The sequence below is a fragment of the Allobosea sp. FW305-C-101 genome (assembly GCF_058783685.1).
The window spans coordinates 115,344-334,978 of the sequence record NZ_JBYSYT010000003.1 but is presented as its reverse complement, the minus strand read 5'-3'; the positions used below and the strand labels follow the sequence as shown (position 1 = coordinate 334,978).

At 66.1% G+C, this 219,635-nt stretch carries 231 protein-coding genes and 4 tRNA genes (1 of these 235 only partly in view); 91 read left to right on the top strand and 144 right to left on the bottom strand.

The window, feature by feature from the left end; translation table 11 throughout:
- Positions 1-192 precede the first annotated feature (192 nt).
- The 4 genes from AC3WMA_RS16310 (at position 193) to ssb (ending at position 4,152) form a co-directional block, all read left to right on the top strand.
- On the top strand, positions 193-1,188 hold the full coding sequence (locus tag AC3WMA_RS16310; protein WP_492286419.1) for an ABC transporter substrate-binding protein: 996 nt from the start codon (positions 193-195) through the stop codon (positions 1,186-1,188).
- Complete coding sequence (locus AC3WMA_RS16305; RefSeq protein WP_492286418.1) at positions 1,185-2,042, top strand: ABC transporter permease; 858 nt, start codon at positions 1,185-1,187, stop codon at positions 2,040-2,042. Before AC3WMA_RS16310 ends, AC3WMA_RS16305 begins: the two co-directional genes overlap by 4 nt.
- Before the next feature lie 110 nt (positions 2,043-2,152).
- Positions 2,153-3,418: a 3-phosphoshikimate 1-carboxyvinyltransferase gene (locus AC3WMA_RS16300; protein WP_492286417.1), complete on the top strand. Its 1,266-nt coding sequence runs from the start codon at positions 2,153-2,155 to the stop codon at positions 3,416-3,418.
- A gap of 164 nt (positions 3,419-3,582) precedes the next feature.
- Entirely contained in the window at positions 3,583-4,152 is a 570-nt protein-coding gene (gene ssb, locus AC3WMA_RS16295; RefSeq protein ID WP_492286416.1) for a single-stranded DNA-binding protein, read from the top strand.
- A gap of 341 nt (positions 4,153-4,493) precedes the next feature.
- Here the strand turns inward: ssb and AC3WMA_RS16290 are convergent, their stop codons facing one another.
- Together AC3WMA_RS16290 and AC3WMA_RS16285 are read right to left on the bottom strand one after the other, a co-directional pair.
- Positions 4,494-5,285: a class I SAM-dependent methyltransferase gene (locus AC3WMA_RS16290; protein ID WP_492286415.1), complete on the bottom strand. Its 792-nt coding sequence runs from the start codon at positions 5,283-5,285 to the stop codon at positions 4,494-4,496.
- Entirely contained in the window at positions 5,282-5,707 is a 426-nt protein-coding gene (locus tag AC3WMA_RS16285; protein ID WP_492286414.1) for an NUDIX hydrolase, read from the bottom strand. The genes AC3WMA_RS16290 and AC3WMA_RS16285 overlap by 4 nt, the downstream gene beginning before the upstream one ends.
- 361 nt (positions 5,708-6,068) lie before the next feature.
- Between AC3WMA_RS16285 and AC3WMA_RS16280 the strand changes: the two genes are divergently transcribed.
- The 10 genes from AC3WMA_RS16280 to AC3WMA_RS16235 all read left to right on the top strand — a co-directional run bounded on the left by AC3WMA_RS16280 (position 6,069) and on the right by AC3WMA_RS16235 (position 15,115).
- Positions 6,069-6,587: a GAF domain-containing protein gene (locus tag AC3WMA_RS16280; RefSeq protein WP_492286413.1), complete on the top strand. Its 519-nt coding sequence runs from the start codon at positions 6,069-6,071 to the stop codon at positions 6,585-6,587.
- 7 nt (positions 6,588-6,594) lie between these two features.
- Entirely contained in the window at positions 6,595-6,945 is a 351-nt protein-coding gene (locus tag AC3WMA_RS16275) for a winged helix-turn-helix domain-containing protein (RefSeq protein ID WP_492286412.1), read from the top strand.
- 309 nt (positions 6,946-7,254) lie between these two features.
- Positions 7,255-8,334 carry a tonB-system energizer ExbB gene (gene exbB / locus AC3WMA_RS16270; protein ID WP_492286411.1) on the top strand — a complete coding sequence of 360 codons (1,080 nt, stop codon included), beginning with the start codon at positions 7,255-7,257 and terminating at the stop codon, positions 8,332-8,334.
- A 3-nt stretch (positions 8,335-8,337) separates the two neighbouring features.
- A complete protein-coding gene (exbD, locus tag AC3WMA_RS16265; RefSeq protein WP_492286410.1) occupies positions 8,338-8,787 on the top strand; it encodes a TonB system transport protein ExbD in 450 nt (149 codons plus the stop codon).
- Positions 8,784-9,647, top strand: coding sequence for an energy transducer TonB family protein (locus tag AC3WMA_RS16260; protein WP_492286409.1), 864 nt, complete (start codon positions 8,784-8,786; stop codon positions 9,645-9,647). The genes exbD and AC3WMA_RS16260 overlap by 4 nt, the downstream gene beginning before the upstream one ends.
- 67 nt (positions 9,648-9,714) lie before the next feature.
- Positions 9,715-9,966, top strand: coding sequence for a hypothetical protein (locus AC3WMA_RS16255; protein WP_492286408.1), 252 nt, complete (start codon positions 9,715-9,717; stop codon positions 9,964-9,966).
- A gap of 392 nt (positions 9,967-10,358) precedes the next feature.
- The gene (locus AC3WMA_RS16250) at positions 10,359-11,567 is read left to right on the top strand and encodes an ABC transporter substrate-binding protein (RefSeq protein ID WP_492286407.1); all 1,209 of its coding nucleotides are present in this window, start codon (positions 10,359-10,361) and stop codon (positions 11,565-11,567) included.
- A gap of 199 nt (positions 11,568-11,766) precedes the next feature.
- Entirely contained in the window at positions 11,767-13,635 is a 1,869-nt protein-coding gene (locus AC3WMA_RS16245) for an ABC transporter permease (RefSeq protein ID WP_492286406.1), read from the top strand.
- Positions 13,632-14,405, top strand: coding sequence for an ABC transporter ATP-binding protein (locus AC3WMA_RS16240; protein WP_492286405.1), 774 nt, complete (start codon positions 13,632-13,634; stop codon positions 14,403-14,405). Before AC3WMA_RS16245 ends, AC3WMA_RS16240 begins: the two co-directional genes overlap by 4 nt.
- A complete protein-coding gene (locus AC3WMA_RS16235; RefSeq protein WP_492286404.1) occupies positions 14,405-15,115 on the top strand; it encodes an ABC transporter ATP-binding protein in 711 nt (236 codons plus the stop codon). The genes AC3WMA_RS16240 and AC3WMA_RS16235 overlap by 1 nt, the downstream gene beginning before the upstream one ends.
- Here AC3WMA_RS16235 and AC3WMA_RS16230 read toward each other — a convergent pair.
- The 11 genes from AC3WMA_RS16230 to AC3WMA_RS16180 all read right to left on the bottom strand — a co-directional run bounded on the left by AC3WMA_RS16230 (position 15,072) and on the right by AC3WMA_RS16180 (position 25,844).
- The gene (locus tag AC3WMA_RS16230; RefSeq protein WP_492286403.1) at positions 15,072-15,629 is read right to left on the bottom strand and encodes a MarR family winged helix-turn-helix transcriptional regulator; all 558 of its coding nucleotides are present in this window, start codon (positions 15,627-15,629) and stop codon (positions 15,072-15,074) included. The genes AC3WMA_RS16235 and AC3WMA_RS16230 overlap by 44 nt on opposite strands.
- 209 nt (positions 15,630-15,838) lie before the next feature.
- Complete coding sequence (locus AC3WMA_RS16225; RefSeq protein ID WP_492286402.1) at positions 15,839-17,257, bottom strand: M20 family metallopeptidase; 1,419 nt, start codon at positions 17,255-17,257, stop codon at positions 15,839-15,841.
- 166 nt (positions 17,258-17,423) lie between these two features.
- Complete coding sequence (cueR, locus tag AC3WMA_RS16220) at positions 17,424-17,834, bottom strand: Cu(I)-responsive transcriptional regulator (RefSeq protein WP_265059373.1); 411 nt, start codon at positions 17,832-17,834, stop codon at positions 17,424-17,426.
- Position 17,835: 1 nt separating this feature from the next.
- Positions 17,836-20,322, bottom strand: a complete 2,487-nt coding sequence (locus tag AC3WMA_RS16215) for a heavy metal translocating P-type ATPase (protein ID WP_492286401.1) — start codon at positions 20,320-20,322, stop codon at positions 17,836-17,838.
- A 185-nt stretch (positions 20,323-20,507) separates the two neighbouring features.
- On the bottom strand, positions 20,508-21,602 hold the full coding sequence (gene modC / locus AC3WMA_RS16210) for a molybdenum ABC transporter ATP-binding protein (protein WP_492286400.1): 1,095 nt from the start codon (positions 21,600-21,602) through the stop codon (positions 20,508-20,510).
- Positions 21,599-22,297 (bottom strand): molybdate ABC transporter permease subunit, encoded by a 699-nt coding sequence (modB, locus tag AC3WMA_RS16205; protein ID WP_492286399.1) that lies wholly within the window; start codon positions 22,295-22,297, stop codon positions 21,599-21,601. The genes modC and modB overlap by 4 nt, the downstream gene beginning before the upstream one ends.
- Positions 22,294-23,097 carry a molybdate ABC transporter substrate-binding protein gene (gene modA, locus AC3WMA_RS16200; RefSeq protein ID WP_492286398.1) on the bottom strand — a complete coding sequence of 268 codons (804 nt, stop codon included), beginning with the start codon at positions 23,095-23,097 and terminating at the stop codon, positions 22,294-22,296. The genes modB and modA overlap by 4 nt, the downstream gene beginning before the upstream one ends.
- Positions 23,098-23,228: 131 nt before the next feature.
- Positions 23,229-23,684 carry a GNAT family N-acetyltransferase gene (locus tag AC3WMA_RS16195; protein WP_492286397.1) on the bottom strand — a complete coding sequence of 152 codons (456 nt, stop codon included), beginning with the start codon at positions 23,682-23,684 and terminating at the stop codon, positions 23,229-23,231.
- Complete coding sequence (locus AC3WMA_RS16190) at positions 23,681-24,202, bottom strand: cupin domain-containing protein (RefSeq protein ID WP_492286396.1); 522 nt, start codon at positions 24,200-24,202, stop codon at positions 23,681-23,683. The genes AC3WMA_RS16195 and AC3WMA_RS16190 overlap by 4 nt, the downstream gene beginning before the upstream one ends.
- Before the next feature lie 34 nt (positions 24,203-24,236).
- On the bottom strand, positions 24,237-25,094 hold the full coding sequence (gene sseA / locus AC3WMA_RS16185) for a 3-mercaptopyruvate sulfurtransferase (protein ID WP_492286395.1): 858 nt from the start codon (positions 25,092-25,094) through the stop codon (positions 24,237-24,239).
- A 33-nt stretch (positions 25,095-25,127) separates the two neighbouring features.
- A complete protein-coding gene (locus AC3WMA_RS16180) occupies positions 25,128-25,844 on the bottom strand; it encodes an alanyl-tRNA editing protein (protein WP_492286394.1) in 717 nt (238 codons plus the stop codon).
- A gap of 165 nt (positions 25,845-26,009) precedes the next feature.
- Here AC3WMA_RS16180 and AC3WMA_RS16175 point away from each other — a divergent pair, with 165 nt between their 5' ends.
- Complete coding sequence (locus AC3WMA_RS16175) at positions 26,010-26,792, top strand: SDR family NAD(P)-dependent oxidoreductase (RefSeq protein ID WP_492286393.1); 783 nt, start codon at positions 26,010-26,012, stop codon at positions 26,790-26,792.
- Between the two features lie 193 nt (positions 26,793-26,985).
- On the opposite strand, the gene AC3WMA_RS16170 is transcribed toward AC3WMA_RS16175, so the two are convergent.
- Positions 26,986-28,440, bottom strand: coding sequence for a cryptochrome/photolyase family protein (locus AC3WMA_RS16170; protein WP_492286392.1), 1,455 nt, complete (start codon positions 28,438-28,440; stop codon positions 26,986-26,988).
- Between the two features lie 355 nt (positions 28,441-28,795).
- Here AC3WMA_RS16170 and AC3WMA_RS16165 point away from each other — a divergent pair, with 355 nt between their 5' ends.
- The 4 genes from AC3WMA_RS16165 to AC3WMA_RS16150 all read left to right on the top strand — a co-directional run bounded on the left by AC3WMA_RS16165 (position 28,796) and on the right by AC3WMA_RS16150 (position 31,240).
- Entirely contained in the window at positions 28,796-29,080 is a 285-nt protein-coding gene (locus AC3WMA_RS16165; protein ID WP_492286391.1) for a hypothetical protein, read from the top strand.
- Positions 29,081-29,159: 79 nt separating this feature from the next.
- A complete protein-coding gene (locus tag AC3WMA_RS16160; RefSeq protein WP_336814580.1) occupies positions 29,160-29,303 on the top strand; it encodes a hypothetical protein in 144 nt (47 codons plus the stop codon).
- 480 nt (positions 29,304-29,783) lie between these two features.
- Positions 29,784-29,990, top strand: a complete 207-nt coding sequence (locus tag AC3WMA_RS16155; RefSeq protein ID WP_492286390.1) for a hypothetical protein — start codon at positions 29,784-29,786, stop codon at positions 29,988-29,990.
- A gap of 233 nt (positions 29,991-30,223) precedes the next feature.
- Positions 30,224-31,240, top strand: coding sequence for a hypothetical protein (locus AC3WMA_RS16150; protein ID WP_492286389.1), 1,017 nt, complete (start codon positions 30,224-30,226; stop codon positions 31,238-31,240).
- A 231-nt stretch (positions 31,241-31,471) separates the two neighbouring features.
- Here AC3WMA_RS16150 and AC3WMA_RS16145 read toward each other — a convergent pair whose 3' ends face one another.
- The 4 genes from AC3WMA_RS16145 to AC3WMA_RS16130 are packed head-to-tail and all read right to left on the bottom strand — an operon-like array spanning position 31,472 to position 33,321.
- Entirely contained in the window at positions 31,472-32,227 is a 756-nt protein-coding gene (locus AC3WMA_RS16145) for an SOS response-associated peptidase (RefSeq protein ID WP_492286388.1), read from the bottom strand.
- Positions 32,194-32,775, bottom strand: a complete 582-nt coding sequence (locus AC3WMA_RS16140; protein ID WP_492286387.1) for a hypothetical protein — start codon at positions 32,773-32,775, stop codon at positions 32,194-32,196. Before AC3WMA_RS16140 ends, AC3WMA_RS16145 begins: the two co-directional genes overlap by 34 nt.
- Positions 32,711-33,094 (bottom strand): hypothetical protein, encoded by a 384-nt coding sequence (locus AC3WMA_RS16135; RefSeq protein ID WP_492286386.1) that lies wholly within the window; start codon positions 33,092-33,094, stop codon positions 32,711-32,713. Before AC3WMA_RS16135 ends, AC3WMA_RS16140 begins: the two co-directional genes overlap by 65 nt.
- Positions 33,091-33,321 (bottom strand): hypothetical protein, encoded by a 231-nt coding sequence (locus AC3WMA_RS16130; RefSeq protein WP_492286385.1) that lies wholly within the window; start codon positions 33,319-33,321, stop codon positions 33,091-33,093. Before AC3WMA_RS16130 ends, AC3WMA_RS16135 begins: the two co-directional genes overlap by 4 nt.
- Positions 33,322-33,381: 60 nt before the next feature.
- Between AC3WMA_RS16130 and AC3WMA_RS16125 the strand changes: the two genes are divergently transcribed.
- From AC3WMA_RS16125 to AC3WMA_RS16115, 3 genes are read left to right on the top strand one after another with little or no spacing between them, the layout of a single operon-like run.
- Positions 33,382-33,636: a hypothetical protein gene (locus AC3WMA_RS16125; RefSeq protein WP_492286384.1), complete on the top strand. Its 255-nt coding sequence runs from the start codon at positions 33,382-33,384 to the stop codon at positions 33,634-33,636.
- Positions 33,633-34,007: a hypothetical protein gene (locus tag AC3WMA_RS16120; protein ID WP_492286383.1), complete on the top strand. Its 375-nt coding sequence runs from the start codon at positions 33,633-33,635 to the stop codon at positions 34,005-34,007. Before AC3WMA_RS16125 ends, AC3WMA_RS16120 begins: the two co-directional genes overlap by 4 nt.
- Positions 34,008-34,014: 7 nt before the next feature.
- Entirely contained in the window at positions 34,015-34,284 is a 270-nt protein-coding gene (locus AC3WMA_RS16115; RefSeq protein WP_492286382.1) for a DUF7696 family protein, read from the top strand.
- Positions 34,285-34,421: 137 nt separating this feature from the next.
- Here the strand turns inward: AC3WMA_RS16115 and AC3WMA_RS16110 are convergent, their stop codons facing one another.
- Positions 34,422-35,351: a hypothetical protein gene (locus tag AC3WMA_RS16110; protein ID WP_492286381.1), complete on the bottom strand. Its 930-nt coding sequence runs from the start codon at positions 35,349-35,351 to the stop codon at positions 34,422-34,424.
- 195 nt (positions 35,352-35,546) lie between these two features.
- On the opposite strand from AC3WMA_RS16110, the gene AC3WMA_RS16105 reads away from it, so the two are divergent.
- Complete coding sequence (locus AC3WMA_RS16105) at positions 35,547-36,923, top strand: hypothetical protein (RefSeq protein ID WP_492286380.1); 1,377 nt, start codon at positions 35,547-35,549, stop codon at positions 36,921-36,923.
- Positions 36,923-37,933 carry an acyltransferase family protein gene (locus AC3WMA_RS16100; protein WP_492286379.1) on the top strand — a complete coding sequence of 337 codons (1,011 nt, stop codon included), beginning with the start codon at positions 36,923-36,925 and terminating at the stop codon, positions 37,931-37,933. The genes AC3WMA_RS16105 and AC3WMA_RS16100 overlap by 1 nt, the downstream gene beginning before the upstream one ends.
- Before the next feature lie 39 nt (positions 37,934-37,972).
- On the opposite strand, the gene ligD is transcribed toward AC3WMA_RS16100, so the two are convergent.
- Positions 37,973-39,010, bottom strand: a complete 1,038-nt coding sequence (ligD, locus tag AC3WMA_RS16095; protein WP_492286378.1) for a non-homologous end-joining DNA ligase — start codon at positions 39,008-39,010, stop codon at positions 37,973-37,975.
- Between the two features lie 373 nt (positions 39,011-39,383).
- On the opposite strand from ligD, the gene AC3WMA_RS16090 reads away from it, so the two are divergent.
- Complete coding sequence (locus tag AC3WMA_RS16090; RefSeq protein WP_492286377.1) at positions 39,384-39,593, top strand: hypothetical protein; 210 nt, start codon at positions 39,384-39,386, stop codon at positions 39,591-39,593.
- 13 nt (positions 39,594-39,606) lie between these two features.
- Here the strand turns inward: AC3WMA_RS16090 and AC3WMA_RS16085 are convergent, their stop codons facing one another.
- The 41 genes from AC3WMA_RS16085 to AC3WMA_RS15885 form a co-directional block, all read right to left on the bottom strand.
- On the bottom strand, positions 39,607-39,819 hold the full coding sequence (locus tag AC3WMA_RS16085; protein WP_492286376.1) for a hypothetical protein: 213 nt from the start codon (positions 39,817-39,819) through the stop codon (positions 39,607-39,609).
- 124 nt (positions 39,820-39,943) lie between these two features.
- Positions 39,944-40,147 (bottom strand): CsbD family protein, encoded by a 204-nt coding sequence (locus tag AC3WMA_RS16080; protein WP_492286375.1) that lies wholly within the window; start codon positions 40,145-40,147, stop codon positions 39,944-39,946.
- A 143-nt stretch (positions 40,148-40,290) separates the two neighbouring features.
- Positions 40,291-40,851, bottom strand: coding sequence for a hypothetical protein (locus AC3WMA_RS16075; RefSeq protein WP_492286374.1), 561 nt, complete (start codon positions 40,849-40,851; stop codon positions 40,291-40,293).
- Positions 40,852-40,879: 28 nt separating this feature from the next.
- On the bottom strand, positions 40,880-41,152 hold the full coding sequence (locus AC3WMA_RS16070) for a Pam3-gp28 family putative phage holin (RefSeq protein ID WP_492286373.1): 273 nt from the start codon (positions 41,150-41,152) through the stop codon (positions 40,880-40,882).
- Between the two features lie 3 nt (positions 41,153-41,155).
- Complete coding sequence (locus tag AC3WMA_RS16065) at positions 41,156-41,572, bottom strand: hypothetical protein (RefSeq protein WP_492286372.1); 417 nt, start codon at positions 41,570-41,572, stop codon at positions 41,156-41,158.
- 232 nt (positions 41,573-41,804) lie between these two features.
- Positions 41,805-42,548, bottom strand: coding sequence for a peptidoglycan recognition protein family protein (locus tag AC3WMA_RS16060; protein ID WP_492286371.1), 744 nt, complete (start codon positions 42,546-42,548; stop codon positions 41,805-41,807).
- Between the two features lie 1,161 nt (positions 42,549-43,709).
- Positions 43,710-46,133 (bottom strand): Ig-like domain-containing protein, encoded by a 2,424-nt coding sequence (locus AC3WMA_RS16055; RefSeq protein WP_492286370.1) that lies wholly within the window; start codon positions 46,131-46,133, stop codon positions 43,710-43,712.
- 12 nt (positions 46,134-46,145) lie between these two features.
- On the bottom strand, positions 46,146-46,502 hold the full coding sequence (locus AC3WMA_RS16050) for a hypothetical protein (RefSeq protein WP_492286369.1): 357 nt from the start codon (positions 46,500-46,502) through the stop codon (positions 46,146-46,148).
- Positions 46,503-46,560: 58 nt separating this feature from the next.
- On the bottom strand, positions 46,561-47,028 hold the full coding sequence (locus AC3WMA_RS16045; protein WP_492286368.1) for a hypothetical protein: 468 nt from the start codon (positions 47,026-47,028) through the stop codon (positions 46,561-46,563).
- A 10-nt stretch (positions 47,029-47,038) separates the two neighbouring features.
- Positions 47,039-47,698 carry a hypothetical protein gene (locus AC3WMA_RS16040; protein ID WP_492286367.1) on the bottom strand — a complete coding sequence of 220 codons (660 nt, stop codon included), beginning with the start codon at positions 47,696-47,698 and terminating at the stop codon, positions 47,039-47,041.
- Positions 47,698-48,603, bottom strand: coding sequence for a hypothetical protein (locus tag AC3WMA_RS16035; RefSeq protein WP_492286366.1), 906 nt, complete (start codon positions 48,601-48,603; stop codon positions 47,698-47,700). The genes AC3WMA_RS16040 and AC3WMA_RS16035 overlap by 1 nt, the downstream gene beginning before the upstream one ends.
- Positions 48,600-52,241 (bottom strand): TipJ family phage tail tip protein, encoded by a 3,642-nt coding sequence (locus tag AC3WMA_RS16030; RefSeq protein ID WP_492286365.1) that lies wholly within the window; start codon positions 52,239-52,241, stop codon positions 48,600-48,602. The genes AC3WMA_RS16035 and AC3WMA_RS16030 overlap by 4 nt, the downstream gene beginning before the upstream one ends.
- Entirely contained in the window at positions 52,238-52,639 is a 402-nt protein-coding gene (locus tag AC3WMA_RS16025) for an NlpC/P60 family protein (RefSeq protein ID WP_492286364.1), read from the bottom strand. Before AC3WMA_RS16025 ends, AC3WMA_RS16030 begins: the two co-directional genes overlap by 4 nt.
- A complete protein-coding gene (locus tag AC3WMA_RS16020) occupies positions 52,639-53,142 on the bottom strand; it encodes a DUF1833 family protein (protein ID WP_492286363.1) in 504 nt (167 codons plus the stop codon). Before AC3WMA_RS16020 ends, AC3WMA_RS16025 begins: the two co-directional genes overlap by 1 nt.
- The gene (locus AC3WMA_RS16015) at positions 53,142-53,498 is read right to left on the bottom strand and encodes a hypothetical protein (protein WP_492286362.1); all 357 of its coding nucleotides are present in this window, start codon (positions 53,496-53,498) and stop codon (positions 53,142-53,144) included. The genes AC3WMA_RS16020 and AC3WMA_RS16015 overlap by 1 nt, the downstream gene beginning before the upstream one ends.
- Complete coding sequence (locus AC3WMA_RS16010) at positions 53,498-56,779, bottom strand: phage tail length tape measure family protein (RefSeq protein WP_492286618.1); 3,282 nt, start codon at positions 56,777-56,779, stop codon at positions 53,498-53,500. Before AC3WMA_RS16010 ends, AC3WMA_RS16015 begins: the two co-directional genes overlap by 1 nt.
- A 12-nt stretch (positions 56,780-56,791) precedes the next feature.
- Entirely contained in the window at positions 56,792-57,196 is a 405-nt protein-coding gene (locus tag AC3WMA_RS16005; protein WP_492286361.1) for a phage tail assembly chaperone, read from the bottom strand.
- On the bottom strand, positions 57,082-57,546 hold the full coding sequence (locus AC3WMA_RS16000) for a phage-derived protein YdaY family protein (protein ID WP_492286360.1): 465 nt from the start codon (positions 57,544-57,546) through the stop codon (positions 57,082-57,084). The genes AC3WMA_RS16005 and AC3WMA_RS16000 overlap by 115 nt, the downstream gene beginning before the upstream one ends.
- On the bottom strand, positions 57,543-57,731 hold the full coding sequence (locus AC3WMA_RS15995) for a hypothetical protein (RefSeq protein WP_492286359.1): 189 nt from the start codon (positions 57,729-57,731) through the stop codon (positions 57,543-57,545). The genes AC3WMA_RS16000 and AC3WMA_RS15995 overlap by 4 nt, the downstream gene beginning before the upstream one ends.
- Before the next feature lie 3 nt (positions 57,732-57,734).
- Positions 57,735-58,658 carry a phage tail tube protein gene (locus tag AC3WMA_RS15990; RefSeq protein ID WP_492286358.1) on the bottom strand — a complete coding sequence of 308 codons (924 nt, stop codon included), beginning with the start codon at positions 58,656-58,658 and terminating at the stop codon, positions 57,735-57,737.
- Between the two features lie 27 nt (positions 58,659-58,685).
- Positions 58,686-59,087 carry a hypothetical protein gene (locus tag AC3WMA_RS15985; RefSeq protein ID WP_492286357.1) on the bottom strand — a complete coding sequence of 134 codons (402 nt, stop codon included), beginning with the start codon at positions 59,085-59,087 and terminating at the stop codon, positions 58,686-58,688.
- Positions 59,087-59,686 carry a hypothetical protein gene (locus AC3WMA_RS15980; RefSeq protein ID WP_492286356.1) on the bottom strand — a complete coding sequence of 200 codons (600 nt, stop codon included), beginning with the start codon at positions 59,684-59,686 and terminating at the stop codon, positions 59,087-59,089. The genes AC3WMA_RS15985 and AC3WMA_RS15980 overlap by 1 nt, the downstream gene beginning before the upstream one ends.
- Positions 59,686-60,051, bottom strand: a complete 366-nt coding sequence (locus AC3WMA_RS15975; protein ID WP_492286355.1) for a hypothetical protein — start codon at positions 60,049-60,051, stop codon at positions 59,686-59,688. The genes AC3WMA_RS15980 and AC3WMA_RS15975 overlap by 1 nt, the downstream gene beginning before the upstream one ends.
- On the bottom strand, positions 60,051-60,650 hold the full coding sequence (locus tag AC3WMA_RS15970) for a hypothetical protein (protein WP_492286354.1): 600 nt from the start codon (positions 60,648-60,650) through the stop codon (positions 60,051-60,053). The genes AC3WMA_RS15975 and AC3WMA_RS15970 overlap by 1 nt, the downstream gene beginning before the upstream one ends.
- A gap of 1 nt (position 60,651) precedes the next feature.
- Positions 60,652-61,041: a hypothetical protein gene (locus tag AC3WMA_RS15965; RefSeq protein WP_492286353.1), complete on the bottom strand. Its 390-nt coding sequence runs from the start codon at positions 61,039-61,041 to the stop codon at positions 60,652-60,654.
- Positions 61,042-61,105: 64 nt separating this feature from the next.
- On the bottom strand, positions 61,106-61,597 hold the full coding sequence (locus AC3WMA_RS15960; protein ID WP_492286352.1) for a hypothetical protein: 492 nt from the start codon (positions 61,595-61,597) through the stop codon (positions 61,106-61,108).
- Between the two features lie 91 nt (positions 61,598-61,688).
- The gene (locus AC3WMA_RS15955; RefSeq protein ID WP_492286351.1) at positions 61,689-63,161 is read right to left on the bottom strand and encodes a phage major capsid protein; all 1,473 of its coding nucleotides are present in this window, start codon (positions 63,159-63,161) and stop codon (positions 61,689-61,691) included.
- A 94-nt stretch (positions 63,162-63,255) separates the two neighbouring features.
- On the bottom strand, positions 63,256-63,933 hold the full coding sequence (locus AC3WMA_RS15950) for a head maturation protease, ClpP-related (protein WP_492286350.1): 678 nt from the start codon (positions 63,931-63,933) through the stop codon (positions 63,256-63,258).
- 12 nt (positions 63,934-63,945) lie between these two features.
- Positions 63,946-65,244, bottom strand: a complete 1,299-nt coding sequence (locus tag AC3WMA_RS15945) for a phage portal protein (protein WP_492286349.1) — start codon at positions 65,242-65,244, stop codon at positions 63,946-63,948.
- On the bottom strand, positions 65,241-66,965 hold the full coding sequence (locus tag AC3WMA_RS15940; protein WP_492286348.1) for a terminase large subunit: 1,725 nt from the start codon (positions 66,963-66,965) through the stop codon (positions 65,241-65,243). Before AC3WMA_RS15940 ends, AC3WMA_RS15945 begins: the two co-directional genes overlap by 4 nt.
- Positions 66,965-67,663: a helix-turn-helix domain-containing protein gene (locus AC3WMA_RS15935; protein WP_492286347.1), complete on the bottom strand. Its 699-nt coding sequence runs from the start codon at positions 67,661-67,663 to the stop codon at positions 66,965-66,967. The genes AC3WMA_RS15940 and AC3WMA_RS15935 overlap by 1 nt, the downstream gene beginning before the upstream one ends.
- An 83-nt stretch (positions 67,664-67,746) precedes the next feature.
- On the bottom strand, positions 67,747-68,076 hold the full coding sequence (locus AC3WMA_RS15930; RefSeq protein WP_492286346.1) for an HNH endonuclease signature motif containing protein: 330 nt from the start codon (positions 68,074-68,076) through the stop codon (positions 67,747-67,749).
- 126 nt (positions 68,077-68,202) lie between these two features.
- Complete coding sequence (locus tag AC3WMA_RS15925; RefSeq protein WP_492286345.1) at positions 68,203-69,036, bottom strand: hypothetical protein; 834 nt, start codon at positions 69,034-69,036, stop codon at positions 68,203-68,205.
- Positions 69,005-70,177 (bottom strand): helix-turn-helix domain-containing protein, encoded by a 1,173-nt coding sequence (locus tag AC3WMA_RS15920; protein WP_492286344.1) that lies wholly within the window; start codon positions 70,175-70,177, stop codon positions 69,005-69,007. Before AC3WMA_RS15920 ends, AC3WMA_RS15925 begins: the two co-directional genes overlap by 32 nt.
- Complete coding sequence (locus AC3WMA_RS15915) at positions 70,174-70,491, bottom strand: hypothetical protein (RefSeq protein WP_492286343.1); 318 nt, start codon at positions 70,489-70,491, stop codon at positions 70,174-70,176. The genes AC3WMA_RS15920 and AC3WMA_RS15915 overlap by 4 nt, the downstream gene beginning before the upstream one ends.
- Complete coding sequence (locus tag AC3WMA_RS15910) at positions 70,491-72,788, bottom strand: DNA cytosine methyltransferase (RefSeq protein ID WP_492286342.1); 2,298 nt, start codon at positions 72,786-72,788, stop codon at positions 70,491-70,493. The genes AC3WMA_RS15915 and AC3WMA_RS15910 overlap by 1 nt, the downstream gene beginning before the upstream one ends.
- A gap of 1 nt (position 72,789) precedes the next feature.
- The gene (locus AC3WMA_RS15905; RefSeq protein ID WP_492286341.1) at positions 72,790-73,923 is read right to left on the bottom strand and encodes a DNA polymerase III subunit beta; all 1,134 of its coding nucleotides are present in this window, start codon (positions 73,921-73,923) and stop codon (positions 72,790-72,792) included.
- On the bottom strand, positions 73,911-75,266 hold the full coding sequence (locus AC3WMA_RS15900) for an MT-A70 family methyltransferase (RefSeq protein ID WP_492286340.1): 1,356 nt from the start codon (positions 75,264-75,266) through the stop codon (positions 73,911-73,913). The genes AC3WMA_RS15905 and AC3WMA_RS15900 overlap by 13 nt, the downstream gene beginning before the upstream one ends.
- Positions 75,259-75,570, bottom strand: coding sequence for a hypothetical protein (locus AC3WMA_RS15895; RefSeq protein WP_492286339.1), 312 nt, complete (start codon positions 75,568-75,570; stop codon positions 75,259-75,261). The genes AC3WMA_RS15900 and AC3WMA_RS15895 overlap by 8 nt, the downstream gene beginning before the upstream one ends.
- Positions 75,567-76,037, bottom strand: coding sequence for a hypothetical protein (locus AC3WMA_RS15890; RefSeq protein WP_492286338.1), 471 nt, complete (start codon positions 76,035-76,037; stop codon positions 75,567-75,569). Before AC3WMA_RS15890 ends, AC3WMA_RS15895 begins: the two co-directional genes overlap by 4 nt.
- Before the next feature lie 55 nt (positions 76,038-76,092).
- Positions 76,093-76,305, bottom strand: coding sequence for a helix-turn-helix transcriptional regulator (locus AC3WMA_RS15885; RefSeq protein ID WP_492286337.1), 213 nt, complete (start codon positions 76,303-76,305; stop codon positions 76,093-76,095).
- Between AC3WMA_RS15885 and AC3WMA_RS15880 the strand changes: the two genes are divergently transcribed.
- The 14 genes from AC3WMA_RS15880 to AC3WMA_RS15815 all read left to right on the top strand — a co-directional run bounded on the left by AC3WMA_RS15880 (position 76,304) and on the right by AC3WMA_RS15815 (position 82,262).
- A complete protein-coding gene (locus AC3WMA_RS15880) occupies positions 76,304-77,050 on the top strand; it encodes an XRE family transcriptional regulator (protein ID WP_492286336.1) in 747 nt (248 codons plus the stop codon). The genes AC3WMA_RS15885 and AC3WMA_RS15880 overlap by 2 nt on opposite strands.
- Before the next feature lie 118 nt (positions 77,051-77,168).
- Positions 77,169-77,336 (top strand): hypothetical protein, encoded by a 168-nt coding sequence (locus tag AC3WMA_RS15875; RefSeq protein ID WP_492286335.1) that lies wholly within the window; start codon positions 77,169-77,171, stop codon positions 77,334-77,336.
- Between the two features lie 11 nt (positions 77,337-77,347).
- The gene (locus AC3WMA_RS15870) at positions 77,348-77,557 is read left to right on the top strand and encodes a hypothetical protein (RefSeq protein ID WP_492286334.1); all 210 of its coding nucleotides are present in this window, start codon (positions 77,348-77,350) and stop codon (positions 77,555-77,557) included.
- A complete protein-coding gene (locus AC3WMA_RS15865) occupies positions 77,554-78,171 on the top strand; it encodes a hypothetical protein (RefSeq protein ID WP_492286333.1) in 618 nt (205 codons plus the stop codon). Before AC3WMA_RS15870 ends, AC3WMA_RS15865 begins: the two co-directional genes overlap by 4 nt.
- Entirely contained in the window at positions 78,168-78,506 is a 339-nt protein-coding gene (locus AC3WMA_RS15860; protein WP_492286332.1) for a hypothetical protein, read from the top strand. The genes AC3WMA_RS15865 and AC3WMA_RS15860 overlap by 4 nt, the downstream gene beginning before the upstream one ends.
- Before the next feature lie 29 nt (positions 78,507-78,535).
- Positions 78,536-78,778: a DUF2312 domain-containing protein gene (locus AC3WMA_RS15855; RefSeq protein WP_492286331.1), complete on the top strand. Its 243-nt coding sequence runs from the start codon at positions 78,536-78,538 to the stop codon at positions 78,776-78,778.
- A complete protein-coding gene (locus tag AC3WMA_RS15850; RefSeq protein WP_492286330.1) occupies positions 78,775-79,071 on the top strand; it encodes a hypothetical protein in 297 nt (98 codons plus the stop codon). The genes AC3WMA_RS15855 and AC3WMA_RS15850 overlap by 4 nt, the downstream gene beginning before the upstream one ends.
- Positions 79,068-79,328, top strand: coding sequence for a hypothetical protein (locus AC3WMA_RS15845; protein ID WP_492286329.1), 261 nt, complete (start codon positions 79,068-79,070; stop codon positions 79,326-79,328). The genes AC3WMA_RS15850 and AC3WMA_RS15845 overlap by 4 nt, the downstream gene beginning before the upstream one ends.
- On the top strand, positions 79,321-79,563 hold the full coding sequence (locus AC3WMA_RS15840) for a hypothetical protein (RefSeq protein WP_492286328.1): 243 nt from the start codon (positions 79,321-79,323) through the stop codon (positions 79,561-79,563). The genes AC3WMA_RS15845 and AC3WMA_RS15840 overlap by 8 nt, the downstream gene beginning before the upstream one ends.
- 1 nt (position 79,564) lies before the next feature.
- The gene (locus tag AC3WMA_RS15835) at positions 79,565-79,828 is read left to right on the top strand and encodes a hypothetical protein (RefSeq protein ID WP_492286327.1); all 264 of its coding nucleotides are present in this window, start codon (positions 79,565-79,567) and stop codon (positions 79,826-79,828) included.
- Positions 79,828-80,082 carry a hypothetical protein gene (locus AC3WMA_RS15830; RefSeq protein ID WP_492286326.1) on the top strand — a complete coding sequence of 85 codons (255 nt, stop codon included), beginning with the start codon at positions 79,828-79,830 and terminating at the stop codon, positions 80,080-80,082. Before AC3WMA_RS15835 ends, AC3WMA_RS15830 begins: the two co-directional genes overlap by 1 nt.
- Complete coding sequence (locus AC3WMA_RS15825; RefSeq protein WP_492286325.1) at positions 80,075-80,836, top strand: hypothetical protein; 762 nt, start codon at positions 80,075-80,077, stop codon at positions 80,834-80,836. The genes AC3WMA_RS15830 and AC3WMA_RS15825 overlap by 8 nt, the downstream gene beginning before the upstream one ends.
- Complete coding sequence (locus tag AC3WMA_RS15820; protein WP_492286324.1) at positions 80,833-81,120, top strand: hypothetical protein; 288 nt, start codon at positions 80,833-80,835, stop codon at positions 81,118-81,120. Before AC3WMA_RS15825 ends, AC3WMA_RS15820 begins: the two co-directional genes overlap by 4 nt.
- A gap of 8 nt (positions 81,121-81,128) precedes the next feature.
- Complete coding sequence (locus AC3WMA_RS15815; RefSeq protein WP_492286323.1) at positions 81,129-82,262, top strand: tyrosine-type recombinase/integrase; 1,134 nt, start codon at positions 81,129-81,131, stop codon at positions 82,260-82,262.
- A 9-nt stretch (positions 82,263-82,271) separates the two neighbouring features.
- Here AC3WMA_RS15815 and AC3WMA_RS15810 read toward each other — a convergent pair.
- Positions 82,272-82,345 (bottom strand) — tRNA-Cys (locus AC3WMA_RS15810).
- A 169-nt stretch (positions 82,346-82,514) separates the two neighbouring features.
- On the opposite strand from AC3WMA_RS15810, the gene AC3WMA_RS15805 reads away from it, so the two are divergent.
- The 4 genes from AC3WMA_RS15805 to AC3WMA_RS15790 all read left to right on the top strand — a co-directional run bounded on the left by AC3WMA_RS15805 (position 82,515) and on the right by AC3WMA_RS15790 (position 85,858).
- Positions 82,515-82,589: transfer RNA gene (locus tag AC3WMA_RS15805), tRNA-Asn, on the top strand.
- Positions 82,590-82,782: 193 nt separating this feature from the next.
- Positions 82,783-83,424 carry a protein-L-isoaspartate O-methyltransferase family protein gene (locus AC3WMA_RS15800; protein ID WP_492286322.1) on the top strand — a complete coding sequence of 214 codons (642 nt, stop codon included), beginning with the start codon at positions 82,783-82,785 and terminating at the stop codon, positions 83,422-83,424.
- Between the two features lie 159 nt (positions 83,425-83,583).
- Positions 83,584-84,999 (top strand): TolC family outer membrane protein, encoded by a 1,416-nt coding sequence (locus tag AC3WMA_RS15795; RefSeq protein WP_492286321.1) that lies wholly within the window; start codon positions 83,584-83,586, stop codon positions 84,997-84,999.
- Between the two features lie 259 nt (positions 85,000-85,258).
- Positions 85,259-85,858 carry a PopZ family protein gene (locus AC3WMA_RS15790; protein WP_492286320.1) on the top strand — a complete coding sequence of 200 codons (600 nt, stop codon included), beginning with the start codon at positions 85,259-85,261 and terminating at the stop codon, positions 85,856-85,858.
- A 38-nt stretch (positions 85,859-85,896) separates the two neighbouring features.
- On the opposite strand, the gene AC3WMA_RS15785 is transcribed toward AC3WMA_RS15790, so the two are convergent.
- Positions 85,897-86,127, bottom strand: a complete 231-nt coding sequence (locus tag AC3WMA_RS15785) for a hypothetical protein (protein WP_492286319.1) — start codon at positions 86,125-86,127, stop codon at positions 85,897-85,899.
- Positions 86,128-86,151: 24 nt separating this feature from the next.
- Positions 86,152-86,637 carry a pyridoxamine 5'-phosphate oxidase family protein gene (locus tag AC3WMA_RS15780; RefSeq protein ID WP_492286318.1) on the bottom strand — a complete coding sequence of 162 codons (486 nt, stop codon included), beginning with the start codon at positions 86,635-86,637 and terminating at the stop codon, positions 86,152-86,154.
- A gap of 189 nt (positions 86,638-86,826) precedes the next feature.
- On the opposite strand from AC3WMA_RS15780, the gene dps reads away from it, so the two are divergent.
- The 7 genes from dps to AC3WMA_RS15745 all read left to right on the top strand — a co-directional run bounded on the left by dps (position 86,827) and on the right by AC3WMA_RS15745 (position 96,263).
- The gene (gene dps / locus AC3WMA_RS15775) at positions 86,827-87,378 is read left to right on the top strand and encodes a DNA starvation/stationary phase protection protein Dps (RefSeq protein WP_492286317.1); all 552 of its coding nucleotides are present in this window, start codon (positions 86,827-86,829) and stop codon (positions 87,376-87,378) included.
- Between the two features lie 148 nt (positions 87,379-87,526).
- Positions 87,527-90,346: a valine--tRNA ligase gene (locus AC3WMA_RS15770; RefSeq protein ID WP_492286316.1), complete on the top strand. Its 2,820-nt coding sequence runs from the start codon at positions 87,527-87,529 to the stop codon at positions 90,344-90,346.
- A 46-nt stretch (positions 90,347-90,392) separates the two neighbouring features.
- Positions 90,393-92,024, top strand: a complete 1,632-nt coding sequence (locus AC3WMA_RS15765; RefSeq protein ID WP_492286315.1) for an alkaline phosphatase D family protein — start codon at positions 90,393-90,395, stop codon at positions 92,022-92,024.
- Positions 92,025-92,185: 161 nt separating this feature from the next.
- Positions 92,186-92,767 carry a YqaA family protein gene (locus AC3WMA_RS15760; RefSeq protein WP_492286314.1) on the top strand — a complete coding sequence of 194 codons (582 nt, stop codon included), beginning with the start codon at positions 92,186-92,188 and terminating at the stop codon, positions 92,765-92,767.
- Positions 92,768-93,158: 391 nt separating this feature from the next.
- A complete protein-coding gene (gene ilvD, locus AC3WMA_RS15755; RefSeq protein WP_492286313.1) occupies positions 93,159-94,889 on the top strand; it encodes a dihydroxy-acid dehydratase in 1,731 nt (576 codons plus the stop codon).
- Between the two features lie 25 nt (positions 94,890-94,914).
- Entirely contained in the window at positions 94,915-95,832 is a 918-nt protein-coding gene (locus AC3WMA_RS15750) for a tetratricopeptide repeat protein (RefSeq protein WP_492286312.1), read from the top strand.
- A 197-nt stretch (positions 95,833-96,029) separates the two neighbouring features.
- A complete protein-coding gene (locus AC3WMA_RS15745; RefSeq protein ID WP_492286311.1) occupies positions 96,030-96,263 on the top strand; it encodes a hypothetical protein in 234 nt (77 codons plus the stop codon).
- Positions 96,264-96,332: 69 nt separating this feature from the next.
- Here AC3WMA_RS15745 and xth read toward each other — a convergent pair whose 3' ends face one another.
- A complete protein-coding gene (gene xth / locus AC3WMA_RS15740) occupies positions 96,333-97,112 on the bottom strand; it encodes an exodeoxyribonuclease III (RefSeq protein WP_492286310.1) in 780 nt (259 codons plus the stop codon).
- A gap of 135 nt (positions 97,113-97,247) precedes the next feature.
- Positions 97,248-97,718, bottom strand: coding sequence for a BA14K family protein (locus tag AC3WMA_RS15735; protein WP_492286309.1), 471 nt, complete (start codon positions 97,716-97,718; stop codon positions 97,248-97,250).
- Between the two features lie 243 nt (positions 97,719-97,961).
- Between AC3WMA_RS15735 and AC3WMA_RS15730 the strand changes: the two genes are divergently transcribed.
- The gene (locus tag AC3WMA_RS15730; protein ID WP_492286308.1) at positions 97,962-98,537 is read left to right on the top strand and encodes a TIGR00645 family protein; all 576 of its coding nucleotides are present in this window, start codon (positions 97,962-97,964) and stop codon (positions 98,535-98,537) included.
- Between the two features lie 243 nt (positions 98,538-98,780).
- Here the strand turns inward: AC3WMA_RS15730 and trpE are convergent, their stop codons facing one another.
- Positions 98,781-100,295, bottom strand: coding sequence for an anthranilate synthase component I (trpE, locus tag AC3WMA_RS15725; protein ID WP_492286307.1), 1,515 nt, complete (start codon positions 100,293-100,295; stop codon positions 98,781-98,783).
- A 2-nt stretch (positions 100,296-100,297) separates the two neighbouring features.
- The gene (locus AC3WMA_RS15720; protein ID WP_492286306.1) at positions 100,298-102,211 is read right to left on the bottom strand and encodes a SurA N-terminal domain-containing protein; all 1,914 of its coding nucleotides are present in this window, start codon (positions 102,209-102,211) and stop codon (positions 100,298-100,300) included.
- Positions 102,212-102,399: 188 nt separating this feature from the next.
- Here AC3WMA_RS15720 and tpiA point away from each other — a divergent pair, with 188 nt between their 5' ends.
- The 7 genes from tpiA (at position 102,400) to AC3WMA_RS15685 (ending at position 108,792) form a co-directional block, all read left to right on the top strand.
- Complete coding sequence (gene tpiA / locus AC3WMA_RS15715) at positions 102,400-103,164, top strand: triose-phosphate isomerase (RefSeq protein WP_492286305.1); 765 nt, start codon at positions 102,400-102,402, stop codon at positions 103,162-103,164.
- 144 nt (positions 103,165-103,308) lie between these two features.
- Positions 103,309-103,722, top strand: coding sequence for a preprotein translocase subunit SecG (secG, locus tag AC3WMA_RS15710; RefSeq protein WP_257733041.1), 414 nt, complete (start codon positions 103,309-103,311; stop codon positions 103,720-103,722).
- A gap of 152 nt (positions 103,723-103,874) precedes the next feature.
- Entirely contained in the window at positions 103,875-105,503 is a 1,629-nt protein-coding gene (pyrG, locus tag AC3WMA_RS15705; RefSeq protein ID WP_492286304.1) for a CTP synthase, read from the top strand.
- Positions 105,504-105,633: 130 nt separating this feature from the next.
- The gene (locus AC3WMA_RS15700) at positions 105,634-106,035 is read left to right on the top strand and encodes a DUF350 domain-containing protein (RefSeq protein ID WP_492286303.1); all 402 of its coding nucleotides are present in this window, start codon (positions 105,634-105,636) and stop codon (positions 106,033-106,035) included.
- A gap of 7 nt (positions 106,036-106,042) precedes the next feature.
- Positions 106,043-106,666 carry a DUF1190 domain-containing protein gene (locus tag AC3WMA_RS15695; protein ID WP_492286302.1) on the top strand — a complete coding sequence of 208 codons (624 nt, stop codon included), beginning with the start codon at positions 106,043-106,045 and terminating at the stop codon, positions 106,664-106,666.
- Position 106,667: 1 nt separating this feature from the next.
- Complete coding sequence (locus AC3WMA_RS15690; RefSeq protein ID WP_492286301.1) at positions 106,668-107,837, top strand: glutathionylspermidine synthase family protein; 1,170 nt, start codon at positions 106,668-106,670, stop codon at positions 107,835-107,837.
- Positions 107,838-107,910: 73 nt separating this feature from the next.
- Positions 107,911-108,792: a VOC family protein gene (locus AC3WMA_RS15685; RefSeq protein WP_492286300.1), complete on the top strand. Its 882-nt coding sequence runs from the start codon at positions 107,911-107,913 to the stop codon at positions 108,790-108,792.
- 190 nt (positions 108,793-108,982) lie between these two features.
- Here the strand turns inward: AC3WMA_RS15685 and mdoH are convergent, their stop codons facing one another.
- Together mdoH and AC3WMA_RS15675 are read right to left on the bottom strand one after the other, a co-directional pair.
- On the bottom strand, positions 108,983-111,166 hold the full coding sequence (gene mdoH, locus AC3WMA_RS15680) for a glucans biosynthesis glucosyltransferase MdoH (protein WP_492286299.1): 2,184 nt from the start codon (positions 111,164-111,166) through the stop codon (positions 108,983-108,985).
- Positions 111,154-112,713, bottom strand: coding sequence for an OpgD/OpgG family glucan biosynthesis protein (locus AC3WMA_RS15675; RefSeq protein WP_492286298.1), 1,560 nt, complete (start codon positions 112,711-112,713; stop codon positions 111,154-111,156). Before AC3WMA_RS15675 ends, mdoH begins: the two co-directional genes overlap by 13 nt.
- 308 nt (positions 112,714-113,021) lie before the next feature.
- Here AC3WMA_RS15675 and glmU point away from each other — a divergent pair, with 308 nt between their 5' ends.
- Both glmU and glmS read left to right on the top strand, forming a co-directional pair.
- A complete protein-coding gene (glmU, locus tag AC3WMA_RS15670; protein ID WP_492286617.1) occupies positions 113,022-114,389 on the top strand; it encodes a bifunctional UDP-N-acetylglucosamine diphosphorylase/glucosamine-1-phosphate N-acetyltransferase GlmU in 1,368 nt (455 codons plus the stop codon).
- A gap of 120 nt (positions 114,390-114,509) precedes the next feature.
- Positions 114,510-116,336: a glutamine--fructose-6-phosphate transaminase (isomerizing) gene (gene glmS, locus AC3WMA_RS15665; protein WP_492286297.1), complete on the top strand. Its 1,827-nt coding sequence runs from the start codon at positions 114,510-114,512 to the stop codon at positions 116,334-116,336.
- Between the two features lie 7 nt (positions 116,337-116,343).
- On the opposite strand, the gene AC3WMA_RS15660 is transcribed toward glmS, so the two are convergent.
- A complete protein-coding gene (locus tag AC3WMA_RS15660) occupies positions 116,344-116,730 on the bottom strand; it encodes a YbaN family protein (protein WP_492286296.1) in 387 nt (128 codons plus the stop codon).
- Positions 116,731-116,860: 130 nt separating this feature from the next.
- Between AC3WMA_RS15660 and AC3WMA_RS15655 the strand changes: the two genes are divergently transcribed.
- Positions 116,861-117,577, top strand: a complete 717-nt coding sequence (locus AC3WMA_RS15655) for a DUF502 domain-containing protein (RefSeq protein WP_492286295.1) — start codon at positions 116,861-116,863, stop codon at positions 117,575-117,577.
- On the opposite strand, the gene AC3WMA_RS15650 is transcribed toward AC3WMA_RS15655, so the two are convergent.
- Positions 117,567-118,400 carry an AraC family transcriptional regulator gene (locus AC3WMA_RS15650; RefSeq protein WP_492286294.1) on the bottom strand — a complete coding sequence of 278 codons (834 nt, stop codon included), beginning with the start codon at positions 118,398-118,400 and terminating at the stop codon, positions 117,567-117,569. The two genes, AC3WMA_RS15655 and AC3WMA_RS15650, sit on opposite strands and share 11 nt — an antisense overlap.
- Positions 118,401-118,525: 125 nt before the next feature.
- Positions 118,526-120,694, bottom strand: a complete 2,169-nt coding sequence (gene recG, locus AC3WMA_RS15645; RefSeq protein WP_492286293.1) for an ATP-dependent DNA helicase RecG — start codon at positions 120,692-120,694, stop codon at positions 118,526-118,528.
- Positions 120,695-120,768: 74 nt separating this feature from the next.
- Here recG and AC3WMA_RS15640 point away from each other — a divergent pair, with 74 nt between their 5' ends.
- Positions 120,769-121,065: an FAD assembly factor SdhE gene (locus AC3WMA_RS15640; RefSeq protein ID WP_492286292.1), complete on the top strand. Its 297-nt coding sequence runs from the start codon at positions 120,769-120,771 to the stop codon at positions 121,063-121,065.
- Positions 121,066-121,186: 121 nt separating this feature from the next.
- Positions 121,187-124,735, top strand: a complete 3,549-nt coding sequence (mfd, locus tag AC3WMA_RS15635; RefSeq protein WP_492286291.1) for a transcription-repair coupling factor — start codon at positions 121,187-121,189, stop codon at positions 124,733-124,735.
- Between the two features lie 15 nt (positions 124,736-124,750).
- Here the strand turns inward: mfd and pcaG are convergent, their stop codons facing one another.
- From pcaG to AC3WMA_RS15585, 10 genes are all read right to left on the bottom strand, one after another.
- Complete coding sequence (gene pcaG / locus AC3WMA_RS15630; protein ID WP_492286290.1) at positions 124,751-125,467, bottom strand: protocatechuate 3,4-dioxygenase subunit alpha; 717 nt, start codon at positions 125,465-125,467, stop codon at positions 124,751-124,753.
- On the bottom strand, positions 125,451-126,170 hold the full coding sequence (gene pcaH / locus AC3WMA_RS15625) for a protocatechuate 3,4-dioxygenase subunit beta (RefSeq protein WP_492286289.1): 720 nt from the start codon (positions 126,168-126,170) through the stop codon (positions 125,451-125,453). The genes pcaG and pcaH overlap by 17 nt, the downstream gene beginning before the upstream one ends.
- Positions 126,171-126,185: 15 nt before the next feature.
- Positions 126,186-128,093 (bottom strand): bifunctional sugar phosphate isomerase/epimerase/4-hydroxyphenylpyruvate dioxygenase family protein, encoded by a 1,908-nt coding sequence (locus AC3WMA_RS15620; RefSeq protein WP_492286288.1) that lies wholly within the window; start codon positions 128,091-128,093, stop codon positions 126,186-126,188.
- Positions 128,094-128,107: 14 nt separating this feature from the next.
- The gene (locus AC3WMA_RS15615) at positions 128,108-128,938 is read right to left on the bottom strand and encodes a shikimate dehydrogenase family protein (RefSeq protein ID WP_492286287.1); all 831 of its coding nucleotides are present in this window, start codon (positions 128,936-128,938) and stop codon (positions 128,108-128,110) included.
- A complete protein-coding gene (locus tag AC3WMA_RS15610) occupies positions 128,935-129,993 on the bottom strand; it encodes a Gfo/Idh/MocA family protein (protein ID WP_492286286.1) in 1,059 nt (352 codons plus the stop codon). The genes AC3WMA_RS15615 and AC3WMA_RS15610 overlap by 4 nt, the downstream gene beginning before the upstream one ends.
- An 11-nt stretch (positions 129,994-130,004) precedes the next feature.
- On the bottom strand, positions 130,005-130,454 hold the full coding sequence (gene aroQ, locus AC3WMA_RS15605) for a type II 3-dehydroquinate dehydratase (protein WP_492286285.1): 450 nt from the start codon (positions 130,452-130,454) through the stop codon (positions 130,005-130,007).
- 45 nt (positions 130,455-130,499) lie between these two features.
- The gene (locus AC3WMA_RS15600; RefSeq protein WP_492286616.1) at positions 130,500-131,231 is read right to left on the bottom strand and encodes an amino acid ABC transporter ATP-binding protein; all 732 of its coding nucleotides are present in this window, start codon (positions 131,229-131,231) and stop codon (positions 130,500-130,502) included.
- A gap of 68 nt (positions 131,232-131,299) precedes the next feature.
- Positions 131,300-132,133, bottom strand: a complete 834-nt coding sequence (locus AC3WMA_RS15595; RefSeq protein ID WP_492286284.1) for a transporter substrate-binding domain-containing protein — start codon at positions 132,131-132,133, stop codon at positions 131,300-131,302.
- Positions 132,134-132,182: 49 nt separating this feature from the next.
- On the bottom strand, positions 132,183-132,824 hold the full coding sequence (locus AC3WMA_RS15590) for an amino acid ABC transporter permease (protein WP_257732858.1): 642 nt from the start codon (positions 132,822-132,824) through the stop codon (positions 132,183-132,185).
- A gap of 7 nt (positions 132,825-132,831) precedes the next feature.
- Positions 132,832-133,500: an amino acid ABC transporter permease gene (locus AC3WMA_RS15585; RefSeq protein ID WP_492286283.1), complete on the bottom strand. Its 669-nt coding sequence runs from the start codon at positions 133,498-133,500 to the stop codon at positions 132,832-132,834.
- 241 nt (positions 133,501-133,741) lie between these two features.
- Here AC3WMA_RS15585 and AC3WMA_RS15580 point away from each other — a divergent pair, with 241 nt between their 5' ends.
- Entirely contained in the window at positions 133,742-134,389 is a 648-nt protein-coding gene (locus tag AC3WMA_RS15580; protein ID WP_492286282.1) for a TetR/AcrR family transcriptional regulator, read from the top strand.
- A gap of 35 nt (positions 134,390-134,424) precedes the next feature.
- On the opposite strand, the gene aroQ (AC3WMA_RS15575) is transcribed toward AC3WMA_RS15580, so the two are convergent.
- Positions 134,425-134,892: a type II 3-dehydroquinate dehydratase gene (aroQ, locus tag AC3WMA_RS15575; protein ID WP_492286281.1), complete on the bottom strand. Its 468-nt coding sequence runs from the start codon at positions 134,890-134,892 to the stop codon at positions 134,425-134,427.
- A gap of 178 nt (positions 134,893-135,070) precedes the next feature.
- Here aroQ (AC3WMA_RS15575) and AC3WMA_RS15570 point away from each other — a divergent pair, with 178 nt between their 5' ends.
- Positions 135,071-135,763 (top strand): GntR family transcriptional regulator, encoded by a 693-nt coding sequence (locus AC3WMA_RS15570; RefSeq protein ID WP_492286280.1) that lies wholly within the window; start codon positions 135,071-135,073, stop codon positions 135,761-135,763.
- A 136-nt stretch (positions 135,764-135,899) separates the two neighbouring features.
- Positions 135,900-136,682 (top strand): helix-turn-helix transcriptional regulator, encoded by a 783-nt coding sequence (locus tag AC3WMA_RS15565; RefSeq protein ID WP_492286279.1) that lies wholly within the window; start codon positions 135,900-135,902, stop codon positions 136,680-136,682.
- Between the two features lie 6 nt (positions 136,683-136,688).
- On the opposite strand, the gene maiA is transcribed toward AC3WMA_RS15565, so the two are convergent.
- The 14 genes from maiA to AC3WMA_RS15495 form a co-directional block, all read right to left on the bottom strand.
- Positions 136,689-137,321, bottom strand: a complete 633-nt coding sequence (gene maiA / locus AC3WMA_RS15560; RefSeq protein ID WP_492286278.1) for a maleylacetoacetate isomerase — start codon at positions 137,319-137,321, stop codon at positions 136,689-136,691.
- A gap of 13 nt (positions 137,322-137,334) precedes the next feature.
- Entirely contained in the window at positions 137,335-138,105 is a 771-nt protein-coding gene (locus AC3WMA_RS15555; protein WP_492286277.1) for an SDR family NAD(P)-dependent oxidoreductase, read from the bottom strand.
- A gap of 13 nt (positions 138,106-138,118) precedes the next feature.
- Positions 138,119-138,949: an SDR family NAD(P)-dependent oxidoreductase gene (locus AC3WMA_RS15550; RefSeq protein WP_492286276.1), complete on the bottom strand. Its 831-nt coding sequence runs from the start codon at positions 138,947-138,949 to the stop codon at positions 138,119-138,121.
- Positions 138,950-138,973: 24 nt separating this feature from the next.
- Positions 138,974-139,594, bottom strand: a complete 621-nt coding sequence (locus AC3WMA_RS15545; RefSeq protein WP_492286275.1) for a glutathione S-transferase family protein — start codon at positions 139,592-139,594, stop codon at positions 138,974-138,976.
- Between the two features lie 13 nt (positions 139,595-139,607).
- On the bottom strand, positions 139,608-141,305 hold the full coding sequence (locus tag AC3WMA_RS15540) for an FAD-dependent oxidoreductase (RefSeq protein ID WP_492286274.1): 1,698 nt from the start codon (positions 141,303-141,305) through the stop codon (positions 139,608-139,610).
- Positions 141,306-141,315: 10 nt separating this feature from the next.
- Entirely contained in the window at positions 141,316-142,059 is a 744-nt protein-coding gene (locus AC3WMA_RS15535) for an SDR family NAD(P)-dependent oxidoreductase (RefSeq protein WP_492286273.1), read from the bottom strand.
- 27 nt (positions 142,060-142,086) lie between these two features.
- Complete coding sequence (locus AC3WMA_RS15530) at positions 142,087-142,800, bottom strand: ABC transporter ATP-binding protein (RefSeq protein ID WP_492286272.1); 714 nt, start codon at positions 142,798-142,800, stop codon at positions 142,087-142,089.
- A complete protein-coding gene (locus AC3WMA_RS15525; protein ID WP_492286271.1) occupies positions 142,793-143,584 on the bottom strand; it encodes an ABC transporter ATP-binding protein in 792 nt (263 codons plus the stop codon). The genes AC3WMA_RS15530 and AC3WMA_RS15525 overlap by 8 nt, the downstream gene beginning before the upstream one ends.
- On the bottom strand, positions 143,574-144,557 hold the full coding sequence (locus tag AC3WMA_RS15520) for a branched-chain amino acid ABC transporter permease (RefSeq protein WP_492286270.1): 984 nt from the start codon (positions 144,555-144,557) through the stop codon (positions 143,574-143,576). Before AC3WMA_RS15520 ends, AC3WMA_RS15525 begins: the two co-directional genes overlap by 11 nt.
- Positions 144,558-144,563: 6 nt before the next feature.
- Positions 144,564-145,463, bottom strand: coding sequence for a branched-chain amino acid ABC transporter permease (locus AC3WMA_RS15515; RefSeq protein WP_492286269.1), 900 nt, complete (start codon positions 145,461-145,463; stop codon positions 144,564-144,566).
- A 69-nt stretch (positions 145,464-145,532) separates the two neighbouring features.
- Positions 145,533-146,741 carry an ABC transporter substrate-binding protein gene (locus AC3WMA_RS15510; protein WP_454656955.1) on the bottom strand — a complete coding sequence of 403 codons (1,209 nt, stop codon included), beginning with the start codon at positions 146,739-146,741 and terminating at the stop codon, positions 145,533-145,535.
- 127 nt (positions 146,742-146,868) lie between these two features.
- Complete coding sequence (locus tag AC3WMA_RS15505; protein WP_492286268.1) at positions 146,869-147,609, bottom strand: GntR family transcriptional regulator; 741 nt, start codon at positions 147,607-147,609, stop codon at positions 146,869-146,871.
- Between the two features lie 86 nt (positions 147,610-147,695).
- Positions 147,696-149,060 (bottom strand): fumarylacetoacetase, encoded by a 1,365-nt coding sequence (gene fahA, locus AC3WMA_RS15500; protein ID WP_492286267.1) that lies wholly within the window; start codon positions 149,058-149,060, stop codon positions 147,696-147,698.
- 95 nt (positions 149,061-149,155) lie between these two features.
- Positions 149,156-149,590, bottom strand: a complete 435-nt coding sequence (locus AC3WMA_RS15495; protein WP_492286266.1) for a MarR family winged helix-turn-helix transcriptional regulator — start codon at positions 149,588-149,590, stop codon at positions 149,156-149,158.
- Between the two features lie 105 nt (positions 149,591-149,695).
- On the opposite strand from AC3WMA_RS15495, the gene hmgA reads away from it, so the two are divergent.
- Entirely contained in the window at positions 149,696-151,048 is a 1,353-nt protein-coding gene (hmgA, locus tag AC3WMA_RS15490; RefSeq protein ID WP_492286265.1) for a homogentisate 1,2-dioxygenase, read from the top strand.
- 261 nt (positions 151,049-151,309) lie between these two features.
- Here hmgA and AC3WMA_RS15485 read toward each other — a convergent pair whose 3' ends face one another.
- From AC3WMA_RS15485 to AC3WMA_RS15455, 7 genes are read right to left on the bottom strand one after another with little or no spacing between them, the layout of a single operon-like run.
- Complete coding sequence (locus AC3WMA_RS15485) at positions 151,310-152,113, bottom strand: MBL fold metallo-hydrolase (protein ID WP_492286264.1); 804 nt, start codon at positions 152,111-152,113, stop codon at positions 151,310-151,312.
- A 9-nt stretch (positions 152,114-152,122) separates the two neighbouring features.
- Complete coding sequence (locus tag AC3WMA_RS15480; protein WP_492286263.1) at positions 152,123-152,923, bottom strand: TatD family hydrolase; 801 nt, start codon at positions 152,921-152,923, stop codon at positions 152,123-152,125.
- On the bottom strand, positions 152,923-154,482 hold the full coding sequence (gene metG, locus AC3WMA_RS15475) for a methionine--tRNA ligase (protein ID WP_492286262.1): 1,560 nt from the start codon (positions 154,480-154,482) through the stop codon (positions 152,923-152,925). The genes AC3WMA_RS15480 and metG overlap by 1 nt, the downstream gene beginning before the upstream one ends.
- Positions 154,483-154,503: 21 nt before the next feature.
- Positions 154,504-155,574, bottom strand: a complete 1,071-nt coding sequence (locus tag AC3WMA_RS15470) for a DNA polymerase III subunit delta' (protein ID WP_492286261.1) — start codon at positions 155,572-155,574, stop codon at positions 154,504-154,506.
- Positions 155,574-156,224 carry a dTMP kinase gene (tmk, locus tag AC3WMA_RS15465; RefSeq protein WP_492286260.1) on the bottom strand — a complete coding sequence of 217 codons (651 nt, stop codon included), beginning with the start codon at positions 156,222-156,224 and terminating at the stop codon, positions 155,574-155,576. Before tmk ends, AC3WMA_RS15470 begins: the two co-directional genes overlap by 1 nt.
- 9 nt (positions 156,225-156,233) lie before the next feature.
- Positions 156,234-157,469: a D-alanyl-D-alanine carboxypeptidase family protein gene (locus tag AC3WMA_RS15460; protein ID WP_492286259.1), complete on the bottom strand. Its 1,236-nt coding sequence runs from the start codon at positions 157,467-157,469 to the stop codon at positions 156,234-156,236.
- 45 nt (positions 157,470-157,514) lie between these two features.
- Positions 157,515-158,573: a septal ring lytic transglycosylase RlpA family protein gene (locus AC3WMA_RS15455; protein WP_492286258.1), complete on the bottom strand. Its 1,059-nt coding sequence runs from the start codon at positions 158,571-158,573 to the stop codon at positions 157,515-157,517.
- A gap of 471 nt (positions 158,574-159,044) precedes the next feature.
- Here AC3WMA_RS15455 and AC3WMA_RS15450 point away from each other — a divergent pair.
- A tRNA-Ser gene (locus AC3WMA_RS15450) sits at positions 159,045-159,134 on the top strand.
- A 167-nt stretch (positions 159,135-159,301) separates the two neighbouring features.
- Here AC3WMA_RS15450 and AC3WMA_RS15445 read toward each other — a convergent pair.
- Positions 159,302-159,514, bottom strand: a complete 213-nt coding sequence (locus AC3WMA_RS15445; protein WP_492286257.1) for a DUF4287 domain-containing protein — start codon at positions 159,512-159,514, stop codon at positions 159,302-159,304.
- Positions 159,507-159,944: a DoxX family protein gene (locus AC3WMA_RS15440; RefSeq protein WP_492286256.1), complete on the bottom strand. Its 438-nt coding sequence runs from the start codon at positions 159,942-159,944 to the stop codon at positions 159,507-159,509. Before AC3WMA_RS15440 ends, AC3WMA_RS15445 begins: the two co-directional genes overlap by 8 nt.
- 108 nt (positions 159,945-160,052) lie before the next feature.
- Between AC3WMA_RS15440 and AC3WMA_RS15435 the strand changes: the two genes are divergently transcribed.
- The gene (locus tag AC3WMA_RS15435; RefSeq protein ID WP_492286615.1) at positions 160,053-160,613 is read left to right on the top strand and encodes a MarR family winged helix-turn-helix transcriptional regulator; all 561 of its coding nucleotides are present in this window, start codon (positions 160,053-160,055) and stop codon (positions 160,611-160,613) included.
- Between the two features lie 210 nt (positions 160,614-160,823).
- Positions 160,824-161,030 carry a hypothetical protein gene (locus AC3WMA_RS15430; protein ID WP_492286255.1) on the top strand — a complete coding sequence of 69 codons (207 nt, stop codon included), beginning with the start codon at positions 160,824-160,826 and terminating at the stop codon, positions 161,028-161,030.
- A 42-nt stretch (positions 161,031-161,072) separates the two neighbouring features.
- Here the strand turns inward: AC3WMA_RS15430 and AC3WMA_RS15425 are convergent, their stop codons facing one another.
- Entirely contained in the window at positions 161,073-161,993 is a 921-nt protein-coding gene (locus AC3WMA_RS15425) for a CobW family GTP-binding protein (protein WP_492286254.1), read from the bottom strand.
- A 4-nt stretch (positions 161,994-161,997) separates the two neighbouring features.
- The gene (locus tag AC3WMA_RS15420; protein WP_492286253.1) at positions 161,998-163,491 is read right to left on the bottom strand and encodes an amidohydrolase family protein; all 1,494 of its coding nucleotides are present in this window, start codon (positions 163,489-163,491) and stop codon (positions 161,998-162,000) included.
- A gap of 569 nt (positions 163,492-164,060) precedes the next feature.
- On the opposite strand from AC3WMA_RS15420, the gene AC3WMA_RS15415 reads away from it, so the two are divergent.
- Entirely contained in the window at positions 164,061-166,361 is a 2,301-nt protein-coding gene (locus AC3WMA_RS15415; RefSeq protein WP_492286252.1) for a bifunctional acetate--CoA ligase family protein/GNAT family N-acetyltransferase, read from the top strand.
- Positions 166,362-166,415: 54 nt separating this feature from the next.
- On the opposite strand, the gene AC3WMA_RS15410 is transcribed toward AC3WMA_RS15415, so the two are convergent.
- Positions 166,416-168,065 carry an MFS transporter gene (locus AC3WMA_RS15410; RefSeq protein WP_492286251.1) on the bottom strand — a complete coding sequence of 550 codons (1,650 nt, stop codon included), beginning with the start codon at positions 168,063-168,065 and terminating at the stop codon, positions 166,416-166,418.
- Positions 168,066-168,262: 197 nt separating this feature from the next.
- Positions 168,263-168,889, bottom strand: coding sequence for a LysE/ArgO family amino acid transporter (locus AC3WMA_RS15405; RefSeq protein ID WP_492286250.1), 627 nt, complete (start codon positions 168,887-168,889; stop codon positions 168,263-168,265).
- A gap of 68 nt (positions 168,890-168,957) precedes the next feature.
- Here AC3WMA_RS15405 and AC3WMA_RS15400 point away from each other — a divergent pair, with 68 nt between their 5' ends.
- The 5 genes from AC3WMA_RS15400 (at position 168,958) to AC3WMA_RS15380 (ending at position 173,581) form a co-directional block, all read left to right on the top strand.
- Positions 168,958-169,866 (top strand): LysR family transcriptional regulator ArgP, encoded by a 909-nt coding sequence (locus AC3WMA_RS15400; protein WP_492286249.1) that lies wholly within the window; start codon positions 168,958-168,960, stop codon positions 169,864-169,866.
- Between the two features lie 190 nt (positions 169,867-170,056).
- Complete coding sequence (locus AC3WMA_RS15395; protein WP_492286248.1) at positions 170,057-170,383, top strand: hypothetical protein; 327 nt, start codon at positions 170,057-170,059, stop codon at positions 170,381-170,383.
- Positions 170,380-172,167: a peptide ABC transporter substrate-binding protein gene (locus AC3WMA_RS15390; protein ID WP_492286247.1), complete on the top strand. Its 1,788-nt coding sequence runs from the start codon at positions 170,380-170,382 to the stop codon at positions 172,165-172,167. The genes AC3WMA_RS15395 and AC3WMA_RS15390 overlap by 4 nt, the downstream gene beginning before the upstream one ends.
- Before the next feature lie 217 nt (positions 172,168-172,384).
- Positions 172,385-173,359 carry a Bug family tripartite tricarboxylate transporter substrate binding protein gene (locus tag AC3WMA_RS15385; protein WP_492286246.1) on the top strand — a complete coding sequence of 325 codons (975 nt, stop codon included), beginning with the start codon at positions 172,385-172,387 and terminating at the stop codon, positions 173,357-173,359.
- A gap of 75 nt (positions 173,360-173,434) precedes the next feature.
- The gene (locus AC3WMA_RS15380; RefSeq protein ID WP_492286245.1) at positions 173,435-173,581 is read left to right on the top strand and encodes a hypothetical protein; all 147 of its coding nucleotides are present in this window, start codon (positions 173,435-173,437) and stop codon (positions 173,579-173,581) included.
- A gap of 16 nt (positions 173,582-173,597) precedes the next feature.
- Here AC3WMA_RS15380 and AC3WMA_RS15375 read toward each other — a convergent pair whose 3' ends face one another.
- Together AC3WMA_RS15375 and arfB are read right to left on the bottom strand one after the other, a co-directional pair.
- Entirely contained in the window at positions 173,598-174,173 is a 576-nt protein-coding gene (locus tag AC3WMA_RS15375) for a regulatory protein RecX (protein WP_492286244.1), read from the bottom strand.
- Position 174,174: 1 nt separating this feature from the next.
- Positions 174,175-174,594 (bottom strand): alternative ribosome rescue aminoacyl-tRNA hydrolase ArfB, encoded by a 420-nt coding sequence (gene arfB / locus AC3WMA_RS15370; protein ID WP_492286243.1) that lies wholly within the window; start codon positions 174,592-174,594, stop codon positions 174,175-174,177.
- A gap of 96 nt (positions 174,595-174,690) precedes the next feature.
- On the opposite strand from arfB, the gene mazG reads away from it, so the two are divergent.
- Entirely contained in the window at positions 174,691-175,530 is an 840-nt protein-coding gene (gene mazG, locus AC3WMA_RS15365; protein ID WP_492286242.1) for a nucleoside triphosphate pyrophosphohydrolase, read from the top strand.
- Between the two features lie 122 nt (positions 175,531-175,652).
- Here the strand turns inward: mazG and hflX are convergent, their stop codons facing one another.
- The 7 genes from hflX to dusB all read right to left on the bottom strand — a co-directional run bounded on the left by hflX (position 175,653) and on the right by dusB (position 184,971).
- Positions 175,653-177,053 (bottom strand): GTPase HflX, encoded by a 1,401-nt coding sequence (gene hflX / locus AC3WMA_RS15360; protein ID WP_492286241.1) that lies wholly within the window; start codon positions 177,051-177,053, stop codon positions 175,653-175,655.
- 1 nt (position 177,054) lies between these two features.
- A complete protein-coding gene (hfq, locus tag AC3WMA_RS15355; RefSeq protein ID WP_038365847.1) occupies positions 177,055-177,303 on the bottom strand; it encodes an RNA chaperone Hfq in 249 nt (82 codons plus the stop codon).
- A 271-nt stretch (positions 177,304-177,574) separates the two neighbouring features.
- Positions 177,575-178,942, bottom strand: coding sequence for a nitrogen assimilation response regulator NtrX (gene ntrX, locus AC3WMA_RS15350; protein WP_492286240.1), 1,368 nt, complete (start codon positions 178,940-178,942; stop codon positions 177,575-177,577).
- The gene (locus AC3WMA_RS15345) at positions 178,939-181,230 is read right to left on the bottom strand and encodes a sensor histidine kinase NtrY-like (RefSeq protein ID WP_492286239.1); all 2,292 of its coding nucleotides are present in this window, start codon (positions 181,228-181,230) and stop codon (positions 178,939-178,941) included. The genes ntrX and AC3WMA_RS15345 overlap by 4 nt, the downstream gene beginning before the upstream one ends.
- 122 nt (positions 181,231-181,352) lie before the next feature.
- Positions 181,353-182,804 carry a nitrogen regulation protein NR(I) gene (gene ntrC / locus AC3WMA_RS15340; protein ID WP_492286238.1) on the bottom strand — a complete coding sequence of 484 codons (1,452 nt, stop codon included), beginning with the start codon at positions 182,802-182,804 and terminating at the stop codon, positions 181,353-181,355.
- A 16-nt stretch (positions 182,805-182,820) separates the two neighbouring features.
- A complete protein-coding gene (locus tag AC3WMA_RS15335; protein WP_492286614.1) occupies positions 182,821-183,954 on the bottom strand; it encodes a two-component system sensor histidine kinase NtrB in 1,134 nt (377 codons plus the stop codon).
- A 27-nt stretch (positions 183,955-183,981) separates the two neighbouring features.
- Positions 183,982-184,971: a tRNA dihydrouridine synthase DusB gene (gene dusB / locus AC3WMA_RS15330; RefSeq protein WP_492286237.1), complete on the bottom strand. Its 990-nt coding sequence runs from the start codon at positions 184,969-184,971 to the stop codon at positions 183,982-183,984.
- A 177-nt stretch (positions 184,972-185,148) separates the two neighbouring features.
- On the opposite strand from dusB, the gene AC3WMA_RS15325 reads away from it, so the two are divergent.
- Together AC3WMA_RS15325 and AC3WMA_RS15320 are read left to right on the top strand one after the other, a co-directional pair.
- On the top strand, positions 185,149-186,354 hold the full coding sequence (locus tag AC3WMA_RS15325; protein WP_492286236.1) for a bifunctional 2-C-methyl-D-erythritol 4-phosphate cytidylyltransferase/2-C-methyl-D-erythritol 2,4-cyclodiphosphate synthase: 1,206 nt from the start codon (positions 185,149-185,151) through the stop codon (positions 186,352-186,354).
- Between the two features lie 2 nt (positions 186,355-186,356).
- Positions 186,357-186,854, top strand: a complete 498-nt coding sequence (locus AC3WMA_RS15320; protein ID WP_492286235.1) for a CinA family protein — start codon at positions 186,357-186,359, stop codon at positions 186,852-186,854.
- 9 nt (positions 186,855-186,863) lie between these two features.
- On the opposite strand, the gene AC3WMA_RS15315 is transcribed toward AC3WMA_RS15320, so the two are convergent.
- From AC3WMA_RS15315 to AC3WMA_RS15255, 13 genes are all read right to left on the bottom strand, one after another.
- Positions 186,864-188,972, bottom strand: a complete 2,109-nt coding sequence (locus AC3WMA_RS15315; RefSeq protein ID WP_492286234.1) for a fused MFS/spermidine synthase — start codon at positions 188,970-188,972, stop codon at positions 186,864-186,866.
- A gap of 41 nt (positions 188,973-189,013) precedes the next feature.
- A complete protein-coding gene (locus tag AC3WMA_RS15310) occupies positions 189,014-189,490 on the bottom strand; it encodes a type II toxin-antitoxin system RatA family toxin (protein WP_492286233.1) in 477 nt (158 codons plus the stop codon).
- Between the two features lie 15 nt (positions 189,491-189,505).
- Entirely contained in the window at positions 189,506-190,519 is a 1,014-nt protein-coding gene (gene lipA, locus AC3WMA_RS15305; RefSeq protein WP_492286232.1) for a lipoyl synthase, read from the bottom strand.
- 111 nt (positions 190,520-190,630) lie between these two features.
- Positions 190,631-190,909: a GlsB/YeaQ/YmgE family stress response membrane protein gene (locus AC3WMA_RS15300; protein WP_492286231.1), complete on the bottom strand. Its 279-nt coding sequence runs from the start codon at positions 190,907-190,909 to the stop codon at positions 190,631-190,633.
- 81 nt (positions 190,910-190,990) lie between these two features.
- Positions 190,991-191,329 (bottom strand): GlsB/YeaQ/YmgE family stress response membrane protein, encoded by a 339-nt coding sequence (locus tag AC3WMA_RS15295; RefSeq protein WP_492286230.1) that lies wholly within the window; start codon positions 191,327-191,329, stop codon positions 190,991-190,993.
- 64 nt (positions 191,330-191,393) lie between these two features.
- A complete protein-coding gene (locus AC3WMA_RS15290) occupies positions 191,394-192,152 on the bottom strand; it encodes an alpha/beta hydrolase family protein (RefSeq protein WP_492286229.1) in 759 nt (252 codons plus the stop codon).
- Positions 192,153-192,237: 85 nt separating this feature from the next.
- Positions 192,238-193,677 carry a dihydrolipoyl dehydrogenase gene (lpdA, locus tag AC3WMA_RS15285; protein WP_492286228.1) on the bottom strand — a complete coding sequence of 480 codons (1,440 nt, stop codon included), beginning with the start codon at positions 193,675-193,677 and terminating at the stop codon, positions 192,238-192,240.
- A gap of 17 nt (positions 193,678-193,694) precedes the next feature.
- Entirely contained in the window at positions 193,695-195,032 is a 1,338-nt protein-coding gene (locus tag AC3WMA_RS15280; protein WP_492286227.1) for a pyruvate dehydrogenase complex dihydrolipoamide acetyltransferase, read from the bottom strand.
- 14 nt (positions 195,033-195,046) lie between these two features.
- A complete protein-coding gene (locus AC3WMA_RS15275) occupies positions 195,047-196,447 on the bottom strand; it encodes a pyruvate dehydrogenase complex E1 component subunit beta (protein WP_492286226.1) in 1,401 nt (466 codons plus the stop codon).
- Between the two features lie 59 nt (positions 196,448-196,506).
- Positions 196,507-197,604, bottom strand: coding sequence for a pyruvate dehydrogenase (acetyl-transferring) E1 component subunit alpha (gene pdhA, locus AC3WMA_RS15270; RefSeq protein ID WP_492286225.1), 1,098 nt, complete (start codon positions 197,602-197,604; stop codon positions 196,507-196,509).
- 274 nt (positions 197,605-197,878) lie between these two features.
- Positions 197,879-198,121, bottom strand: coding sequence for an FtsB family cell division protein (locus AC3WMA_RS15265; protein WP_492286224.1), 243 nt, complete (start codon positions 198,119-198,121; stop codon positions 197,879-197,881).
- 157 nt (positions 198,122-198,278) lie between these two features.
- Positions 198,279-198,353 (bottom strand) — tRNA-Lys (locus AC3WMA_RS15260).
- 89 nt (positions 198,354-198,442) lie between these two features.
- Positions 198,443-198,721, bottom strand: a complete 279-nt coding sequence (locus AC3WMA_RS15255) for a hypothetical protein (RefSeq protein WP_492286223.1) — start codon at positions 198,719-198,721, stop codon at positions 198,443-198,445.
- A 279-nt stretch (positions 198,722-199,000) separates the two neighbouring features.
- Here AC3WMA_RS15255 and AC3WMA_RS15250 point away from each other — a divergent pair, with 279 nt between their 5' ends.
- On the top strand, positions 199,001-199,168 hold the full coding sequence (locus tag AC3WMA_RS15250; RefSeq protein ID WP_156407096.1) for a hypothetical protein: 168 nt from the start codon (positions 199,001-199,003) through the stop codon (positions 199,166-199,168).
- 20 nt (positions 199,169-199,188) lie between these two features.
- Here the strand turns inward: AC3WMA_RS15250 and AC3WMA_RS15245 are convergent, their stop codons facing one another.
- The gene (locus AC3WMA_RS15245) at positions 199,189-199,392 is read right to left on the bottom strand and encodes a hypothetical protein (RefSeq protein WP_492286222.1); all 204 of its coding nucleotides are present in this window, start codon (positions 199,390-199,392) and stop codon (positions 199,189-199,191) included.
- Between the two features lie 269 nt (positions 199,393-199,661).
- On the opposite strand from AC3WMA_RS15245, the gene AC3WMA_RS15240 reads away from it, so the two are divergent.
- Positions 199,662-200,225, top strand: coding sequence for a PRC-barrel domain-containing protein (locus tag AC3WMA_RS15240; RefSeq protein WP_492286221.1), 564 nt, complete (start codon positions 199,662-199,664; stop codon positions 200,223-200,225).
- 80 nt (positions 200,226-200,305) lie between these two features.
- On the opposite strand, the gene AC3WMA_RS15235 is transcribed toward AC3WMA_RS15240, so the two are convergent.
- Positions 200,306-201,841: an NAD(P)H-hydrate dehydratase gene (locus AC3WMA_RS15235; protein WP_492286220.1), complete on the bottom strand. Its 1,536-nt coding sequence runs from the start codon at positions 201,839-201,841 to the stop codon at positions 200,306-200,308.
- A gap of 279 nt (positions 201,842-202,120) precedes the next feature.
- Here AC3WMA_RS15235 and AC3WMA_RS15230 point away from each other — a divergent pair, with 279 nt between their 5' ends.
- From AC3WMA_RS15230 to AC3WMA_RS15220, 3 genes are all read left to right on the top strand, one after another.
- Positions 202,121-202,459 (top strand): P-II family nitrogen regulator, encoded by a 339-nt coding sequence (locus tag AC3WMA_RS15230; protein WP_257734831.1) that lies wholly within the window; start codon positions 202,121-202,123, stop codon positions 202,457-202,459.
- A gap of 98 nt (positions 202,460-202,557) precedes the next feature.
- Positions 202,558-203,967 (top strand): type I glutamate--ammonia ligase, encoded by a 1,410-nt coding sequence (glnA, locus tag AC3WMA_RS15225; RefSeq protein ID WP_492286219.1) that lies wholly within the window; start codon positions 202,558-202,560, stop codon positions 203,965-203,967.
- A 209-nt stretch (positions 203,968-204,176) separates the two neighbouring features.
- On the top strand, positions 204,177-205,280 hold the full coding sequence (locus AC3WMA_RS15220; protein WP_492286218.1) for a glycosyltransferase family 4 protein: 1,104 nt from the start codon (positions 204,177-204,179) through the stop codon (positions 205,278-205,280).
- A 6-nt stretch (positions 205,281-205,286) separates the two neighbouring features.
- Here the strand turns inward: AC3WMA_RS15220 and AC3WMA_RS15215 are convergent, their stop codons facing one another.
- From AC3WMA_RS15215 to AC3WMA_RS15205, 3 genes are all read right to left on the bottom strand, one after another.
- Positions 205,287-206,162: a glycosyltransferase family 2 protein gene (locus AC3WMA_RS15215; protein WP_492286217.1), complete on the bottom strand. Its 876-nt coding sequence runs from the start codon at positions 206,160-206,162 to the stop codon at positions 205,287-205,289.
- Positions 206,159-207,550, bottom strand: coding sequence for a hypothetical protein (locus AC3WMA_RS15210; protein ID WP_492286216.1), 1,392 nt, complete (start codon positions 207,548-207,550; stop codon positions 206,159-206,161). The genes AC3WMA_RS15215 and AC3WMA_RS15210 overlap by 4 nt, the downstream gene beginning before the upstream one ends.
- 162 nt (positions 207,551-207,712) lie before the next feature.
- Positions 207,713-207,979, bottom strand: coding sequence for a hypothetical protein (locus tag AC3WMA_RS15205; RefSeq protein WP_492286215.1), 267 nt, complete (start codon positions 207,977-207,979; stop codon positions 207,713-207,715).
- A 210-nt stretch (positions 207,980-208,189) separates the two neighbouring features.
- Here AC3WMA_RS15205 and parE point away from each other — a divergent pair, with 210 nt between their 5' ends.
- The 3 genes from parE to AC3WMA_RS15190 all read left to right on the top strand — a co-directional run bounded on the left by parE (position 208,190) and on the right by AC3WMA_RS15190 (position 211,732).
- On the top strand, positions 208,190-210,271 hold the full coding sequence (gene parE / locus AC3WMA_RS15200) for a DNA topoisomerase IV subunit B (RefSeq protein WP_492286613.1): 2,082 nt from the start codon (positions 208,190-208,192) through the stop codon (positions 210,269-210,271).
- Positions 210,272-210,427: 156 nt separating this feature from the next.
- Positions 210,428-211,369: a LysR family transcriptional regulator gene (locus AC3WMA_RS15195; protein ID WP_492286214.1), complete on the top strand. Its 942-nt coding sequence runs from the start codon at positions 210,428-210,430 to the stop codon at positions 211,367-211,369.
- 102 nt (positions 211,370-211,471) lie between these two features.
- Positions 211,472-211,732 carry a hypothetical protein gene (locus AC3WMA_RS15190; RefSeq protein ID WP_492286213.1) on the top strand — a complete coding sequence of 87 codons (261 nt, stop codon included), beginning with the start codon at positions 211,472-211,474 and terminating at the stop codon, positions 211,730-211,732.
- A gap of 6 nt (positions 211,733-211,738) precedes the next feature.
- Here the strand turns inward: AC3WMA_RS15190 and AC3WMA_RS15185 are convergent, their stop codons facing one another.
- A complete protein-coding gene (locus tag AC3WMA_RS15185; protein WP_492286212.1) occupies positions 211,739-212,434 on the bottom strand; it encodes an alpha/beta fold hydrolase in 696 nt (231 codons plus the stop codon).
- 162 nt (positions 212,435-212,596) lie between these two features.
- Between AC3WMA_RS15185 and AC3WMA_RS15180 the strand changes: the two genes are divergently transcribed.
- Positions 212,597-214,072 carry a DEAD/DEAH box helicase gene (locus tag AC3WMA_RS15180; protein ID WP_492286211.1) on the top strand — a complete coding sequence of 492 codons (1,476 nt, stop codon included), beginning with the start codon at positions 212,597-212,599 and terminating at the stop codon, positions 214,070-214,072.
- A gap of 184 nt (positions 214,073-214,256) precedes the next feature.
- Positions 214,257-215,315, top strand: coding sequence for a GGDEF domain-containing protein (locus AC3WMA_RS15175; RefSeq protein ID WP_492286210.1), 1,059 nt, complete (start codon positions 214,257-214,259; stop codon positions 215,313-215,315).
- Between the two features lie 6 nt (positions 215,316-215,321).
- Here the strand turns inward: AC3WMA_RS15175 and AC3WMA_RS15170 are convergent, their stop codons facing one another.
- On the bottom strand, positions 215,322-215,711 hold the full coding sequence (locus AC3WMA_RS15170) for a HesB/IscA family protein (RefSeq protein WP_492286209.1): 390 nt from the start codon (positions 215,709-215,711) through the stop codon (positions 215,322-215,324).
- A 232-nt stretch (positions 215,712-215,943) separates the two neighbouring features.
- Between AC3WMA_RS15170 and AC3WMA_RS15165 the strand changes: the two genes are divergently transcribed.
- Positions 215,944-217,011, top strand: coding sequence for a malate/lactate/ureidoglycolate dehydrogenase (locus AC3WMA_RS15165; RefSeq protein WP_492286208.1), 1,068 nt, complete (start codon positions 215,944-215,946; stop codon positions 217,009-217,011).
- A 3-nt stretch (positions 217,012-217,014) separates the two neighbouring features.
- Complete coding sequence (locus AC3WMA_RS15160; RefSeq protein WP_492286207.1) at positions 217,015-217,371, top strand: MmcQ/YjbR family DNA-binding protein; 357 nt, start codon at positions 217,015-217,017, stop codon at positions 217,369-217,371.
- Here the strand turns inward: AC3WMA_RS15160 and AC3WMA_RS15155 are convergent.
- From AC3WMA_RS15155 to AC3WMA_RS15140, 4 genes are all read right to left on the bottom strand, one after another.
- Positions 217,366-218,253, bottom strand: coding sequence for a PhzF family phenazine biosynthesis protein (locus AC3WMA_RS15155; protein WP_492286206.1), 888 nt, complete (start codon positions 218,251-218,253; stop codon positions 217,366-217,368). The two genes, AC3WMA_RS15160 and AC3WMA_RS15155, sit on opposite strands and share 6 nt — an antisense overlap.
- Positions 218,254-218,369: 116 nt before the next feature.
- Positions 218,370-218,708, bottom strand: coding sequence for a hypothetical protein (locus tag AC3WMA_RS15150; protein ID WP_492286205.1), 339 nt, complete (start codon positions 218,706-218,708; stop codon positions 218,370-218,372).
- Between the two features lie 38 nt (positions 218,709-218,746).
- Positions 218,747-219,130, bottom strand: coding sequence for an SUF system Fe-S cluster assembly protein (locus AC3WMA_RS15145; protein ID WP_492286204.1), 384 nt, complete (start codon positions 219,128-219,130; stop codon positions 218,747-218,749).
- A gap of 15 nt (positions 219,131-219,145) precedes the next feature.
- A protein-coding gene (locus tag AC3WMA_RS15140; protein WP_492286203.1) for a cysteine desulfurase crosses the window boundary here: on the bottom strand, positions 219,146-219,635 show its final stretch. It continues 749 nt past the right edge of the window; only the last 490 of its 1,239 coding nucleotides appear in the window; the start codon falls outside the window, past its right edge — the gene reads right to left on this strand; it ends in the stop codon at positions 219,146-219,148.

Below are 219,635 nucleotides of genomic sequence, written 5' to 3'. Positions count from 1 at the left end.
CGCTCGTCGGGGGCCGCTTGGTCCTGACGGGCGCTGACAGGGGCGGGGGTCGCCTCGCTTGTTCGTTTGCGCGATGTTTGCTCACGAGAGGCTGTGCCGGTGTGGATCAATTCGCCCGGTCCTGCGTTTCAGCGCGAGCCGCGCATGCGACGAGCCTGGCGGCGCCAGCCATGAGCGATCGGGGGAGCAACGATGATGAAGGCCCTTCTTGGAGCAGCGACGCTTGCGCTCGGCCTCGGCCTCGGCGCGCCGGCCATGGCCTGCGAACTCGACCGGCCGCTGAAGATGGCCGGGCTGGACTATGATTCCGCCGCCTTCCACACCGCCGTCGCCAGCGCGATCGCCGAGCGCGGTTTCGGCTGCAAGGTCGAGCGCGTTCCCGGCGTGATCGCGCCGCTGGTCAATGGCGTGGCGCGCGGCGATGTCGATATCGTCATGGAGATCTGGATGGCCAACCCGGTCGATGCCTGGGTGAAGGCAGCCGAGGCCGGCAAGGTCGAGCCGCTCGGCACCACCTTTCCCGACGCGAGCGAGGGCTGGTTCGTGCCGCGCTATCTGGTCTCCGGCCCGGATGCTAAGGCGCCGGACCTCAAGACCGCGCAGGATCTCAAGCGCTACAAGGCCTTGTTCGCCGATCCAGAGGAGCCGGGGAAGGGGCGTTTCTATAATTGCGTCGCCGGCTGGGTCTGCGAGGGCATCAACAGCAAGAAGCTCGCGGTCTACGGGCTCGCCGAGGACTTCACCAATACGCGCGGCGGCTCGGGCGAGGCGCTGGTCGCCGCCATCGAGGCCGCGCTCAAGCGCAAGCGCCCGGTCGTGTTCTATTATTGGGGGCCGAGCTGGCTGCTTGGCGCCTATGACCTCGTCAAGCTGGAGGAGGCGCCCTTTGATCCCGCGATCTGGGCCGAGCTCAAGGTCAGCGACACTCCCAAGCGCGCCACCGCCTATCCGACCAGCAAGGTCGTGATCGGCGCCAATGTCGACCTCGCCAAGAAGGCGCCGCAGCTTGCGAGTTTCTTCAAGAGTTACGGCACGACCAGCGACGTGACCTCCAAGATGCTGGCCGAGGCGCGCGAGAAGGGCGTCACGCCCGAGCAGCAGGCGCTCGTCTTCCTGAAGACGCAGGGCGATATCTGGAAGAAATGGCTGCCGGCCGACGTTGCCGGCAAGGTCGCTGCCAGCCTGTGACGGCCACATTGGTGCCGGATCTCGGCAAGGCGTTGCAGGGCGCGGTCAATCGCGCGGTCGATGCGCTCGTCACCGGCTACGGCGACAGGCTCGACGGTTTCGGTGCGGTGCTGACCGCGCCGGTGCGGCTGGTCGAGACGCTGCTCCAGCAGGTTCCGGTCCCGGCCTTCGTGCTGGCGGTTGCGGCCGGCGCCTGGCTCGCGACGCGGCGGATCGGCTTCGCGCTGGCGATGGCCGCCTTGCCGCTGGCGCTCGCGGGGCTGGGTGTCTGGAGTGAGGCGATGCAATCGCTCGCACTGGTCGCCGTCTCCGTGGTGCTCGTCGTGCTGATGGGCCTGCCGCTCGGTGTCGCGGCGGCGCGGCTGCCACGGCTGGGGAGGGCGCTCGCACCGCTCTATGACCTGATGCAGACCATCCCGAGCTTCGTCTACCTGATCCCGGTCGCGATGCTGCTCGGACTCGGGCGTGCGCCGGCGCTGGTCGCGACGCTGGTCTATGCGCTGCCGCCCTTCGCACGTCTGACCGAGCTCGGCCTGCGCGGCGTCGATGCCGGGCTGGTCGAGGCTTCGCGGGCGCTGGGTTTGCAGCCCCGGCAGGCCTTCTGGCTGATCGAATTGCCGCTTGCCCGGCCGACTATCCTGCAGGGACTGAACCAGGCGATCATGATGGCGCTGGCCATGGTCGTGGTCGCCTCGATGATCGGCGCCAAGGGGCTGGGCGAGGTCGTGCTGCTCGGCCTGCAACGGGCCGATCCCGGCCTCGGCTTCGTCAGCGGGCTCGGCATCGTCCTGCTCGCCGTGCTGCTCGACCGGATGGCGCAAGCTGTTCTCGGAGCGCGCCGGACGGATGGCTGAGTCCTTCGAGCGGGCTCACGCGGCTTCGACCGCGACAAGCGGGACGTGCCACGCTATGAGCGTGCTCGGCCGTTCGGGCACGGATTTGAGATAAGCGAAAGCTGCTGACGATGAATGCGACGGGGGCACTGACGATCGTTCCGCCGGGGGCGCCGTTGCGGGGCCGGGTGGTTCCGCCCGGCTCGAAATCGATCACGAACCGCGCGCTGCTCGTGGCGGCGCTGGCGGGGGGCACCAGCCGGTTGACCGGAGCCCTGAAAAGCGACGACACCCGCTACATGGCGCAGGCGGTTCGCGCGATGGGCGTCACCGTCGACGAGCCCGATGCCACCACCTTCGTCGTCTCCGGCACCGGCCAGCTGCAGCCGCCCGCCGCGCCGCTCTTTCTCGGCAATGCCGGCACCGCGACGCGCTTCCTGACCGCCGCCGCGGCGCTGGTCGAGGGCACCGTTATCGTCGATGGCGACGAGCATATGCGCAAGCGCCCGATCGCGCCGCTGGTCGAGGCGCTCCGCAGACTGGACGTCGCCGTGACCGCGCCGAGCGGCTGCCCGCCGGTCACGGTCATGGGGCAGGGCAGCTTCCCCGCCGGGCGTGTGGAGATCGATGGCGGCCTGTCCAGCCAATACGTGTCCGCTTTGCTGATGGCGGCCGCCTGCGGACGCGGCCCGGTCGAGATCGCCCTGACCGGCCAGGATATCGGCGCGCGCGGCTATATCGATCTGACGCTGGCGGTGATGAGGGCCTTCGGCGCCACGGTTTCGCAGCCAGATCCGGCGACATGGCGGGTGGAGCCGACCGGCTACAAGGCAGCCGATTTCCTGATCGAGCCCGATGCATCGGCCGCCACCTATCTCTGGGCGGCGGAAGTCCTGACCGGCGGCGCGATCGATCTCGGCGTCGCCGCCTCGGCCTTCACCCAACCCGACGCCGCCGCATACAAGATCATCGCCAGCTTCCCGAATCTCCCGGCCGTCATCGACGGCTCGCAGATGCAGGACGCGATTCCCACCCTCGCCGTGCTCGCCGCCTTCAACCGGACACCGGTCCGCTTCGTCGGGATCGCCAATCTGCGCGTCAAGGAGTGCGACCGCGTCGCGGCCCTGGCGCAGGGCCTTTCACGCATCCGGCCGGGCCTTGGCCTGGAAGAGGGGGATGACCTTCTGGTCGCGTCCGATCCGGCTCTCACGGGGCAGACCGTGGCGGCGGAGATCGACAGCCATGCCGATCATCGCATCGCCATGAGCTTCGCGCTGGCGGGCCTCAAGTTGAACGGCGTCACGATCCTCGACCCCGCCTGCGTCGGCAAGACCTACCCCGGCTACTGGCGCGCACTCGCTTCGCTCGGCGTCGTGCTGGAAGGCGATTTGCCGTAACCTCCCGGCCGATCGTCTCCCGCGACGGCCGGCTCCCCGATTCGTCAGGGGAAAACCTATTGAACAAAACGAGAACATAATTGATAATGCCTCAATCGGCCGATAGGGTTCGGCTCCGGTCGATCGGCCGGTTTGTGTGAAGTGCGCAGGAAATGGAGCCTGTCATGGCTGGTAGCGTCAACAAGGTCATTCTGGTCGGCAATCTCGGGCGTGATCCCGAAGTGCGCCGCCTCGGCAGCGGCGAGCCTGTCGTCAATCTGCGTATCGCCACCTCCGAGACCTGGCGCGACAAGCAGAGCGGCGAGCGCAAGGAACGCACCGAGTGGCACTCGGTCGTGATCTTCAACGAGAACCTGGCGAAGGTCGCCGAGCAGTATCTGAAGAAGGGCTCGAAGATCTATATCGAGGGCCAGCTCCAGACCCGGAAATGGCAGGACCAGTCCGGCGTCGAGAAATACACCACCGAGATCGTGCTGCAGCGTTTCCGCGGCGAGCTCACCATCCTCGACAGCCGCCAGGGCGGCAGTGACGAGTATGGCGGCGAGGGTGGCGGCAGCAGCGGCGGCTACATGGACGACCGCTCGGGCGGCGGTGGCGGCGGCTCCTTCGGCCGGTCCAGCGCGATGGGCGGTGGCGGTGGCGGCGGTTCGCGCCAGCCGGCGATGTCGGGCGGCGGCGGTGGTGGCGGTGGGCGCTCGTCCTCCAGCCATCTCGACGACGACATCCCGTTCTAGGGCTTGGGAATTTTTCTCGGAAATGCACCGTCATCCCGGGCTTGACCCGGGATCCATTCCGGAGCGCTGCCGATCGAGGTTCAGGCATGGATCCCGGATCTCCGCTTCGCTGCGTCCGGGATGGCGAGTTCAGCCTGTGATTTGAAGGGCCGGTTCTCGTTGGAGAGCCGGCCCTTCTGCTATTGGCTCGGAGTACGGTCGTTCGCACGAAAACACGCCGTCATCCCGGGCAAGCTGCACAGCAGCGCCGATCCGGGTTCCATCGTAAAGCTCCGGAGCCCTCCGATGGATCTCGGGTCAAGCCCGGGATGACGATGTGGTTCCACGGAAAATCAGCAAGCTCAGGGCCGCGCGATGACGAGGCGCAGCGAGCCGTCGAAGCTCGGCTGATTGCGCAGGAAGCCGTAGCAGGAATCCCAGGCGCCGCATTCCAGGTCCTGGCGCAGCTTCTCGATCGAGGCGGCGTTCTCGGCCTCGCCGACGAAGCTCCAGGCCGAGCAGGCCGAGCGCGCACCCGGATCGAGGAAAAGCTCCGGCCGGCCGTAATAGGCCTCGTTGAAGCCGTCGCGGCAGGCGAGCGGGATCGGCACCGCGACGATCTCGACATCGCCGCCCAGAACCGTGCCGATATGGCCGAGCGAGGGATAGCGCCGCGCCTCGGTCGCCAGCACCTCCGGCGCGTAATGATTGAGCCAGAAGGCCTGCACCAGCTCGGGATCGCAGGACAGGATCGCGACCGGCCCGCGCGTCACCCGGCGCATCTCGCGCAGCCCCGCATCGAGATCCCCCCATTGATGCACGGTGAAGGTCGCCATGCTCGCGTCGAAATGCCCGTCGGGAAAGGGCAGGGCCTCTGCGGTTGCGTCGATCGCCGCGACGATATCGGCCGGGCGCTGCGTCCGCATCGAGGCGGAAGGCTCGACCGCCGTCATGTCGCGGCTGCGCGGCTCGTAGGAGCCGGCGCCGGCGCCGACATTGAGGATGCGCCGGGCCGGGCCGAGCGCGGCCTCGATCAGGGCGGCGATGGCGGGCTCTGGCTGGCGATAGGAGGCGTAGCCCTGGCCGATGCGGCCGTAATCGGCGTCACCGGCGCTGCCATCCGCCCGGCGCGGGCTCGAAGTGAGGTCGTTCATCGTGTCGTCTCCGTCAGCAGGGAGCGCCAGAGTGGCAGGGCGTGATCGCGCGTCAGCGGGGCGAGGGGAAGCGCGGAGGCCGTGCCGGGTTCGAGCCAGGCGATCTCGGCGATTTCCGCCGCCGGCTGTGGCTCGCCGTCGAGAGGCAGGGTGAAAAGCTCGGCCTCGACGATGAAGCCGGGTTCATTGGCGGCCGGGGCCACGAAGCGCCCGCAATGGCGCGCGGCTTCGGGCAAGGCGACAAGTCCCAGCTCTTCCCGGAGTTCACGGGCAAGCGCATCGAGGGGCTGTTCGGCGGGCTCGATCTTGCCGCCCGGCTGCATGAACCAGGCGGCGCCGCGCTTGCGGACGAGCAGCAGGCGCCCGCGCGCGTCGATCAGCAGGGCGGCTGCGATGCGGATTCGCCGGAGACCCTCGCTCAAGACCGATTCCCTCCAAGCTGGCGCGGGGGAGGATTGGCACGATCCGAGGTGGGCGGGGAAGGGGCCTGGGCTCGGTTGATCGCAAGGGGGCGAACCAAGCCTTTGTCATTCCGGGGCGCGCCACAGGCGCGAACCCGGAACCCACGACTGGGCGAGGCCTCTTACACCTGATGACAAGGGCGCACCCGGTCGTGGGTTCCGGGTTCTTCGCGATGCGAAGCCCCGGAATGACAAGAGTGAGGCCATTCGAGATCGTTCCGGCAACTGCCCGCATAGGGCCTCTTCGATGGCGTGGCCGGGAGGATGGTGGTAGGAACCGGCGCTCGATTTCGAGAGCGAACGCAAGCGAGGCGTCAGGATCATGTTCGAGGCACGCAGCATCGCCGCCGGCAGCAAGCCGGACTTCTATCGCGAGCTGGCCGGGCAGCTCGAAGCCCTGCTCACCGGCGAAAGCGACCCGATCGCCAACGCCGCCAACACTTCGGCCCTGCTGTTCCAGATGATGCCGGACCTGAACTGGGCCGGCTTCTACATCATGCGATCGGGCGAGCTGGTCCTCGGTCCGTTCCAGGGCAAGCCGGCCTGCGTCCGCATTCCCGTCGGCAAGGGCGTCTGCGGCGCGGCCGTGGCGCAGGGAAAATCGATGCTGGTCGAGGACGTCCATGCCTTCCCCGGCCATATCGCCTGCGATGCGGCCTCGCGCTCGGAACTCGTGGTGCCGCTGCATGGCCGCGACGGCGTCATCGGCGTGATCGATCTCGACAGCCCGTCGCCGGCGCGATTCGACGCCGACGACCGGGTGGGCATCGAGCGCATCGCGGCGATCTGGCTCGCGGCCTGCGGCGAAGGCGCGCAGGCGAACCTCGCCAAAGCCTCCTGAGGCCGCGGTGCCCTCGCTGAGCCTGCGCATCCAGCTCGATCCTGAGGGCCGGATCGGCCCCGGCAAGATCGCGCTGTTGGAGAACATCGCGACACATGGCTCGATCTCGGCTGCCGGCCGGGCGATGGAGATGTCCTACCGGCGCGCCTGGGAGCTGGTCGAGGAACTGAACGCGCTCTTCGGCAAGCCGGTGGTCGAGCGCCAGGTCGGCGGGCGCAATGGCGGCGGGGCGCAACTGACCCCGCTCGGCGAAGCGCTCATCCTGCGCTTCCGCGCGGTCGAGCAGGCTGCGACTGAGGCTGCCGCTGCTCACCTCGCGGCATTGCAGGCCGAGATCGACCGGCCCGAGCGCGGCTGACAGGCCAATACGCGCCGCGTCGGCGCCGCCTTGCATTCATCGAATAGCGGATATGTGAGGGCCGTCCGGGAGCGCGGGGAGGCCTGATTTCGCGTGGCCGGGACCCTTTCGGGCCAAGGCCGGCGAGCCGCTTTTTCTTGACATGCCCGCCCGATTCGAACAGGCGTATCGCATATGCAGCATCGGTGCTGCAAGTCTTTTTTTGTAATGATTCCAATGAGGAAGCTGCCGACCTTCAGGGAACCGGCGGCAAGGCTGCAGAGCCGGCGAAGGCCAGCACGGCGCTCCTCCAGAGAAGGCTGATTTGTGATGATGCGTGCGTTCCGTCTGGCTCTCGTTGCGGTGAGCCTGTCCGTGGTGGTGGCCCAGGCCCAGGCGCCGGGGCAGCCCGCTCCCCAAGCACCGGCCGATACGGCTCCGCCGGCAGTGCAGACCCAGCCAGCGGCCCCGAGCCAGCCCGCCGCGCCGACACCGCAATCTGCCCCGGCTCAGCCGGGGGCGCCGACCAACCCGTTGCCGCCGGCTCTGCCTCAGCTCGGCATCAACCCGCCAAGCACCGCCCATCCGCCATTGACGCCCGGCAACCCGGCCACGCCCGTGGTCGCTCCTCCGGCTGTGGCGGCGACCCTGCCGCATGACCTGTCGCCCTGGGGCATGTTCATGGCGGCCGACATCGTCGTGAAGGGCGTGATGCTCGGGCTCGCCTTTGCCTCGCTGGTGACCTGGACGATCTGGCTCGCCAAGGCGATGGAACTCGCCGCCGCCAAGCGTTCGGCCGGCCGGGCGCTTCGTCGCATCGAGGCCGCCGACAACCTGAGTGCTGCGGCTAGTGCTACCGCCGGCAAGAACGGCAAGCTGCGCGGCGCCGTCGGCCAGTTGCTCTCGGCGGCCCTTGCCGAGACGCGCCGCTCGGCCGATCTTGGCGAGGACGGCATCAAGGAGCGCGTCGCCATCGCGCTGTCGCGGATCGAGGCGCGCGCCGGCCGCTCCATGGCGCGCGGCACCGGCCTGCTGGCCACGATCGGCTCGACTGCGCCCTTCGTCGGCCTGTTCGGCACGGTCTGGGGCATCATGAATTCCTTCATCGGCATCAGCCAGGCCAAGACGACCAATCTCGCGGTCGTCGCACCGGGCATCGCCGAGGCGCTGCTGGCGACCGCGATCGGCCTCGTCGCCGCCATTCCCGCCGTCATCATCTATAACGTCTTCGCCCGCGCGATCACCGGCTACCGCGCCACGCTCTCCGATGCCTCGGGCGAGATCCTGCGCCATCTCTCGCGCGACCTGGAGCGCCGCCAGCGCGCCATCGCGCCGGCTCCGCGTGCGGCCTCGGCTTCCTCGGCTTCGGCCGCGAGCGTGGCATCCGCGCCGCTCGTTCCGGCGGAGTGAGCCATGGGCGTTTCCCTCAAGGAGCCGCAAGACGGCGACCTCGGCGAGGTCAGCGACATCAACGTGACGCCGTTCATCGACGTCATCCTCGTCCTGCTGATCATCTTCATGGTTGCGGCGCCGCTCTCGACCGTGGATGTCGCCGTCGACCTGCCGGTCTCGAACGCCCAGCCGCAGCCGCGGCCGGACACGCCGATGTTCCTGACGGTGAAGGGCGACCTTTCGCTGGCGCTCGGCAATGACGCCGTGCCGCGGGAGGCTTTGCAGGCGGCGCTCGACCAGAAGACGAACCGCGATCGCGAGCAGCGGGTCTTCCTGCGCGCCGATGGCAGCGTCTCCTATAGCGAACTGATGAACGTGATGAACCTGCTGCGCAATGCCGGCTATCTCAAGATCGCGCTGGTCGGGCTCGAGGACACCGGGCAGGGGGCTGCTGCGGGGCCTAAGCCATGAGCGTGGAACGCCCGTCGATCTCCCGCTACGCGCCGGCCGCTCTCCGCTGGAGCCTGGCCGCCTTCGTGGTCGCGAGCGCCCATGGCACGGCCGGCTGGGTCATCGCCAACTGGCAGCGCGCCGAAGCCGCGATGGGGGCGCCGCCGGCTGCCGTCATGATCGAGCTCGCGCCGCTGGCCGTCGCGCCCGAGGCGCCGCCGCAGGATGTCGCGCCTGGCCCCGAGATGGCCGAGGCGCAGCCGGAGCCCGAACCGCCGCCGCCGGAGCCGGTCGAGCAGCCCAAGGAGATCGAGCCGCCGCCGCCGGAACCGGAGCCCGTCGCGATTCCGGAGCCGGAGATCAAGATCCCCGAATTGCCACCGCTGCCGGACGCCGCGGCTATCCTGACGCCGCCGCCGAAGGAGGAGCCGAAGCCGCCTCCGCCGGAGAAGCCCAAGCCGAAGCCGAAACCGAAGATCGTCGAGAAGAAGAAGCCGATCCGGCCGGACAAGCCGAAGGCCGAGCAGACCACCGCGCCGGTGGCGCAGGAACAGGCGGCGCCGCGCGCGGCTGCCCCCAATTCCGGGGCGTCCTCGGCGTCGCCGGCCGCAACCGCGAGCTGGCGCGGCACGCTGATGGCGCATCTCAACCGCTACAAGCGCTTCCCCGGGGGCGCCAGCCCCGGCACGGTGCAGGTCGCGTTCAGCATCGATCGCGGCGGCCGCGTGCTCTCCGCCCGGCTCGTCCGCGGCTCGGGCGATGCGGCGCTGGACGAGGAGGCGGTCTCGATGATCCGCCGCGCCAGCCCCGTGCCGGCACCGCCGGACGGGCTCGGCGGCGGCGCGATCGCGCTGGCTGTGCCGATCCGGTTCTCGCGCTAGACTGGCTTGCGGGAACTGGAAGGCCGTCCATGCGTAGGACGGACAGGTTTGCGAGAGGAGAAGCGCGATGACGATCGTCAAGCTTGCAGCCGGCGCGATGCTGGCCCTCGCTTTGGGCGGCTGCGTCACCACCGAAGCCGAATACCGTGCCATGGACGAGCAGCGCTGCCGCTCCTTCGGCTTCCGCGCGCCGAGCGAAGGATTCTCGAACTGCCTGCTGCAGCTTGATCTCGATCGCGCGGCCGAGCGGCGCTATCGCTTCGACCGGTTCGATGCCTCCTTCGGCGGGCCGCCCTGGGCCTATGGCCGGCGCTGGTAAGAGGCGAACTCCCGACAAGAAAAAAGGGCCGCGCGGGAAGCGCAGCCCAAGTCTAGGGAGGAAACGCCCAAGGAGGGCGACGCAACATCTCTGCTGCGCTGCATCCTAGATAGGAAGCTCGAAGCGCGCCTGCAAGACCAAAAGGGCAGCATCGCTGACTTATTTTTGGGCGGCAGATTTTCCTATTGAAATCAATGGATTATCTGATTTCCCTTGGCGCTGGCGCGAGCCGCTGCCCATCGATTGCCGATGCGCTGCATTGCAAGAAAGGCAGATTGACAAGCGTCGGGATCTATCCATTCATATGTATGCATATGAAAACCGCTCTCCCAAGCCCGGTGCGAGCGGTATCGCTGCGGATTGCAGCCGCAGCGAGGCGAAGGACCCATCCGATGAAGATCGATCGTCGCAGTTTCGTCGCGGGCTCGCTCGCCCTCGGCGTTCCCCAGCTGGTGCGCGCCCAGGGCGCGGGGCCGATCCGTATCGGCGAGGTCAATTCCTATACCGCGCAGCCGGCCTTCCTGAAACCCTATCGGCAGGCCTGGGAGCTGGCGCAGGAGCAGATCAACGCGGCCGGCGGCGTGCTCGGCCGCAAGCTCGAGACCGTGTTCCGCGATGATGCCGGCAAGCCCGAGGACGCGGTGCGCCACGCCGCCGATCTCGCGACGGCCGAGAAGGTCGACATCATCGCCGGCGGCTTCCTCTCCAATGTCGGGCTCGCGCTCGCCGATTACGCCAACCAGAACAAGCGGCTCTATGTCGCCTCCGAGCCGCTCGCCGATGCGCTCGTCTGGTCGAAGGGCAACCGCTACACCTTCCGCCTGCGGCCCTCGACCTACATGCAGGCCGCGATGCTGGTCGAGGAAGCGGCGAAGCTCCCGGCCAAGAAATGGGCGATCGTCGCGCCGAACTACGAATACGGCCAGTCGGCGGTGAAGTGGTTCAAGGAACTGCTGGTGAAGGCGCGCCCCGACGTGACTTTCGTCGCCGAGCAGTTCCCGGCGCTCGGCCGCATCGATGCCGGCGCGACCGTCCAGGCGCTGGAGGCGGCCAAGCCCGATGCGATCTTCAACGTCACCTTCGCGGTCGACCTCGCCAATTTCGTCCGCGCCGGCAACACGCGCGGCCTGTTCGAAGGGCGCCAGGTCGTCTCGATGCTGACCGGCGAGCCGGAATATCTCGACACGCTCGGCGCCGAGACGCCGGAGGGCTGGATCATCACCGGTTATCCGCATGCCGAGCTTCAAACCCCGGAGCACGTCAAGTTCCGCGATGCCTACAAGGCGAAGTACAACGACTATCCGCGGCTGGGCTCGGTCGTTGGCTACGAGACGGTGCAGGCCATCGCCGCCGCGCTGGCGAAGGCGGGCTCCACCGACAACGAGAAGCTGGTCGATGCCTTCGAAGGGCTGAAATTCGGCTCGGCCTTCGGCCCGATCGAATTCCGCAAGATCGACCACCAGTCGACGCTTGGTGCTTATGTCGGCAAGAGCGCGCTGAAGAACGGCAAGGGCGTGATGGTCGACTGGAGCTACCGCGACGGCGCCAAGTACCTGCCCAGCGACGACGAGGTCCGCAAGCTGCGCCCGGTTGTGGGCTGAGCTTGATGCTCTCCGCGTCATGCTCGGGCTTGACCCGAGCATCTCCTGCCGCGTGAGGCTCCTGAGCCTCTTTCGGCCTGAGATTCTCGGGTCTACGCTTCGCTTCGCCCGAGAATGACGGAGCGAGGAGCCGACATGATGCGGATAACCCGCCGGCCGGCCCCTACCGTCCGAGACATACGCCTTCCTCCGAGACGACATGCTTGATCTCGTCCTCACCCAGACCCTGAACGGCCTGGCCTCGGCGTCGTCGCTGTTCCTGGTGGCGTGCGGGCTGTCGATCATCTTCGGCGTCACGCGCATCGTGAACTTCGCCCATGGCTCGCTCTACATGCTGGGCGGCTATCTGGCCTTCACGCTGGTGACCTGGCTCGGCCCGGCCGACCCGCTCGGATTCTGGGGCGGCGTCATCCTCGCCCTGCTGCTGACGGGCCTTGCTGGCGTGCTGATCGAGGTCCTGATCCTCCGGCGGATCTATCAGGCGCCGGAGCTGTTCCAGTTGCTCGCGACCTTCGGCGTCGTGCTGATGCTGCAGGACATCGCGCTCGCGACCTGGGGGCCGGAGGACAAGCTCGGCCCGCGTGCGCCCGGCTTCCGCAGCTTCGTCATCCTGTTCGACAATCGCTTCCCGAGCTATGATCTCTTCCTGATCGCGGTCGGCCCGGTCGTGCTCGGCCTGATCTGGCTGCTGTTCCACCGGACGCGCTGGGGCGTATTGATCCGGGCGGCGACGCAGGACCGCGAGATGGTGAGCGCGCTCGGCGTCAACCAGCGCCTGCTCTTTACCTCGGTCTTCGCCTTCGGCGCGGCGCTGGCGGGGCTCGGCGGCGCGCTCCAGCTCCCGCGCGAGGCGATCAACCTCCACATGGACCTCTCGATGATCGCCGAGGCCTTCGTGGTCGTGGTGGTCGGCGGACTGGGAAGCGTGACGGGCGCCTATCTCGCGGCCGTGCTGATCGGCGTGCTCCATGCCTTCGGCATCCTGATCCTGCCCAAGATCACGCTGGTGCTGGTCTTCCTGGTGATGGCGGCGGTGCTGATCGCCCGGCCGCATGGCCTGCTCGGCAAGGCGGCGAGCGAGCCGCGCGGCCATGCCGGCCAGCTCTTCCTGCTGCGCCCGGCTGACGGCGCGGCCAAGCTGTTCGGAGCCGTGGCGCTCGCCTTGCTGGTGCTGGCGCCGCTCGTCGTGCCGGATCACATCGTCCTGACGCTGACCGATCTCGTGATCTTCGCGGTCTTCGCCGCCTCGCTGCATCTGCTGATGGGGCCGGGCGGCATCACCTCCTTCGGCCACGCCGCCTACTTCGGCCTCGGCGCCTATGGCGCGGCGCTGGCGGTGAAATGGCTGGGCAGCCCGATGGAGGAGGCGCTGATGCTGGCGCCGTTGATGGCCGGCATCGCGGGCGCGATCTTCGGCTGGTTCTGCGTGCGGCTCTCGGGGGTCTATCTCGCCATGCTGACGCTGGCCTTCGCCCAGATCGCATGGGCCACGGCCTTCCAGTGGGTCGATCTCACCGGCGGCGACAATGGCATCCTCGGCGTCTGGCCCTCGGCCTGGGCGGTGCCCAAGGCGGTGTTCTACTACCTCGCGCTCACGATCGCCGTACTCGTGATCGTTGCCCTGCGCGTTATCATCTTCGCGCCCTTCGGCTATGCCCTGCGCGCCGGCCGCGACAGCCCCTTGCGGGCCGAGGCGGTCGGGCTCGATGTCGGGCGCCTGCAATGGGCCGCTTTCGTCATCGCGGCGATTGCTGCCGGCATTGCCGGCGGGCTCTTCGCCTTCTCGAAGGGCTCGGTCTTCCCGACCTATATGGCGATCCCGCGCTCGGTCGATGCCTTGCTGATGGTGCTACTCGGCGGCGTGCAGACGGTGGCCGGGCCGGTCGTCGGTGCCTTCGCCTATATGGGCCTGAACGAGCAGCTCGCGAAGATGACGGCCTATTGGCGCTTCGCGCTGGGTCTCTCGATCGTACTGCTGGTCGTGCTGTTCCCGCGCGGCCTCGTCGGTACCTGGCTGTTCTGGCGCGCCCGGCGCGAGAGCGCCGCGCAATCGACGGCAACCGCATGAACGCGCCCGTGCACCCTGTTCTGGAAGCCCGCGACCTCGCAAAATCCTTCGGCGGCGTGAAGGCGGTCGACGGCGTCTCCTTCGCTGTCGAGGCCGGCCGGCTTGTCGCCCTGATCGGCCCGAACGGCGCCGGCAAGACGACCTGCTTCAACATGCTGAACGGGCAGCTCAGGCCCGATCGCGGCGAAGTCCTGCTGGCGGGCAAGCCGATCACCGGGCTCGAACCGCGCAAAATCTGGCGCCTCGGCGTCGGCCGCACCTTCCAGATCACCGCGACCTTCGCCTCGATGACCGTGCGCGAGAATGTCCAGATGGCGCTGATTTCGCATGCCGGGAAAACCTGGCGCCTGTTCGGTCGCGCCGACGAGCGCCGCCTCGAACCCGCAAATGCGCTGCTCGATCAGGTTGGCATGACCGGGCAAGCCGAGCGCGCCTGTGGCGTGCTCGCCTATGGCGATCTGAAGCGCGTCGAGCTTGCGGTGGCGCTCGCCAACGAGCCGCAGCTGCTGCTGATGGACGAGCCTACCGCCGGCATGGCGCCGCAGGAGCGCATCGCCCTGATGGCGCTGACCGCCCGCATCGCGCGGGAGCGCGGCATTGCCGTGCTCTTCACCGAGCACGACATGGATGTCGTCTTCGCCCATGCCGACCGCGTGCTAGTGCTGGATCGCGGCCGCCTGATCGCCTCCGGAACGAGCGCCGAGGTGCGCAACGACCCGCAGGTGCGCGCGGTCTATCTCGGCTCAGGCGCAACCTCGGGAGGGCATTGATGACGACGCTCCTCGAACTCGCGGGCGTCGAGGCCTGGTATGGCCGCGCCAAGATCCTGCATGGCGTCGGCTTTTCGGTCGGGTCAGGCGAGGTCGTCGCGCTGATGGGCCGCAACGGCGCCGGCAAGTCGACGACGATGAAGACGGTGATGGGACTGGTGCCTGAGCCGCAAGGCTCGATCCGCTTCGAGGGCAAGGAGATCGCCGGCCGCGAGCCTTTCCAGATCGCCCGGATCGGCATCGGCTATGTCCCGGAGGACCGGCGCGTCTTCTCTGACCTGACCGTGATGGAGAACCTCGAAGTCGGCCGCCAGCCGCCGCGGACCGGCGCGCCGCACTGGACGCCGGAGCGCCTGTTCGACCTCTTCCCCAATCTTGGCCGCATGCGCGACCGGCCGGGCGGCGCCATGTCCGGCGGCGAGCAGCAGATGCTGACCATCGCCCGCACGCTGATGGGCAATCCGCGCTTGTTGCTGCTCGACGAGCCTTCGGAAGGGCTCGCGCCGGTCATCGTCGAGGCGATGGCGGAGACCATCCGCGTGCTGAAGGGCGAGGGGCTGTCCGTGCTGCTCTCTGAGCAGAACCTGCATTTCGCCGGCAGCATCGCCGACCGCGCCGTGATCATCGAGAAGGGCTTGATCCGCTTCGACGATACGATGGCGGCGCTCAAAGCTGACGAGGCGGCGCGGGGCCAGTATCTGGCGGTTTGAAGCCTGAGAGCAGGCGACGCATCACATCGAGAAGGGGCTCGACCTCCCCATCCGCCATCGGGTCCAGCGCGGCGACGGTGATCGCCTTGGCACGCTCGACATAAACCGGCAGCAGCTCGCGGCCGCGCGCGCCGAGCTGCACCAGCACGCGGCGCTTGTCATCGGGATCGTGCAGGCGCTCGACCAGCCCGCGTTCGGCAAGGCGCGTCACCACGCCCCGGATGGTCGCCGGGTCCATCGCCGTCATGCGGCCGAGCTGGTTCTGGGAAATCCGGCCGTCGACGGCGAGCCGGCACAGCACCGCGAATTGCGGCGGCGTCGGCCCGTCCGCACCCATCATCTCCAGGAACATCGCGACATAGCGCTGCTGCATCTGCCGCAGCAGGAAGCCGAACTGCTCGTCCAGCACATAGCCGGCGAGGTCGACGGGGGCGGGAATCGCGGAATCGGCCTGGCCGCTGGCCGTGCGGTGATGCCGGCCGAGCCCGTCTTCCGATTCCTCTGCGCGATCCATGCTGGCTCCGGGTGGCGATTCTGCCGGCGGGCGGCAGCGGCGCATTCTCCCGGATCATATGTGTTCGTTCAATCGGCAAGGCAACGCAGTCGCCGCCGTCATGCTCGGGCTTGACCCGAGCATCTCCGGAAGGAAAGGCGCCCTTCTCGGCACGAGATTCTCGGGTCACCGCTGCGCGGCGCCCGAGAATGACGGCAAGAGAAGCGTTATCAGCCCAGCGACATCGTCAGCGGCGGCTTCACTTCGGGCGGCAGCGGCGAGGTGTAGCCTTCCTTGCCGAGGCGGGCCTTGTGGTCGGCCTTGGCGGCTTCCATCAGGGCGGGATCGGTCAGCACGGCGGCGCCGGTCGCGGCCATCGCCTTGGCGACATGGACCATCGCCTTGTGCGCGGCGGGGGACTTGCCCTGCGCCACGACCTGCCAGGTGTGGAACGGCGTGCCCATCGCGACCGTCGGCGCATGGGCCTGCACGGTCGGCACCGCCCAGCTCACGTCGCCGATATCGGTCGAGCCGATCGCCGGGTTGCGCTTGGCGTCGCGCGGCACCAGGAAGTCGGCGAGCGGGACGCCGGTATCGGGCATGCCGATGGTGCGCCAGATCGAGGCGATCTCCTGCGGAGAGAGCGTCGCGCGGATCTTCTCGGCATAGGCCTTGTCGGCATCATCGAAATGCGGCGCGCCGAGCTCGCCCATCACCTTGTGCATGGCTTCTTCCAGCGGGGTGTTGGCGACGAGATCGGAAACGGCACTGACGATGCGCATCTCCATCTTGGTTTCCGTCATCAGCGCGGCGCCTTCGGCGATCTTCTTCACGCGCTGGACGAGCTCCAGCATGCCGCGCAGATCACGGGCGCGGATAGAGTAACGGACGCGGGCATGGGCCTGGACGACGTTCGGCGCGATGCCGCCGGTGTCGAGCAGGGCGTAATGCACGCGCGCATCGGACGGCATATGCTCGCGCATGTAGTTCACGCCGACATTCATCAGCTCGACGGCATCGAGCGCCGAACGGCCGAGATGGGGCGCGGCAGCGGCATGCGAGGCGCGGCCGGTGAAGACGAAATCGGCGCGGGTATTGGCGAGCGCCAGGGCAGGCGCAACCTCCCAGAAGCTCGACGGGTGCCACGAGATCGCGACATCGGCGTCGTCGAAGGCTCCGGCGCGGACCATGAAGGCCTTCGCGGCGCCGCCTTCCTCGGCCGGGCAGCCGTAGTAACGGACACGGCCGGGAATCTTGTTCTCGGCTAGCCATTCCTTCATCGCGACGGCGGCGAGCATCGCGGCGGAGCCGAGCAGATTATGGCCGCAGCCATGGCCATGGCCGTTGGCCTCGATCTCCTTGTGCTCGGAAGCGCCGGCTTCCTGCGAGAGGCCGGGCAGGGCATCGTATTCGCCGAGGAAGGCGATGACCGGACCGCCTTCGCCGGCCTCGCCGATCACGGCGGTCGGGATGTCGGCGACGTTTTCGGTGATCTTGAAGCCCTGGTGCTTCAATTCGGCGATATGCTCGGCGACGGAGCGCTTCTCGGTGTAGCACACCTCCGGCATGCCCCAGACCCGGTCGGAGAGCGCGATCAGGCGCTCCTTGTTCGCATCGACATGCCGCCAGAGATCGTTTCGATTGTCCATTGTCGTTCCGCCTGGGGACCGCGCGGGCGTTCCCCGTCTTTTGTTGAGAGGCGGATTCCCCGACGGGGCCGATACGACCGGGCCGGACCCGCCTCTGGTGGGCGGTGGCATATGAGCAATCCCGCACCGCCCCGTCCAGACATTCAGCGCATGGCGGAGCAGCGTCTCAGGCTTTGCCTTGCGTCGGCGTGGTGGCGGCGAAGTCCGCCAGGATCGGGCAATCCGGCCGGTGGTCGCCGTGGCAATGCGTCGCCAGATGCCGCAGCGTGTCGGCCATCGCCTTGAGCTCGGCCGCCTTTTCCTCGAGCTCGCGCACATGCGCCATGGCGAGGTTCTTCACATCAGCGCTGGCCCGGCTCTTGTCGCGCCAGAGCGCGAGCAATTCGCGCGTCTCCTCCAACGAGAAGCCGAGATCGCGCGAGCGGCGCACGAAGCGCAGCGTATGCACGTCGTCAGCGGCATAGACCCGGTATTGCGCGGCGGTGCGGGCCGGCGCGGTGATCAGGCCGATGCTCTCGTAGTAGCGGATCATCTTGGCACTGACGCCGGAGCGGGTTGCGGCTTCGCCGATATTCATCTCAGGCCTCCACCTTAAAGCGCTTCAACCGCAGTGCATTGCTGACCACGCTGACGCTCGACAGCGCCATGGCGAGCCCGGCGAAGACCGGCGAGAGCAGGATGCCGAAGGCCGGATAGAGCACGCCCGCCGCGACCGGGATCAGCAGGGCGTTGTAGCCGAAGGCCCAGGCAAGATTCTGGCGGATATTGGCGATCACCGCCTGCGACAGGGCAATGGCGCGCGGCACGCCCATGACGTCGCCGGACATCAGCACGACATCGGCGCTCTCGATCGCGATATCCGTGCCGGTGCCGATGGCGATGCCGACATCGGCCTGGGCGAGGGCCGGCGCGTCGTTGATGCCGTCGCCGACGAAGGCGACCTTGGCGCCGCGGCCCTGCAGGCGCTTCACCACCTCGGCCTTGTCGGTCGGCAGCACCTCGGCCCAGACCTCGTCGATGCCGAGGCCGCGCGCGACGGCTTCCGCCGTGCGCCGGTCGTCGCCGGTCACCATCGCGACCTTGAGGCCGAGCTTGTGCAGGGCGGCGATGGCGGCGGGCGTGGTCTCCTTCACCGCGTCGGCGACAGCGATGATCGCAGCGATCCTGCCGTCGATCGCGGCATAGAGCGGGGTCTTGCCGGCTTCGGCCAGCGCCTTGGCGCGGGCGGCGAAGGGCGCGATGTCGAGCTTGGCGTCTTCCATCAACCGGTGTCCGCCGATCGCGACCTTGCGGCCCTCGACCGTCGCGGTGACGCCGCGGCCGGGATCGCTGGTGAAATCGGCCGGCTCGGCGAGGGCGAGATTACGAGCCTTGGCGGCCGCGACCAGCGCCAGTGCCAGCGGGTGCTCGGAGCGGTTCTCGGCCGAGCCGACAAGGCGCAGAACGTCGTCGGCGGTGAAGCCATTCGCCGGCTCGATATCGGTGAGCTCCGGCTTGCCCTTGGTCAGCGTGCCCGTCTTGTCGAGCGCGACGATCTGGACGTCCTTCAGGGCCTGCAAGGCGTCGCCCTGCCGGAACAGGATGCCGAGCTCGGCGCCACGGCCGGTGCCGACCATGATCGAGGTCGGGGTCGCCAGACCCATCGCGCAGGGGCAGGCGATGATCAGTAGCGCGACGGCATTGACCAGTGCGTGCGACAAGGCCGGGCTCGGACCGAAGGCCAGCCAGACCGCGAAGGTCAGCAGCGCCAGCACGATCACGACCGGTACGAACCAGAGCGTGACGCGGTCGACCAGTGCCTGGATCGGCAGCTTGGCACCCTGCGCGGCCTGCACGGTGCGCACGATCTGGGCGAGCAGCGTGTCGGCGCCGACCTTCCGGGCGGTGAAGCGCAGCGCGCCCGAGCCGTTGACGGTGCCGCCGGTGACGGTGCTGCCGGCCTCCTTGCGCACGGGCGCGGGCTCGCCGGTGATCATCGATTCATCGACGAAGGAGGTGCCGTCCGTGACCTCGCCATCGACCGGGACGCGCTCGCCCGGCCTGAGGATGACGATGTCGCCGGGGCGGACGCTGTCGACCGCAACGTCGCTCTCAGTGCCGTCGCGCAGCACGCGGGCAGTCTTGGGCTGGAGCGCGATCAGGCTGCGGATGGCGGCGCCGGTGCGGCCCTTAGCGCGGGTCTCGAACCAGCGGCCGAGCAGGATCAGCGTCACGATCACCGCGCCGGATTCGAAATAGGTGCCGTCAGTCCCGGCCGGCATCAGGTCCGGCAGGAAGGTCGCGACGCTCGAATAGAGATAGGCCGCGCCGGTGCCGAGCATGACCAGCGAGTTCATATCGGGCGCCAGCCGCAACAGCGCCGGGAAACCCTTGCGCAGGAAGACGAGGCCGGGCCCGAACTGGACGATGGTCGCCAGCACGAAGGAGAACACGCGGACGTTCCACTCGCCGAAGGTGCCGGCGAGCCAATGATGCAGGGCAGGGACCATGTGGCTGCCCATCTCGACGACGAGCAGCGGCAGCGTCAGCAGGCCGGCGATGATGACCGAGCGCAGCAGGTTGCCCTGTTCCTCGTCCTTGGCAGCTTGCCGGCGGGCGCTGGCATCGCCATCGGCCGCGACGATCGGGCTCGCCTCATAGCCGGCGCCGGCCACGGCCTTCGTCAGGGCAGGAATGATGTCGTTGCCGGCGAGCGTCTTCACGCTGGCACGCTCGGTCGCGAGGTTGACGGTGGCCTCGACCACGCCCGGCACGGCGCGCAGCGCCTTTTCGACATGGCCGACGCAGGACGCGCAGGTCATGCCCGAGACCGACAATTCAATCGTGGTCTCGACCGGGGTGTAGCCGCTCTGGCGGACCGCCGCCTCGATCTGCTTCAGGTCGGTGCCGCCCCTGGCGAAGCTGACATGTGCCCGCTCGGTCGCGAGATTGACCGAGACCGCATCGACGCCCGGCACCGCCGCGATAGCGCGCTCGACATGGGCGACGCAGCTCGCGCAGGTCATGCCCTCGACACCCAGATCGAGGGTTTCGAGGTCGTTCCTGCTCCTGTCGATGACCGTCATCGCCGTCTCCTTCATGGTGATGACAGGCGATATAGGGCTTCCCATGATGGGAAGGTCAAGGGGTGGTTTAACCGTCATGCTCGGGCTTGACCCGAGCATCTCGGAAACCAGTGTCCTCTCGTCCTGAGATTCTCGGGTCTGCGCTTCGCTCCGCCCGAGAATGACGCCCTGTCAGGTCGCCCGCTTCAAGGCATCTCGACCGAGACGCTCTTGATCACCGCATGCACCGGCTTGCCGGGCGCCAAACCGAGCAGGGCGACCGATTTCGCGGTCAGGCGCGCCGCCAGCTTCGCCTCGCCGCAAGCGATCAGCAGATGCATAGTGCTGCCACCCGCACCGCTGCGTTCGCCAATCTCGGCGATGGTCCCCGGCAGCACGTTGAGCGCGCTGATCTCGGCCGGCTGGCCGAGGCTGAGCATGACGTCGCTGGCGAGGATGCGGATCTTGATGTGCTGGCCTTGCCGCAGCGCGCTGCGTGCGATCGTCAGTGGCCCTGCCGGTGTCGTGAGCCGCGCGAGACCGAAGGCTTCCTCGAAACCCACGACCTCGGCGGATAGAAGCGTGCTCGCCTCCGGTGCGCCCGGCCGTGCCGCCAGATCAGTCCGTGAGAGGATGTCGGCCGTGGGCCCGCAGGCGGCGACACGTCCGTTCTCGATCATGGCGACGGTCGTGGCGAGACGCGCGACCTCCGCCAGCGCATGCGAGACATAGACGATGGGGATGCCGGCCTCGTCGCGCAGGCGCTCGATATGCGGCAGGATCTCGGCCTTGCGGGCCTCGTCGAGCGCCGCCAAGGGCTCGTCCATCAGCAGCAGGCGCGGCTGCGCCAGCAGGGCGCGGCCGATGGCGACGCGCTGCTTCTCGCCGCCGGAAAGGCCGCCCGGTCTCCGGTGCAGCAGATGGCCGATGCCGAGCAATTCCAGCACCTTGTCGAGCTCGGCCGGCCTGCGCTGCGCGCGCGGCACGAACCAGTGCCCGAACAGCAGGTTCTGTCGCACGGTGAGGTGCGGGAAGAGCCGCGCCTCCTGGAAGACATAGCCGATCCGCCGGCGATGCTTCGGCAGGAAGATGCCGCGCCCGGTATCGACGAGCGTCTCGCCATCGACGCGGACATGGCCGGAATCGGGGCGGATCAAACCGCCGATGACATTGACCAGCGAGGTCTTGCCCGAGCCCGAGCTGCCGAACAGGGCGGTCAGGCGCCCATCGGAGGTGAAGCTCGAATCGAGGGTGAAGTCGCCGAGCCTGTGGCGGACGGCAATGTCGAGGACATCAGTCATTCGACGTTGATCCGGCGGCCGACGATGCGGGCCATCAGTTCGGACAGGATGAGCGCCGCGACCGAGATCGCGATCGAGATCAGTGTCAGGCGCATCGCGCCGGCATCCCCGCCGGGCACCTGCGTGAAAGTGTAGATCGCGGTCGGCAGGGTCTGTGTCTCGCCGGGGATATTGGAGACGAAGGTGATGGTCGCGCCGAACTCGCCCATCGCCTTGGCGAAGCACAGGATCATGCCGGCGATAATGCCGGGCAGGCAGAGCGGCAAGGTGACGGTGAGGAAGACCCAGATCGGGCTCGCGCCCAGCGTGCCGGCGGCAGATTCGAGCTTGCGGTCGACCGCCTCGATCGAGAGCCGGATGGCGCGCACCATCAGCGGAAAGCCCATCACCGCGCAGGCGAGCGCCGCGCCGGTCCAGCGGAACGAGAGCACGATCCCGAACCAGTCATAGAGGAACTGCCCGATCGGCCCGCGCCGGCCGAAGCCGACGAGCAGCAGATAGCCCGTCACCACGGGCGGCAGGATCAGCGGCATATGGACGATGGCGTCGAGCAGGGACTTGCCCCAGAAGCGCCCACGCGCCAGCAACAATCCGACGCTAAGCCCCAGCGGGAGGCTCGCGATCATGGCCGTCGTCGCGACGATGAGGCTGAGCCTCACCGCCGTCCATTCTTCAGGCGAGAGCCAGTCGGTCACGAAGAGCTGGCGGCCTTGTTGAGGACCGTGAAGCCCTGCTTCTCGAAGACGGGCTTGGCGGCGGGGCTACGCAGATAGGTCAGGAAGGCCTGCGCGTCGGGATTGGCCGAATCCTTGGTGACGGCGACGGGGTAGACGATCGGCGGGTGCGAATCCTCGGGGAAGGTCGCGACGACCTTGACCTGCGGGTCGGCCGCGGCGTCGGTCGCGTAGACGATGCCGAGCGGGGCCTCGCCGCGAGAGACCAGGAGCAGCGCGGCGCGGACATTGTCGGCCTGCGCGATCTTATCCTTCACCTTGTCCCAGGCGCCCAGCTTCTCCAGCGCCGCCTTGCCGTATTTGCCGGCCGGGACGGAATCGACATTGCCCATGGCGAGGCGGCCGGCACCGACCGCGCCCGCGACATCGGCGCCGGGCTTGAGGTCGAGCGTGGCGGTCGAATCCTTGCCGGCGACCAGCACGATCCGGTTGGAAAGCAGGCTGACGCGGGTATCCGGCTTGATCAGGTTCTTGCCCGCCGCATAATCCATCCAGTCGAGATCGGCCGAGACGAAGAGATCGGCCGGGGCGCCGTTCTCAAGCTGCTTCGCCAGCGTGTTGCTGGCGGCATAGGAAATCTTGGGCGCCGGCTTGCCGCTTTCCTTGACCCAGTTGGCGGCGGCCTCGTCCAGCGCGTTCTTCATGCTGGCGGCGGCGAAGATGACGAGGTCCTTGGTCTGCGCCTGCGCAGCGTCGAAGGCGGGTGCGAAACTCACGGCAAGGGCCAGGCCCATGCCCAGCAGGGTGCGGCGCTTCAACATGTTGTTCCTCGCTCGAATTTCTCGTTGTATATCGTCGGGTATAACGATGGTTGCCGCGCGCCCCGACCCAAGTCAAGGCGGAGCCACAGCGTGGCGACTTCAACCCGAGTGGAGGCGACAGTTGGGCCTGCCTAAAGGCTCTTCAGGATCAGCCACTCGCCGGTGCTCGTGACTTCGTTCGCCTCGATGAAGCCGATCGACAGATAGAAGCCCAGCGGGCTGTGCTCCCCGCGAACGACGCTGGCGCTGAGCGTGGTGACGCCTTGCGCCTTCAGCAGCGCGAAGGCCTGCTCCAGCGCGTCGCGGCCATAGCCTTTGCCCTGATGCCGGCGATCGATCATGAAGCGCCAGAGATAGGCGGAGCTGGGCTTGTCGTCGTCGCGCCAGAGCATGAAACCCACGGGCTCGTCCCCGGCATAGATCGCCCGGAAGGTCGCGCGCGGCTCGAAATGCGCCTGCGCAATCGAGACCGCGACCGGCGCGACATTCTCGCGCTGTTCCTCCGCGACCTCCAGTCCGCAGATGGTGCGGACCGTCGCCGCGGTGATCTCACGCAGTTCGACAGGCAAGGCAGCGTCCCTGTTCATGCGTGCGGGTGCTTGTGGATCGGGTCGACCCAATAGACCTCCTCCGGTTTCTCGACCGGGTCGACATCGGTGATGTTGACCACCACCGCCTCGTTGTCAGAGCGAACCAGCACGCATTGCAGCGGGTTGTCGGGATCGGCGTTGATCTCCTGGTGCGGCACGAAGGGCGGCACATAGATGAAATCGCCAGGCCCCGCCTCGGCGACGAATTCCAACCGCTCGCCCCAGCGCATCCGTGCCTTGCCGCTCACCACATAGATCACGCTTTCGAGCTCGCCATGGTGGTGCACGCCGGTCTTGGCGTTGGGCTCGATCGCGACCGTGCCGGCCCAGATCTTCTGGGCGCCGACGCGGGCATGGTTGATCGCCGCCTGCCGGAACATGCCGGGCGTCTGCGCCGTGTTGGGATCGAGCTTGTCGCCGGAGATGACGCGCACGCCATCATGCTTCCAGCGCGGCTCGCCGTCATGGCTGTGGTCGTGCGGATGGTCGTGGTCGTGGGAATGATCGTGGCTCATGATCGTCTCCTTGGCTGGCGAGCCCGCGCCGGGCTCAGCCTTTCTTCGCCGGCCCGGTCGCGATCGGCCGGTCGCTCGAGCCCCATTCGGCCCAGGAGCCGTCATAGAGCGCGCGCGCCGGCTTGCCGATCGTCTCCAGCGCGGTCGCGAGGATCGCCGCAGTGACGCCGGAGCCGCAGCTCGTGATCAGGGGCCGGTCGAGATCGGCGCCGGCCTCGGCGAAGGCGGCGGCGATCGCGGCCGGGTCCTTCAGGCTGCCATCGGCGACGAGCGCGGTGGCCGGCACGTTGAAGGCGCCCGGCATATGGCCGGAGCGCACGCCGGGGCGCGGCTCGGCGGCCTCGCCGCGGAAGCGGTCGGCCGGGCGGGCATCGACCACCTGGGCATTGCCGGCGGAAAGGGCTTTTGCGACATCGTCGGCGCTGGCGACGGCGGAATGGTCGAGCCGGGCGGTGAAGCTGCGGTTGGCGCGGGCGCGCGGCGGGCCATGCTCGATCGGCCGGCCCTCGCGCTCCCATTTCGGGAAGCCGCCTTCGAGAATGACGACGTCCTTGGCGCCGAAGGTGCGGAAGGTCCAGCGCACGCGCGGCGCAGAGAACAGGCCGAGGCCGTCATAGACGACGATGCGCATGCCGTCGCCGATGCCCATGGCGCCGACAGCTGCCGCGAAGACCTCCGGGCGCGGCAGCATATGCGGCAGGTCGGAGCTCGTGTCCTTCACCGCGTCGATGTCGAAATGCACCGCGCCGGGAATGCGCTGCTCGGCGAATTCGGCGTGGGGATTGCGGCCATGGGCCGGCAGGTACCAGGAGGCATCGACGACGATGACATCCGGCGCGTTCAGGCGCTCGGCCAGCCACTCGGTGGAAACGAAGACATCTTCACGGGCCATAGGCGTATCCTCTGGGCATAAGCTTGAGCGTTCTCAGGCGAGCGCGATCCGGACGCGCCGGTTCTGCTTGCCCTTCTTCTCGATATCGGTGACGGCGACCGCGCCGATCTCGGCGGTGTTGCGGACATGGGTGCCGCCGCAGGGCTGGAGGTCGATATCACCGATGGCGACGAGCCGGACGCGGCCGGAGCCGCGCGGCGGCTTCACCGACATCGTCTTGACCAGACCCGGATTGGAATCGAGCTCCTCGTCGGTGATCCAGCGCTCGGTCACATCGGCGTTGCGGGAGACCAGGGCATTGAGCTTCTCCGAGACCTCGGCCTTGTCGAGCCCGCCTTCGGGGATATCGAAATCGAGCCTTCCATCGCCATCGCCGATCGAGCCGCCGGTGACCGGGAAGGCGAGCACGACGCTGAGCAGATGCAAAGCGGTGTGGATGCGCATGCGCCTGAAGCGGCGCTCCCAGTCGAGCACGGCCGTGACCGCCTCGCCCGGTGCGGGCAGGGCCTGCCCCTCGGCCGGGACATGGATGACCCGGCTCTTGTCCTCGGGATCGTAGATCGTCGTGGCGATCGCGATCAGGCTGCCATCGGCGCGGCGCAGATGCCCGGCATCGCCGGGCTGGCCGCCGCCCGTCGCATAGAAATTGGTGCGATCGAGGATGATGCCGCCGCGCTCGTTCACGGCTTCGACCGTCGCGGGTGTTTCCTGGAGATAGGCATCCTGGCGGAAGAGCAGTTCGGTCGGCATGGTCTCGTGTCTCATGGTGGCGCGAGCGCGCCTTCGCGGCGCAGACTGCACCGATTGCCGCCGGGGTGCCACCTCATTGGCGGGATAGCGGGGATGATTTGGGACGCATGGCTTTCGGCCTGGTGATTCCGTGCCTAGATGACTATCCGCCAACCCGGAGCCAGCATGGCCTCAGCCCGAATGAAGCCGCAGGACGGCGTCGCCTGGATCACCGGCGCAAGCTCCGGCATCGGCGCCGCGGTCGCGCTCGAACTGGCGCGGCGGGGCTGGACGGTCGCGGTCACGGCCCGGCGGCTGGAGGCGCTGGAGCGTCTTGCCCGCAGCGCCGAGAACCTGCCCGGCCGCATCGTCGCCCATGCCGGCGACGTCACCGATGCGCAGGGGATGCGGGACGTCACCGATACGATCGAGAGCATCCATGGGCCGATCGCCTTGGCCTTCCTGAATGCCGGCATCGCCTCGGGGCAGGGCAAGGCCGTCGATGTCGAGACCGTCGAGGCGGTGGTCGGCGTCAATCTGCTGGGCGTCGCCAAGAGCTTCTTCGCGATCCAGCCGCGCATGGTCGCGCGTGGAGCGGGCCAGATCGCGGTCAACGCCTCGCTCGTGGGCTATCGCGGCTTGCCAGGTGCGGCCGCCTATGGCGCGGCGAAGGCGGGCGCGATCCATTTCTGCGAATCGATGCGCTTCGATTGCGAGGCCGCAGGCATTCGCCTGCAACTGGTCAATCCCGGCTTCATCGAGACGCCGATGACGGAGGGCCGTCGCTTCCCGATGCCGTTCCTGATGATGGTGGAGGAGGGCGCGAAGCGAATCGCCGATGGATTCGAGCGCGGTGGCTTCGAGATCACCGTGCCGCGCCGCCTCGCCTTCATCCTGAAGCTGGCGCGCCTCCTGCCTTACCCGGTCTATTTCGCGCTGATGCGCCGTTTCGCCGAGCGGAGCAGCTGAACGCGTCAGCGTTCTGCTGTTTTGCCGAACCACGCAGGCATCTCGCTCTCCTCGAAACCGCGCCGTCATCCCGGGCTTGCCCCGGGATCCATCAAAGGGCTCGGGAGCTCTATGATGGATCCCGGATCGGCGCTGCTGTGCAGCTTGTCCGGGATGACGATGTGTTTCCGAGGAAAGGCGCTGCAGTCCCGCCTCAGCTACTGCGAATCGTGGCGAAGGCATCGAGCGCCCGCTGGCGCCCGAAGGCGAGATCGACGAGCGGGGCAGGGTAGGTCTCGCCGATTCGAATATCGGCCTCGCGCAGGGCCTTCTCCGATGCTTTCCAGGGCTGGTGGATGTCCTTGTCCGACAGCCCCGCCAGCTCCGGCACCCATTGGCGGACATAAGCGCCCTTTGGATCGTGGGTTTCGCCCTGCGTCACGGGGTTGAAGATGCGGAAATAGGGCGAGGCATCGGCGCCCGAGCCCGCGACCCATTGCCAGCTCGCGGCGTTGTTGGCGGCGTCGGCATCGACCAGCGTGTCCCAGAACCAGGCTTCGCCGGCCCGCCAGTCCTGCAGCAGGTGCTTGATCAGGAAGGAGGCGACGACCATCCGCACGCGGTTATGCATCCAGCCGGTGGTCCAGAGCTCGCGCATGCCGGCATCGACGAGCGGGATGCCGGTCTGGCCGCGTTGCCAGCGGCGGAGCGCGTTGTCGTCTGGCCGCCAGGGAAAGGCGTCGAAGCGCGAATCGTAGTTGCGGGTCGCAAGCTCCGGATTGTGGAAGAGCAGGTGGTGCGAGAACTCGCGCCAGCCGATCTCGGAGAGGAATTTCTCGGCGTCGCGCTCCGATCCAGCCGCTTCGCCGGCGGCACGGGCATGCTGAAGTGCGTGCCAGACCTGCCGCGGCCCGATCTCGCCGAAATGCAGATGCGGCGAGAGCCGCGATGTCGCGGCCCGGTCCGGCCGGTCGCGGTCCTCGGCGTAACCGGCAAGGCCGCCGCCGATGAAATCATCGAGCCGCTCGGCGGCGCCGGCTTCTCCCGGCGTCCACTCGGCCCGCAAGCCGCCGGCCCAGTCCGGCTTCGTCGGCTCCAGCCCGAGTTCACCCAGCGACACCGTCAGGGCCTCGATCGAAGCGGGCAGGGGCGCCGCCGGGATTCGCGCGGGAGCGGGAACCGGAGCATCGGGCTCTCCCTTCTGACGGGCCGCGCGCCAGTAAGGCGTGAAAACCTTCATCGGCTGCCCGGTCGTGGTCGTCACTTGCCACGGCTCGTTCAGGAGATGGCTGTTGAAACTGCGGACGGTGATTCCGCGCCCGGAAAGGTCTTCCTTGAGCGTGCGGTCGAGTGCGATCTCCGCCGCCTCGTAGCGACGATTCCAGGTGACCTGCTTGATATCGGCTTCGGCCGCGATACGCGGCAGCAATTCCGCCGGATCGCCTTGCATCAGCAGAAGTCGCCCGCCCTTCGCCGTTAGCGCCTCGTCGAGTGCAGCGAGCGAGCGCGACAGCCACCAACGGGAAGCGCCTCCGAATGGGCGGCGGTCTTTTCCGGTGTCGAGAATGTAGAGACACAGAACCGGGCCGGTCTCGACAGCCGCAGCCAATGCCGGATTGTCGGCCAGCCGCAGGTCGTTCCGGAACCAATGGAGCGCGCGTTCAGTCATCTTCCCTCGTCCGGCTGGCGGTATCGCATCGGTTGCGATCCGACATCAACGCGGCTCGTGCCGGTTCGGAAGCTGCCGAGAGAAAGATTCTTTGACGATGCAGGCCCGGGCGGCGCATCGACGTTCAGAGCGGTATGCCGGGGCGATGATGTCGCCGGCTCAGATTTCCAGTGGCAAGTGCAGGAAGTCGGCGATCACCCAGGACAGGCCTGCGGTGCCGGCCATGAGGACCGCTACCAGGATTGCTTCGACCATGACGCTACTCCGCCTCAACAGGCAGGTTCCACTAACTAAAATTTTAACGATTTGTAAACGAAATCCTTAAGGCGAATCACAGCCTGAACGATGGCTTCGGATGGACGGCTGTTGGACGATGGACGCATTGCAGGAAGCCGGTCTCGATCTCGAGCTCGGAGAGATGGGCCGGCGGCTGGACCGGTTGTTCACGGCCCGCCAGCCCCGCGCGGGAGGGCGCTCCAAGCCCGGCGCTTTCGAGGTTTCAGCGACGGAGGCCGGCACCGGCCGGCTGCGCGTGGTGCTGGACGCCGATCTGCCGGAGGCTGTCGGCCGGACGATTCTGAGCCTCGCGATCAAGCACGGCGCGCGGCAGGGCCGGGGCGACAGCCAGCAGAAGGGCTGAAGGCGCGGGATCGGGTGCCGCAAGGCAAGCTTCCCGTGCGTAGACGGGAACCGGGAGGCGGCTCGGGCGTCCCTCCTTCATGGGCAATCCGAAAAAACCGCCACTGGATTTCTGGCTCTGGCTGGCCGTCATCGGCCTCACCGTGATCGTCGCGGTGTCGTCGATGACGTTTCCCGAACGGGTTGCGCCGGATTCGTTTCAATCCCGCTCGGAGACGCGCTGATACGCAGCCAAAAGAGAGAGCCCCACCGGCCGTGCCGATGGGGCTCATCTGGGCCTCCAGCCCCCGCCCGGCCGGCCGTCGCCACCGGGCACCACTCGAAAATTCGCAAGGGTAATGTCGGGCGGGTGAATTGGTTCCCGAACCAAACGGTTATCCGCATCCAGCGCGAGCGGGATGTGATGCGGGGCTGGTCAAATCGGGGAAAAGCGCGAGGAGATCAGCGCTGGAATTCTGTTGGAGGCCTCGCCCGAAAGACTGTCATCAGCACATGTCAATGGGTTAGCGCAGCTTCCAGTCCCGCTATCGATCGCGGGAAACAAGGGCCTTTCGCCTAGAATGTCCCGCCCTGAAGGCGATTCTCGGCAGCCCGTAACGGTGCTTGGGTACAGGCGACGCAGATCCGCCAACTGCACCGGGAAGCGTTTGGCTCCCTTACGTCAATCGGCTAATGACCGTTGCGTAGAGACGCTGAGATTGGCCGTGAACATTGATCCACAAGCCGAGCTACCTCCCGCATTCGACAGTTTGGACACGCTGCTGATTGCTGTGCGGAGGGAACATCCAGAGGCGACCAAGAAGGATGTGGTTTTCGCAATGCTTGACATGATGACTGCCCCTTTTGAAGCCTCCGGTCTCGCTCAAACGCTCCGCAGTATTGCAGAAGACAATCGTGGCAGCACGCGATGAACGTCAGCAGGGGTGTGGTAGCGGGAGAGGGACTCATATCCACCCCCCATGCAGAACAAATCGGGTTCAGTTATCGCGCGGTCGCATCTAGGCCCGCGCTCCAAGTTTAGGAACCGTGATAATGCCGGGCGTCAGACAGGTCGTCGTCCTCGTGCTCAACTAATGCGGCTGTTGACGCCAAGGCAATTGTTTCCGTGAATGGACACTAGCGACGCGGTGTGAGGTTCAACGGGATGGCGAAGAAACAGCGCCGAGCGGTCAATGATCATGAAGAAATTCTAGCCGCGTATGCAAAGCATTCGATTTCAAATTTTTCGACGTTTCACCCTAACCAGTGGGGGAATGGCCGCGAACCGGCGGACATCGTGATACTTATCGGCAAGGCAGTATTTTTGATAAATGCGACTCGCGGCAAATCCTATTTCGAGAATTTATGTCAGCACAATATCAAACAAGCTATCGATAGGATTGCAGAATGGAAAGCTGGCCGTCCGATTTCCGGCGCTAATCTCAAGCGTAGTTTCCACATTCCTTGGAGTGATGTGAACGTTATTGCCATCATTAGCGTCGTCGATGGCCCTCATGCCCGCTGCCTAAATCATGGAGTCCCAGAGGGCGATTTTGATGGAAAAGTAAAGCTATGTTGCACGCTTACATCAAATATAATGCTGGAAATCGCTAGAAATGGCGGCGGTGGAAGAGATTTAATAACGATATGCAACTCAATAAAAAACCTCGGAGTACTGCGCGAGCGTGACGTTCTAGATCGCATTAATACGTGGGTTTCTCATCTGAGTTTCGGTCCTATGAGTTTGCCGCAACCTAATCGCCTCGGAAGAGCTATCATTAACGGAGTAGAAGTCTCTGCATTTCATGAATATCGCCATTCGTTCGAGTCCGCGAGGCGACAAGAAATCGATGGAATCGAGGTCTTTTCAGATTTATCTTGGCGAGAAATTTATCCTACGATTGGATTTATCATCCAAATTATAGCTCAGTGCGAATGGAAGAGCGAGGGTGTCCTAGCTGTTTCGATATTCGGTGAATCCGTAAAATTTTGCGTAATAGTAAGCAGCAATCAAGCTGGCTTGATATCAAAGCTCGGCGATATTAAGAAAATTACGGACAGTAACGATTGTGTATTCATGTATACGGTATCTCTAACCGGTATTGGACCGTCGACTGTGATCGGGGTATTGAAGTCGCCCGAGGTTACCGCCACCGAACAAGATCTCCTAAATCTGCAATAGCTGCATATATCGTCAGCTTGGGAAGCGGTAGCAGGCCGTTGCCGCACAGGCGCCGCGTTCCCCACTAGCGACTGAGCGGCAGCATCCACACGATAGCGCCGAAGGCGATCCATGCCGCCGCGACCAGTGCTACCTCGGCATGACGCAGCATCGCCCGGCGCCACCAGGGCCACGCCGCCCGCCGCGCCCGCAGCTCCGCATTGTCGCGGCCGATCTGCTGCCAATGGCCCATCAGAGCAGCGAGCCCTGCGCCGGCCGATCATCTTCGCCGCTGTCGCCGTCTTTCTTCCCGCCGCGTGCCACGATGTCGAGCGACCCACCGGGGAGGGGGCGTTGAAGTGCTTTCGCTTCCTCCCATGGGGCCGTCATCCAGGCCTCGCATTCCTCCGGCGTCGTCAAGATGACCGGCATGGCCTTGGGGTGGATTGCTCCAACCTCGGCATTCGGATCGGTGGTCAGGAAGGCGTAGACGTCAATCGTCTCCTCGCCGGTCTTGATCTTGCGCACGCTGGTCCATTGCCGCGCCCAGATTCCGGCGAAGAACGCAGTAGGCCGCTCCTCACCGAAAGCGAACCAGATATCCTGCTTCGTGCCCCAGTCAAATTCGCTGAAGCTGTTGAACGGGACAAGGCACCTGCTCTCGACACCGAGCCACCGCTTCCAGTGCGAGCTCGAGGTGTTGCGGACGTTCGTCGTCCCGCCGTCCGGCTCCATGCGGAGCATCTGGTCGAAGTCGACCTCTTTGCCCTTGGCGCGGAGCTTGTCCGCCCGCTTGGTCGCAGCGTCGAGCAGCGCCTTCTTCGACGACGGCATGCCCCATCGGGTCATGGCCAGCCGCGGGCCGCCCTCGTCATTGCGGACGATCGGCGCGGCATAGTCGGGGAAGATGCCCGGCAGCGGCGGAACGTTCACGCCCGCATCGTTGAAATTGGCGAAGAGCTTTCGGATCGCTTCTACGTTGCGGGTGTGGCTGTAGAGGTTGCACATGCGCTTCGCCTTTGGCTGCGGGCCGCGAGTTCGGGGCTCACCGTATCAGAGTAGCCAGAGAAAACGTGCGTGGCTTCCTCTTGTGTCAGGAGCGATCCGCCGTGCGTTTCATGAAACGCTTGCGCGAAGGCCTCGCTTTCGAAGCGAGCACGGACAAGCCCGAGGTGATCGTCATAGTCCACGCGGAAGCCGGTGCCCCTGCAGTCCAGCCATTCCGCGAACTCGCGTTCGAATGCCGGCCCCTGTTGACGGGTGGCCATGCTGATCACGCTGTAGAAGACAGGCGGCGGCTTGTCCTCGTGGATGAGGTAGTAGTCGCCCCACTCTTCGTGATCTCCCAAATACGGGCCGCTGATCAGGCAGCGGTTTGTGGCCGCGAGATCCCTTGCCCATTCGACGCCGCAGTCCTCGATGTCGTTGGCTGTCGCCGCGCCGGTTTCGCCGGGGTGGCTGGCGGTATACGCGATTGCGTATCGAACGCGCTCAATCACCTCCGACCCGACGCCGGCGTTCGGCTGGTGCATCAGGATTATCTGGGCGCTGCTCATCCTTGCCTCCTTCGATGACCTTCCAGGGCCGCATAGACGGTGGCAGATCGGGTGGTGGGTTCGCTCTCAAATCCGGGCAATACCCGCCACATGCGAAGTCTCGATCCGCGACCAGCCGGCCGCTTTTGGATTTCGGCCGGCCGGGACAGGTCGCATGGAAGCGAACGATCAGTTCCTCGATCGTCTCGGCCGCTCCGAACTTCTCGGCCAGCTTCGCCAGACGCGCGTCGCCATACCGTCGGCATTTCGTGCAGCGGAAGCGCACGATGATCCATGGGTAGAACTCCAACGACGTGTGCGGGCCGGGCGGCTCGCTCACGGCTCCTGATCGCGGATGGGCCGCGCACCTTGCGAGAACAGGCCGCGTAGATAGCCGCGCGAAACGGATCGATCAGCGTCGGCCAGGAGCACGATGAAGTCGTGCGCGAGCGCGCGCAGTGCGCCGCTCTCAGAGCCGTGCTCTTCCAACAGCATGGACACGATACCGGTGATCTCGGCGTCCAGCGTGGTGTCTTCGACCTGCTGATCGACTGGTTGCGCTGACATGCCTTGCGTCCTCGAAAATGAGAACGTAATGAGAACAAACCGATCCCGAGGAGTCAAGCCATGGCCAGCGTCGACACGTTCTTCCTTCAGCCGTTCAAGACTCATCGGAAGCGTCTAGTGCCAGGCCAACGCGTGCTGGCGAAGACCAAACATCACGCCCTGAACGAGGGCGAACGCCTGGGGAAAACAGCCGAGGGAGTGGCTGTCATCCACGTCACAGCGGATGACGAAACAGGCGAAGTCAGCGCGCTCGATGTCCTGGCACGCCATGGGGCGATCCCTGAGGAATTCGAGGAGCAGATCAGGGCGCTATGACGATCAACCTCACGCTCCGGCGCACCTACAACGACCATCCGCGCCCTGAGGACAACGATAAGTTTTGGTCGGTCGATTGCGACGGCTATTACGTCGCGTCGTTGGTTCTGGTCCACGGCCCGTCGGATCAACCGCCGGATTGGCAGTGGAATTTCCACCTTCACGCCGGCCGGCATGGGAACGGCGCGTTGCAGGCGACGCCGCTCAGCGGTCGCGCCCAAAGCCGTGATGCTGCGCTCCCCGATATACGTAAGGCGATGGGACGCTATCTCGAATTCATCGGCCCGGAGGGCTGGGCTGCGCACGTCAACCACATGAAATGGTTGAAGGAGCGCAAGGAAGCTACGCGACGTCGGGAGAATCGGGCATAGCGACGTCATGCCGTTCCCGCCCGACAATCCGCCGCACGTTTTCTCCGTCCTGGCGGGCCGCGAGGTCTCGACCTGGTCGGAGGAGTGGAAACACGAGTGCGAGGTGCGCTTTCTGGCCGGACTGCCCCTGCGGGAGCGAAACGACGCACTGGACGGCGTAAAGGACGGGCTTCGCGGCATGAAGAGCATAAGAGGCGACGCGGCTGTTGCCCACCTGCGCTCTGAGGTCGATCGCTATGGGAAGTTGAGGGACACGCGGCAAGCCTCCGGCTACTAGGCAAGCCGAAAAGCCTTCTCACCTGTTCAGCAAGGTTTCCAAGAGTCTCCAAATATCGATGACGCCGCTTTCACCCTTGCGGGGCGTAAAGATTCGTTCCAGCAAAATCCCAAAGGGCACGCACGAATGGCGGTCAATCAAGCAGCGCATTTCGGTAATCGGGCAGCAATGAAACTGGACATGGCCCTGATGCCCAACTCTTTGGGATGGATCGCGTCTCGGTAAAACGACCCATTCCACTCGATATTGTCGCCGAAATAGATGATATCCGCACGGCCCTTAATTTTATCTCTCAGAGCCGCAAAATCAGGAGACATATTGGGCAACTCCGCGCGCCTCGGGTACAAAACCCATATGAGCTTCCCTGTGAAGTTGGCTAGTAACTTCTCAACACCGCGGCGCCATTGCCTTTCCGCGGCGGGCGTGGATTTGGACGACGTGCGCTCCTGGTATAGCCCCAAGACCCGCGTCGCAGCATAAACCACCACGGAAAATGGCCGGCTTCTAGGTTGAGTATAGTCGCTCTGCCAAGTCGAAAGCTCACCAAAATCACCGCTATTACTTACTATAACGATAGTCTTGAGACGCATGTAATCGCTGCTAGAAAATATCGCTGAGAGCTGATTATTTAAAGACCAGCCTCCTGCAGATAGTGGCCAAACCGGGCATCCGGTTTGGCGTTGTAGCATAGGACCCAATTTGCTTTTCTGATCGACGGAATTGCCACCAAATACAACACTGTCGCCTACAAGAAGAATCCCGTCATCCGAAATTCTGAAGTCTTGGCTCGTACCCATTCCGCGATCGTTGAACGCCCAAGAGTGCATATTGAGAAATTTTCCACTCTGCGATGCAGCCGGCATATAACCGAGCACGTCGCTTTCTACGTAGAGAGGAATGTTTCCTACACCCAAAGCTCTGCCAACGATCTCAATAATACCAAACGAGACCGCTATTATAAAACAGCAAAATAGAACTCTTGCTCTGACGGAAAACCCGATTTTCCGGCGACCAGGATCGACGCGACCTACTTCGCCAGCCGATATTTCTCTGCCACGATCAGTCATAGCACGCCGTCCAAGAGCCGCCCGATTCTGTTGGGTGTCTATATTTGTTGAGAGGGCGCAGGTCCATAACCAGCCGGACGGCAGCTGGGTCATACAAAATGAATGGTGTCAGCCGGTATGCTTATCTGATCCAGCTAGTTATGATGAGGAGATTCCCCGACGCGCACACACGTTGCGCCAAAGAGAGCGTAGAGAATGGCGGCTGAAGCGAGGCAGGGAGAATATCGAAACTCGCTGCCGCCCTTGCGCCCGCGGCGCAGTAGAGGGGTTATCGCGATCCCCGTCGTCCCGCTCTTCGAGCGCATTCTATATTACATGCTCGCGCCAGATTTTGTGGCTCGCGTTTTTTTTGAGCTCGGACTGGGGATGAATTACTATTTTCTGAACCAACAGAAACAATGGTGTATATATCTATTATTCTTGATTGAGTACGCTCATCAAATTCGCACCATGCGACGCGCCAAGTTCAAAATTACTTTTGGAATTACGGCAGCATTTCTGTTGTTTATAATGCTCATTCATGGAGTTGTTGTCGGCGTTACTTGGGGCAATAATCCAGCAAAAATATTTACGGACAGCGTCCCTGTATTAATTATGGTTTGCAATATAATATTCTTATCTAAGATTCCGATCATGGAAGGAGTTAATTTTTGGAGACTTAAGAAAATCGTTTATATATATGGCATTTCTATGCTTTTTTGCGGAATTATCGCAGTCAACCTTGGGAAGCCATCTATTATCTCGCTCGGCGGCTCAATGGGCAATACGATCAGCCTATCGGTCATCATGGTAGTGATTGCTTTCTCGAAGCGCCTAACATGGGTCGATATTTCCGTTTCGGTGTTCCTCGTTCTCGGTTCTTTGCCAACGTTCAATAGAACATCGATCTTGGTACTTGGCGTATCGTTTTGCTTCCTAATACTGCCTAGGCTGATCAGGTCTCCTTTAGCGATGTATTTGGCCGCTGTGTTCGTAATTGTCGGGGCGGCGTCCGCGTCAATCCTTATCCCCGATGACAGCCCGTTAATGAGGAGGATCGACGGCACAATTAATTATGATCCGAATGCCACCACCGGTGCGATTGGCGAGCGACAAGCCGAAGTGGAGGCGATCCACGATCATCTCAACCAACTTGGGCCGTTCGCCCACGCCTTCGGGGCTGGCGCTGGCGGGACGTACACTGTGGTGTTTAGTCTAGGTCAAATCCCAGAAAATTATAGCCACGCCCATTACGGTTGGGCGCTCTTCAAATTGCGATACGGCTATGTAGGATACTTTTATCTGACTATGTTCGTTATGTTTTTGCTCTATAGCATGGCTAGGAATTTTCAAAAGCGCTCGATAGAGGGGGTATTTGTCGGCCTTCTCGCTCTATGGGGTTTCGTATTTGTCTTTACCTACATGTTTCAAAACCAGCTCACCGCTGGCTTGCAATTCACTGACCCGCCGGCACGACGTAGGCGCAATCGCCCCTCTGAGGCGCCTGAACCGTCTCTAAGCGATAGTTCAGCGGGGCCTCTCAAGAGGCCCTACCGCGCTTCTTTGCAGCAGCATCGGCAGTTGGACGTCTGATGATAAGAGCGGATTGGGTTGATCGCGCTCGAGGCCTTGGCATCGTGCTGGTGGTCTTTGGGCACGTCGTGCGCGGCCTGGCCAACGCAGGCATGTTTCCGAGCGATTCGCCGATCTGGTTGTTCGACTATGCGGTCTACACCTTCCATATGCCGCTGTTCTTCCTTCTGTCGGGCTTGTTCGTCGAGCGAAGCCTGAGAAAAGGCGTCCGACCGTTCTGGCGATCGAAGCTGCTAACGGTCGTCTATCCCTATTTCCTGTGGTCTCTCGCGCAAGGTCTGCTGCTCGTCGCCTTTGCCGGAATGACCAACAATGCGTCCTCGCCTTGGCTGCGGCTTGGCTCGATCCTGTGGCTGCCGCTCGCACCTTTCTGGTTTTTGTACTCGCTGTTCTTCTGTCATTTGCTCTTCGTGCTTCTCCGAAAGCTAGATCGGCGCGTACTCGTCGCCTTGGCTGTGCTTGCCTATGTCGCGGGAGAGTTCTATCGTGGCGGTTCGCACGACATTTCGCCTGTTCCAGATACGACCAGGGGCTTTCTGTTCTACGTGCTCGGCATCATTGCTGCCGAGCGCAGTTGGCCGCTCATGGCCCTCAATCCCAGGATCTGGGTTAGCTCAGCGATTGTGATGATCGCCAGCGTCGTACTGGGATTGGCCTGGAGCATCCCTTACGAGGCGTTGTGGCTTGCCGCGCTCGCAGGCATCGTTCTCGTGGTCGCGCTAGCGCAGCTGGATTTTTCAGCCGACCGCTTCGTCCAGATGCTCGGTCGCTACTCGATGGTGATCTTCGTGACCCATATCATCATCGCGTCGGGTCTGCGGATCATCCTGCTGCGCTTCACGCCGGTTCAGGATCCGGCGTTGCACCTGCTGATCGGCGTATGCGCGGGGCTGTTGCTCCCCATCGTCGCCTACCGCGTAGCGGCGCGGCTCAAGATCGAACTGTGGTTAGGGTGGCCGGTGCTACGCATTGTTCAGCCCAATGAAAAAAACTCCGCCAGCCATAGCTGACGGGGCGAATGGATGCCCGCCCCTTCGCAGACGTCAGCCTCAGTCTAGGCTGTAGACCGAGGCCTCGTCGGCATCCTCGCGCAGCCCCTTATAGGAGGCATGCCGGAGCTTGCCGTCGTCGGTCCAGGCGCGAAATGCTACCTCGGCCACGAGCTGCGGCTTTATCCAGCGGTTGGCCTGACGGGAGCCGGCGACCCTCACCCCCGATTTCGGAATGATGAGCGCGTCCATCTGCTTTCGGAGTTGAGCGCCACTTGCTTCGGTGAAGCCCGTGCCTACGCCGCCGACATAGACGAGCTCGTTCCCCTTGCGTGCGGCGAGCAACAGCCTTGCGATCCCACCTAGAGCGATCGCGGAGGGTTCGTAGCCGATGATCGCAAAGCTCTCCGATTGGACGCATTTGATCTTGAGCCAGTCGCCGTTCCTCCCAGAACGATAAGGAGCATCGCGCCGCTTGGCGATGACGCCCTCGAGGCCGAGCTCACAGGCCTTGCGTAGGAAACGCTCTCCCTCGGCGTCAATCTCTTCGCTGAAGCGAATGGAGCCGTGAGGCGTTCGGCCGATCAGTTGCTCGAGCATCTGACGGCGCTCTTCCAGTTCCAGAATGCGTAAATCCTGGCCATCGAGGTAGAGAAGATCGAAGGCATAGAGCGATGCCTCGGATGCAAATCGCTTCCCGCCGCGCCCGCCCAGCGCCTTTTGCAACGCCCCAAAGTCGGAGGCGCCCCGCTCATCGAGCACGACCGCTTCGCCGTCGAGAATGGCGCTATCTAGCCTAAGCTCGCGGGCATCATGGGCAATGGTCGGGAAGCGCGCGGTCCAGTCGTGCCCACCTCGTGTGAGGATACGAACCCGGCTCCGCTCGATATGGACAGCCAGCCGGTAGCCATCCCACTTCACCTCGAAGGCCCAATCATCGCCTGCAGGGGCCTTCTTCGCCAAAAGAGCCAAGCAGGGCTCAACTCGATCAGGCATCGGATCAGCGAACAGATCGCGGCCGAGCTTCCGTCGCCGCGCCACCGGGCTCTTGACCAGATCAGGCGTAGGCCCGGCTCTGAGAACCCGACGCGCACACATTGAACGCAACTCCGTAACGTAACGAGTCGCGAACTAGCGGCGCGTCGAATGGTTCCGCGGTCGGAACTGACAGCACGCGGTGCGGTTGAAAGTCAGGCAGAGTGTTGCGTGAGGTGCCGAGATGGTCGCGATCTGGAGAGGGGCCGAAGTTCCTCGGAAGCCCAGCCCGGTGAAACGGGTGCTCCGTACCGAAAATTGCCAGGACGAAGACGGCAATCGCTATACCGTCATCGTTTGGAGGGACTGGCCAGGCCTCTCGACTGTCTCGTACTCGCTCGAAGACGGTACGCCGGTCCACTACGAGGATGAGTGCTATTTCACCACGCCAGATGGTAGGATGATTACTCGCTGCGAAGATTGATGCGGTGAAGCCATGTCTGAGAAGCCGACAATTGCCATTCCCGTTATAAAGCCTACGACGATCATTTTGAGCTCTGATCCTCGCGGCGATGCGACGATCAAATTCGCGACGGGCGGAGATTCCGACGTCCTTATGATCCTGCCAATGGCCGCTCTGTTTGAGCTGGAAGCCCTACTCGCGAGAGCCAGCCAGGAGCAGGCTAAGTCTCAGCCCGTGCAGTGACGGCCGGCCGAGCTCAACGCTGCCAGAAGCGATCCCATGCCCGCTGAGCCAGATCGTCTTCGTCCAGTGCAACGAGGGCATAGGACGCTACGATGTAGGCGAGACGGGTGCGCTCGCGCTCCTGATCCGCCTCCGCGATGAGCGGCTTGATCCGCCCCCACACCAGCTCAAGCGCGCCCTGAGCGCGGGCTATGTCGGCCGGGTCGTGCAGAGATGAGAACGGCATGGTGACGGAAGCTAACCGCGCTTCCGAGATGGAGGCAAACGAAAAGCCCGACCCCACTGGCGAGGGTCGGGCTCTATCACGCGGCGAGCACACGCTGGGCAGCGACGGGCTCAGCCGTCGGTGATTACCAGGTCTGTCGATCGTACCAGGTGTCGACGTCCGTCTTCACCTTGTCCTTCTCAATCCCGTAGCGCTCCTGGATCTTGCCTTCGAGCTGGTCGCGCTTTCCGGCAATGACATCGAGATCGTCATCGGTCAGCTTGCCCCACTGCTCCTTGACCTTGCCCTTGAGCTGCTTCCAGTTTCCTTCGACGCGGTTCCAGTCCATCGGGACCTCCTGTTGTTGGGATATGAAAAGAACGCCTTACCGGGCGTTCGGTTCGGACAAAAAAGAAAAGACCCCGTCAGCCGGAGCTGACGGGGTCAGTCGAGATTGATGCAGCACGGGAGGTAAAACGGCCGATCGGCCGCTCAGGTTCCTCGCTTTCGAAGCTCATCGAGTTCGCGGCGAAACTGCTGCATAGCATCTCTGAGGCTGTAAGTGTCGCCGAATGCCTTCTTTTGGTCGTCAATCTGGCGCTGAAGGTTGGAATCCGACTGCTCGATTGAACGACGCAGGTTCGTTTCCAATGCCGTGACATCGGTGTTCAAGCGATCCATCTCCTGTCGAGTCCGTCCGGATCGTTGGTCAAGTTCGCGAACAGAGACGTATTTCTCCCCCATCGCGATCAGCGCATCACCTTGCTTGTTGAGCAGGGATTTCATGTCGCCTTGAGCCTCGCGGATCGGCCAATACGCCATGCCGCCGATGGCGATCATGAACGACAGTGCGATGCCACCGAAGCCGATGATGACGGACCAGTTCGTCTTGCCGCTAGCCGAAATTTGTTGCGACAAGCCGGAGATCTGGCTTGATAGCCCCGCTACGCCCTGCTCCAGCCCATAGACGCGCTGTTCCAGCGCCCCGATGTTGTAGCGGGCCTGATGATCGGGAGAGCCACTTCCGCCGCCGCGTCTGCTCATATCGGTCACCCCAATCTCCTCTCTGTAGCCTAGGCTGTCAGAAGCGCGTCGTTACAGAGGGGTCGGGGATCTTCGCCTTGATCTCCGGCGTCGTGACGATCTGCGCCACCTCGGGCAGCGCCGCAGCCGACGCCACCAAGCCGGCCTTGCGGCGGATGTAGAGGCTGTACCCCGTCGTGATCAGGGTCATGAGCGCGCCGACAACGATCTGCATCGAGCCATCGTCAAGATAGCCGCGAGTGACCAGAGCGGCGCCGGCCGTCTGCAGGAGAGTACGAACAAGGCTCCAGAATTGCTCGATCGTGAACATCGCTCAGGCTCCTGCGGCTGCGGTCTGGAGGGTGACGCCGGTCGCTTCGCCGGCGGCGAGGACGGCCTCATAGGCCTTGGCGGCGGCAGAGAGCGCGGAGGCGACGTCGCTCGGCGGGTTGTCGCAGACCGAGCTGACGGCCGCGGCTGCTTGCTTGGCGAGAGCCTTATGTTTCTCGGGCGCGAAGATGCTGGCGCCCATGGCGACCGCTCGAAGCGCGCCGCAGTACCGCGAGAGCTGCTCAGAGACCTGCGCGACCTTGGTGTCGTACTTGGTCTGGCCGATGACCTGGCCGGCGCCGGCGGCGATCTGTTGCCAGCCCGAGCTCGAGGTCTGCGAAAGCTGATAGCCGGTGACGTTCTGGCAACCGGCGAGCGCCAGCGCTCCCAGGGCGACAAGCGCCAGGATGATGCGGTTCATGGATGTGCTCCCAAGGGATGAGACGCGGCAGGCCCGGCCGCAGCGGGTAGACCCCCAAATGGGAGGTGTCGCTAGGTCACCTTTCCGGTTGCATGACGCGTGGGCGACGAGGACGGGTCATGAAAACCGGCAGGAAGCTGGCGCTCGCCAACAAGCGGGCTAAGGCGAAGCGCGAGCAAAAAGAACGGAAGAGCGAAGAAGCGGACAGGTCGAAACCGAGGCTCGTCGCGGATCAGGGGGTGAGCAAAGAAGACGTCGACAAGCGGAATTGATCGCCGCAGGCTTTCGCTCCGACCACGTTGGGATCAAACGCTAGCCGGGAGATGTCCCACTTGCCGCGCTGCTGGACGCCGAGCGTGCCTTGGACCTCGGCATGCGACAAAACCGTGCGCGGCTTCACCGGGATGGAATAGCGGCGGCAGAGGTCAGCAAGCACGGCCGGCAGCGTGTCCCACTGCTTCCGCGTCATCGGAGCCAATCCGGCCTTGAAGGGACTTTGGACTGCCCCGGCCATGCAGCATAGCGATACCCCGATCGAGCCGGTGTTGCAGCCCAACGTGTGCGCAGCGTAGCCAGGTTTCACCCCGCGCGCATCGTTGCGATCGATCGAAGGGATACCTCGGACGAGCTTGCCGTCACCCTCGATCAGGATATGGTAATGACTGCGGTCGAGCCCTGACGCTCGATGGGTTCCAGCGGTCCAGTGGACTATCACCCGGTCCAATTGCGCGGCGGGCATCCAGTCGGCCGGTACGTGCCCCCCAGCCCCCGGCTGACCCGCCGCTTTCTTAGCGATTACAGCTTGCAGCGCCTCAATCGTCCTTTGGTCAGGGGACTCGGTCACCGGCAGGTCATTGTCGCGCTGGAAATCGTTCATTGCATCGCGCGTTTCGCCGCCGAATGAGCCGTCCGCCCCGAACTTGGGCATTGGATAGCCGAGCGCGACCAGCGCCCGCTGAATTGCGGTCGTGTCCATAGAGGCTCCGGATGTGAAAAAGCCCGCACAAGGCGGGCGGAGCGGGCTTAGCTGCCCTGTAGATGGGTGATGGGTTCAGATTTTTACCAATTATTCACCTTGTCGTTTCCGTAACGCCGCCGTCACGATAGAACTCGCGGGAAGAAGCAAATGAGCCATGCCAATGACCGACGACGCTATCGGCTACGACGACACACAATCCGCCTGGAGCAAGATTATCTGGCGTGCGGCAGGATTATTGCTATTCTTGTCTCCCGCTGCGATTGCGGGATGCGCGCTCTTGGTTTCACTCGAATAGTGACCGGCAACATGCGGCGAGGATTATCTCGGTTCACTTGAGGTAATGACGCAACGTTAGCTGATTTGGCGCGTTTCTATGTCGAGGTCTGGCCCCGCCTCATTGCATCGGCCGGGGGCCGGCTCGGCTCGCTTCTAAGGAGGCGAGCCGGGTCTTCCGCTATGGAGCGTGCCGTGAAGGGTCGATTAATAGTGCCGGTCTACTTGGCTGCGACGGCCTTCGCCATGGTCGCGTGGGTTGCCGGCATCGCTTATAGCGTTTGGATTTTGCTATTCGGCTAGTTCGGAAGCGCGGTCGGCCAGCTCGAGGAATATCGCCGTACAAACCAAGTAGACGGTGCAGACCGCGAGCATGGGTGGATCCTCGTACTGATTCGTCCCCCGACTAACGGGAACCTGACATCAAGAGTTCGTATGCGTCCGCAACATTCGTTGCTGCGCCGCAAAAGTTGGCGGGAACGTTGTCGACCTCAGCACGTATATTGCATCGGCAGTCGCCAGCTTGAGGCACTGAGGGGCCACATGGACAGATACTTGGACGCTGCCGGCCTTACCTTCCGCGACATCGCAATTGCGCTGGCAGCATTTCTCGTAGGTTACGCCGCTCGGGCACTCATTTCCTGGCGCCGTCGGCGAGTGGCCCCACGTAGGTGGGGCAGTTTCTAACTGTAATCGCCATGCACGGGCGTCCGTCGCGCGGCGCCGGGTGGTGAGTTCAAGCCCCTAGATGGGGCTAGCCTGGCGGATCATCAGCATGGTCCCCTGCCCAGCGAGGCCTGGCCCTACCTCGAAGCCGCATCAGCCTGGGCTGACCCGGCCGCTAGATTGGCGGTCGGGTCCCGCTGGCTTCAACCAGTTAGGGGATCAGGCGGCGATGCCGTATTTCGCCATGAGCCAGTTGTGAACCGGCTGCAGGTCGCTCGCTGAGATCTCGCTGTCGGAGGCGGCAAGCGTCAGATCGTAGAGAAGCCCTTCGAAGGACACATGCCTCTGCGGGCTGTTCATCAAGGTCATGCCGGTGTCGGCGCCGCTGGTGCCGCTGCCCGTCACGCCCTTGGCGCCGTTGCTGCTTTGGTAGTCCGCTACAAGCGACCCGTTCCAATAATAGCGATAGCGGATGAAACTCGACGACGGATCATCATAGTCGACCAGCGCCGTCAGCAGGCCCTTCTGTCCGATCGGAGGGCCCCAGCGGTTCGCGGGCAAGGTCTCGGCACCCCGCTCGCTGCTGGCATTGAACGGCCTCGATCCGACCTGTTCCAGTCGGAAGAAGCCGGCCCCTGCCGCCGAGAACTTGATGCACGACGAAGCAGCCGGGGCCAGACCAAGATCAGCCAGGCACGCCGCCTGCGTATCGTAGAGAACGACGGCCACGCTGGAGGCATGCCGCCTGATCCAATACTCTCCGCTCGCCAACGGCTGACCGGTATCGCTTCGGGTCGGCGCAACCGATTCGGCAGGAAACCGGATGCGAACCTTCGCGACGTCGCTCGTCGTCGGCACAAGTCCCGTCGACGTGCGGCCGGCGGCGCCGACATTGCCATTGCTCGAGCCCGAGACCGTCACGTCGGAAGCCAGATACGTCTGGTCGCCATAGTTGATTGCGTTGGTGCGCACGGTGCAGCTGTTGCCGCCGTTGGCGGGGTTTCTCCATTCGCCAAGGAAGCGCATGCGCTCGACATCGCCGGGTCGCTCCGGCGCATAAACGAGAAAGCCGACCGACCCTTGCGCCGTTGGGATCACCGGACTCGTGCCGGCCGTGGCATCGGCCGAGGACGTATGAAGGGTCATCGTGTTCGCAGTGACAGACCGAACCCAGTAATCCTGCGTTCCGCCAGCAAAACCGGTCGGAAGGACGCCGCCATTCACATGGGCCAACAGCCGAACACGCCAACCCGTCGTCATGCCATGGGCAGTGAAGGTCAGCACACCCGTCGACGTGTTCACCGCGCTCGGCGCAAGCGGGACCTTCGCCAAGCCGTAGGTATCTGACTCGTCCCATCGGAGAACCGCAATGGCAACGAGCGTGCGCTTGCTCCGGGACTCCGTTTGGAAGGCGATGCGCTGATCGCCGGCCGATTGGTCGATACCGAAGCCATAAAGGTTGTAGGCGCCGTTGCTCGACGGGTCGCGCGCAAGTATCCGGCCGAGCAAAGCCTTATCGCCTCTGCCATCGGTCACGATCTCGAAGCGGTTATGCCTATCCGTCGAGGCCGATCCGATCTTGTAGGCAGGCTTGCCTGCGATCAGGTTCGGCATTTCCTTCATGAGCGGCAGCGACTTGACGCGATGCGTGCCGCTTCCCTGCGACGTCAAGACGACCTTGTTGACGCGCTGAAAATAGTTCTGGGCCGGCATCGGAGCATCGTCCGCCAGCATCGTAGGCGTCGTTGACCAATCCGATTGCTTGGCCTCGGGGTAGAGCTCGAAGTCGTTCCCGGAGACGAGCGAAAGCAGGTAAGGCGTATCGGCGACGAGCGGCGCAGGGAGCGCGCCGGTCGAACTGAAAGTGACGCGTGTCGCCGCAATCGATGCGATCGCCCCGGCAGCGGCATAGGTCAGACCAGGCAGAGCGATCTTGCTGTTGGCGGTATCGACAGCCGAGGGCGCGAAGGTCTGATCCGTGGTCTCGACGGTGTTGCCGCCATCATCCGCAGCGACGCGAAGAAATGCCGGCGCAAAGGTCGGGAAGGGGCCGGCATCGGCCGCGTTGACCGTCAAGGAGATCGTCGTCGAGCGCGGCGTGTTGGTGGCGCCGGCGAGCGTCTCGACCAGCGTGAAGGAGAATGTTCCGATGCTGGCCGGCGTCAAGCCCACCACGACGTTGCTGCCGGACACCGCCACACGACCATCCGCCGGGCTGATATCGACCGTCGAGCCCGACGTCTTGTTCTGGATTGCTCCGATGACGGTCCCGGCCGTCGCACCTTCAGTAAAGGACAGGGCAGACAGATTGAGCGGGCCGAGCGAGACCGACGCGGGCGGCACGATCACCAGGTTGCTCGATCCGGATGTGAAGGCCTTGGTCTGCGTCGTGCTGAGCGTCACGCCCGTCGCCGGCCCGGTGCCAAAGACATAGGACCATACGCCCGCACCGTCGGCAGTCGCCGTGCCTGCCACGACGCCATCGGCCAGGATGTTGACCGTTGCGCCCGGCTCGGCCGTGCCGGCGAGCGTCTTGCTGGGGCGATCATAAGAGGTGATCGCTGGCGATGGGACCGCACCGCCACCCGCAGCACTGCCACAGCGACCGGAGAACGCACCGCCGCGACCTGAAAAGCTGGCCATAGTCAGAAAACCTCACTCGTAGAATTCGATGGAGCCTTTGCAGGCGGCAGGCGCCCGCAACACGAGATGCGTAGGGACGGTCGCGCTGTCAGCGAGACGGGGGGGAATGCGACGCGCCTGCGGGTTCAGGATCGAGCCGGCGCCGCTGGTCGTGCTCGCTGTGGGCAGAGCGAAGGTCGTCGTATTGACGCCGAGCTTCATCCGGACATCTCCGTCAAAACTCATGACGAAGAACCGCCTTCCCTGCGGGATCTGGACGCGGACGATGGTGTCTGCGGCCAGCACGACGTCCTCGACATAGTCGGACACCGGAGGCGCCAGCGCGGCCCGGTTCGATCCGTCAGGCCAGTTCTCGATCAGCATCGTCATGGGCGCGCTCCTGCCGGCCGGCGCGCGGCCAGCCGTCCGTCATGGCGGGGTTGAGGGTTCAGAGGGTTTTCGCGAAGGCGAAGAATTCGGAGAGAGCGTCGGCGCTCATGAGCCCGGCGCCGAGGCGCAGCGTCAAAGGGTGTCGGCTGTCGAACTCGGCCGCGCCGGCAACATCCATCTGCGCACCGAAGCGCTCAGCCTCCGGAAGCTTGTCGATCTCGGTCTGCAGCGCCGCCGGAATGGCGTTGACCGTCACGGCCGCAAGGGCCTCGGCCTGCGAGATATGTCCGCGCAACGCCAAGGCTTTGAAAAACTGCCGGCGCGACGCGATGACGGGCCGCTCCGGTTCGGGCGGCGCCTCGATCGCGACATGCTCGACCTCGAAACCAAGCTCGGCAAGCTCCTCGTCGCTATGCCGGCTGATCCAGTCCTGCGCATGGATGACATCGGCCCATTCGAATTGCTGCCCCTCACGGACGCGCAGCACTTCGCCTCCGCCGACCCTGCGGATAATCCAGCGTTCCATGATCTCTCTCTTAGGAAATGGTGATTGTGGCGTAGCCGTTGCCGCCGGCGCCGCCGTAGCCGAAGAACCCGGAGGCGCCGTTCGGGCCGCCCGCGCCGCCTGTTCCCACCACGAGGGTCGAGGTCTGGCCGAACAGCTTGGCAGCCGAAGCCCCGTCCGTGACGGTGCGGATCACGCGTCCGCCATAGCCGCCATAGCCGCCCTGGAAGAACTGCGGATAGCCGCCGACCCCGCCGGCGGCGCCGCCAGCAGAGATGTTGCTGTCGCCGTTATCGGCCGAGCCGTGATAGCCCTGCGTCCCTCCGCCGCCGTTGTTGGCGCCGCCACCGCCACCGCCATAGGCGTAAATGCCGAACCCGTTCAGGTCGATGTAGCTCCACCCTCCAGCATTGCCGTCGCCGCCGGTGAAGAAGTGCCCTTGATTGTCGGACGTGACAGCACCACCGCCGCCGCCGCCAGCCGCCGAGAGGTCGAAGACGATCCGGTTGAATTCCGGCCAGGTGAACGTGTAGGTGCCCGGCCCATAGACCAGCGTCTGGGCAATGACGTTCTTCGTCGAGCGCACCCCAGCCGTGCCCGGCAAGGTCGCGCGCACGGGCAGGATCAGCCTGCGCGTCGGCGGCAGCACGAGCCGCCGCTCGCGCCGCAGGATCGCGGGCTTCGCAAGCATTACGAAAGCCGCGAACCCATGAGGTGAACGGCATCCTCGTCGACGAAATAGTCGAGATAGGCCTTCGCCCCCAAGGCCGGCGCGATGCCGTTCGTGAACACGTAGCCGGCCGCATAGCTCAGGCCGTAGCCGTTCGTGACCACCTTGATCCGCCCGGTCTGGCCGGGGATGCGGTTGCTGGGATAGCCCAGCGTTCGACTGGCCGACAGCGTCACCTTGAAGTTGAAGCCGAGCGACAGGTCGACCGCGATCGTCGCGGCATCGGTGAGGGAAACGGGGGCAGCAGCGGCGAAGGCCGTCTCCGCCGTCACCAGCTTCGCGGCCTTGGCCCGGTATTGCGCCACGCTCGCATCGCGGTTCGCGGGCGTCGAGCCGTTGGCGCGGGTATAGGAGACGCAGCGCCAGGCGTTGGCGCCGACCGAGAGCATGATCGCTCGATCGCCGGCCCCGCTCGCGATGTTGGCGCCTCCGGGCAGGTCCAGATTGGCACCGTGCGTCAATGTCAGCGCCTCGGTGAACTGGACGAAGCGCAGGATGCCCGCCCCGGCATTGCCAAAGCTCTCGATCGCCGTGGTACCGGTAATCCGCACCAGGTTGGATTTCTGCTGAGCAAGGTTGACAGTTGCGGCCGATTCCACCTCGACCTCGGCGCCAAGCCCGATGATCGGCGTGTTGCCGACCGGATCGAACTGCATGACGACGATATCGTCGGCACCGTCATACAGCATTAGCTTCCATGGCTCAGACGAAGTGTCGAACCACATCATCCGAGCGACGGCATAATCTGGCCTATTCGAGCCGGAATGGTTCGAGTTCGCTGCAGCCTTATATTGGTTGAGCTTGTCGGCAAGCTGCGTGCCGGACGTGCTGACCGGAAGCATCGTGCCCCAATCGAATTGGCTCATGCGTCGACCCTTCCATAGCCTTTCGCGACGAAATCGGCCGTGCGCGCAACCGGCGAGCCGGCGGCGTTGTAGAAGCGCAGCATGAAGCCGGTTTCGTCTTTCTCGGTGATCTCTTCGCGGTCGCCAGACGCCCGATCCTGAATCGCGAGCGCGACGCCGCGCAGCCGCTTGAAGGGCGGGGTGAAGTCGATGCGCAGCCCAGAGGTGCCGACGAGCAGGTCGTCGCCAGCCTCGACGCGATCGGGCATGTCGACCTGTACGGAGAGCGCCCGCACGACTGGCGTCACGTTGTAGGTCAGCGTGCCTGTGAGGATCGCGCGGAACTCGAAAGCACGAGCCGTCAGGTCGGTGATGACGAGGGTCGCCCAATCCGACCAGTCGTCATCGGCCGGATCGACGGACGTCATCCTGTACTCGACGCGCACGCCCCATTGCGATGGCTCGGCGTTCGCCAGCCGCTCTACCTCGGCGAGCGTCCGCCAGGATGCCATGACGTCGTTCAGCGACGCGCCGAACGCGTCGACGGTCGGCGTCAGGCGCGAGGTGTAAACGGCGCCGAGATCGACGCTGCCAGCGAAATAGTAGGTGCCGGTCGCAGGCATGACGCCGCCCGGCGCTGCCAGCTGCAGGAAGCTTCCCGATTTCTCGACGCCGCTCATCGTGCCAGCGAAGGCCGGCGCCTCGTCGATGATCTCGACCTCGTTCACCGTGGCGAGCTGCGCGATGGTTGAGGTCAGCACCGCCGCGTTCGTCGAGGCCTGATCTTGCTGCGTCACGGCCTTGATCAGATAGGTGCCAACCCGGTTCGGAATCTGCACCTGCGCACCGGACGCACGCGGCACGATCACGCCGGCCGAGCCCCAGGTGACGCCAACGGTGAGCGGCGAATAGCGGATCTCGAAATGGCTCAGGTTGAGCTGCGAGATCGCGTTCCAGGTCAGCGTGGCGATATCGGCCAGCGACGCGATCCGGAATCCCGTCACGTCCGGCGGCGGGGCATTAAGGCCTTGGAACACCTCGAAGAGCCGCTCCTGCCAGCCGGACGGCTGCAGAGTCGAGAAGAGGGAACGCACGCGGAAGGAGTACGTGCCCGGCGCAAGCTCTCCGGTCGAGGTCGTCGTCTGCGGAACCGGCACCGTAGCCAGCGGGCGCCAGTCCGAATTGGCGATGCTGTCGTCGCGGATCTGCACTTCATAGCTTGTCGCAAAGCCGGTGCGCTGAACGCGCCAACTGATGCGCGCAGCGGCCCGGATATCGCCGCCGAGGGTGAACAGCTCTTCCGAAACGACGAGATCGGAGGGTGCCAGCGCCAGCGGGTTGACTGGCGCGGAGATCTTGCTGTCGAAGATCGGGATCGTGCCGGTATCGGCCTGGCTGATCTCCGGGGCGTCGTCGACCAGGGTGAGCGTCGCAGACATGTCGGCGCCCGGCTCGATCCGCAGGACGCGCAGCACCACGCTTTCGCGGCCGAGTTCGCCGAAGCCGAGCATCAGGTCGCCGACCTTGGGCAAGGCCGCGTCGGCGGAGAGCAAGATCGTTTGGTGCTCGCCGACGATCCGCGTGACGTTGTGCAGGACGCTCGTCCCATCCTCGAGGCGGAAGCGCGCGACATAGTTCTTGCCGGCTTCCATCACGACCCACTCGTCGAGGGTGATCTCGAAGCCGCTGACGGCGGTGACGCGGGCGCTGATCTGACCCCAGAGCGGCACGTCGTGGCTGACGCGGACACGGTCGCCGCGCGTGCAGACCAGGTTCTCGAAATCGACGGTGAGGCTGTAGGTTTCCGGCCGCAGCCGGACCTGCGCAATGTGGAATCGGCCGTGCTTCCAGATCAGATCGGGATTGGTGACGCCCGGAAACTCGATCGCTTCGAACAGGGTCGCATTGGCCTTGGTATAGCCGTCGTCATAGACGACCCGCTCATCCTGCTCATAGTTCTTCGTCTCGTTCAGGAACTTGACGCGGAAGCCGTGCGGCATGCGCAGATAGCGCCGGCTGCCACTGAAATCGCGCGAGTTGCGCGGTGAGAAATGCTGGACGATCGGCAAGTCGGGCCGATCCCAAATCACGGACCACTTGCCATCGACGAAGACCCGAACGGCGCGGCCCGCTGCGCAGATCTCGTCGAGCACCGAGACCACCGACGCCGCCTGCTCCAGAACCTTGTTGAAGGTGAACCCGTGCAGCTTGCAAAAGGCCCACCATCCCTGCAGCGCGACCAGGTCAATGCGATCGTCTGAAACCGGGCGGGCGTTCGGCGCGCTTTGCAGGACGTGACGGAAGAGATCGGGTGGCCAGTTCGACAGCGTGTTTTCAACCCAAGCCGAGCCGTTCCACCCCTTCACGTAGCTGCGAACCAGGCCGTTCAGCGTGTCGACGACGCCATTGAGCTGTGACGACGCCAGGATGCGGATCGCGGTGACCGCCAGAGGTTTCGGGAAGTTCAGCGGATAGGCGTTCCGGCTTGACCGCATAGCCGTGAGCATCAACGTCTCGACCGCGCTGGAATTGATGTTCAGGCCTTTCGCCGAGGTCCGCTCGGCCCGCATCTCGTATTGGCCGCGCGATACCGGGAGGCGGAAGCCGCGGCGGAACGCGTCCTTGCGGCTCTCATAGGCCTGCGTTTCGAACACGGTGATCCAACTACCGGAGCCGACCGGCCTATAGGAAAAGCGGTAGCTCACCGCCATCGGCAGCTGCGCGCCAGTCTTCGACCAAGTGGCATAGAGGCCGCCGGGAAAGGTCACGTCCCAGCTGAGCTCGTCGACATCGGCAGCGCTCGTCCGCGAGATCGGCTCGCCGTATTCCATCTCGACGTTGATCGCCTCCTCGAAAGTCTCCTGCGGCATCAGCGTCACCGCCGCATCGCCGGGGTATCCGAGGCGCGTCTCGATCTCGACGCCATTGTATTGACCGATCGGCGTCGTCCCGATCTTCAGATCGGAAATGTCGACCGGGCCATAACCCCAGACGAAGAGCATGCGCAGATACTGATCGTCGCCGATGATCTCGGTATAGGGCTTCGCCGCATAGAGCGGCTGCATCCGGTGGAAGCCGAGAGTCGCCGGCACAGTGCCATAGGGGCTCGCTCCATTGCGCCCGCCGCCGATCGAGTATCGCTGTTCCGGCTCGACCTCTCTCTTCGGCTTCGATGGCGGAAAGAGCGCCTGCACGAGAAGCGCTCCGCCGATCGAGATGGCGGCGCCCAACAGCGAAGCACCCAGCGTGCCCGCGGCGAACGCCGCGCCTACGCCAGCTCCGAAAATTCCGCCGATGACCGGAGCGGCCCAGCCCGCCGTCACAACGAGCGCCAGAACCGCGACGGCGATCATCAGGATTTGACCGACGCCCCCCTTGCCGCCCTGCGGCACTGCGACGAGCGTGACGGTGTGGCCGACCTTCGGCCGCACACGCGCATGCAATGCAGCCGGGATCGGGTCGCCGTCGATCGAGGCCAGCAGGCGGTGAGGCAGCCGGTGAACCGGAAGCGTCGCGATCATCTCGGCGATCGAGAGACCGGCCGGCATCATCACCTCGACGCGGGTCGAGCGGAACGGGTGTAGCGACGCAACCACGCGAACGCTGTCGGCGGCACCAAGCAGCTCGCCATGCAGCGGAGCCTGAACGATTTGATTCACGCGCTGGCCTCGTGTCGGAAGAAGCCGTCGATCCGCCGCCGCAGCTTGCCGGTGGTGTAAGGCTCGATCACCGAATCTCCCTCGGGAACCATGTGCAGGACGAAGCCGGGCGAGGCGACGATGCCGACATGGCATGCGGCGCCGCCCTCCAGCATGACCACGCCGTCGAGCGGGCAGACGGCGTCGGGAGCGATCTCGCGCCACGGCGAGCGGTGGCCGGCGATCACCGCGGCGACGGCGTTGCGATCGGTCGCCGTCACATAGAATTCGCTGAAATCCGGCAGCTCGATCGCGAGGCGCCGGCGATAGACCAGCTGCAGCAGGCCCCAGCAGTCATAGCCCTGCGGCCCGCGGCCCTTGTCAGCCCACGGCAACCCGACGAATTCGGAAAGATCCATCAGAACAGGCCTGGGAAGCTCGCAGGATCAAAGGTGCCGGACGGGTACGGCTCGGTCGCGAGCGCATCGATCGCCAGCGTGATCGTGATCGCCACGTCGTCATATTCCGCATTGACGAGGTCGAAGGGCGGGAACTCGATTTCGACATCGTCGGGCGACAACGCGAGAACGATCTCCATGCCCACTTCCGCCGGCGTCGTCGTCGACCGCAGCAGGGCGACGAGTTCCCGGTCGACATTGTCGATCGAGAGCTTGGCGACCGGTGCGGCATCTTCCTTGTCATCGGGCAGAACCGTCGTGAACGGAAGCGCCACGTAGCGCAGGCCGCGGCTATACATTCCGTAGAGCAGGGGCTCCTGCTGAATGCGATAGCCGCTGCTGCAGAGGCGGGCAGGACCATCCTCCAGTTTCGGATGCGTGATCGTCAGCAGCACGACCGGAAGCTCGTCGGTCTCCTGCGCATTCAGGGCGCGCAGGAACTTCAGCGAGACGGCGCGGGCCATTACGGCATGACCTCAAGATCGAGCGCCAGATTCCACCGGTCAAAGCCCGCATCGTTCTCCTTCGGAAGCTTGTCACCAAGCCGCACGAGGATGGGCGTTTCCGTTTGTGGATCGGGGAAGAGGAACGGGAGAGACCCGTTCATCAGGGTCAACTCGACGAAGTCGCGGAACACTAGCACTTGTCCGGTGCTCATCGAGATGACGCCAGAGAGGTTGGTAGGCACCGCTGCAGAGCGACGGCGAACTTTGGCCGGGCCGGCATCGGTTCGGGAGCGCAGTCGCCCGTCTCCGGGCGCTCGATCATAAGTCCCGGCAATGAAGCGGAAGGGCAGGGAGGTTGGCCAAATTGCAGGCATCAGCGTCTCGTCAAGCCGGTTTGGATGCCGTAACCGGTGCGAAGTGCGCGATTCGAGTTGCTGCCCGGCGTCGAGATCCGGTCAGCCACGGCCTCGTCGATGAAGACGAGGAGATCCTTGCCGCCGGATTCGTTGCGTCGCTCCTCTTGCCGCACCTTGGAGCCCTCCGGGGCCACGACCTGGACGTTGTTTACGATCGGCGACGCGGACTGCGCGGGCGCTGCCGCCGCGACTGCAGCCGAGACGCCGAGGCGACCATCGCGCCCGCGCCGCAGCGGCATGATAGCTTCGGGTCCAGCTTCGCCCATGAGCCCAGTTCCGTTCGCGAACGGGAAGAGGGTCGGCCGGCTGACGATGCTATTTGTAAAAGCACCGCCAAGGGCAAAGGCATGCAAACCGGACGGGCCGAAGGCGTTGCCCAACGCATTCGGAAGGAACGGTCCCATCCCGGTATAGCCCCCAGCGCCGAAGCTGAACGAGCCCGAGCCGTTGAAATTATAGCCTCCACCACCGATCCCGAGTGCCTTTCCGAGCAGTCCGAAAATGCCGCTCCCGGTGCTGCCGCCGGTGCCGCCGAACGCCTTCCCGAACAGATCGTTGATCGCCATGTCGATCAGCTTGTCGGCGATGCGGCTTAGAGTGTTCTGGAACGCCTCGGCCGCAGACTTGCCCGAGCGAAGATCGGAGATGAAGCCCTTGAGCGCATCTCGACCGATATCGCCGAAGTCACGCGCCGCTTTCTGCACATTGGCAAACGATTCCGAGGCAGCTGCCGCCGCACCCGCCCGCTGCGCATAGTCCTCGATCTTGCCAGCCAGCCCTTCCGTGATCGGAATGCCCTGGGCCATGTACTCATTAAGCAGCCGCTGCTTTTCCTGAGCCGCAGTGATCTCAGCCGTGGATTTCATGAAGCTGTCGGCTGCACGATCCTGCAGCGCGATCTGGGTGTCGAGGGCGCGATTGGCGGTAGCAAGAGGCGTGTTCCAGCCCTCGTAAGCCTCCTTCAGGACATTGGCCTCGCGAGCCGCGGCATTGAGCCCGGCGCTACTATTGTCATTCGCCGCACCGAGGGCATTGCGCAGAGCAGGGTTGTGCGGCGCCCAGGGCTGCACGCCTCTCGTATCGAGGAGAGCATTCGCGGCCGAGCGCTGCACGGCATAAGGCGCCGACATCGCATTCGGGTATTGGCCGAGATTGATCCCGGCCGCCCTCGCGATATCCCTCCAGGTCGAGTCCGTAATCTGGAAATAGCCTTGCGCGGTGTGGGTCGCGTCGTACCGATAATTCTGCACGTTGCGGCCGCCGCTCTCCTTCTGCTCGATCAGATCGAGCAACTGGTCGCGCGTCAGGTTTCCAGGAAAGGAGCCCGTCGAAGAGGCGCCGCTCAACGTCTCACCTTCCCGGCGGCTTTGGTTGCGGGCCTCCTGCAAGCTCCGCGCGAAAGGCGAGAGGCCGATCAGGCCGCCGGCCTCCTTTAGGTCGCGCGCCGTATCACGAAGCTGGCGATTGGCCTCCGCAATGACGCGCGACCGTGCTTGCTCAGCCTCGACCCCGGCCTGCAGCTCGCCGCGCCCGGCCCGGATCGCCTCCATCCGGGCACGTTCCATCTCGACAGCGACCTTTTGCGAAAGCGAGTAGGCATTGATCGACTGAATCTGCAAAGCGTTGTCGTTCACAGCCCGCTGGGCCGCCGTCTCGAAATTCTCGATGCTAGAATTCAGCCGCTCGATGCCTTCCGACACCTTCGGCGCCAGCGACCCGAGCTTTGCCATCGCCGAGCTGTCGCCGAAGATCTTTTCGAGCAATTCCTTCTGATTGCGCAGGTTCTGCAGTCCCGACTCGTCGCTGAAGATCGAGCGGAGAACATCACCAGCCTGACCAGAAAGCTCCCGCGCGCGGGCATCGGCTGTGCGCGTGTCTAGCGCCTCGCGGTTCGACCGGCGCTCGCGCAGGAGGGGATTGAGCTCAGCCTGCAAAGTGTCCGTGCCGAAGCCCCAGCTTTGCCGGTTGGCGATCTGCTCCTGCAGCTTCGCGATGCGATCGTCGAGCGTCGTGTTACCGGCGACGGCCTTGCCGATGCTATCAGCAGCATTGCCAGCCCAACGGGTGACATTCTCCCAGGCCTTAGCGAGCCAATTCGTCTTGGTCGCAGCCTCTTGCAGGGTCGGGTTGAAGGCATCGAACAGAGCCTTCTGCGCAGCCGTGCGATTGCCTGCCGCTTCCGCATTCCGGATGAACTGCCGCTGCGCGTCATCGAGCGAGCCCAGACGCTTTTCAAGTTCATCGGCGCCTCGGGTCGGGCTTGCCAGAGCCTGCGCCAACGCCTCGGCCGCGTCACGCTGGCTTTGGCCGGTCAGGACGCTGAAGCCCTTCGTCGCGCCATCGAGAAGGCCGGGCGTGATGAGGCTGGCATCAATCTTTCCGGTCCCGGCGAAGATCGACGCGAAATCACGCGCAGTCGAGCGGCTGATATTGCCGCTGCGGGCCGCAGCTTCCGCGACACGGTTGATGCCATCGACGGTCAGGCCGGAAGCCTTGCCGACGCCCATCAGCGCAATTTCAACGGCGCGCTGCCCCTCGGCATACTGGTGCGACGCATAGGCGCCCGCGGCGCCGATCGCGAGCAGCCCCGCTGCCATGCCGGCGGCCGAGGTCGCGAACCGGGCTGCACCGCTCAGCACCTGGCTGAAGAAGCCCCGCAGTGTGCCCTGCGAACTCGCGAAGATATCCGCAACCTGCGTGCCCTGCTGGATCAGCACCGTCATCGGAGATTGGCCCGACGCCAGCGAAACACCGATGTCCTGCACCTGGCGGCTGAGATTGACGAGTTCATGCCGGGCCAAGCCGGTGGCCTTCGCCGACCCATCCGCCGAGCGCTTGAAATTGTCGTTCGCGCGCGCCGCCATCTCCATGCCGCGAGCCGAATCCTCTGCCGCCTTCGCGACGCCATCCGTGGCGCCTGCCGCAACGCCGAAGCGGGCATTCAGCAAGGCGAGGTCCCGCTCGTATTCCGACGTCGTGATGCGGCTCGCCTCCAAGGCGCGATCAAGCGCACGCTGACCAGCCTCGAATTGCTTCGACTGCCGATAGCTCTCGTCGATCTGGCGCCGCACTCGATCGAGGGCGCGATCGACCGAAAGCGTCGACTTCGAGAAGGTATCATTGGCTGCCGCAGCGCCATCGACGGCAGCGCCGAGCTTATCGGCAGCAGCAGCCGCCTCCGTCACGCCCACGGACTCAGCCCTGATCGTGACGTCGCGAATGAGAGACGATGCGCGCATGGTCAATCCGGATTAGCGGGAAGGCGGCGGCTGCTTGGCCACAAAGTCGATGAACTCGGCATCGAGAGCCTCGACGATCGCCTGCAGCCTCTCAAAGGCGTCGATATCTTCGACGCCGTAGCGTTGAGCCCAACGATCGACGGCCGAGAACGGGATGCGCCCGACGCCGCCGAAGACACCGACCGGCCGCTCGCCGGTCAGCATCCAAAAAGCGTCGAGATACCAGTCGAGGCCATCGTCGAGATCCGGCTTCTTTACTAGCGAGGGCGGAACGAAGCCGGTCTCATCATCGATCTGGTCGACTAGGAAGCTTTCCTTGTCGCCCCACTGGAGCTGCCAGCGGAGGACTTCGACGAGTTTCCCAGATCGGATTCCGTCGCGGTTTCCTTGTCCTCGGCCACGACGTTGGCGGCCCACAGAGCACCGCTGCGGAACACGGTGAACCGCGGATCGGTGATGTATTCCAAGGCCTGCTCCTTGGAATAGGGGATCGGCTGATCCTGCTCGTCCTCGATGCCGTCCCAATCCAGCAAGAGCACACGATGCAGGACCGCGTCGGTGATCCGATCCTGATCCTCCGGATCGATACGGCCACGAATGCGCTTCTGCCGCGGGACCTGCTCGATCAGCGACGAACGGAGCTTGCGGGCGTCGGCGCAGTCGGAGCCGCGCACCTTCAGCCGCACGCCCGGCAGCTCCGGAATATCGGACACCCACGCGCCGATCTCGCGCTTGGTCGGGTCGATCGCGATCGACGACATCTTCATGACTGCTTCTCCTGGCCGGAACGGGCCGGCGGTTTGAGCTTGTTGAGGGGTTCTTCGGCCAGGCACTTGGCGATCAGCAGATCGGCATAGGCCTCGTCGAGCGACGGCGTCTCGCCGATGACGAAGCTGCGCTTCACGCCATCGGGATAGCCGTCGAAATTGGCGATGATGACGACCGTCTTCATCGATCAGGCCACGTTTCGCGTGATCTTGATCGAGCAAGCCTCGGTGGTGTCGTAGAGCGCTCGATACGGGATCGAGACCATGACGTCGTCGTTATTGCCGCCGACGCGACGCTCGCCATCGCCGAAGCGGATCTTCGGCAGGAGGATGGTGTACTTCTGATTGGCGGTATTGCCGATCGCGAAGCTCAGAGCGCCGGACCCGTGATCGAGCACCGACTGGTAGAGCGCGTTCGACTCGAAATAGGCCTCGATCGTCCCGGTAAGATCGAAGCGGCCGATGCCGAACTCGTTGCTGTACAGGGTGCCAACCTCGGGACGCTCCCGCAGGTTGTTGGCGACGGCCAGGGTCAGCGAGCGAACCTTCGCAGAGCTGCCGGCGACAGTGAGCGCCGCCACCGATTTCGATGCCGTCAGGATCTCGTTGGTGTTCGGCGCCGTATAGGTGGCACCGGCGATGATGGCGGTCGCCAGCGTTTCCTTGCGCGCCAGCCAATCGAAGCTGAGAGCGGCTTTCTCCCGCGCCGTGAGCGAGAGACTGCCTCCGCCCAGGACCGCACCGGTGAAGCGCGAAAAGCTATCCGTGGCGCCGAGCTCGAGCGTCTCCTCGATCGTGAAGCTACGGCGAACGCCGCCGTTCTTCAGCACGTCGCTCGCCCAGGTTCCGCAGAGCAGGGCTTCGAGCCAATCGTCGAACGTGCCGTAGCTGAGTTCCGCGGCATAGTTCCCGCCGGCACCGAGGCCCAGCAGGAACTCGTCGCGGACGTTGCGATCGGCCTGCCGCTCATCGGACGTGCCGGTCTGCTTGTTGGTCCGCAGCCCGCCCGTCGTCACGCGCGCGGTCTTGAAGCTGGGCGTCGCGGGTGTGGTGTCGAACGCGGTTTCGGCGACATAGGCAACGCGAACCTCGCTGCCGGATGCGAAGGGCATGGTCGATCTCCTGCGATGTAGGGAGGGTCAGGCGAAGGTGTCGAAGTCGTAGGGGACGGCGAACGCCGCCTTGAAGTTGCCCGCGTCATCGTTCCGGTCGTCATAGACAGGCGACGAGGGCGCGTAGCAGCGGACACCCTCAAAGCGGGCGTTTCGCATGAGGATGCGCAGGGACAGTGCGATGCTTCCTAGTTTCTCAGTCCCGGAACCAGCCCGCACCACGATGACGAAGCGGATGGCGCCTTCCTCGCGAAAGACATTTCCACCTGGCGCGCCAAAGGAGGCTTGTTCCTCCGTCGCAACCGGAAACTGGACCGCCACAAACGGCGCCGCCTTGGGTACGGGCTCATTCGGGAAGTAGACTGCCGCATCATCGAACTCGGCGGCGAGGAATGCCTTCACGGCTGCCAGAACCTGCGGACTGGCCATCAGAGCAACCTCACCACGATGGCCGGCTGACGATCGCCTTGCCCTTCCTTGCCGCGCCCGTTCAACAGGCTGCGATAGGTGAATTTGACCAAAGCGATATTGCCGAAGCGGCGCGATGCCATGACCGCGACTGCCTGATAGACCCCGTCCGGGGCCTGGTCTGACTGGCCGCGCTCGATCTTGCGGGCGTAGGGCACCGTCGAGAGGAAAACCCACTCGTCAGCCTGTACAGACGGGTCGAATTTGCTGACGGGCGCGCCGTCGGCGTAGAGCTGATGGGAATCCTGATATCTGCCGGTCAGGACAGGCGAATGCTCCACGAGCAGGCGACCGATGTAATCGAAGACGTCGAGCCTGATATCGAACTCGATGACGATCACGCCGCGATCAGGGTTCACTGCTGAAAACGGAGCGCCGCGGACGCGGTCGACGATCTGCTCGTAGCCCGGCACAACACCGAGGATTTCGCGGTTCTGCGCCTGCGCTTCGGCGAGAGCCTGCGCAGCCGCGTCCGCGATCAGGCCCTTGCGCGCCTCCGGCGACAGCGCGCCATCGACATGCAGCTTCAGTTCGCGGGAAAACGTGTTGAGCCGAGCCATCAGGCGAGCCCCAGAATAATGCCGTCGAAGCGGACAGCCTCGCCGCCCATGAGCACCGGCTGCACAATCTCGATCTTCCGCTCGGCACCACCAACGATCAGAAAGTCTCCCGCAGTCGGGACCCGCTCGCCGCCGGCCGCTCCGGGCCAAGCCGGTGAGGTCAAAGCGGTGGGCGAGAGGATGAACTTGCTATCGGTCGCCTTGACGCCGCCGACGATCTGATCGGGCGAAAGCCCCCGCACGAATGCGCGAAGAGGCAAGTCTATCGCCGTGTCCGACGCTGGCACGTATCGGCGCAGCAGCGCCGGCGTTCCATGCGCGGCGATCTGCCGGTCGAGCGCGGCAACGGCTTGAGCCGGGGTCATCAGATGGTCATCACGCGGAGGCCGCCGAGCAGGGTCTCGACGGCGCGGCTCGTCGCGGACGGCTTGTCGTTACCACCGACGTCGAATTCGAAGGAGCCGACACCCTCGACGACTTCCTTTTTCAAGGCTGCGTCGCGGCCAAGTTGCGTGGCCATCTCGCCAACGCGGAGCTGAACGGCAACCTTGATCCGGCTCGGTATGTCTTCGTACCCGGCCCGATATCTCACACGGACGTCTCCCCCCGAAGGCCAGTGCGCCGCGGGGCATACGCGACTTGCAGAAACCCAATAATCGGAGTGTTGGAGCTCGACGGCTGCGCCAGTGGAATCGCGGTAGCCGATCGACTCGACTTCAACGATGGGCGGAAGAGGAAGACTGATGGCGCCGCATGCCGGGAACGCTGGCATTTGGAGCTCGATCAACTGCATCCCGATGGCTCGGCCGAGCCAACCTGTCGGGCCATCGAGTTCTTCGGTCGCCGCGGCGACCAGAACGTTGATTACCTCATCAGATAGCTCACCGAGCGCGGGCAAGCCCGCCCGCGCTTCGGCTGCAGTCATGATGGGCTGAGGCGCGTCTATGACGACGATGCGAGGCATATCAGGCCTGCGGCGCCTCGATACCGGCTTCCTTGAGCGCAGTGAGGATCTGATCCTCGGTCGCGCCGTCCGCGATCTGCACGCCTTTCTCGCTGGCGAGCGCGAGCAAATCCTCGACACGCTGCTGGGCGTCCAGGGCATCCTGACGCCCCGTATCGAAGGCAGCTTCGGCCGCCTTACGCTCGGCAGGCGTCTCATTGGTGATATCGACAGCCACGCTGCGCTTCACCCAACGATGCAGGAAGCCCTCGGCCCAGTCCTTGCTGACACCATGTCCAAGCGCTTTCGAAACGCCGGAGAGGGTCAGGCTCGAGCCGGCCTCGAAGCGTGGACCCTTGCCGCGCCCGCCGGTGTCATAGACCTGATCGCTCAGGAAACGGATCTTGTTCACGAGGATGTACTCCTGATTGCTGGAGCAGCAGCCGCCAGCCCATCAGGCTGGCGGCGCGCAGTGCTCAGTTGACGATGGCGGGCAGGGCGGCGAGGGCGCCTTTCGTCTTCGCGCCGAAAAGCAGGTAGGTGACCGTCACGGTCGCCGCGGTCGCGTCGCCGGTACCGGCGCGGATGCAATCAAAGCCGCCGTTGACGTCGAGATCCTCGGCCTTGACCTCGATCGCGTACATCAGGTTCTTGGAGTTGGTGTTGTCGGTGGTGAAGGTGTTGCTCGCCACCGCGAACTCGGCCAGCGCGTCGGCGGCGGCCGTGTCGAGATTCCGGAGTGCCTTCGAGAATCCCAGCGGCTTCTCGCCACTGCCACCGACGGAGGTCGCCTGCTTCAGCGTGATCGCCGAGCCGGTGACGGTCGTGGCGTTCTTCACGGAAACCAGCACGAGCACCCGCTCGAAGTTCTTGAGCGAAATATAGCGGGGGACCGAGGTCGAGGGCACGACGCCGAGCAGGCCCTCCACGATCTTCACCTGCTCGGTGAGATTGGCATTCAGGTTCATGACGAAGCTCCTTCAGAGCGATGAATCGGGGCAGGAGTTGGCGGCTCAAGTCGCGGCAGACCACCGGCGCGGGAAGCGCCGGCGGTCGTGATCAGCGCGCCTCGAGGACGACGAAGGGCGACTTCGTGCTGGCACCGTCGCGCGGGGAGATCGGTGCCGCCCACCAGGGCTGGCCTGCGATCCGCATGGTGAACCGGTAGGCAACCATGTCCTGATCGAACCAGAGATGGATCGATACATCGGAGCGGATGCCGTTGGCGTCGCGCCCGTTGCCGGTCTTCGTCGCGGTGAGGTACTGACTGAGATCGACCAGCATGACATCGCCGACGTCGCCGATCTGCGCGGCGACCTCGTGCGGAATGACCGGCCGACCCCAGAGGGTGCCGTACATCGCGCCCGACACACCGCCTGGCGGGAGATAGACCGGCTGATTGGCGAGCGTCATCAGCGGCAGCTTGGATTCGACATCCGAGTGCATGAGCCAGGCGGCATTGCGGCGGGAGTTCGCGGGCAGCCGACCCCACATATTGGCGAGGTTCTGGACGTTGACCGTATCCGCCGACTGGCCCGATTCCTTCGAGACGGTGACCAGCGAAGGAGCATTGAGGAAGCCGAGCGGCATCCCGACGCCGGTTCCGCGCACGATGGCATCGGACACCTTGAAGTCCATCTTCTCCGGCACTTTCCGGCTCAGATAGGCCCCCATGGCCGGGGCGTCCTCGAGCAGCTCCTCCGTGACCGGGACGAGCGTGGCGAGCGTGTGCAGCTTCAGGGTCGTCTCCCCGAGCGCCGGCTTGGACTGACCCTTCACACCCGCTTCCGCCGTCCAGTAAGACTGGATGCCGCCCGAAGTCTGCCAGGGCGTGGTCTCGTCCGTGGGCAGCGTCAATGTGTTGCTCGACGACTGCATGCGATCGGTGCGCGCAAGCAGGCTATCCTCGCCGAAAACCTTCGACAGAATCTCGTTGCGGAAATCCGGCGGCACGAGAAATCCGCCGTCAGCACCGGCGCCTTCGTTGCCGTAGGTGGTCGGAGCGGCATTGCGCAGGCGGGCGTCGAGATCTCCGCCAGCGCGCATCGAGGCCAGGCGAACCGAGTTGGCGAAATCGCCGAGATGGCGGAAGCCACCATTGCCGCCAGCGGTGGCGCGGGGCTGCGCGGGAGCCCTGGGTGCGACCTGGCGCTGCTGGTTCGGCTGCGGCGCGGCATTGCGCAGGGCCTGCGGATCGTCACCCTCGATCGGATCGGGCTCGGTGGCCCGTCCGCGCGGTGAGGTGAGTAGAGCGTTCTGGGCCGCCACCCGCTCCCTCAAGCCGATATCGCGCTCCAGCCCATCGAATTCGGCTGCAAGGCCGTCGACCTCGGTGCGCTCGGCGTCCGTCAGGTCGCGGCTTTCCGACTCGGCGCGAGCAAGGATCGCCGTCGAGGACTCCATCAGCGCCTGCTGGCGCTCCCGGGCCGCAGTGATGGTGGCATCGTCGCGCGCGGCGATGTGGCCATAGACCGGAGCGCCGGAGGCCAGCACGGCCAGGACGCTTGCCGGCACAAACAGGTGCTTCAGCATGCTCTTCATTTCCTCATGAAAAAGCCCGCCGGAGGCGGGCAGGTGGGCCGTGCCGGATGGCACTGTCTTCGGGGCGGGATGCCCCTCGGAGGGGTCAGACGCGCGAGCGCGTCAGGGTCGCCTGCATTTGAGCCAGACGCTGCCGGAACGCAGAGGAGTTTGGACGCTCGCCAAGCGTTGCCGGCGCATTGCGGAAGACATGCCGAGACGGATCGTATCGAGCCGCAACCTTCAAGTTCGCGACGACGGTTTCCGCAAAGCCGGCATCAACAGCTTCCTGCCCGTAGAACCAAGTCTCGGAGCGCATCCAGTCACGAACCTTTTCGATGCCGTTGGGCGTCCTGGACACATAGACATCGGCGATAGCTGCCGTATTCGCGTCGAGCCGATCCGCCATCGATCGGAAGGCCTCGGCATCACCCGCCGCCGCCCCCCAGGCGTTATGGATCATCACTGCCCCGGCTTCGGCGATGCGGATCTCGTTGCCAGCCATTGCGATGACGGAGGCGATCGAGGCGGCCCAGCCGTCGATATGGGTGATGACCCTAGCCGGGTGATCGACAAGGCGGCGATAGATCGCAAGGCCGGTGTTGACGTCGCCGCCCAGCGACGAGATGCGCAGATTGAGCACATCGACACTGCCGACCGCTGCAAGGTCTTCGGAGAATTGCTTCGCCGTTACGCCGCCGAACCACCCTTCGCCGACATCCTCATAGATTAGGATGTCGGCCTCGCGCTTGCCGCGGGCCTTGATGGAGAAACCGGAGCCCATGCGAGCTATCCTTCAGTCGGGCCGGCGCGTGGCCGAGTTGGCGGGGTCGGTTGGATCGACAGGCGCCTCGCCGCCGTCCGGATTGGCTCCGGCTGAGGCAGTCGTCGGCAACGGGGAGGGCACACCCTCGATCGCGCGGCGGAGCGTCTGCACGTTTTGCGAGACGAAGGAGACTTCGCCGTCCGGACCGATGCCGTTCATGTCCTCAAGCGCGAGGATCCGGTTCAGCGGAACGCCAAGTTCCATCAGCCCCTTGTAGAAGGCGATGCGGCTGACATTGTCGCCGCGCATCAGCGCCTGCAGGCTCATTTTCGTATAGAACCCTTGCCGGTTCCGGTCGCCGAAAAGCTTGTAGTCAGCCTCCTCTTCAAACACGCGGACCCAAGGCGTGACGGAATCCACCACGACTTCGATCGACTGATGCTCGATGTTGGAGAAGGTCGCGCGCAGGAGATGCATGACCTTGTGAGGCGGCGTGCCGAACCAGCGACAGATTTCCTCGACCTGGTGCTGGCGCGTCTCGATGAACTGCCCGTCGTCGGGATCAGAGCCGAGTTTCTTCAGCGTCATCCCGCCGTCGGCGATGAAGGTGCGTTTGCCTCGGGGGCCTTTGTAGAGGGCCTCCAGGTCCCTCTGCATGATTGCCTTCGCCTCCGGCGAAAGCTTGATGCTTGGCGGGACTTCGATCACCGAGGAAACGTTCATTCCCTCTCCGAAATAGGTCGATCCGAAGAGTTCTGTCGCCTGCGCCCATCCGATCGACTGCGCGGCATATTCGACTACGCCGTAGCCGACTGGTCCGTCGCCGAAACCCCGGATATGGAACATGTCGCGCGCAGGCAGCACAACGTTGCCCCCGCTGTTCCAGACCTCGTATTCGAGTTCGCCGCTCACAGCCCGGCGCACAGCAACTCGCTCTGGGTGGATCGGCCAAATGGCATAGGGCATACCGCGCGCGTCGCGCTCGATCTCGGCATAGGCATTGCCCCGCAGAAGGGCCATGCCCAGCATGGACTGGCGCCAGGCGAATGAGCCGTAATCGGCGCATGGCCGCTTGCTCAGGAGCCAATCGACCGGGTGCGTGCTCCCGACCTCGGCATTGCCCGCCGTCTTCACCATCACGTGCCAGGGCAGCTGCGCTACCGCCCGGGTGAGGTACTGGACGCAGGCCCAGACGGTTGCGTTCTTCAGGGCCGTATCGGCATCGACATACACGCCGGCAGAGGTGCGGCCGGTCGAGATTATGCGCGAAGTGGTCGGCTGATTGCCGAACCCGGAGAACCGCGCCAAAAGGCGGCCGAACCAAGTCATGCTGCAGCCCCAGCCGCACGGCGTGCTATGATTTCGTAGACCGACATATTGACCCCGCTTGCTTGCGGATTGCGGCTCATCAGGTCGAATGCGTTGTAGAGCCCGATGACCGGGTCGATCTTCGCCGTGCCGGAGGCTTGCTTCGTGACCAGCACGGCGGAGCCCTTCAATTCAGAACGGCAGTTGCTGACGCACCAAGCCATCATGGGGCGGGCTCCGTGCTTCAATGTTCCATCCTTCAGCTTGCGAGCAGCGCCTTTGATGACGCCGGAGAGGCGATAGCCCTGCGGAACTGCCGCGATGCAGTCGTCGGGGATCTCCCGGAGCGTCAGTTCGTCGACAATCGCGGCGATCCCGACCGCATCAACGCCAATACCGGCCTTCTCCGGCAGAAGGCCGGCCTTGTGGATGCGCTCGACGACCTCGGCGACGCCCGCAACGTCCGCATTGGCGCCGTCCGCCGTTTCGCGGATATCGACGAGCGTGAGATCGCCCTGCTGCTCGAAATCGAGGAGCCGCGGCGCGATTTCCTTGCGCAGAAGGAGCACGCCACGATCTGCCCAGGCATGACCCCAGTGATACCAGCGCTTCGTCTTCCGGTGTCGGCCGAGCACGGCGAGACCGAGAAGATCGTCGAGCCCGCCGCCGTCGATCCCAACCGTGCAGACCTCGCACTCGGCCAGGATGAATTCGAGGGTCGCAGCCGCCCTGCCGGCGCCTTCCCAATGGTCGGCGCCTTCCCAGCGGTTGCTGTGTAAGGCAAGGCCGATCTGAATATTCAGATGCTGCGATGCCCAGCGCCGCTCTTCCTCGTCGCCCATCTCGCGGGCGGTCGCGTAATCTTGCACCAGTACCGGAAGCGAGATGCTTCGGCCGAGATTAGGCAGCACCCGCGCCCAGTTCTCGACCTCGCGCCACGGCTTGGCGCCATCGGTCTGCATCGCCTCGGGGAACTCGTAGAGAACCGGGAGGACCGTGGTGTTCTGAATGCGACCATCACGAACACCGCGGGCATATTCGAGCTCGGCCTTAAAGGCGCCTGCGGGCGGCTCGTCCGACTGCGTCGTGATGATGATTCCGAAGGCTTCCTTGATCGCCGCTCGGGCTCCGCGCAACTGCCCGATGACGCGCGAGGTGTAGGCGACCTTGCCGAGCAGATGCAGCTCATCGAGCAGCCAACCCGCGAACTTACCTCCTGTGGCGACCTTCATATCGAAGGTCATCACCTTGAGCGTGGCGCCGGTGACGCGGTTGACCACCATCTTGAGGTGGTCCCGGACGTGCAGCAGGGTATCGAGATCCTTGTCGGCCGCGACCATGCCGGATACCGCGGCAAAGGCGAGCTCCGCGATCTCCTGCGTCGGCCCGAAGAGCGCGAATGCCGCGTTCGGGCGCTCGTTCATGAGCAACGCCGTTAACATGAGGCCGGCGCCGTTCGTCGTCTTCGAATTTTTCTTCGGCACCAGTAGGAAGACGCCTGGCACCTGGCGGATACCGGTGTCCGCGTCGATCGAGCCGAACACCGCGCGCACGACGTCGCGGAACCAATCCCCGACAGCCTCGCCAAGCGTGGGCTGCCCCGGAACATCGGGAAGGTGCAGCCGATCAAAGATGGCAGCAGCGCGGTCCGCTTCCATCTCATCGAGCGGGAGATGCGGGACGAGCGAGTGACCGGCGAGGAGAGTGCTCTCCCAGCCCGGTTGTGCGAAGTGATACGACATCAGGCGCGCTTAGGACGAACCAGCTCAGACCAGGGGCCGCGTGTCACGACGCCATGGGCATCGAGCTGCGCCTGCTCTTTCTTCCCGACCGGGTCGGTCGAGGGCGTTTCGGGCTTGCCCGCCGACTTGCCGCGAACCTCGTCCTGCAGTTTCTCCAAGCGGGCGCGGTCCATGATCGCTAGAGCTTCCCTTTGCGCAGCGACGTTGCCCTTCAGTGCCGTCCGATGCAGCGCGACCAGCATGTCGGCCCGCCTTCGAATGGCGCCGGTTTCAAGCTCATCCTTGAACGCGCGTCGCAATGTCGGCTCCGATAGGCCTATAGCGCGAGCAATCTGATCGATGGTCAGGCCGGAAGAGACGAGTACCGCGACTTTCTCGCGGTCGGCCCGCTCCGGATGGTAGACCTTGCGCCCCCCGCTTCCGGCGCGCTTCGGTTTGGCAGGCACCGGCTGCGGTTTAGGCATCTCCTCTGCCGCTGCTGCGAAGAGATTGCCGCCGGAGAGACGGTCCTTCAACTCCTCGACGAAGACCTTTCGCAGGGTCGGCACGCTGATGCCGATCGCCTCGGCGATGACGGGATGGCCGAGGCGCTCCGATGCCATTCGCCGCACGATCGCGCGCTGCTCGTCATCCGGCACGAAGGCCTTTCGGCCCGCCTTCGATTCTTTCTTTCCGCCGTTGGAAATTCCGTCGACCAAGAAAAAAAACTCCGAATGACACCACAGCCGGTGCGGGGCTCCTATCGGCCCCAGACTTTCGACCACCCCCCCCTGGTCGCGGGTCAGACGGCCCGCTGCCCGCGTCGACCGCGCTCGCGCGCCGTCTTCCGGTTGTGGCAGGCCGTGCACATCAACATGATGTTGGACGGGTCGAGGTCGGCGCCGCCGTCGCTGCGCTCGACGATGTGGTCACCGATCAGGCCGCGATGGTTGCCGCTGCAGTCCTTCCTGCAGGTAGGCACTTCGCAGACGTAACCACGCTGAATCTTGATCGCATGGACCAGGGCACGCCACGCCGTCGACTCGTAGAATGGATCAGCGATCTTGACGGGCACAGAGATACGGGGAGGGAGGCTGGACACCCTCGACGGCAGCGCCTTGAGACGTCCCACGTACACCCCTCAACGACAACGCCCGGAGGCCGTGTGGCGGCTCCGGGCGCGATTCGTGCTGATATCTATTTGAGGCCACGCAACTGCGCAGTAGTCAACGGTCAACTGATATCGGATCGGTGGATATCAGAGCGCAATTCCACGCTTCCTCAGATAGGTTTGGTTCGCGACCTCGACCGCCTGCGCATCCACGATGCCGCTGCCTATGTCATGCGATCCGACGATACGGCCCCGATCAGGGCCTTTCGCGCCCCAGACTTCCTCGGCCAACAGATCGAGCGCCTCCTTCAGGCGCATGCCGAGATAGTCGAGCTTCTGCCTGCTGGCCTCCGGTCCCGGCCAGCGCTCGGCCAATTCGGAGATCGTGACGCCCTGACCCGCAACAGCAGAGACGATGCGCTCGGCGATGGGACCGAGATGCTGCGCCAGCCGCTTCAGCTCGAACTGCGCATGCACAACGGAATCGGAAAGCGGATCACCCATCTTGCCGCCATCCACCTTGATATGACGCGGATCGATGCCGCGACCCGGCCCAATCACAGCTGCCTCATAGATGCGACGAAAGCGGACACCGGCCTCGTACAGCGGACGATCGAGACGTCGTCGAGCGAGCATCATCTCAAGCGGATGCTCGGCAAGGTTCGTAACCGCCACCATCTTCTGCCCAGGCGCATAGGGATCGTCGACCACGCGCTCGCCGAGCACAGGCGCCTTGCCGGCCTTGCCCTTCGGCCTCCATTTCCGCTCAGGCGGATCGTTGGGGATCGCACCAGCCTCGCGCGCGGCTTTGGCCTCGGCCACGAGTTGCTGCTGCTTGGCCTCGATCGCGGCCCGCTCTTCAGCCTCGCGCGCCTCCTGCCGTTCCTGCTTCGCCTTGCGGGCAGCGGCACGCGCAGCCTTGTCCTGACGAGCAAGGATCTTCGCCGCCTCAGAACCGGACATCAACATCTCCATGACCATCAGAGGGCGGCGTCTCACTCGGCAGGAACACGCGGAAGCTGCTGTTCTCGGCGAAGACCGGGATGCGGGCGCCGCGCTCGGCCAGCCAGGGGCGCCACGCGTCGATTTCCCGCCCATGGCAGAGGAAGGGCTTAAGCTCGCCGATTCGGGCCGCAGCCGCGGCGAGGTCGCCGGCCGAGACCGATATCGATTTCCCGCCATCTGCCATCTGCAGCATGAACCCGATGCGCTGCCTGGCACCCTCGGCGATGCGGTGATGCAGCATCAGCCACCATTCCCGCGACCAGCCCTTGACCTCGGAGAATGCGCCTGCCGCCTGCTTCGCAGCCCGCTCGGCAGCCTGCTTCGGCACATGGCGCCAGTTGAATCCGGAGAGGTATTTCGGGCCGGAGAGCCGGCTCGTGAAGCCTGCCGCCTTCCGCTCGGCGACGAAGCCGGGAATGCCCTCGATCGCCGCCCATCGCTCAGTGAAGGGCACGCCCTCCCAGGCCGAGGCAAGCGCCGCTTGGTCGTCAGCGCCGGCATGGGGATAGGCTTTGCGGAAATCGTCGAGGCTGGCTGTGGGCCTGCGCTCAGGCTCGCCCTTGCTCGCTGGCGTGCTCTCGCGCTCTCGCGCACCCTCTCTCTCAGAGTAAGGGGTTTTACTAAGGGGTTGGGTATCACCCTGATGATACCCTTCCCCCTGATTTGGAAGGCTATCACTGTGATACCCTTCCACCGTGATACCCTTATTTACGGGCTCGGCAGGCCGCTCGCGCCCTGCGTCTGACGCATGGTTAGCGTCGTCGTCTTCGTCGGAATCGGGCAGGGGCTGATGCACCGATGCAGCCTCCAGAGCGGGCCAGTATTCCGGCCGCCGCAGCCGCGCCAACAGGTCGATATCCATCTCGTAATGGTTGGTGGATTTGGCGCCGGAGCCGCCTTCCTTGACCAGGCGCAGCAGGCCGACGCGCACGAAGCTCTGCATCACGCGGCGCGCGGTCGGCACCGAGCATTCGGCATCCTCCGCGATCGTCGCGAGCGACGGATAGATCCGCGTGCCGTCTTCATGGCAGCAGTCGACGAGCTTGATCAGCACCATCTTCCGCGTCTGGGAATGCAGCTTGGCCTTGAGCGCCAAGCCGAGCAGGGCCGCGCTCATTCATCACCTCGGCCGGGAAATAGTTCGTCCTCGACCCATTGCGCATTGCGCACGACGCCGTGATAGCCGCACTCCTGGCAGCCGCCGCCTTTCTGAGATCCGTAATCGGTGTCGTAGCTGCAGCCGCTGCAAATCCCCGACCACTGAACGAGACGGCACAGCTGGCCGTCGACGAACGCCCAAAGACGGCGGCGGTCCAGCTTGCGTCCGGCCTTCGCGTCAGCCTCGGCCCAACTGAGGACGCGAGCGTCATGATGGATTACGCCATCCTCGCGAACCGTCGTCGATAGGCGTTCAATGGGAAGCGCGGCCATCACTCCGCCGCCTCCAGAAAGAACGGCAGGGCTTCGCCGGGCTTGCCGGGCCGCTGGCGCTCGCGCGGGCGATAATTCGCCGCGACGAGCTCGCGCGCCTCGGAAGGACATACGGCGTTGCCGCACATGTGCCCCTGCTGCTCCAGCGTGAAGCGGATGGTCGAACCGTCCGCGTCGATGCCGTGGTCGATGATGTAGGTGAGGGGGAAGCCGTTGGCGTTGTAGCGCTCGCGCGGCGTCAGCATGCGCAGACACAGGTCCGCCAGGACGATCGGCACGCCGTCGATCTCCTTCGTGATGAACTCGCCACCATCCCAGCAGCCATGCCGGCGCAGCAGCTCCGCCACCTTGCGGGCCTTGGCCTCATGCTCGACCGAGAAGGGCGGGATGCCCGCAAGCGCCTCGACGAGGCCGAATCGCGCCTTGGCCGTGTCCGTCCGGCCGGGCGCATCGACCGAGGCGCCGACCTCGTCGGAACCGTAATAGGCCGTCATCAGCGGCATGCCGACGAGGGCATGATGCTGGCCGGAGGCGGAATCCGTCCGCATCGGGTCGTCGGCCGCCGCCGTGCGCCGCTCGCTGCCGCGCATCGTCAGCATCGAAACGGAGACGACGTTCTGTTGCGTCCCGCGCACGGTCAGCGTCGAGAGCGGCTCCTCGATCGATTTCGAGGGCTGGCCCGGGTGCGTGCCGGCCGAGTGCTGCGCCATGAACGACGCCGCGACCATGGTTTCCGCAGCCCCATCGGCCACGAAGGTCCGCGCAGGACGATCCAGCGGGGAATCCGGCGCGTCGGAATTGCGCATCGTCATCATGTGGACGCCGACGAGCGAAGCCTTGCCGCCGCCGCCCGCTGTGATGGCGCCGACAGGCTCATCGGCGCCGGAACCGACCGAGCACCCGAAGTCGCGGCAGATCGAGACGGCGACGAGCGAGCCCTCATTTCCGGTCGGGACCGGCGTCGGCCCAGGCTGGTCTACGGCGAGGTTGCGCGGCTCTTGGCCGGGCCGCTCGCCATACCGTGGCACGAGATAGGGCGCGACCAGGTGGCCGGGCAGCGCATCCCTGACGGTGACGGTCGCCGCCGGCGCATCCGCGCTGCGCGAGCGCGGCTCGTCGCCGGGCTTGGCCTGCAGGCGCGGCACCATCAGCGGCGCGACGATGCAGAGATCCGCCTTGGCCGTCTGCGTCAGGGCGGGCTCGTCGCCGGCGCGCGGTTCCGATTGCCCGGCACGCCCGCCACATCCGACGAAGACCGGCGCGACGATCGCATTCTGATCCTTCGCCGAGGCCGTGAAGGTATGGGCCGGCGCGTCCGCGTCGCGGTTGCCGCCGCCCTGCTGCGCATAGGTGACGAAGGGCATCACGATCGCATCGTCGCGCTTGGCCGTCATCGCCGAGAGCGGCTCGTCGATCGCGCGGTCGCGCGCCTCATCGCGGCCGGTATGGTTGACCTTGACGATGAAGGGCCGGCGATCGAGCACGCGCTTTTTCACGCCCTTGGCGATCCGCGCCTCGGTATTGTCGGCGAGGGGCCGCTTGGCGACGAGGCCGAGCTTCGCCTTGATCTCGGCCGACGTGTCGAAGATCGAGGGGATCGGCAGCGAGAAGTCGATGCAGTCGGCGACGACCGGCCAGCGCTGCAGCGCGCCCGACGCGATCAGGGGAGCATCGGCCTTGTCGTTCGGGTCGCCATAGCGCCGCTTCGGCCAGACGATCGGCTCGTTGTCGCGGCGCATGATCATGAACAGGCGCTTGCGGATCGTGGCCGAGCCTGACCACCAGGCGCGCCGCTCCTGCCATTCGATCTTTCTGTAACCGAGCGCGCGCCAAGCCTCGACGAAGGCCTTGAAGGTCTCGCCCTTGCGGTCGGGGCAGCGCTTCCCGTTCGGCAGCAGCGGCCCCCAGTGAACATATTCCTCGACGTTTTCGAGGAAGATCACGCGCGGCATCTGCCATTTCGGCAAGGCCTTGACCCATCCGAAGATGGCCCAGCCGATCCCGCGCGTGGTCCGGTCGCCGTCGCGCCGCGGCGCCGCGCCCTTGGCCTTGGAATGGTCGGTGCAGTCCGGTGACATCCACAGCATGCCGATCGGCTGCCCGGCGCACATGCCGACAGCGTCGACCGTGGCGACGTCCTGCAGCATGTGCTTGGTCTGCGGATGGTTCGCCCGGTGCATGGCCAGCGCCAGCCGGTCGTGGTTCACCGCGATATCGGGCGAGCGGCCGAGCGCCATCTCGATACCCGTCGAAGCGCCGCCGCCGCCGGCGAAGGAGTCGATGATCAGCTCGCGCACATCACACCCGCATCGGCATGAGAATGCGGGTCATCTCCGGATCGGAATCCTTGATCAGGAGCGGATCGCCGGGCGCCGAGAGGCCGAGCGTGACGTCGCCCATGCAGCCGGAGACCATGTCGCCGAAATAGACCGCATTGAGCCCGAAGGGCGTCAGTCCCGCGGGCCACGCGGAGGCCGTCTTCGCCCGCGCCCGGTCCCCGTCGCCGCTGCGCACCAGGACGAGCCGCCCGTCCTGCTCGTCGAAGCGGATGGCCCGGCCGATATCGCGGCCGAACACGCCCAGGCGCGCCAGTGCCGCCGAGACGTCCGGCCGCTTCAGGGCGATGGCAAAGGCGCCGGCCTTTTCGACGCAGGGCGCGACGATCTTGTCGAATTCGGGATAGGTTCCGTCGATCAGCTTGGTGCGGATCGAGAGGCCGTCGGCCACGAACGCGAGGCCGCTCAGCGGGCCGCCGCCCTCGCGGTCATAGACGCGCACATCCAGCCCGGCCATGTGCTTGCTGATCAGGTTGATCGCCTTGCGCGGGATGATCCGCGCGACCTCGTCGACCGGGTCGGAGCTGACGCGGCAGCAGGCGAGGCGATGTCCGTCCGTCGCGACGAAGCGGGAGCCGAGCGGCCCGCGATGCCAGCACACGCCATTCAGGTAGTAGCGCGTCTCTTCCGTCGAGATAAACGCACGCACCTTGTCGAGCTGCACCGCCAGCTGGCCGTTGCTGAAGGTTTCCAGCAGCGCGCCGCGCACGATTATGTCGCTCGGGAAATCCGCCGCGGGCAGCGCGTCGAGCGTATAGACGGCATCGTCATCGCCGAGGCTGATCGTCGTCTTCGCCTCCTCCTCGCCGCTGCCTCGCACGATGCGAACCGGCATGGCGCCGGCGACATGAGCGATGCTGGCCAAGGCCTGCGCCGGCAGGCACAGGCTCCAGCCGCCAGCCCGGTCGCCGTCGATCACGTCGATCTGGGTCTCGACCTCGATATCGAGATCGGTCGCGGAAAGACGCAGGCCATGGCTCTCCAGCGTCAGGCGGACATAGGAGAGGATCGGGATCGTCGATCGCCGTTCAACGACGTCGATCAGAGGGCGCAAGGCAGCCTTGAGGGATCGGCCCTCGACCGTCACGAATTGCATGTCGGCTCTCCAGGGGATGAAGCGGAAAAAGGGAGCGGTTGCTCTGCCCTCCCGCGCAGGGGCAGGGCGGGCAGTTCGGCGAACTCGTCGACGATGACGATCGACGGCGAGGAGCCGCGGACCATTTCGGTGGCGTCAACAAAATGGTCGGGCGCCTCGGCGCCCCAGACGTCCCAGCCGGGCCGGGCCTCGCGGGCGTTGAGCTCGATCTTCGGCAGGCTCGGCCAGTAGCGCTCGGCGATCTCGTGCGCGAAGTCGGGCTTGCGGCTGTGCTCGCGCACCGGGAAGGGCAGCACGCTTTCGAACTGCGTCCCCATGGCTGGCGCCGGCACGTCGCCGCGAATGCCGAGCAGCAGGATCTCGTGCTTGTTGCGGTTCCAATAACCGGTGCCGAGCCGGTCCTTGTGGCCGATCCAATGCGTCCGGTAGCGGAAGCCCCAGCGGTTCAGCACCAGCAGCCCGCTTTCGAGATGCGGCGCCGTGGTCCAGAGCAGCAGCGCGCAATCCTCCGCCGTGATCTCCTGCACCGGTCGGGCGGCGATGACCTCGATCGGCGACGTCGGATAGTGATTGTCCGGCGAGCGATCCATGCCGGTCAGCGGCGACCAGACCTCGAAAGGCCATTCGGGATCGCCGAGGATCACGCCGTAGCGTTTTCCGGCGGCGCCGGCCGCGACCAAGGCGGAATTGCCGCTTGCGATGCGCTCGCCGAGCCGCTGCTCGCGCGCCTCGCGCCGCGCCTTTTTGGTCTCCTGCCGCGCCCGGTGCTGCTCGCTGACGAGCTGATGCAAGGCCTCGACCGGAACCGAGCGCAGCGTCGCCATATCGGCCGCGCGCTTGCCGATCGCCGCCGTGTCCATGGTGGCCACGGTGCCGTGCTTCGTCGTGAAGCTGCGCTCACTGTAAACGTTGACAGTGACGTCGCGCAGATTGCCAACGAAAGTGTTGGACACGCGGGCATGGCGGGCGATCTCGCGGTCGCTCCACTTGCACCATTCCGCGTCGCGCAGCAGCAGGATGACAGCCCGGCGCTTATCCGCAGTCGTCCGGCGCAGGCCGTGAGTGGCATTGGCGCCGCAAGCGCGCAGCACGGCGTCGCGCCGCGTTCCCGGCTCGATCTCGGCTTCGATCTCGGTATCGCCGGCGCCTTCACAGCCGGCGATGCGATGGAAGCCGTCCCAAGGCCAATAGTCGGTGCCGTCATAGATGACGCCGATCGGCGGGAATTTGGCACCGCCCCGCCGCGCTTCCGTGTAGTCCTCGACAGTCGAGGGATCGAGCATGGCGCGGGCCTGCGTACCGCCGTCACGCCGCAGCTTCGCGATGGCGATCCGCTCAACCATGGGCGCGCCGTCCGACCAGGTCGCCAAGACCTTCACAGGTGATGCACTTCGGGCGCGTGCCGTCATCGGTCACGATCCGGAAGCCGCGCCCGCGGCAATCGGGGCACGGCGGCGGCGGGCAGTCGGAGCAGCGACGCTTGCGCCCGAAGCGATCCGACATGTGGAAGGCGGCGTTCACGCAATGCGGCGACGCCGGAAAAGAAAGAGCCGCCGGCGCTGGCTGGGGGATATGCGCCGGCGGCAAGTGACCGGCCGTGGTCTCGGAAACGGCCGGCTGGGGAAGGTGAAGGAAGCGCCCGGTCATGGCGCGCGCCCGGCCATCTGCTTGGCGATCAGCAGGCGGAAGGCCTCGACCTTTTCGACGATATCGGCGAGGCGGCGATCGAGCGCGGCGCCGTCCGAGTTGCTGAAATCGCCATCTGCGGTGCGCAGCGCGAACTCCTGCACGACCTCGGAATATTCGGTGCTGAGATCGGCAATCGCGGCGTAGGGGTTCGGGGGCAGCCGCGAGGTCGACGCGCCTTCGCCGACGAGATCGAAGCCCTGCAGTTCGGCGGCGGCGCGCGTCACGACCGGATCGCCGCATTCCCGCTCCAGCAGCAGGATGGCAGCCGGCGAGAACATCGCCCGTTTCTCGCGGGTGCAGATGTAGGACACCATGGACTGCGCCAGGCCGACGAGGTCGGCAGCACGCTTCTGCCCGCCGCAGCGCTGGACCAGGTCCGTCATCGCGGCCTTGAGCCGAAAGAAATCCGCATCTGATGTGCGCATCGGGGCCTCTGATAATGGGCCGGGCGATATCGCTCGCCCGCCGGGAATGCGGGCGTTAGGAACAGAGCGCGGCGGGTTCCGCCGGGCGCAGAAAGTCGGAGATCGAGACCTGACCATCGGTGGCGGCAGCCAATTTTGCCGCCGTATCGAGGCGAGGGCGCCGGGCACCGCTCAGGATGCGCGTCACAGTCGAAGCCGGCACACCGGCCCGCTCAGCAAACTGCGCGGGCTTGAGCTCATGCTTTGCGAGATAGGATGCGAGGTCCATGTTTGCGGACTTGCCATATGGCAAATCTCAGGTCAAGCAGATTTGCCAATTGGCTCTGGATAGCCGCCGGATGGGCGCCGATCCTTGCCAAATGGCTACGACCCGTATCAGAGAATATCGTGAAGCTGCCCAGGTGAGTCAGGAGCAGCTTGCCGACGCCGTCGGGATCTCCGTCTCGCAGATTTCGCGCATCGAGCGCGGCGAGCGAGAGCCTCGCCTGGACGAGATCATTCGCGTCAGCGTGCGCTTAGGCGTTCCCGTGGCCATCCTTATAGGAGAGGAAGAGGAGGCGCCGCCGATCGATGTGGTTGGCCGCATTGGCGCTGGCGGATCGATCGATACCTCATCGGAGCAGCTCGATGGCATTCAGCCGCTTTATCGGATCGAAGCGCCGCTGGGTCTCCCCGAAGATGCCATTGCATTCGAAATCTACGGCGAAAGCATGTGGCCGCGTTACGATCATGGCGATGTGATCATCTGCTCGCGCCACGGCAACGATATCAAGGGCGTCATCGGCTTTGAGGTCGCTGTCGCCACTGACAAGGGCGAACGCTATCTGAAGAGGGTTATCGAAGGTTCGCGGCGTGGCCTTTACAACCTTGAAAGCCACAATGCCCCGGTGATGCGCGATCAGCGCGTGGTATGGGTGAGCGATGTTCTTTCTGTAGTTCGCGCCAGTCAGGTGCGTCGCCTGACGGATCATGCGCGCAGAAAAATCCGGCAGCAGGTCAAGGCGGCGCTCTAATCGTCGCCCGTTTCATTTGCCTGACAGGGACAGGAATTTGCCAAACGGCAAATTATCGTTGACCTGAGATTTGCCATATGGCAAGTGTGACGCCCATCGAAACCCGATGAGGCGTGCCATGTGCGTTCGTCCTGCCTGCTACCTCCCCAGCCGTGAAGCCACCGCAAACGATCACGCCGCAAGGCTGATCGTTCGGCGAAACATTGCGTCGCTGGCGGAGATCGGCGCGCTCGCGATCTTCCTGTACGCGCTCCTCATCTGGTCCTCGGTGCTCTCCCCAGCCTGAAAGGATCGGACATGATCTCGCAGACCGTTGCCGCCCGCCGTCCCGCCCCCGCGCTCCGCTCGGTGCCGGCCCGCATGGCGGATTTCCTCTCCAGCCATGCCGCCTCGGCCGGCGGCGTGACCGAGGAAGACCTCCTCCTCGACTTCACGAAGGAGGAGATCGCCGAGCATTTCGAGACGGCGAAGCGCATCGCCCGCAACGCCGGCAAGGTGCGCCAGTGACCGGCGCCGCGCCGGCTCTCTCTGCGGCGCGTCCGGCGCGGATTTCTCCGCCCGAGCGCCGCATCACCCTGCCGATGCGCATCGCGCTCGGCTTCCTTCACACAGGCGCGCTCTATCGCGAGCCCGGCGGGCTCTGGCGCTGCCGTGCCTTCCCGCAGGAGCGCGTGCTCGACAAAACGGTGCGCGCCCTTGAGGCGATGGGCCTCGCCATCTTGCGCGAATACGAGGGCCATCACGGCATCCGCCGCGCCTGCATGTCGCTGACCGAGGCCGGAATCGCGCTCTATGCCCGCATCGGCGGCAAGCTCGCCGATCGGCGCCCGCCGCCGGTTCAGGCGGAGGGCATCATCCGCGAGACGGAGGTCGCGATCGACGAGATCGCCGAGCAGGAAGCCCGGCTGAAGAAGCAACTGGCCATGATCGACGAGGAGGCTCGTGAGACGAAGGCCGCCGCCATCCGCCTTGCAGCCCGCGTCGCGGCGATCGAGGCCAAAGCCCATCGCATCGAGAACGAGCGCGCGACGCTGGCGAGCTGCCGGCAGGATCTGCGCGCCTTCACCACCCAGGCCGCCGAGCGCATCGGCGCAGCGATTTCGGAAGGTGATCGCACATGAGCGACGCCGTCCTCCTCGACAAAGACGTCGTTGCTCGCAAAGAGCACCGCTGCGCTCATTGCCGCGCGAGCATCAACATTGGAACGCGTCACCGATCGGTGGTGCAGATCTTCGATGGCCAGTTCGATGCCTCGCGAACGCACCACGAGTGCGAGAGGGCATTCCAAGATCTGAACTTTCGCCTGCGCGGTCTTCGCAGCGACGACGAGACGCACTTCCTCGCCGACGACGACATCGAGCCGGGCGAACGGGATTGGTTGCGCGAGACGCATCCGATCGTGGCCGCGCGGATCTGGCCCGGCCGGTCCGAGGCTGCACAAGGCGAGGACGCCTGATGTCCTACCCCAGCAATCCCGGAGGCGACATGGACGATCCGGTCCAGGGCGATCAGCTGAAATCCATCGTCGAGCGCATCGAGCGCTTGGAGGAGGAAAAGAAGACGATCGCGGACGATATCAAAGAGGTCTACGCCGAGGCCCAGGGCAACGGCTACAACACCAAGATCCTTCGCCAGGTCGTTCGCCTGCGGAAGATCGACCTCGACGAGCGCCGCGAGAACGACGCGATCCTCGACCTCTATATGCAGGCCGTGGGTGAAACCCCATGAGCGACGCATGGAAGGCCGAAGAGCGGCGGCAGGCCCAGCTATTCGCCGAGGCAATCCAGGCGACGATTGATCGCACGGGCGCGGAGCTTCGCGCCGCTGGCAATCCGCCCATCCTCAACGCTCTCGCCGGCGGACTGGCAGGCGTCGTCGGCAGCATGCTCGCCAGCGTGGCCGAGCCGCGCCACCGCAAGGCGATGCGCCGTGAGTTCGACGCTGCGCTCCCGCAGGCCATCGCACAGGCTCGTATCGGCGGCTTTGCCCAGACCGTCGTCGTGGGAGGTCGCAAGCAATGAGCTCGCCGATCCGCATCGAGATGACGCCCGGCTTGCCGGAGGCGAAGAGCCCCGGCCAGTTCCTTGGCTATGACGCGACCGGCGCAATGTGGCTGCTGCGCTGGAGCACGAAGGAAGGCGTCTGGCACGGCCTTGGCTTCGAACGCGATCAGGGGCCGAACTGGCCCGCGCTGCGCCGCGGCGCCGAGCTGCCGCCCATCATCATCGGCCACGTCAAAGGGCCGGATTTCCATGTGGAGGCGAAGGCCGATGGCTAACCGCTTCAGCTTCGATTCCGACATCGATGCGCACGACATCATCGGCGCGCTCGCCGGGAACGGCGAGGCGGGCCAGCGCTTCGACGGCGCCCGCCAGCATCCCACGCTGCACGACGAGCACATGACCGCGCGCTTCGCCCTGCGCTTCCTCGAAAACTGCCCGGATGATGCGTCCGTGATCGACCTCCGCGAGGCGATCCAGTCGGCCTATCCCGGCGTCCTGTCCGGAGGCTGACATGACCGATCGCCCCAAGCTGCTGGAGAAGGAGTTTCAGCAGCTCCTGGCATACTGCTTCGAACCGCGAGCCATCGCCGGGCACCCGCAGCAGCTCAAGGATCTGCGCCGCTTCTTCATGGCCGGCGCCAAGGCGTTCGCCGAGACACTGCTGCGCAATGTCGAGGGCGGCAACGACGTCACCGATCAAGACATGGCGCTGATGGATGCGCTGCAGGAGGAGCTGAAGAACTTCGGCGAAGACGTCGCCGCGGGGAGGGCCTGATGCAGATCGGTATGATCGAAGGCCACACCCGCATCCTCGGCAAGAGCCAGGGCTATCTGGGGCTGCCGCTGCGCGATGTCGTGATCAACTGCACTGTGGGCGGGCCGGATACGCCGACGATGGAAACCGCATGGCTTCCGAGCCCGGCCGAGATCGCCGCCATCGTCCAGGGCGCGCCGATCATCCTGCGCGTGCTAGGTACGCAGCATCCGCCTGTGATGATCGAGACCGGGAAGGTGCCCGGCCATGGCTGACCGCCCGATCCTGTTCAGCGCGCCGATGGTCCGCGCCTTGCTCGACGGCCGGAAGACTCAGACGCGGCGGATAGTGAAGGACGTCCCGCCGCAGCCGGCGGCGAATTGCCATCCGAACAACACGCCGCGACACCCCGCGCCGTATCTCGATTCCTATTGCGCTCAGCCGAAGACGGCGGCCAATCCGCGCGGCATGTCGACGGAGTGGATGTGGTGGCAAGTCGACGACCGCTGCGGCTATCCGTCGTTCAAGGTCAAGTTCGCGCCAGGCGACCGGTTGTGGGTTCGCGAGGCGTGGGCGCGTTCCGACCAGCACGAATGGCTAGTGGCCTACCGCGCGGACGGTGAGTGCGGCGCATGGCAATGGGATGGTGACGGCAAACCGCTCTTCAACCGCCACGGCAAAGTGCTCGACTGCTCGCGCCGTGACGGTCTAGGAGAATGGGGCCTCGGCAAGTTCGGCAATCGATGGCGCTCGTCGATCCACCTGCCCCGCAAATTCTCCCGCCTGACGCTGACCGTCAGCGATGTCCGCGTGCAGCGGCTTCAGGAGATCACGCTGGGAGACATCTGCGCCGAAGGGCTGGCGCGCTCGATTTACGACTTCAAGCCGGTGCAGAGAGGCTTCGATGCGTGGGCCGAACTCTGGGAGCAGATCAACGGCGCTGGATCTTGGGAGGCCAACCCCTGGGTCGCGGCCTACACCTTCACTGTCGAGCGCCGGAACATCGACGAGAAGGGCAGGGCGCCATGACCCGCGCAGCAACCGCCCTTGTCCTCGATGATGCAGCGCGCCGGCCGGCGCCGCGGCGGGGGCTCTCCTGCGCCGAATCGGCCGACTATATCGGCGTCTCGATCACCAAGTTTCTGGAGATGGTCGCGGATGGCCGCATGCCGCAGCCGAAGCAGATTGATCGCCGCCGGGTCTGGGATATCCGCCGGCTCGATTCGGCATTCGACGCGCTCGACGGCGGTGATATCGACGACGGATTTATCGAATCGACACCCCTGCCAGGTCGCAAGCAGATCGTGCTCTAATGGAGGGCATGACCACCGTCCGGCTGAAATACGTCACGACTGACATTTCCGAGGGCGTGACGCGCTATTACCTGCGCCTGCCGGGCGAGAAGAAGGTCCGGCTTCCGGGCCGCCCCGGCGACGACATTTTCATGGAAGCGTATCAGGCCGGCCGGAAGCGCCAGCCGATTCCCCGCAGGCCGGACGGCACGCTGCCGAAATCGGAGGAGGGCGGCACGCTGCGTTGGCTCGTAGACGAGTACGAGCGCAGCGCCGCCTTCAAAGGGCTTGCCCAGGCCACGCAGGGCGCCCGCCGCAACATCCTCAAGAATGTCGTGGCTAGCGCCGGCGACGAGCGAATCGCTGATATCACCGAGGACGTCATTCGAGCGGGCAGGGACCGCCGCGCCGCGACGCCGGCCGCCGCCAACACCTTCCTGAAGGCGATGAGCCACCTCTTCGCCTTCGCGGTGGAATACAAGCACGCGCGCAAGAACCCGGTGACGGGAATCATTCGCGTCAAGCACAAGTCCGAAGGCCATCACACATGGACGGAAGCGGAGATCGCCCGATTCCTTGAGGCCTATCCGCTTGGCACGATGGCGCATCTCTGCATGAGCATCATGCTCTACACCGGCGTGCGCGTGTCCGACGCCGCCGTGATGGGGCGCCAGCACATCCACAAGGGCTGGCTGAGCTTTCGCGCGGCGAAGAACAAGGTCGAGGTCGACATGCCCGTCGCGGCCGAGCTGCAGGCGGCGATCGACGCCGTGCGAATCTCCCGCAAGGGGCACATGCACTTCCTGATCAACGAGTGGGACAAGCCGTTCACGGTGAAGGGCCTCGGCCAGCGTATGCGCAAATGGTGCGACGCGATCGGCCTGAATCACTGCTCCAGCCATGGCCTGCGCAAGGCCGGCGCGACGATCGCGGCTGACAACGGCGCCTCCGAGCACGAGCTGATGGCGACCTTCGGATGGGAGTCGCCGAAGCAGGCGGCGATCTACACGAAGAAGGCGAACCGCCGCCGCCTGGCGGGCTCAGGCGCCGCGAAAATCACGCTCGGCAAGGGCGAAATCGCGAACGAAATTGTCCCGCCGGAAAAGGCGGTGGCAGAAAGTCGGGACAAATCGGGGAAAAAGCGCAAGGAAATCAGCGCTTAAAAATTCTGTTGGAGGCCTCGCCCGGAATCGAACCGGGGTGCAAGGATTTGCAGTCCTCTGCGTAACCACTCCGCCACGAGGCCTTCCTGCGGAAACAGCCGCAGCCGCTTCAGCGAGAGCGCACTAACCACAAGCCGCGCCGCGCCGCAACCCGGCATCGCAACTTCCACAGGCCAGACGACAAATCTGCTTGGTCGGCTCGCAAGGGGCTTGCACTATCCGGATCGCACGGCTAAGACGCCGCCACGTTGTTCCCGGATAGCTCAGCGGTAGAGCAATCGACTGTTAATCGATTGGTCGCAGGTTCGAATCCTGCTCCGGGAGCCAGCTTTTCCCTCACATCGACAGATCGTCTTAACCGTCGCTGGTTTATGCCTGCGGTCAGGCGGCGCTTGCCTTTTGCGCGAGCGTCGAACAGAAAGCTGCCGAAGAACGGCGCGATCGCTGCACCGGTTCGTGGCGGCTTCCAGAGCGTCGGCCGCCCCTTGCAGCACCGGCGTCGTGGACGGAGAGTTCGGGCATGGACGATTTTACCTCGCTGCGCCGCAATATGGTCGATTGCCAGCTGCGCACCTATGACATCACCGGCCGGGCCGCCCTGGCCGCGGCCGATTCCGTGCCGCGCGAGGCCTTCGTCCCCGAAAATCTCTCGCATCTTGCCTATCTCGATCAGTCGATCCCGCTGCCGGGCACCGGCCGGGCGCTGATGACCCCGATGGTCGCCGTGCGGATGATCCAGCTTTTGGACCCGCAGCCGGGCGAGGCCGTGCTCGAATATGCCGGCGGTTCCGGCTATGGCGCCGCGCTGATGGCGGATATGGGAGCGAAGGCCACGCTCTGGGAGCCTGATGATGCAGCGCGTGCGCTGGCCGAATCGGCTCTTGGTCGCGCCGGTGCCAGCAGCGTGACGATCACGGCCGCGCAGCCGGGGGCTGCCAGCTTCGATGCCATCCTCGTCAGCGGCGCCTGCGAGATCGCGCCCGAATCGCTTTTCCCGCTGCTGCGGCCGGAAGGCCGGCTCATCGCGGTCGAGGGCCTGGGTCGGGCGGCGCGGGTGATGCTCTATATGAAGTCCAGCGACGTCGTCTCCGGCCGGCCGGTCTTCGATGCGGCAGCGCCGGTGCTTTCGGAGTTCCGCCGTCCTGCGGCCTTCGTTTTCTGATGACCGCAGGTGTCGCATTTTTGCGGCACTGCACGAACGAAACCATTCCGGCACCGCGCCATGCGTTGGCGAGAGGTGCCGGAGCGGGTATGAAATGTAACTCTGCCGAGGCTGGGGCGATGCCTGGGCGCGACTTTCAGTGCGCACATGAGGCGTCCAGTGCATAAACGCTACGACAAGATTTCCGGACTTGCTCTCTCTGCTGCCTTCGCTTTGGCGCTGGCCGGGGGCTGGGCGGGGCCGGTTTCGGCACAAACCATGGATGCCGCGCTCGCGCGGGCCTATTCTGCGAACCCGACCCTCAATGCGCAGCGCGCCTCGGTCCGCGCGACCGACGAGAACGTGCCGCAGGCAAAAGCAGGCTACCGGCCGCGAATCACGGCTTCGGCCGATATCGGCGCCAGCATCACCCAGTCAGGCATTCCGGCCTTCGCCAGCAGCTCGCCGGTTCACACCACCAACGTGTCCCGCCTCGGGCCGCGCGGCGCTGGCGTGCAGGTCGACCAGAACATCTTCGATTCCGGGAAGACCCGCAGCGCCGTCAGCCAGTCCGAATCGCAGGTGCTCGGCGCCCGCGCCACGCTGCGCAATACCGAGCAGAACGTGCTGCTCGACGCCGCGACCTCCTATATGAACGTGCTGCGCGACACGGCGATCCTCAACCTCAACCGCAACAACGTCGAGGTGCTCGAGGAGCAACTGCGCCAGACGCGTGACCGGTTCCAGGTCGGCGAAGTGACGCGTACCGACGTCGCCCAGGCGGAAGCCCGCCTGTCATCGGCCCGCTCGCAGGCGATTCTCGCCGAATCGAACCTCAAGACCTCGGTCGCCCGCTTCCGGCAGAATGTCGGCACCGAGCCGCGCTCGCTCGCGCCGGGGCGTCCTGTCGAAGGGCTCCTGCCGAAGTCGCTGCCGGCCGCGCTGACCCAGGCCCTGTCGAACCACCCGGCCATCATCGCCTCGCTTCACGGCGTCGATGCGGCCGAGCTTCAGGTCAAGGTCACCGAGGCCGATCTCTATCCCGTCGTCGGCGTGCGTGGCGTCGTCCAGCAGCGCTACGACACCCAGTTCTCCGGCGACAACCGCTTCTCGGCCAGCATCGTCGGCACGCTGACCATTCCGATCTACGAGGGTGGCCAGATCTACGCCCGCACGCGCCAGGCCAAGGAAACCGCCGGCCAGCGTCGTATCGAGGTCGATACCCAGCGCGACACCGTGCGCGCCGCCGTCGTGTCCGCCTGGGGCGGTCACGAAGCGGCCAAGGCACAGATCATCGCCGCCCAGGCGCAGGTCGAGGCTGCGTCCACCGCGCTTTCCGGCGTGCGTGAGGAGGCCAAGGTCGGCCAGCGCACCACGCTCGACGTGCTGAACGCCCAGCAGGAACTGGTGAGCGCCCGTTCGAGCCTCGTGGTGGCCCAGCGCGACCGCGTCGTCGCGTCCTATGCGGTCCTGTCCGCCGTCGGCAAGCTTTCCGCCCAGTCCCTCAAGCTCAAGGCCGAGATCTACGACGCCCGCGAGCATTACGAGCAGGTCCAGGGCAAGCTCTGGGGCACGCAGACGCCCGACGGTCGCTGATCGCGCTCGCGCAGCAAGCGCCGCATCAGGTCTTCGCGCCCGGATAGGGCGCGACTGCGGCACTGGCTAGCTGCCGCCGATCGAAGCCTCCCAGAGTGCCGACGCCGCTTTTCCGCCCGATGCCATCGGGCAACAGGGCGGATTTCTCCTGTGGGAGAACGGGTTGGCGCCTTGTCTGACATCGGCGCCGTGGAATACTGCGCTCTTGGAGCGGCGTTGATTCCATCGGCGCGCCCGTTGTCCAACGGTTAGACTCATCATGAGCGCGCAAGCCAAGCCCAACGAACCGTCGATGGAGGAGATCCTCGCCTCCATCCGCCGGATCATTTCGGACGATGAGAAGCCGGCCGAGGAGGCCGCGGCGCCGGCTCCCGAGCCCGAGCCCGCGCCAGTTGCGGCCATCGACGACGACGTGCTCGACCTCGGGGCCGAGGCGGCGCTGGTCGCGGCGCCTGCGCCCGCACCGGCCGCATTCCCAGATGATTCCGACATCGCCTTCGTCGACGAGGAGCCTGTCGCGGCTCTGCCGCCGGAGCCGCTCGTTGCTCCCGTCGAGCCGCCGCCTGTGTCGATCCAGCCTGCGCCGCAGCCGCAGTTTCAACCCGAGCCTCAGGCCGCGTTCGCGCCGATGCCGGACATGGCGAGCCTGCTGTCGGATCAGGCAAGCTCCGTCGTCACCAATGCCTTCGGTCAGCTGGCCTCCACCGTGCTGAGCAACAACGCGCGGACGCTGGAGGACCTGGTCAAGGACATGCTGAAGCCGATGCTCAAGACCTGGCTCGACGACAACCTGCCGACCATGGTCGAGCGGTTGGTCCGCACCGAGATCGAGCGCGTCGCACGCGGCGGCCGCAGCTGAGGCGGCCGCCCGGCCGCCTCAGTCTTGCATTCACCGTGTCAGGCCGCGCGGCCGGTTCGGCGACGCCGCGGGCGTGACTGCGCCTGCTCGAAGGCACCGGCCTCCTTGAGACGCATCAGGCCATAGCCCACCATGGCGAAAGCCGTCGCTGGCGCGCCGAGCCGCGAGACCAGCATGGTCAGGCCCACGGCGACCGGGCGGGGGTAGCGGCCAGACGCCGCCTCGACTGCGAACCAGGCCCCGAGGGCATGGACCAAGAGCTTCATCATCACATCCTGCTCGTTTCTGCGGGTTTAGAGGCGAACCTTGCGGTTCTCGCCGAGATCGGGCTTGGCGCCGGTGAGCGCCGCTGCCGCCATCTTGACGGTCGTGACGATCTTGCCGGGGCTGTCCCAGAATTCCGCCACGCTCGGCCGGACACGCAGCACGCGGATGTTCGGATCGTTCTCATCGTCCCAGAAGGCGCGGTTGCTGGCATCCCAGAGATCATGCACGCGCTCGCGATCGTCGAGGACGGTCGCCGTGCCCGTCACCGAAACGTAGCGCTGGCCGCCGGTATCGGCGAAGGCGAGGCAGACATTGTCGTTGACCTGAATCTCGTCGTCCTTGTGGTGGCGGCGGTCGGTCAGGAAATAGATCGCGTCATCCGCGCGCTCGCCATGGGCATGCATCGGCCGGGCGCGCAATTCGTCGCCCTGGCCGTCATGGGTCACGAGCATCGCGAACTTGATGGAATCGATGAGGTCCCAGACGCGGGTCTGGTCGCTATGGTGAGGCATGTCGCTCTCCCTGCTGCTGTCGTGGGCTGATGTTGGTCCAACGGGGCGGGACGCGGCTGGTTCCGTGCCGGAAGCAGGCCATCCAACCGGAACCGTGCAGCGGCTCGCGCGTATCAGGAGAGATGCGCCGGGTTCGTCCGGCGCCGGCAGCGACGCTGCTCCCAATCCTTCCCGACCCGAGGATTTGCCATGGCCAAGACCGCAGCCAAGACCGCAACGAAGGCCGCGCCACGCAGTGCACCGAAAAGCTCGACCACGGCCAAGGTGGTCAAATCCAGCCGGGTCGACCTGGCTTCGAACACCAAGACCAAGGTCATCGGTTTGCTGAACGAGCGCCTCGCCGATGGCATCGACCTCTCGCTCGTCACCAAGCAGGCGCATTGGAACCTGAAGGGGCCGGGATTCATCGGCATTCATCTGATGCTCGACGGCTTCCGCGACGAGCTCGACACCCATGTCGACACGGTCGCCGAGCGCATCGCGCAGCTCGGCGGCATCGCCTTCGGCACGACGCAGACCACGGCCCAGGCGACCTCGCTCAAGCCCTATCCGACCGAGATCGTCGCCGTTCAGGATCATCTCGCCGCGTTGATCGAGCGCTATGCCGATACCGCCAACAAGGTGCGAGAGGCGATCGACGCCTGCGACGAGGCCGGCGATGCCGACACCGCCGATATCCTGACCGATTATTCGCGCATGCTCGACAAGTCGCTCTGGTTCCTGCAGTCGAACCTGGCCTGAGGCCTGCGCAGGCCATGTAGAACGCCGCGTATCATCGAAAACGTTGACGCGCGGCCCGTGCATGGGCTCTTAAGGGCCGAGACCTATTTGGCCCGTGATTTTTCCGGCCGGGGCAGGTTCCCCGGCCTTTCTGCGTTCGAGCGATGCGATGATGGACAAGACTTTCGAACCGGCCGCCGTCGAGGCCCGGATCAGCAAGGCCTGGGACGAGGCCAACGCCTTCAAGGCGGGCAGGGGCGCTGCGCCCGGCGCCGAGCCCTATTGCATCGTGATCCCGCCGCCGAACGTCACCGGCTCGCTGCATATGGGCCACGCGCTCAACAACACGCTGCAGGACGTGCTCTGCCGCTTCGAGCGCCTGCGCGGCAAGGACGTGCTCTGGCAGCCCGGCACCGACCATGCCGGCATCGCGACGCAAATGGTCGTCGAGCGCAAGCTCGCCGCCGAGAACCGTACCGACCGCCGCACCATGGGCCGCGAGGCTTTTTTGGCCGAGGTCTGGAAGTGGAAGGAGGAGTCGGGCGGCACGATCGTCAACCAGCTCCGCCGCCTCGGCGCTTCCTGCGACTGGTCGCGCGAGCGCTTCACCATGGACGAAGGGCTCTCTGCCGCGGTCCTCAAGGTCTTCGTCGGCCTGCACAAGCAGGGACTGGTCTACCGCGCCAAGCGGCTGGTGAACTGGGATCCCAAGTTCCAGACCGCGATCTCGGATCTCGAGGTCCTGCAGGTCGAGAAGACCGGCACGTTCAAATGGCAGCGCGGTGGTGAGGACGAATTCGACGCAGCCAAGCTCGACAAGGCGCTGAGCCGCGACCCGAACGGCCATCTCTACTATTTCAACTACCCGCTCGAAGGCGCGACCTACGATGCGGATGACACCTCGACCTTCATCACGGTCGCGACGACACGTCCCGAGACGATGCTGGGCGATACCGGCGTCGCGGTGCATCCCGAGAACGAGAAGATCGGCCATCTGATCGGCCGCAACGCGGTGCTGCCGCTGGTCGGCCGCGTCATCCCGATCTTCGGAGACGACTATGCCGATCCCGAGAAGGGCACCGGCGCGGTCAAGATCACGCCGGCGCATGATTTCAACGATTTCGAGGTCGGCAAGCGCCACCAGCTCGACGTCGTCAACATCCTCGACGGCGAGGCGCGCATCCTGCTGGCCGGCAACGAGGATTTCCTGGCCGGCGCCAAGCCGGAGGCCGAGACGCTGGCGCTCGACGGCGTCGACCGCTTCGCGGCGCGCCGCCGCGTCGTCGAGATGATGGCCGCGCGCGGCCTGCTGGTAAAGGTCGAGCCGAACACCCATACCGTCCCGCATGGCGACCGCTCGGATGTCGTGATCGAGCCCTGGCTCACCGACCAGTGGTATGTCGACGTCAAGCCGCTGGCGCAGCGCTCGATCAAGGCGGTGCAGGACGGCCGGACGAAGTTCACGCCCGAGAACTGGACCAAGGTCTATTACGACTGGCTGGAGAATATCGAGCCCTGGTGCGTCTCGCGCCAGCTCTGGTGGGGCCACCAGATTCCGGCCTGGTACGGGCCGGACGGCGAGGTCTTCGTCGCCGAGTCGGAAGCCGAGGCGCAGACGCTGGCGATGGCGCATTACGGCGACACCGTCGCGCTGACGCGCGACGAGGACGTGCTCGACACCTGGTTCTCTTCGGCGCTCTGGCCGTTCTCGACGCTGGGCTGGCCCGAACAGACGGCCGAGCTGAAGCATTATTACCCGACGGCGACGCTGGTCACCGCCTTCGACATCATCTTCTTCTGGGTCGCCCGGATGATGATGATGGGCCTCAACTTCATGGACGAGGTGCCGTTCAAGGACGTCTATATCCATGCCATCGTTCGCGACGAGAAGGGCGCGAAGATGTCGAAGTCGAAAGGCAACGTCATCGATCCGCTGACGCTCGTCGACAAATACGGCGCCGATGCTCTGCGCTTCACGCTGAGCGCCATGGCGGCGCAGGGGCGCGACATCAAGCTCAGCACGCAGCGCGTCGAGGGCTATCGCAACTTCGCGACCAAGATCTGGAACGCCGCGCGCTTCGCCGAGCTGAACGGCTGCGCCCGCGCCGAGGGCTTCGATCCGGCCAGCGTCAAGCAGCCGCTTAACCGCTGGATTCTCAGCGAGGCGGCGCAGGCGGCCGAGGAGATCGCGGCCGGCATCCCGAGCTTCAAGTTCAACGAGGCGGCGGGCGCGGCCTATCGCTTCGTCTGGAACCAGTTCTGCGACTGGTATCTGGAGCTTGCCAAGCCCGTGCTGCAGGGCGAAGGCGTCGATGCTGCCGCCCGCGCCGAGACGCAGGCGACGGTCGCCTATGTCATCGACCTGATCTGCCAGCTGCTGCACCCGTTCATGCCGTTCCTCACCGAGGAGCTCTGGGCGCAGAAGGCCGAGGCCGGCGCGCCGCGCAAGCTCGTGGAGGGCGATGCCTCGCTGGTCTGCCTGACCCGCTGGCCGGACCTGTCGGCGCTCAAGGACGCGGCCGCGGAGGCCGAGATCGGCTTCGTCGTCGACCTGATCTCGGACATCCGTTCGGTGCGCTCGGAGGTCAACGTCCCCGCCGGGACGCAGGCGCCGCTCGTCCTCGTCAACGCCTCGGCGGCGACGCGGGCGACGATCGAGAGCTGGCGGCCGATGATCGAACGTCTGGCGCGCGTCTCCGATATCGGTTTCGAGACGGCGGCGCCGGCGCAATCGGCCCAGATCATCGTGCGTGGCGAGGTCGCGGCGCTGCCGCTCGCCGGGCTGATCGATCTCGACGCCGAGCGCTCGCGCCTGACCAAGGAGCTGGCCAAGCTCGACCAGGACATCGCGGTCGTCGAGAAGAAGCTCGGCAATCCCGATTTCATGGCGCGCGCGCCGGAGGAGATCGTCGAGGAGAATCGCGATCGCAAGGCTGCGGCCGAGGCCCGTAAGCTCAAGGTCGCGGAGGCTCTGACGCGGCTGGCATAGGATCGCCGCGCCGCGGTCGTGTTCGAGGGTATTGGGGGAAGCCAGCATGTTTCGCCGCGACGCCTTCGGACGTTTCGATCCCGACGATTTCGTCACCGCGATCGGCACACCCACCCGCCGATCGCTGCTGCAGGGGCTGGCGGCTTCGGGCCTGCTGCTCATGGGCGGGCAGGCCCAGGCGCAGCGGCTCTGGGCAAACCCGGTCTTCGCGGCCGATCCGTTCTCGCTCGGCGTCGCCTCGGGGGATCCCGCGGCGGACGGCTTCGTGATCTGGACGAAGCTCGCTCCGGTCCCTCTGGCGGAGCATGGCGGCATGCCGATGCGGGCCGTCGAGGTCGCGTGGGAGGTCGCCGAGGACGAGGCTTTCGCGCGCGTCGTGCAGCGCGGCGCCGGGTTGGCACGGCCTGAACTCGGCCACGCCGTCCATGTCGAGCTAGGTGGCCTTCAGCCGGATCGCTTCTATTTCTACCGGTTCACCTGCGGTGGCGTGCGCAGCCAGGCGGGGCGCGGCCGGACCTTTCCGGCGGCCGGGGCTGCCGTCGAGCGGATGCGTTTCGGCGTGGTCGGCTGCCAGCGCTACGAGGACGGTTTTTTCACCGCTTTCCGCCATGTCTCGGAGGAGCGCTTCGACTTCGTTTATCACTATGGCGACTACATCTACGAATATCGCACGATCCGGCCGGGCGACCGCCCGTTGCCCGTCGCGCGGGTGATGCCGGGCGATCCCGACGAAATCTATGCGCTGTCCGACTATCGCCGCCGCTACGCGCTCTACAAGCTCGATCCCGACCTCCAGGCGGCCCATGCCTCGGCGCCGTGGCTGGTTTCGTTCGACGACCACGAGATCGACAACGACTGGGCCGGCTTCGTCTCCGAGGAGACCGGCGTGCCGCCCGAGATCTTCGCGCTGCGCCGGGCGGCCGGGTTCCAGGCCTGGTACGAGCATATGCCGCTGCGGCGAAGCGCGCTGCCGAACGGTCCGGCGATCCAGGCCTATCGCCGCTTCCGTTATGGCGATCTCGCCCAGATCGACGTGCTCGACACGCGCCAGTTTCGCACCGACCAGCCTTGCGGCGGCGGCTGGCAGGCGCGCTGCGCCGATGCGCTGGCTCCGGACAAGACGATGCTCGGCCCGGCCCAGGAGGCCTGGCTCAGCGAGGGTTTCCGCCTGCCGCGAGCGCGCTGGACCGTGCTGGCGCAGCAGGTGATGATGATGCGACGCGACAACGACCCGGAGGCCGGCGGCGCCAGCTACCACATGGACAAGTGGGACGGCGCGGCCGCCGCGCGGCAGCGCCTGTTCGACGGGCTGACGCAGGCGCGGATCGCCAATGCGATCGTCCTGACCGGGGACATTCACCAGAACTGGGCTGGCGAGCTGAAGGCCAATTTCGACGATCCGGCCTCGAAGACGGTTGGCGTCGAATTCATTGCGACCTCGATCACCTCCGGCGGTGACGGCGCGGCGATGACGCGAGCCGGCAGGGTCGGGCTCCAGAAGAACCCCCATATCCGCTATTTCAACAGCCAGCGCGGCTATATGCGCCATAGTGTCGGCAAGGAGCGCTGGCAGGCCGATTACCGCCTGCTCGAGCGTGTCACGCAGGCCGGCGCGAAGGTCGTGACCGGCGCGAGCTTCGTGACCGAGGCCGGCAAGCCCGGCCTGGCGCCCGCGTAGGCGATCGCGTCGTGCCCGGTTCCCGCCACGACTCCGTCTTCAAATTGACCTTCGCGTAAGAGAACGCTGGCATTCTCCCACCGAGACGGTTAGATGCGCATCAGGCGCAAGCCTGCCATGCGCCTCGATGCCAGTAACCCAGGACCGGTTGTTTCGTCACGATGCTCAAGCGAGCCTATGACTGGTGCGTTTCATACGCCTCCCATCCCGCCGCCCCGTGGCTGCTTTTCGGCATCACCTTCATCGAAAGTTCGTTCAGCCCGCTGCCGCCGATTCCGCTGCTGATTCCGATGTGCATCGCCAGGCCGGATCGCGCCTGGTTCTATGCCGGCATCTGTTCGCTCGGCGCCGTGCTCGGCGGCTATCTCGGCTACGCCATCGGCGCGCTGCTCTATGAGTCGGTCGGCGCCTGGCTGATCGGCATCTACGGCCTGCAGGACAAGGCCGCCAGCCTGATCGCGACCTCGCAGGACTACTGGTTCTGGGTGCTCGTCACCAAGGGCCTGACGCCGATCCCGTTCAAGATCGTCACGATCATGTCCGGCTTCCTGCATTTCGACCTGTGGAAGTTCACGATCGGCATGGTCGTCTCGCGCGCCAGCTTCTTCCTGATGATCGCGGTGGCCCTGCGCTTCTACGGCGACGACATCCGCATCTTCATCGAGAAGCACCTGCCGATGGTGGCGCTGGCCCTGCTTGTGGTCATCATCGGCGGCTTCTTCGTGCTGCCGATGGTGCTCTGAGCGGCCGTTCGAAGCCTACCCAGCCCTCATTCCGAGGCATGCCTGGAGCCGCCGTCATGCGGCTCCCCAACGCGCGGGCTCGCGCGCCCCGCAGCCGTCGAAGTCACCGTTACATTACCTTGCTGGCCCCGGTTTTGTGACATCGGCGCAACACCCGGGCGGGATCGGTGTCCGGTGCCGCCCCGGCCGCCCCAATCGCCGCGAAGCCGCCACAAACGAGGCCCAGCAAAACGCTGCGTTAAGTGCCTGAGATATATCAAAATCGGGGGTAACGCGCGGAGCCGGGAAGGGTTCCGGACGTTTTTCGAGTTTTCAGGGGCGCGATTGCTCCCGGCAGGCATGGCGTGGCACATCTTCGCGCCGTGCTGATCGGGGGACAGGACGAGTGGCGATGGACGGGCGTGTGTACGACAAGTCGAGGCTGCCGAGCCGCCATGTGAGCGTTGGCCCGGCCAAGGCCCCGCACCGTTCCTATTATTACGCAATGGGCATGACCGCGAAGCAGATCGCGCAGCCCTTCGTCGGCGTCGCCTCCTGCTGGAACGAAGCCGCCCCCTGCAACATCTCGCTGATGCGCCAGGCCCAGGCCGTGAAGAAGGGCGTCGCCTCCGCCAGCGGCACGCCGCGCGAGTTCTGCACCATCACCGTGACCGACGGCATCGCCATGGGCCACCAGGGCATGAAGTCGTCGCTGGCCTCGCGCGAGGTCATCGCCGACTCGGTCGAGCTCACCATGCGCGGCCATTGCTACGATGCGCTGGTCGGCCTTGCCGGCTGCGACAAGTCGCTGCCCGGCATGATGATGGCGATGGTGCGCCTCAACGTGCCCTCGATCTTCATCTATGGCGGCTCGATCCTGCCCGGCAATTTCAAGGGCCGCCCGGTCACGGTGCAGGACGTGTTCGAGGCCGTCGGCAAGCATTCGGTCGGCGCCATGTCCGACGAGGACCTGAAGGAGCTCGAGGAGGTCGCGTGCCCCTCGGCCGGCTCCTGCGGCGCCCAGTTCACTGCCAACACCATGGCGACCGTCGCCGAGGCGATCGGCCTCGCGCTGCCCTATAGCTGCGGCGCGCCGGCGCCCTACGATGTCCGCGACACCTTCTGCTACACCGCCGGCGAGATGGTGATGGAGCTGATCGCCCGGAACATCCGCCCGCGCGACATCGTCACCCGCAAGGCGCTGGAGAATGCCGCGATGGTCGTCGCCGCGACCGGCGGCTCGACCAATGGCGCGCTGCACCTGCCGGCGATCGCGCATGAATGCGGCATCGATTTCGACCTGTTCGAGGTCGCCGAGATCTTCAAGAAGACGCCCTATATCGCCGACCTGAAGCCGGGCGGAAAATACGTCGCCAAGGACATGTTCGAGGTCGGCGGCATTCCGCTGGTGATGAAGAGCCTGCTCGATGCCGGCTTCCTGCACGGCGACTGCATGACCGTGACCGGCCGCACCATCGCCGAGAACATGGCCTCGGTGAAGTGGAACGACCAGCAGGACGTGGTCTACCGCGCCGACAAGCCGATCACGGTCACCGGCGGCGTCGTCGGCCTGCAGGGTAACCTCGCCCCGGAAGGCGCGATCGTGAAGATCGCCGGCATGCCTGAGGACCAGCTCGTCTTCACCGGTCCGGCCCGCTGCTTCGACCGCGAGGAGGACGCCTTCGAGGCCGTCAAGAACCGGACCTACGAGGTCGGCGACGTGCTGGTCATCCGCTACGAGGGCCCCAAGGGCGGCCCCGGCATGCGCGAGATGCTGTCGACCACCGCCGCGCTCTACGGCCAGGGCATGGGCGACAAGGTCGCGCTCATCACCGATGGCCGTTTCTCGGGCGCGACGCGGGGCTTCTGCGTCGGCCATGTCGGGCCTGAGGCCGCTGTCGGCGGCCCGATCGGCCTGATCCGCGACGGCGACATCATCGAGCTCGACGCCATCACAGGAAAGCTCGCAGTCCGCCTTTCTGATGCCGAACTTGAAGCGCGTCGTAAGGACTGGAAACCACGCAAGACCGACTACAATTCCGGTGCGCTGTGGAAATACGCGCAGACCGTCGGCTCCGCCAAAGGCGGTGCCGTCACCCACCCAGGAGGGGCGGCCGAAACCCATTGCTATGCGGATATCTAGCTCAACCATAGCATGCCTGTTCCTGTTGCTGGGCGGCCATCAGGCCGTCCTGGCGCAGGACTTCTCAGGCGCGAAGCCGCTGCTGCCGCCGCGCGCCATTCCGGGCGCGGCGCTGCCGGAGCCGGACGATTCCGGGCCCGGCGGCCATGGCGCAGCTGCCGTCGCCCCTGGCCCCGATACGCCGACCGCCCATACCGCGCTGCCGCTCGTGCCCTTCACCAGCGCCCGCGACGCGCTGAAGGCCTGGATGCGCGACTCCACCGCCGGCAACAAGGTCGGCGCCGTGCGCGCGCTCGAATACGCGGCCTCGCAGGGCCATCTCACCGCCCAGTACAAGCTCGGCCGGATGTATGCCGGCGGCGAGGGCGTCCCGACCAATGATCTCAAGGCCTTCGAGTATTTCTCGAAGATCGCGGACGAGAATGCCGATGCCATGCCCGGCACGGCCGATGCCCGGCTCGTCGGCAGCGCCTTCGTCGCGCTCGGCAACTATTTCTCGGACGGGATCAAGGGCAGCTATGTGAAGCCCAATCCCGACCGGGCCTTCGACATGTTCCACTATGCCGCCTCCTATTTCGGCGACCCGGACGGCCAGTACAATCTCGCCCGCCTCTACATGACCGGGCAGGGCGCCAATCGCGATCCGCGTCAGGCGGCGCGCTGGATGAAGCTCGCGGCCGAAAAGGGCCATGCGCCGGCCCGCGCCGCCTTCGGCGAGATGCTGATCCGTGGTGGCGAGGGCGTGCCGCGCCAGCCGGTTCTCGGCCTGATGTGGCTCGCCATGGCCCGCGAGGGTGCCGATCCGGCCCGCGAGGCCTGGATCATCGAGCGCCATGACGTGGCTTTCGCGGCGGCCTCGGCCAACGACCGTTCGGCGGCGCTGGCCCTGATCGAGCGCCAGCATCTCGGCAGCTCGCGCAACGGCGCCGCGCCTCAGAACTGAGGCGCTGCATCTGAGAAGGCTGCGCTGCCGTATCCCATGCAGATCCTGCTGGGAGTCCTGCCATGCGCCCCTTCACACTACTCTGCCTCGCTGCCTTCTCGTCCTCCATCATGTCCCACGGAGCAGGCGCTCAGGAGCGGTTCGAGGATTGGGCGCCTCTTCGGAACCCATTTCCGAGCACGGGTGGCGGCGGGATCATGATTCACGACTACGATCCTGTCATCGCAGACGGAACGTGCAAAACACTGTTCCGGGCGATCGAGCCGAATGGCACCGTCTATCGCAACAGCATCGTCTTCGACGCTGTTGCGACGCAGGGTGGAGTGCTCTGCACGAACGGCAAATGGCGCTCGCTCGACAATGAGGCTGCTGGGACGACGCCGTTCCGTGTCTTCATCAAGGATGGAATCCGACGCGGCAGCGCGGATTGACTGGGGTTCCGCGCATCACTGCATGGCCGCATTCTGCGCGGCGGCGATGCAGTCCGATCGGAAGCCGCTTCAGTGCAGCTCCAGCATGACCGGCACATGGTCCGAGGGCTTGTCCCAGCCGCGGACATGCTTGGCGATTGTCACGCCTGAGAGCCGGTCCGCCGCTTGCGGCGAAAGCAGCAGATGGTCGATGCGGATGCCGTTGTTCCGCTGCCAGGCGCCGGCCTGATAGTCCCAGAACGTGTAGAGCCCGGACGCATCGGTCGTGCTGCGCAGGGCCTCGGTCAGGCCGAGATTGGTCAGACCCCGGAAGGCCGAGCGCGTTTGCGGCAGGAAGAGCGCGTCGCTGACCCAGGCGGCCGGGTCGCGGGCGTCGCGAGGCTCGGGGATGACGTTGTAGTCGCCGGCCAGCACCAGCGGCTCCTCGTGCTCCATGAGCATCCGGGCATGGGTGGTGAGCCGCTGCATCCAGCCGAGCTTGTAGGGGTATTTCTCGGTATTGGGCGGATTGCCGTTGGGCAGGTAGATCGAGGCGACGCGCACCACACCGTCGCCGAGCGGCAGCACGCCTTCGAGATAGCGCGCCTGCTCGTCGCCATCGTCGCCCGGCAGGCCGCGGCGGACATCCTCCAGCCGCGAGCGGCTCAGGATCGCGACGCCGTTGAAGGTCTTCTGTCCGTGCGTCTCGACCTGCCAGCCGGCGGCCTCGATCTCGGCGCGCGGGAAATCGGCATCCACGCACTTGATCTCCTGCAGGCAGAGCGCGTCGGGCTCGGCCTCCTTCAGGAAATCCAGGAGATGGCCGAGGCGCTGCCTGACCGAATTGACGTTCCAGGTGGCGATCCGCACGCGATGCTCCGATTCAGGCTGCCGGCAGGATAAAGCGGGACGGCCGCCATGATGACAAGCCGTTTCCGGCCGAAACGAAAAACTCCCCGCATCGCTGCGGGGAGTCCTTGTCTGCGATCGCGCTGTCGCCTGCTGTCAGGGGCAGGCGCGAACGACGCCGCCCGAGGCGATATAGGTCCCGGTCTCGGGGTTGTAGCTGCGGAAGCGGCGCGAGCAGTAGGCCACGGCGTCGGTGTCCTCGACGCTGTAGCCATAGGCACGCGGCACGGCCGGGGCATAGACCACCGGCGGCTCGACATAGACCGGAGCCGGCGGGGGATAATAGTAGACCGGCGGCGGCGGTGGGGCCGCGAACGCGCCGGCGGCGAGCGCACCACCGATGATGCCGGCGGCGATGCCGGCGCCCACGGCCGGGCCGCGGCGATAGCCGCCGTAGTAGCGCGGGCCGTAGCCATAGCGGCGGTATTGCACGGTCTCGATGAGATCGCTGCCGGCCTGCGTCGTGGCGACGGCAGGGGCAGCGGGAGCGAACGGGGCAGCCGATGCAGGCAGGGCGAGTAGGGTGCCGCCGGCAATGGCGGCAGCGACGGCGAGCGTCCTGATCATGACGAAACTCCTCTGCGGTACCAGGCGAGCGGAACTCCGCATGTTCCCCCGTTTGGATTCGAATGTAGCGGTCCCGTGACCACAGGGAAAGCTAGCAGTCAATCCGGGCATAAATAGGCCGTCACGCTCCCGTCGCTTTTGCCCGCGAAAGCAACGTCGAAGCGCTTGCGCAGACGGAATTTCCTCGCCATCTAGCGCTGCATCCGCATAGCGACACTTTGTTCGAAGGATCGGAAACCGACCATGGCGCAACCGCGCGACCCGTCTGCCCAGCCCGCCGCGCTTGGCCCGTTGAGGCCGCTGCCGGCCATCATCTTCAGCTCGCGCTGGCTGCAGCTGCCGCTTTATATCGGCCTCATCGTGGCGCAGTGCGTCTATGTCTTCTTGTTCCTCAAGGAGCTCTGGCACCTCGTCACCCATGCCTTCGACTTCAGCGAGCAGCAGATCATGCTGGTCGTGCTCGGGCTGATCGACGTGGTGATGATCTCGAACCTGCTGATCATGGTGATCGTCGGCGGCTACGAAACCTTCGTCTCGCGCCTGCGGCTCCAGGGCCATCCCGACCAGCCGGAATGGCTGAGCCACGTCAATGCGAGCGTGCTCAAGATCAAGCTCGCCATGGCGATCATCGGCATCTCGTCGATCCATCTGCTCAGGACCTTCATCGAAGCCGGCAATATCGGCATCGCCGGCAAGACCGCGAGCTATACCGAAGCCGGCGTGCTGTTGCAGACGCTGATCCATGTCGTCTTCATCCTCTCCGCCATCGGCATCGCCTGGGTCGACAAGATGACGTCGACGCCCGGCAAGGCTCACTGACCAGCAAGGTTCACTGACCCGGACGCAGAAACAGAAACGCCCCGCCGGACCGGCGGGGCGTTTTGCGTTTCGGGCTCGCTATTCTTTGGCACAACGGTGTCGTCATCCCGGACAAGCTGCGCAGCAGCGCCGCTCCGGGATCCATCGTAGAGCTCCAGAGGCCTCCGATGGATCCCGGGTCAAGCCCGGGATGACGTCTGGTTTCCGAGGAAACCTAGCCGCGTTCCGGGGCAGCCGTATGCCTTACTGTCCGCGCCCGCTGCGGGCGGCGAAGCGGATCGCCTCCTCGGCGGCGCGGAACAGGGCCTTGGCCTTATTGATGCACTCCTCCTGCTCGGAGGCCGGGTTCGAATCGTAGACGATGCCGGCGCCGGCCTGGACATGCATGCGCCCATCCTTGACCACGGCCGTGCGCAGCACGATGCAGGTATCCATCTCGCCATTGGCGCCGAAATAGCCGATGCAGCCGGCATAGGCGCCGCGCGCATCGCGCTCCAGCTCGTCGATGATCTCCATCGCCCGGACCTTTGGCGCACCCGACACAGTCCCGGCGGGGAAGCCGGCGATCAGGGCACCGAGCGAATCGTGCTTCGGGTCGATCTTGCCCTCGACGTTCGAGACGATGTGCATGACCTGGCTGTAGCGCTCGATGAAGAACGAATCGGTGACCTTGACCGTACCGATCTCAGCGACGCGACCGACATCGTTGCGGCCGAGATCGAGCAGCATCAGGTGCTCGGCGCGCTCCTTCGGATCGGCCAGAAGCTCCTCGGCGAGGGCATTGTCCTCGGCCTCGGTCGCGCCGCGGCGTCGCGTGCCGGCGATCGGCCGGATCGTGACCGTGTCGTCACGCAGGCGGACGAGGATCTCGGGACTCGAGCAGACGATCTGGAAGTCGCCGAAATCGAGATAGCACAGGAAGGGCGCCGGATTGACCCGCCGCAGCGCCCGGTAGAGCGCGAAGGGCGGCAGGGCGAAAGGCGCCTCGAAGCGCTGCGACAGCACGACCTGGAAGATGTCGCCGGCGCGGATGTACTCCTTCGCCTTGCCGACCATCTCCAGATATTCGGCCTCGCTCGTGTTCGACGTGGTTGCCGGGACGGGGAGGTTGGCGATGTCGATCTCAGCCTCGGCGGGGAGGGCGCCTTCCAGCGCCCGCACCACCGCTTCCAGCCGCTCCTGCGCCCGCTCATAGGCATGGCGCGCGCCGACGCCCGGCATGTGCCGGACCGGCGTCACGACATGGATCTCGTCGCGCACGGCGTCGAACACCACCATCAGCGTCGGCCGTGTCAGGATGGCGTCGGGCACGCCCGTACCGGTTTCCTTCGGTTCGGGCAGGCGCTCCATCAGGCGCACCATGTCGTAGCCGAGATAGCCGAAAACGCCGGAGGCCATCGGCGGCAGCCCTTCCGCCTCCGGAATGGCGCTCTCTTCCAGAAGTGCGCGCAGGCTTTCGAAGGCCGGGCGCGGATCGTCGAGGAAGCTCTCGCCCAGAGCCGTGCGGCAGAGCGAAGCCTGCCCGTGATGGCAGCGCCAGATCAGGTCGGGCTCCAGCCCGATCATCGAGTAACGGCCGCGCACGGCGCCGCCCTCGACAGATTCGAGCAGAAAGGCCGGGCCGGTCGTGGCGTGGCGCAGCTTCAGGAAGGCGGCGACCGGCGTCTCGCAATCGCCGACCAGCACCTGTCGCAGCAATTGCGGGGCGCCGGTCTCGTAGGTCTGCGCGAAGTGCTCGAACTCCTGGAGCGGCTGCATCGTCAGTTCTGTGCCCCGCCGGTCGCGTTGCGGAAGGCGGCCTCGTTGATGCTGACGCCGAGCTCGGCCTGCCGCTTGGCGACATACTGCAACATGATGTCCTCGCTCACGCTGGACGAGAGCAGCCGCTCGAAATTGCCGGCCTCCTGCGTCGTGCGGACATAAGGAGCCACCGTCGCCGAATCGACCTTGAACAGGATGCGTCCGCCATCCGGCGTGGCGGCGGAGCCGCTCTTGCCCACGGTGGTGCCGAAGACCTGGGCGATAACCGTGCCCGGCAATTCCGGACGCTGCTCCTGGCGGCCGAGATCGGCAGCCGTCTCGATCGTGAGGTTGGCCGAGGCCGCGACCGCGTCGAAATTCTCGCCTTTGTCGAGACGCTCGGTGAGCTCGCGCGCCTTGGCGGAGAGCTTCGTCGCGGTCTCGTCGGCGCGCCACTGCTTCTCGACCTCGGCCTTGACCTCGTCGAAGCCGCGCTCGCGCGCCGGATCGATCTTGGTGACGTCGAACCAGACATAGCCGGTGTTGCGGGGCAGGCGAATCGCTTCGTTGTCGACGCCGATATCCGAGCGGAAGATCGCCTGCAGCGTCGGGTCGCCGCCGGGCAGAGCCTCTTCGCGCGAGCCGTCCGGCCTGCCGAGACCGGCATTCATCGGGCCGGCCGTGCGCAGGGTGAGGTTGAGTTCCTTGGCGATCTCGGCGAGCGGCCGGGCCGAGGCGCGCTGGTCCTCGATCTTGTCATGCAGCTCGGTGATCTGGGTGGCGGCGCGGCTTGTGGCCAGCTCCTGCTTCACCTCGATGATGACCTCCTCGAGCGGGCGCACATGCGCGCCCTCGACCTTGGTCACGCGCAGCAGCACCGTGCCGAAGGCGCCCTTGACCGGCGCGCTGACGCCGGCCTCCTCAAGGGCGAAGACCGCATCGCGCACGGCGGGATCGATCATCTGATCGCGGGTGAAGGTGCCGAGCGTCAGGTCGTTGAAGGCGACGTTCCGCTCGGTCGCGATCTCGTCGAAGGTCTCGCCGCCATCGATCTTCGCCTTGGCGGCCTGCGCTTCCTCTTCGCTGGGGAAGGGGATCTGCTGGACGGTGCGGGTCTCGACGGCGGTGAAGCGCTGGGCCTTCGTCGCGTCGTAGCGCGCCTTGGCCTCGTCGTCGGTGACCTTGGCGGGGTCGGCCAGCGTCTCGGCCGTGATCGCGAGAATGTTGGCCGTGCGGAATTCCGGCGCGCGGAAGGCGGCCTTGCGGTCGTTGAAGAAGCTCTTGAGCTGGTCCTCGGTCGGGGCCGCGATCTCGCCGGCGGCGCTCGCCGGCATCCGGGCGAAGGTGATCGTGCGCTTCTCGTTGCGCAGCCGGTTGCCGACTTCCTGCAGGGCGAGCGGGGCGGAGAGGCCGCCGACGACCATCTCCGAGAGCTGTTGGCGCAGGATGGTCGAGCGCTGGAGGGCGACATAGCTCTGCTCGGTGTAGCCGTTCGTGCGCAGCAATTCGTTGAACCGGGCCGAGGAGAACTGGCCGGAGGCGTCGCGGAAGACCTGGTCGTCGAAGATCAGGTTGCGGATGGTCTCGTCGGAGACCGCGAGGCGCATGCCTTGCGCCGTCTGGTCCAGCGTCGCCTCGGTGAGCAGGCGCGAGAGCACCTGCCGGTCGAGGCCGAGCGCGCGCGCCATCTCCGGCGAGATCTGCCGGCGCTGCTGGCGGATCAGGTTCTGGATCTCGTTCTGATAGGCGGTGCGCATCTGCTCGAGGCCGATCTCGGTCGTGCCGACCTTGGCCACCTCGTTGCGGCCATAGCCGCGGAAGATGTCGCCCACGCCCCAGATCGCAAAGGACATGATGAGGAAGCTGAACATGATCGCGATGACGAGCTTCCCGAAGAAACCCTGACCCGCCTTGCGGATGCCCTGCATCATCATGGAAGCTGTCTTTCCCTGAACCTGTTCGTGGCGCGGAAACGGGCCCGCGCGCGTATTTGCCGGCGCTGCTTATAGGAACCGACGGCGAAAGCCGCAATCGCCGTCACAGTCGCCATGCGGCCTCGCATGCGATTGCGGCGCCGGCCGGGCATTGCTAGAGCCGGGAGAACGAATTTCGGAGGATCGACGTGACGCGCAGCATCAAGCCGCTGGTGGCGGGCAACTGGAAGATGAACGGCCTGAAGGCCGACCTCGCGATCGCGGCCGAGGTCGCGAAGGGCTACGATGGCGCACTGAAGCCGGCCGTCGACCTCGCGATCTGCCCGCCCGCCAGCCTGCTCTTCGCAGCGACCGCCGCGCTGATCGGCTCGCGCATCGCGACCGGCGGGCAGGATTGCAGCACGCAAGGCTCCGGCGCCTTTACCGGCGAGGTTTCCGCCGCGATGCTCACTGACGCGGGCGCGAGCTTCTGCATCGTCGGCCATTCCGAGCGCCGCACGCTCCACGGCGAGACCAACGCCACGGTGAAGGCCAAGGCCGAGGCTGCGCAGAAGGCGCTGCTGGTGCCGATCGTCTGCGTCGGCGAGACCAAGGACGAGCGCGAGGCCGGCAAGGCGCTCACCGTCGTCAAGAAGCAGTTGCGCGGTTCCGTGCCGGATGGCGCGACGGCCGCCACGCTCGTCGTCGCCTATGAGCCGGTCTGGGCGATCGGCACCGGGCTGACGCCGACGGCCGCCGATGTCGCCGAGATGCATGAGGCGATCCGCGCCGAGCTCGGGCGCCTCCTCGGCAAGCAGGCGGCTGCCGGCGTGCGCCTGCTCTATGGCGGCTCGGTGAAGCCCTCGAACGCTGCCGAACTGATGAATGTCGCCCATGTCGACGGCGCTCTCGTCGGCGGCGCCAGCCTCAAGGCGGAGGAATTCCTGGCGATCGCCCGAGCCTGCGCCGTCTGAGCACTCCCACGTGAATAGGCCGGCACGCAGGGGTGGCGCTGCCGGTCCACGCATGTTATGTGCCGCGCCGAATTCGCCTCGATCTTCGAGGAGGAGCGGGTGCCCCTTGGCGGCGGCCCGCGCCATGCCCATTTTCGTGAGACCATGCAGAACGTTCTCATCGTCATCCACCTGATCATCGTCGTCGCGCTCGTCGGCGTCGTGCTGTTGCAGCGCTCCGAAGGCGGCGGCCTCGGCATGGGCTCCGGCGGCGGGGGCGGCGTCGGCGGCTTCATGACCGGCCGCGGCCAGGCCAATGCCCTGACCCGCGCCACGGCGATCCTCGCCGGCCTGTTCTTCCTGACCTCGATCGTGCTCGCGGTGATGGCCAATACCGGCCGCACGCAGCGCTCGATCATCGACGGCGCGCCTGCGACGTCCGCTCCGGCCACTCCTGGCGCGCCGGCCGGTCCGAGCGCCCCGAATGCCGGCGGCGTGCTCGACCAGCTCCGCCAGATGCAGAACCAGAATCAAGGCGGCGCACAGCCGCCGACGCCGCCAGCGGCGCCGCAGCAGTAACCAGGGCAGGGCCGGGAAACCGGCCCTTCTCTTTTGATATGGGAGAGGCCGGGCGACCGGCCTTCTCTTTTGTGGACAAGCGTGCAGGGCAAGGCGGGACTGCTCAGAACGCGCTTAGCGAATCGAACCCGTGGCGATAGAGGTGACCTCCCATGACGCGGTATGTTTTCATCACCGGCGGCGTGGTGTCCTCGCTTGGCAAAGGCCTGGCGGCGGCGGCTCTCGCGGCCCTTCTCCAGGCGCGCGGCCATACGGTCCGCCTGCGCAAGCTCGACCCCTACCTGAACGTCGATCCGGGCACGATGAGCCCGTATCAGCACGGTGAGGTCTTCGTCACCGACGACGGCGCCGAGACCGATCTCGACCTCGGCCATTACGAGCGCTTTACCGGCCGGCCCTGCAACAAGGGCGACAACATCACGACCGGCCGCATCTACATGGACATCCTGACCAAGGAGCGCCGGGGCGACTATCTCGGCGCGACGATCCAGGTCGTCCCGCACGTCACCAATGCCATCAAGGACTTCATCCTCACCGGCAACGAGGGCTACGATTTCACGCTGGTCGAGATCGGCGGCACGGTCGGCGACATCGAGAGCCTGCCCTTCCTCGAAGCCATCCGCCAGACCAACCAGCAACTGCCACGCGGCCAGTGCATCTTCGTGCACCTGACGCTGCTGCCTTATATCCCGACCGCTGGCGAGCTGAAGACCAAGCCGACCCAGCACTCGGTCGCCGAATTGCGCTCGATCGGCATCCAGCCCGACATCCTGCTCTGCCGCACCGACCGCGAGATCCCGCGCGAGGAGCGCCGCAAGCTCGCGCTGTTCTGCAATGTCCGCGAGACCGCCGTGATCGAGGCCCGCGACGTCGCCTCGATCTACGACGTGCCGCTCTCCTACCATGCCGAGGGTCTCGATACCGAAGTGCTTGCCGCCTTCGGGATGGATGCCAAGCCCGAGCCCGACGTCACCGGCTGGAAGCGCATCTCCGAGCGCGTGAAGAACCCCGAGGGCGAGGTCACCATCGCCGTCGTCGGCAAGTACACGGGCATGAAGGACGCCTATAAGTCCCTCATCGAGGCGCTGACCCATGGCGGCATCGCCAACAATGTGAAGGTCAATCTCGACTGGATCGAGTCGGAGGTCTTCGAAAAGGAGGACCCGGCGCCCTTCCTCGAGCATGTCCATGGCATCCTCGTGCCCGGCGGCTTCGGCCATCGCGGCGCCGAGGGCAAGATCAAGGCGGCGACCTTCGCGCGCAACCGCAAGGTGCCGTATTTCGGCATCTGCTTCGGCATGCAGATGGCGGTGATCGAGGCGGCGCGCTCGCTCGCCGGCATCGAGGACGCCAACTCGACCGAGTTCGGCCCGACGCAGGAGCCGGTCGTCGGCCTGATGACCGAATGGATGCGCGGCAACGAGCTGGAAGAGCGCGCGGCCGGCGGCAATCTCGGCGGCACGATGCGGCTCGGCGCCTATGCCTCGACGCTGGCGGCGGGTTCGAAGATCGCCGAGATCTACGGTTCGACCGAGATCTCCGAGCGCCATCGCCACCGCTACGAGGTGAACATGGGGTATCGCGAGCAGCTGGAGGCGAAGGGCCTGCGCTTCGCCGGCCTCTCGCCCGACGGCCTGCTGCCCGAGACGGTCGAATATCCCGACCATCCCTGGTTCATCGGCGTGCAGTACCATCCCGAGCTGAAGTCGCGCCCCTTCGAGCCGCACCCGCTCTTCGCCAGCTTCATCGAGGCGGCGAAGGCCCAGAGCCGCCTGGTCTGATTTCGTCAGGGGCTCTGAGGGCGCATCCTCTCTTTGAATGACGGCTTGTGCCGTTCTCCTGTTACCCTGAGAATAGGCCGCCTCGTCGACCTGTGGTCGGCGCGGCGGGACAGGGCAGGGGGCAGGGCGCATGACGATCTCGATGGCGGGTCTGCCCGCGTTCCTTCTCTATTTCGTCGTCGGCGCGGCCCTCATCGCCGCTTTCGTCGCGGTCTACCTGCGCATGACCGCCCATGACGAGATCGCCCTGATCCGCGGCGGCAATCTCTCGGCGGCGGTCGCGCTTGGCGGCAACACGGTCGGCTTCTCCCTGCCGCTGGAACAGGCGATCTCGCAGGCCAGCAGCATTCCCGACTGCGTGCTCTGGGCTCTCGCGGCGATGATCATCCAGTTCGCGGCCTATGGCCTAGCGCGGCTATTGATCCCCGAGTTGTCACGGAAGATCGAGGAGGATCGCTTGCCCTCCGCGGTCATGCTTGCCGTGATCGCGGTGGTATCCGGGACGCTGGCCGCGGCCAGCATGACGGAGTGAGGCGGCCATGAAGCGCTCCTCGCAGATCGGGCTCGCAGCCGCAGGCGTTCTCCTCGTCGCCACCGTTTGGTCGATGACGGGCGAGGACCCGCAGGAGAACCTCGTCTATAACAGCCTGAGCGATTGCCGGGCGGCCGGGCAGCTCACGGCGCAGCAATGCGAGACGGCCTTCTCGGAAGCGACGGCGGCGCGGCTCAAGGATGCGCCGAAATTCCAGAGCCAGTCCGCATGCGAGGCTCAATACGGGGCCAATGGTTGCGGCTCCGCAAGCATCGGCGGCGCGCAATATTTCATCCCGGCGCTGGCCGGCTTCATGCTCGCGCGCGGCCTCTCCGGCGGACAGGCGCAGGCGCAACCCCTGATGCCGCCGACCACCTCGGCCTGCCCACCGGGCTCGACGCAGCCCGAATGCCAGCAGGCGCGCTCGTCCTCGTCAGGTTCATCGGGCGGCAGCAGCTCCTACGGCGGCAGCAGCAGCCGCTCGCGCGCCTATTCGACGGCGACCGGGAGCAAGGTCACGGCAGCCTTCGCCGGGGGCTCCCGCGGTGGCAGCGTCTCGACGACCAGCACGTCCTCGCGCGGCGGATTCGGCTCGACCGCGCGCTCCTATTCCTCGCATTCCTCGTCCTGAGATGCGCCGCGTCACGCTTCCGCCACGCCCGGACTGGGTCGAACAGGTCGAGCGCCTCGGCTTCGCCTTCCACACGATCGACGGCGAGACCTATTGGGACGAGAGCGCGGCTATCGCCTTCACGCTGGAGGAGATCGAGCGCGATATCGAGGGACCGACCGAGGCGATCGAGCAGCTTTGCTTCGCCTTCATCGAGAAGGCGCTCGACCATGAGGAGACCCTGACCAAGCTCGCGATTCCCGCCGAGCACTGGGATTACATCCGGAATAGCTGGCAGCGCGGCGAGCGCAATCTCTACGGCCGGCTCGACCTCGCCTATGACGGGCGGGGGCCGGCGAAGCTGCTCGAATACAATGCCGACACGCCGACCGCCCTGTTCGAATCCAGCGTGGTGCAATGGGACTGGCTGGAACAGGCGATGGCGCGCGGCGCGCTTCCGAAGGGCTCCGACCAGTTCAACTCCTTGCACGAGCGCCTGATCGCGGCCTTCAAGGGCCTGCGCGAGCCCTCGCCCTACCGCCTGCACCTGACCTGCGTGCAAGGCAGCCCCGAGGACAAGGGCACGGTCGATTACCTCACCGATTGCGCGGTGCAGGCCGGGCTCGACGCGCGCTTCACCTATATCGAGGAGCTAGGCCTCCTCACCGATGGGCGCTTCTGCGACGGCGCCAACCAGCCGATCGAGACGCTGTTCAAGCTCTACCCCTGGGAATGGATGTTCCGGGAAAGCTACGGCAAGGCGCTTGCCGGCTCGGGCTGCCAGTTCATCGAGCCGCCCTGGAAGGCGATCCTGTCCAACAAGGGGCTGCTCGCCTGTCTCTGGGAAATGGAGCCCGGCCATCCCAACCTGCTGCCGGCGTTCTTCGAGGGCGATCCGCGCTGTGCGACACTCTCGGCCCGGCATGTGCGCAAGCCGCTCTATTCGCGCGAGGGCGCCAATGTCACGCTGATGGAGCGCGGCCGCGTGCTCGACAGCGACGACGGCCCCTATGGCGCCGAGGGCCATGTCCTGCAGGATGCCGCGACCAACCTGTTCTCGGCGGACGGGAAATACGCGGTGCTCGGCTCCTGGCTCGTCGCCTCGCAGGCCTGCGGGCTTTGCGTCCGCGAGGACGCCTCGCCGATCACCAAGAACACCTCGCGCTTCCTGCCTCACTATATCGAGCCCTGATCGCGGCACGACATGACCGCGCCCTGATCTGTGCTAGCCTTGGGCTCCGATACGCCTGTCGACGGAGCCTGCCATGCCTGCAAACGCCTCAACGCCCCGCGGTCTCGACCATCTCGTCATCGGCGTCCGCGATCTCGATGCCGCCTGGCATTTCTACGAGAAGCTCGGCTTCCGCGTCGGCGCCCGCAATCGCCATCCCTGGGGCACCGAGAACCGGATCGTGCAGTTCCCCGGCTCCTTCCTGGAGCTGGTGACGATCGCCGATGATGCAGCGATCCCGCCGCATGGCGAGCGCCGCTTCTCCTTCGGCGCCTTCGTGCGCGAAGCGCTGGCCGGGCAGGGCGAGGGGCTCTCGATGCTGGTGCTGGAGAGCACCGACGCCAAGGCCGATGCAGCCGCCTTCAAGGCGCAGGGAATCGGCGATTTCGAGCCGTTCTTCTTCGAGCGCCGGGCGCGGCGCCCGGATGGCAGCGATGTCCGCGTCGCCTTCGAGCTGGCCTTCGCCGCCGATTCGCGCGCGCCGGAATGCGGCTTCTTCGTCTGCCAGCAATTCGAGCCGCAGAATTTCTGGAATCCCGAATTCCAGCATCATCCGAACGGCGCCACCGCGCTCTCGGCCGTCGTGATGCTGGCGGAGGAGCCGGCCTTCCACCGTGCCTTCCTCTCGGCCTTCAGCGGCGCCGCAGAGGTGCTGGAGGGCAATGAGGACTATGTGCTCGCCCTGCCGCGCGGGCGCATCGACGTGCTCGATCCCGAGGCCGCGCAGGGCGCCTATCATGTCGAGCCGGACACGACGCCCGCCCGTTTCCTCGGCTTCTGCGTCTCGGTGCCCGATCTTGAAGCGGTGGCGGAACGCCTGACCGAGAATGAAGTCTCGTTCCAGCGTGGCGAGGAGCGGCTGTTCGTGCCGGCCGAGCATGCCTTCGGCTGCATGGTCGCGTTCGAGCAGGGGTGAGGGCGGCGGCAGTTTGCCCGGCACCACCTCTGTCATTCCGGGGCGCGCCGTAGGCGCGAACCCGGAACCCACGATTGGGTAGGATATCCAAGACCCGATTGCAGCCGGCTCACCCAGTCGTGGGTTTCGGGTTCTTCGCTGCGCGAAGCCCCGGAATGACAAGGGTGGCTCTTGGCCAGGATGACCGACCTCAGCCCTTTGCCTCGACGGGCGGTAGCGAAGCGAGCAGCCCGATCAGCGCCCGGTCGTGCAGCACGACCATGCGCTCCTTCGGCTTCAGCCAGATCGCGGCATCGTCGACCGTCTCGGCATCGACGAGCTTGGCCTGCGCCACGGCGCGGTCGGGCTCGATCTCGCCGCGCCGCCGCGACTGGCCATAGGGCAGCATCAGCTCATGGGCGTGGCGCAGCTCCGCATCGCCATGCAGCGCCTTGATGCCGTCGGCATCGTCGTAGCCGGCCTTCTCGAACTCGGCCTGCAACTCGTTGGCACGGGTCGCGATCGCGGGCGGGGCGCCTTCCTCCGGCGTCATCAGGAGCTTGTGGCGCTTGAGCCAGAGACCGATGGCGAGCTGTCCCGAGGCCCATGACAGCGGAATCGCCAGCACGAGGCCGACGATCGTCGGCGACATCCAGGCGAAGAGCGAGGTCGCGATCATGAAGGCCGAGAGGCCGGTGACCACGCCGAGCACGGTATGGGTGCGGTGCCGTCGCACGATGTCCTTGAACGGGATCGAGCCGTCGTCGCGCCGCTGCGGATTCCAGCCGGTGTCGCGGCCGAGCAGGATCTGGAAGACCGAGCCGGACTGGATCAGCATCATGATCGGCGCGAAGAAGGCCGAGAACAGCACCTCGATCAGGGCCGAGACGATCAGGCGGATCGAGCCGCCGCCGGCCTGCCGGAGCTTGGTGTTGAACAGGGTCAGCAGCAGGCCGAACAGCTTCGGCGCCAGCAGGATCCCCATGGTGATCGCGAACAGGCGCAAGGCACGCTCGGGGTCGAAGCGCGGCCAGACCGGGAAGAGGGTGAATTCCTGGGTGAAGTACTCAGGGCGAGCGTAATTGACCTGCAGCACGATCAGGATGCCGACCACGAGCTGCATCAGCCAGAGCGGCGAGGCGAGATAGCCCATGATGCCGGTGGCGAAATGCTGGCGCGTCGGCATGACGAAGCCCTTGCCGCCCATGATCCGCGAGTGCTGGAGATTGCCCTGGCACCAGCGCCGGTCGCGCACCGAGATGTCGATCAGCGAGGGCGGGCTTTCCTCGTAGGAGCCCGTCAGGTCCGGCAGCATGTAAACCGACCAGCCGGCGCGGCGGATCAGCGCCGCCTCGACGAAATCGTGGCTCAGCACATGGCCGCCGAAGGGCGGCTTGCCCTTCAGGTCCGGCAGGCCGCAATGATCGGCGAAGGCCTTGGTGCGGATGATCGCGTTATGGCCCCAGTAATTGCCGTCGCGTCCGGACCACATGGCGAGGCCGGTCGCGATGACCGGGCCATAGACCCGCGCCGCGAATTGCTGGAGCCGGGCGAAGAAGGTGTTGCGGTTGATGATCAGCGGCAGCGACTGGATGATGCCGGCATCGGGATCGTTCTCCATCGCGGCGGCGAGGCGCACGATGCAGGTGCCGGTCATCAGGCTGTCGGCGTCGAGCACGACCATGTGCTCGTAGAGCCCGCCCCAGCGCGTGACGAAATCGGCGATGTTGCCGGCCTTGCGGTGATGATTCTTGGGCCGATGGCGATAGTAGACGCGCGAATTGGGGCCGAGCCGCTCGCGCAGCGCCAGGAAGGCGCGCTCCTCCGCCACCCAGACATCCGGGTTGGTGGTGTCGGAGACGATGAAATAGTCGAAATGGTCGCCGAGCCCCGTCGCCTCGACCGATTCACGGATCGCCGCCACGGCCGCGAAGATGCGGGCCGAGGATTCGTTGTAGATCGGCATCACCACGACGGTGCGGTGCTTGAGGCTCTCGGCCCGATCCGCCTTGCCGGCGCCGAAGAGCACGCCGAAGAAGCCGAGCAGCGCGCTGGTGAAGGCGAGCGCGATCCAGGAGAAGTTGATCGTGAACAGCACGAGCAAGGCGTACTGCAGCGAGGTCGTGCGGCTGACCGACACGACATTGTACATTTCCCAGGCGCCGAAGGCGGTAAGTGCGAGCCCGCCGCCGAAGACGAAGAGGCGCTTCAGCCAGGGCGTCTTCCAGTTGCGCGGATCGGCCGGGGCGCGGCGATCCGAAGCCTTCCAGCTCCGGAACGACTGCACCGGCATGACCAGCGGCTCTTCGGGCGGCGTCGCCGGCTCGCGGGCCGCGCTGTAGCCGCGCTGTTCCGTTTCCATGGCGTCGCGGCGGGCTGCCGTTACCAGGTCCATCGATTCAACCAGGTCTCAGAGACGGGCTGACCGCCCGATTGCAGGACGAGCCGGAGCTCGGAGAGATTGTCGTTGCCGGGATCGACCTCGAAGCCGACGCGCATCAGCTTGCGCTCCGGATAAGGCCAGAGGCGGACATTATGCACGGCGCCGGGCTGGGCCGTGATCGTCGCCCGCGTCGAGGCGACGAGGGCGGCATCCGCAAGCCTGTCACCGGTGAAGTCGATGACGAAGCGCCGGCGGCGCCCCTGCGACCCCTTGCCCTGCCGCGTGCGGGTGGCGAGCGCCAATGGCGGGCGCTCCGGCGGCTGCCAGCACCAGGCCTGGCGATAGCTCAGCGAGGTCTCGCTGCCGGCAGCCAGCGGCTGCTTCGGCCGCCAATACATGATGATGTTCTTGTTCGGCTCGGAATCGCTGGGGATCTCAATGAGCTGGACCGAACCCGCGCCCCAGTCGCCGAGCGGCTCCATCCAGACGCTCGGCCGAAGTTCGAAGCGCTGGTCGTCGTCCTGGAAGGCGGCGGGGTCGCGCTCGCGCTGGACGAGGCCGAAGCCCTTGGGATTCTCGTCGACGAAGGACGAGACCTGCAGGGTGGCGGGGTTGTTGACCGGCCGGTAGATCCATTCGCCGGCGCCCGACTGCATCTGCACACCTGAGACCTCGCCGATCGAGGGGCGGATATCGTCGAAGACGCGCCGGCTCTGCGGGCCGGACAGGAAGGTCGCGCTCGTGCAGCCGAAGCCGACATGATCCAGCGCCTGGCGGGCGAACAGCGTCATCTCGACATCGATGAAGGTGACGTCGCCCGGGCGCAGCGTCATCCGCACCGCACCGGCGACGCTCTCCGAATCGAGCAGGCCGTGAATCACCAGCGAGCCGACGGCTGGGCTCGGCCGCTCGATCCAGAACGCCCGGAAGAAGGGCAGTTCCTCGCCACGCGTCTCGCCTGGGCGCAGGATCAGCGCGCGCGCCATCGCGCCGAAATTCTGGCCGCGCGCCAGGGCGCGGAAGAAGGTGCCGCCCTGGAAGACCGCGACCTCGAAGGGGCGCTCCAGCCCGGCCGCGATCCGCATGCCGGAGAATTGAAGGTCGGCATTGCCCTGCGGCGGCGTGACACGCCCGTAGTCGAACTTGCTGCGATCGAAGCCGATGCGGCGCACCGTGCCGTCCTCGATCGTGAACAGGCTCACGGGATTGGAGAAGACATAGCCCCGATGCAGCGGCTCGACCGTGAAGCCACGATTCTCGCCGGCCCAGACCGTGCCGCCCGGCTGCATCCGAATGCCCGCATACTGGTCGGCGGGGAGGGTGGTGTAGCCCTCCGGCAGGTCATTCGTGGCCATCGGAATCAGCGGGCGCTGGGCCAGAGCCCTGGCGGCGTCGACGACCAGAGCCGGGTCGAACCGCTGTCCGTCCACGAGGGTGGGGATGTTGAAGGACGCCGCGCCGGTCGGGGCCTGCGCCGCGGCCGGGCTGGCCAACGAGAGCAGAGCCGCGCCACCTGCGGCGCCTTCCAGAAACTGCCTACGATTCAAGGGTTTCGACATGGGATCCAAACTACGCGGGCGACGCCCTCGCCCCTCGCGCTTCTAGAGCATTTCCAGTTCGCCTGAAAAGCCTTTCCGATCGGGAAGATGCACGCCTTTCGGATGGTGCGATCCTTCGAAATGGAGGCGGCGCCAAACCGGCAGGACGGCCATCTCCGAAAGGAGCCTTGCACCGCGATTGAACTTTGCCAAAGGGCGCGCGGATCGGCTATCCACGGCGCCTGCAACGCCAGCATGCGTGAATTCGACTCTGATGCGTGGGCGGTGGTTCAACCATGCCTGCAAGGGAAACGAGAAACATGACCGAAATGCAGCCGGCCCGATCCTGCCTCGCTATCGTCCTGGCAGCCGGAGAGGGCACCCGCATGAAATCGCGGGGGCCGAAGGTGCTCCATGCGGTCGCCGGGCGGTCGCTGCTCGGGCATGCGCTTGCGGCCGTCTCGGAGGCCGGCGCGGATGCCGTCGCCGTCGTGATTTCCTCGGAACGCCCCGAAGTCGGCGAAGCGGCGCGCCAGCAGCTTCCGCATGCGCAGATCGCGATCCAGCACGAGCGCCGGGGTACGGCGCACGCGGCGCTTGCCGCGAAAGCCGCCATCGCTGCCGGCCATGACGACGTCATCATCGCCTTTGGCGACACGCCGCTCGTTCGTCCCGAGACCTTTTCGGCGCTGCGCCAGGCATTGTCGGGCGGCGCAGCTGTCGTCGCGCTCGGCTTCGAGGCGAAGGACCCGACGGGCTATGGCCGTTTCGTCGAGAAGGATGGACGTCTGGAGGCGATCGTCGAGCATAAGGACGCCACCCCGGAGCAGCGCGCGATCACGCTCTGCAATGCCGGGCTGATGGCGCTCTCCGGCGAGCACGCCCTCTCGATCCTGGAAGCGATCGGGAGCCATAACGCCCAGGGCGAATTCTATTTGACCGACGCGGTCGAAGTCGCGCGCAAGCGCGGGCTCGACGCCGTTGCGCTGCAGGCGCCCGAAAGCGAGGTCCAGGGCGTCAACGACCGCGCTCAGCTCGCCGCCGTGGAAGCGGATTTCCAGCGGCGCAAGCGGCTTGCCGTCATGCTCGGCGGCGCGACGTTGATCGCGCCCGAGACCGTCTTCTTCAGCTATGACACTGAGATCGGCCGCGATGTCGTGATCGAGCCGAATGTCGTGTTCGGGCCCGGCGTGCGCGTCGATGACGGCGCGGTGATCCATGCCTTCTCGCATTTGGAAGGCGCCACGGTCGGCACTGACGCCAGCGTCGGCCCCTATGGCCGCCTGCGGCCGGGCGCGAAGCTCGCCGAGAAGGCCAAGGTCGGCAATTTCGTCGAGGTGAAGGCGGCCGATATCGGCCCTGGCGCCAAGGTCAACCACCTGACCTATATCGGCGATGCCTCGGTCGGGGCGGCTGCGAATATCGGCGCCGGTACCGTCACCTGCAACTATGACGGCTTCAACAAGGCGAAGACGACGATCGGTGCCAATGCCTTCGTCGGCTCGAACTCGTCGTTGATCGCGCCGGTGACGATCGGCGAGGGCGCCTATGTCGGTTCCGGCTCGGTCATCACCAGCGACGTCGCGCCGGACGCGCTCGCCATCGGCCGCGGCCGGCAGGTCGAGAAGCAGGGCTGGGCGCCGACCTTCCGCGCTGCCGCCGCTGCCAGGAAAGCGGCCAAGAAGGCGGCCGAATAGCCGGGAATCGCGGCGGATCGGGCCATCCGCCGTTCACAGTTCGTCATGTAGATTGATTGGGCACGCGCGCCGATCGCGGCTATGCGCTTTGCCGACAGCAACGGCTTGAGGGGTTCACCCATGTGCGGCATCGTCGGGATTCTGGGCAAGGAAGCAGTGGCGACGCAGGTCGTCGAGGCGCTGCGGCGGCTTGAATATCGCGGTTACGATTCCGCCGGCGTCGCGACGCTGGAAGCCGGAAAGCTCACCCGCCGCCGCGCCGAGGGCAAGCTTAAGAATCTCGAGATCCGCCTGTCGAACGAGCCGCTCGAGGGCCTGGTCGGCATCGGCCACACTCGCTGGGCGACCCATGGCAAGCCCAACGAGACCAATGCCCATCCGCATGCGACGCCGAAGCTCGCGGTCGTGCATAACGGCATCATCGAGAATTTCCGTGACCTGCGCGCCGAGCTTCAGGCCGACGGCTACGTCTTCGAGACGGAAACCGATACCGAGATCGTCGCCCATCTCGTCACCCGCGAGCTCGACCGCGGCAAGGGCCCGGTCGATGCGGTGGCCGCGAGCCTGCCGCGCCTGCACGGCGCCTTCGCGCTCGCTTTCCTGTTCCAGGGCGAGGACGACCTGCTGATCGGCGCCCGTAAGGGCTCGCCGCTCGCGGTCGGCATCGGCGAGGGCGAGATGTATCTCGGCTCGGACGCGCTGGCGCTCGCGCCCTTCACCAATCTCATCGCCTATCTGGAGGAGGGCGACTGGGTCGTGCTCCACCGCCGTGGCGCGACCTTCTATGACAAGACCAACAAGCAGGTGGAACGCCGCGCCCAGCGCGTCGCCGCCGGCGCCTTCCTGGTCGAGAAGGGCAATCACCGCCATTTCATGGCCAAGGAGATCTACGAGCAGCCCGAGGTCGTCGGCCACACGCTGACGCAATATCTCGACATGGCCAACGGCAAGGTGCGCCTGCCCTTCGGCGACCAGATCGACTGGAAGGGCCTGTCGCGCCTGACGATCAGCGCCTGCGGCACCTCCTATTATGCCGGCCTCATCGCGAAATACTGGTTCGAGAAGCTGGCGCGCCTGCCGGTCGAGATCGATGTCGCCTCCGAGTTCCGCTACCGCGAGGCGCCGCTGCCCGACCAGGGCCTGGCGCTCTTCGTTTCGCAGTCCGGCGAAACCGCCGACACGCTGGCCGGCTTGCGCTATGCCCGGCAGAACGGGCAGGTCATTCTCTCGGTCGTCAACGTGCCGACCTCGACAATCGCGCGCGAAAGCGATGCCGTCGCGCAGACGCTCGCCGGCCCGGAGATCGGCGTCGCCTCGACCAAGGCCTTCGTCTGCCAGCTTGCGGTTTTCGCATCGCTAGCGCTCGCCGCAGCCCGTGCCCGCGGCACGCTCTCGGCCGAGGACGAGGCCGATCATGTGCAGCACCTGATCGCGCTGCCGGGGCTGATGGCCCGGGCGCTGCAGCTCGAGCCGCAGATCGAGCAGCTCTCACACAAGCTCTCGCGGGCCAAGGACGTGCTCTATCTCGGTCGTGGTACGAGCTATCCGCTCGCGCTCGAAGGTGCGCTGAAGCTCAAGGAAATCAGCTACATCCATGCCGAAGGTTATCCGGCTGGCGAGCTGAAGCACGGGCCGATCGCGCTGATCGACGAGGACATGCCGGTCATCGTCGTCGCGCCCTATGACGCGCTGTTCGAGAAGACCGCCTCCAACATGCAGGAGGTCGCGGCGCGCGGCGGCCGGATCATCCTCGTCACCGATGCGAAGGGCGCTGCCGAATGCGGCATCGAGCCTGAGGCGACGATCATCCTGCCGGACATGGACCCGACCTTCGCGCCAATCGTCTACGCCCTGCCGATCCAGATGATCGCCTATCAGACGGCGGTTTTCATGGGCAAGGACGTCGATCAGCCGCGCAATCTGGCGAAATCCGTCACGGTGGAGTGACGGCGGCTCAGGCTTCAGGCCGGCTCGCCACGTAGAAGCCCGCGCCGATCAGACACAGCGCCGCCGTCGCGAGAGCGATCGGCGGCGCGCTTGTTTGCATCAGCAGGACAAAGCTCAGCACCATCGAGCCGCAGGCGAGGTACTTGGCGCGCCGGGCGATGGCGCCGGTCTGACGCCAGCGCAGGACATGCGGCCCGAGCCTCGGATGCCCTAGCAGCCAGGCCTCGAAACGCGGCGAGGATTGCGAGAAGCACCAGGCTGCGGCGATCAGGAAGATGGTGCCGGGCATCAGCGGCAGGATCAGCCCGACGACGCCAAGCGCCGTGAACACCCAGCCCAGGGCGAACAGCAGCGGCCGCGACCATCGGCGTCGCGGCTGATCGTCCTCGCTCACGGCCTCATCCTTGCTTGCGTTTGCCCCCAGGGGCTGGCGGATGGCGCCGCCTCGCTTATCGTGTCATATCGCCGCCCACACGGGTGGCCGCAAGCGGGCGGGAGGTCGCGCCGGTGTTCTGGGAGAGACGATGACAGCCGGCCCGCCCGATCCGCGCCTGATCCTGCCGACGGAAATCCTGCGCCCGACCTGGGGCGCACGGTTGCGCCGCTATTTCCTGACCGGGCTGGTCATCGCCGCGCCGCTCGCCATCACGGCCTCGGTGACCTGGTGGTTCATCAATTTCATCGATGGGCTGGTGAAGCCGCTCATCCCGAATTCCTACCTGCCCGATTCCTATCTGCCTTATCCGATTCCGGGATTCGGGCTCGTCATCGCGCTGGTCGGGCTGACGCTGCTCGGCTTCCTCACCGCCAATCTCGTCGGGCGCTCGCTCCTCAATGCGGGCGAGGCGATCCTCGACCGCATGCCGGTGGTGCGCAGTCTCTACAAGGGCGTGAAGCAGGTCTTCGAGACGATCTTCTCGCAGTCCGGCACCTCGTTCCGGAAGGTCGGGATGGTGCAGTTCCCGCAGCCGGGCATGTGGTCGATCGTCTTCATCGCGCAGGAGGCGGCGCCCGAGATCGCCGGGCGCCTGCCGGAGGGTGAGGAACAGATCGGCGTCTTCCTGCCCTGCACGCCGAACCCGACCACGGGGTTCTTCTTCTACCTGCCGCGACGCGAGGTCGTCGAACTCTCGATCTCGGTCGAGGATGGCGCCAAGCTGATCATGTCGGCCGGGCTGATCCAGCCCGGCGAACAGAACGGCAAGCCGAAGATCGAGACGAAGCCGCCGGTCAGCGCTTGAGCGGCACCCAGATCTCGACGACTCCGTTGCCGGTCGCGCCGTCGAAGCGCTCGTCCATCCGCTCCAGCGTGACGCCCATCTCGGGCTCGCGACCGGATTTGGGGAACCAGTCCTGCCAGATCGCCTTGTAGGTCTGGGCGATGCCGGTGATGTGGCCTTTGTGCTCGAACACGGCGCAGAGCTGTTCCGGCACGCTGAGCCGCGCGAACTCGTCGCTCAGGTCGCTGAAGGACGAGACTTCGGCGCCGGCGATATAGTCGAAGGCGCCGCCATCGTCGCAATTATAGCTCGCGCCATAGGCGACATAGCCGCGCTGGCCGGGGATATGGCCGAAATGCGGAACGATCTTCTGCCAGAGCAGCGGGATGCCTTGCGTCTTGTCCATCGAGAAATGGCCGCTGAAACCGGCGATCAGCAGGGGCTTTCCGGTGACGATGCGCGGCTCGGCGATGGGGGCAGGGGTAATGTCATGCATGTTCAGCGACTCCACGAGGGCGAGCGATGAGAGGTCGCGCCGGGCGCGCAGTTCTTCCGGCGTGAGGCCGAACTGCTCGCGAAAGGCGCGGGTGAAGGCTTCGTGGGAGCCATAGCCCCAGTCGAGCGCGACCGAGAGGATGTCGGGCGCACCGTCGGCGAGCTGGCGCGCCGCCTCCGACAGCCGGCGCTCACGCACATAGCGCATCACCGAGCGACCGGTCGCCGCGCCGAAGGCCCGGCTGAGATGGAAGCGCGAGACGCCGCTGACCTCGGCGATCTCGTCGAGTGTGAGTTCGGCGGTGAAGCGGCTCTCGATGCACCAGATGGCTGCCTTGACCGGGTCCATGTTCTCTCCACGAAGTGGCGCGACACTGGACGAGCAAGCGAGGGCTCGCTTGATCAGGATTGCTCCTGGCAGCGTCAGGGCGCCATTGCTAGGCGCCGGGCGACGAAGCCGTGGCAGGAGCCGGGCTATCCCGCCCTGAGCAGCCGGATCGCGACGTCACGCTCGAACAGATAGAGCAGCACCCGGATCGCCTGGCCGCGTGGCGTCTCCAGATGCGGATCGCGTTCGATCAGGAGCCGCGCATCGTCGCGCGCCGCCGCCAGCAGGTCGCCGTCGATCTCCGGCCGGGCGATGCGCCAGTCCGGCGAACCCGATTGCTTGGTGCCAAGCACCTCGCCCTCGCCACGCAGGCGCAGGTCTTCCTCGGCGATGCGGAAGCCGTCCTCAGTCTCGCGCATGATGGTGAGGCGCGCTTCGGCAACCGGCCCGAGCGGCCCCTTATAGAGCAGCAGGCAGGTCGAGGCGGCCGATCCGCGGCCGATGCGCCCGCGCAACTGGTGAAGCTGGGCGAGGCCGAAGCGTTCGGCATGCTCGATCACCATGACGCTGGCATTGGGCACGTCGACGCCGACCTCGATCACCGTGGTCGAGACGAGGATGCGGGTCTGCCCGGCGACGAAGGCGGCCATGGCGGCGTCCTTGTCGCGGCCGGGCATCTGGCCATGGAGCAATCCGACCTTGTCGCCGAAGATTTCGCGCAGGGCCTCGAAGCGCTCCTGCGCGGCGGCGACGTCGAGCGTGTCCGATTCCTGCACGAGCGGGCAGACCCAATAGGCCTGCGCGCCCGTGTCGATCGCCCGGCCGATGGCACCGACGACCTCGTCATAGCGCTCGGAGGAGACGGCGCGGGTGACGATCGGCTTCCGGCCCGCCGGCTTCTCGGAGAGGATCGAGATATCCATGTCGCCGAACCAGGTCAGCGAGAGCGTCCTTGGGATCGGTGTTGCGGTCATGACCAGCACGTCGACGGCCTCGCCCTTGGAGCCGAGCAGCAGGCGCTGGTGCACGCCGAAGCGGTGCTGCTCGTCGACGACGGCAAGCGCCAGGTCCTGGAAGGCGACACCCTCCTGGAACAAGGCATGGGTGCCGACGGCGATATCGATCGAGCCGTCGGCCAGTCCGGCGAGCACCTGCTTGCGGCCGGCGCCCTTTTCGCGACCCGTCAGCAAGGCGAGCTTCAGCCCGGCCTTCTCGGCCAGCGGCGCCAATCTCTCGGCATGCTGGCGGGCCAAAATTTCGGTCGGCGCCATCAGGGCCGACTGACGCCCGGCTTCGGCGGCGGCGGCCATGGCCATCAGCGCGACCACGGTCTTGCCGGAGCCGACATCGCCTTGCAGGAGGCGCAGCATCTTCTCGGGCTTGGCCATATCGGCATGGATATCGGCGATCGCCTTGCGCTGGCCTTCGGTCAGCTCAAAGGGCAGGGCGGACTGGATGCGGAAGCGCAAGCCGCCATCGCCCGTGGTGGCGCGGCCGGCGATCTTCTTCTGCTGGCGGCGCACGAGGGCGAGCGCGATCTGGCTCGCCAGCAATTCGTCATAGCCGATGCGCCGGCGCGCGACCGTGTCGCCCTCGGCGGCCTTGCGGTCGACGGGATGGTGCAAGGCCTCGATCGCCGCGTGGAAGGAAGGAAAATCAGCCTTGGCGAGGAAGGCTGGGTCCTGCCATTCCGGCATCTCCGGGCAGCGTTCGGCCGCTGCCTGCACGGTCCGCATCATCATGCGCTGGCCGATGCCCTCGGTCAGCGGATAGACCGGCTCGAAGGCCGGCAGCGTCGCCGCGAGCTTGGGATCGAGGATGCGCTCGGGATGCACCATCTGGCGCATGCCTTCCCAGAGCTCGAGCTTGCCCGAGATCAGGCGATAGGCGCCGACCGGCAGGGTCTGCGCCAGATGCCGGGAATCGGCATGGAAGAAGACGAGCGTGACGTCGCCGGTCTCGTCCTCGACGATGATGCGATAGGGCGCCTTCTTGCCGGCAGGTGCGGCACGGTGCTCGCTGACGCGGGCGGTGAAGGTCGCGACATCGCCGATCGGCGTATCTGCGATCGAGGGGCTCGGCCGGCGATCGACCGCGCCGGTTGGGAGCTGGAAGAGCAGGTCGACCACGCGCGCCGGCCTCGTTTCGTCGCCAAGAAACTTGTCCAGCACCTTGCCGAGCTTGGGCCCGACGCCGGAAAGCGTCGTGACGGGAGCGAAGAGCGGATCGAGGATCGAGGGGCGCAAGACGTCTCGCGAAACTGTCAGGAGCGCGAAGATCACAGCCGCTTCGCCGCTGACTTCGCCGGGTTGCATCGCTATATAGCCTGCTCAGGCAGGCTCCGCGACGGGGCCGGCCCTATGACCATTGCGCCATCCCCGAGGTTCTCATGTCCGGCTCGACCCGCTCCAGCGCCGATCTCGACCCGCGCCGCCGCAAGATCCTGTTCCGGGCCTGGCATCGCGGCATGCGCGAGATGGATCTGATCATGGGCCGCTTCGCCGACGACGCGATCGGCGGCTTCAGCGAGGCCGAGCTCGACGAGTTCGAACGCCTGATCGAGGTGCTGGACCGGGACCTGCTGAGCTGGGTGACCGGGGAGGCTCCCGTGCCCGCGAATTACGACACGGACCTGTTCCGCAAGCTTCGGGCATTCCACCATCACGACAAGCCGATTCATGTGTAGCCGGCCCCATGGCCGTCATGGTCGGGCTTGACCCGACCATCTCTGAATCGGAGCCCGCTCGTCCCGAGATTCTCGGGGCAAGCCCGAGAATGACGCCCTTTGACAGAATGACGCCTTTCCGATGAGCATTCCTCCTCCCAGCCAGATCGCCAAGCTCCAGCTCGACCGCCTGCTCGACGCGCTGAACCGCGGCGACAAGCCGACGCTTGCCGGCGTGCCCGATGGTTTCGACGCTGTCGTGCTCGCCGACCTGACCCGCGCCCGCGCCAAGAAGGCGGAAGGAGCGGCGCTGCTCGTCTTCATCGCGCGTGACGGCCAGCGCCTGCAGGTGCTTGAGAACGCGCTGCAATTCGTCGCGCCCGACCTTGAGGTGATGAGCTTCCCGGCCTGGGACTGCCAGCCTTACGACCGTGTCTCGCCCGCGCCCGCCATCGTGGCGCACCGGATGACGACGCTGTCGCGCCTCGCCAAGACCAAATCGGGCGAGCGGCCGCGGCTCCTGCTCACCACCGTCAATGCCGCGCTGCAACGCGTGCCGGCCTTCGGCAAGGTCGCCTCCGAGAGCTTCTCGGCTGCGCCCGGCAACATGGTCGATATCGAGGAACTGGCGCGCTGGCTCGACATCAACGGCTATCTGCGTACCTCGACCGTGCGCGAGACCGGCGAATTCGCCGTGCGCGGCGGCATCGTCGACCTCTTCCCGCCGGGCATGCCGGCGCCGATCCGCCTCGACTTCTTCGGCGACAGCCTCGAATCGATCCGCACCTTCGATCCGGAGACGCAGCGCACCACCGGGCAATTGCGTGGGCTCGACCTCGTGCCGATGTCCGAGGCGCAGATGACGAGCGAGAGCATCCGCCGCTTCCGCCAGTCCTATATCTCGACTTTCGGCACGCCCGGCCGCGACGACACGCTTTACGAAGCCGTCAGCGAAGGCCGCCGCCCGGCCGGCCTGGAGCACTGGCTGCCGCTGCTGGCGGAGAAGCTCGACACGCTCTTCACCTATCTGCCGGACGTGCCGCTGGTGCTCGACCATCAGGCCGAGGATGCGGTCGGGGAGCGGATCAGCCTGATCAAGGATTATTACGACGCCCGCAAGGCCGCGCTGGAGCAGGGGGGAGGCGGCGGCATTCCCTACAAGCCCTTGCCGCCGGATGCGCTCTATCTCTCACCCGCCGACTGGCGCGCGGTGGTCGACATCTCCGGCGTCGCCAGCCTGACTCCGTTCCAGTTGCCCGAGAGCGAGGGCAAGCTGATCCTCGATCTCGGCGGCAAGCAGGGCCGCAGCTTCGCGGCCGAGCGCACGGCCGATGCCGGCGGCGTGTTCGATGCTGCCGTGGCGCATGTGAAGGCGCTGGAGGCTGACGGGAAGCGTGTCATCCTCGCTGCCTGGTCGGAAGGTTCGCGCGAGCGATTGGCGCATGTGCTCGCCGATCACGGCCTGAAAAGCACGCAACTGACCGGTTCTTTGCGCGCCGCCTTCGATCTCAAGCCCGGCACGATCGCTCTCGCGGTCTGGGGCTTCGAGACCGGCTTCGAGGCCGGGCGCCTCGCGGTCATCGGCGAGCAGGATATCCTGGGCGACCGTCTCGTCCGCCCGCGCCGCAAGACCAAGCGTCCGCAGGACTTCATCGCCGAATTGTCGTCGCTCGCGCCGGGCGATCTCATCGTCCATGTCGATCACGGCATCGGCCGCTTCATCGGCCTGCAGACGATCACGGCGGCGGGCGCGCCGCATGACTGCCTCGAAATCCATTATGCCGGCGATTCCAAGCTGTTCCTGCCGGTCGAGAATATCGAGCTTCTGTCCCGCTACGGCTCCGAGGACACCGAAGTCCAGCTCGATCGGCTCGGTGGCGGCGGTTGGCAGGCGCGCAAGGCCAAGCTCAAGCAGCGCATCCGCGAGATGGCCGGCAAGCTCATCCAGATCGCGGCGGCGCGTGCGCTCAAGGATGCGCCGCGGCTCATCCCGCCTGACGGTGTCTATGACGAGTTCTGCGCCCGCTTCCCCTATGAGGAGACAGAGGACCAGCAGAACACCATCGATGCGGTGCTGGACGATCTCGCGGCCGGGCGCCCGATGGACCGGCTCGTCTGCGGCGATGTCGGCTTCGGCAAGACCGAAGTCGCGCTGCGCGCCGCTTTTGCCGCCGCGCTCAACGGCAAGCAGGTCGCGGTCGTCGTCCCGACGACGCTGCTCGCGCGACAGCACTACCGCAACTTCGCTGATCGTTTTGCCGGCTTGCCGGTCCATGTCGGGCAGGCCTCGCGCTTCGTCGGCTCGGCCGATCTCAAGGCGGTGAAGCAGGGCGCCAGGGACGGCACGATGGACATCGTCGTCGGCACCCATGCGCTGCTCGGCAAGGGTGTCGACTTCAAGGATCTCGGCCTCGTCATCGTCGACGAGGAGCAGCATTTCGGCGTCGCCCATAAGGAGAAGCTGAAGGAATTGCGCGCCGAGGTGCATATGCTGACGCTGTCGGCGACGCCGATCCCGCGCACGCTCCAGCTCGCCATGACCGGGGTGCGCGAGCTCTCGATCATCGCGACGCCGCCGGTCGACCGGTTAGCCGTGCGCACCTTCGTCACACCGTTCGACCCGTTGATCGTGCGCGAGGCGCTGTTGCGCGAGCGCTATCGCGGCGGGCGTTCCTTCTATGTCGTGCCGCGCATCGAGGACATCGCCGAGGTCAAGGACTTCCTCGACAAGCAGGTGCCCGAGTGCAAGGTCGGCATCGCCCATGGCCAGATGGCGGCGGGGACGCTGGAAGACGTGATGACGGCCTTCTACGAGGGCCAATACGACATCCTGCTCTCGACCACGATCGTCGAATCCGGGTTGGACATCCCGACCGCGAACACGCTGATCGTCCACCGCGCCGACATGTTCGGCCTTGCTCAGCTCTACCAGCTGCGCGGCCGCGTCGGCCGCTCGAAGACGCGCGCCTATGCGCTCTTCACCGTGCCGGCCAATCGCAAGCTGACCGAGCAGGCCGAGAAGCGGCTCAAGGTGCTGCAATCGCTCGACACGCTCGGCGCTGGCTTCCAGCTCGCCAGCCACGATCTCGATATCCGCGGCGCCGGCAACCTGCTCGGCGACGAGCAGTCCGGCCATATCAAGGAAGTCGGCTACGAGCTCTACCAGCAGATGCTGGAGGAGGCGGTGGCCGCGCTCAAGGCCGGCATCGAGTTCGAGACCGAGACGCAATGGTCGCCGGCGATCCAGGTCGGCGCGCCCGTCATGATCCCGGATCACTACGTCGCCGACCTGACGTTGAGGCTGACGCTCTACAAGCGGCTCTCGACCATGGACGACGATGCCGAGTTGCAATCCTTCGGCGCCGAACTGGTCGATCGCTTCGGCCCGCTGCCGGAGGAGGTCAACCAGCTCCTGGAGATCGTCGCGATCAAGGCGCTCTGCAAGCGCGCCAATGTCGAGAAGGTCGAGGCCGGGCCGAAGGGCATCATCGTCGCCTTCCGCAACAACGAGTTCGCCAATCCGGAAGGGTTGGTTTCGTATGTCGCGAAGATCGGCACGCTGGCGAAAGTGCGTCCCGACATGCGCGTCGTCTTCATCGACGATTTCGACACGGTCGAGCAGCGGCTCAAGGCGACGCGCCGGCTGCTGACCGATCTTGCGCGGATCGCTGAAAGGAAGAAGGCGGCCTGATTGGCCGCCTGTCACCTATAGATCGAAGAACACCGTCTCGTTCTCGCCAGCGAGGTTGATGTCGAGCCACCAGGTGCCGTCAGGCTTGCGCTGCGCGATCAGGGTCTGGCGGCGCGCCTCGGGCACGAGAGCGAGGATCGGGTCGGTCTCGTTGCCCTCGCCATCGGCGAAATAAAGCCGGGTCGGCAGGCGCTTCAGCAAGCCGCGGCCGAAGACCGAGAGCGCGATATGCGGCGCCTGCAGGCTGTTGCCGGGGCCGGGCACGCGGCCGGGGCGGATCGTGCGGAAGCGGTAGACGCCCTCCTTGTCGGTCGAGGCGCGGCCGAAGCCGACGAAATGAGTGTCGAGCGCCACATCCGCGCGATCGTCGTCGGGGCTGGCATAGCGGCCGTTCGCATTCGCCTGCCAGATCTCGATCATCGCATCCTCGATCGGCTTGCCGTCAGCGTCTAAGACGCAGCCGGCGAGCGCGATGACCTCGCCCTCCGGCGTGCCCGAGACATTCGAGCCCGAGAGCAGGAAATGCTCCGGCGGCATCAGGTCGGGGCGGGCGCCCATATCGGAGCGGCCGACGAGATCGGCGCCGCCTTTCCAGGGTAGGCCGTAATGGAAATAGGGGCCGACCGTCTGCCACGGCGTCTGGCCGAAGATCGACGGGTCCTGGCTGTCCTGCCGCGGCGCGGCGTTGCGGCTCTCCAGATCAGTGATTGCCAGATCAGTGGTCGTCGTCATGCTCGTCCTCGAACGGCGTCTGGTCGCGGCCCTTGAGCACGATGTCAAAGACATAGCCCAGCGCCCAGTTCGGCTCGGTGGTGCCGATATCGAAGCGCGAGACCATGCGCTGGCGATAAGGCATCGGCACGGCATTCGCGATCGGGTCGATCTCGATCAGCGGATCGTCGGGGAAATACATCTGCGTGACCAGTCGCGTCGCGAAGGCCGGCCCGAGCAGCGAGAGATGGATATGGGCGGGGCGCCAGGCGTTCTTGTGGTTGCCCCAGGGATAGGCGCCGGGCCGGATCGTGACATAGCGGTAGCGGCCCTCACCGTCGGTGATCACGCGGCCGACGCCGGTGAAGTTCGGATCGGGCGGCGCCGGCCAGTCGTCCTTGGCATGGATATAGCGGCCGGCGGCGTTGGCCTGCCAGATCTCGACGACGGTGTTCGGCACGGGCCGTCCGTCCTCGTCGAGCACGCGGCCGGTCACGACGATGCGCTGGCCCTGCGGCTCCGCCTTGTGCTGGGTGGTGAGATCGGCCATCGCCGGCCCCATCAGGCGCGGCCAGTCGGTCGGGCCGGTCACCTCGGTCAGCGTCTGCGGGATCGCGATCGGGGCCTGGCGCGGGCTGCGCGCCACGGTCGAGCGATAGTCCGGCGAGAGCGAAGCCGGCTGCCCGGCATCGAGCCCCGTATAGGGAAGGATCAGGCTGCTCATGCGGCTTATCTCTCCTCAGCCATGGCTCGGCGCGGGAACGCTGATCGGGCGCGCGAGCCTTGATTGCGCGGTGAGCCGGATGCCGGCATTGGCGGCGCCGTAACCGGCATAGCCATCGCGCTGGACGATCTCGAAGAACAGGCCGCCATCGAGCGTCTGGGTGTAGGCCTGCCGGAAGGCACCGCCGGCGTCGCTGTCATAGAGGATGTTCAGCGCCTTCATCGCGTCGATCTCCTCGCCCGTCAGGTCCGAGCGGGCTTCAAGGTCGTCATAGTAGTTCTCGGGGATGGGTAGCATGGCGACACCATTGGCAACCAGCCGCTTGACGGTCGCGGCGATGTCGTCGGTCGCGAAGGCGATATGCTGCACGCCCGAGCCGAAGAAATCGGTGATGAAGCGGGCTGAGAGCGTGCGGTGGCTCTGCGAGCCGTTGAGGATGAGCCTGAGACCATGGCCGTTCCTGCCGTCGAGCCCGCTCTCGATGACCTGGCTCTGAACCACGCCGCCGGGATCGAGCACGGCCTGGCTCGGCGTCTTCCGCGTCTCGAACAGCGAGGAATAGAACAGGAGCCAGGTCAGCATCTCCTCGTACTGCATGCTCTGCGAGACATGGTCGACGCCGGTGAGCCCGGCATCGTCCGGGGCCTCGCCGGTCGCCTCGAAATCGACCTCGGCCCAGCGCCCGAGCGACGAGGTCTGGTCGAGGAAATAGAGCAGGCTGCCGCCGAGGCCGCGCACGGCCGGGATGTCAAGCTCGTCCGGCCCGATCGCGCCGGCATGGGGCACGTCGAGCAGCGCCTTGGCGCGGGCGATCGCGGCCTGTGCATCCGGCACGCGCAAGGCGAGCGCGCAGACTGAGGTGCCGTGGGTGATCTGGTAGCTATGGGCGAAGCCGTCAGCCTCGCTGTTCAGGACGATGCGGATATCGCCCTGGCGCCAGAGATCGACATCCTTGGAGCGATGCGCGCCCGAACGCGCGAAACCGAGCGCCCGCAGCAGCCGTTCGAAGCCCGGCCGCTCGGCCTCCGACACCGTGAACTCGATGAACTCGACCGCTTCGACCGGGGCCGGCGGCGGCATCGGCACGGCGCCGGGAACCGGCTTGCCGACCTGCCGCGCGGTCGCGTCGAGCAGCCAGATCAGCGAGCGGTGGCCGTCGAGCGCGACCGAGCGGGCCGAGCCGGCGCGGAAGCGATCGTTGAAGATTTCGAGCGAGAGCACGCCGTCATAGCCGGTCGCGGCCAGCGCGCGCATGAAGCCGGAGAGATTGAGGTCGCCCTGGCCGGGCAGACAGCGCCAGTGCCGGCTCCAGGAGAGCGGGTCCATCTGCAAGAGCGGCGCATCGGCCATCTGCACCATCTCGATCTTGTCGCGCGGGATCGTGCCGATGGCCGCAAGGTCGAGCCCGCGCGCCAGGATATGGAAGGAATCGAGCACGATCCCGACCTCTGGCCGGTTGGCCCGGCGCACGATCTCCCAGGCGTCGCGGTAATCGAAGACATGCCGCCCCCAGGCCAGCGCCTCGTAGCCGACGCGCAGGCCCCGCCGCCCGGCGCGCTCGCCAAGTTCGGCGAAATCGGCAGCGAGCCGGTCGATGCCGGGCAGCGCTTCCGGCGAAACGCTGGAGCAGACGAAGAGCAGGTCGGTGCCCAGCTCCTGCAAGAGATCGAACTTGCGTTCGGCCCGGTCGAAGACGCGCTGGCGGCGCCCGTCCGGCATGCCCTCGAAATCGCGGAAGGGCTGGCAGGTGACGATGGTCAGGCCGAGATCGGCGCAGATGCGCCGGACTTCCGTCGGCGAACCGGGGAAGGCGATCAGGTCGTTCTCGAAGATTTCGACGGCCTTGAAGCCGGCGGCCGCGATGGCCTCGAGCTTTTCCTGGAGGGTGCCGGAAACGCAGACGGTGGCGATCGATGGAATCACGGGAGTGCCTCCTCTCAGGCCAGCTTGGCGACGGCGCGCAGGTCCTCGGCCGTGGTCGAGGGCAGGCCGAAGAATTCCAGATAGGCGGGTATCTGCTCGAACAGCATGTCGGTGCCGACCTGCACTTCGCAGCCGCGGGCTCGCGCCGCAGCGAGGAAGGGCGTGATCTCCTGCGCCATCACGACTTCGCCGACAAAGGCGGAGGCGGGCAGGCGGGAGATCTCGACCGGCAGGGGATCGCCGGGCTTCATGCCGAGCGGCGTGGCGTTGACGACGATGTCGAAGCCATCCGGGTCGTTCGAGCCGGTGGCGACGCGAAGGGCAGGGTAGTGTGCGATCAAGCGCTGTCCGAGTTCCTCGGCGTTCGTTGCTTGCATGTCGAACAGACCGAGCTCCGCGACCCCGGCCTTGGCCAGCGAGGCGGCGATGGCCGAGCCGACGCCGCCGGCACCGACGACGAGCGCGCGGGCGCCATCGAGCTTGTGCCCCTTGCGCAAGACGCCGCGTACGAACCCTTCGCCGTCGAACATGTCGCCGCTGAGCCGGCCATCCGCTTCGCGCCGCACGGCATTGCATGCACCGGCGATGGCGGCGGTCGGCGAAAGCATATCGACGAGACCGGTCGTGGTGACCTTGTGCGGCATCGTCACCAGCGCGCCATGGGCGTTGGACAAGCGGAAGAACAGCTTCAGGAAAGCGGGGTAGTCCTCGCCGCGGCAGCCCATCGGCACGACGACGGCGTCGATTCCCTCGCGCTGGAAATAGGGATTGTAGATCATCGGCGCTTTGAAGCTCTCGGTCGGATAGCCGAGATGGCCGATCAGTCGCGTCGTGCCCTTGATCATGCGCCGGCCCTCGCCGGTTCCGGGGCGATCTCGACCGGTCCGCCGCTGCGCGCCGCCTGCTTCACGGCCGCGATGACGGCGAGCGTTGCGAGGCCCTCGCGGCCGGAAACGAGGGGCGCCTCCTCGCCGCGGATCACCGCGCAGAAGTGCCGGACCTGTGCCTGCAACGGGTCCTCGGGCACGAAGGGGATGCGCTCGCGCTTGAGCGGCTCCCACCAACCGCGCTTGTCGCTGTGGTTCCAGAGTTCGAGCGCGGGAATCGTCAGCGAACCATGCGTGCCGCCGATCTGGTAGCAGGACTGGTCCTGGCGCGGATAAGCCGGGTTCTCGCCGGTCGTCAGCTCCCAGCTCCAGGGCGAGACGACGGTGTCGGAGGCGCTGACCGTGCCGAGCGCGCCATTGGCGAAGCGCAGGATCGCGACGGCGGTCTCCTCGGCCGGGTTGCCGCGCACGGCATTGGAGCTCAGCGCCTGCACGCCGACGATCTCGCCGCAGAGATAGCGGAACAGGTCGATATCGTGGATCAGGTTGATCAGGATCGGTCCGGCGCCTTCCTGCCGACGCCAGTCGACCTCGAAATAATCGTCCGGCTTCACCAGCCAGAACTGGCCGCTGAGTGTCAGGATGCGGCCGAGCCGGCCGGCATCGATCGCCTCGCGCGCCTTCCGGATCATCGGGTTGTGGCGTCGGTGATGACCGACCAGCAGCGGAACACCGGTAGCCTCGGCCGCCTGGACGAGCTTGCGGGCGCTGTCGATGCTGTCGGCGAGGGGCTTCTCGACCAGCACGGGTAAGCCGGCTGCGACCAGCTCCAGCCCGTTGGCGACGTGAAGCTGGTTCGGTGTCGCGACGATGACGCCGTCAGGCTTCTCGCTGGCGGGGAGGGCATCGAAGGCGGGATACCAGGCGACGCCGATCTCCTCGGCGAAGGCCTTGCCGGCCGCGGCGGGATCGATGATCGCCGACAGGACGGCGCCGGGCTCGGCCCGGACATGGGCGGCATGGCGCTTGCCGATCAGGCCGGCCCCCATCACCGCGATCTTCACCGGAGCCATCGGGTTGGTCCTCACGCGGCTTTTTCGTCGATCAGCTTGGCGATGCGCCGCAAGCCGAGCTGATAGCCTTGCGTGCCGAAGCCGGCGATGACGCCGTCGGAGCGCATGGAGACATAAGAGTGGTGGCGGAAGGCCTCGCGCTTATGGACCTGCGAGATATGGCACTCGATCACCGGCCCCTCGAAAGTGTTGAGCGCGTCGAGTAGCGCGACCGAGGTATGCGTGAAAGCAGCCGGGTTGATGACGATGCCCGCGCCGTCCTCGCGCGCCTCATGAATCCAGTCGATCAGTTCGTATTCGCGGTTGGACTGGTGAAAGCGCAGTTCCAGCTTCAGCTCCTCGGCGAGCGTGCGGCAGTCGCGCTCGACATCGGCCAGGGTCTCGTGCCCGTAGATATGCGGCTGGCGCTTGCCGAGCAGGTTCAGGTTCGGGCCGTTCAGGACATAGACGAGGCGGGACATCGATCGCATTCCGTTGAGATGTCCGGCCGAGCCGGACGCTAGGCTTCAATGCTTGCTGAGGATTTCGCCGAGGAACTTTCGGGTCCGCTCATGGCGCGGGTTGTGGAAGAATTCTTCGGGCGGGGCCTCCTCGACGATGGCGCCGGAGGCCATGAAGATGACGCGGTTCGCCACCTGCCGGGCGAAGCCCATCTCATGGGTGACGCAGATCATGGTCATACCCTCCTCGGCGAGGCCGATCATGGTGTCGAGCACCTCCTTGACCATCTCGGGGTCGAGCGCGGAGGTCGGCTCGTCGAACAGCATGACCTTGGGCTTCATGCAGAGCGCCCGCGCGATCGCGACACGCTGCTGCTGGCCACCCGAGAGCTGGGCCGGATACTTCTCGGCTTGTTCCAGGATCTTCACACGGCCGAGCAATTGCCGGGCGGTGGCCTCGGCCTCCGCCTTGCTGGCCCCGAGCGAGCGCATCGGCGCCAGCATGCAGTTCTCCAGCACGGTCATATGCGGGAACAGGTTGAAGTGCTGGAAGACCATGCCGACCTCGCGGCGCACCGCGTCGATGGTTTTCGCGTCATCGCCGAGCCTGGTGCCGCCGACCCTGATCTCGCCCTTTTGATAATTCTCCAGATGATTGATGCAGCGGATCAGCGTCGACTTGCCCGAGCCCGACGGTCCGCAAAGCACGATACGCTCGCCTTTGCGGACCGAAAGGTTGATGTCGGTCAGGGCCTTGAACTCGCCATACCATTTCTCGACCTGCGTCATGGCGATCATGGCATCCGCTGAAGCGGCGTTCTGGACGGCTGGCTGGTTCATGGCCCTGACCTCGTTTCTTCGCGCGCTCAGCTCGCGGTGAAGGTGATGCCTTCGAGGCTCTCCGGGAACTTGTGCACCGGCACCTTCATCCACTTGTCGTAGACCTTCTGCAGCTCGCCATTGGCCTTGATCTTGTCGATGAAGGTGTTGATCGCGGCGTTGATCTCCTTCTCGCCGAGACGGGTGCAGGCGCCGTTGTAGAGGTTCTGGAATTCGAGCTTGTTCTCGAACTCGCCAGGGCGAGCCTGCTCGATGCGCTGCATGTAGAAGATGTTGCCACCGATCGCCTGGACCTGGCCGGAGACCAGCGCCTGGATCGAGGGCGCATCGCCGTCATAGCGGCGGATCGTGGCGCTCGCGGGCGCGTTCTTGGTCACCTGCGTGTCCTGCGCGGCGCCCTTGGCGACGCCGATCGTGTAGCGGCCCATATCCTCGTTGGTGGTTATCTTGTCCTTCTTCGGGCCAATGAACACGATGGTGTTGGCGACATAGGGCTTGGAGAACTGCACGGCCTTGGCGCGCTCCGGCAGCATCGCCATGGTCGCGAACAGCACGTCGACGCGCCCGGTGGTCAGGGCCGGGATGCGGTTATTGACCTCAAGCGGCACGAACTCGACCTGCACGCCGAGCTCCTTGGCGAAGAGCGTCGCGATATCGGCATCAAGGCCGTCCTGCTTGCCGGCGCTGGTGACGAAACCCCACGGCGGGTTGTCGCCCTGGATGCCGACGACGATCTTGCCCTTGGCCTTGATCTCGGCCGGGGTGACGGCGAGCGCCGGGCTGCCGAGCAGGGCCGGCATCGCCAGCGTGGCGGCACCGGCGATGAGCAGGCTGCGGCGGGTGGTCTTCGACTTCATCATGTTTCTCTCCCTCTTCGTGCTTGGTGGTTGGTTCAGGCGGTGAACGGGGTCAGCGCGCGGCGATGGCCATGCGGCGCTCCAGATGCGAGCCGTAAAGCGAGAGCGGCCAGCACAGCAGGAAGTAGAGGATGCCGACGATCCCGAAGACGAGGAGCGGCTGGAAGATCTGGTTCGAGACGATGTTCCCGGCCCGCGTCAGCTCGGTGAAGCCGACGATGGCGGCGAGCGAGGTACCCTTGATGAGCTGAACCAGGAAGCCGATCGTCGCCGGCAGCGAGATGCGGATCGCCTGCGGCAGGACGACGTCGCGCATGCGCGAGACGTAGTTCAGGCTCAGCGCCTTGGCGGCCTCGGTCTGGCCCTTGGGCACGGCCTCGATCGAGCCGCGCCAGATCTCGCCGAGATAGGCGCTGGCATGCAGCGTGAAGCCGATCGCGACCGCGACCCAGGCATCGAGCTTCAGCCCGACCAGCGCGAGGCCATAGTAGACCACGAAGAGCTGCATCAGCAGCGGCGTGCCCTGGAACAGCGCGATATAGCCCGAGGTGATCCGCTCCATCAGCGGCCGGCCGGAAACGCGCATCAGCGCGATGGCGAGCCCGAACACGCCGCCGCCGACGAAGCCGACCAGCGAGAGCAGCACGGTCCATTTCAGGCCGGTGAGCAGGAAGAGGAATTCGTTCGATCCCATCGCGCCCTCACTTCACCGGATAGCTGAAGTAGCGGGTCGAGATCGCGTCGAAGAAGCGCATCATCACCCAGGAGATCAGGAGGTAGAACAGCGTGATCGTGCCGTAGACCTCGAAGGAGCGGAAACTGTCGGACTCGATCCGCTGCGCCACCGAGGTCAGTTCATAGGCCGAGATCGCCGAGGCGATGGAGGTGGTCAGCGTCAGCAGCACGAACTGACTGGTGAGCGAGGGAAAGATCGCCCTGAGCGCCGGCTTCAGCACGATCAGGCGGAAGACCTGGGCCTTGTGCAGGCCGAGCGCGAGGCCCGCCTCGATCTGGCCCTTGCCGATCGACTGCACGCCGCCGCGGATGATCTCGATCGCATAGGCGCCGCCATTGATGCCGAGCGCGATGATGGCGGTCGGCGTCGGGTCGAGCCTGAGGCCCGCCAGCGGCAGGGCGAAATAGATGAAGAAGATCTGGACCAGGAAGGGGGTGTTGCGGATCACCTCGACGAAGGCCTTCACCAGCCAGCGTACCGGGGCGATCTTCGAGTCGCGCAGGATCACCCCGCCGATGCCGATGACGATGGCCAGCGCCATGCCGCTGATCGCGAGCAGGAAGGTGCCGAGGCAGCCCATCAGCAGGGCTGGCATCCCGTCGATCACCGGCGTGAAATCGAGCTTGTAGTTCATGGCGCTCCCTGGCGGCCGACCTTCTCGAAGGGGTCGATCCGGTTCCCGTCTGCAGTCGCGGCACCTCTCATCGGGTGCCTTGGCCTTCAGGCTCGCCGGCTTGCGCTATGCCGACGAGATGTTAAATGTACCATCTAGTTCATTTGGTCAAGCGCAATGTACCGGCTTGTCCAATTTGATGGGTTCGCCCTAGTTTCCTGGCTGGTTCTCTCGCGGGTGAAGCATGAGCAAGGCAGCGTCGATGCCGAAGGCAACGGGCCGCAAGCCGGCGTCCTGGACGCAGGATCCGGAAGGCGTCCGCCGCAACATCCTCGCGGTGGCGAAGGAGGAGTTCGTCGAGAACGGCCTGAGCGGCGCGCGCGTCGACGAGATCGCGGCGCGAACCGCGACCAGCAAGCGGATGATCTACTATTATTTTGGGGACAAGGAGGGGCTCTACCGCGCCGTCCTGGAGGAGATGTACGAGCGCATCCGCGGCTTCGAGCGCAGTCTCGACCTCGCCAGCCTGCCGCCGGTTGAGGCGATGACGCTGCTGGCCGGCTTCACCTTCGACTACCATGCCGAGAACCCGGATTTCGTGCGGCTCGTCATGGTCGAGAACATCCACCATGCCCGCCATCTCGCGACCTCGGACCGGATCGCGTCGCTCAATCTCTCGGCCATCGACATGATCCGCGAGGCCTATGAGCGCGGCGTCGCGGCGGGGCTGTTCCGGCCGGGCATCGAGGCGCTCGACATCCACCTGACGATCAGCGCGCTCGCCTTCTACAACGTCTCCAACCGCGCCAGCATCCGCCAGGTCTTCGGCCACGACATGGGCGCGCCCGAAGCGCTGGCGCGTCGCCGCGCTGCCGCAATCGACACGGTTCTGCGCATGCTGCGCGTCTGAAGCCTTGCCGGGGCGGGCAGGCGAGGGCATCGCCGTTAGCCCCGCGCCGCGACGAGGCCGGCCATCGCCTGGATGGCGAGTTCGTAACCGGCGGCGCCCAGTCCGACGATGATGCCGGTCGCGGTCCGCGAGACCAGCGAGTTGTGATAGATGCTCTCGCGGGCATGCACGTTCGAGATGTGCAATTCGATCTTCGGGCCATCGAACATCTTGAGCGCATCGAGCAGCGCGACCGAGGTGAAGCTGTAGCCGGCCGGGTTGATGATGATCCCGCAGGCCTCCTGCCGCGCCTGCTGCACGCTCTCGACCAGCTCACCTTCGAAATTGGTCTGGCGGAATTCGACCGAGAAGCCGAGCGAACGCGCCTTTGCCTCGCAGCGCTCGCCGATCTCGCTGAGCGTGGTCGAGCCGTAGATATGCGGCTCACGCTGCCCGAGGAGGTTCAGGTTGGGGCCGTTCAGGATGAAAATCCGGCGCGATGCCGCTGCTTCCTTGTCCGCCATGACACCCTCCCAGGCGAAGCTCTGACGGCCCCGCTCGCAGTTCGTGAGTGGAACGTGATACAAGATGAAAGAGAGATCAACTGATAATTCATCGATCATCAGTTGATTTATGCGACCGCGAGCGTAGGCTTGCGGGCAGCCTTGCTTCCTGACAGGAACGCGCGAGGGGGTGAGCGGCATGACGGACGCGGCATTCGAGATCGGCGGCGAGGAGATCCCGGTTCTCTCGACCGGCGAGCAGGCCTATGAGCGCATCAAGCACGACATCGTTTTCGGCGTGCTCCAGCCCGGCCAGCGCCTGCCGCTCGACCGTTTGAAAGCCGTCTACGGCGTCGGCATCAGCACCTTGCGCGAGATCCTGAACCGGCTGGCGCCGGAAGGTCTCGTCGTCGCGGAAGGGCAGCGCGGCTTCCAGGTCGCGCCCTGTTCGGCGACGGACCTGAAAGAACTGGCGCACCTGCGCCTGCTGATCGAGAGCAACGCGCTGGCGCAATCCTTCGAGGCCGGCGATGTCGAGTGGGAAGGGCGCGTCGTCGCCGCCCATCACAAGCTCGCCCGGATGGAGCAGCGCCTGCTCGCAGGCGACGAGGCCGGCACGCAAGCCTGGAAGCGCTATGATTTCGAGTTCCATCAGGCGTTGGTCTCAGCCTGCGGCTCAAAGGCGCTGCTCGATCTTCATGCCGGCATCTATGACCGCTATCTGCGCTACCAGATGGTCTTCTTCGTCTTCTGGGGGCCGACCTCGACCGAGGACCACAAGGCCTTGCTCGACTGCGCCCTCAATCGCGACTCGGCCGAAGCGCAAAGGCTTCTGCACGGACATATCCATGGCTGCATCGACATGGCGCTGGAGCGCGGGCTGGTCGGCTGACAACGGCCGCCACGCCCTGTCTCACACCATCCAAAAGTTTGCATGCGAAGTTGGATACTGTTAACGCTGTAAGCCTGAAACGGCCTCCGCCGCCGGCTGCAAGCCGGACCGAAAGAGGGGCCGGCGGGAGGTTTGAATGCAGCTTGTGGCCATCCAGCAGGCCGTAGCCGCGCGCAGTATCCTGGCGACCATGCCGCGCGTGATCGAAAGCGTCGGCCGCTCCGATTTTTCCAGCGGCCTGTTCGATATCGCCCGCCGCTTCACCGGCACCGAGATCGTCACCGCCTTCGTCGCGGCTCCCGACGGCGAGGTGCATACGCTGCTGGCCGAGAACCACTACAACTCCGGCCAGCCGGCGCTCGAGATCGCCCGCCGCTACGTGGCGCGGCACTGGCGCGCCGATCCGGCCAATGCGATCGCGCTCGACGACGGCGACGCGGCCGGTTGCTGGGGCGTGCGCATGAAGGCCGGCGACATCGAAAGCTCGGCCTATCGCAGCGAATGCTATCTCTCGGTCGGACTGTCGGAGCGCTTCTCCCTGCTGCAGCGCCGCGAGGCCGGCACGCTGCGTCTCAGCATCTATCGCCGCCGCAAGGAGAGCTTCAGCGAGGCGGAGATCGACAACCTGGTCGAGAGCGCGCCGCTGTTGATGGCGGCGCTCTGGCGCCATTACGAGGTGACGAAACCGGCAGGAGGCCGTGGCGCCGCGCGGGATTTCCACGCCCGATTGGAAAAGGCTGCGCCGGAGCTGTCGAAGCGCGAGCGGGACGTCTGTGCGCTCGTCGCCGCCGGCCTGACCTCGGAGGGCATAGCGTTGGAGCTCGGCGTCGGCATCAACACCGTGCTGACCTATCGCAAGCGCGCCTATGCGAGGCTCGGCATCTCCTCGCAGAACGAGCTGATGCGCATCCTGATGTGAGCCGGCTTAGACGGCGTCGGGCTGCCGGTCGGGCCTTGCCGCCATGAAGGCGGGCAGGGCGGCGCAATGCGCGTTGATCGCGACGAGCTTCGGATAGGGCGCGAGGTCGATGCCGTAACGCCGCGCGCTGCCGATCTGCGGTACGAGGCAGATATCGGCCAATGTCGGCGCGTCGCCGAAGCAGAACAGGCCGGGCTGGTCCTGGATCAGCTTTTCGCAGGCGCTCAAGCCCTCGCTCATCGCGGTCGCGAGCCAGTCCTGCACATCCGCCTCCGAAAAGCCCTTGGCGCGCAGGCGCTTCTGGATCCTCGGATTCTGGAAGGGGTGGGTCTCGCAGGCGATGACCAGCGCGAAGGCCTCGACGCGGGCGCGCAGGGCATTGTCGGCCGGGACAAGCGGCGGCTGCGGCACCTCCCGATCGAGCCAGCCGATGATCGCCAGCGATTGCGTCAGCACCGTGCCGTCGTCGAGCTCCAGCGCCGGTATCAGCTTCTGCGGATTGATCGCCGCATAGGCCGGCTCATTCTGGGCGCCGTCGCGCAGGTTGTGGACCACGCTCTGCGGCGTCACGCCCTTGAGGTTGAAGGCGATTCGCGTGCGCCAGGCGGCGGAGGAGCGGAAATAGCCGTGCAGGATCATGTCAGTTTCCCGGTCAGGCCATCCGGTAGCCGCCGTTGACGTCGATCGTCGCGCCGGTGACGTAGGAGGCCTGCTCCGAGAGCAGGAAGGACACTGCGCCGGCGATATCCTCGGGCGTGCCGAGCCGGCCGAGCGGTACCGCCTGCGCAAGCGCATCCATCGAGCCCGGTGCGGCCGAGCGCGGCGTTGCGGCGGCGAGCATGGGCGCGTCGATTACGCCCGGCGCCACGCAATTCACGGTGATGCCAAGCGACGACAACTCACGCGCCATCGCCTTGGTGAAACCGAGGATCGCGGATTTCGACGAGATGTAGCTGGCCGAGCCGCGATAGCCGCCGAGCTCTGCCGCGACCGAACTCGTCGTGGTAACGCGCCCACCCTCGACCGGCAGCGCCCGGCGCCGGCGCGCATAGGCGCGTATGCTCAGGAAGACGCCGCGCGTGTTGACGGCGTGCGTCTTCTCCCAGTCGTCGAGCGTCATGTCGAAGATGGTCGGCCGCTCGCCATCGGCAGCCATCAAGAGCACGCCGGCATTGCAGACCAGCCCGGTTACCGGACCATGCGCCGCCTCGACCGCCTCGAACAGCGCCTCGACCGAGGCCTCATCGGAGACATCGACTGCCCAGCCGCTATGGCCGGAGCCGGGGAGGGCATTTGCGACCGCCGCCGCCGGCTCCTTCGTCAGGTCGCAGACCGCGACGCGCCAGCCGTCGGCCGCGAGCTTATGGGCGATGGCCGCGCCGATGCCGCGGCCGGCGCCGGTGACGAGGGCGAGCTTGCTCATGTCGGTCTCCGGTTCATTCGCTGTAGACGCCCTGCGCGAGCAGGGCCTTGGACGAGAAATCGCGGCCATGGCCGCGCGTGAAGAAGCCGGCCGAGACGCCGCCATCGGCCATGATCAGCGCGCCGTTGACGTAGCTCGCGAGGTCCGAGAGCAGGAACAGACAGACCGAGGCGATCTCCGAAGGCTGCGCGAGGCGCCCGAGCGGCGTGCGATCCTCCATCACGCCCAATACGAAGTTCTCCGGGATGCCGCGCCGGATCATCGGGGTATCGGTCGCACTTGGGCCGATGCAGTTCACCCGCACGCCATGCGAACCCCATTCGACGGCGAGATCGCGGGTAAGGCCGACGACGCCGGCCTTCGAGGCGCAGTAATGCGCGCGGCCGGACTGGCCGCCGAGCGAGGAGACCGAGCCGATCGTGACGATGGCGCCGCGCCCCCGCGCGACCATGCGCCGGCCAGCCGCCTGGCAGGAATAGAAGGTGCCGGAGAGATTGACGCCGATCACCGCCTCCCAGCTGTCGGCGGCGAGTTCGGTAGCCGGGGCAGGCCGGGAAATGCCTGCCGCCGTGATCAATCCATCGAGCGGGCCGAGATCGCGTTCGATCGCCTCGACCGCGTTTTCTGTGGCGGTGGGGCTGCGGACGTCGAAGTTGGCCACGACGGCACGGGCGCCGAGCGCCGCGATCTCGCAGACGGTTTCGGTCGCGCCCTGCTCGTTCGCGTCGGCGATGGCGACGGCGGCACCTTCACGCGCCAGCGCCAGCGCGCATTCCCGCCCGATGCCGGAGGCGCCGCCGGTGATCAGGACGGTCCGGCCGGCAAGCCCGAGATTCGCACCCATCGCCGCCTCCCGTTTGTCTTAGCCTCAGCCCAGCTTCTGGCCGCCGAAGGCGGGACGCTCGGCTACCTTGGCGAACCACGCCGCCGTCTGCGGCCGGCCCTCGCGCCAGTTCAGGTCGGCGAAGCGCAGGTCGAGATAGGCCAGCGCGCAATAGAAGGTGATCGTGCCGATATCGACGCGCTCGCCGAAGCCGGCGGCCTTGCTCTCGATCAGATCGAGCGTGGCATGGACCTTGGCGAGCTGGCCGTCGATCCAGCGCTGCCAGCGCTGCTCTTCGCTGCGCAACAGGCCCTCGTAGCGGGCGGCCAGCGCGGCATCGAGCAGGCCGTCGCCATAGCTCTGCTCGGTCAGGGCGTTCCAGCGCGCCTTGGATTCGGCCGGGAACAGCGCGCCTCCGCCGAGCCCGTCAAGATATTCGCAGATGACGCGGCTGTCGGCGATCGTCGTGCCGTCGTCGAGCAGCAGGGTCGGGACCTGGCCGAGCGGGTTGGTCTTGATGATGTTCTGCTCGCGCGCCAGCGGTCCGCCGGCCTTGTACTCCTGCGAGACGTCGAGCATCTCGATCCGGTCGAGCAGGCCAAGCTCGGCGGCGGCGATCCGAACCTTGAGGACGAAGGGTGAGGTGGCGGACTGGTAGAGCTTCATAGCGGGGCCTTTCTCAGCGCGGCAGGCGGTCGGGCTCGGAAGCAAGCGCCCGCCCGGCGATGAAGCCGAAGGTGAGCGCCGGGCCGAGCGTGATGCCGGCGCCCGGATAGGCGCCAGCCATGATCGAGTTCATGTCGTTGCCGCAGGCATAGAGTCCTGCGACAGGCTGCTCGTTGCGGCCGAGAACGCGCGCCTGCGGATCGCAGGTCAGGCCGGTCGCGGTGCCGATATCGCCGGGCCAGACCTTCACGGCATAGAAGGGCGCGGTCTCGATCGGGCCGAGGCAGGCATTGGGCTGGTGGTTGGAATCGCCGAGATAGCGGTTGTACTCGCTCGAGCCCTTACCGAAGGCGGCATCCGTGCCGGAGCGCGCGGCGGTGTTCATGCCGGCGACAGCCTCCGCCAGCGCTGCGGCCGGCACGCCTATGCGCCCGGCCAGCGCGGCGACGCTCTCGCCCTCGAACAAGTAGCCGGCTTCGACGAAGGCTTTCGGCGTCTTCAGGCCGGGATGGACGAGGCCGAGCCCGTATTTCCGCAGGAAATCACTGTCGCAGACGAGGAAGGCGGGTACGGCGCCGCTCACATGCATCGCCTCGACGAAGCCGTGATAGGAGGTCGCTTCGTTGACGAAGCGGTGGCCCTGGCCATCGACTGCGATCAGGCCGGGCTTGGCGCGGTCGAGGATCAGGTGCGGGAATTGGACCTCGCTGCCGTCGGTCTTTTTCAGCACGGAGACGGGCGTCCAGAAGGCCGCGCCGATATTGTCGTCGCGCAGCGCACCGCCGGCCGCGAGGCCGAGATTGATGCCGTCGCCGGTATCGGTCTTCGGCGCCATCGAGCGATGGACCTCCGCATGCGGCATGTGCTCGCCCCGCATCGCTGCGTTGGCCGGAAAGCCGCCGCTCGCCAGCACGACGCCGCGCCTTGCGCCGATGCGGCGCTCGCCTTGCGGGCCTTTGACGGTGATGCCGATGACAGTGCCGTCCTTGAGCATCAGCGAGCCGGCCGGCGTCTGCATGCGCAAGTCGACGCCTGCCTGCCGCGCCGATTTGAGGAGGCGCCCAGCCAGCGCATTGCCCATCAGCAGGCGCGCTCCACGTGGATGACGCAGGCGGTCGAGCCCGTACTGGATCAGCAGCTTGGCGCTGTGCTTGAAGTTGGCAAGATTGCGGAAGCGGCCGACCAGCGCGTCGATATCCTTGCGGTTGACCATCATGCCGCCGAGCACCGTGAACTCCTTCAGCGGCGGGCGCAGCAGGGCGAAATCGGCACCGAGCTCGTTGCCGTCATAGGGCGCGGGATCGATGGTCCGGCCGCCTTTGGAGGCGCCGGGCTGCTCGGGCTGGTAGTCCGGCGAATAGGCGCGCGCCTCGAATTTCAGCGCCGTCTCGCTCTCGAAAAAGCGGACCATTTCCGGGCCGTTATCGAGGAAGGCGCGCATCATGTCCGGCCGCAAGCGATTGCCGAGCACGGCTTCGAGATAGGTCATCGCCGCTTCGCGGGTATCGGCATGGCCGGCCTTGGCGGCATGCGGGTTTTCCGGCACCCACATGGCGCCGCCCGAGACAGCCGTACTGCCGCCGATATAGTCGCTCTTCTCGATCAGCAGGACGTCGAGCCCGGCCTTGGCGGCGGTGATCGCCGCCGACATCCCGCCGGCGCCGGAGCCGACCACGACGACGTCGCGGATTTCGTCGAATTGCTCGCTCATCGCCATGCCCTCAGCCGCCCATGCCGCCGCCGAGCGACTTGCCGCCGTCGACGAGGAGGACCTGGCCGTAGATGAAATTGGTGCGCGGCGAGGCGAGGAAGGCGACGGCGTTGGCGATGTCCTCGGGCGCCGCGAGCGCACCCGTCGGCTGCTGGGCGAGCAGGGCGGTGCGGGCTTCCTCAGACTGCTTCGCCACCATCTCGGTCGCGACGCCGCCGGGCGCCACCGCATTGACGGCGATGCCGCGCGGCAAAAGCTCCATCGCCATCGCCCGGGTCAGGCCGACGACAGCCGCCTTCGAGGCGACGTAATGGGCATGGTTGCGGGCGCCCAGGAAGGTGCGGGAGGCGATGTTGACGATGCGCCCGCCTTTCTCCATCCGCCGCGCCACCGCCTGCGAGAGCAGGAAGAGGGCGGTGACGTTGACATCCATCATCCGGCCGAAATCGCTCGCCCCGAGATCGAAGAACGGCTTGTTCTCGAAGATGCCGGCATTGTTGACCAGTGCCTGCGCTACCGGCAGCCGATCCGCCAGCGCAGAGAGGCCGGCATGATCGGCGAGATCGACCGGCTCGAAGAAGACACTGTGCCCCCGCGCCGTCAGCTCCTTCGCGAGCGCGGTCGCGATCTCGGCCTCGCGGTCGAGGATGCCCACCGCAAAGCCGTCGGCGCAGAGCCGCTCGACGATGGCCCGGCCGATCCCGCGAGCGCCGCCCGTGACGAGGGCGATGGGTTTGTCCTGCTGGGCAGCCATGAGCCTCATTCCCGTCTGCGTATCGGCTCAGCCGCCGAGATAGGTGCGGCGGACGCTGTCGTCCTGCCGCAGTTTTGCGGATGCGCCTTCGAGAGCCATCTCGCCGTTCTCGAGGATGTAGGCATAGGTCGAGCAGCCCAGCGCGATCGCCGCGTTCTGCTCGACCAGCAGGATGGTGAGCCCGTCCTTGTTCAGCCGCTCGATGATCGCGAAGATCTGCTGCACCAGGACCGGCGAGAGGCCGAGCGAGGGTTCGTCGAGCAGCAGCAGGCGCGGGCCCGCCATCAGGGCCCTGCCGATCAGCAGCATCTGCTGCTCGCCGCCCGAGAGTGTGCCCGCCTTCTGCTGAAGCCGCTCCTGCAACTTCGGGAAGTATTCGAACACACGGTCGAGATCGCGTTTGATGCCGGCAGCATCGCTGCGGCGATAGGCGCCCATGTCGAGGTTCTCGCGCACGCTCATGTCGCGGAAGACTTCGCGGCCCTCCGGCACTTGCAGCACACCGGCCGAGACCACCTTGTGCGAGGCCCAGGACTGAATCTCCTCGCCGGCGAAGCGGATGCGCCCCTTCGTCACCGGCACGAGCCGCGAGACGGTGTTGAGCGTCGTGCTCTTGCCGGCCCCGTTCGAGCCGAGCAGGGCGACGATCGCCCCTTCCGGGACCTTCAGCGAGACCTCGGACAACGCCTGGATGCGGCCATAGGCGGCGGAGATGCCGTCGATTTCGAGGAGGTCAGCCATGGTTCGCCTCCCCGGCGGTCGCCGCGTCGCGGCCGAGATAGGCTTCGATCACGGCGGGATGGGCGCGCACCTCGGCGGCCGTGCCCTCGGCAATCTTGGTGCCGAAGCTCAGCACCGTGATCCGGTCCGAGATCGACATGACCAACTGCATGACGTGCTCGACCAAGAGGATCGTGATGCCGTCGCGCTCGCGCAGTTCGCAGAGCAGACGGTCGAGCGCCGCGATCTCGCGGTTGCGCAGGCCGGCGGCGGGCTCGTCGAGCAGCAGGAGCTTGGGGCGGATGGCGAGCGCGCGGGCGATCTCGACCATCTTCTGATGGCCGAAATCGAGATTGCGCGCCTTTGTCTGAGCGTAGGAGGTCAGGCCCGTGCGCTCCAGCAGTTGCTCGACATGCTCGACGATGCCGCGCGGGCGGGCGCTGATCGCGTCGCGCCAGGAGCGGCCGGCATGGACATGGGCGCCGATCAGCACGTTCTCGAAGACGGTGAGCTCACCGAACAGTTCGAGGTTCTGGAAGCTGCGGGCGATGCCGAGGCCCGCCATCTCGCGGGCCGGCATGCGGGTGATGTCGCGCCCGTCATAGGTGATGCGCCCGGCGCTCGGCGTATAGAAGCGCGAGATGCAGTTGAAGGTGGTCGACTTGCCGGCGCCGTTCGGGCCGATCAGCGCATGGATCGAGCCCTTGGCCACAGTCATGTCGAGGCCGCCGACCGCGGTGAGCCCGCCGAAGCGGATGGTCAGCCCCTCGACATTGAGGAAGGGGGCGGCGCTTTCAGCGACCATGGCGTGCCTCCCGGATACGGTCGCCGATGAAGGCGAAGAGGCCGCGCGGTGCATACATCATGAACAGGATCAGGATCGCGCCGTAGATGATCTCCTGGTATTGCGGCGCCTGGCGCAGCACCTCCGAGATCAGCCCGAACACGATCGCCCCGCCGATCGCGCCCGCGATCGAGCCGAGCCCGCCGACCACGACCATGGTGAGCACGAGGATCGTGGTCTGGAAGCCCAGGCTGTCCGGGTGGATGAAGGTCTGGAACAGGCCGAACATGCCGCCGGCAAAGCCCGCGATGGCGGCCGAGAGCCCGAAGGAGACGATGCGGGCGCGGCGCACGTCGATGCCCATCGCCATCGCCGCGACCTCCGATTCCCGCACCGCCCGAAAGGAGCGGCCGAGCCGCGAGCGCGAGATCGCGACCGTGAGCCCGATCATCACGAGGCAGAAGAACAGCACGAAGGGATAGGCCTGCTTGTCGCTGAGGATTTCGATCGGGCCGAAGCGGGCCGGGCTGATGCGCAGGCCGTTCGGGCCGTTGGTGACGCTGTCCCAGTTGGCGAAGACCCATTGCATCGCCTCGCCGAAGGCGAAGGTGGCGAGCGCGAGATAGATGTCGCGCATCCGCAGTGCGAGCGCGCCGATGAACAGGCCGACCGCGCCGGCCACGAGAGCGCCGAACAGCATGGCGACGGGGTAGGGCAGGTCGACCGCGCGGTTGGCGAGCGCGCTCGCATAGATGCCGATGCCGTAGAAGGCGGCATGGGCCATCGAGAACTGGCCGGTCTCGCCGATGACGATGTGCAGGCCGAGGCAGAGCACCACGAAGACCAGCAGCAGATTGGCGATGTAGACGACATAGCCCGAGGTGAAGACGGGCAGGGCGACGGCGACGATCGCGGCCACAACGAGCCCGATCAGGGCGGGGCCGGAGAGCGCGCGCCTGACCGGCGCGGGCGATGCGAGAGGAGGTGACGACATCGGGCTTTAGACCTTCTTGATCGTCAGCTTCCCGCCGAACAGGCCCTGCGGACGCACGAGCACGATCAGGATGGCGAGGAAGGGGGCGAGCACGATGGCGCGCGACGAGATGAACAGCCCGACCATGTTCTCGACGATGCCGATGACGAAGCCGCCGACCACCGCGCCGGGCAGGCTGGAGAAGCCGCCGACGATCGCCGCCGCGAAGGCGAGCATGACGATCGAGCCCATGTCCGCCGTCATCAGGATCTTCGGCGAGATCAGCAGCGCCGCGATGGCTGAGATCACGCCCGACAGACCCCAGATCAGCATGTGGCAACGGCGCAGGTCGACGCCGACGAGCTGGGCGGCCTTGGGATTCATGCCAACGGCGCGCATGGCCCGGCCGGTCTTGGTGTAATTGAACACCCAGAAAAAGGCGGCCATCACCGTGACGGCTGTGCCGAAGATCGCGAGGTCGAGCATCGTCACCGAGGCCTGCCCGATCATGATGGAATCGGTCGGCACCAGCGCCGGGAAGGAGCGCGGCGTGTCGCCGAAGCCGGTGCGGCGCACGAGGCCCTTCAGCACATAGGACAGGCCGAGCGTCGCGATGACCAGATAGACGAGATCCTTCGCGGACTTAGCGACCTGATCGAGCACGAAGCGGCGGAACAGCGCCATCGCGAGGAAGGCCACGACCAGCGTCGCCGGCAGCACGACCCAGATCGGCATCTTCTGGAAGACGAAAAGATAGAGCGCGACATAGCCTGCCGCCATGAAGACCTCGCCCTGGGCGAAGTTCGGCACGTCCGAGGTCTTGAAAATCACCACGATGGCGAGCGCCAGCAGGGCATAGACGCTGCCCGAGACGAGGCCCGAGGCGATGCCTTGCTGCAGGAAGATCAGCGCGAGTTGCAGGTCCATATCCGGCCCGATGCTCAGGTCAAGGAAGGGCGGCGGCGTAGGAGCCGCCGCCCGGTCAAATCAAGACGATCACTTCGCCTGGTAGGTCCAGCGGCTGGTGAAGACGCCCGGCAGCGGGGCCATGGTCGTGCCGTCATATTTGATGAAGATCGTCGAGCGGTTGGCGGCGCGCTGCTCCGGGCCGAACTGCATGCGGCCGGCCATGACGCCCGAGTCGAAATCCTGCGTCTTCATCGCGGCCAGCACCTTCTCGCGGGTCGGGTTCGGGCCGGCATCCTGCAGCGCCTTGACCAGCGACATCGCCGGCGGGATGCCATAGGGCATGTAGGTCTGCGGATGGTCGGGCTTGGCCGCGAGCTCCGGATAGGCCGCCTTGTACATGTCGTAGATCGGCTTCAGCTTGGCGCCGCCGGGGGAGTCGATCATCACTTCCTGCGTGTAGAAGTTCTTGAGCGCATCCTTGCCGACATTCTCGGCGAGCTGGTTGAGGCTGGCCGTGCCGGTGACCGAGAGGATGATCGGCTTGTTGAAGCCCATCTCGGCCGCCTTCTTGATCAAAAGCGCCGCCGGGCGGGCATAGGTGACCAGCAGGATCGCGTCCGGATTGGCGGCGCGGACCTTGAGGAACGGCGCGGTGACGTCGTTGATGCCGGGATTGATCGACTCGACCGAGAGCTTCACGCCGTTGACCTCGGCGTCCTTCTTCGAGCCTTCGAGGTTCCAGGCGCCATAGGCGTCGTCATGGTTGATATAGGCGACGTTCTTGGCGCCGAACTGCTTGGCCGCGAACTCGACCATCGCGCCGCCGACGGCGTATTGGGAGATCGAATAGGCGCCGAAGATGTAGTCGGTCGGCGGGAACAGAGCGCCATCGCCCGATGCGTTCAGCATCAGGTAGGGCACCTTGTTGCGGACGACATAGTCCTTGGCGGCGACGACGGCGGCCGAGCACGAGCCGCCATTGAGCATGAACACGTTTTCCTGCTCGACCAGCTTCTTCACCGCAGCGACCAGGTCATTGGCGTTGCAGCGGTCGTCCTCGACGACATACTCGATCTTGCGGCCGTGGATGCCGCCTTCCTTGTTGATCTTGTCGTAGTACATCTTGGCCGCGTTCACGACGTCGAAGCCATAGGCCATGTTCGGGCCGGATAGCGGTCCGAAGATGCCGATCTTGATCGCCTTGTCGGTGATGCCCGGCTCCTGGGCGCCGGCGGCGGCCCCGATCAGCAGGCTGGCGGCCAGCGTCAGGCCGGCTGCGGTCTTGTTCACGCTCATCGTCTCTCTCCCTGGTCGTCGGTTTGTCTTGTCGTTGAGGTCGTCAGCTCATGGCGGCCCGATCCTGTAGGGATCATAGCGGGCGGGCGGCGGACATCTGTCACAGCGGCGTGGGACATCGTGGCGGCTAACCTTCCGAGCCATGCAGCGGCGCCAGCGAGGGCGCGCCATGGGCGGGGTAGGAGAGCTCGCGGAAGATATGGAAGGTGCGCATGATGTGCTTGCGCATCGCCTGCTCGGCCCGGTCGCCTTCGCGCGCGCGCAAGGCCTGCAGGATGATCTCGTGGTCCTCGTTGCTGAGTCGGAACTCGGCCGGCGAGGTCATCCGCGCCACCGATCCGTTGAAGTAGAACCGACCCGAACGCAGGATCGCGTCGCGCAGCTTCTCGTTGCGGGCTGCGCTGACGATGATGCCGTGGAATTCGCGATTGGTCTCGACGCGGGTCCTGTCGTCGGCGGGGTCGCTGGCGACGCGGCGGGCATGGACGGCCGCGACCGCCGCGATCTCGTCATCGGTCGCCCGCTCGGCGGCGAGGCGGGCGGCATAGCCCTCCAGCGCGGCGCGGACTTCCGAATTCTCGCTGGCCTCGACGGCGGTGATCTCGCGCACGGCCCAGCCGCGGCGGCGCGGCACGATCAACTGCTCGACCGCGAGCCGCTGCAAGGCCTCGCGCACCGGCGTGCGGCTGACCGCAAGCGCCGCTGCGATATCCGCCTCGATCAGCGGCTCGTTCGGCCGCATCTCGCCGGAGAGGATGGCGTTGCGCAGGGTCTCATAGACATCGCCGGAGCGGCGCCGGCCGAGCGCGCCCTTCTCGGCGTCTCCCGATGGCTGGTCCGAAGCGGCGAGTGTGAAGCGCTTCTGCATGCGATCCCCGAAGGCAGCGTCAGTCCGATGATGCCGAAGCCATAACGCGTCCGCTGTCACCAGAGCAGGGGACAGCGGCGCCCGTTTCAGTCGCGCGCCGGCAGCACCTCGGCCCGGCATGCGCCGAAGCCGATCGAGGCGAAACCCTCACGCCGGGCGCTGGCACGCATCAGGATTGCGTCGCCATCGGCGAGATAGGTCCGGCTTTCGCCATTGGGCAGCGTGATCGGCTCGCGGCCACCGCGTGTGATCTCCATCAGGCTGCCGAAGGAGCCGGGATCGCGCCCCGAGATCGTGCCGGAGCCGAAGAGGTCGCCCGGTTCGAGATTGCAGCCATTCGAGCTGTGATGCGCGACGAACTGGGCCGGCGTCCAATAGAGGTCGCGCGTGCTGCCGAGCGAGAGTCGATGCGGAGCCAGACCGTTCGCGCGCATGGAAGCGGTCTCGATGAAGACCTCCAGCGTGACGTCGAGCGCATGCGGCACCGTGGCTTCGGCAGGGCTCAGATAGGGCAGGGCCGCCGGATCGCCGTCCGGACGCGGGGCCTGAGGTTTCCGGAAGGGCGCCAGCGCCTCCGGCGTGACAATCCATGGCGAGATCGTCGTGGCGAACCCCTTGGACAGGAAGGGGCCGAGCGGCTGGTATTCCCAGGCCTGGATATCGCGCGCCGACCAGTCGTTGAGCAGGCAGAAGCCGGCGATCCGGTCATCGGCCTCGTCAATCGGTATGGTTGAGCCCTGCGCATTGCCGGGGCCAATCCAGATGCCCAGCTCCAGCTCGTAATCGAGATTGCGGCAGAGGCCGAAGCTGGGCACCGTCTCGTCCGGCCGCTTGCGCTGGCCATTGGGGCGCAGGAAGGGCGCACCGGACGGCCTGACCGACGAGGCGCGGCCGTTATAGCCAATCGGGATATGCTTGTAGTTCGGCAGCAGCGGATTGTCCGGCCGCAAGAGCGAGCCGATATTCAGGGCGTGCTGGATGCCGGCATAGAAATCCGTGTAGTCGCCGATCCGGGCGGGCAGGCCGAGCGTGCAGTTCCGCGTCGGATGCAGCATCGGCTTCAGCGTGGCCTGTTCGGGCGAGCCTTCCGCCAGCAGGGCCGAAAGCCGCGCTCTCAGATGCTTCCGCGCGGCCGATCCCAGCCCGAGGAAGCCGTTCAAGCTCGGTGCGGCTGCCGCTGCGACGATCTCCTCGATGTCGGCGCCAAGGCCGGACGCCGCAAGCGCTGCCAGATCGAGAATTTCGTCGCCAATGGCGACGCCACCGCGCGCTGGCGCTCCATCGGGCGAGAACACGCCGAAGGGCAGGTTCTGGATCGGAAATTCCGCATGATCCCGCGCCGACGCAACCCAGCTGCGCAGCGCCGGATCGTGGCTGGCGTCGAGCGCGGCGGCGGCGGAGGTGGGGCGAGGCGGGTTTTCGGCCCGCGCTTCGAGAGTGCTGCCCTGCATAGGCTCATCCGTTCCGTTCTGACTTGGCCAGTTCGGCGGCGAGCCTAAGCGGAAGCAGGCCCCGGTCTCTGTCCCCAGCGCGTGGGACGTAGGCGCTAGTCGACGGGGAAGCGCTCTTCCATCAGAGCCAGCGCTTCGAGCAGAGGCTCGGCATGGGAGCCGAGCGCGGCGAGGATGGAAGACTCGAAAGCCAGTGCGCGCGGCACGATATCGCCATAGGCCTGCAGGCCGGGCGCCGTCAGCGACAGGCTTTCCTCGCGCCGGTCCTGCTCGCTCTCGCGGCGGGTCAGCCAGCGCCGCTCCTCCAGCGCCCGCACGGCCCGGCTGACCTTGGTCTTGTGCATCGAGGAATGCTTGCCGATGGCCTTGGCCGTCATCGTTCCGAACTGGGCGAGGGTGGCCAGCACCCGCCATTCCGGCACGGTGAGGTCGTGATGCGGCCCATAGACCGCCCGGAACTGCTGCGAGACCGCCGAACTCAGGCGGTTCAGGCGATAGGGCAGGAAATGCTCGAGCGCGAGTTTCGACATGCCTTGTTAGTTACAAAATCGACAGTTACCAAAGCAACCATCTCGAACGAAGCCCGGACAGGGCATGCCGCCGGCTTAAGGCCGTCGCGAGGAGAGGGCGCCACCATGAACGTTCAGAACCCGGCCCATGCCGGCGCTGCCAAGACCGAGAGCGCCATCGCGACGGGCTACATGTCCGGCTTCGGCAACGGCTTCGAGACCGAGGCGCTGCCGGGCGCCCTGCCGCTCGGGCGCAACTCGCCGCAGAAATGCGCCTATGGGCTCTATGCCGAGCAGCTCTCCGGCTCGCCCTTCACGGCGCCGCGCACCACCAACGAGCGCTCCTGGCTCTATCGCATCCGGCCGACGGTGGCGCATTGGAACGAATTCCGGAAGGTCGATGCCGGGTTCTGGCGTACCGCGCCGGCCCGCGAGGTCGACATGCCGATCGCGCCGCTGCGCTGGAGCCCGATCCCGATCCCGTCGGAGCCTATCTCCTTCGTCGAGGGCATCCGCAGCATGACGACCGCCGGCGATGCCGGCAGCCAGGGCGGCATGGGCGCGCATGTCTACCTGATCACGCGCTCGATGGTGGACGAGTATTTCTACAATGCCGATGGCGAGATGCTGTTCGTGCCGCAGCAGGGCACCCTGCGACTCTGGACCGAGTTCGGCATCATCGACATCGAGCCCGGCGAGATCGCCGTGATCCCGCGCGGCGTGAAGATCCGCGTCGAGCTGAGGGACGGGCCGGCTCGCGGCTATATCTGCGAGAACTATGGCGGCGCCTTCACCTTGCCGGAGCGCGGGCCGATCGGCGCCAACTGCCTGGCGAATCCGCGCGATTTCCTGACGCCGGTGGCGGCGTTCGAGGATCGTGATGCACCTTCAAAAATGTATGTGAAATGGGGCGGCAATCTCTGGGCCGCCGATATCGAGCATTCGCCGCTCGACGTCGTCGCCTGGCATGGCAACTACGCCCCGTACAAGTATGATCTCAGGCGCTTTTCACCGGTCGGGCCGATCCTCTACGACCATGCCGATCCGTCGATCTTCACGGTGCTGACCTCACCCTCGGAGACGCCCGGCACCGCCAATATCGACTTCGTCATCTTCTCCGATCGCTGGCTGGTGGCCGAGAATACCTTCCGGCCGCCCTGGTACCATATGAACGTGATGAGCGAGTTCATGGGGCTGGTCTACGGCGTCTACGACGCCAAGACCGGCGGGGGCTTCGTGCCGGGCGGCATCTCGCTGCACAACACCATGCTGCCGCATGGGCCGGACAGGGATGCCTTCGAGAAGGCGAGCAATGTCGAACTGAAGCCGCACAAGCTCGAGGGCACGCTGGCCTTCATGTTCGAGACGCGGTTCCCGCAGCAGGTCACGGCCTTCGCCGCCGGCTCGGATTCGCTCCAGCGCGACTATGGCGGCTACGGCCACAAGCTGACCAAGCACTTCGATCCGAACAGGCGCTGATAGGTAGCCGGGCAGGAAACAGGGCGTCATCCCGGACAAGCTGCGCAAGCAGTGCCGATCCGGGATCCATCATAGAACTCTGCGCTCTACGATGGATCCCGGCTCAAGGCCGGGATGACGTCGCAGTTTTGAGAGAACCCGGCCAAGTTTCAGGCGCCGCTCTTTGAACGGCAAGAGGGTTGAAATCCGCCCAGCTTTCATTCGCATAAGGTATATTATGGAACTAGTCTTGATCCAGATGCCGCCTGAAATGCTGGGTGTTCAGGCCGGAACCGAGATCGTCATCCCGTCGAACGCCACCTCTGCAATGCCATCCAAGCGCTTGCTCAGACTGGCATAATCCAGATCGACATGGAGATTGGTCATGATCGCGCGGCGTGGCTTCAGGCGTTCGATCGCCTCCAGCGATTGCGCCAGATGGAAATGGCTCACATGCGGCGTCTCGCGCAGGCAGTCGAGGATCAGCACGTCGAGATCGGCCATGGCCTCCATCGCGGCCGGCGGGATCAGGCTGACATCCGGCAGATAGCCGAGATCGCCGAAGCGGAAGCCCAGCGCCTCGTAGTTCGGCCCGTGCTCGACCCGGAACGGGAGCGTCGTGATCGGCCCGCCGGCGCCGTCGATCGTGTGCGGCCGGCCGGCCGAGATCTGGTCGAGATCGAGGATCGGCGGATAGTAGCTGCCTTGCGGCGTCTCGAAGAGATAGCTGAAGCGCGAGCGCAATGACGCTTCGGTCGTGCTGTCGGCGTAGATGCGGATGCGCCGCTGCATGTGCAGCACAAGCGCGCGCAGGTCGTCGATGCCATGGGTATGGTCAGCATGGTCATGCGTCAGCAGGACGCCGTCGAGTGCCGGCACTTCGGCCGAGAGAAGCTGCTCGCGCAGGTCCGGCGAGGTATCGACCAGCACCCGCGTCATGCCGTCGGGGCCGATACGCTCGACGAGGATCGAGCAGCGGCGGCGGCGGTTCTTCGGCTCGGCGGGATCGCAGGCACCCCAGCCGGAACCCGGCCGCGGCACGCCCCCTGATGATCCGCAGCCGAGGATGGTGACGGTGAGCGTCATGGCGCCGCGTCAGGCCACCTGCGCGACCGGCGCGGCGTGATCCATCTTCCAGTAGCAGCGCTGCGCATTTTCCGTGGTGATCCGGGCGATCTCGTCGAAGGACACGTCGATCGTTTCGCCAAGAACCTTCGCGGTTTCAACGACATAGGCCGGCTGGTTGCGCTTGCCTCGGAACGGCACGGGCGCCAGATAGGGCGCATCCGTCTCGACCAGCAGGCGTTCGCGCGGGACCATCCGGGCGATCCGGCGCAGGTTCTCCGAGGTCTTGAAGGTCAGGATGCCCGAGAAGGAGACGTAGAGCCCCATCTCGACGCCGGCCATGGCCAGCGCTTCGCCGGCGGTGAAGCAGTGCAGGATGGCAGGGAAGGCGCCCTTCCCCATCTCCTCGCGCAGGATCGCGATCATGTCGTCATCGGCCTCGCGCGAATGGATGACGAGCGGCAGCTGCGTAATCCGCGCCGCAGCGATATGCGTGCGCAAGCCCTGGGCCTGAGCGGCGCGCGGGCTCGAATCGTAGTGATAGTCGAGCCCGGCCTCGCCGATGGCGACGCAGCGTGGATGGCGCGACAACTCCACAAGGCGCTCGGCCGTAACGTCGAGCTCCTCATGGGCGTTGTGCGGATGCGTGCCGACCGAGAACCAGACGGACGGAAAGCGCTCCGCCAACGCGGCATAGTCGGCGTAGCGCGCGACCCGCGTCGAGATCGTCACCATCCGGCTAACCCCGGCTTCCTCGGCCCGCGCGACATAGGCCGGCAACTCCTCGGCGAAATCCGGGAAGTCGAGATGGCAATGCGTATCGATGACCATCACGCCGCCTGGCCGTCCTCGGGCTCGACATAGCGCGGGAAGATCGCGCTCGGCGCCGGCAAGCTTACGCCGCTGACGAGACGATGCTCCGCGCCGAGCGCCGCGAAGCTGCGGGCCTCGGGTGCGACGCCGAGCAGGTCGAGCAGCTTGCCTGCGGCGACTGGCATCACCGGCTGCACCAGGATCGCGACCTCGCGCAGCACCTCGATCGTGACATACAGGATGGTGTCACGGCGGGCCGGGTCGGTCTTGGTCAGGCGCCAGGGCTCGTTATTGGCGAAATAGCGGTTCGCCTCGGCAATGAGAGCCCAGAGATCGGCCAGCACGGTGTGAAGGGCGAAATCCTTCATCGCCTCGCGCGCCTTCGCGAGCGCCGCATCGGCCATGGCGAGCATCGCTTCGTCGGCCTCGTTCAGCGTGCCTCGCGTCGGCACCCTGCCCTCGCAGTTCTTGGCGATCATCGACAGCGAGCGCTGCGCCAGATTGCCGAGATCATTGGCGAGGTCGGCATTGATGCGCCCGACGATGGCGTCGTGGCTGTAATTGCCGTCCTGGCCGAAGGAGACCTCGCGCAGGAAGAAATAGCGCAATTGATCGACGCCGTAGGTCTCGGCGAGGCCGAAAGGGTCGACCACGTTGCCGAGCGACTTCGACATCTTCGTGCCCTTGTTCAGCAGGAAGCCGTGGCCGAAGACGCGCTTCGGCAGCGGCAGCCCCGCCGACATCAGGAAGGCCGGCCAGTAGACCGCGTGGAAGCGCACGATGTCCTTGCCGATGATATGGACATCGGCCGGCCAGTAATGCGCGCGCGGGCTCGCCGGATCGGGGAAGCCCGTCCCGGTGACATAGTTGTTGAGCGCGTCGACCCAGACATACATGACGTGCTTCGGGTCGCCCGGCACGGGCAGGCCCCAGTCGAAGGTCGTGCGGCTGATCGAGAGGTCCTCGAGCCCGCCCTTCACGAAGGAGACGACCTCGTTCTTGCGGGTCTCCGGCGAGATGAAGTCCGGCACGTCCTCATAGAGCTTCAGAAGCCGGTCCTGATAGGACTTGAGGCGGAAGAAATAGCTCTCCTCCTCGACCCATTCGACCGGAGTGCCCTGCCCGCCCAGGCGCGTGCCGTCAGGCTGGAGGGTGGTCTCCTCCTCGCCGTAGAAGGCTTCGTCGCGGACCGAGTACCAGCCGGCATATTTGGCGAGATAGATGTCGCCATTGGCTTCCATCCGCCGCCAGAGTTCCTGGGTCGAGGGCAGATGGTCGGCATCGGTGGTGCGGATGAAGCGATCGAAGGAACAGCCGAGGCGCTGCTCCATCTCCTCGAAGCGCGCCGCGATCTTGTCGACGAAATCCTTCGGCGAAAGGCCGTTCTGGGCCGCCGTGCGCTGCACCTTCTGGCCGTGCTCGTCGGTGCCGGTCATGGCGAAGACGTCATAGCCGTCGAGCCGCTTGAAGCGCGCGATCGCGTCCGACGCCACCATCTCATAGGCGTGGCCGATATGCGGCGGCCCGTTGGTGTAGTGGATCGCGGTCGTCAGATAGAATTTCGGGGCCGTGGCCATCGTCTGTCCGAAAGCTTCGCTTCACGCTGCGCGCGAGCGGGACACCGCAGACGACAGATCATGAAACAGGGTCATCACCAGCGGGCGGCGGTCGAGATTATAGGTCTCGACCTCGCGCGCCTGCTGCCCAAGCTTTTCCCATACCTCCGCCAGCGGTGCAAGGCGCGCCGGTTGCGCCGCAGCATGTGCGTGGAGATGGTCCGAGATCCAGCCCTGTATGGTCTCGATCATCACCGCGAAATCGCGCTCGCCCGCCTTGCCGGCGACATCCTCGGCCAGAGCCATCAGGGCGGTGAGGTCGATCTGCGGCAGGGCGTCGAGCCGCGCGCGGACCGCCTCGACCAGCGCCAGCGTCTCGGGATCGACATAGGTCAGCGCGCGGCGCACCGAGCCCTCGGACAGGCTTACGGCCCGGCGCAGGGCCGAACCGTCGAAGGGCATCTCCATGCGCTCCAGCGCGAGCCGGCCGGCCTCCGCGACATCGGCCTCGGCCAGCGGGTCGAAAGTCAGGAGCCGGCAGCGCGAGCGGATCGTCGGCAGCATTCGGCCGGGCGCATGGGCGACGATCAGGAACAGCGCGCGCGGCGGCGGCTCCTCCAGCAGCTTCAGCAACGCATTGGCGGCCGAGCGCTCCATGTCCTCGGCCGAGTCCACGATGCAGACGCGCCAGCCGCCCTCGGCCGCGCTCGACCCGAAGCGATCGATCACGCGCCGGATCGAGTCGACGGGAATGTTGCTGGTGTAGCTCTTGCCGTCCGGCTTCGGGATCCGGCGCAGCACATGCAGGTCGGGATGCGACTGCGCCATCACCCGCCGCGTCGCCGGGTCGTTCTCGGGCATGGCGAGATCGGCGCTGCGGGCCGCCCGCGCCTGCGGATCGCCCGCGGCAAGCAGGAAGCGCGCGGCGCGATAGGCGAAGCTCGCCTTGCCGATGCCTTCGGGCCCGCCGAGCAGCCAGGCATGGTGCATGCGGCCCGATGCCAGCGCGTCGATGAAGGTCCGTTCGCGCACGGCATGGCCGACCATGGCGAGCGTCTCGCGCGGGTGCGGCGCGTTCGGCAGCCGGTCGGGTTCGTCGCTGGTCGCTAGCATCAGGTGTCCGGATCGATGGGCAGGCGCTCGCGCAGGATATGCCATGCCGCCTCGGCGAGCGCCTCGGGAGGCAATGTCGCATCGAGCACGGCGCAGCGCTGCGGTTCGGCGCTCGCGATATCCTGGTAGGCTTGGCGCAGATTGCGGTGGAAGGCCAGCGTCTCGCCCTCGAAACGGTCGATCGCCTCGCCCGGACGGCGGCGCTTGGCGGCGCGGGCGAGACCGATCTCGGGATCGAGATCGAGGATCAGCGTCAATTCCGGCATCAGGCCCGAGATCGTCACGGCCTCAAGCTCGGCCAGCACGGCCTTGTCGAGCTTGCCAAGCACGCCCTGATAGACCCGCGTCGAATCGATGAAGCGATCGCAGATCACCCACTCGCCGCGCATGAGCGCCGGGCGGATCAGGCTGTCGATATGGTCGATCCGCGCGGCCGAGAACATCAGTGCCTCGGCGAAGGGGCCGTAATCGCGCGCCTGCCCGGCCAGGATCATCTCGCGGATCGCCTCGGCCTTGGGCGAGCCGCCGGGCTCACGCGTCGTCCGCGCCGTGAGGCCGGCCGCAATGAGCCGTTCGCTCAGCGCGCGCGCCAGCGTCGACTTGCCGGCGCCCTCCCCGCCTTCGAGCGTGATGAAACGTCCCTTGCTCACCCGACCTGCTCAGCTCCGGCCCAGGGCCTTGCGGACCCAGCCGGTCGTCGCCTCCAGCAGCGCGTCGAGCGCGCGAGACTGCAAGGTGCCTGCCTGCACGCTCTCGGCCGCATAGAGCGGAATGTCCAGCGTCCTGATGTCACCGCGCGTCACCACGAGCCGCGCCACCTCCGCGCCCTCCTGAACGGGCACGGTCAGCGGGCCGCGATAGACGATCCGGGCTGCGAGACGCTCCGTGCTGCCGCGCGGCAGCAGCAGGCTCACCGCGTTCTTGCTCCGGAGCGCGACACGGCCCTTCTCGCCGCCATAGACGCTGGCCTCGCCCACCGTCTCGCCGGCAGCGAAGAGCTGGCGGCGCTCGAAGGCGCGGAAACCCCATTCGAGCAGCTTGCGGGCTTCCGTCGCCCGGTCGCGCGCCGTCTTGAGGCCGTTGACGACCAGCACGAGCCGCTGGCCGTTCTGCACGGCGGAGCCGACGAGCCCGAAGCCCGATTCCTCGATATTGCCGGTCTTGAGCCCGTCCGCGCCGATATCCATCGTCAATAGCGGGTTGCGGTTCTGCTGGCGGATCTTGTTCCAGGTGAACTCGCGCTGGCCGAAGATCTTGTAGAGCTCGGGATAGGTCTTGATGATGTGGTCGGCGAGGAGCGCTAGCTCGCGCGCCGTCACCCGCTGCTGCGGATCAGGCATGCCGGTCGCATTGCGGAAGACGGATTTCGTCAGGCCGAGCCCCCTCACCCGCTCGGTCATGATCCGTCCGAAGGTCGGCTCGTCACCGGCGATGGCCTCGGCCAGTGCGATCGAAGCGTCGTTGCCGGACTGGACGATGATGCCCTGCAGGATGTCGGAGAGCTTGATCCGGCTGTTGAGGATGGCGAACATCGCCGAGCCGCCCGACGGGCCGCCGCCCTTGCGCCAGGCGTTCTCCGAAATGCCGATCTCGCTGTCGAGCGTCAGGCGCCCGGAGTTGAGGTCCTGGAAGGCGACGAGCACGGTCGCGAGCTTCGCCATGCTCGCCGGCACCATCAATTCGTCGGCCGCCTTCTCGTAGAGCACCGCCCCGGTGTCCGAATCGAGCAGCACGGCATAGGGCGCCTGCGACTGGAAACCTTGAGCGAAAGCGTTGGGGCCAACAGACAGCAGTCCGAGCGCCAGAGCGAACCCTACCGCCAGCCCGCGGGCAGCCCGGCGCGGCGCGGCAAGTCCTTTCTCACGAAGTCCTGGCTGACGGCAAAAGGCGCTCATGCCTCGATGTGAAGCAGAGCGCCCGCCATCAGGTCAAGCTGGAGATCAGTTCCGCGCGAGCGGCTGCAGGGAGTGCGGCGCGAGCTTGTTGAGCGGATGGGTCTTGGCGAGACGCTCACTCGCGCCCTTCTCAGGGGCCGCGAACAGGCTCGCGACGCTGGCGCGTGTCGGCGGCAGGGTGGTGCGCAGCGTCGCGGGAACCGCGACGGGCTTGGCCGCGTTGGCGATGGTGTCGAGATCGAACGGCCGGTTCGGCGGCAGCGGAGCGGCGCGCATGGACGGTGCTTCGATCGGCGTCGAGACGGTCGAGGCGAGAGTGGCGACGACCGGGGTCGAGGGCGTGATCGTCCGCGGCTGCTGGGGAGCGTAGGCCTGAACGACCGGGGTCGGCTCGGGCTCAACGGCCGGCTGCGCATCGACATCGACACTGCGGGTGCGCGTGGTGGCGACGGGCTCGGCGCTGGCGACCATCGTGCGGGCGCTGGTGCCGGGGATCGGCGCGGCCGAGCCGTCGGTGCGGAGCGTGGCGAGGAGGAGCTTGTCGTCGGAGCCGGCAAGCGAAGCCTGGCCGAGATATTCCATCTTGATCCGCGCCGTGCCGAGATGGCGGAAGGCGAGTGCGTCGGCGGTGGTCTGCGACAGGTCCATCATGCGGCCGCCATGGAAGGGGCCGCGGTCGTTGACGCGCACGATGATCGAGCGGCTGTTCAGGAGATTGGTGACGCGGGCATAGGCCGGCAGAGGCATGGTCGGGTGCGCTGCCGAGACGCTGTAGCGGTCATAGACCTCGCCATTGGCGGTGCGGCGGCCGTGGAAGGCCTCGCCATACCAGGAGGCCAAGCCGACCTGCGAATAGCCGACAGGCTTCTCGAACGGGGTGTAGCGCTTGCCGGCAACGGAATAGGCCTTGCCGACGAGCTGGCGTCCGCCGCCCTTCGGCACCTCTTCGCCCTCCGCAACGACACGCTGGCTGGCGGGGCCATATTTGGATTGCGGGAAGGCCCCGATTTCCTTGGAGCGGCGGCCGGCGGTCTGATTGCCGGCGCAGTTGGCCGCGAACAAACCGACGAGAATCACGCAGCCCATGCGGGCGACGGTTGGCATGGCAGAAGACGCTGGCAGCGACCCGGACATCGTGGAGTTGGTCCCCTTGGCCGAGAAGCGAGCGTCTTGAGTCATTCCGCCAATTCCGCTTTCTGCGCCAAAAACATTCTGTCGGCTCATCGCCATAGGCGATTGAGCCGAGTTTTCGGCCAATTCTATTAAGGGATCGTTAAGCCGCTAAAATCCGCTGGAAAGCGGACCACTGAACAGGCCATCCCTGCGCCGTTGGGCGGCCACAGGAGTGTTCGAAATGGGGCGCATGTCAACGCCGGGGCATTCGCGGCAGCCATTTTTCTGTGCAGCGTGGCCATCAGGACACGGTCCGGATGGGAGGTGGAGCGGGCTCAAAACCGGCTCGATCGCGAGGCGTCACCGTGGTTTGCGCATCGCAGTGACGCTGGCGACCGGCTGCGCATTGGTGCCATCTTCCGCTTGCAAATCCGTTCTCTGACCGGCATTGAACGGCCGCACGGAAGGGTGGCCGAGTGGTTTAAGGCAGCGGTCTTGAAAACCGCCGTGGGTGCAAGCCCACCGTGGGTTCGAATCCCACCTCTTCCGCCAATTTTCATTCAGCGAATCCAGAACCCACTGGAAGCGGTCCCGGCTCGAGACTTCCGAGGGGCGATCGTCAGTGCCTCTCGGTCATTTGCCTGGCCGCGCGCCGATGTCGGGCATCGCCCCCGATCGAAGCGCTTTGTCGAACTCTGCTGCTCGCAGGGTTTTCTGCTCTATCTGCCTTCTTTCGCCAGCGTGTAGGCCACAATGGCGTTGGCGTGGCCGTGGCCCATCCCGTGGTCGGTCTTCAGCATCGCGACCAATTCCATATGCTTTGCCGGAAGCCGCTGGCGGACCAGTTCCTGCCATTCCCCGACGGGGCGTCCGTACTTCTTCTCGATCGAGGGGAAGTAGGAGGCCGGGCCCTTGACGATGTCATCAGCCATGAGTGCCGCTTTCGCTGTATCCGGGAGCATCCGTCGATGGACGCGCCCGGCTGCCAACAGGGACTATCGCCCTGAGATTGGGATTTCGGAGCCAGAGACCGCCCCATAGGAGCAAGCCCAGATAGAGCCCGAACAAGGTGTGGCTGAAGAGCGGGCTGTCCACCCTGACCTGCGTCGCGATCGCGCCGCCCAGAAGCCCGGTTGTGACGATCGCGCCAAGCACGCTGGTCCGAGGGATCGCGTACAGGATGACGCAGGCCAGTTCGATCAGGCCGATCAGTAGCGTCTGTCGCGGATCCCACCCGAGCGAGCGGAGCGATTCCGTCGCCACCGCAGCACCCGCGAGCTTTGGGGCCACGGAGGCCGTCAGGAGAAACAGGATGACGAGCGCGGACATCGCCCGACCCGTCATGACGAGTTTGGGGCTCATGCCCGATGTCCCGACCCATTGTGGTCCGGGCAGTGCGTGTTCCCGCGACATGGTCATCTGCAAAACCATCTCTTTCGCTAGCTTTTCTCAATGAGGCGATTTATCTTGATGGAAAGACAATATCCGGATTTATCTTTTCGTCAAGAGAATTTCATGGATCACGTGGCATCGCGTATGGAGCAATGGCGCCGGGAATTGCCCGACGTAGATACCGCTGGAATGGCGATCCTCGGGCGCATGCGGTGGATCACCCTGCAAGCCAGGCCGGACATCGAAGCCGTGTTTGCCCGGCACGGTCTCGATACCGGCGAGTTCGACGTTCTCTCGACGCTGCTGAGAGCGGGGCCGCCTTACCGGCTGCGACCGACCGAGCTCTTTCGCTCGCTGATGATCACCTCCGGCGGATTGACAGCCAGACTGGATCGCCTCACCAATCGCGGCTTGATCACACGCGCCGAAGCGAGCAGCGACAAGCGCAGCTTGCCGGTAGAGCTGACCGCCCAAGGTCGAGCGTTGGTCGAGGTTGCCTTTCGAGAGGACATGCTGGTCGAGCGGAAACTGATCTCCGGCCTGTCCGATAACGATAGAGGCCAGCTCGCCAGGCTGCTTGAGCAACTGGCCCTGCTCGTCGGACAAGCCGCGAACGGGCAATCCGGGATCGAATCATGAGGTGCAAAGGCCGGCGGATGCGAGGCGCCGGCCCGGTTGGGCGTGAGCTGGGCCTGACGACGCTGAGACGGCCGCCCGCATGCGCTCGATCTTGTCCAGAAGCCGCACGAATGAGGCGGTAGCGGCCGCTGTTTCGAGGGAATGGAAGCCCTCGTCTTCGGAAAATTATGGTATCGGAGGGGCTTCGCAATCACGAGACCGAAGCCGCCCATGCCGAAGCTTTGCAAGTTCACGTCGCCCAGCGACGGGAAGCCCCTCTATGTGAACCCCGACCAGGTGGCGGTGGTCTATCAGTTCAAGGGCGAACCACCGGACACCATCATCGCGTTCCGGAAGGATTTCCTTCTTGGCGTGAAGGAGAGCGTCGACGACGTCGTGGCCGCCCTCGAGCGGGCGTCATCGAACCAAGGGCAGTGAAACGCGGCGGATCGCCTGCCGCGATCGGGCCGGCGCCGGAGGTTATGTTCGTCCGGCCCGGCTCAGGGCCTCGTCGATCTCCGGTTGAGATATCTTCCCGATCTCCGCGATGAAGACGAGGCGCGTGCCGCCCTGCCCCGGATCGTCCCGATCGAGCGGTGCGAGCGTGGCCCGTCCGCCCGCGAGCTGGAAGAGGTAGCGGCAATCCGGCTTCTCGATCGTGTCGAGTATCCCTTTTGCACGCACAAGCCGGGACGCCAGCCGGCCGATCGCCTGCTGGAAGCCGGCGAGCGAAATCGGTTCCTCGGATATCCAGTTGAAGCTCTCGAAACGGTCGATGCTCGGCCGTTTCGGGCGCGTCGTGCGCTCGCGCGCTGTTCCAACCTCCGGAAAGACGAGATCGAGCGGGATATCGCCCCCGGTCGCCTCGATGACGGCCGCCCTGCGGTTGATCTGCGACAGGGCGCGGCGGCGCGCGTCGAGGGCCGGCCCGTTGACAAGATCCCCCTTGCTGATGGCGACGAGGTCGGCGGAGCGGAGCTGGCTCAGAAGCAGGGGATCGCCGAGATCCGGCTCCGGTGACGCGGCATCGGCGACGCACAACACCGTCTCCAGCGGAGCCTCGCGCCAGACCACCGGATCCATCAGGTTGCGGATGATGTCCTCGGGATCGGCGACGCCGCTGGTCTCGATGACGATGGCTTCCGGTCGCGGGCTTCGCCGCAGGAGGCTGGAGAGCGTCCGCAGCAGGTCGCCTTCCAGCGAGCAGCAGATGCAGCCATTGGCCAGGCTGACGACCCCGTCCTCGGCGCCGGCGATGAGTTCCGCATCGATATTAATGGCGCCGAAATCATTGACGACGGCCGCGATACGCCGGCCGTCGGCCTGCTGCAGGATATGATTGACCAGCGTCGTCTTGCCGGCCCCGAGAAAGCCGGTCACCAGCAGGATCGGAACCGGCATGGCCTCAGGCTGCCGTGCCGAAGGGGCGACGAACCGGCTGGCCCGGCCGGGCTGCGACATTCATGAGCCCGTCGGTGATCACCGGCTCCCCGCTGACGACAAGGTGCTTCACGCCTTCTGCCGGACGGTTCATCGCCGAGAACTCGGCGCGATCGGTCAGCCTCTCCAAGTCGAACACCACGACGTCGGCGTCGGCCCCGGCCTTCAGTCGGCCCTTCTCGCGCATTGCGGGCGTGCTTGCGGCTAGGATCTCGGCCGGGATCAACGTGCATTTCGCGATGCCCTCGCTGAGCCCGATGGCCTGCCGCTCGCGCACCCAATGGCGCAGGAAGCGCGTGAAGGTGCCCGACGAGCGCGGATGCGAGGTCGCTTCCTCAGGCAGCGGCCAGGCATCGCCGGTATAGGTCGATCCGTCCGGCATCGACCAGGGCATCGCGTCCGATGCGATCGCGCCGCCGGGATACAGCACCGAGAGGTCGAGCATGTCGCGGTGGCGGGCATTGTTCTCGGTGTCGAGCACATGCCACAGGACGAGCTGCGACGGATCCTCGGATTGTGCCGTCAGCAGGTCGTCGCGGTCCTGGATCCGGCGCCCGCTCGTGACCAGCTGGATCTGCTGGTAGCGCGTGTCGTTGCGGCTTTCGAATTCCGGGTCGCTGAAGAACGCGGCGGCGATCACCGTCGAGCCCGTGCCATAGGGATAGGCTTCCACCGTGATCGGCAGGCCCTGCTCCTGCGCCTTACTGATCAGCCGCGCGCAACGCTCGACATCGGTCTTGCTGGAGCTGTTGAAGTGGCAGATGTGCATATGCGCGCCGGTCGCGCCGGCATAGCCGATCAGGCGGATATAGGCCTCCGCGGCGCTCTTCGGATCGGTATTCGCCATGTAGGCGATATGGGTGAAGGTCGGCACGCCGCGCTCGGCGGCAAGCTGGCAGAGCGCGGTCAGCTCCTGCACGCCGGCACCGGGCGCGTAAGCGTTCAGGATGCCGATCCCGATGCCGCCTTCGTCGAGCCCGGCCGCGATGCGGTCGAGGATGTTCTGCTGCTCTGAGGGCGAGGAAATATTGTCCATCCAGCGCGGATCGCGCATGGCGCGCCCGAACGCTTCGAGCGAGGATTCCTCGTTGATCCCGATCATCGCGCCGATCCGGGCGAAGGCCCAGTTCGTCGCGGCGCCGTAATTGAGGATGCGGCCCTGTTCCGCCTGCCGGCGATACCAGGACGCGACCGGCAGCACACCGGCCTCAAGGTCCAGCGTGGTGGTGACGCCATCGAAAGCCTGCATCCGGTCGGCCGGGATCGATTGGCCATGGGCGTGAAGGTCGATGAATCCGGGCGCGACGATCAGCCCCCGCGCGTCGATCACGCGCTCGGCGTGGCCCAGACCGGAGCCGATCGCGACGATCTTTCCGTCGGCGATGGCGACATCGGCGACGCCGTCATGGCCGCTTTCCGGATCGACGACGCGGCCGCCCGTGATCAAGAGTCCGCTCATCTGCCCTCGCCTCTCGTTCCCTGGATGCCTGGTCCGGCCGCAGCCACGGCCGGCCCGATGTTGGCCGATCCGGAATTGCCGGGGCAAGAGCGCTGTCCGGCGCATGGCTGTGGTCGATCATGCGGGCCAAGCATGTGCAATACCCCGGGTAGTGCTGCATGCCGAGAGGGCATCAGAGCCATATCGGATACGCGCAAAGTACGGCTGGCCCGACCGTCGGGAATCGCGTTTGCTCGCCGCCTCGAAGACGGAAACGCCGATCGATGACGCTCGCCCTGATCCGACGCGCGCTTGAACCCAGGACCATCACGCTCATCGCCGGCTCTCCTGAAACGGATGTGCTCGCGGCACAAATCCGCTCGCAACCATATCGTGGCGAGTTCACGGAGCTTCCCGCCGGGAAAGCCGTTCCATCCTTGCGGCCTTGCGACCTCCTGATCGCCCCTGCTGCCAACGTGGAGCAGGTGTTACGGCTGGTCGAAAGCGGCAGCGCCGGGCTTCTCGTGCCTGACGGAAACACCGCCGATGCTGCGCGCCTGCGAAACGCAGCCCGGGCGGCGGGAATCCGGTTGATCGGGCCATCGTCGCTCGGCCTTGCCGCGCCGCGCCTCGGCCTGAACGCCACTGCGGTTCCGGTGCATCTGGCCGCGGGTTCGCTCGCCCTCGTCGCGCAGTCCAATTCCGTGGCGGCCGGAATCCTGGCCTGGGCCGCCCGGCGCGGGATCGGGTTTTCGGGCGCCGTCGTCCTTGGCGAAGGTGCCGATGTCGATATCGCCGACAGCCTCGATCATTTCGGCGCCGATTCCGCGACGCGTACGATCCTGCTTGCGATCGACGACGTCGCTGACGCCGCGCGCTTTCTCTCGTCGGCGCGCGCTGCCGCGCGGCTCAAGCCGGTGCTGGTGTTGCGGCCGCCGCGCCTGGAGCCGCCTTGGCCGGCCCTGACGCATTCCGCCCTGATCGTGACCAGCGACGCGGCGCATGATGCCGCGTTCCATCGGGCTGGCCTGCTGCGCGTCAACGATCTCGACGAGCTTTTTGCCGCCGCCGAGACGCTGGGCCGCGCCCGCGCCGCGGATGCCGGCCGGCTGGCGATCGTCAGCAATGGCGAGGGGCTGGCGGCCCTGGCCGCAGCGCGGCTGCGGCGGGCCGGTGGCGTGGACCGCCAACTCCGGGAGCCTGTGATCGTCCGGACGGCGCAGGACTATCGCGACGCGACGACCCGCCTGCTGGCCGAGAGCGACGTCGACGCCGTGCTGGCGCTCAACGCCCCGCTCGCGCCGGACGACCCGGCAGATTGCGCGCGTGCCATGGCCGAGGCGCGTTCCGCGTCTCCGGCGGGCAAGCCGGTGCTGGCGGTATGGGTCGGCGGCGGCGAGGAGATGGCGGGGACCTTTGCCGCGGCCGGCATTCCGTCCTTCGCGACGGAGCAGGATGCGATCCTCGGCTTCCAGCATCTGACGCGCCATGCCCGGCTGCTCAAGGAGCTGATGGCGACGCCGCCCGTGCTCGATGAAGGTGACCAGCCGGATATCGTTACCGCTGCCGCGCTCGTCGAGCGGGCGATCGCGCAAGGGCGCAGCTGGCTCGAACCGGATGAGGTCGCGGAGCTGCTGGCGCTGTTCCGAATTCCGACGCTCGGCCTCGTCATCGCCGTGGATGCGGAGGCTGCCGCAGAAGCGGCCAAGGCCCAGTTCGCGGCCGGCCGCACGGTCGCTCTCAAGATCGTCTCCCCCGATATCGCGCATAAATCGGATGTCGGCGGCGTCGAGCTCGACCTCGCGAACGAGCACGCCGTCCGGGAAGCCGCCGACCGCATGGCGGAGCGCTTGCGCCAGTTGCAGCCGGAGGCGCAGCTGGCCGGGTTCCTGGTGCAGCCGATGGCGCATCGCAGCAAGGCGCGTGAGCTGATCGCCGGCTTTTCGGTCGATCCCTGCTTCGGACCGGTTATCGTCTTTGGGCGCGGTGGCACGGCAGCCGAACTCATTGCCGACACGCATGTCGCGCTACCGCCGCTCGATCTCGCCTCGGCCGAGAACCTGATCGCCCGGACGCGGGTATCGCGCATCCTGGCCGCCTATCGCGACGTTCCCGCGGCCGACCGGCGTGCGATCGCCGCTGTTCTGGTGGCGCTCGGCAGCATCGCCTCGGCGCTGCCGCAGATCCGCGCCATGGACCTCAACCCGATCCTGGCCGATGCGAGCGGCGTCATCGCGGTCGATGCCCGTATCGTGCTGGAGCCTGATCCCGCGCGCCGCCGCCGTCCGGCGATCCGGCCCTATCCCGGCAGCTGGACCTTGCAGCTCGCCTTCGGCGAGCGGCGCTTCCTCGTTCGCCCGATGAAGCCGGAGGACGAGCTTTCCATCGGCGCGATGCTCGGGCGGGTGACGGCCGAAGACCTGCGGCTACGCTTCTTCGCGCCACTGAAGTCGTTCAGCCACGCCTTTCTCGCCCGCCTGACCCAGCTCGATTATGCGCGGGAGATGGCCTTCATCGCCATCGAGGAGGATAGCGGGGAAGCGGCCGGCGCGGTTCGCCTGCATGCCGACCCCGGCCATGTCGAGGCCGAATACGCCATCCTGCTGCGCTCCGACCTGAAGGGCATCGGGCTCGGCCGGGCGCTCATGGAACTGATCCTCGACTGGGCGAGGGCTGAGAAACTGCAGCGCGTCCATAGCCAGGTTCTCGCGGAGAACGCGCCGATGCTCGCGCTCTGCCGCGACCTAGGATTCGAGATCACACTCGATCCGGACGATACCTCCGTCAGGCGCGTCGCGCTGGACCTGCGCAAGGCCGCGGGCAAGGAGCGGGACGGCAAAGCGGGTCAGCGCCGCCCCGCTCGAAAGCGCCGGCCGTCCAAAAGCGGCTGAAGAAGCAGACCTCCTGCGCATCGGGAAAGAGACCGAGTCCCCAATAGCGAGGGTTCACGCCGAGCTGTTGGGCGTTTCGGACCGGAAGATCTCGGCCTTTCGCGGCGTCGTGGTGGGTCTTTCGATCGCGAGCGTCACACCCGGCCTACCGGGGCCCATATGGAGCTCGGCGAGGCTGGCATTCAGCGTCCTGTCGGCCGCCGTCTGGCGGTAGTTGAAGCGCAGATAGTCGTTCCAGGTCGGCGTGCGGAACGTCTCGGTCCACACCGCCGTATCGTGCAGGTTGCGCGTGAGGATCCACCGTCGCGCTCCGTTGCGGCCCTGGGCGCGCCGGCGCTGCAGCATCAGGGCGAGGAACGGCTCGACCTGATCGGCGGCGATCCGGTACTCGATCTTGACCGCGATCGGCCCGCTCCGCGGCTTCACGTCGAGGCTGATCTCGGGTGCCTCGATGTGATCGAGCGTCGATACATCGGCGTCCTTGCGCTGGTGGATGGGCAGGAGCACGCCGAGAAGGGCGACACCGAGCGAGGCCGCGCTCGACGCCTGCAAGGCGAAACTCAGGGAATAGGACTCGGTGACCATGCCCCAGAGCCAGCTCCCGACGGCGAGCCCGAACGAGGTGAGCGCGTAGTAGAGCGAGATCGTCCGTCCGACGACCCAGCGCGGGCTCGCCCATTGCACGCTGATGCTCAGGCCCGACCATCCCAGGACCCAGCCGGCGCCGCCGAGCATGAGCGCGACGACGGCGACAGCCGCGGTCTGGGTCAGCGCAAGGCTGATCGTGCAGGTTGCGCAGGCGATGCAAGCCAGCTTCAGCATCTGCTCGTCCGACAGCCTTCGCCTGAGTGCCGTCGAGGTCAGTCCCGCGAGGAGCGCCCCGGCGCCGAAACCGGCCATGAGGACGCCATAGGCAACCGCTCCCAGCTTCAGCTGATCGCGCACCACCAGTGGGAGAAGCGCGAGGATGGCGATGCCCGCGAGGCCGAACAGGAAGCCGCGCGCGAGCGCCGTCTTGATCTCGGAGGAGAGCGACGTGAAGCGAATGCCGTCGGAGATCGCCGTCAGCATCGCTTCAGGCGGCAGCCGCGCTTCCGGCACCTTCCATTTGGAGCGCCAGACCACGATCAGCGGCGCGAAATGGCCGAGGGTGTAGAGGCAGAAGGCCGTCAGGGGGCCGAATGTCGCGAGGATGATGCCGCCGAGCGCCGGCCCGACGCTGCGCACGGTGTTGAACCCCACCGATGTCAGCGTCACCGCGGCGGCAAGGTCCTTTCGATCGACGATGTCGCCCACCGACGCCTGCCAGGCCGGATCGTTGAAGGCGATGCAGCAGCCCGCAAGGAAGCTGAAGAACAGGATGATCCAGGGATTGATCAGCCCGAGCGCGACGAGGAGCGTCAGCGTGGCGGCCGTCAGGGCCATCAGGGAGCGCGCCACCAGCATCACCTTGCGGCGGTTGAAATTATCGACGATGGCGCCGGCGAAGATCGACAGGATGAAGGCCGGCAGGTTCGTCGCGGCCTGAACGAGAGCGACCATCACGCTGGACGGCGTGATCGTCGCCATCAGCCAGCTCATGGCGATGGTCTGGATCAGCCATCCCAATCCGGAGATCAGCCCGGCAAGCCAGATCGCCCGGAACGTGAGATTGTTGAGCGGCGCAAACGGCCCCGTGCTTGCCGCAGGCTTTCGTACATCCATAACCGGCTTAGATCCGACGTCTGTTCATGGGCGCCGGCATTGATTCCGAGCCTGACACCGGACTCTTACGTCACGAATCCTGTTTGAGAAGCGCCAGCAGCGGATGGCGACGGTCCGCTGGGAGATGGGCTTGTCACTCGCGAGAGGCGTCTCCTTGCCTGGAAGGGTTTCCTCTGGGCATGGAGGTGGCGATCCAATTACGTAACGAAGGCGCTGCGCAGAAGGCTGACGGCGAGAGTGGCCATCATGATTGCGATGAGCAGATCCAGAACACGCCAGGCCGAGGGCCTGGAGAAGACCGGAGCCACGAAGCGGGCGCCGAAACCGAGCGCGGCGAACCAGGCGAAGCTCGCGGACGCTCCGCCGATCACGAACCAGGGCCGTTCGTCCACCGGCAGGCTCGCACCGATCGCGCCCATCAGCATGACCGTATCGATGTAGACGTGAGGGTTGAGGAACGTGAAGGCGGCCGTGCCGGCGAGAGCGGCGGCCAGCGAGATTCCCGCCTCCTGCTCGACGACCAGGCTCGACGAGGCCATGGCACGACGCAAGGCGCCATAGCCATACCAGATCAGGAAGACGGCTCCGCCCAGGCTCAGCGCGACGGAGAGACCGGGCACGGCGGAGAGCAACGCGCCCAGCCCGTTGACGCCGGCGACGATCAGCGTCGCATCGGCCGCGGCGCAGAACAGCACGATCGGCCAGACATGCTCCCGCTTGAGCCCCTGCCTGAGCACGAACATGTTCTGGGCGCCGATGGCGATGATCAGTCCGGCCGAAAGCGCAAAGCCCTTGGCGAAGGCGGGAAGAAAAAGCGTGCTCATGGCCGCTTGATGCCCGAGCCGGTCAGCGTAGTCTAACTACATTCTCTAAGTCAGAATTAGGGTGGCTAATGCTCGATTATCTGGCGCTTGCCGCGGTGGCAGCCGTCCTGCGCGAAGGCAGCTTCGAAAAGGCGGCGTCGGTCCTCGGTGTCACGCCGTCTGCCGTCTCGCAGCGTGTGAAGGGACTGGAAGAGCGCCTCGGCGCAACCTTGCTGACGCGCGGAACGCCCTGCTTGCCGACCCCGATCGGCGCCAAGCTCCATGCCCATATCGAGCGCGTCAGGTTGCTCGAAGCCGATATCTCGGATGATCTGCAGGGCTTGGCAGGGGCTGGCGAGACAGCGCCGACGCTGCGCGTCGCAGTCAATTCCGACAGCCTCAGCACCTGGTTTCCGCAGGCGGCCGCGCAGTTCACCGCCGACACGGGCGCGCTGTTGGACCTGGTCCTGGATGATGAAGCCCATACCGCAGAGAGACTTCGCACCGGCGAGGTGGTGGCTGCGGTCAGCGCCGATCTCGCGCCCGTGGCCGGTTGCAAGATCCACCCGCTCGGCGCGCTGGATTATGCAGCCGTTGCCAGCCCGGCGTTCCATGCCGACCATTTCGCGGAGGGTGTCGCCGGCCTGAGCCTGCAATCCGCACCGATGCTGCGTTTCGACCGGCGCGACGAATTGCAATCGCGCTGGATGCGGGAGGCCTGCGGCGTGACCCTGTTGCCGCCGACGCATTGGGCACCCTCGACCCACGGAATGCTGGAGCTGACGCTCGCGGGGCTGGGATGGTCGATGGCGCCGATCACCATGGCCTTGCCGCTGATCGCCGAGGGGCGGCTCGTCGAATTGCTGCCGCTCCACCGGATAGCAGTGCCGCTGAACTGGCAACGCACGCGATTGAACACGCGGCTGCTCGACGCCATGACGAAAGCCGTGAAGGCGGTGGCTGCGCGACAGCTTCGAAAGCTCGCGCCCGAAGCGTAAGTTCGCGCGTCCGAGGAGATGATCGGCTCAGCCGTCGTTAGCCTCGGCCGAATCGGGCAAGGCCTCTCGCTCTGCCATTGTCACGACGTGAGCCAGGCCCTTCCGGGCCTCTTCGTTCCGTGTTGCCGAACGCCCGCTCGTGAAGAAGAGCGCGCTCAAGCCCACCAGGAAAAGGAAGGTGAGATATCGCGTGAACATGAACCCCCGCAGCCATATGTTCGCGGGGCCAGCAATGGCCGGGAACTCTCAAATTGCGTTCAATTCGGAACGTAAAATTGCGCGCAAGCGGCGATTCTTCCGAGAGAACCGCGTTCTGGAGCGATGTTTGATCGGTTGGGCGCCCTGCCGGCCGCCTCCACGTCCGTCGGCGATGCGCATCGGCGTCATTGCCGGCATGCTCCGTCCATTCGCCGACTGGACGCCTGCGCCCGGCCATGCATTGCTGGCGCGCCAACGAAAACACGGCATCGAATGCCGGGGCACCGATTTTCTGAAAAGGTGGAGGGAAAACCCATGAAGGAAGAGGAAATCCGCGGCCTGGTCGCGGGTGTGAAGCACGGTTCGCTATCGCGACGATCCTTCATCCAGAGAATGGCTGCCGTGGGTATCACGGCACCAATGGCGAGCCAGATCCTTGCCTGGAACGATGTCGCGATGGCCCAGCCGGCCGACCCCTACAAGCCGACCAAGGCCGGCGGCGGCGGACCGCTCAAGATCCTGCTCTGGCAGGCTCCGACGCTGCTGAACCCGCATTTCGCCTCGGGGACCAAGGACCAGATCGCCTCGCGCATCTTCTTCGAACCACTCGCCGGCTGGGACAAGGAAGGCAACCTGATCCCGCAGCTCGCCGCGGAGATTCCGAGCAAGGCCAATGGCGGCCTCTCCGCCGACGGCAAGGAAGTGACCTGGAAGCTGAAGAAGGACGTGAAATGGCATGATGGCAAGCCGTTCACGGCCGATGACGCCGTCTTCACCTGGGAATATGCCGCCGATCCGGCGACGGCCGCCTACACCACCGGCTCCTACGCCAATATCAAGGTCGAGAAGATCGACAGCCACACCATCAAGGTGATCTTCAAGGAAGCGACCCCGTTCTGGGCCGACCCCTTCGTCGGCGTCGCCGGGATGATCATCCCGAAGCATCATTTCGGCGAGTACAAGGGTGCCAAGTCCCGCGAGGCCCCGGCGAACCTGAAGCCCGTCGGCACCGGCCCCTACAAGTTCGTCGACTTCAAGCCGGGCGACATCGTGCTGGCCGCGCGCAACGAGGACTATCACGTCAAGAACAAGCCGCAGTTCGACACGCTCGAGGTCAAGGGCGGCGGCGACGCGGTCTCGGCGGCGCGCGCCGTGCTCCAGACCGGCGAATACGACTATGCCTGGAACCTGCAGGTCGAGGACGAAGTCCTCAAGCGCATGGAAGCCGGCGGGCGCGGCAAGGTCGTGGCGGTGAAGGGCGGCGACGTCGAGTTCATCATCCTGAACACGACCGATCCGTGGACCGAGGTCGATGGCGAGCGCTCCAGCGTCAAGACCAAGCACCCCTCGCTCAGCGACCCGGCCGTGCGCCAGGCGATCAACCTCCTGATCGACCGCGATTCGATCGAGAAGTTCATCTACGGCCGCGGCGGCGTCGCGACGGCGAGCTTCGTCAACGAGCCCAAGCAGTTCAAGTCGACCAAGCTCAAGTATGAGTTCAACATCGACAAGGCGAACAAGATCCTCGACGACGCCGGTTGGAAGAAGGGCGCCGACGGCATCCGAGAGAAGGACGGCAAGAAGCTCAAATACGTCTTCCAGACCTCGATCAATGCTCCACGCCAGAAGACCCAGGCCATCATCAAGCAGGCCTGCCAGCGCGCCGGCATCGACCTCGAGCTGAAGTCGGTGACGGCCTCGGTGTATTTCTCGTCCGATGTCGCCAACCCGGACACCTACACCAAGCTGTATTGCGACATGGAAATGTACACCACGACGCAGCCGCAGCCCGATCCGGAGCGCTTCCTCAACCAGCTCGTCTCCTGGGAGATTGCCAGCAAGGAGAACAAGTGGCTCGGCCGCAACGTCTCGCGCTGGTCCGATCCGGAAGCCGACAAGGCCTACAAGGCCGCGCAGAAGGAACTCGACCCGGTCAAGCGCGCCGCGCTCCTGATCAAGGTCAACGAGATCTTCTGCGAGGCCAATGTCATCCTCCCGGTCCTGTCGCGCACGGTTGTCGGCGCCTCCGCCAACAACCTGACGCCCGATATCTCGGGCTGGGAAGTCACGACCTGGAACCTGGCGAGCTGGTATCGCAGCTGAGCGCCTTGCCTGCTTCGGAGGCCGGGTTTCGCCCGGTCTCCGATCCTAAGATGCCCCGGCCCGTGCAGGGTCGGGAATGCTTCCACATATCCGGTTCAAAGCGGCCGCGCTTGCCCTGAATCCGACGAGCGGCCCCGCCGATTTTCCGGCTCTCCTGCACCCTGCACGTCACGAAGGCAGGGGCCGACAAGCGCCGCATCAAGGGAGAAGCATCCATATGACGACGAAACGAGACCTGATCCTCGCGACCGCAGCCTTCGCGCTGCTGGCGGCTGCGCCGGCACTGGCCGAAACCTGGCCACAGCGGCCGATCACCTTCATCGTGCCCTTCCCGGCCGGGGGCGGCACCGACACCTTCGCCAGACCGCTCGCCGCCCAGGTCGACCAGCAGCTCGGCCAGCGCATCATCATCGAGAATCGCGGCGGCGCCGGCGGCACGGTCGGCGCGTCGGCTGCGGCGAAGGCCAAGCCCGATGGCTACACCTTCTTCGTCGGGGCGGCGCATCACGCCATCGCGCCGGCGCTCTATCCGAAGCTCGACTACAATATCCAGAGCGATTTCATCCCGATCGCGGTCATTGCCCAGCCGCCCCAGGTCATCGTCGTCCATCCCGGCAAGGTCCAGGCCAAGACGGTGGCGGAGCTGGTCGATTTCGCCCGGAAGAATCCGGAAAAGCTGAACTATGCCTCGGCCGGCAACGGCACGACGCATCATCTCGCCGGCGAGCTTTTCCAGATCTCGACGAAGACCAAGTTGACCCATGTGCCCTATCGCGGCGCCGGGCCTGCCTTGCAGGACACGGTCGCGGGGCAGGTCGACCTGCTGTTCGACGGCCTCGGCTCCTCGGCCGCGCAGATCCAGAGCGGTGCGCTGCGGGCTCTCGCGGTTGCGGCCCCCACGCGCTCCGAGGCCATTCCCGACGTGCCGACGGCCAAGGAGGCCGGCCTCGACGGCTACGATGTCTCGACCTGGTATGCGCTCTGGGCACCGAAGGGCACGCCTGCCGAGATCGTGACCCGGATGCGCGGCGAGGTGCAGAAGGCACTCAAGACGCCCGCCATCGACGCCGTCTGGAAGAAGAGCGGCTCGCCGATCCCAACCTTGGCCGGTGATGATTTCAGCAAGTTCGTCACGGCCGAGGTCGAGCGCTGGGGCAAGGTTGTCAAGGAGGCGCAGGTCAAGCTGGAGTGAGGCTGGCGGCTCCGCGAGCGCCCTTCCCCCGCGGCATCGACCTGAGTGCGCGGCCTGATGCGGGCGGGATGGAAGATGATGAGGCTCGCCGTCATCGGCCTGGCGATTGCGCTCGCCGCCTTTGCCGCGCTCGTGCTGGTGGGCCTCCTCACCGACTTCGCGACCGTGCCCTGTCAGGACGGGGTATGGGATGCGGCCCGGCAGCGCTGCATCCCGACCTGAAGCGGTACGCACCCTGTCAGGCCGGCCTGTCGCCGTTCGCGTCGTCGTCTGCCGCACCGTCGATCACGGCGCGGGCGACGGTGATCGAAAAGCCTGCGCGCGCCAGCGCTGCGAGATCCTTCTGGCGGCTCGCCGCCCGGTCGCCGCGCGACCACGGGCCTAGCCGTTTGCGCCGCGCGGCTTTACGGGCCGCGGCCAGTTCCTCCTCCTCGCTGACGCTGCTGGCCTGCCGGGCAAGGTCGCGGCCGACGCCCTTCGCGGTCAGCGTCGCGGCGACGGCCCGCGCCGAACGGCCACGGCGCCGGAGCGTCGCAGCCCGCGCTTCGGCGAAACGCTGGTCGTCGACCAGTCCAGAGGCGATACAGCGCGCCACGACCTCATCGAGAGCCTGGGCATGGGCAGCCGGGTCGTCGCCGTGGTGGCGGCAGCTCAGGGCGATCTTGCGCGCCAGTACCCGGCGCAATTGCGCGGCCGGCGCCGAATAGCGCTCGAGATAATGCATCGCCGCGCGCTGGAGATAAGCGGGCGTGATCCGGCGCGGTGCCCGGACGGTGCGTGCGCCCTGCCCTTGCCTGTCGTCTTCATCCGCCATGTCAGTCAGAAGCCGGCCTCTGCCGGCCGGCCTTGACGCCGGAGCGCTTCTCCTTGGACGCGAGCCGACGCTCCTTCGAGGCCTTGGTTGGCTTCGTCGCCCGCCTTACCTGCGGGCGCACGGCGGCGGCCCGGATCAGTTCCAGCAGGCGTTCCACCGCCTCCTCGCGATTGCGCTTCTGGCTGCGATGCGTCTGCGCGACGATGACGATGATGCCCTCCTGCGTCAGCTTGCTGCCGGCGAGTTTCATCAGCCGGATCGCGACATCGTTCGGCAGCGACGGCGAGCGGCGCACGTCGAAGCGGATTTGCACCGCGCTTGAGACCTTGTTGACGTGCTGGCCGCCCGGACCGGAGGCGCGCACGAAACTCTCCTCGATCTCGCTCTCGTCGATCGCGATGGACGGGGTGGCTTGAATCATGGGAGGAGGATTATCAAAGTTTTGCGCATTGCCTCAGCGAAAACCGGTTTCCCCTTTCGCGCAATGCTCCGCCTGACATCACGGAGACATGCAGCGTTGAAGCCCTCTCGCGACATTGACGGCCTGATCGCGATCATGGCCGCGCTGCGCACGCCGGAAACCGGCTGCCCCTGGGACCTGGAGCAGGATTTCGCCTCGGTCGCGCCCTATACCGTCGAGGAAGCCTACGAGGTCGCCGACGCGATCGCCCGCGGCGACAAACTCGACCTCAAGGACGAGCTTGGTGATCTGCTCCTGCAGGTCGCGTTTCACGCCCGCATGGCCGAGGAGGAAGGCTCCTTCGCCTTTCCCGACGTGGTCGAGGCGATCACCACCAAGCTGATCCGCCGGCATCCGCATGTCTTCGGTGATGCACGTAATCTCTCGCCATCCGAGGTGAAGGTGCTCTGGCACCGGATCAAGGCTGAGGAGAAGGCTGCCAAGGCGGCGGCGCGTGAAGCGGCCGGGCTGCCGCCGCAGACGGAGGAGCGCGGCGTGCTCGCCGGCGTGCCGCATACCTTGCCCGCCCTCACCCGCGCCTGGAAATTGCAGGCCCGCGCCTCGACCGTCGGCTTCGACTGGAACGATGCCCGCCTCGTGCTCGACAAGATCCGCGAGGAAACGGCGGAGATCGACGAGGCGCTCGCCGGCGGCGACAAGGCCGCGATCCATGAGGAGATCGGCGACCTGCTCTTCGTCGTCGCCAATCTCGCCCGCCATGCCGATGCCGATCCGGAAGGTTGCCTCGCCGCAGCCAACGCCAAGTTCGAGCGCCGCTTCAAGGCGATCGAGGAGGCATTGGAGGCACAAGGCCGGGCTGCGAAGGATGCCAGTCTCGACGAGATGGAAGCGCTCTGGCAGGCCGTGAAGAAGCGAGAGAAGAGCGGCGGCTCGTAACAGTCGTCATGGTCGGGCTTGATCCGACCATCTCGGAAACGAAAGGGCGCGCTTCGCGGATAGAGCTTCTCGGGTCTGCGCTTCGCTCCGCCCGAGAATGACGGGCATGAACGACAGCGAGCCTACCCCTGCCGCTCAGCCTGGGGGAAACGCGCCGTGAACGCCCCTTCCCGCTCCAGCGGCAGGCGCACGACGAGCTTCAGCCCGCCATCCTCGCCATCCTCGCGCTGGAGGATCTCGCCATTGGCATGCAGCCAGGCGAGCGACTTGCCGTCTCCGGGAGCGAGATCAAGCGTGTAGACCGGGCGGCTATGCGCGATGCGGGTTTCGATCGCGCGCGTCAGCCGCTCGATGCCTTCCCCGGTCAGCGCCGAGACCAGCACCGGGCGCGAGCCATCGGGCCTCAGTGTCGCGATGCCGAGCTGGCGCTCGCGTTCGGCGGGGTCAAGCAGGTCGGCCTTGTTCCAGACCTCGATGACGCGCTGGCCATCGTCCGGATTGATACCGAGATCGCGCAGGATCGCCTGCACGTCGGCGGCCTGCGCCTGAGTATCCTCATGCGCGACGTCGCGGACATGCAGCAGGACATCGGCTTCGATCGCATCCTCCAGCGTGGCGCGGAAGGCGGCGACGAGCTGCGTCGGCAGGTCGGAAATGAAGCCGACCGTGTCAGAGAGCATGATCCGGGCGCCATGCGGCAGCTTGATCGCGCGTGCTGTCGGGTCGAGCGTGGCGAAGAGCATGTCCTGCGCCAGCACCTCGGCCGAGGTCAGCCGGTTGAACAGCGTCGACTTGCCGGCATTAGTATAGCCGACCAGCGCAACGATCGGATAAGGCACGCGTTTCCGGCTGGCGCGATGCAGCGAGCGCGTACGCTTCACGCTCTCCAGATCACGCTCGATCTTCGTCATCCGCTCCTGGATGATGCGCCGGTCGGCCTCGATCTGGGTCTCGCCGGGGCCACCGAGGAAGCCGAAGCCGCCGCGCTGGCGTTCAAGGTGGGTCCAGGACCGCACCAACCGGCTCTTCTGGTAATTGAGATGCGCAAGCTCGACCTGGAGCGCGCCTTCCTTGGTGCGGGCGCGCCGGCCGAAGATTTCGAGGATGAGGCCGGTGCGGTCGATGACCTTGCAGCCGAAAGCCTTTTCGAGATTGCGCTGCTGGACCGGCGATAGCGCGCAGTCCATCACGACGAGCCCGATTTCCTCGATCTTGATGCGCTCGGCCAGCTCCTCGACCTTGCCCTTGCCGAGATAGGTCGCAGGGCGCAAGGCGGTCAGCAGCACCTGCACCGGCTCGACGACGGTCAGGTCGATCGCGGCCGCGAGCCCGACAGCCTCGTCCAGCCGCGCCGCGAAGGAACGCTGATTGGCATCGACCGCGACGCCGCGCTTCTGCAGGTAGGGTCCCACGACGAAGGCGCGCGTATTCGCCGCGATGTCGCGTTCGATCTCGTCGAGCGGCTTCGCGCCTGTGACGCGCGTGGCCGCTCGATCCTTGTCGTCCTTGTGGCTTGTCGCCAAATCAGTTCTTGTCCGTTTCCTCGGGCTCGAACAATTGCACCGGGTGGCCGGGCATGATGGTCGAGATCGCATGCTTGTAGACGAGCTGCGAGTGACCGTCACGGCGCAGCAGCACGCAGAAATTGTCGAACCAGGTGACGACGCCCTGCAGCTTCACGCCATTGACGAGGAAGATCGTCAGCGGAATCTTCTGCTTGCGCACATGGTTGAGGAAAGTGTCCTGGAGATTCTGTGCCCGCTCGGCGGCCATGGGTAGTCCCTGTTGTTGGGATCGCCGATCGGATTAAAATCCAGCGATCCAATTCGTTCCGTTTCAGGCCGGCGGCGCATTCCACCAGCGTCGGAACACCGATGGTCCATTAGATCGTCGTCTTCGCCCGCAACGCAAGTGCAGCATTGCCGACTTTAGACGCATGCCGCCTGCGTAGCGTGCAAATGGGCATGCGTGGGGCGCCTGACGGCCTGCAATCGCCTCGCCCTTGGACGATTTCCGTCAAAGGGCGAGGTGTTCGGTTCCATTGCTAGCCGACGCCGAGCGACTTCAGCTTCCGGTGCAGCGCCGAGCGTTCCATGCCGATGAACTCGGCCGTGCGCGAGATATTGCCGGAGAAGCGCGCGATCTGCGCGATCAGGTATTCGCGCTCGAAGATTTCGCGCGCGTCGCGCAGCGGCAGGCTCATCAGGCGCTCGCCGCCGGAGCCTGATGGCGTCGTCGGCACCATGGCGCCGACCTCGGCCGGCAGCATCTCGATCGTCACCTCGGCCGTCGGATCGCCCTTGGTCAGGATCATCAGGCGTTCGACATTGTTGCGCAGCTCGCGGATGTTGCCGGGCCATTCATGCGATTGCAGCACGGCCATGGCGTCGCTGCCGATCTGGCGCTTCGGCAGGCCGCTGGCGACCGAAATCTGATCCATGAAGAACTCGATCAGCTCGGGTACGTCCTCGCGCCGCTCCGACAGCGGCGGCACCTTGATCGGCACGACGCTGAGGCGGTGATAGAGGTCCTCGCGGAAATGCCCGTCGGCGATGAGTTGGGCCAGGTCACGGCTCGACGAGGAGATGACGCGGACATCGACATGGACGCGGGTCGCGCCGCCGACGCGCTGGAAGTTCTGGTCGACCAGCACGCGCAGGATGCGGTTCTGCGTCTCGCGCGGCATGTCGCCGATCTCGTCGATATAGAGCGAGCCGCCATGGGCCTCCTCGAGCGCGCCGATCCGGCGCCCGCGCCCGTCGCCGCCCTCGATGCCGAACAGCTCCTCCTCCATCGTCTCGGGCGTGATCGTCGCCGCGTTGATGACGACGAAAGGTCCGCTCGACCGGGTCGAGGCGGTGTGCAGCGTACGCGCCGCGAGCTCCTTGCCGCAGCCGGGCTCGCCGGTGATCAGAACGCGCGCATTGGTCGGCGCGACGCGCTCGATCGTCTGGCGGAGCTGGTTGACGACCGTGGTGCGGCCAACGATGCGGTCTGCCTGCACCGAGCGGGTCTTGAGCTCGCGGACCTCGCGGCGCAGGCGCGAGGCTTCCAGCGCCCGCTCGGCGACCAGCACCAGCCGGTCGGCCTTGAACGGCTTCTCGATGAAGTCGTAGGCGCCGCTCTTGATCGCCGAGACCGCCGTCTCGATGTTGCCGTGGCCGGAGATCATCACCACCGCGAGATCGGGGTGGTTTTCCTTGATCAGCTCCAGGACCTGCAGGCCGTCGAGCCGGCTACCTTGCAGCCAGATGTCGAGGAAGACGAGGTTCGGCCGGCGCGATGCGATCGCGGCCAGCGCCTCGTCGGCGGAGCCCGCCTTGCGGGTCCGGTAACCCTCGTCCTCCAGCAGGCCGGCGACCAGATCGCGGATATCGACTTCGTCGTCCACTACCAGGATGTCAGCGCTCATAGGCGTATCCCATTCTTTGAATCATCCGTGTTGCGCGTGCCGTCATCCGGCCGGGCGGCCGCATCGCCGCCCTCAGGGTCCTGCGCCGGACCTGTCTCGGGGAACCAGAGGCGGATGCGCGCACCCCTTGCACCGCTGGCGGCATCCGGTCGGTCGAGCAATTCGATGCCGCCGCCATGGTCCTCCAGGATCTTGCCGACGATGGCGAGGCCCAAGCCCGTGCCGCCTTCGCGCGTCGTCATATAGGGCTCGAGCAGCTTCTGCCGCTGGTCCGCGGGCAGGCCTTTGCCGTTGTCGATGATGTCGATGACGATCCGGCCGTCGTCCAGGCGCGCCATCTGGACATCGATCCGGCCCTGCCCGCGCTCCTCCGCCGGCACGGCCTCGATCGCCTCGGTCGCGTTCTTGATGACGTTGGTCAGCGCCTGCGAGATCAGGCGCCGGTCGAAGCGCGCCGGCACGGCTTCGGCCGGCAAGACCTCGGCGATCGTCGTCTGGGGGTTGCCGACCCGCCAGAGGAAGATGATCTGCCGGACCGTCTCGACGATATCCTCACGGGCGAGCGACGGCTTCGGCATGCGGGCGAAGGAGGAGAACTCGTCGACCATGCGGCGGATATCCTCGACCTGCCGCACGATCGTGTCGGTGCACTGGTCGAAGACGTCCTTGCCCTCGGTGATGACGCGGCCGAAGCGGCGCTTGATGCGCTCGGCCGAGAGCTGGATCGGCGTCAGCGGGTTCTTGATCTCATGCGCGATACGGCGGGCGACGTCGGCCCAGGCGGCCGTGCGCTGGGCCGAGACGAGATCGGTGATGTCGTCGAGCGTCACCACGAGCCCGGCCCCGATCCCCTCGCCTTCCCTGACGGCGCGGATATTGACCATCCGGTCCTGGCCGGCGCGCGTGAAGGCGACCTGGCCCGAGCTCTGGCGCTGCCGGTTCTGCAGGGCTTCCGCGACGAAGCCGGCCACTTCCGGCGCAGCTTCGGCAATGGGTTTGCCGAGCAGCCGCCCGCCGGTGCCGAGCAAGCTTTCGGCCGAGCGGTTGATCGTGGTGATATGGCCGTCGCTGTCGAGGCTGAGCACGCCGGAGGAGACGCCGGACAGGACCGTCTCGGTGAAGCGCCGGCGCCGGTCGATGACCTCGCTCGCCGTGACCAGGCTGTCGCGCTGGCGGCGCAGCTCCGCTGTCATCTTGTTGAAGGTCTCGCCGAGATGGGCAAGGTCGCCCTCCGCTCGCCGGATTGGCACCTGGACGTAGAAGTTTCCGCTCGAGACCTGGTCCGTCGCGTCGATCATCCGGCGGATCGGCGCGACGAGGCCGTTGGCGAAGCTCAGGCCCAGCCAGATCGCGGAGAGCAGCAGGATCAGCGCGATCAGGCCGTACATCGAGGCGAAGGCGATCTGCACGCCCTTCCGGCGCGCGTCGATGGAGAGGTACTCGACCGCCGCTCCGCGCGCGACCGAGGGGAACTCGACGGCCAGCGGATCGACCTCGCGCGCGACGTGCAGGAAGCTGTTGTCATAGGCCGGCAGCTTCATCACGGCGCCGAATACCGTGCCCGTCCGCGGGATGACGCAGATCGGCTCTGGGGCGGAGCGCGCGTCGTCGAAGGCGGCCTGATCCGGCATGGGCGGGTCGCGCAGCACGTTGATATTGGCGCGCACCACGATCTTGTCCGGCGGCTGCATGATCGCGGCGACGGGGACGCCGAGCGCGGTCGCGCGCGTCGTCAGGAAGTTCTCGAACCATTTGCGATCGACGTCGAAGGCGGGCTTGGCCCGGCTCAGGTCGTCGGCCAGCACGCGGATCTCGCGTCCGAGAGAGCGGCACTGGCTGGCGGCATAGGCATCGGCGACCTCGACCGACTTGAAGACCGCATCGCGCATCCGGTCCGAGAACCACGGTTCCAGCCCGCGCTCGATCGTGACGGTGGCGATGATGGCGACGAGGACCGCCGGAAGGGCCGCGATGATACTGAACAGGCCGACGATACGGACATGAAGCCCTGCCGCCGCCGCCCCCGCCTTGCGGGCGCGGATCAGGACCGCTGCCTCGACGGCGACGATGACCACGAGCAGCAGGATCAGGAGCGCGTTGAGCACGAAGACGCCGACCACGACCTCGTGGACCGGCACGATCGGCGTCGCACCGGACAGCACGAGGAAGGTGAGCAAGGCCGAGATCAGTGCCAGCGCGACGACGATCCCGCCGACCCAGCCCGAGACGCGGCGGGACTTCTCCTCGCCGCGCGGCATCATTCTGGCTTCGTTGACAGAAGCGGACACGTTTCCCGACAACTCCGATATGGCAGGGACCGCGAACCGATCATGCCTGCAGGGCGCCACTGATGCGCCGCCGCAACGGTGTTGTCAAAATATGACATTCACAAGGCGGTGAAGCCACCCTTCTAGCGGGGCGAGCGCACCACCTGCATGTCGAGCTCGCGAATCTTCTTGCGCAAGGTGTTGCGGTTGAGGCCGAGCAGCTCCGCCGCGCGAATCTGGTTGCCACGCGTGGCGGCCAATGCCGCGGCGATCAAAGGCGGCTCGATCTCGCGCAGGATACGGTGGTAGAGGCCCGGCGGCGGGATATTGTCGCCGAATCCGCCGAAATACTGGCCGAGATGGCGCTCGACGGAGCCGGACAGGGTCTCGGCGCGCTCCGGCGTTGCAGTGCTGCTGATAAAGCCTGCCCCCACCGCTGCCGGCTGCAGCTCGGCCTCGATGATCGGCGCGGTGATCGTCTCCTGCGGGTAGAGCGCAGCCAGACGCCGGACGAGATTCTCCAGCTCGCGGACGTTACCCGGCCAGCGATACTGCCGCATCACGTCCATCGCTTCCGAATCGACCTGCTTGCGCGGCAGCCCCTCCTTCTCGACCAGCGTGAAGAAGTGGCGGACGAGGTCGGGAATGTCCTCGATGCGCTCGCGCAGGGGTGGCAGGCGGATCGGCACAACGTTCAGGCGGAAGAACAGATCCTCGCGGAACAGGCCCTGCGCGATCGAGATGCGCAGGTCCTTGTTGGTCGCGGCGACGATGCGGACATTGGTCTTGATCGGGGTGCGCCCGCCGACCGTGGTGTATTCGCCCTGCTGGAGGACGCGCAGGAGGCGCGTCTGCGCCTCCATCGGCATGTCGCCGATCTCGTCGAGGAAGAGCGTGCCGCCCTCCGCCTGCTCGAAGCGGCCGGACGAGCGGGTGAGTGCCCCGGTAAAGGCGCCCTTCTCATGGCCGAACAGCTCCGACTCGATCAGGTCCTTCGGGATCGCCGCCATGTTGATCGCGACGAAGGGGCCGTTCTTGCGCTTGCCATAGTCGTGCAGCGCGCGGGCGACCAGCTCCTTGCCGGTGCCGGATTCGCCGTTGATCATCACGGTCAGGTCGATCGGCATCAGGCGGGCGAGCGCACGATAGACGTCCTGCATCGCCGGCGAGCGGCCGATCAGCGGGATATCCTCAGGCTCGGCCGCGTGCCCGCGCGCCGCCTCGCCACGGGGGCGAGACATCGCGCGGCCGACGATGGCGACGAGCTCCTTCAGGTCGAAGGGCTTGGGCAGATATTCGTAGGCGCCGCGCTCGGAGGCCTTGATCGCCGTCATGAAGGTGTTCTGCGCGCTCATCACGATGATCGGCAGCTCGGGCCGCACCCGCTTGATGCGCGGCAGCAGGTCGAAGGCGTTGCCATCCGGCATCACCACGTCGGTGATGATCAGATCGCCCAGTCCCTGGGCAGCCCAGGTCCAGAGCGTGGCAGCCTGGCCCGTGGTCCTGACCTCATAGCCCGCACGGGCGAGCGCCTGGTTGAGGACGGTGCGGATCGCGGCGTCGTCGTCGGCGACGAGGATGTGACCGGTCGGCATGTGTTGCTTGAGGCCTTTACGTTGCCTGCCCCGACCTGAGCTGGTGCAGGGGCAGGAGGATCCTGAAATGCGTCCGGCGCGGAACGGACTCGCATTCGACGATTCCGCCGTGATCGCCGATCACCTTGGCGACAAGTGCAAGTCCAAGGCCACTTCCCTGGGCCTTGGTCGTGACGAAGGGATCGAACAGGTGCTGCACCAGATCTGGAGGCACGCCGGGCCCGTTGTCGCGCACTGCGATTTCAAGCGGCAGCGCGATGCGTTCCGAGGAGCCGGGCACCTGCAGGCGGATGCCCGGGCGATAGGCGGTCGTCAGGGTGATCTCGCCGTCGATAGCGCCCTCGCCGATCGCCTCGGCAGCATTCTTGACGAGGTTCAGCAGCACCTGGACGAGCTGGTCGCGATTGCCGGCGACCGGCGGAAGCGAGGGATCGTAGGTCTCGGTGAAGCGGATATGCCGGGCGAAGCCGGACTGGGCGAGGCGCTTCACATGGTCGAGCACGTCATGGACATTGACCGCGTCGCGCTCGCTCGGCCGCTCGTCGCCGAACAATTCGACGCGCTCGACCAGCTTCACGATCCGGTCGGTCTCGTCGCAGATCAGCTGCGTCAGCATCCGATCCTCGTCGCCAATCGAGCCTTCGAGCAGCTGCGCCGCACCGCGGATGCCGGAAAGCGGATTCTTGATCTCATGGGCCAGCATCGCGCCGAGCGCGGTGATCGAGCGGGCTGCCCCGCGATGCGTCAATTGCCTGTCCATTTTTTCGGCAATTGTCCGTTCTTGCAGCATCAGCACGACTGCATCGCCCTGACTGGGCAAGGGAGAGGCAAAGACATCGACGATGTGATCGGTTCCGAGGCGGGGCGTGCCGAGATCGAGGCGGTATTCGCTGACGCTGGCGCCACGGCGCTGCACCTCCTCGATCAGCCCAAGCACCGGCGAGCCGAAGGCGATGAGATCGTCGATGCGCTGGCGCTTCAGCAGGGCGGCACTTGACTGGAAGAAATCTTCGGCTGCCGTATTGGCGTAGAGCACCGCATGGCTCTCGCCGATCACCAGCACCGGCATGGGCAGCACATTCAGCGCCTGAACCTCGATCGGATCGAGCAGGTAGGCGCTGCGGCTTCCAAGGCCCTTGTCGGCAAACATCGCCGTCATCGGCTCATCCTCTCCGCGTCAGGCCGCTGCGCGGCTGCGGTCGGTCGAAAACAGTCCCGAGAGGGCCGCCAGGACCTTCCGGGGTTCGTCAGATGTCAGCAGGCTGCGGCGCAGGTCCGCATCGGGCTCGCAGCCATCGGTCACGGCGTCATCCGCATAGGCCGCCAGATGCTTGCGGGCGTGACGAACACCATGCGCGACGCCGATCAGGGCCAGCAGGCCCTCGTAATGCTCGCAGGCCAGCGCGAGCTTCTCGGCCAAAGTCAGCGGCCGGAATTCACGCCCGTCGAGCGCTGCGCCGATCTCGCCGACCAGCCAGGGCCGGCCAAGCGCGGCACGACCGACCATGACGAAATCGGCGCCTGATTGCTCAAGGCAGGCTCGCGCATCCGCGACATCGTGGATGTCGCCATTGGCCACCAGGGGGAAGTCGCCGGCGGCACGCACCGCTGCGATTCCCCGCCAGTCCGCCGTGCCCTTGTAGAACTGCTGGCGCGTGCGGCCATGGACCGTGATCATCCGCGCACCCGCATCGACGGCCCGTCGCGCGAGCTCCGGCGCATTACGGGAGGCATCGTCCCAGCCGAGGCGCATCTTGACCGTCACCGGCACAGTCGTGGCAGCAACGGCCGCCTCGACCAACGCGATCGCATGGTCGAGATCGCGCATCAAGGCGGAACCGGCCCAACCGCCCGTTACCTTCTTGGCCGGGCAGCCCATGTTGATGTCGACGATATCGGCGCCATTGGCTTCGGCCAGCCGGGCTGCCTCCCCCATCCAGTACGGGTCGCAGCCGGCGAGCTGGACGACATGCGGCGAGACGCCCTCGCCCTCGGCGCGAATGCGCGCTTCTTCGCTCCCGCGCACGAACTCGTCGGACGCGACCATCTCCGACACCACGATTCCGGCATGGCTGCGGGCCGCCAGGCGGCGCATGACGATGTCTGTCACGCCCGACATCGGCGCCAGGAAGGCGCGGGACGCGATCGGGATACCTGCGATGTCCAAAGCTTCAGCCTGCTTTTAAGGCATTTCTCTACATGCATATTTATTGGACAATGCTGCGCGAGCGCAAGCGCCCATAAGTTGATGTTGCAATGCAACATCGTCGCACCCCCTGCCCCAGCGCTACAGAATTGGCTATGGCATGCGCCCATGACCCGCTTGCAGCCAGGACCCAGCGCCGTGCTCCCTCATTCCGATGCGTCCCTGCCCGTTGCCGCCCTGCTCGTAGCGGCCGGCCGTGGCCTGCGCGCCGGCGAAGGTGAGCCGAAGCAGTACCGGCTGGTCGAGGGCCGCCCTGTGCTCGCCCACGCGCTGATGCCTTTCCTGGCGGAGCCGGCGATCGAGCGCATCGCCATCGTGATCGGCGAAGGCGACGAGGTGCGTTATGCCAATGCCATGGCCGGGATCGACAGCGCCCGGCTCGTGGCTCCGACATTGGGCGGCGCGACACGGCAGGCCTCGGTGCGGCGCGGCCTGCTTGCGCTCGCCCGCGAGGGCTTCGACGGCATCGTGCTGGTCCATGACGCCGCCCGTCCCTTCGTCTCCCGTGCACAGATCAGTGCCGCGATCCACCGGCTCGGCGCCGGCGCGATCGCCGCCATCCCTGCCCTGCCGGTAACCGATACCGTGAAACGCACCAGCGCCGACGGCCATGTCGCCGAGACGCCGCCGCGCGACCAGCTGGTCACCGTCCAGACGCCGCAGGCCTTCCGCTTCAAGCCGCTGCTGGAGGCCCATGAGGCGGCGGAAGCTGCCTTGCTGCACGGCTTCACCGACGATGCCGCCCTGATGGAATGGGCCGGTCATCCGGTCGCGACCTTCCAGGGCGACCCGGCCAATGTGAAGCTGACCCATGCGGCGGATTTCCTGCGGGCCGCTGTCCATCCGGGCAAGGCGCTCGTCACCCGGGTCGGCACCGGCTACGACGTCCACGCCTTCGGACCGGGCGACCATGTCTGGCTCGGCGGCGTTCGGATCGGGCACGACCAGGGCGTCATCGCCCATTCCGATGGCGATGTCGCACTCCATGCCCTGACCGACGCCTTGCTCGGCGCGCTCGCCGACGGCGATATCGGCACGCATTTCCCGCCGAGCGATCCGCAATGGCGCGGCGCGGCGTCAGCCCAGTTCCTCGCCTTCGCGGCGGCCCGCATTCGAGAGCGCGGTGGGCGGATCGATTTCCTCGACCTCACAATCGTCTGCGAAGCGCCGAAGGTCGGCCCGCATCGCGAAGCCATCCGCGCCGAGATCGCGGCGATCGCCGGCATTCCCTCAAGCAAAGTCGCGATCAAGGCGACGACTTCGGAGCGGATGGGCTTCACCGGGCGGCGCGAAGGCCTCGTCGCATTTGGGACGGCAACGATCCGCCTGCCCGAGGAGGATTAGCCATGTTCGATCTCGATATCCGCTCGCTTGCAGCCGAACTGCTGAACATGAGCCTGGAGCGCGGCTTCACGGTTGCGACGGTCGAATCCTGCACCGGCGGCCTCGTTTGCGGCGCACTGACGGCCATTGCCGGCTCATCCTCGATGGTTCAGGGCGGCCTCATCACGTATTCCAACGAGGCCAAGGCCGCGCTTGCCGGCGTTCCGATGGCGCTGATCAAGCAGCATGGCGCCGTCAGCGAGCCGGTGGCGCGCGCGATGGCAGAGGGTGGCCGCATGCGCCTCGACGCCAGTTTCGCGGTCTCGATCACCGGCGTTGCCGGCCCCGGCGGCGGCAGTGTCGAGAAGCCCGTCGGCCTCGTTCACTTCGCCTGCGCCGGCCCTTCCGGTACGCGCCATCGCGAACGCCGCTTCGGCGAACAGTCGCGCGACGAGATCCGTCGCCTCAGTGTGCTGGAAGCACTCGACCTGCTGCGCGAGGCGGTGCTGGGCGGGCCCTGAGGCGCTCCCCTATCGGGACTTGCGCATGATCGCGCCGAGGACATCGGCATAGTCGTCGCGCCAGGGCTTCACGTCTGCAGATTCGACAGGCCACCAGTTCTCGCCCTCGGCGAAGCGCAGGTCGGCTGCACTGCGCGCGACGATCGCGACGCGTGGCGAGACCTTGCGCTCATGCGTCAGCTGCGGAGTCTGGCTGGGTTCCCTGACCCAGGTGAGCAGCCCGTGCTCTTTGGCCGTCGCGGCGACCACGGGACCGAGATCCATGTGCCGGTTGGAGATGTGGAACAGCATGGCGCCGCCTGGGGCGAGCCGCGAGAGGTACAGCCCGATCGCTTCCCTGGTGAGCAGGTGCACGGGGATGGCATCCGACGAGAAGGCGTCGATCACGATCAGATCGAGCGACCCCGGTGCCGCATCGCCCAGCGTCAGCCGGGCATCGCCGATCACGAAGGGGATGCGGGGGGCGCATTGGTTGATGAAGGAGAAGCGAGCGGGATCGGTCGCGATGCCGATCACATGCGGGTCGATCTCGTAGAAGCTCCAGCTTTCGCCCGGACGGATCTGGCAGGCGAGCGAGCCCGTGCCGACGCCGACAGCCGCGACCTTGCCGAGCACGCCGCCTTGGGCCCGACGCAAGGCATCGATACCGTCCGCGATACCGCCGCCGGTGAAGTAATAGGTCAGCGGCTCGGGGCGCCCGGTGACGGCGCTGCCGTCGTCATTGCGGATACGCTGCGTACCATGCACCGTCGTGCCATGGGCGAGATCGCGGAAGCGCCCGTCCGCTGTCTCGAAGACGCGGTGGACGCCGAAGAAGGAGCGGATGGAATCCGTGCGCCTCTGTTCGCCGAGGACAATGCCGACGATCGCGCTCACTCCAGCCACGGCCAAGGCGAAGCGGATGCGGGGCGACATCCTGATCGCGGCGAAGCCCGGCCGGCACAGCAGCCCGGCAACGAGGAGCATCGGATATTCTGCGACCGAGTTGAACATCACCGGCGCCAGCAGGCCGCAGAACAGCCCGCCGAGCACGCCGCCAAAGGACATCCAGAGATAGAATTCGGTCAGGTGCGCCACGGCGGGTCTGCGCTTCACCAGCTCGCCATGGGCGACCATGGCTGTGGTGAAGAACAGGCCGAGATGCAGGGCGAGCGTGCCGATCCAGCCGATATCGAGCTTTGCGACGATTGCCACCAGCAGCAGCGCCGTAAGGGCGAGCTGGAGATGCAGCATCCAGCGATGCGGCAGAATGGGCCGGCGCTGGAAGACGATGACGAAGGTGAGAAGGAACAGCGCCAGCGGCACGACCCAGAGCAGCGGCACCGCGGCGACATCGGTCGAGACATGCGCGGTGACCGCGACCAGCAGCCCCGAGGGCACGAAGGCGAGCGCCACCCAGCTGAAGCGCTGGGCAATGGTGAGGGGGGCGGTCTTTGCGGTGTCGAGACTTGCTGGCGTGTCTGCGCGCCTCATCCCGATGGCGAGCCCGGCGCAAGCCGCGATCCCGGCCAGCAGCAGAGCGAAGCCCCAGGTCCAGGCCGTGGCCTGTACGGCGAGCGGCAACATGGGCTCGATCACGAAAGGATAGGCGATCAGGGAAAGGAAGCTGCCGACATTCGAGGCGGCGTAGAGGAAATAAGGATCGGCGGCATGGCTATGCCCGCTCCGCGCGAACCAGGCCTGCAGCAGCGGCCCATTCGCGGCGACCGCGAAGAAGGGCAGGCCAACCGAGGCCGTGAACAGGCCGATCAGCCAGAGCACTTCGCCTTCCTGCGGCGGGCGCTCGAAACCGGCGGCGATATGGATCGGCAGGTTGATCGCGAGGACCGCGATCATCAACGTGAGGTGGACCAGCGCGGCGCGGCGCAAGGTCAGGCGGCTCACCAGCAGATGGGCATAGCCGTAGCCCGCGAGCAGAACCGCCTGGAAGAACACCATGGCGACCGACCAGACGCCGGGCGAACCGCCGAGCTTCGGCAGCACCATTTTGGCGAACATCGGCTGGATGCCGAAGAGCAGGAAAGCCGAGACGAAGATCGTCGCGACATAGACCGGAAGCGTTGCCGCCAGACGGCGCGTCTGAAGGCGGTCGGCGGTCTGCGCTGCAGATGCGTCCATGGCATGTCCTCGGCTGAGCGCCGAACCATGCCATGCAGGGCTTAAGACCTCGTCACTGCCGCTGGGGCATTCCGGCCATAGACCAGCTCGGCACGCTTCTCGAAGGCTTCGGCGAATTTGCGGAAGGCCTTGTCGAACATCGCGCCCATCAGCAGGCCGAGCATCCGGCTGGCGAACTCGTAGGAAATGAAGAAGCCGATTTCGCAACCCGCCTCATGCGGCTTGAAGGTCCAGCGGTTCTCCAGATAGCGAAACGGCCCGTCGACATACTCGACGAGGATCTTGAGATTGGTCGGATCGAGCGTGACGCGGCTGGTGAAGGTCTCGCGGATCGCCTTGTAGCCGACGCTCATGTCGGCCAGCAGCACCTCGCCGCCACCTTCGCGCGGCGTGCGCCGCCGCACCACCAGCCCCTCGCAGAGCGGCAGGAACTGCGGATATGTCTCGACATCGGCGACGAGCGCGAACATCTGCTCGGGCGAGTGCCTCACCCGGCGGGTGCTGTTGAACATCGGCATCGAAGATGTGCCTTCTCAGCCGCGGCGGTTGCGGCCGATACCGATCTGGGCATCGCGCGCGGCCCGCAAACGGGCGAAGTCCTCGCCGGCATGGTGCGAGGAGCGGGTCAGCGGCGTCGAGGACACCATCAGGAAGCCCTTGGCATAGGCGATGGTCTCGAAGCTCTTGAACTCGTCGGGCGTGACGAAGCGGATCACGGCGTGGTGCTTGCGCGAGGGCGCGAGGTACTGGCCGATCGTCATGAAATCGACCTCGGCCGAGCGCAGGTCGTCCATCAGCTGGAGCACCTCGTTCCGCTCCTCGCCGAGGCCGACCATGATGCCGGACTTGGTGAAGATGGTCGGGTCGAGTTCCTTCACCCGCTGCAACAGGCGCAGCGAATGGAAATAGCGGGCGCCCGGACGGACCTTGAGGTACTTGCCCGGCACGGTCTCGAGATTGTGGTTGAAGACGTCGGGGCGGGCCGCCACGACGACTTCGAGCGCGCCCGGCTTGCGCAGGAAGTCCGGCGTCAGGATCTCGATCGTGGTGCCGGGCGAAGCCTTGCGGATCGCGTGGATGACATTGGCGAAATGCTCGGCGCCGCCGTCCTTGAGGTCGTCGCGGTCGACCGAGGTGATCACGACATGCTCCAGCCCGAGCTTGGCGACGGCTTCCGCGACCTTGCGGGGCTCTTCCAGATCGAGCGGCTGCGGCACGCCGGTCTTCACGTTGCAGAAGGCGCAGGCCCGCGTGCAGGTGTCGCCCATGATCATGAAGGTGGCGTGCTTCTTCTCCCAGCACTCGCCGATATTCGGGCAGCCGGCCTCCTCGCAGACCGTGACCAGCTTCTCGGCCTTCACGATCGCCTTGGTCTCGGCCCATTTCGGCGAGCCCGGCGCCTTGACCCGAATCCAGTCAGGCTTGCGCAGGACCGGGTTCTCCGGCCGTTTCTGCTTCTCGGGGTGGCGGACCTCCGTGGCTTGCGCCTTCGGATTGCCGGCATTGGGCCGCGGATCGCGGTTCAGCAGGTCGAGAACAAGCGCCATAACGGGGTCCGGGCTTCAACAGCAGGAGCCGGCCAAGCCGGCTTCCTCTAGCTAATCCTCAAAGCGCTCAGCCGCAACTCCCGGCCCCGGCAAGAGAGCTTCACCTGAGCTTCAACTGCGGCGGCGGGCCGCGTTCCAGATCACGATGACGATGACGGCGCCGGCGACCGCCGCAACCAGCGTCCGCCAGAAGCCGAAGACCGGAATCGCCAGGAGTTCCGCGACCTTGGCGCCGACGAAGGAGCCAGCGACGCCAACCAGCATATTGGTGAAGAGCCCGTGATCGGACGAGGTCAGGCGCTCGGCGATCCAGCCGGCGAGGACGCCGATCAACAGCGTCATGAAGAAGCCATAGCCCGGCTGGGCCATGGTAGCGGCAAAGCTTTCCATCGCGGGTATCCCCCTAGCCATGCGCGGATGCGCGCGCAATCAACGGTCCCGACCTCCGCCGGTTCCTGTCGCGATGGTATCTCAGGCGATGAAACGTGCCAGCAGGATGACGAGGATGGCGCCGATGACTGCCATGCCGGCATCGTCGAGGAAGCTGTAGCCGGTGTTCAGGCGCCAGCCCGTCAGGCGCACGATGCCCTGCCCGATCAGCATGCCGAGCACGCCGACGACCGCATGGCGAATGACGCCGCCGCCACCGACGACCAGGCTCGCGGCGAAGCCCGTCATCGTGCCGAAGGCCACGGTCGGCACGATGACGCTCCAGTCGAGCTGCAGCGTCCGGCGCGGCGGCAGGATCTCGATCTCCTCGTCGCGGACGACGCGATCGGGCTTGGCAGATTTGCGGGTGCGTGGCGGCATCGACGCAATATGGAGCGCGGACGGGCCGGCGCCAAGCCGATCCCTGCCCCCTTTTCGCCAGGGATCAGCGCGCCATCGCGCCCAGTGCGGACACCGACGTTCCAGCCAGTGCACCACTGAAGCCATGCCCGCCGCCGACGATCTGCGCCTTCGCCGGCAGGCCACGCGCCTGCGCCTTGGCGACATAGTCCGTCGCCAGCTCCGGGCGCGTATTGTCGTCGGCCTGGCCGGTGACCGCGACGATCGGGGTTCCTCCGGGGATGCCGGATACGTAATCGACCGGCGACTGGGCCGAGCCGGGCCGCCGGCCGCGGCTGGCATTCCAGGCGGGCACATCGCAGGGACAGGAGACCAGCACGAGGCCGTTGATCAGGCCGGGATTGTTGCCGGCCACCACGCCGATCGTGCCGGCTCCGCCCGAATGCCCGAGGGCGACCACGCTGCGGGCATTGTAGCGCTGCCTCAGCTCGCTGATCGCTCCGGCGACGGCACGGTTGTTGCCGGAGTGGAACGTGTCGCGCCGGCCGTTGTCGGAACCATCACTGCGATGGCCGGTGCGGTCGTAATAACCGGGCCGCAGCAGGGCGACGGCCACCACGTTCTTGCGTCCGGAGGCGAATTGCCGGGCATAGGCGTACATGTAATCGGCCGGCCCACCAGCCGAGACGTCGCCATGGACGAAGACGGCGAGCACCGGGCGCGAACCACCCGGCGCCGCGCCGAAAGCCTCATAGGCCAGGCCGTTGGCGCATTTGTCGCCTTCGCAGGCCAGGGCCCCGACGCTGCCGAACAAGGCAGCCGCGAGAACGGCAAGAAACCTCACACCCAAGCGCCTCATGGCTGTTCCCCCGCCGCCATCGCGCCTGCGGAGAGCCAGCTCCGCAGGCTCTCCGTCATCGTCGTATGCCTCAGGCGTTGAGGGCCTTGCCGTAGGCGTCGAGCACGCTCTCCTTCATCACCTCCGACAGCGTCGGATGCGGGAAGATGGTGTGCATCAGTTCTTCCTCGGTCGTCTCCAGGTTCATGGCGACGACGAAGCCCTGGATCAGCTCGGTCACTTCCGGGCCGACGAGATGGGCGCCGAGCAGCTTGCCGGTCTTGGCGTCGAAGATCGTCTTGGCCATGCCGCTATCCTCGCCAAGCGCCACGGCCTTGCCGTTGGCGACGAAGTTGAAGCGGCCGACCTTGATCTCGTGGCCGGCGGCCTTGGCCTTCGCCTCGGTCAGGCCGACGCTGGCGATCTGCGGGTGGCAATAGGTGCAGCCCGGGATCATCAGCTTGTCCATCGGGTGCGGATGCAGGCCCTTGATCGCCTCGACGCAGATCACCGCCTCGTGCTCGGCCTTGTGGGCCAGCATCGGCGGGCCGGCGACGTCGCCGATCGCATAGACGCCCTTGACGTTGGTCCGGCAGAGATCGTCGATGACGATGCAGCCGCGATCGGTCTTCACGCCGAGCGTCTCGAGGCCGAGATTCTCGATATTGCCGACGACGCCGACGGCCGAGATCATCCGGTCCGCCGTGATCGTCTGCTTGCCGCCCTTCTCGTCCTCGATATGGGCGGTGACGGAGTCGGCACCCTTCTCGACCTTCGTCACCTTGGCGCCGGTCAGGATCTTCATGCCCTGCTTCTCGAAGGCCTTGCGGGCGAAGGCGCCGATCTCGGCATCCTCCACGGGCACGACCTGCGGCAGGACCTCGACCACGGTGACCTCGACGCCCATCGTCCGGTAGAACGAGGCGAACTCGATGCCGATGGCGCCGGAGCCCATCACGAGCAGCGATTTCGGCATCTTGGCCGGCACCATCGACTCGAAATAGGTCCAGATCAGCTTGCCGTCCGGCTCCAGGCCGGGCAGTGCGCGCGGCCTTGCACCGGTCGCGACGATGATGTGGTCGGCGGTATAGGTGCCCTCGCCCTTGGCGTTCTTCGGCGGCGGCGTTTGCGGCTGCATGGCCGGCTTCTTGGTCGGCGCGACCGTGATCGTGCCGGGCTTGGTGAGCTTGGCCTCGCCCCAGATCACGTCGACCTTGTTCTTCTTCATCAGGAACTGGACACCGTTGTTCATCCGCGCGGCGATGCCGCGCGAACGCTTAACGATCGCGTCCAGATCGGCCTTGAACGAACCTTCCAGCACCAGGCCGTAATCCTTGGCGTGCTGGCCGTAATGCAGAATCTCGGCCGAGCGCAGCAGCGCCTTGGTCGGGATGCAGCCCCAGTTCGAGCAGATGCCGGCGAGATGCTCGCGCTCGACGATCGCGGTCTTGAAGCCGAGCTGCGCCGCCCGGATCGCGGCGATATAACCGCCGGGGCCGGAGCCGATGACGATGATGTCGTAGTCAGCCATGGTGTCTCTCCCGCCGCTCAGACCAGCATCGCCATGGGCTTTTCGATATAGCCCTTGAACGCCGCCAAAAGCTCGGCGCCGAGCGCGCCGTCGACGGCGCGGTGATCGGTCGAGAGCGTCACCGACATCACCGTCGCGACGGCCGGCTGGCCGCCCTTGACGATGACGCGCTGCTCGCCGGCGCCGACAGCCAGGATCGTCGCGTGCGGCGGATTGACGATCGCGGCGAAGTCCTTGACCCCGAACATGCCGAGATTGGAGACCGCCGTGGTGCCGCCCTGATACTCCTCGGGCTTCAGCTTGCGGGCCTTGGCGCGCGCCGCCATGTCCTTCATCTCGTTGGAGATCTGCGACAGGCTCTTGTGGCAGGCATCGCGGATGATCGGCGTGATCAGGCCGCCGGGAATCGAGACGGCGACGCCGACATCAGCATGCTTGTGCTTGAGCATGGTGTTGTCGGTCCAGGACACGTTGGCGTCCGGCACGGCCCTGAGCGCCAGCGCCAGCGCCTTGATCACCATGTCGTTGACCGAGAGCTTGTAGGCCGGCTTGCCGTCCTTCTCCGGCGCCGCAGCGTTGAGCTCCCCGCGCAGCTTCAAGAGCGCGTCGAGCTCGCAATCCACGGTGACGTAGAAATGCGGCACCGTCTGCTTGGCTTCGGTCAGGCGGCGCGCGATCGTCTTGCGCATGCCGTCATGCGGGACCTCCTCATAGGAGTCCGGCGCGAACAGCTTCTTGACCTGCTCGTCGGAGGGGCCGCTCGCGAGCGGCGCAGCCGCAGGCTTGGCGGCCGGAGCCCCGGCGGCAGCCGCAACCGGCGCAGCCTTGGCACCACCGCCGGCCTTGGCGGCCTCGACATCCTTCTCGACGATGCGGCCATGCGGGCCGGAGCCCTTGATCGCATTGAGGTCGAGCCCGGCATCCTTGGCGATGCGGCGAGCGAGCGGCGAGGCGAAGGCGCGGCTGCCGCCGGCAGGAGCCGGAGCTGCCGCGGGAGCGGCCGCAGCCGGCGCGGGTGCCGCGGCAGCGGCCGGAGCCTCAGCCTTCGGAGCCTCGGCCTTGGCAGGCGCAGCGCCACCGGCCGCCGGAGCGGAGACGCTCTTGGCATCCTCGCCCTCGCCGGCGATCACGCCGATGATTTCATTGACGGCGACATCGGCCGTGCCTTCCGGCACCACGATCTTGGCGAGCACGCCCTCGTCAACCGCCTCGACCTCCATCGTGGCCTTGTCGGTCTCGATCTCGGCGATGATGTCGCCGGACTTGATGGTGTCGCCTTCCTTCTTCAGCCACTTGGCGAGATTGCCCTTCTCCATCGTCGGAGAGAGAGCGGGCATCAGGATGTTCGTCGGCATCGGTCAGCCCCCTCTCAGCGATAGCAGACGGCCTTGGCCGCCGCGACGACCTCGCCGATGTTGGGAAGCGCGAGCTTCTCGAGGTTGGCCGCATAGGGCATCGGCACGTCCTTGCCGGTGACACGGGCGACGGGGGCGTCGAGATAGTCGAAGGCCGCCTCCATGATCTTCATGCCGATCTCGGCGGTGACGCCGGACTGCGGGAAGCCCTCCTCGACCGCGACGCAGCGATTGGTCTTCTGCACCGAGGCGATGACCGTCTCGATATCCATCGGGCGGATGGTGCGGAGGTCGATGACCTCGGCCTCGATGCCCTCCTTGGCCAGCGCCTCGGCGGCGCCGAGCGCATAGGTCATGCCGATGCCGAAGGAGACGATCGTCACGTCCTTGCCCGGACGCACCACCTTCGCCTTGCCGATCGGGATCAGGAAGTCGTCGCCCTTCGGCACGTCGAAGGACTTGCCGTACATGATCTCGTTCTCGAGGAAGATCACGGGATTAGGGTCGCGGATCGCGCTCTTCAGCAGGCCCTTCGCGTCGGAAGCGCTATAGGGCATCACCACCTTGAGGCCAGGCACGTTCGAGTACCACGCCGCATAGTCATGGCTGTGCTGGGCGCCGACGCGGGCGGCCGCGCCGTTGGGACCACGGAACACGATCGGCGCGCCCATCTGGCCGCCGGACATGTAGAGCGTCTTGGCGGCGGAGTTGATGATGTGGTCGATCGCCTGCATGGCGAAATTGAAGGTCATGAACTCGACGATCGGCTTCAGGCCGGAGAGCGCCGCGCCGACGCCGATGCCGGCGAAGCCGTGCTCCGTGATCGGGGTGTCGATGACGCGCTTGGCCCCGAATTCCTGCAGCAACCCTTGAGTGACCTTGTAGGCGCCCTGATACTCGGCGACCTCCTCGCCCATCACGAAGACGTCCTTGTCGCGGCGCATCTCCTCGGCCATCGCGTCGCGCAGGGCTTCGCGGACCGTGGTGCTGACGAGCTCGGCGCCGGCCGGGAATTCCGAGGAGGAATCATAGGCCTTGGCCTGGGCGGGAACGCTGGTTGCCGGGGCGGCTGCCGGAGCTTCCTCGGCCTTCGCGGCGGCAGGCGCCGGCTCGGCCTTGGCTTCCGGAGCAGCAGCCTTGCCGCCGCCGCTGGCCGCGGCCGCAACATCCTCTCCCTCGGTGGCGATCACGCCGATCGGCGTGTTCACGGCCACGTTCTCGGTGCCGTCGGCGACGAGGATCTTGGCGAGCACGCCCTCGTCGACCGCCTCGACCTCCATGGTCGCCTTGTCGGTCTCGATCTCGGCGATGATGTCGCCGGACTTAACCTGATCGCCCTCTTTCTTCAGCCACTTGGCCAGTTTTCCTTCCTCCATGGTGGGAGAAAGCGCAGGCATGAGAATGTCGATCGGCATGAACGCACCCGGATTCTAAGACGCGGGGAAAAGGATGAAGGCCGGCAGGCGCGGAGCGATCAGCTCCGCGGGGCTTCCAGCAGGATGTCGGTGTAGAGTTCCGACGGATCCGGCTCGGGATCGTGGGTTGCGAACTCGGCGGCGTCGTTGACGATCTCGCGCACCTTGGCGTCGATCGCCTTGAGCTCGTCCTCGCCGATCTTGAAATCGCGAACCAGACGGGCGCGAACCTGTTCGATCGGATCGTGCTCCTCGCGCATGCGCTGGACCTCGTCCTTGGAGCGGTACTTCGCCGGGTCGGACATCGAATGCCCGCGATAGCGATAGGTCTGCATCTCCAGGATGTACGGGCCCTTGCCGGAGCGTGCATGCTCGATGGCGCGGGCCGCAGCCTCGCGCACGGCACGGACATCCATGCCGTCGACCTGCTCGCCCGGGATGCCGAACGAGACGCCGCGGCGGGAGAAATCGGTCTGGGCCGAAGCACGGCTGACAGCCGTGCCCATGGCGTAACGGTTGTTCTCGATGACGAACACGACCGGCAGCTTCCAGAGCTGGGCCATGTTGAAGCTCTCGTAGACCTGGCCCTGGTTGGCCGCGCCATCGCCGAAATAGGTCATCGAGACGGTCTTGTCGTCGCGATACCAGTCGGCGAAGGCAAGACCCGTTCCGAGCGAGACCTGCGCGCCGACGATGCCGTGGCCGCCATAGAAGTTCTTCTCGCGGCTGAACATGTGCATCGAGCCGCCCTTGCCGCGCGAATAGCCGCCGCGCCGGCCGGTCAATTCCGCCATCACGCCGCGCGATTCCATGCCGCAGGCCAGCATATGGCCGTGGTCGCGATAGCCGGTGATGACCTGGTCGCCATCCTTGGAGGCCATCTGCATGCCGATGACGACCGCTTCCTGGCCGATATAGAGGTGGCAGAAGCCGCCGATCAGGCCCATGCCGTACATCTGGCCGGCCTTCTCCTCGAAACGCCGGATCAGCAGCATCTCGCGATAGGCGTGGAGATCTTCGTCCTTGGTGAAGGTCGGGGTGTTGCTGAGGGCTCCTTCGGCCTTGCCGGCACCGTCCTTGCCCGAACGGGCCTTCGCCGGCTTCGCGGCGGCTTTGGGTTGAGCGGGAGCTTTCGACTTACGCGCAGCAACAGCCATAGGCGGTCCTCCAAGGTCATCCGACTATTGTTGTAGAGGATCAAAAAAACCTTGGCGAGGACGCTATCTCGCAATGCAGCATGAGCCAACCCTTTGAAAAACAAAGGATCGGCAACATTAACCGGAATCGAGTTAATCGATACGTCCGGAACTAAGGGTCGCAGCTTCTGGAGCCCCTGGATCGAAAGATGGAACTCTTCTGTCGAAGAACCACGAGGCCGAAGCGATGAGGCGGATTGCGGTTCGCCGCCTGGAAGGTGCCGGCTGCGCCTGCTCAGCGTCCCATGATGACGATGTCGTTCTTATGGGTCCGGCCGAGGATTTCGCGGGCATTTTCTTCGAGGAGGTCCCGATCGACCGCTTCGCTGCGCACCAGGGCGAGCTTCTGTTCCCAGGACTTGCGCTCGGCCGTGAGGGTGGCGAGTTCGCCTTCCATGTCGCGCAGCGATTCCCGGATCGCGCCGCGCGCCTCAAGGCCGCGCGCACCATGCTGGGCGTGGAACATGAAATAGGCCACCGCCGCTCCCGACACGAGGTAGAGAGCCAATGTCACGAAGATCGAGCGAAGGCCGCGGCGAATAACCATGCCGAAACGCTAGGGCGGTTTGGTTTCCGGCAGGTTAATGCGGCTTAAGAAAGCAGGCGGGACATCGCGGCGGACCAGCGATCTGCGATGGTGAGCGGGGTGGGGATCGAACCCACGACCACATGATTAAAAGTCACGTGCTCTACCACTGAGCTACCCGCCCTCACCGGGCCGCTGACATACGGAGCCGAACGGCGCCGGTCAACTCGTTCCGCGCAGATTGGCTGCACCTCTCCCTCTTCCTCACATTTTTCAGCCGAGCCGCCGGGTCACGCCGCCGCCCTTGTATCCTCTCCCGTGCCGGGCTGACGGCGCAGGCATGAGATAGGCCCCACCGCCTGCCCCGAGCGCGGGCCAACCCGGATCGGCATAGGCATTGAGTTCCCAGCAGCGCAGGCGCTGGCGCTCCGCATCGGTCGTGGCATCCGAGCAGGCCGAGACCTGCGAGCGCTGCCAGAACGCGGATGCCGGCTCGTTCGCGACGGCGATCATTGCTGCCGCCAGGCAGGCTGGAATCAGAAAGCCACGCATCCACCCGCCCCTTCGGCGCCTTGTACCGTGCCGGAAAGCGTCCATGATGGCGGCTTCGCCTTGCCGAAGGCTTAAGCGCCGCCATCGCTGCGCCGCCTCGGACTTAAGCCAGGCGGCGAAGAGCGTTGTGAAAATGCCTGTGCCTCCCGATATCGGGGCAGTGTTCTGGAACTCACTGCGTCAGGCGGCGTTGGGATCGTTGCTGCCAGCCGCCCGATTGTCACAGGAGAGCGCAATCGTGCGTTCGCACAGCGCTTGGTTGCTCAGGAGATCAGTGCCGTGAAGCTGCCCATCGTGATCCATACCGAGGAAGACTACGACCGCGCGCAGCAACGGGTCGAAGAGCTGAATGCGATGCCGGACGGCGCGGAGAAGGAACGCGAGCTGCACGCCCTTGCCGAGGCCATGCTCGCTTTCGAATTGCGGCGCGACGACGCCGACGACTGACGGTCGGCCGGCTCTCCGTCTCAGGAATCATTGCTTGCGTTGAGCTCTTCCGGGCGCAGTCCTTCATCCGGCGCCGCGGCGTGCTCAGGGCTGGCAGCCCAGGCGGCCAGGATTTCGGCGATGATGTCGGCGCGTGAGCTCCCTTGTCGATGAAGCGCGATGTGCCGGTCCAGCGCGGCCAGCGTGCGCTCATCGAGCGTTAGCGCGATCGGGGTTGTCGGCATCGGCACACCTCTCTCCTAGCGGTTGGAACAGTGTCGCACCTGCGGCGTTTCCACGAATGCAGTATTCGATCACAGCTTCGGCTAGCAAGCAAATATGCCGATGTATTCTGGTCGTTGCGCGGCGCCGTCAGGTCAACGGTAAGTCATGGCCCTTTCCAACAAGCATCTCTTCAAATCGTGAAAATCATTCATCGTTGGCCTGAACCAAATCGCCTCTCGTTTGTTGTCCAATCAACCCGCTTCACCGCGGAAACACTCTGGAGGAAGACATGATCAAGAATCATCGTTTCATGCTGTCCACCGTCGGCGTCGCGATGCTCGCGACTGCGGCCATGGCCCAGACCAGCGCCCCGACCCCGCCCTCGTCCGCTCCGGCTGCGCCTGCAGCGACACAGTCGAGCGCCAGCGCGCCGGCTGAAACCAATCTCGCCGGCCAGGGCAAGTGGCGCACCAGCAAGCTGATCGGCGTCGATGTCTACGGTCCCGACGACAAGAAGGTCGGTGATGTCACCGAAGTGATCGTCGACAAGACCGGCAAGGTCGAGATGGTGACGATCGGCGTCGGCGGCTTCCTCGGCATCGGTTCCAAGGATGTCGCGATCCCGTTCGACCAGGTGACCTGGAGCGACCAGCCGATCGCGCCGCCGGCTCCGGCCCCGGCGCCCGCTTCGTCCGGTAGCGCGGGCGGTGCCGGCAGCGCGGGTGGCGGCATGGCGTCCCCGCCGGCTGCGGCGGCTCCCAAGGCGCCGGCGATGTATCCGGACCACGGCAAGATCACGCTGACCAAGGACCAGTTGAAGTCCGCGCCGAGCGTGACCTATTCCGGCACCTGATCCGTCATGGGCAGCAATGCCGTGATGTGAGCGAGCAGGCCCGCCTCGTGAAAACGGGGCGGGCTTTTTTATGAGCCGGCTCAGGCGGCAACGAGATCACGTAGCAGCGGCTGGATCGCCTCGGGCAGATCGTCCGCGATCAGGCCCATGCCGAGCCTTTCGCCAGCAAGCCCGTGCAGCCAGACGGCGACGCAGCTTGCCTCGAATGCGGGCATGCCTTGCGCCACGAGGCCGGCAACCAGTCCGCCCAGCACATCGCCCGATCCGGCCGTCGCCAGAGCCGCCGACCCCGTGGCGTTAATCGCAGCCTGCCCATCCGGTGCGGCGATGACGGTATCGGCGCCCTTGTAGACGATCACGGCGCCGCAAGCTGCGGCAGCTCTTCGCGCGCGCTCCAGCTTCGAGGGCTCTCCGGCGATGGCGGAGTCCTTGCCGAACAGGCGCTGGAATTCGCCTTCATGCGGGGTCAGCACCGTTGCTGCGCTCTTCGCGCGATTCTGGAGATGGCTCGCGCCACCATCGGGAAGGCCGGCGAGCCAGGTCAGCGCATCGGCGTCGAGGACGGCCGGGCGGTCGCAATCGACCACAGCCCCGATCAAAGCCTTGGCGCGGAGGTCGAGCCCTAGCGCCGGGCCGGCCAGAACGGCGGCAATCCGGCGATCGGCAAGGAAGGCTTCCAGGGTCTGGCGATCGCCCACGGCTCGCTGCATCAAGGCATCCGGCCCTCGCGCAGCATGAATGGGCAAGGCCTCCGGATCGCAGAGGATCGTTGCGAGACCGGCGCCGATGCGTAGTGCGGCACGCGCGCCCAGCCGCGGCGCGCCGACGCCCGACACGCCGCCCGCGAGCACAGCGACTGCACCGCGCCGGAATTTGTGCGTATCCGCGTGATGCAGGGGCAGGACATGCCGCCAGAGCGCGGGATCGTTGCGGAAGGCCGTTGGGCCGATCGCGCTTAGGGTTGCGTCGGCGGGAATGCCGATATCGGCGAGCCGCACGCGGCCGCAAAGCACCCTGCCCGGCTGGAGCAGATGGCCGGGCTTCAACCGAAAGAAGGTGACGGTTTCGTCCGCTCTGACCGCCGCGCCCTCCGCAAGGCCGGTATCGCCCGACACGCCGCTGGGGATATCGACCGCGATGACGGGGCAAGCGGCCTCGTTGAGGATCTCCACCGCCTCGGCGAAGGCGCCCGAGAGCGGGCGCTTCAGCCCGGCCCCGAACAGCGCATCGACCATGATGTCGCTTCGCAGGTCATGGAGCGCGCTCAACGGCTCGAGCGGGCCTGCCCAGCGCCCCAGCGCGATGGCCGCATCGCCGGCAAATCCGTCTGCACCGCCCGGCAGCACCACGCGAACCGTCAGGTCGCGCTCGCGCAGGAGGCGCGCCGCGACGAAGCCGTCACCGCCATTGTTTCCCGGGCCACATACGAGCGTCACGACGCTTCCCGCCCCTGCCCGGTCGAGGACGGCATCGGCCACTGCCCGGCCTGCGCGCTCCATCAGCTCGATGCCGGGCGTGCCCTGCGCGATCGCGATGCGATCGGCCGCCGCCATTTGCTGCGTGGTCAGCAAGGCAAGCTCTGCCTTGTCCCTAATATTGGCGCCGGTATCGTCCATGCCGCATCTTCCGGCGGGCCCGGCCATCTCGCAAGTTGCGGCGGAATGCCGCTTATGATCAACAGATATGCAGATGCTCAATTTTTGTGCTGTTTACTGCCTTTCCACGAGGCGCGTTCGCGGGCGGTGCCGCATGGCGGGGCGTCGGCGCCAATGCTATGAGCAGAAGCAAGGTTGCATTCGTCAGACGGAGCGGGGCCTGTTCCCCTCAAGAATGGCGCTGCCAGCCACGTTCCGGTCCAAGCCGGAGCCCGAGATGCAAAGGAGGCCGGTCGGCGCATGAAGAAGATCGAAGCGATCATCAAGCCCTTCAAGCTGGACGAGGTGAAGGAGGCGCTCCAGGAGGTCGGGCTGCAGGGCATCACGGTGCTGGAAGCCAAGGGCTTCGGTCGCCAGAAGGGCCATACCGAGCTCTATCGCGGCGCCGAATATGTCGTCGACTTCCTGCCGAAGGTGAAGATCGAGATCGTGCTCGCCGACGAGATGCTGGATCGCGCCATCGAGGCCATCATGAAGGCCGCCCAGACCGGCCGGATCGGAGATGGCAAGATTTTTGTATCGACCATCGAGGGGGTGATCCGCATCCGTACCGGTGAGACCGGCGCGGACGCGATCTGAGGTCGTCTCCCCGATCATTGGATAACGAGCCGCTGGCCGGATTGGAGCCGGTCGCGGCAGCGTGAAATTGAATAACTGCTGGCAAGAGGAATGCTGAAATGAAAAGCGCCAAGGATGTCCTGAAGGCGATCAAGGACAACGACGTCAAGTATGTCGACTTCCGCTTCACCGACCCGCGCGGCAAGTGGCAGCACGTGACCTTCGATGTCGGCATGGTCGACGAGGACATCTTCGCCGAGGGCACGATGTTCGACGGCTCCTCGATTGCCGGCTGGAAGGCCATCAACGAGTCCGACATGCTGCTGATGCCGGATCCGACGACCGCGACGATGGATCCGTTCTTCTCGGCCGCGACGATGGTCATCAACTGCGACGTGCTCGAGCCCGGCACCGGCGAGCCCTATGGCCGCGATCCGCGCGGCATCGCCAAGAAGGCCGAGGCCTATCTGAAGTCGACCGGTATCGGCGACACCGTCTATGTCGGCCCCGAGGCCGAGTTCTTCGTCTTCGACGACGTCAAGATCGCCGCCGACCCGTACCACACCGGCTTCAAGCTCGATAACGTCGAACTGCCGACCAACGGCTACTCGGATTACGAGGGCGGCAATCTCGGCCACCGCATCGCCACCAAGGGCGGCTACTTCCCCGTCCCGCCGCAGGATTCGGCGCAGGACATGCGCGGCGAGATGCTGGCCGCGATGCAGTCGATGGGCGTGGTCGTCGAGAAGCACCACCACGAGGTCGCCTCGGCCCAGCATGAGCTCGGCATGAAGTTCGACACGCTCGTGCACACCGCCGACCTGATGCAGATCTACAAGTACGCGATCCACAACGTGGCCCAGAGCTACGGCAAGACCGCGACCTTCATGCCGAAGCCGATCTATGGCGACAACGGCTCGGGCATGCATGTCCACCAGTCGATCTGGAAGAACGGCAAGCCGGTCTTCGCCGGCAACAAGTATGCCGACCTGTCGCAGGAGTGCCTCTGGTACATCGGCGGCATCATCAAGCATGCCAAGTCGCTGAACGCCTTCACCAATCCCTCGACCAACTCCTACAAGCGCCTCGTCCCGGGCTATGAAGCTCCGGTGCTGCTCGCCTATTCGGCGCGCAACCGCTCGGCCTCCTGCCGTATTCCGTGGACGACCTCGCCGAAGGCCAAGCGCGTCGAGGTTCGCTTCCCCGATCCGATGGCGAATCCCTATCTCGCCTTCGCGGCCATGCTGATGGCCGGCCTCGATGGCATCGTGAACAAGATCGATCCGGGCCCGGCCATGGACAAGGATCTCTACGACCTGCCGCCGCGCGAGCTGAAGAAGATCCCGACGGTCTGCGGCTCGCTGCGCGAGGCGCTGGAAGCGCTCAAGAAGGACAACGCCTATCTCAAGGCCGGCGGCGTCTTCAACGACGACTTCATCGACAGCTATATCGAGCTCAAGATGCAGGACGTGGCGCGCTTCGAGATGACGCCGCACCCGGTCGAGTTCGCGATGTATTACTCCTACTGAGCGATTGCCGGCCGTCTGCGCAGGCAGCCACCGGCATTCTCGGAAGCATCAGGCCGGGGCGGAAACGTCCCGGCTTTTTCATGCGCGTAGGGCGCGAAACACTCAGCACCGGTGCCCTTTCCGGCACCGCATCCGGCCGAAGGTAACTGGACCTTCACGCGTGATCCGGCAGGTTCTGGCGACAATTGCCGAATAGCGGTGCCCCGGATTTGCAGACGATCTCGATCAACGGCCGTTTTCTCGGCCAGCCGCTGACCGGCGTGCAGCGCTTCGCCCTCGAGATGACGAAGGCGCTCGATCGGCAGATCGACGCGGGCGCGGTTCCCGAGGCGCTGAAGGATGCCCGCTGGCGTGTCCTCGCCCCTCAAGACATCCCCGAAACGCTGGAGTTCCAGCATATCGCCCTGGAGCGCTTCGGACCGTTCTCCGGCCATCTCTGGGAGCAGACCTCGCTCGCGGTCCGTGCGGCAGGGGATACCCTCGTCGGCTTCGGCGGCAGCGGGCCGCTGCTGCATCGCCGGCAGCTCGTCGTGATCCACGACGTCACCATCTTCCGACACCCGGAAGCCTTCAGCGCCTCCTATCGGGCCACGCACAAGCTCCTCGGCTTCGGGCTGACGCGCACGGCCCGCATCGCGACCGTCTCCAACTTCTCCCGCGGCGAGCTCGGCACGGTCTTTGATGTCGCGCCGGAGACCGTCCCGGTGCTCTACAACGCCACCGATCACTTCTCCGGGGTGGCGCTGGATGAATCCGTGCTGCAGCGCCTGGGGCTGGAAGGCACGAATTTCTTCTTCATGCTGGGCACCCTGAAGCCCAACAAGAATGTCGACTTCGCCATCCGGGCTTTCGATGCGCTCGGCGATCGCGGCTGGAAGCTCGTCATCGCCGGCGCGCTCGACAAGAGCGGCGTGTTCAAGGCGGACGCTCCCGCCAGCGCCGAGAACCTGATCTTCACCGGGCGGCTGACGGATGCGGAGATCGTCGCGCTCGAGCGTCACGCGCGCGCCTTCGTCTTCCCAAGCCTCTATGAGGGCTTCGGCATTCCGCCGCTGGAGGCGATGACGCAGGGCTGCCCGGTGCTTGCCGCGGACATCCCGGCCGTGCGCGAAGCCTGCGGCGAGGCGGCGCTTTACTTCGATCCGCGCGACCGTGCCAGCCTCGAAGAGGCGATGCAGCGGGTCATGGATGCTGCTGGCGATGCACTAGGGCTCGCCGAGAAAGGCCGCGCCAATCTTGCGCGCTTCTCCTGGGACAAGAGCGCCGAGACGCTTCTCGCGACCCTGTCTGAGATGGCCGCGCCGCGGCGCTGAGGGCGTCTATTTGAACGACAGGATGCGCTGCGGATTCAGCCGCGCCCGCATCAGATCGACCAGCGCGATGCCATTGCCCTTCAGGCGACCACGGCGGTCGACATAGGGCTGCTCGCGCAGGCTGCCGATGAGATTGGCCGCGACGTTGCCGGCCATCAGGCGCAGCGCCTTATGGGGCGTCATGTTGCCCTTGCGCCAGAGATAGATCGGGTTGGCGATCTGGGAGTAGCCGAAGCGCAGGCCCGATGTGCGTCCGCGCTTGCTGCCGAGATGGACGCCGCGCAGTGCCGTGCTGTGGACAATCTCGCCCTGCCCGGCCAGCTGGCGGCAGAAGTCGACATCCTCCTGCCAGCCATAGAGCGGCAGGTTCTCATCGAAACGCGCCGCCACGGCACGAGCCGCCGCCATCCGCACCAGCATGTTGCAGCCATAGGCGTTATAGGTGGGCCGGACCGTCTTCGGCTCGCCCTGGTCGGCGGCCAGGATGGCGCGAGCTTCGTCGGCGCTGATGCCGGGGCCATGGATGCCGTCGGCGAGAACCGTGCCGGTGGCCGCGACGATGTCTGGCCTGTCCCCGAACAGGGCTTCGGCCTCGGCCAGGAAATCATGCGCCGGCATGTAGTCGTCGTCGAGGAAGACGACGAGATCGGCGTTCTCGGCTGCATACAGGATCGCGTTGCGCTGGCCGCAGCTGCCGCGCCGCCCTTCGACGCGACGGATGGGCAAGGGCAAGCGCGCGGCGGCGGCCTCGTCGAAATCGGCCGGCTCTGCCGGGCAGATGATGACGGCATCCGGCAGGTGGCTCTGCCCGGTCAGATGGGCGAGCGTTGCAGACAGGACATCGCGCCGCCCCGCGGTCGCGATACCGACGACGATCTTCATGAAGCCTCCGGTGAAACGCCGCGACGCTGGAGCAGCGAGCCCAGGGTCGCGACGGCCGGCGGGATGCAAAGCAAGAAAACCGGCAGCGAGATCAGCAGGGATGTCTGGGGGGCGCTGCCATTGGCAAGCACGGCGATGACGAGGGCGGCCAAGGCGCTTCCGAGCGTGAGTGCATGCCAGCGGAAGGGCATCGACAGGAAAAGCGGCGCCCCCACGATAACCGCGGCGGCTGCTCCGGCCACGCCGCCGAAGAGCAATCCGACCAGCGTGCCGCCGGACAGATACCAGCCAATGGCGGCACCGAGATTGAGCAGGACGGCATCGGCAAGGGCGAGCCCGATGATCGGCCGCAGGCGCTGCTTCAGATGTGCGGGGGTCGGCAGCAAGGTCTGCACCCAGGCCCGCAGCAGCGCGAGGATCGTCACGGCCGGGCTCGCAAGCAGGAAGGTTTCTCGCAGCTCCGTCTTGACCAGCCAGGCTGCGGCAGGCGCCAGCAGGCACAGGAGCGCAGCGGCTGTGACGAGCGAACAGCTCGCCAGCTGGGCGTAATAGTCGCCGAGCCGCTCGCGGAATGTCGGCGCACCCGGCTCGCGGTCAAAACTGGCGACGATCTCCGGATAGCGGATGGCATGCAGCGCCGAAACCACCATGACGAAGGGACGCTGCAGGAGGTCCAGCGCGAGCAAGGCGCCGGCAGCTCCCTGTGCGCCGATCACGGCGGTCAGGAAGGCCTTGAGCCCGAGCGGTGCCAGGATTCCGGCGACGGATGCCCCGGCCGAGACGCCGCCATAGGTCAGGTGCTTCACGAGCAGGTGGCGTTGCGGCCGCTGCAATCCGTTGACGAGCGAGCCAGCCAGAAGGCGCGCCAGCACCGCATAGGCGAGATAAGCGACGAGCATGCCCGATACGGTGCCGGCCAGCGTGGGATCGAGAAGCGCCCCGCAGATTGTTCCGATGGCCAGGAACGAAGCGCGAGCGGCCTGGAGAACGGAGAACAGCCGGAAATCCTGCCGGAAACGCAGCATGGTCAGGTGCAATTCACTGCCGCCCTGGAATACGGCAACCAGCGCCCCGCCGACGGCGATGCCGATCGAAGCTGCGTCGAACGCGAAAACGCCGCCACCGGCCAGCAGGCAAAGCGCCGCGCACACTACGAAGGAATACAGGATCACCGAGCGCTGGGCCGTCTCGTCCGTGCCCGGGTAGAACCGGCTGCAGGAGAAGCGCAGCCATTCGAAGGCGGCGATGCTGCCGAACTGGCTGATCGTGACGAAGAGCGAGTAATGCGTGAAGTCCTGCGCCGGCAGGATGCGGGAGACGAGCAGCAGCAGCCCCAGCGCCAGCACGGCCTGGTAGACATAAGCTCCGAGAGCGGCGATCTGGCCCACCGGCGCGATTTTTCGCTCAGAGCGTGCCGGACGCGGCAAGCCGCGGCGCGCCACTATCGGCCGATGCGAAAATCCTGATAACGACGCGGCGCATTTCATTACCCTCCGGCCACAGGCCTAGGGCAAAAAGGTTGATATTTCCGCGCTATGCGAGGGCGGCTTTCAGGAGAAGTGCAGAACCGCGAGGCCGGCCGATGCCGCGACCGCAGCCAGCCACCAGAGCCAGCGCGAAGCATACGGATCAGGGGTCGAAAGTGGCCTGCCGATGACATCCTCATGACCGAAGGATTCGCCCGCGAGGCGTGCAGTACGCTGCAAACCCGCGATACCCGCAACCGGCACAGACTGACGCGACGCCACGGCCTTCTCCCCTTTAGGCCGATCATAGCGCATTGCGGAAATTCGCATAGGCCTGACCGTATCCATCATCCTCGGCACCGATGGTTAACGTGGGCTGAACGGGCCTGTTCCACCTCGCTCTTGCCCATGCGGACGACAGGGGTGTGACAGGAATGCGAGCTGCGATGGCGCAGCGGTTTCGATCTGCGGATGAGGTGTCTATAAGCGGTTCCTGACAGGGCGTTGCGCAACGCGATGCGCTAGAGTTCACAGTCGCGAATCAGGAAGAATCGATTGGCAATGGCGGATAACGGCGATCTTTTCGGTTCGGAGCCGGAGCGGCCCGACGCGGCAAGCCCGCGGCCGGAAGTGCGCCCGCCTGCCGCAGCCCCCAAGGCCGCGCCGGCGCCGGCTGCCCCTGCCCGCAACGGCACGCTGTCCGAGGCCGGCTACGACGCCTCCGCCATCGAGGTTCTCGAGGGGCTGGAGCCAGTCCGCCGCCGGCCGGGCATGTATATCGGCGGTACCGACGAGCGCGCCCTGCATCACCTCTTCGCCGAGGTGATCGATAACGCCATGGACGAGGCAGTGGCCGGCCACGCCACCTTCATCGATGTCGAATTGTTCGAGGACGGCTCGCTCGCCGTCACCGACAATGGCCGCGGCATCCCGGTCGATCCGCACCCGAAATTCCCCGGCAAGTCGGCGCTCGAAGTCATCATGACGACGCTGCATGCCGGCGGAAAGTTCGATTCCAAGGCCTATGAGACCTCGGGCGGCCTGCACGGCGTCGGCGTCTCCGTCGTCAACGCGCTGTCGGATCGGCTGGAGGTCGAGGTCGCGCGCGGCAAGACGCTCTATCGCCAGATCTTCTCGCGCGGCCTGCCGCAGGGGCCGCTGGAGACGGTCGGCGCTGTCGCCAACCGGCGCGGCACCAGGGTGCGTTTCCATCCCGACGCGCAGATCTTCGGCGAGGGCGCGCATTTCTCCCCGGCCCGCCTGTTCAGGATGGCCCGCTCCAAGGCCTATCTCTTCGGCGGCGTCGAGATCCGCTGGACCTGCGCGCCCGCGCTGCTGAAGCCCGAGGGCGATGTCGCGGCCGAGGCGGTGTTCCGCTTCCCCGGGGGCTTGCGCGACTATCTCGGCCGCGAGATCGAGGGCAAGGATCTGGTCGCCGAGCCGATCTTCTCCGGCAAGATCACGAAGGATGGCAGCCACGGCTCGCTCGAATGGGCGGTGGCCTGGCTGGCGACCGGCGAGGACGGCTTCTCGTCCTCGTACTGCAATACGATCCCGACGCCTGAGGGCGGCACCCATGAGCAGGGCCTGCGCATCGCGCTGCTGCGCGGTCTGCGCGACCATGCCGAGCGCATCGGCCAGTCCAAGCGCATGGCGCAGGTCACCTCCGACGACGTGATGGCGACCTGTGCCGCCATGCTCTCGGTGTTCATCCGCGAGCCGGAATTCCAGGGCCAGACCAAGGACAAACTCGCAACGCAGGAAGCCCATCGCATCGTCGAGAACGCGATCCGCGACGCCTTTGATCATTGGCTGGCGGCCGCGCCGCAGCAGGCTTTGCGCCTGCTCGACTGGTCGGTCGACCGGGCCGAGGAGCGCCTGCGCCGGCGCCTCGAAAAGGAGGTCTCGCGCAAGACGGCGACCCGGAAGCTCCGCCTGCCCGGCAAGCTTGCCGACTGTTCCAACGCTGGCGCGGCCGGCTCCGAGCTCTTCATCGTCGAGGGCGACTCGGCTGGCGGCTCCGCCAAGCAGGCGCGCAACCGCGCTAACCAGGCGATCCTGCCCTTGCGCGGCAAGATCCTCAACGTTGCCAACGCGACGCGCGAGAAGCTGAACCAGAACCAGCAGCTCGCCGACCTGATCCTGGCGCTCGGCTGCGGCATCGGCACCCAGTTCCGCGAGGACGACCTGCGCTACGAGAAGGTCATTGTCATGACCGACGCGGATGTCGACGGCGCCCATATCGCCTCTCTGCTCGTCACCTTCTTCTGGCGTCAGATGCCGCGCCTGATCGAGAAGGGCCATCTCTATCTCGCCGTGCCGCCGCTCTACCGACTCCAGCACGGGGGAAAGAGCGTCTATGCCCGCAACGACGCCCATAAGGACGAGCTGATCGAGACGGTGTTCAAGGGCAAGAAGCCGGAGATATCGCGCTTCAAGGGCCTCGGCGAAATGATGCCGGCGCAGCTCAAGGAAACCACGATGGACCCGAGCAAGCGCATCCTGCTCAAGGTCATGGTCGATCACGAGGCCAAGGAGGAGACCTCCGACACGGTCGAGCGCCTGATGGGCAACAAGCCGGAAGCGCGCTTCGTCTTCATCCAGGAACGCGCCGCCTTTGCCGGCGAACTGATCGACCTGTGAATGCTGAGCCCTGCATGTTTGCAGGGCTGGGGCTCAAGCCCGGCGGGCTGCCCGACGCAACCTTTCCCGGCAGGGTTCGCGCATGTCGAACCCTCCCCATACCCCGGACCGCCATGACCGCCGCCACCACTCCAACTGGGACTGGCCACTGACGGCATGGGCGAGCCTGCTTCCCCTCCATCTGGACGCGACGGTGAACTGGCATCGCCAGCCGGACAGGCGTCCTGGGACGATATCCGGATCTTCAACGCCATCGTCGTCGGCGGGTCGATGGCCGTGGCGGCGGCGCAGCTAGGCCTGAGCGAGGCCACCGTCGCGCGCCGGCTCAAGGGCCTCGAAACCGAACTCGGGTTGCAGCTCTTCACCCGCGAGGCCAACCGGCTCATGCCGACCGCCATCGGTATGGAGCTCGCGGCCGAGGCTGCCCTCGTCGAGGCCGCAGCCAAGCGCTTCGCGATCCGCGCCGACGCCGCCCGCCCGCGCGCCGATGCACCGGTCCGGATCACCGCCACGACCTCGATCAGTCTGTTCCTGACCATGAACGCGACGGCGATCTCGCAGGCGGCCGGCGGGGTCGAGATCGTGATCATCAGCACGCGCAACAGGCTCGACCTGGCGCGCGGCGAGGCCGATATCGCGCTGCGGATGACGAGAGTTCCGGGTGAGCCCGGCCATTATGCCCAGAAGGTCGGGCGCCTGATGCAGACGCTCTATGTCCGCCGCGACATCGATCCCGCGACGGCTCCGATCATCTCGGTGAACCGCGAAACCTCGTCGCGGATCGACGATCACATCATGGCTTATGCCGCGGGGCGGACGATCGCGGCCCGCGTCGGCGATTCGGCTGCCCGCTATGAAAGCATCCGTTCGGCCGGCGCTCTGTCGATGGCGCCCTGCTTCATGGGGGACGCCGACCCGACTCTGCGCCGCCTTGAGCCGCCACTAGACGAGACCGGCGATGATATCTTCCTCGTCTCGCATGAGGTCTCGCGCCGCAGACCCGGCGTCGCCGCAGTGCTGACGGCGTTGCGCAAGCTCTTCAAGGAGAATCAGGCGCGTCTCACCGGCAGAGGAGCCGGCGCCGGAGGTGATCCTTAAAGTCGTCGGCACTCCGGCAAGACTTGGCTAACCATCCTTTTACTGCTCTGGGCGCATGCTGCCGCAAAAGCTCGTGATGTCACGGGCCGTGGAGAGTGCGCCATGCGCCTGATCGAAATGTTCTGGAAGGACAACCGCGGCACGTTTGCCGCCGATATCGCCAAGGCCGGCGCGGCCATCGCCTTCCTGTCGGTCATCGCCGCGAATTTTCTGTCGAGCCAGACCGCCTCGCTCGACAAGGAGCGCATGGCCGCGGTCAGTCTCGCCGCCTCGAAGCGCCTGCCCACCGACCCGATGATCACCGGCTCGATCGGCCAGACCGCGAACGCGACGAAGCTCGACCCCTGCGCCCTGCCCCGCTGATCGCGCTCAGCCGAGCCAGCGCAGCAGCTCAGCAGTCACGACTTCCGGCGCTTCCAGCGTCGACAGATGGCCGCAGCCGGGTACGATCGCGAGGCGGGCCCTCTCGCCGACAAGGCCGGCCATTTCCCGCGCTTCCGCCACAGGCGTGATCTCGTCCTCCTGTCCGACCGAAACCAGCGTCGGAATGGCGAGGTTCGCCAGTAGCGGCCGTGAATCCGGCCGCTTCATGATCGCTTTCTGCTGGCGTGCGAAACCTTCCGCCCCCACATCATCAGCCATCTGGCGCACCAGCAGGCGCAGCGGCTCGTCGGTCAGGCGCGCTGGTGCCACGAGCTTCTGCCAGAGCAGCGTCGTGACATTGTCGAAGGCGCCCTTCTCGGCCAGCGCGATCATCTGCTCGCGTGGCTCGTTCGTCTCGGGCGTCGCCGGTTTGGCGCTGGTATCGAGCAAGGCAAGCCGCGTCACGCGCTCCGGCGCCTGCCGCAGAACCTCGAACGCGATGTAGCCGCCCATCGACAGGCCACAGAGCGCGAAACGGGGCGGCGCGGCCGCGAGCAGGCGTTGCGCGATGGCGGATAACGTGTCGTCGCGAGCGTGATCGGCGACGAGAATAGGCCGGCCATCGGCCAGCGCAGGCCATTGCGGAGCGTAGAGTGCAGCATTGCAACTTAGGCCGGGAACGAGAACGAGCGGCTCCTTCATGGGGCTAAAGCAGTCCTTTCATGGCTAGATGATTGACTTTGCCGCGTTTTCTTTGCATTCCACACGGGTCCGAAGGCGCGCAGGAACTGTCGTCGCGCCAACGTGGTGGTTGAGCAGGTCATCCCGCCGCGTTTCACCGACCCAGAAGAAGCACGATACGCGATGTCATTTGCCGAACTCGGCTTGAGCGAAAAGGTTCTGACGGCCGTCACGGCCGCAGGCTATAACACGCCGACCCCCATCCAGGCCCAGGCCATTCCGCATGTTCTTGCCCGCAAGGACGTTCTGGGCATCGCCCAGACCGGCACCGGCAAGACCGCGGCCTTCACGCTGCCGATGCTGACCATCCTGGAAACCGGCCGCGCCCGGGCCCGGATGCCGCGCACCCTGATCCTGGAGCCGACACGCGAGCTCGCGGCGCAGGTCGAGGAGAACTTCGTCCGCTATGGCGTGAACCAGAAGCTTTCGGTGGCGCTGCTGATCGGCGGCGTCTCCTTCGGCGATCAGGACGCCAAGATCACCCGTGGCGTCGACGTGCTGATCGCGACGCCCGGCCGCCTGCTCGACCATGTCGAGCGCGGCAAGCTGCTGCTCACCGGCGTCGAGCTCCTCGTCATCGACGAGGCCGACCGCATGCTCGACATGGGCTTCATCCCGGACATCGAGCGTGTCTGCAAGCTTGTTCCCTTCACCCGGCAGACGCTGTTCTTCACCGCGACGATGCCGCCGGAGATCACCCGCATCTCCGAGCAGTTCCTGCACAACCCGGTCCGCGTCGAGGTTTCCCGACCGGCGACGGCGGCCGCGACGATCACGCAACGCCTGATCGCCTCGAACGCCCAGGATTTCGAGAAGCGCGAGACGCTGCGCAAGCTGATCAAGGGCGCGACCGATCTCCAGAACGCGATCGTGTTCTGCAACCGCAAGCGCGATGTCGCGACCCTGCACAAGTCGCTGCAGCGCCATGGCTTCCCGGCCGTCGCGCTCCACGGCGACATGGACCAATACGCCCGCATGGCGGCACTGGAATCCTTCCGCACCGGCGAGAACCCGATCCTCGTCGCCTCGGACGTCGCGGCTCGCGGCCTCGACATCCCCGCCGTCAGCCATGTCTTCAATTTCGACGTGCCGACCCATGCCGAGGACTATGTCCACCGCATCGGCCGTACCGGCCGCGCCGGCCGCGAAGGCGCCTCCTTCACCATCGTCACCCGCCATGACGACAAGCTCGTTGCGGCGATCGAGAAACTGACCGGCCAGACCATCGCCTTCGAAGGTCCCGGCCTCGATGCCCTGCCTCCTGGCCAGCCGCGCGAAGAACGCCATGGCGGCCGCCGCGACGAGAAGCGCTCGTCGTCGCGCGGTGGGCGCGGGCGTCCGGAACGTGGCGCGCGTGCAGAAGCAGGAGCCCCGCGGTCCGACACGGTCGAGAATGCGGACGATACGCAGCGCAAGCCGCGCCGCGTGCCGATCCGGCCCGATTCCGAAACGGCCGCACCCCCGCCCGCCGCACGCAACCAGGACGCTCCTCGCCGCGGGCGCGGTTCGCATGGTCGTGACGATGATGACGGCCCGCAGGTGAAGGGGCTGGGCGATCACGTCCCGGCCTTCCTGCTGCGCCCGACACGTGTCGGATAACGTTACGGCATCAACCCGTTTTTAACATCATCGCCCTAGATTGCGTTTTGTCGCGATGGGATGACCTTCGCGGCGGACGGGCGCATGCCGCCGTATATACGGACAGGATGTCCCGCTTCGATTGTTTGATCGAAGCTGACGTGGCCGAAGGCCGCGACCCGGCTTCATACCGGATGGCGAAGGCATGGACGACCTGGTTTCGGTTCCCGCCCGCACTGATGATCTCGCCGAGCGCGTCGTTGCGGCGATGCGAGAGCATGGCTCGCCGAGCTATCCTCGCGCCTTCGAGGTCTGGTACGCCCATCTCAGCGGCGAGATCCCGGCCGTCAGCATCGCGATGAACGCGATCATCGCCGGCAGCGACGGCAAGGTCTCCGCCGCTGATATCGACAGCCTCTACGAGCGCTTCATCAGCACCGAGCGCTTCTCGCGTCAGGCCGAGCGTACGAGCCTGCAGGTGCTCGGCGAGATCGACGCGATGATGGGCCTCGTCGACAAGGCGCTCGGCTCCAGCGAGCTCTATCACGGGCGTCTCTGTGCCATGTCCGAGGACGTGCCGCCCGCGACCGACCGCCACAAGCTGCGCGAATGGGTCGAGGCGCTGGTGATGTCGACCCGCGAGGAAGTCACGCGCAAGGCCCAGCTCGAGGCGGAGCTCCGCAACAGCTCCAATGAAATCCGCAACCTGCGCGAGGCGCTGGAATCAACGCGCGCCGAAGCCCTCACCGATCCGCTGACCGGGCTCGCCAACCGCCGCCATTTCGAGGAGATGCTGCAGAAGTCGATCGATCAGGCGACGCTGCGCCGCGAGCCCTTCGCGCTGGTCATGGCCGATATCGACTTCTTCAAGCGCTTCAACGACGCTCACGGCCATCTGACGGGTGACCAGGTGCTCCGCCTCGTCGCGCGCACGATGAAGGACAAGTTCAAGGACAAGGCCATCATCACCCGCTTCGGCGGCGAGGAATTCGCCATCATCCTGCCGGAAGCCGATCTGATTGCCGGCAAATTCGGCGCCGAGACGGTGCGCCAGGCGCTGCTGACCCGCGAGTTGATCAAGCGCTCGACCAATGTGAATCTTGGCCGGATTACCATCTCGCTCGGCGTCGCCAGCTACCGCCGCGGCGATACGGCCGGCTCCCTGGTGGACCGGGCCGACCAGTCGCTGATGCAGGCCAAGCGCGACGGCCGCAACCGCACCGTCACCGAGGATGCGCTGGAAACGACGACCCGCGTCGCCTGAGCTGGCTCAGGGCGCCGTCAGGGCGCTCTCGCTGCGCGGCTTGATCTCGACGGATTCGCCGCAGCCGCAGGCCGAGACCTGATTGGGGTTGTTAAAGACGAAGGTCGAGGAGAACCGGTCCGTCTTGAAGTCGAGCTCGGTGCCGAGCAGGAACAGCACGGCCTTGGCATCGACGACCACCGTCGCGTCCTTGTCGGTCACTATCTCGTCGCCCTTGTTGAGCGCCCGCGCGATCTCGAAGGTGTATTCCATGCCGGCGCAGCCGCCCTTCTTGACGCCGACCCTGAGGCCGAGCGCCGGAGCATCCCCGCCAGGGGATTGCACCATGATCTCGCGGATGCGGGCCGCCGCGGCGTCGGTCAGCGAAATGACCTTGAGGCCCGGTATCGAAAACATCTGTTTCCCTCCTCGACCGGGTTCAAGGCCCGGTGAAGCAAGATTGTTCCAGACAACATAGGGATCGGCAGGGCTTTCGTCGAGATGCAGACGGCGCGCCATGCGCCCGCGATCCAGCCCCTGCCCGCCTCACGCATTGCGGAACGGGCCGGCTCATGCACTCTGGCGCCTGGGAATCCCCGAGGCTCCAAGACCTCGTCCAACAAGACCTCTTCCAAACGGCAGGAACACCATGGCGCATCGTCTGCATCGCCCCGAATCGCTGCATGCCCTCGTCCGCGACATGGTCGTGAAAGCCGGCTGGACCGAGGCCGAGGCACAAGAGACCGCCGATCACCTCGTCCTCGCCAATCTCAGCGGCCATGACAGCCATGGCGTCGGCATGCTGCCGCTCTATTTCCAGTCGCTGGCCGATGGCAATCTCAGCCCGGCCTCGCAGCCGCAGACGCGGCTCGATGCGGCGCCCTTCCTGATCATCGACGGCAAGATCGCGCTCGGCCAGCCGAATGCGCGCAACGCCGTCGACCGGGCGATCGCCATGGCGCAGACGGGCGGTGTTGCCATCGTCAACCTGCTCGATTCCCATCATATCGGCCGCATCGGCCATTATGCCGAGGTCGCGGCCGAGGCCGGGCTGATCTCCTTCTTTTGGGTCAATGTCGCCGGCCGCCCGCCGATCGTCGCGCCCTATGCGGCGAAGGAAGCCCGTTTCGGCACCAATCCCCACGCGATCGGCATCCCCGTTCCCGGCGGCGATCCGTTGATCCTCGACTTCGCCACCAGCCGCATGGCCCATGGCAAGGCGCGCGTTGCGCTCAACAAGGGCGAGCAGGTGGCGCCCGGCTATATCATCGACGGCGAGGGCCGCCCGACGACCGACCCGGCCCACGTCTTTGCCAGCCCGGACCACTCGCTCGGAGCGTTGTTGCCCTTCGGCGACCACAAGGGTGCCGGCCTCTCGCTGATCGCGGAATTGCTCTCTGCCGGGCTGATGGGCGCCGCGCGGATCGATGAGAAGCCGCAGAAGACCTGGGTGATCAACTCGCTCTTCGGCGTCATCATCGATCCGGCCCGGTTGGAGCCTGATGCAGAGCTGCGCCGCAGCCGCACCGAGAGTTATCTCGCCTTCGTGCGCGCGGCAAAACCGATGGACCCCGCCAATCCGGTGCTGGCGCCCGGCGACAAGGAGCGCAAGGTCAAGATCGAGCGGCAGGCGGCCGGCATTCCGCTGGACGACGAGACCTGGTCGCAGATCGTCGCCGCCGCCAAGCAGCACGGCATCGATGCCGAGAGCTACTGAGCCATGTCGCCTGAAGCCTATAACGCCTTCTGTGCCTCGCTGACCGCCACCAGCCATGTCGTGCAATGGGGTGGCGCCGATGTCTGGAAGGTCGGCGGCAAGGTCTTCGCGATCGGCCGGCAGCAGGAGGATGGCGAGATGGCCGTCTCCTTCAAATGCTCGCCGATGGGTTTCGACATTCTGAGCGAGCAGCCGGGCCTCAGGCCCGCGCCCTATCTCGCCTCGCGCGGCATGAAGTGGATTCAGTGGCTCACCGGAGAGAGCATGCCGGACGACGCCCTGCGCGATTACCTCGCCGAGAGCCACCGCCTCGCCGCCGCCGGGCTGACGAAGCGGGTGCGGGCGGAGCTCGGTCTATAGCAGCGCCTCGCCGCGGAACATCGGCACGCAGCCGCCGCCGACCCGCGAGCGGAAACCGTCGGCAGCGCGGCGCGAGGTGACGTTCAGCAGACTCGGGCGGCCCATCTCGACGCCCTGGGTGATGCTGTAGGCGGCCTCGTCGCCGCCATCGAGTGACAGCAGCAGCGCTCCCAGCGTGGCGCTGGCGCTGCCGGTGGCCGGGTCCTCCCAGGTGCCGGCCAGCGGGGCGAACATCCGAGCGCGGATGGCATTGCCGTCGCGAGCATAGAGGAACAGCGACAGCCGCCCCTGCAATTCCGGGTGCTGGCTTTCGAGCTTGCGGAAGGCCGCGATGTCGGGCGTCGCGCCTGCAAGCGCGGCCGGCGTGACCTGTGTCAGCACGAATTTCACGCCGAGCGAGGCCTGGACCGGCTTGTGGCCGCTGGTGACGATATCGGAAGCGGCCACGCCCACGCAGGCCGCGATCCCGTCGGCGGGCAATTCGATGCCGAGCGACAAAGCCTGCGGCGCGGCGATGACGGCGCCCGTGACCGCCCCGGCGGCATCGCGCTCCACGGCGATCTCGACCAGCCCGGCCATCTGCTCGAAGCGCAGCACGCCGCCGCGGTCGCGGCCATGGCGGGCCAGCACGCAGGCCGTGCCGACATTGGGATGGCCGGCAAAGGGCATTTCGGCCGTGCGATGGAAGATGCGCACGCGCGCGTCATTGGCCGGATCGTCCGGCGGCAGGACGAAGGTCGTCTCGCTATAGTTCATCTCCGCCGCGAGCGATTGCATCTGCGCGTCGGACAGCCCGCTGGCATCGGTGAAGACCGCGAGCTGGTTGCCGCCGAAGGGGCGATCGGTGAAGACGTCGACGGTTTCGTAGGGAAAGCTCGGCATGGCAGGCTCCGATGGCGACAGGCGCGCGTCCCATCCTAATGCCATTCTTCGCCAGCCGGGAATAATGAAGGTCGATCATGCGATCGATCGCGCAGACGCGCGATCCGAGCCCGCCGTCACAGCAGGAAATGGAATCCGAAGCCGAGTATCACGAAACCGGCTGCGACGACCTGCGCGATGAAGAGCGGTTTCAGCCGGAACGCCTGCGCCGCCTGGAATTCAGCGCGCTCGGCGCGCGACATCCGCTCGCGGGCCTTGAACTGCTCGGCCAGCGCCGACGGATCGCTGCTCGCCCCATCGCGCTCGAGGTCCATCCGCACGGTGATGAAACCAATGATGAGGCCGAGCACGCCGAGCCCGAAGAAACCGACGAGCCGCAAGGCGGCGTAGAACACGCCGATGAGCAAGGCGGCCAGGAACGGAAAGACGAGGTAATCCCACTTCGTCGCGCGCATGCCTCATCATGCGCGCCAGAAGGTGAAGCCGTCCAGTCTCACCACATGTCGAGCGCGACGCGGGCCTCGTCGGACATGCGCGACTGGTCCCAAGGCGGATCGAAGGTCATGTTGACGGTGACGCCGGCAACACCCGGCACCGTGCTGACTGCATTCTCGACCCAGCCCGGCATCTCGCCGGCCACCGGGCAGCCCGGCGCGGTCAGCGTCATGTCGATCGTGATCTGCCGGTCGTCGGCGATGTCGACGCGGTAGATCAGGCCGAGCTCATAGATGTCGGAGGGAATCTCGGGGTCGTAGACCGTCTTCAGCGCGGCGACAATATCGTCGGTCAGCCGGTCGATCTCCTCCGGCGGCAACGCGGTGCCCTTGCCCATGGCGGGGGCGTTCGGCTTCAGGTCTTCGGCGACGCTGTCGGTCATCTCTTCAAATCCCGGTCAGGCGAACAGGCTCTCGGCCTTCCGCAGGGCATCCACCAGCTTGTCCACCTCTTCGAGCGTGTTGTAGAGCCCGAAGGAGGCACGGCAGGTCGATGTCACCCCATATCGTGCCAAAAGCGGCATGGCGCAATGGGTGCCGGCGCGCACTGCGACACCGGCACGGTCGATCACGGTAGCGACGTCATGGGCATGGGCGCCCTTCATCTCGAAGGCGACGATTGCGCCCTTCTCCCGCGCCTTGCCGAAGATGCGGATCGAGTTCATCTCGCCGAGCCGCTCCATCGCATAGGCGCCTAGCTTGGCCTCGTGCGCCGCGATGTTCTCGCGGCCGAGCGCCATCATGTAGTCGAGCGCGGCGCCCAGCCCCACGGCCTCGACGATCGCCGGCGTGCCGGATTCGAAGCGGTGCGGCGGGTCGTTATAGGTCACGCTGTCTTCGCTGACGGTGACGATCATCTCGCCGCCACCCTCGTAAGGCGGCAGCTTG

Excerpts from the sequence above, each read along its gene's own strand:
- AC3WMA_RS16310 (WP_492286419.1), top strand. The coding sequence starts at position 193 with ATGATGAAGGCCCTTCTTGGAGCAGCGACGCTTGCGCTCGGCCTCGGC.
- AC3WMA_RS16300 (WP_492286417.1), top strand. The coding sequence starts at position 2,153 with ATGAATGCGACGGGGGCACTGACGATCGTTCCGCCGGGGGCGCCGTTG.
- ssb (WP_492286416.1), top strand. The coding sequence starts at position 3,583 with ATGGCTGGTAGCGTCAACAAGGTCATTCTGGTCGGCAATCTCGGGCGT.
- AC3WMA_RS16290 (WP_492286415.1), bottom strand. The coding sequence starts at position 5,285 with ATGAACGACCTCACTTCGAGCCCGCGCCGGGCGGATGGCAGCGCCGGT.
- AC3WMA_RS16280 (WP_492286413.1), top strand. The coding sequence starts at position 6,069 with ATGTTCGAGGCACGCAGCATCGCCGCCGGCAGCAAGCCGGACTTCTAT.
- exbB (WP_492286411.1), top strand. The coding sequence starts at position 7,255 with ATGATGCGTGCGTTCCGTCTGGCTCTCGTTGCGGTGAGCCTGTCCGTG.
- exbD (WP_492286410.1), top strand. The coding sequence starts at position 8,338 with ATGGGCGTTTCCCTCAAGGAGCCGCAAGACGGCGACCTCGGCGAGGTC.
- AC3WMA_RS16260 (WP_492286409.1), top strand. The coding sequence starts at position 8,784 with ATGAGCGTGGAACGCCCGTCGATCTCCCGCTACGCGCCGGCCGCTCTC.
- AC3WMA_RS16255 (WP_492286408.1), top strand. The coding sequence starts at position 9,715 with ATGACGATCGTCAAGCTTGCAGCCGGCGCGATGCTGGCCCTCGCTTTG.
- AC3WMA_RS16250 (WP_492286407.1), top strand. The coding sequence starts at position 10,359 with ATGAAGATCGATCGTCGCAGTTTCGTCGCGGGCTCGCTCGCCCTCGGC.
- AC3WMA_RS16245 (WP_492286406.1), top strand. The coding sequence starts at position 11,767 with ATGCTTGATCTCGTCCTCACCCAGACCCTGAACGGCCTGGCCTCGGCG.
- AC3WMA_RS16240 (WP_492286405.1), top strand. The coding sequence starts at position 13,632 with ATGAACGCGCCCGTGCACCCTGTTCTGGAAGCCCGCGACCTCGCAAAA.
- AC3WMA_RS16235 (WP_492286404.1), top strand. The coding sequence starts at position 14,405 with ATGACGACGCTCCTCGAACTCGCGGGCGTCGAGGCCTGGTATGGCCGC.
- AC3WMA_RS16230 (WP_492286403.1), bottom strand. The coding sequence starts at position 15,629 with ATGGATCGCGCAGAGGAATCGGAAGACGGGCTCGGCCGGCATCACCGC.
- AC3WMA_RS16225 (WP_492286402.1), bottom strand. The coding sequence starts at position 17,257 with ATGGACAATCGAAACGATCTCTGGCGGCATGTCGATGCGAACAAGGAG.
- cueR (WP_265059373.1), bottom strand. The coding sequence starts at position 17,834 with ATGAATATCGGCGAAGCCGCAACCCGCTCCGGCGTCAGTGCCAAGATG.
- AC3WMA_RS16215 (WP_492286401.1), bottom strand. The coding sequence starts at position 20,322 with ATGACGGTCATCGACAGGAGCAGGAACGACCTCGAAACCCTCGATCTG.
- modC (WP_492286400.1), bottom strand. The coding sequence starts at position 21,602 with ATGACTGATGTCCTCGACATTGCCGTCCGCCACAGGCTCGGCGACTTC.
- modA (WP_492286398.1), bottom strand. The coding sequence starts at position 23,097 with ATGTTGAAGCGCCGCACCCTGCTGGGCATGGGCCTGGCCCTTGCCGTG.
- AC3WMA_RS16195 (WP_492286397.1), bottom strand. The coding sequence starts at position 23,684 with ATGAACAGGGACGCTGCCTTGCCTGTCGAACTGCGTGAGATCACCGCG.
- AC3WMA_RS16190 (WP_492286396.1), bottom strand. The coding sequence starts at position 24,202 with ATGAGCCACGATCATTCCCACGACCACGACCATCCGCACGACCACAGC.
- sseA (WP_492286395.1), bottom strand. The coding sequence starts at position 25,094 with ATGGCCCGTGAAGATGTCTTCGTTTCCACCGAGTGGCTGGCCGAGCGC.
- AC3WMA_RS16180 (WP_492286394.1), bottom strand. The coding sequence starts at position 25,844 with ATGCCGACCGAACTGCTCTTCCGCCAGGATGCCTATCTCCAGGAAACA.
- AC3WMA_RS16175 (WP_492286393.1), top strand. The coding sequence starts at position 26,010 with ATGGCCTCAGCCCGAATGAAGCCGCAGGACGGCGTCGCCTGGATCACC.
- AC3WMA_RS16170 (WP_492286392.1), bottom strand. The coding sequence starts at position 28,440 with ATGACTGAACGCGCGCTCCATTGGTTCCGGAACGACCTGCGGCTGGCC.
- AC3WMA_RS16165 (WP_492286391.1), top strand. The coding sequence starts at position 28,796 with ATGGACGGCTGTTGGACGATGGACGCATTGCAGGAAGCCGGTCTCGAT.
- AC3WMA_RS16160 (WP_336814580.1), top strand. The coding sequence starts at position 29,160 with ATGGGCAATCCGAAAAAACCGCCACTGGATTTCTGGCTCTGGCTGGCC.
- AC3WMA_RS16150 (WP_492286389.1), top strand. The coding sequence starts at position 30,224 with ATGGCGAAGAAACAGCGCCGAGCGGTCAATGATCATGAAGAAATTCTA.
- AC3WMA_RS16145 (WP_492286388.1), bottom strand. The coding sequence starts at position 32,227 with ATGTGCAACCTCTACAGCCACACCCGCAACGTAGAAGCGATCCGAAAG.
- AC3WMA_RS16140 (WP_492286387.1), bottom strand. The coding sequence starts at position 32,775 with ATGAGCAGCGCCCAGATAATCCTGATGCACCAGCCGAACGCCGGCGTC.
- AC3WMA_RS16130 (WP_492286385.1), bottom strand. The coding sequence starts at position 33,321 with ATGTCAGCGCAACCAGTCGATCAGCAGGTCGAAGACACCACGCTGGAC.
- AC3WMA_RS16125 (WP_492286384.1), top strand. The coding sequence starts at position 33,382 with ATGGCCAGCGTCGACACGTTCTTCCTTCAGCCGTTCAAGACTCATCGG.
- AC3WMA_RS16120 (WP_492286383.1), top strand. The coding sequence starts at position 33,633 with ATGACGATCAACCTCACGCTCCGGCGCACCTACAACGACCATCCGCGC.
- AC3WMA_RS16115 (WP_492286382.1), top strand. The coding sequence starts at position 34,015 with ATGCCGTTCCCGCCCGACAATCCGCCGCACGTTTTCTCCGTCCTGGCG.
- AC3WMA_RS16110 (WP_492286381.1), bottom strand. The coding sequence starts at position 35,351 with ATGACTGATCGTGGCAGAGAAATATCGGCTGGCGAAGTAGGTCGCGTC.
- AC3WMA_RS16105 (WP_492286380.1), top strand. The coding sequence starts at position 35,547 with ATGGCGGCTGAAGCGAGGCAGGGAGAATATCGAAACTCGCTGCCGCCC.
- AC3WMA_RS16100 (WP_492286379.1), top strand. The coding sequence starts at position 36,923 with ATGATAAGAGCGGATTGGGTTGATCGCGCTCGAGGCCTTGGCATCGTG.
- ligD (WP_492286378.1), bottom strand. The coding sequence starts at position 39,010 with ATGTGTGCGCGTCGGGTTCTCAGAGCCGGGCCTACGCCTGATCTGGTC.
- AC3WMA_RS16090 (WP_492286377.1), top strand. The coding sequence starts at position 39,384 with ATGTCTGAGAAGCCGACAATTGCCATTCCCGTTATAAAGCCTACGACG.
- AC3WMA_RS16085 (WP_492286376.1), bottom strand. The coding sequence starts at position 39,819 with ATGCCGTTCTCATCTCTGCACGACCCGGCCGACATAGCCCGCGCTCAG.
- AC3WMA_RS16080 (WP_492286375.1), bottom strand. The coding sequence starts at position 40,147 with ATGGACTGGAACCGCGTCGAAGGAAACTGGAAGCAGCTCAAGGGCAAG.
- AC3WMA_RS16070 (WP_492286373.1), bottom strand. The coding sequence starts at position 41,152 with ATGTTCACGATCGAGCAATTCTGGAGCCTTGTTCGTACTCTCCTGCAG.
- AC3WMA_RS16065 (WP_492286372.1), bottom strand. The coding sequence starts at position 41,572 with ATGAACCGCATCATCCTGGCGCTTGTCGCCCTGGGAGCGCTGGCGCTC.
- AC3WMA_RS16060 (WP_492286371.1), bottom strand. The coding sequence starts at position 42,548 with ATGGACACGACCGCAATTCAGCGGGCGCTGGTCGCGCTCGGCTATCCA.
- AC3WMA_RS16055 (WP_492286370.1), bottom strand. The coding sequence starts at position 46,133 with ATGGCCAGCTTTTCAGGTCGCGGCGGTGCGTTCTCCGGTCGCTGTGGC.
- AC3WMA_RS16050 (WP_492286369.1), bottom strand. The coding sequence starts at position 46,502 with ATGACGATGCTGATCGAGAACTGGCCTGACGGATCGAACCGGGCCGCG.
- AC3WMA_RS16045 (WP_492286368.1), bottom strand. The coding sequence starts at position 47,028 with ATGGAACGCTGGATTATCCGCAGGGTCGGCGGAGGCGAAGTGCTGCGC.
- AC3WMA_RS16040 (WP_492286367.1), bottom strand. The coding sequence starts at position 47,698 with ATGCTTGCGAAGCCCGCGATCCTGCGGCGCGAGCGGCGGCTCGTGCTG.
- AC3WMA_RS16035 (WP_492286366.1), bottom strand. The coding sequence starts at position 48,603 with ATGAGCCAATTCGATTGGGGCACGATGCTTCCGGTCAGCACGTCCGGC.
- AC3WMA_RS16025 (WP_492286364.1), bottom strand. The coding sequence starts at position 52,639 with ATGGATCTTTCCGAATTCGTCGGGTTGCCGTGGGCTGACAAGGGCCGC.
- AC3WMA_RS16020 (WP_492286363.1), bottom strand. The coding sequence starts at position 53,142 with ATGGCCCGCGCCGTCTCGCTGAAGTTCCTGCGCGCCCTGAATGCGCAG.
- AC3WMA_RS16015 (WP_492286362.1), bottom strand. The coding sequence starts at position 53,498 with ATGCCTGCAATTTGGCCAACCTCCCTGCCCTTCCGCTTCATTGCCGGG.
- AC3WMA_RS16010 (WP_492286618.1), bottom strand. The coding sequence starts at position 56,779 with ATGCGCGCATCGTCTCTCATTCGCGACGTCACGATCAGGGCTGAGTCC.
- AC3WMA_RS16000 (WP_492286360.1), bottom strand. The coding sequence starts at position 57,546 with ATGAAGATGTCGTCGATCGCGATCGACCCGACCAAGCGCGAGATCGGC.
- AC3WMA_RS15995 (WP_492286359.1), bottom strand. The coding sequence starts at position 57,731 with ATGAAGACGGTCGTCATCATCGCCAATTTCGACGGCTATCCCGATGGC.
- AC3WMA_RS15990 (WP_492286358.1), bottom strand. The coding sequence starts at position 58,658 with ATGCCCTTCGCATCCGGCAGCGAGGTTCGCGTTGCCTATGTCGCCGAA.
- AC3WMA_RS15985 (WP_492286357.1), bottom strand. The coding sequence starts at position 59,087 with ATGGCCAGTCCGCAGGTTCTGGCAGCCGTGAAGGCATTCCTCGCCGCC.
- AC3WMA_RS15980 (WP_492286356.1), bottom strand. The coding sequence starts at position 59,686 with ATGGCTCGGCTCAACACGTTTTCCCGCGAACTGAAGCTGCATGTCGAT.
- AC3WMA_RS15975 (WP_492286355.1), bottom strand. The coding sequence starts at position 60,051 with ATGACCCCGGCTCAAGCCGTTGCCGCGCTCGACCGGCAGATCGCCGCG.
- AC3WMA_RS15970 (WP_492286354.1), bottom strand. The coding sequence starts at position 60,650 with ATGCCTCGCATCGTCGTCATAGACGCGCCTCAGCCCATCATGACTGCA.
- AC3WMA_RS15960 (WP_492286352.1), bottom strand. The coding sequence starts at position 61,597 with ATGAACCTGAATGCCAATCTCACCGAGCAGGTGAAGATCGTGGAGGGC.
- AC3WMA_RS15955 (WP_492286351.1), bottom strand. The coding sequence starts at position 63,161 with ATGCTGAAGCACCTGTTTGTGCCGGCAAGCGTCCTGGCCGTGCTGGCC.
- AC3WMA_RS15950 (WP_492286350.1), bottom strand. The coding sequence starts at position 63,933 with ATGGGCTCCGGTTTCTCCATCAAGGCCCGCGGCAAGCGCGAGGCCGAC.
- AC3WMA_RS15945 (WP_492286349.1), bottom strand. The coding sequence starts at position 65,244 with ATGACTTGGTTCGGCCGCCTTTTGGCGCGGTTCTCCGGGTTCGGCAAT.
- AC3WMA_RS15940 (WP_492286348.1), bottom strand. The coding sequence starts at position 66,965 with ATGTCGTATCACTTCGCACAACCGGGCTGGGAGAGCACTCTCCTCGCC.
- AC3WMA_RS15925 (WP_492286345.1), bottom strand. The coding sequence starts at position 69,036 with ATGGTCATGGAGATGTTGATGTCCGGTTCTGAGGCGGCGAAGATCCTT.
- AC3WMA_RS15920 (WP_492286344.1), bottom strand. The coding sequence starts at position 70,177 with ATGAGCGCGGCCCTGCTCGGCTTGGCGCTCAAGGCCAAGCTGCATTCC.
- AC3WMA_RS15915 (WP_492286343.1), bottom strand. The coding sequence starts at position 70,491 with ATGGCCGCGCTTCCCATTGAACGCCTATCGACGACGGTTCGCGAGGAT.
- AC3WMA_RS15905 (WP_492286341.1), bottom strand. The coding sequence starts at position 73,923 with ATGCAATTCGTGACGGTCGAGGGCCGATCCCTCAAGGCTGCCTTGCGC.
- AC3WMA_RS15900 (WP_492286340.1), bottom strand. The coding sequence starts at position 75,266 with ATGGTTGAGCGGATCGCCATCGCGAAGCTGCGGCGTGACGGCGGTACG.
- AC3WMA_RS15895 (WP_492286339.1), bottom strand. The coding sequence starts at position 75,570 with ATGACCGGGCGCTTCCTTCACCTTCCCCAGCCGGCCGTTTCCGAGACC.
- AC3WMA_RS15890 (WP_492286338.1), bottom strand. The coding sequence starts at position 76,037 with ATGCGCACATCAGATGCGGATTTCTTTCGGCTCAAGGCCGCGATGACG.
- AC3WMA_RS15880 (WP_492286336.1), top strand. The coding sequence starts at position 76,304 with ATGTTTGCGGACTTGCCATATGGCAAATCTCAGGTCAAGCAGATTTGC.
- AC3WMA_RS15885 (WP_492286337.1), bottom strand. The coding sequence starts at position 76,305 with ATGGACCTCGCATCCTATCTCGCAAAGCATGAGCTCAAGCCCGCGCAG.
- AC3WMA_RS15875 (WP_492286335.1), top strand. The coding sequence starts at position 77,169 with ATGTGCGTTCGTCCTGCCTGCTACCTCCCCAGCCGTGAAGCCACCGCA.
- AC3WMA_RS15870 (WP_492286334.1), top strand. The coding sequence starts at position 77,348 with ATGATCTCGCAGACCGTTGCCGCCCGCCGTCCCGCCCCCGCGCTCCGC.
- AC3WMA_RS15860 (WP_492286332.1), top strand. The coding sequence starts at position 78,168 with ATGAGCGACGCCGTCCTCCTCGACAAAGACGTCGTTGCTCGCAAAGAG.
- AC3WMA_RS15855 (WP_492286331.1), top strand. The coding sequence starts at position 78,536 with ATGGACGATCCGGTCCAGGGCGATCAGCTGAAATCCATCGTCGAGCGC.
- AC3WMA_RS15850 (WP_492286330.1), top strand. The coding sequence starts at position 78,775 with ATGAGCGACGCATGGAAGGCCGAAGAGCGGCGGCAGGCCCAGCTATTC.
- AC3WMA_RS15845 (WP_492286329.1), top strand. The coding sequence starts at position 79,068 with ATGAGCTCGCCGATCCGCATCGAGATGACGCCCGGCTTGCCGGAGGCG.
- AC3WMA_RS15840 (WP_492286328.1), top strand. The coding sequence starts at position 79,321 with ATGGCTAACCGCTTCAGCTTCGATTCCGACATCGATGCGCACGACATC.
- AC3WMA_RS15835 (WP_492286327.1), top strand. The coding sequence starts at position 79,565 with ATGACCGATCGCCCCAAGCTGCTGGAGAAGGAGTTTCAGCAGCTCCTG.
- AC3WMA_RS15830 (WP_492286326.1), top strand. The coding sequence starts at position 79,828 with ATGCAGATCGGTATGATCGAAGGCCACACCCGCATCCTCGGCAAGAGC.
- AC3WMA_RS15825 (WP_492286325.1), top strand. The coding sequence starts at position 80,075 with ATGGCTGACCGCCCGATCCTGTTCAGCGCGCCGATGGTCCGCGCCTTG.
- AC3WMA_RS15820 (WP_492286324.1), top strand. The coding sequence starts at position 80,833 with ATGACCCGCGCAGCAACCGCCCTTGTCCTCGATGATGCAGCGCGCCGG.
- AC3WMA_RS15815 (WP_492286323.1), top strand. The coding sequence starts at position 81,129 with ATGACCACCGTCCGGCTGAAATACGTCACGACTGACATTTCCGAGGGC.
- AC3WMA_RS15800 (WP_492286322.1), top strand. The coding sequence starts at position 82,783 with ATGGACGATTTTACCTCGCTGCGCCGCAATATGGTCGATTGCCAGCTG.
- AC3WMA_RS15790 (WP_492286320.1), top strand. The coding sequence starts at position 85,259 with ATGAGCGCGCAAGCCAAGCCCAACGAACCGTCGATGGAGGAGATCCTC.
- AC3WMA_RS15785 (WP_492286319.1), bottom strand. The coding sequence starts at position 86,127 with ATGATGAAGCTCTTGGTCCATGCCCTCGGGGCCTGGTTCGCAGTCGAG.
- AC3WMA_RS15780 (WP_492286318.1), bottom strand. The coding sequence starts at position 86,637 with ATGCCTCACCATAGCGACCAGACCCGCGTCTGGGACCTCATCGATTCC.
- dps (WP_492286317.1), top strand. The coding sequence starts at position 86,827 with ATGGCCAAGACCGCAGCCAAGACCGCAACGAAGGCCGCGCCACGCAGT.
- AC3WMA_RS15770 (WP_492286316.1), top strand. The coding sequence starts at position 87,527 with ATGATGGACAAGACTTTCGAACCGGCCGCCGTCGAGGCCCGGATCAGC.
- AC3WMA_RS15765 (WP_492286315.1), top strand. The coding sequence starts at position 90,393 with ATGTTTCGCCGCGACGCCTTCGGACGTTTCGATCCCGACGATTTCGTC.
- AC3WMA_RS15760 (WP_492286314.1), top strand. The coding sequence starts at position 92,186 with ATGCTCAAGCGAGCCTATGACTGGTGCGTTTCATACGCCTCCCATCCC.
- ilvD (WP_492286313.1), top strand. The coding sequence starts at position 93,159 with ATGGACGGGCGTGTGTACGACAAGTCGAGGCTGCCGAGCCGCCATGTG.
- AC3WMA_RS15745 (WP_492286311.1), top strand. The coding sequence starts at position 96,030 with ATGATTCACGACTACGATCCTGTCATCGCAGACGGAACGTGCAAAACA.
- AC3WMA_RS15735 (WP_492286309.1), bottom strand. The coding sequence starts at position 97,718 with ATGATCAGGACGCTCGCCGTCGCTGCCGCCATTGCCGGCGGCACCCTA.
- AC3WMA_RS15730 (WP_492286308.1), top strand. The coding sequence starts at position 97,962 with ATGGCGCAACCGCGCGACCCGTCTGCCCAGCCCGCCGCGCTTGGCCCG.
- trpE (WP_492286307.1), bottom strand. The coding sequence starts at position 100,295 with ATGCAGCCGCTCCAGGAGTTCGAGCACTTCGCGCAGACCTACGAGACC.
- AC3WMA_RS15720 (WP_492286306.1), bottom strand. The coding sequence starts at position 102,211 with ATGATGATGCAGGGCATCCGCAAGGCGGGTCAGGGTTTCTTCGGGAAG.
- secG (WP_257733041.1), top strand. The coding sequence starts at position 103,309 with ATGCAGAACGTTCTCATCGTCATCCACCTGATCATCGTCGTCGCGCTC.
- pyrG (WP_492286304.1), top strand. The coding sequence starts at position 103,875 with ATGACGCGGTATGTTTTCATCACCGGCGGCGTGGTGTCCTCGCTTGGC.
- AC3WMA_RS15700 (WP_492286303.1), top strand. The coding sequence starts at position 105,634 with ATGACGATCTCGATGGCGGGTCTGCCCGCGTTCCTTCTCTATTTCGTC.
- AC3WMA_RS15695 (WP_492286302.1), top strand. The coding sequence starts at position 106,043 with ATGAAGCGCTCCTCGCAGATCGGGCTCGCAGCCGCAGGCGTTCTCCTC.
- AC3WMA_RS15690 (WP_492286301.1), top strand. The coding sequence starts at position 106,668 with ATGCGCCGCGTCACGCTTCCGCCACGCCCGGACTGGGTCGAACAGGTC.
- AC3WMA_RS15685 (WP_492286300.1), top strand. The coding sequence starts at position 107,911 with ATGCCTGCAAACGCCTCAACGCCCCGCGGTCTCGACCATCTCGTCATC.
- mdoH (WP_492286299.1), bottom strand. The coding sequence starts at position 111,166 with ATGGACCTGGTAACGGCAGCCCGCCGCGACGCCATGGAAACGGAACAG.
- AC3WMA_RS15675 (WP_492286298.1), bottom strand. The coding sequence starts at position 112,713 with ATGTCGAAACCCTTGAATCGTAGGCAGTTTCTGGAAGGCGCCGCAGGT.
- glmU (WP_492286617.1), top strand. The coding sequence starts at position 113,022 with ATGCAGCCGGCCCGATCCTGCCTCGCTATCGTCCTGGCAGCCGGAGAG.
- glmS (WP_492286297.1), top strand. The coding sequence starts at position 114,510 with ATGTGCGGCATCGTCGGGATTCTGGGCAAGGAAGCAGTGGCGACGCAG.
- AC3WMA_RS15655 (WP_492286295.1), top strand. The coding sequence starts at position 116,861 with ATGACAGCCGGCCCGCCCGATCCGCGCCTGATCCTGCCGACGGAAATC.
- AC3WMA_RS15650 (WP_492286294.1), bottom strand. The coding sequence starts at position 118,400 with ATGGACCCGGTCAAGGCAGCCATCTGGTGCATCGAGAGCCGCTTCACC.
- recG (WP_492286293.1), bottom strand. The coding sequence starts at position 120,694 with ATGCAACCCGGCGAAGTCAGCGGCGAAGCGGCTGTGATCTTCGCGCTC.
- AC3WMA_RS15640 (WP_492286292.1), top strand. The coding sequence starts at position 120,769 with ATGTCCGGCTCGACCCGCTCCAGCGCCGATCTCGACCCGCGCCGCCGC.
- mfd (WP_492286291.1), top strand. The coding sequence starts at position 121,187 with ATGAGCATTCCTCCTCCCAGCCAGATCGCCAAGCTCCAGCTCGACCGC.
- pcaG (WP_492286290.1), bottom strand. The coding sequence starts at position 125,467 with ATGACGACGACCACTGATCTGGCAATCACTGATCTGGAGAGCCGCAAC.
- pcaH (WP_492286289.1), bottom strand. The coding sequence starts at position 126,170 with ATGAGCAGCCTGATCCTTCCCTATACGGGGCTCGATGCCGGGCAGCCG.
- AC3WMA_RS15615 (WP_492286287.1), bottom strand. The coding sequence starts at position 128,938 with ATGATCAAGGGCACGACGCGACTGATCGGCCATCTCGGCTATCCGACC.
- AC3WMA_RS15610 (WP_492286286.1), bottom strand. The coding sequence starts at position 129,993 with ATGGCTCCGGTGAAGATCGCGGTGATGGGGGCCGGCCTGATCGGCAAG.
- aroQ (WP_492286285.1), bottom strand. The coding sequence starts at position 130,454 with ATGTCCCGCCTCGTCTATGTCCTGAACGGCCCGAACCTGAACCTGCTC.
- AC3WMA_RS15600 (WP_492286616.1), bottom strand. The coding sequence starts at position 131,231 with ATGATCGCCATGACGCAGGTCGAGAAATGGTATGGCGAGTTCAAGGCC.
- AC3WMA_RS15595 (WP_492286284.1), bottom strand. The coding sequence starts at position 132,133 with ATGATGAAGTCGAAGACCACCCGCCGCAGCCTGCTCATCGCCGGTGCC.
- AC3WMA_RS15590 (WP_257732858.1), bottom strand. The coding sequence starts at position 132,824 with ATGGGATCGAACGAATTCCTCTTCCTGCTCACCGGCCTGAAATGGACC.
- AC3WMA_RS15585 (WP_492286283.1), bottom strand. The coding sequence starts at position 133,500 with ATGAACTACAAGCTCGATTTCACGCCGGTGATCGACGGGATGCCAGCC.
- AC3WMA_RS15580 (WP_492286282.1), top strand. The coding sequence starts at position 133,742 with ATGCCGAAGGCAACGGGCCGCAAGCCGGCGTCCTGGACGCAGGATCCG.
- aroQ (WP_492286281.1), bottom strand. The coding sequence starts at position 134,892 with ATGGCGGACAAGGAAGCAGCGGCATCGCGCCGGATTTTCATCCTGAAC.
- AC3WMA_RS15570 (WP_492286280.1), top strand. The coding sequence starts at position 135,071 with ATGACGGACGCGGCATTCGAGATCGGCGGCGAGGAGATCCCGGTTCTC.
- AC3WMA_RS15565 (WP_492286279.1), top strand. The coding sequence starts at position 135,900 with ATGCAGCTTGTGGCCATCCAGCAGGCCGTAGCCGCGCGCAGTATCCTG.
- maiA (WP_492286278.1), bottom strand. The coding sequence starts at position 137,321 with ATGATCCTGCACGGCTATTTCCGCTCCTCCGCCGCCTGGCGCACGCGA.
- AC3WMA_RS15555 (WP_492286277.1), bottom strand. The coding sequence starts at position 138,105 with ATGAGCAAGCTCGCCCTCGTCACCGGCGCCGGCCGCGGCATCGGCGCG.
- AC3WMA_RS15550 (WP_492286276.1), bottom strand. The coding sequence starts at position 138,949 with ATGGGTGCGAATCTCGGGCTTGCCGGCCGGACCGTCCTGATCACCGGC.
- AC3WMA_RS15545 (WP_492286275.1), bottom strand. The coding sequence starts at position 139,594 with ATGAAGCTCTACCAGTCCGCCACCTCACCCTTCGTCCTCAAGGTTCGG.
- AC3WMA_RS15540 (WP_492286274.1), bottom strand. The coding sequence starts at position 141,305 with ATGAGCGAGCAATTCGACGAAATCCGCGACGTCGTCGTGGTCGGCTCC.
- AC3WMA_RS15535 (WP_492286273.1), bottom strand. The coding sequence starts at position 142,059 with ATGGCTGCCCAGCAGGACAAACCCATCGCCCTCGTCACGGGCGGCGCT.
- AC3WMA_RS15530 (WP_492286272.1), bottom strand. The coding sequence starts at position 142,800 with ATGGCTGACCTCCTCGAAATCGACGGCATCTCCGCCGCCTATGGCCGC.
- AC3WMA_RS15525 (WP_492286271.1), bottom strand. The coding sequence starts at position 143,584 with ATGGTCGCTGAAAGCGCCGCCCCCTTCCTCAATGTCGAGGGGCTGACC.
- AC3WMA_RS15520 (WP_492286270.1), bottom strand. The coding sequence starts at position 144,557 with ATGTCGTCACCTCCTCTCGCATCGCCCGCGCCGGTCAGGCGCGCGCTC.
- AC3WMA_RS15515 (WP_492286269.1), bottom strand. The coding sequence starts at position 145,463 with ATGGACCTGCAACTCGCGCTGATCTTCCTGCAGCAAGGCATCGCCTCG.
- AC3WMA_RS15510 (WP_454656955.1), bottom strand. The coding sequence starts at position 146,741 with ATGAGCGTGAACAAGACCGCAGCCGGCCTGACGCTGGCCGCCAGCCTG.
- AC3WMA_RS15505 (WP_492286268.1), bottom strand. The coding sequence starts at position 147,609 with ATGCAGAAGCGCTTCACACTCGCCGCTTCGGACCAGCCATCGGGAGAC.
- fahA (WP_492286267.1), bottom strand. The coding sequence starts at position 149,060 with ATGCAGGGCAGCACTCTCGAAGCGCGGGCCGAAAACCCGCCTCGCCCC.
- AC3WMA_RS15495 (WP_492286266.1), bottom strand. The coding sequence starts at position 149,590 with ATGTCGAAACTCGCGCTCGAGCATTTCCTGCCCTATCGCCTGAACCGC.
- hmgA (WP_492286265.1), top strand. The coding sequence starts at position 149,696 with ATGAACGTTCAGAACCCGGCCCATGCCGGCGCTGCCAAGACCGAGAGC.
- AC3WMA_RS15485 (WP_492286264.1), bottom strand. The coding sequence starts at position 152,113 with ATGACGCTCACCGTCACCATCCTCGGCTGCGGATCATCAGGGGGCGTG.
- AC3WMA_RS15480 (WP_492286263.1), bottom strand. The coding sequence starts at position 152,923 with ATGGTCATCGATACGCATTGCCATCTCGACTTCCCGGATTTCGCCGAG.
- metG (WP_492286262.1), bottom strand. The coding sequence starts at position 154,482 with ATGGCCACGGCCCCGAAATTCTATCTGACGACCGCGATCCACTACACC.
- AC3WMA_RS15470 (WP_492286261.1), bottom strand. The coding sequence starts at position 155,574 with ATGCTAGCGACCAGCGACGAACCCGACCGGCTGCCGAACGCGCCGCAC.
- AC3WMA_RS15460 (WP_492286259.1), bottom strand. The coding sequence starts at position 157,469 with ATGAGCGCCTTTTGCCGTCAGCCAGGACTTCGTGAGAAAGGACTTGCC.
- AC3WMA_RS15455 (WP_492286258.1), bottom strand. The coding sequence starts at position 158,573 with ATGCCAACCGTCGCCCGCATGGGCTGCGTGATTCTCGTCGGTTTGTTC.
- AC3WMA_RS15445 (WP_492286257.1), bottom strand. The coding sequence starts at position 159,514 with ATGGCTGATGACATCGTCAAGGGCCCGGCCTCCTACTTCCCCTCGATC.
- AC3WMA_RS15440 (WP_492286256.1), bottom strand. The coding sequence starts at position 159,944 with ATGAGCCCCAAACTCGTCATGACGGGTCGGGCGATGTCCGCGCTCGTC.
- AC3WMA_RS15435 (WP_492286615.1), top strand. The coding sequence starts at position 160,053 with ATGGAAAGACAATATCCGGATTTATCTTTTCGTCAAGAGAATTTCATG.
- AC3WMA_RS15430 (WP_492286255.1), top strand. The coding sequence starts at position 160,824 with ATGCCGAAGCTTTGCAAGTTCACGTCGCCCAGCGACGGGAAGCCCCTC.
- AC3WMA_RS15425 (WP_492286254.1), bottom strand. The coding sequence starts at position 161,993 with ATGCCGGTTCCGATCCTGCTGGTGACCGGCTTTCTCGGGGCCGGCAAG.
- AC3WMA_RS15420 (WP_492286253.1), bottom strand. The coding sequence starts at position 163,491 with ATGAGCGGACTCTTGATCACGGGCGGCCGCGTCGTCGATCCGGAAAGC.
- AC3WMA_RS15410 (WP_492286251.1), bottom strand. The coding sequence starts at position 168,065 with ATGGATGTACGAAAGCCTGCGGCAAGCACGGGGCCGTTTGCGCCGCTC.
- AC3WMA_RS15405 (WP_492286250.1), bottom strand. The coding sequence starts at position 168,889 with ATGAGCACGCTTTTTCTTCCCGCCTTCGCCAAGGGCTTTGCGCTTTCG.
- AC3WMA_RS15400 (WP_492286249.1), top strand. The coding sequence starts at position 168,958 with ATGCTCGATTATCTGGCGCTTGCCGCGGTGGCAGCCGTCCTGCGCGAA.
- AC3WMA_RS15390 (WP_492286247.1), top strand. The coding sequence starts at position 170,380 with ATGAAGGAAGAGGAAATCCGCGGCCTGGTCGCGGGTGTGAAGCACGGT.
- AC3WMA_RS15385 (WP_492286246.1), top strand. The coding sequence starts at position 172,385 with ATGACGACGAAACGAGACCTGATCCTCGCGACCGCAGCCTTCGCGCTG.
- AC3WMA_RS15380 (WP_492286245.1), top strand. The coding sequence starts at position 173,435 with ATGATGAGGCTCGCCGTCATCGGCCTGGCGATTGCGCTCGCCGCCTTT.
- AC3WMA_RS15375 (WP_492286244.1), bottom strand. The coding sequence starts at position 174,173 with ATGGCGGATGAAGACGACAGGCAAGGGCAGGGCGCACGCACCGTCCGG.
- arfB (WP_492286243.1), bottom strand. The coding sequence starts at position 174,594 with ATGATTCAAGCCACCCCGTCCATCGCGATCGACGAGAGCGAGATCGAG.
- hfq (WP_038365847.1), bottom strand. The coding sequence starts at position 177,303 with ATGGCCGCCGAGCGGGCACAGAATCTCCAGGACACTTTCCTCAACCAT.
- ntrX (WP_492286240.1), bottom strand. The coding sequence starts at position 178,942 with ATGAGCGCTGACATCCTGGTAGTGGACGACGAAGTCGATATCCGCGAT.
- ntrC (WP_492286238.1), bottom strand. The coding sequence starts at position 182,804 with ATGCCGACCGGTCACATCCTCGTCGCCGACGACGACGCCGCGATCCGC.
- AC3WMA_RS15335 (WP_492286614.1), bottom strand. The coding sequence starts at position 183,954 with ATGTTTGCCGACAAGGGCCTTGGAAGCCGCAGCGCCTACCTGCTCGAT.
- AC3WMA_RS15320 (WP_492286235.1), top strand. The coding sequence starts at position 186,357 with ATGTTCGATCTCGATATCCGCTCGCTTGCAGCCGAACTGCTGAACATG.
- AC3WMA_RS15315 (WP_492286234.1), bottom strand. The coding sequence starts at position 188,972 with ATGGACGCATCTGCAGCGCAGACCGCCGACCGCCTTCAGACGCGCCGT.
- AC3WMA_RS15310 (WP_492286233.1), bottom strand. The coding sequence starts at position 189,490 with ATGCCGATGTTCAACAGCACCCGCCGGGTGAGGCACTCGCCCGAGCAG.
- lipA (WP_492286232.1), bottom strand. The coding sequence starts at position 190,519 with ATGGCGCTTGTTCTCGACCTGCTGAACCGCGATCCGCGGCCCAATGCC.
- AC3WMA_RS15300 (WP_492286231.1), bottom strand. The coding sequence starts at position 190,909 with ATGGAAAGCTTTGCCGCTACCATGGCCCAGCCGGGCTATGGCTTCTTC.
- AC3WMA_RS15295 (WP_492286230.1), bottom strand. The coding sequence starts at position 191,329 with ATGCCGCCACGCACCCGCAAATCTGCCAAGCCCGATCGCGTCGTCCGC.
- lpdA (WP_492286228.1), bottom strand. The coding sequence starts at position 193,677 with ATGGCTGACTACGACATCATCGTCATCGGCTCCGGCCCCGGCGGTTAT.
- AC3WMA_RS15280 (WP_492286227.1), bottom strand. The coding sequence starts at position 195,032 with ATGCCGACGAACATCCTGATGCCCGCTCTCTCTCCGACGATGGAGAAG.
- AC3WMA_RS15275 (WP_492286226.1), bottom strand. The coding sequence starts at position 196,447 with ATGCCGATCGACATTCTCATGCCTGCGCTTTCTCCCACCATGGAGGAA.
- pdhA (WP_492286225.1), bottom strand. The coding sequence starts at position 197,604 with ATGGCTGTTGCTGCGCGTAAGTCGAAAGCTCCCGCTCAACCCAAAGCC.
- AC3WMA_RS15255 (WP_492286223.1), bottom strand. The coding sequence starts at position 198,721 with ATGCGTGGCTTTCTGATTCCAGCCTGCCTGGCGGCAGCAATGATCGCC.
- AC3WMA_RS15245 (WP_492286222.1), bottom strand. The coding sequence starts at position 199,392 with ATGCCGACAACCCCGATCGCGCTAACGCTCGATGAGCGCACGCTGGCC.
- AC3WMA_RS15240 (WP_492286221.1), top strand. The coding sequence starts at position 199,662 with ATGATCAAGAATCATCGTTTCATGCTGTCCACCGTCGGCGTCGCGATG.
- AC3WMA_RS15235 (WP_492286220.1), bottom strand. The coding sequence starts at position 201,841 with ATGGACGATACCGGCGCCAATATTAGGGACAAGGCAGAGCTTGCCTTG.
- AC3WMA_RS15230 (WP_257734831.1), top strand. The coding sequence starts at position 202,121 with ATGAAGAAGATCGAAGCGATCATCAAGCCCTTCAAGCTGGACGAGGTG.
- glnA (WP_492286219.1), top strand. The coding sequence starts at position 202,558 with ATGAAAAGCGCCAAGGATGTCCTGAAGGCGATCAAGGACAACGACGTC.
- AC3WMA_RS15215 (WP_492286217.1), bottom strand. The coding sequence starts at position 206,162 with ATGAAGATCGTCGTCGGTATCGCGACCGCGGGGCGGCGCGATGTCCTG.
- AC3WMA_RS15205 (WP_492286215.1), bottom strand. The coding sequence starts at position 207,979 with ATGATGGATACGGTCAGGCCTATGCGAATTTCCGCAATGCGCTATGAT.
- parE (WP_492286613.1), top strand. The coding sequence starts at position 208,190 with ATGGCGGATAACGGCGATCTTTTCGGTTCGGAGCCGGAGCGGCCCGAC.
- AC3WMA_RS15195 (WP_492286214.1), top strand. The coding sequence starts at position 210,428 with ATGGGCGAGCCTGCTTCCCCTCCATCTGGACGCGACGGTGAACTGGCA.
- AC3WMA_RS15190 (WP_492286213.1), top strand. The coding sequence starts at position 211,472 with ATGCGCCTGATCGAAATGTTCTGGAAGGACAACCGCGGCACGTTTGCC.
- AC3WMA_RS15185 (WP_492286212.1), bottom strand. The coding sequence starts at position 212,434 with ATGAAGGAGCCGCTCGTTCTCGTTCCCGGCCTAAGTTGCAATGCTGCA.
- AC3WMA_RS15180 (WP_492286211.1), top strand. The coding sequence starts at position 212,597 with ATGTCATTTGCCGAACTCGGCTTGAGCGAAAAGGTTCTGACGGCCGTC.
- AC3WMA_RS15175 (WP_492286210.1), top strand. The coding sequence starts at position 214,257 with ATGGACGACCTGGTTTCGGTTCCCGCCCGCACTGATGATCTCGCCGAG.
- AC3WMA_RS15170 (WP_492286209.1), bottom strand. The coding sequence starts at position 215,711 with ATGTTTTCGATACCGGGCCTCAAGGTCATTTCGCTGACCGACGCCGCG.
- AC3WMA_RS15165 (WP_492286208.1), top strand. The coding sequence starts at position 215,944 with ATGGCGCATCGTCTGCATCGCCCCGAATCGCTGCATGCCCTCGTCCGC.
- AC3WMA_RS15160 (WP_492286207.1), top strand. The coding sequence starts at position 217,015 with ATGTCGCCTGAAGCCTATAACGCCTTCTGTGCCTCGCTGACCGCCACC.
- AC3WMA_RS15155 (WP_492286206.1), bottom strand. The coding sequence starts at position 218,253 with ATGCCGAGCTTTCCCTACGAAACCGTCGACGTCTTCACCGATCGCCCC.
- AC3WMA_RS15150 (WP_492286205.1), bottom strand. The coding sequence starts at position 218,708 with ATGCGCGCGACGAAGTGGGATTACCTCGTCTTTCCGTTCCTGGCCGCC.
- AC3WMA_RS15145 (WP_492286204.1), bottom strand. The coding sequence starts at position 219,130 with ATGACCGACAGCGTCGCCGAAGACCTGAAGCCGAACGCCCCCGCCATG.